The organism is Paenibacillus sp. M2 (assembly GCF_046713495.1).
GTDB classification, from domain to species: Bacteria; Bacillota; Bacilli; order Paenibacillales; family Paenibacillaceae; genus Paenibacillus; species Paenibacillus amylolyticus_B.
Genome location: NZ_CP169648.1, coordinates 1,384,117 through 1,614,802 on the forward strand (window position 1 = coordinate 1,384,117; position 230,686 = coordinate 1,614,802).

The following is a 230,686-nucleotide window of genomic DNA, read 5'->3' on the forward strand; positions in this document are numbered from 1 at the left end:
CGTTTTTTATTTGAATTGAAACTGTATCCAGGTTTTCATATGATCATTTATATTACATTTAGTGTGATTAATTCTGTCATTTTTTATGAATGAAATGGATATCTGCTTAGGATATAAAGCCAGTTCGTGTTAGCGGAATGGCTTTTTTTAATGGTCCTTTCCGAAATATCTACTGTTTTCAGATTCCAGACATTGTGCAAAATCTACATATATGATTCCATATTTCCAGTGTTTATAAGCGTTTATGTATCCTAAAGCCAAAGATAAATACAACATATATACGAAAGAGGGAGGAGAAATATAGAATAAAGGCAAGCCATTACAGGCTTGTAATATGCAAGAGGTTTATGATAGATAATATTACATTGTATCACGTCGGTAAAACCTTGAAACCTGCAAACCTTAGAATTCAGTATGAAGGCTGTAGACAATACCGTGTCCCATGCGTATATGTGGGTTTTGACTTTAAGGTCTGTTTTCTAACCTAAGTTCGGATCTGACATCTTTCAAGTTCATGTGATGAAACTTTCAATGACAACTACAGGAGGGAAATAGGTCAAATTCTACATGTTTTACAACCCTGAAATGACAATGACAAGCTGGCAACAAAAGTGTAAACCCCCGTTGTAACAGCATATTCCGTGATTTTAGAAGTGAAGATTGAAATGGCATATTTACGGATTAGGCAATGAACCATAAACTCGGTATGTAAGCGTTACCAAAAAAGGAGGAAACAACTGATGCAACCAGATGGGAAGTCCGCCTTATCGCAAAACTTATCGGTATACACCAATCCGAGCAGTAAGAAAAATAAATTATGGAGAAGGACGATTCGGAACTGGGAGTTGTATCTGTTTATCGCGCCAGCCTTTTTATACTTTCTGATATTCCATTATGGTCCGATGTACGGCATACAAATTGCATTTAAAAACTTTATCCCAACGCTTGGTGTCACAGGAAGCCCATGGGTCGGATTCGATCATTTCATCCGTTTCTTCAATTCGTATTATTTCTGGGATTTATTATGGAATACCCTTAGCATCAGCTTGTATGAGCTGGCTATAGGTTTTCCACTGCCGATTATTCTGGCGTTAGCGTTCAATGAAGTGAAGGATTCCTTCTTCAAGCGTACTGTGCAGACCGTCACGTATGCACCGCATTTCATTTCGGTCGTGGTGATGTCGGGCATGATCATTACCTTTTTATCACCCTCGTCAGGCATGATTGTCAATTTGGTACAGGCCCTTGGATTCCGGGCACCTCAATTCCTGACGGACCCTGCGTGGTTCAAGACAGTGTATGTACTGTCGGGAGTCTGGCAAAGTGCAGGCTGGGGCACCATTATATACCTTGCCGCTCTATCGGGTGTGGACCCGCAACTGCATGAAGCGGCTGTGGTGGATGGTGCGAGCCGGTTTAAACGAATTTTGCATATTAACATTCCAGCGATCATCCCTACGATCACTATCTTGTTAATTCTGAATATGGGCAGTATTCTGGGCGTCGGATTTGAGAAAATCCTGCTGCTGCAAAATCCGCTGAACATGGGCTCGTCCGATGTCATCTCAACATTTGTCTATCGGTCCGGTCTGGTCGATGCACAGTACAGTTTCTCTACGGCGGTGGGATTGTTCAACTCCGTAGTTAATGCGATTCTGCTTATTACCGTGAATCAGATTGCACGCCGTACCAGTGAAAACAGCCTATGGTAAAAGGAGAGAATACATATGTCATCCGCTGTGAAAGAAAGCAGAAGTGATAAATTGTTCTTATTGTGCAATTACATCTATCTGACGGTAGCGCTTGTCATTGTGCTGTATCCGCTGTTATACATCATCAGTGCTTCAATCAGTGATCCCAAATATGTAGCTTCCGGTGAGATGTGGCTGCTTCCAAAAGGGATTACGTTTGAAGGTTACGCCCGGGTGTTTGAGAACACCAACATCTGGATTGGGTACAAAAATACGATCATCTATACCGTTGTAGGCACCATCGTTAACCTGATTGTTACACTACCGGCAGCCTATGCGCTCAGCCGCTCGGACTTTGTTGGACGTGGATTCTTCATGGCGATGTTTATGGTAACGATGTTCTTCGGCGGAGGGCTTGTCCCAAGTTACCTGCTGGTCAAGGATCTTGGTATGGTGAACAGCATGTGGGCACTTATTCTGCCCGGGGCTGCATCCATCTGGAATATTATCGTATGCCGTACGTTCTTCCAATCGACCATTCCCAAGGAGCTGCAGGAAGCAGCGCATATTGATGGATGTACCAACACACGCTTGTTCGTCAAAATCGTGCTTCCGCTCTCCATGCCAATCATTGCAGTGATGGCACTCTTCTATGGAGTTGGACACTGGAACAGCTATTTCAGCGCCATGATTTATCTGAACGATTCATCCAAGTACCCGTTGCAGCTCTTTCTGCGGCAGATTCTCGTGCTTCAGGAAATGGCGGCTCAAGGGGGAGGGGCCATTGATACCTCTTCAGCAACGGCGATGAATACGAAAGCGGAGATTGCTGCGTTGGTTAAATATGCTGTCATTATAGTTGCGACCCTTCCGGTCATTGCAGTTTATCCATTCCTCCAGCGTTACTTTGTACAGGGTGTTATGATCGGTTCCGTTAAGGGATGATCTTAATCCATATACCACATTAAACAAGGGGAGTTGTTGTCATGAAAAAGCTTCGCAAGGCTTCATCCATTACACTCTGTCTCACCTTATTCGCAACATTGCTTGCAGCCTGTGGTTCAACCAATGAAGACGGAAGCACGACCTCCAAAGTAGAGGGGGTCAAAAAAGAAGGTTTCCCCATTGTAGACAAAACGCTAACGTTAAAGGTCATGTCCCAGGATGCGGGCGTAGCCGATTGGAGCACGATGCCTGTGCTGCAAGAAATGGAGAAGTTGTCTGGCATCAAGCTGGAGTACCAGCTCTCACCAATCGACAGCTTTGAAACGAAGAAAAATCTGGTTTTCGCGAGCGGAGACTTGCCCGATATGTTCTATGCTGCGGACCTCAAGCCAGCTGAGCAGGTGACATATGGCAGTCAGGGCATTCTGATCCCGTTGGAAAAATACATTGACGAGGGTTACGCCCCGAATATCAAAAAGATTCTCGATGAGAACCCGGATGTCCGCAAATCATTTACAACACCTGATGGGCATATGTATGCACTCCCATTCATTGATAAAGCCGCCGTGTGGTATAGAGGCCCAATGTGGTACAACGGGGAATTCCTAAAGGCACTTAATGTTGAAGAGCCTAAGACCACGGAAGAATTGTATACGTATCTCAAGCGTGTAAAAGAAGAAGATCCGAATGGTAATGGCCAGCAAGATGAAATTCCGCTGACTTCTGTAAAACTGGATGATCTTCGCATGTTTTTCTTCGGCTTCTGGGGAATGTACAACGAAGGCATCTATTCTGATAAGGACGGAAAAGTTCACTACCCTTATCAAGAAGACGGTTATAAAGGGTATCTGACATTCATGAATCGCTTGTGGAAGGAAGATTTGCTGGATCATGAGACCTTCTCTCAAACAGGCGATCAGAAAAAAGCTAAAGGTGAAAGCAACAAACTTGCACTGTTCAACGATTACCATCCATACTTCACGCTCGGTGGTGAACCTAGCACGGATCATCCGCTGATGACACCCGTGAAGAGTGAGGTAGCAGACTCTCCGGTATACGGCAAACACCCGGGTATGTCGGCTCGCGGTACCTTTGCTATTACGAGCAGTAACCCGTCACCTGAGGCGACGATGCGATGGATCGATTACTTGTACAGCTATGAAGGTGCGACTCTGTTCAATCAAGGTCCGGAAGGTGTGTTATGGCAATTCAAAGACAAGGAAAATCACGTAAAAGAGTGGCTTCCCGTTCCTGGGGGTGGGGATCGTGAGGAATACCGCGGTAAAATCACGCCGAACTTTGGTATCTTGACACCTGGCATTAATGATCCCGAAGTAGCGAAGGGTCTTCGCACCGAATTTGATGAGTGGATTGACCAGCAGAATCAAGAGAAGTTGGTACCTATCGGAAAAGCACCATTTCCTAACGTTTATTTGACGAATGAAGAGCAAAGCGAAGCAACCGCTCTATTGTCTGACCTGGATACGTACGTTAAACAGATGGAAGCGAAGTTTGTGACCGGCCAGGAACCACTTGAGAACTGGGATAAGTACATTGCACAGATGAAGAAAATGGGCAGTGACCGTATCATCGAACTGTATCAGGGGGCATATGACCGCTGGAATTCGGGGCAATAAAGCCTATCGAGGTACACCCCATGCAGAAAGACAGCAGTTAGCTTCAACAATGTTAGCTGCATTAAATTTTTCGCATATAAGAATTCTCGGGGGAGGTGGACCGTTATGCAAAAATGGTTTGAAGAAGCCAAGCTGGGGATATTCATCCACTATGGCATCTATGCGGTAGACGGGGTTGCGGAGTCTTGGTCCTTCTATAATGGCAGGATGTCCTACGACGAATATATGAAGCAACTGGATGGGTTTACGGCTTCGGAATTCAACGCGGAGAAGTGGGCGGACCTGATTGAAAAGTCTGGAGCCCGGTATGCGGTGCTGACAACGAAGCATCATGATGGCGTTGCGTTATGGGATACGCAATATAGTGATCTCAATGTTGTCAAACAGACACCAGCGAATCGTGACATTGTGAAGGAATATGCGGAAGCGATTCGGGAAAAGGGCATTCATCTGGGGATGTATTTCTCGCTGATTGATTGGTCACACCCGGATTATCCTAGCGTGTATGAAGGTGGAAAAGTACCGGAGGATCTCAGTAGTGTCAACCGGCATTCAAGTCCTGTGGACGGCGTTCAGGATCAGGCAAAGTGGCAGAAGTTCCTGCAATTTAATAACCATCAACTGGGAGAGATTTTAACAAATTACGGAAAGGTGGATCTGCTGTGGTTTGATGGGGACTGGGAACGGAGCGCCCAACAGTGGAATCTGCCGGAGTTCAAGCATTATCTGCAATCTTTTAACCCGGATATCATCATCAACTCCCGCCTTCAAGGTTATGGGGATTACAAAACACCTGAGCAGGGCATTCCGATTACAAGACCGGAGGGACCCTGGGAATTCTGCACCACAATCAATACATCTTGGGGTTATGTGCCAACCGATCATAAATATAAATCCCTGAATCAGATCATTCGAATGTTCTGTGACTGCATTTCCATGGGCGGTAATATGTTGCTGGATATCGGTCCGTGTGAAGATGGCACCATCGATCAGAGGCAGGAGGATATTCTGCTTGGACTGGGAGCCTGGATCCGAACCCATGAAGAGGCGGTCTTCGGCACGGATGAAGGCATTATGCCTCGCTATTATCTGGGGGGAAGCACCGTATCCGAGGATCGAAAGACGCTGTACCTGTTTGTGTATGACGATCCAAAAGAGAATGTGTGCATCAAAGGTCTCTGCAATCCGATCAAGAAAATTACCGTGCTGCATTCGGGCAAAGGACTCCATCATGAGATTCATGGAGGCGTGCCATGGTTCAATATTCCGGGAACAACGTGGATTAAGATGACCCCGGAGGACACACATGAACAGGTGACCGCTCTTAAGCTCGAATTCGATGAGGAGCTGGAAATGTACGGCGGCGCTGGAGCCGTTGTCACCCATAACTAACTATTAGGGGGAGGGCGTGTGCCGATAGATGCATGCCCTCCCTTACGAATTGGAGAGAGTGACATGAACAGAAGTGGAGTGCCAGAGCCCAAGATTGAGTATGCTCCCAAACATTATATATGCAATCGTGCGCAGGAACCGTTGGTATTAGACGGCCGTGTGGATAAACAATTTTGGGATACGGCCCATTGGACAGATGATTTCGTTGATATCGAAGGTGATATTCGTCCAAAGCCAGAGAAACAGACGCGGGTAAAAATGCTGTGGGATGACGACTATTTCTACTTTGCTGCCGAGCTGATGGAAGATCAGATCTGGGCTACCCTGACTGAGCGTGATTCCGTTATTTTTTATGATAATGACTTCGAGATTTTTATCGATCCCGACGGGGATTCCCATCAATATTATGAGTTCGAGATCAATGCGCTCAATACCGTATGGGACCTGTTATTAGTGAAGCCTTATCGGGATGGTGGGCCTCCGGTTAACGGTTGGGATATCAGCGGTCTCAAGACGGCCGTATATATCGATGGGGAACTGAACAATCCTGGTGCGGATAACCGAAAATGGAGCTTGGAAGTTGCGATTCCCTGGAACAGTCTAAAGGAATGTGCCGAAGAAAACCGTCCACCTGCACCGGGTGAGTTCTGGCGTGTCAACTTCTCACGTGTGGAGTGGCAGACCGAGGTACAGGGCGGTGAGTACCGCAAGGTGCTGAATCCGGAGACGGGCAAACCTTATCCAGAGGACAACTGGGTGTGGTCACCTATGGGTATTATCAACATGCATTACCCGGAGTTATGGGGTTATGTTGTATTCTCGGATGACGGAACGGATCAGGCGTTTGAGTTGCCGGAAGACGAACGAATCAAATGGGAGCTTCGCAAGCTCTACTACCGTGAACGCAATTATTATGAAACCCATGGTGAATTTACACAGGATGTGAAGCTGCTTATGGGTGAGGAATCATGGAGTTGTGAGCCTGTTATTGAAACGACTCGCAGCCTGTTCCAGATTACTGCGCCGTCTTCGGACGGAACGGCCTTGATCTGTATTCGGGAAGACGGAAAGCTGTGGAAGGAGTGAGAATGCAATGACCAGCCAAACCTTGGTATTTACCCTTGATGCACAGTCATTGGAGAGAATCGAGCAGAAGTTCCAGGAGAAGGTACGTTTTGCAGAGGCCCGCAAATCGGAATTGTTTCATGTTTTTCAGCAGGAGCTAACGCATGAAGAGGCATGGGCGTTGAAGGTTGTCTATGCCTATATGCCGGTAAACGACATGGCTGATTATAACGGGGACTTGTTCTTAAGTCATGTGCGACGGGCTTTGGACACTCGCAAACGTGTGCCTTGGGGAGAACACGTTCCTGATCATTTGTTCCTTCATTTTGTACTGCCTTATCGCATAAATACGGAAAATATTGAAGATTTCCGCGGTTTGATCTATGACGAATTAGCCGAGCGGACAGCGAAGTTATCCATGGCTGATGCCATTCTGGAGACCAATTACTGGTGTCATGAGAAAGCGACCTATATTGGCAGCGATCTGCGCACGATATCACCGCTGACGATGATCCGAAATGCTCGGGGTCGATGCGGCGAAGAATCCACGCTGGCGGTGGCCGCTCTTCGCAGCATCGGTATACCTGCCCGTCAGGTCTATACGCCGCGCTGGGCTCACTGCGACAGCAATCATGCTTGGGTAGAAGCCTGGGCAGATGGTCAATGGTATTACATCGGGGCATGTGAGCCGGAAGCCCGTCTGAACCAAGGTTGGTTCAGCCCGCCAGCCCGCAGGGCCATGCTGATTAATACAAGGATCTATGCCGACTATCCCGGACCAGAGGATATTACGCTCTCGGAAAAGGGATTTACGGAAATTAATTTGCTTGAGGACTATGCGCCCACACGCAACATCTATGTGAAGGTGAAAAATGAACAGGGAGAGCCCGTACCCGGCGCGAGTGTTCGTTTTGAGCTGTACAATACGGCTGAATTCTATCCGATTGCCGAAATTAGGACGGATGCACAAGGGGAAGCGACCTTTAAGACTGGCTGTGGTGACCTTTTGATTCGTGCAGTTAGCGGCGGCAAGTGGAGTGAGATCCTATTCAAGGCTCAGGAAAACAAGGTTATCGAACTGGTGTTAGACTCGGCAGAGCAGCCTACAGGGAGTGCAGATTTCGATATGGTCCCTCCGCCTGAAGGGAAAGGAGAGGTCGGGACTGCGTTACCCGAAGAGAAGATGCAGGAACACAACCGTCGTCTGGAGGAAGGAGCGCAGATCCGTGGCAGGTACGAAGACACTTTCCTGAGTGAGGAGGAAGCTGTCTCGTTAGCTAAAGGGGTTGGACTTCCCTCCGTACGTGTATGGGATATTCTCCGTAAGGCACGGGGGAACAGCCGGGAAATTGCAGCTTTCCTGGAGGAACGTTCCAATCCATACGGTGAGTGGCCGCTCCGGTTGCTGGAGTCGATGAATGAAAAAGATTTAATTGATACTTTCCGCCAGACGCTGGATGATCATCTGATCGGTGCGCTCTCGCAGCAAGGATCTTGGGCGGAAGATACATTTGTGAGATACATCCTGTGTCCGCGGATTTCCTATGAGATGCTGGTCCCTTATCGAGGTATATTCCACAATGCCTTTTCGGCAGATGAGGCGGCAGCGTTCAGGGTGAATCCCTCGACACTTGCCCGAATGCTGGAACAGCAATATGAATACTATGAAGATCTTCCTAATCTAAAAGGCAAAGGGAATCCAATAGGGACGTTTAGTCTAATGAAGGGAGACTCTCAGTCGCTGGATATTTTGTTTGTGGCTGTATGTCGCAGTTTGGGTATTCCAGCCCGATTACATCCGAGCGCACAGAAACCACAGTATCTAAGTGACAAAGGCTGGGAGGATGCAGTGTTTAGTCTCACCTCACCTCAAACTCAAAAGAACACAAGCTGGGGAATGCTCCATCTTCATAGGGATATAAAAGTTCCGCAGGATACACCTGAAGCATCTTATTTCGAAAATTTCTCGTTTGCCCTTCTGGAAGATGGCGTCTACAAGACGTTGATTTATCCTTATGGCAGTACGGATGTCTATAGTGAGCCATATGAGGTTGAGGCAGGAGCTTATCGCTTAACGACAGGCATTCGGATGAAAGATGGAACGGCAAAAGTACGATTCGTTTACTTTACCGTGAACGCTGGAGATACCACTGAGGTTGTCTTGTCTTATCGCGAGACTGAGGTTGATATTCCTGTACTGGGTAAACTGGCACCAGGAAGTATACTGACCCGTCTGGATGGTACAGAGGTAGAACTGAAGGAACTTCTGGGATCGGAGGGTGCCATTGCTGCCTGGATTGAACCGGAGCGGGAACCGACCAAACATCTGATTCGTGAACTGTGCGAGCTGGCAGAGCCGCTGGATAAGTTGGGTATTCCAATCGTACTCATGATCGGAGATATGGAATGGAACGCTTCTTTTGACCCTGTTGGTTATCCAAAGCTGCCTGTACGTACGGTTTTTGTACAAGATTCCAGTTATGCTTCCTTGTCTGGCTTCATTTCGAAGCCTGCGGCTTATGAAGCGGGTTATCCACATCTGTTTGTGCTGGATACTCTGCATCAAGTTCGTTATTCGGCTTCCGGGTACAAGATTGGTACCGGGAAGGAAGCCTTGCAGATTGCTGCTGCGATATCTCAATCATCGATTGGATCGGAGTGAAGAGAGTGATGAAATATATTGCTGCGGGTTATGCCGTTGATTCAGTTCTTCCTGACATGACACGTGAGGATCTGTCGAAGTTAACACATCTGAACATAGCCTTCGGACATGTCAAGAATGATGCAATCACTACCGAGCATTTAAAAAATGGCCATGTGATCCAGAACATCAAGCGGGAGCATCCAAATCTTAAAGTGCTGTTGTCTGTAGGCGGATGGAGCGCTGGCGGTTTTTCCGAAGCCGCCTCAACCCAGGCGGGGAGGGACAGCATGGCTGCATCGGCGTTTAGGGCGCTGGAGGAATATCCTTTTGACGGGATCGATCTGGACTGGGAATATCCTTGTTACGGTGAAGCTGGTATCGCATCCAGTCCTGATGATAAACGGAATTTTACCTTACTTCTCAAGACGATGCGGGAGGCACTGAGTGCCAAGGGAGAAGCGGATGGCCGTCATTATCTGCTCACCATTGCAGCAGGGGCTGATCAATACTACGTTGATGGTACAGAGATGGCCGAGGTGCAGCAGTACCTGGACTACGTGCAGTTGATGACCTATGATATGCGCGGCGGTTTTCAGGTTCTGACCGGACACCATACGAATCTGTACACGCCAACAGGAGATCTGTTTCGAATTAGTACGGATGCTTCCGTGGCCCTGTTTGTTCGAGCTGGTGTCCCGAAGGAGAAGATTGTGATCGGAGCTGCGTTCTATTCCCGGATCTGGAATGAGGTTCCTGACCGAAACCACGGGCTCCATCAAATAGCTGGTAGCACAGGCGGCTACGGTCCGTCATTTGCCGAGCTGGAAGCGAAGTACATCAACAAGAATGGTTACAATCGTTATTGGGATGAAGAAGCCTGTGCACCATTTCTGTTCAATGGGTCCAGCCTCATATCGTATGATGACGAAGAATCGATCCAATGCAAATGTGCTTACGTAAAGGAGCAAGGTCTGGCCGGCATCATGTTCTGGGAGTACGGCTGTGATCCGACTCACCGTTTGCTGGGTGCAGTACATCAAGGGCTGAAGGTTCTTCCGGCTGGGGAAAGCGGATAAGGCCGCCGGGCGCGACGAATCAGATTATTTCTTCGAACTAAAAACATACGAAGGGGCCGTCCTATATGTCATGAGCATGACGTATAGGACGGCCCCTTGTTTGCGTTATTTTGGTCTAATGAATCAGGCACTGTTATTCGCTCTCATATACATTGTTTACTGTTCTGAGATGTAACCATCACAGAGACGATATCTCCCTTTATCCAGTACATTCCTCGTCATCATCATCCGGGGAATCGGCGGAGCCGTTGGGACGGTGCAATTTACGGTATTGCCCTGGGGTATAACCCGTCTCTTTTTTGAATTTGCGGATGAAGTTTGGTGTATCCAGGTAACCGACACGCGTGATGATATCTTTTAACGGATCGGTAGTATGCAACAGTAGTCGAATGACCTCATCCATCCGTTTCTGCCAGATATATTGGGTAAAGTTCATGCCGATCTTTTCTTTGAAAGAACGACTGAAATAGGATGAAGAGATCGTGAATTTCGATGAAATCGTACCTAAACTGAGATCATAATCAGAGAAATTGGCATCGATATACGCAACGATTTCATCCATAAGAGAGCTTTCTTCCGTCTCACTCTTCGCCTCGACATGGGCGCAGATTTCGGCGGCGAGGCCTGTCAGTTTTTTCTCCAAATCCTCCAACGAGTCGTAGGAAGTGATTCTTGGAAGTTGATCAACCACATGATGGATTCCAAGCTCCGAGGCGGTTTTGAGCATGGTATTCAGAATATCAAAGCAGATGCAACGCAGCAGCGGTACAGACGGCATTTCGGATTTCAGGGTATTCAACGCAGTTGACACCATCTGAACCGCCACATCATAGCTGCCTTGTTTTAAGCTCTGAACCAGCTTTAATAACACATCCTTAGGGACCCAGAAGGAAGAATCCTGTGCATCGGAACCGGAAAGGTTGTTAAAGTATGTACTGCTGCCCTGTCCATGCAGCATCGATGCTTCCAGAGCGGTCGAGGCCTCAATGTAGGATTGATTCAGCTGTTTCGGATAAGTGTACCGATTGCCTATCCCGATCGCGGGCGCGACCCCGGTGTGTTCAATCACCATCCATTGCAGTTTTTCAACGATAGGCTCCATACGGGTATTCAGGCTACCTTCATGCCCAATTTCGGCATCGAATCCCACGATAAGGGCCAATTGGTCTGCCTGTGGCAGCTCTACGCCGTAAGCATAAGCAGACAACTCCGGCAGCTCCACATCGTTCATCAGCTGCATGACAGTAGGTTGCTCGGGGTTATCACCGATAGGAAAAGCATGCATTTCCCAGCCCATGATCATGACAAAATAATGGGATCGGTTAAAGCGTATGCCAAGCTTATCCGTAAACTCAGAGGGAAAATCTCCGGTGTGACCGTGCTTCAGCAACATGAGCAAAATATGATTGCGAGCATAGGGCTCCTGAAGATCTACGCGCTGACTATAATCATGCAGTGTTTTTTTAATCCATTCCAGCTCGTTGGTGGTGGAGGATGGATCAGGATCATTCTTCAACCGAATGAACTCCATTAAGTCTGAAATCGGATGGTACTGTCTTCGGGCCAACATAATGGCGAGGAACGTGCCCATCACCACCATGAAGGAGAAAACAAGAACAACAAAGGTGCGAATATGAACGATTCGGCTAAAAAATTGGTTGCTGGGCATAGCGGTTACATAAGTCCAACCCGCATCCGATTTAACGGATACAACCGAATGTGGTTCTTGATTTAAGGAGATGCTGTGCGTTCCGGGTTCAAGAGCAAACAGAGCGTTAACTTCCTGTTCGGATATGATTTCTCCCTTGTAATTGGCTGCCAGTACTTGCCCGAAATTATCGAAAATATAAGTCATCCCGTGATAGTCGCTGAGGATGGAATCAATTAGGCCCGTCAGATTGGACTCGTGAATCAGGTACATGACGGTTCCATGGGCGGGCGTATTGTTAGGTGCAATCGGTACAAGGTAGGCCAGCATGGAATTGGGTATTCTGGTTCCTTGGACGACCTGCTCTGCTGGACGTATCGTGGGGGACTGTACGCTATTCAAATCCCGGATCATGTCTGTTTTGTTCCACGTAGTAAATTTGTAGCGACCAGTGAATACATCCAGGTTCTCAGAACCTTGAGAAGAATAGATGTTATCATCTCCACGGAAGAACAGGAATAACTCATCGATAATGGAACTGGTGGCTTTGTATTTGACCAATGCGCCGATTGATTCCCGACTATAGTACGGATGGTGGGTCCAATACCGCGTTAACTGCTCATCGTAGGCGATGCGAAAAGCGATGTCTTGGAGTTCCTTCATGCGATCATCAATGACCGTTTTGGCTTGAGTGAGCTGATTGACATTGGTCTGTTCAATCTCTGAACGGAGCGTGTCCACAGCGTTGTGATAAATAATGATGGTTAAAATAACAAGAGGGATAAGGAAAATGGAGATATAGGATAGTGTGTACTTAAACAGAAGCTTGGACTTGAAGTGATTCCATTTCATATCTGCAACCTCCCGTTTTTCTTTCGTGCTGCAGCGATAGCGCTCTCATATGGGCAGTGAAGGTATTGCCAAGATGGTAGCTGCTGGGGTGTTCCTTCTAAAAATACTAGGAGAACTTCTCTAATAAAGCAATGGTTCTTTTATAAATTCCAGTGCAATCCGTAAGAAAGATATAGTTATAGCAAAATCCCCTCAAAGTTCACTCATTTCCTTATGCTACCACACAAGGCTTTTCAAAGAGTATCTACATTAAGGGGATAATTTTAGCTGATCATATATTATATTTTCTATTACTGAATATAGGAGTTAAAACGATTATTCGTTCAGAGGTTCATAGTCAAACCAATCGTAACTTGCAGGTGTACACTCCTCCGATGGAGCATAGGCGTACATGGCGATCATCACACCAGTGAAACCACTCGCCACTTCGGTAGATAACAGATGTGTTTCTCCTGAACCCACTTCAATGGCATCGGATGAACCTTGCTGGTAGAGGAACGTGAAGTGATTACGGTCAGCCTTGATTTGTAATACAACCGGCCCCTTGTCACAGTCAAGCACCTGTTCGGTTCGCATAGAGCCGACGGTTCGTCGCAATACGATTTTCTTCTGACCGTCAATCCGAGTTACAGCCAAATCATAATGATATTTATGATTCATAAATACCGTTAATCCAGCTTCCTCACCGCTCGCATTTGGCTCATAACACAGCTCGGTGGCCGTATTGCATAAGAAATGGCTTAATCGACGCCCGACAAAGGCAGGATTTTGTCCATCATCGAGTGAAACCGAATGACCACGAAGGATGAGCTGCCCGGGATTTTCAGTGAGCGTCCAACTACCCGGAGCCGGATTACGTAAGAAGATCCAGTTCATGCCTAATGATGGTTCGTCAAAATCATCCCGAATAGCCTGAGGTGACCAAGGGTGCTCAGCCAACAAAGGCCCAGTCATCACCGGTTCAATATGTCCATCAACACCGATTGTCGGCCAATCGTTATCCGTCCATGTGACAGGTGCCAGGAACGTTTCACGTCCCAGATGGTGCCGCATGGGGTAACCTGCTGGACGAAGGCCAAGACATACGGCCCACCAGCTTCCATCCTGGATCTGGATAAGGTCTGCATGTCCAGTTGCATGAATGCTGGTTTTCATGCTCCGATTGGACAGAATCGGATTATGAGGACACGGATCAAATGGTCCATATGGCTCTGTGCTCCGAGCAATGGTCTCCATATGACCATACTCGGTTCCACCTTCAGCGATCATCAGATAGTAGAGGCCGTTTATTTGATACATGTGGGGAGCTTCGGGTGCTGCTCCTCCGGTTCCAGTCCAGATCAATCGGCTATCGGTTAGTCTGGCTCCGGTCGTGATGTCTATCTCGCACTGATAGATGCCCTCGCCCTCATCGCTGTTACAGGCCGTCTGAAAATACACATGTCCATCTTCATCAAAGAGAAAAGAGGGATCAATGCCGCCCTGATCAACAAAAATCGGAGCAGACCATGGTCCCTCGGGCTGGGCACTACGTACATAAAAATTTCCGCCGCCGCTGACATTGGTTGTTGTCATATAGAACCAGCCATCATGGTACCGGAGTGTTGGGGCGAAAATGCCGCCAGAGCTGCCTGCATTCGCTAGAGGGAGTTGCTCAGTTGTTGTGAGGACATGGCCGATCTGTCGCCAGTTCACAAGGTCTTTGCTGTGGAAGATGGGCACACCTGGGAAATATTCAAAGGTACTGGTTACCAGATAATAGTCTTCATCTACACGGCAGATACTCGGATCTGGATAAAACCCCGGAATCACCGGATTGGTATATTTCATCATGTTATGCTCCTATCATTTCGAGAGTTTAATATGGATCTGAACGAGAACGTATGAGATGTATCCTTGCTACAAGGGGAATTATATCGTCTTTAATCATATCCAACCTTGATTTTTCGGTCCTCGAATAGCATGATATAGACATTCAACCCAACATGGTTTGCGGAGGGGAATGCTTTTGAGTAATGCATATTTGAGATGGTTTACTTCAGATCAAGAGTTTCCATTTTTCATTCAGTATGGTGGACACGACCAAGACATGGAACTTCATAATCATGTGGACTTTACGGAACTTGTCATTGTTCTGAGTGGTCATGCAACCCATGTAGTGAACACCGAGGAATTTTTTATTAAAAAAGGGAACGCATTTGTGATTAATGGCGACACCCATCATGCGTATAAAGACCCTCATGATTTTAGGATCTGTAACATTATGTTCAGTCCCGAGATGCTTGCTTCGGCTGGGCCCGATCTGAGAAAATCTAACGGCTTCCAGGCGCTGTTTGTTTTGGAACCGTTTTATCGTAATATTCACTCCTTTCCGAGTAAACTTTCGTTATCCATTTCCAGTCTGGAGTATGTAGAATCGCTGATATCGTTCATGATTGAGGAGTATCAGAGTAAACAGCAAGGGTATCAGACGATGTTGATCTCACGTCTTACGGAGATGGTTGTTTATTTGTCGAGGCTATATGATACGCAGGAGAAAGGGATCCAAGATAATAATCTGATGCATCTGGCCAATGCCATTTCATTTATCGAAGATCATTATCTGGAGCCACTGTCGCTAGAGGATATTGCGGGGAAGTCAAATATCTCCATAAGGCATCTGAACCGGATTTTTCGATCCTATTATCAGATGACCCCGATCTCTTATCTGCAAAAGTTGCGTCTGGAGAAGGCTTGTCATTTGTTGAAAAACGGGAATCTGTCCATCACGGAAATTTCGTATGAATGTGGATTTAACGACAGTAATTATTTCACCCGCCAGTTCAAGAAAGCCTTTGGTAAGTCTCCCAAAACATACAGGCAGACTCATTAATACCTGACCGAATATGATGTGTGAGCGGGGAGAGGTGAGCAGAAGTCTGGGCCGAGATTCGCCAACGTATAAATCCAAAAAAACAAGCAGGACCATCCTACGAGGAGGTCCTGCTTTCGTATTTTCAAGGGCTTTTAATAATCCAGAAGCCGTCCGTGATCATGCCACTGACCGTACATTTTATTTTCCTTTGTGTTGGTTATGAACTTATCCAATCTGCTCTGGAATAATGCTGGCTGTTTCTTAACACTTTGGATCGTATCGATCCGAACGTTTTGATACAGGGCAGGGAATGTCGTGAAATTCGCATAAACCTGCGGGTTCTCTTTCAACCTTTGTTCGATTACACCATCCATAATGAAAGCACTCGGGTCCATCACAGGTAGCGCTTTTCTGCCTTCGTCATGCATGAGGCCCAACTTTTCAAGACGACGGACACGTTCCTTGTTCAATTCTGTCCATGAGCTACGTTTGCTTCGGGGAGATAATCTCTGTGCCAATCGAGTCTCGGATATTTTCTTTTTGACCCCATCGATCCAGCCAAAGCATAGCGACTCCTCAACCACATCCAAATACAGCAGAGTATCCGGAGTGGGTTTCAAGCTAACCATGACCCAGCAAGATTTCTGGACTTTTCCATGCTCCTGCAACCAACTTCTCAATTCTTCCCTCGATGTCACGGGGATACAATGTACATTTTTCATCGCATCGTTGTCTATACTTGAGCCGGTTCTTGATACCAGAAGAGAGAATAGTCGTTCATGACGGAAGCATGCCCCAACTGACGGAGCATGGTAGACACATTGCCTCGGTGGTAGGTCCCGTGATTGACCAGATGGAATACCATTTCCGATAAGCTGGTTTCGCGGACGCCGGCAAATGGATTATCGAGCAGCACGGTTTGTTCCAGATTAGTTTGGCCTTGGAGCCATTCGCTGTATTGTGCCGACAGATCGGCAAACATTTGCATGTACTCATCTATTGAGCCGTGAATTTCACCATTGAGAGGCATGCATGCCTGGAGTGCCTCGGGCATACCGGTGCCCGTTAACACCAGATACCACATCTTATCCACTGCATAGATATGGCTGAGGGCATGGGCGATGGTTGGAAATGAACTGTTCACTTCCTGACTCAGCACAGAAGAGGGGAGTTCTTTGATTCTGTTCAGAATGGTTTGATTAGCCCATGCGTTGTAGTTATACATTTGTTCCGGATGATTCATGAATGATCGTCTCCTTTAATTTGGCGAGGATGTGGTTACTTACTAAAATGATTATAAAAAAAGAAGTATGACAACAGCGTGTCATACTTCTTCATAGAGTTTAAGTGCGTCTCGAAGCTGTTCTTTCAGAATACCTCGTAATTCAATCGGTTCAAGCACCTCAGCGCCACTTCCCAAACTAAGCAGAAACGACCATAACCACTTGGCTTGTAACGGTTGATGAACCGAGATGCGCATCGTCATACTTCCATCCTCGTGAAATTGCTTATCTGCCTGTTGAAAATGATCCATGGCTTCCGCTAGCGCTTCCGGGTTCACCCGAAATACAACATCACTTACCTGATCTTGCCATGATGGATCTGACACAACATTCTCTTGGGGAAGCTCAAGGTGGGGTTGGAAGTGTTCCGATGTCAGCTGCACGTTCATCATCCGGGACAGTCGGAACTCGCGATAATCCTGCCGTGTCTGGCAAAATCCGTATACATACCAATTACGATATTTAAAATGAAGTCTTAAAGGTTCCAGATGGCGGGGTGTATGTTCATTCTTTGTATTGATGTAGTCAAAACGGACAACCTGATGATCCGTAATCCCTTTACGCAGATGAGGAAGGGCGTCAGGTTCTGTTCGGCGAGTCTCCAGATCCACCGACAGACTTGAGGTTTGATGCTCCGGTCCAATCGTTTGCAGACGTTCAATCGTGCCTTGTGCACGTGCATCTTCGAATACTGTGGATAGACTGCTCAGGACCGTGATCAGGGAATCTACATCATACGAACCGAGCAAGCTTTTATCCATCTTGTATCCGTCCATCATGCCGTAGCCGCCTTTGAGTCCCTGATGGGAGACGACCGGGAAGCCGGCGGCACAGATTACATCAATATCCCGATAGATTGTTCTTGGGGACACCTGAAACTCTTCCGCCAAGGTGGAAGCAGACAATACTTCGTGGTTCAGCAGTTTATATATGATTGAGATTAATCGCTCCAATTTCAAAAGGTATCCCCGCCCGTTATTCCATTTTGTCATTACAGGCCATTATTATATCACAACAAAAAAAGAGTGCTGGATAGCACCCTTTCGAAGACACATGATTGTTGTTGTGTTGAACAGTTACGTTAGCAGATCGGTCGAACTTCATATCGAGTGAATAGTCAGAGATGACTCTACTCTTCTTGCACGTTATAGAGAACCCGAGCGAGCAGATTCTGTCCATAGTTTCCGAAGTTTTTGCCAAAGATCGTTAAGCCCCGTTTGTTCAAAGGTCCGTCGGTAACCGCAATGCGGAAGTGAATATCGCTTTTGTAATCCAGCCCAATCTGGTCCAGCGTTACATCCGAGATACGACATCCGTCGATATAGCTGCCCTCTTGCGTAATCCGAATCAGCTTCAGCATACCGTACTGATTCAAGTGGGGAGGCCACCATTCCGGGTTGAAGGTCCCGCGTGTATTACCGAAATCCCCTGGACTCGTCCAGCAACCAATCTCAATACCGTTGACATAGAAGTAAATATCCGAAGGGTAATTGTCACAAAAGCCAGGGGCCTCCGAACCCAGTTCCATCGACAACTGAATTTCGCTAAAGGACTGATTAGGTTTGAGATAGTTTGGAATCCGATACTCGAGATAACCCTCGGCCAGCCAGATCATCTCCGCATCAATTCGCAGTGGATCAGCAAAGTACCGCGGATCATCGAACTCTCCAACAATGCTGTCCCGGGTAGCGAGACCACATGTAGGTGCGGCCTGATAATCGCTGTAATGACCGACCTGAATTTCTACCTCATAACGATTGTTAATCTCTTGTGAACGCAGATCAACCATCAATTTTTCCTCATTGAGATAACATATCTTCTGGATTCCATGTTTGCCAACAGCGGTGTTGATCTCGATCAATCCGCTCTCTTCAAGCTTCTTGATATGCATTGTGATGGCACCATTGCTCAGTCCCAGCTTGGTTGCAAGATCATTGAGATTAAGGCTTTGGTTCTTGGCCAGCAGCTCGATAATCTGAATCCGGATTTCCGAACTGAGCGCTTTGAAGATATTCACACCCGACATCAGATCTTTAATATAAATCATAGGTGGATTTCCTTTCCCCGTTCTGAACAAAGTCTTCGACACAGACATTTGCACATTTATATGTTTTATTTCAGATAATTATAAATCATTCCCTCATGGAAGGGAAGGGTGGAGAAATAGAAGCCAAAACCCTTGTGTATAGCGCAAATACGAATATATAATCTATATTTAGTTCACTATTCCGGTTAAAATAAGTGTTAATCAGTTCACATATATTTGAAATATACCATTGAAATGTCATGTAACCGCTTTTATAATCCTATTATACCTAAATTGATTCATTACTTCATGAACCTAATTAACCATTTGATCGGAAAGGTGGAGTTTGGTTTGGAAAAGTTAAGCAATGTGAAGAGGGTTATGTGGAAACGGTTGGCGTTACCGGCATTACTTGTGATGGTATTACTGCTGGCAGGTCAGTCAAAGGCTTTGGCGGCGTTCTGGAATCTGACCGGAGATACCGCTGTTCATGATCCGTCGATTATCAAAGAGGGCAGTTCCTGGTACACCTTTTCAACCGGCCCGGGCATTCAAGTATTGAAATCCGATAATGGATCGTCCTGGTATCGTGTTCCACAAATCTTCTTAAGTAAGCCATCCTGGTGGGCTTCTGCCGTTCCGGGACAAAGCGGATTGGATGTATGGGCACCGGACGTAGAGCAGTATAACGGAAAAGTGTGGCTCTATTATTCGATCTCGACCTTTGGCTCCAATCGGTCTGCGATTGGTCTTGCGTCTGCGAACAGCATTGGAGCAGGGCAATGGAAGGACGAAGGATTGGTGCTTCAAACCACGACCGCCAATAATTATAATGCCATTGATCCGAATCTGGTCATTGATGCTTCAGGCAATCCATGGCTGGCTTTTGGTTCGTTTTGGAGCGGTCTGAAGATTGTCAAACTGGACAAAAATACGATGAAACCGACAGGAAACATAACTTCCATTGCGGCGCGCCCGAATAACGGAGGTGCTATTGAAGGACCAAGTGTTGTATATCGTGGCGGCTATTATTACCTGTTTGCTTCCATCGATTCTTGCTGCCAAGGGGTGAACAGTACCTACAAAATGGTCTATGGACGTTCGACCAGCATAACAGGCCCTTATGTGGACAAAAACGGAGTCAATATGCTGAATGGTGGCGGGACGGTACTGGATACAGGCAATGTGAAATGGAAAGGTCCAGGTGGTCAGGACGTGTACAACGGCAATGTCATTGCACGACACGCCTATGATGCAGAGGATAATGGCAATCCGAAATTGCTGATTAATGACTTGCTTTGGGACTCGAATGGCTGGCCGAAATATTAATTTATTTTAGATAAATATAAAATGTTTTATAAAAGTATTGACTAAAGTGATCTGGATTTGATAAATTTAACAACAGAAATCTTATTTCATCCAATTGAATACGGTTACAAGTCCAGATCAGGAGGGGTTCAGATGGTAAAGAAAAAGAGTTGGGTCACATTTATGCTTCTTATGCTGGTAAGTGCACTGGTACTTGCGGGCTGTGGAGGAGGCAGCAGCGGTGCAAATGGGGACAAGGAGTTAACGTTTATGTTCCGTGGGGGGACAGATGAGCAGAAAGCATACCAAGCGGTGGTCAAGAAATTCGAAGAAGATCATCCGGGTGTGAAAGTCAAAATTATCGTAACGGCTGCGGATCAATATGCAACCAAGCTGAGAGCGGCAATTACCGGCAACAGCTTGCCTGACGTATTTTATATCAATCCGGGCGACGTGAAGGCGTATGTGAACAGCAATGTGCTGATGAACCTCACTTCGTATATTGAAAACAATCCGGATGTGGATCTCGATAATATCTGGAAATACGGCGTGGACCTGTACCGTTATGATGGCCAAATGGCAGGACAAGGTGACATCTATGGTATGCCGAAGGATCTGGGGCCATTTGCACTGGGTTACAACAAAACGTTGTTTGAAAAAGAGGGTATCCCACTCCCTGACAAGGATAAACCATACACATGGGAAGAGTTCATCAAGGTGAACCAGCAAGCGACCAAGGATACCAATGGAGATGGTAAACCGGATGTATACGGTACTGGATTCAACGTACAGTGGGCCCTGCAATCCTTTGTATGGAGCAACGGTGGGGATTGGTTGGATGAGACCAAAACAAAGGTAACAATTGATGATCCAAAATTCGCTGAAGCCTTACAATTCTTCGCGGATATGCAGAACGTATACAAAATTACACCTTCCATTGAGGAAGCGCAAACATTGGATACGTATCAACGCTGGATGAAAGGTGAAATGGCTTTCTTCCCAGTAGGCCCATGGGATATGAGTACATTTGAGAAATTACCTTTCGATTATGATTTGCTGCCATTCCCTGCGGGATCTACTGGTAAATCGGCAACGTGGATCGGATCTCTGGGAATCGGAGTATCCGCGAAAACGAAACATCCGGAAGAAGCGGCAGCATTGGTGAACTACCTAACGGCTTCGAAGGAAGGCATGCAGCAACTGGTAGATGCCAAGGTACAGATTCCGAACTTGCTTGATATGGCAGACGAGTGGGCCAAAGATACATCCACGAAACCAGCCAACAAACAGGAATTCATTGATATTGTTGAGGATTACGGCCGGGCACTGCCAGGTAACTACACGTACAATGCAGAATGGTATGACCTGTTCTTTACGGACATCCAGCCGGTATTGGATGGCAAGATTACAGCCGCAGACTATGTGAAGCAGCAACAACCAAAAATGCAAAAACTGCTCGACAAAGCGGTTGAACAAGAAAAGAAATCTCAGAAATAGTAGATAGGAAAGGGTGATGCCGGCAGCCTGCAATCATGCTGCTGGCATCATTCGTATTGGGACTTATTGGATTCCATACGGGCATGTGGCATTCGTTGATCGGCAAGGTTCAATCGAAGAATGCCACATGCTGATACTAGAAACAGGGGTGAACAAAGTGATTACGAAATCGAGTTTGTATCGCAAAGAGATGCTGTACGGATATCTGTTTATTTTACCTCCGATTCTTGGATTGCTGATCTTTGTCATGTTCCCGTTCCTCTACTCCCTTTATGGTTCCTTTACGGATTGGGACGGACTGGGACAGATGAACTTTATCGGTTTGGCCAACTTCAAGGATTTGCTGACGGATGACCTCTTCTACAAAGCGATGTTTAATACATTCTTCCTGATGCTCGGTATTCCGATTGGATTGTTGCTCGCATTGTTGCTGGCAATGGGTCTGAATCGTAAAATTCCCGGCACAACGACATTCCGTGTGATCTATTACATTCCAGTTATTTCTTCCCTTGCTGCCGTGTCCATCATGTGGAACTGGGCGTACAACGGGGATTACGGTCTGGTCAACCAGTTCCTTGACCTGTTTGGGATTAAAGGGCCTAACTGGCTCGCGAACAAAGACACGGTCAAACCCGCTCTGATTATTATGACAGTGTGGAAGGGTCTGGGATACACGATGTTATTGTACTTGGCGGCACTGCAAAGTGTATCACGTACATACTACGAGGCGGCTGAGCTGGATGGAGCCAATGGGTTCCAGATCTTCCGCAATATCACCTGGCCTATGGTGAAGCCAGTTACCTTTTTCCTCATTGTTACAAATATTATTGGGGGTTCCCAGATCTTCACCGAGATGAACATTATGACACCTACGGGTGGTCCCGAATATTCTTCGGCATCGATCGTTTTCTACATTTGGCAGAAAGCCTTCAGTAACTTGCAGATGGGTTATGCCTCAGCGATGGCCATGATTCTTGGTATTTTCATTTTTGTCATTACCCTGGTGCAATTCAAAATGAACGAAAAATCAGCCTATGATGGGGATTGATTGTCAAGGAAAGGAGTGAACCGGAGATGTCTTACAGTCAAAAGAGGAAATTAACAAACTCGATCATTTTTATCGTACTCGCGATTGGTGCGATTGCGATGATTGCACCACTGATCTGGATGTTGTCCACGTCATTGAAGGAGAAGCAGGATGTGTTCGCGCTTCCGCCTGTATGGATACCTGAAGTATTCCAATTTGGAAAGTATAAAGAAATCTGGGAAGCAGGCCCGCTGCTCAGCGGGATCAAAAACAGCCTCATCGTTGCGGTGAGTGTAACGGTGGTGGGTACGTTTACGTCCAGTATCGCTGCCTTTGCTTTTGCCAAGTTAAGATTCCCACACAAAAACAAACTGTTTCTCGCATTGCTGGCATCCATGATGATTCCTTATCCGACAGTCATGATCCCACAATTCATCATGTTTGCAAAGCTGGGCTGGGTGGATACGCTGTTACCACTGATTGTTCCTGGCCTGTTCGGTAACGTCATCATGATCTTTTTCCTGCGTCAATATCTGCTTAGTGTGCCTGATGCGATTATTGAAGCAGCCAAAATCGATGGAAGTTCCTACTTCCGGCTGTACTCCAGTATTACGTTTCCACTCATCAAACCGGCGATTGCTGCACAGCTGATTCTCTGGTTCATGGGCATCTGGAATGATTATCTGGCACCAATTATCTATCTGAATTCACCGGAGAAGCAGACGTTACAGCTCGTTATCGCGAACTTCAATGCCACGTATGCGATTCAAACCGATTACCCACTTATTATGGCAGCGTCGATTGTAGCCCTGTTACCGGTATTAATCATCTTCCTGATCTTCCAGAAACAGATTATTGAATCGGTTGCCATTTCGGGAGTCAAGGGATGAACCAGCGGAAGAAATTCCGGCGGTGGTCGAATTCAGGAAAAGGAGTGGTTGCTTCCATGTTGTTATTGATGGTTGTTGGAGCTACGGGTTGTTCAGGAGAAACGGTGTCCCGTCCGGTCTTTCCTGAAGCTCCTCAAGATACTCAGTTGTATGACACCTCCATTTTGGACGATGAATCACGCTGGACGGTGAACAATGCGCATGATCCGGCCATTATCAAAACAGACCAGGGATACTACGTCTATTCCACAGACGTTCGTGTAGCAGGAGAAGCGAAACCCGGCGTCATGGTACGCAAATCAGATGATCTGATCCACTGGAAGTGGGTAGGTCAGGCTCTGCCGGGTATTCCGCAAGAAGCGCTGGACTGGACAGGTGCAGTCAATCTGTGGGCACCCGATGTGATCCAAGTTGGCGATACCTATCGGATGTATTATTCGGCTTCTTCTTTTGGCAGTACCCAGTCGGCCATTGGTCTTCAGACATCCTTATCTCCCGAAGGTCCATGGACAGATGAAGGACTGGTTGTAAAAACTTCTGCGAATGAACAGGACAAATTAAATGCCATTGATGCCAATCCCATCGTAGATGCCGAGGGCAATTCGTGGATGGTATATGGTTCGTTTTTTGATGGAATCTATATTGCCCCACTCGATCCGGATACCGGGAAATTCAAGGACGAGGGTTATGGTACTCGCATTGCTGCTCGGGATCGTGCAACTGAAGAGGGCGCAGTGGAAGGTCCATACATTGTGTATAACCCGGAGTTCAAAAAGTATTATCTGTTCGTCTCCTATGATTCCTTATTCGAGGACTATAACGTGCGGGTTGCGCGTGCCGATTCAATCACAGGACCGTATACGGACATAAACGGCAATAACATGCTGGATACGGAGTATCTGCCGCAATATGAGATCGGCACCAAAATTCTCGGCGGTTATCGCTTCACAGAAGGTGAAGGCTGGGTTGCACCTGGACATAACTCCGTTCTGAAGGACGGAGACGATTATTACATCGTGCATCATGCACGGGGCGAGACGGATAAAAACTGGCCATATCTGCATGTACGCAAAATGTTATGGACGAAGGACGGCTGGCCTGTGGTTTCACCTGAACGATATGCCGGTGAAACAGCACAGGATATTCCGAAATCCATGATTGCCGGGGAGTGGGAAGGAATGGCACTTGATCCGTTCGTGGACGGGCAGATTCAAGCCGTGCCTTATACCCTAACAAGCAACGGAAAAATTAAAAGCGAAAAAGGTTCAGGAACCTGGACCCTTGATGACAAACAAACACTGACGTTGAAGTGGAAAGAAAGCCCATGGGGAGGAGCTTCCACGGACGAGCTGCAACTGCTGCCGTCCTGGGACTGGGAGCGAAGCCAGCCTACGTTGGTGTTAACAGGCCTCGATGACCGCGGTATCGCGGTCTGGGGCAAGCAGATCAGCGCAGCGGAGGAGTAAAGGGACGCCCAGCGAGCGCGGAAAGAGCGAGCTACTGCTCTATGGGTGCACAAGCAGTGAGGGGGAGGAAGGAGCCGCAGGAGCGAGTTTGGCATCCGATTTCAACCGCCAGGAGCGGTGATAAAAAGAAATCGGAGGACAAGAGAGCACCAAGGCCCTGCCACCCCCGAACGTCCGCTGTGCACGACAAAGTTGGCCTATGTCTGAGGCCAATAATGCACTAAATATGGGGAGAGTTGACCCTGCGAAGCGGTCAACCCCATTAGACCGAGCCAATATAAGGCTCGAAGTGAGGTTGTGACCCAGCGAGCGTGGTACGAGCGAGCTTCCGCTCCGAGGGTGCACAAGCAGTGAGGGGGAGGAAGGAGCCGCAGGAGCGAGTTTGGCATCCGATTTCAACCGCCAGGAGCGGTGATAAAAAGAAATCGGAGGACAAGAGAGCGCCAAGGCCCTGCCACCCCCGAACGTCCGCTGTGCACGACAAAGTTGGCCTATGTCTGAGGCCAATAATGCACTAAATATGGGGAGAGTTGACCCTGCGAAGCGATCAACCCCATTAGACCGAGCCAATATAAGGCTCGAAGTGAGGTTGTGACCCAGCGAGCGTGGTACGAGCGAGCTTCCGCTCCGAGGGTGCACAAGCAGTGAGGGGGAGGAAGGAGCCGCAGGAGCGAGTTTGGCATCCGATTTCAACCGCCAGGAGCGGTGATAAAAAGAAATCGGAGGACAAGAGAGCGCCAAGGCCCTGCCACCCCCGAACGTCCGCTGTGCACCACCCAAAAAGGTTTTCGCTTTTTTCGCAATTGGGTTACATTCCCCAACTTCGAGCCAAACAACATTTGAAAGAAAGGGGAGCATTCCCATGACTGATTCTATTACATTTACTAATCCCATCCTGGAGCAGCGCGCTGATCCGTGGGTGTACCGTCATACAGACGGGTACTATTACTTTTCCGCTTCCGTACCAGCCTTTGACCGGATCGAGATCCGGCGAGCAGAGACGTTGGAAGAGTTAAGAGATGCTGAGCCGGTAACGGCCTGGACCAAGCGTGACACGGGGCCGATGAGTGCCAACATCTGGGCACCGGAGATTCATTTTATCGATGGCAAATGGTACATACACTACGCTGCGGCTCACACCAGTGAGACCAACGAAGGACTGTTCGATCACCGGATGTATGTTCTGGAGAACGATTCCGCGAATCCACTCGAAGGAGATTGGGTAGAAAAGGGACAGATTTACACACGGTGGGAATCTTTCGCACTGGATGCAACAACCTTTGAACATAAGGGGATTCGCTATCTGGTCTGGGCGCAGAAAGATCCTGATATTGTGGGCAACTCCAACCTGTACATTGCCGAAATGGAGAACCCATGGACGCTACGCGGCGAACAGGTTATGATCTCTACGCCAGAGTATGATTGGGAGATCATCGGCTTTAAGGTCAATGAAGGAGCAGCCGTGATGCATCGGAATGGGCGTTTGTTCATCGGCTACTCGGCCAGCGCGACCGATTACAATTATTGTATGGGTCTGCTCACCGCAGATGAAAATGCCGACTTGCTTGATCCGGCTAGCTGGGTGAAATCACCCGAGCCTGTATTCCAGACTTGTGAAGCGAACGGCCAATACGGTCCGGGGCATAACAGCTTTACGGTGTCACCGGATGGCAAGACCGATATTCTGATTTATCATGCGCGTAATTACAAAGACATCGAGGGTGATCCCTTGTATGATCCGAACCGTCACGCCCGTGCTCAAGTGATTCATTGGCGTGAAGATGGCACACCTGATTTCGGTGTTCCGGTTCCAGATGGCAGCGCAGTAGCTGAAGCAAAATAAGAGGTAATGAAACCTTGAATACGAGAACCCTTAGTTAGCGAGTGATGCTGATTAAGGGCTCTTTTGTATGTGAACGATAAGATAGAGTGCCTGAACATATGTATCCTGGACACAAAACAAAGCAACCAAAACGATGATTTCTGCGTATGAGAAAGATACAGATTACGATGCAGAACCTATTAGGAGGATCACATATGGATTCACGCGAGACGTTGGACTTGGAGCTTGGACAGATTTTGAAATGGGAGAAACAACAGAAAGACTTGTTTATTTGGGATAAAATCGGGCGTTTGCCCTTTGCGATGTTGGATAAAGTGATGCCTAAAGCGCTGAAACAGAAGATCGGCGATTCCCTGAATGACGTGGGTCAGTATGTGCAGAATGGGGGCAAGTTCCTCGTACAGAAGAAAAAAGTAGCCAAGCTGCTGCAAGAGGAAGCCGAGAAGTCCGGTTATTCCATGATAGATACGTCCTATCGTCTGGAGCAGGAAGCTGAAGCGGAGGAGACAGCGAAGATTCATAGTGTGGAGAATCTGCCACTTAAAGTGCTGGACCAGGTGGCTGATAACATTACCGAGAGCCGAACCAAATTTGCTGCGGCGCAGGGAGCAGCTACAGGGTTTGGTGGCATTGTAACTATTGCAGCAGATATTCCGATGGTGATGGGGCTTTCTCTGAAGGTACTGCAGGAGATGGCTCTATGTTATGGTTATGATCCGGATGAACCGCTGGAGCGTATCTTTATCGTCAAATGTCTGCAATTCTCTTCCGCCGATATTGTAGGCAAGAAAGCGATCATTGAAGAACTGGCCGCCTACGACGATCCGGACAAGCCAATTGAAGTGGTATCGCAGATGCAGGGCTGGCGGGAAGTGTTTAACTCCTACAGTGAATCCTTTGGTTGGAAGAAGCTGTTCCAACTCGTGCCTATTGCCGGCATGGTATTTGGTTCAGTGAGCAACAAAAATACGATCCGTGATGTAGCCGAAGCAGGTAAAATGTTGTACAAAAAACGGCTGATCCTTCAGCGTTTGAAGTAACATTACAGAAGAATATTTATATTGAAAGAGTTGAATTTGATATGTTAAACAAACAGGGTTTCTATAATCTTTTGGATCGCAATAATATCGTTTACGAAAGTATTGAACATCCCGCAGTATACACGATGGAGGAAATATTCTCTTATCAAATTCCACATACAGAACGTATCGTTAAAAATCTGTTTCTGCGTGATGACAAGAAACGCAACTATTATCTGGTGACGATTGCTGGAACGAAGTCCGTTGATTTGAGAAGTTTAAGCGAAAAGATACCTAGCCGCAAATTAAGTTTTGCCAGTGAAAAGGATTTGTTGGAATTCCTCGGATTGGAAAAAGGGCACGTCAACCCTATGGGGGTTTTTAATAATATTCAGAAAAACGTGACCGTAGTTTTTGACAAGGATCTAGTTGGTCAGAAAATCGGAATTCATCCGATGGAAAATACGGCGACGGTATTCCTTGAATTTGAAGATATGAAGGAACTAATTACAGCTCAAGGCAGCAACGTTGTCATGTGTGACGTGGAATAAACGGTTGAACTAAATACGAGAACAACATATATAAAAAAGGGTTCCTGCCAGTCTGTGAATACAGAGTTGGCAAGAACCCTTTTGTTATGGTTCAAGCATTTTATTCATACTGCAAATGTAAATGACTAAAGTGAAACCTAAAGAACTCAGCAGACGTTATTCGGCGATATTTTACTAACTCCAATTGCTAAAGAATCTCAGACACGTTATTTCTGCATTTCACACGCACATTCCAAGGTTTTCGGCCTTTTTCTCTGGAATAGCGTTGCTTAGATTCTTTAGATTGGGAAACCAGCAGTATTCGTTCAAATAAGTGCTGTCAGGTTCGTTAGCGCAAGATAACGTCTAATAAGGGCGATGCTGCCATGTAAGGATTGGATCTAGTATAGAATAAAAAGTGGACACCTGTTGATGTGTTTTTTACTCTTCACTACCGTTTTCTTTCGCCCAGATATTGAGTAATTTATCGGATGGAAGCAAGAACGTGAAGATCCCGAGCAGGGGCAGGAAGCTGCACATCTGCATTACGGGTGATACACCGAAAACGTCAATCCAGTTGCCCAGCACGAGTGCGCCCAGGCCTCCCATACCAAATGCCAGACCTGTGATCAGGCCGGAGACCGTTCCGATTTTGCCCGGAATCAGCATCTGTGCGTACACAACCGTAACCGAGAAGCTGGATAACATGATAAAACCAATAATGGTTAGTAGTACGCCTGTCCAGAACAGATTCGCATAGGGCAGCAACAGAGCCAGCGGAGCAGCTCCAGCCATGGACAGGAAGATCAGGTTACGTTTGCCGAATCGATCTGCCAGTGGGCCTCCGAAGAATGTACCAAGTGCTCCAGCAGCCAGGAACAAGAAGATATAGATCTGCGCGTCCTCTGTGGATAATCCAAAGGTATCTTTCAGATTAAACGCGTAGAAGCTGCCAATGGAAGCGATATACCAGGAACGAACAAAGACGAGCAAAATCAATAGCGTAATGGCGGCAGTAATCTTTTTGCGTAAAGCAGGATTGGGGGCACGACGGGCAGCAGCCTGTCTACGCAGGTATCCTCCCGATTGCAGCATGCGGCCATACCAACGGGCAATGTAGATCTGAACGGCAATCCCCATGGCAGCAATGCCTGTAAATCCAATGGCACCGAACAGTCCAAACGGGATAAAGATCCAGCGTGTAAGCAATGGGGCAAGGGACTGCCCGGCGTTACCACCAACCTGGAAGATGGACTGTGCCAGCCCACGGCGCTGACCAGCAGCCATATGGGATACCCGTGAACCTTCCGGATGGAAAGCAGCAGAGCCTAGACCGACAAAAATAACGGAGATTAGGACAGCCATATAACTGTCAGCAAAGGCCAACAGCAACATGCCGGTAAATGTAAAACCCATACCAATGGGCAGGATAGATGGCGTCGGTTTTTTATCTGCAAACCAGCCTACGACAGGCTGCATAATGGAAGCGGTAAAGTTGATAGCAAATGATATCCATCCGATTTGAGTATACGTGAGATGCATAGAGTCTTTCAAAATCGGAAAAATGGCTGGAATAACCGACTGGATCGAATCATTGAAGAGATGAACCAAACTGATGGCAATGAGTATCCGGTAAACGGTGCTTTGGGCATCCGATCCGGGTGGGGCTTTCGAACGCGCTGTGGCGTCCTTGGTTAAAGTGGATTGAGTAGACATGTACAATTCTCCTTTGGTCGCGGTCACGAGGGATCAGCGCCTGATGTTGTAATATATGCGTGTAAGCATATTGTTACATAATAGGATAGATTGATTGGACCGACAAGGGGAACAAGGGAAAACGTTGATGAATTCAACTCTATTTCCAAGGTGTTTATTAATAGCATTGCATTTACAAAGTAAACGTATTACTTTAGCATCTACTGTAAGAAGACCCATATTTATGTGTAAGAAGGATAGAGGAGGGATGTATATGAAATCCTTATCACCTTATGAATCCGCCAAACGTGAGTTGGTGATGACTATTTTGTATATGGCTGTAATAACGTTTCAGGTTATCTATGTAGCACCGAAATCTCTATCTGCTGCTATTGTCATATTTATCATTTTTCAGTCAATTGGTGTGCTGATGTTGAGACATTACGTCAAAAAAGTCAGAGAACTAAAGGAAGATCAGTCTACTTGAACGCATTGCGATCCCATTGTATTGAGAGACTGAGTTTCTAAAGGTTTATACTAAAAAGCCGAACTCCTTCAGATTTGAAGAGTTCGGCTTTTCTGTGACCAATAATTTATTTTAGTTATAGCAGAGTTGATTTACCCGCCAGTTTAACGATTATCAATCGTCTCCGGATACATGTCATGATTCATCATGCGGTGGTCGGCCATCTGCTCGTACTTCGTTCCCGGCTTACCGTAGTTCGTATAAGGGTCAATGGAAATACCGCCGCGCGGTGTGAATTTGCCCCATACTTCGATGTAACGCGGGTCCATCAGCTTGATCAGGTCATTCATGATGATATTCACACAATCCTCGTGGAAATCACCATGGTTACGGAAGCTGAACAGGTACAGCTTGAGTGATTTACTCTCGACCATTTTCACATCCGGAATGTAGCTGATATAGATCGTTGCAAAGTCTGGCTGACCCGTAATCGGGCACAGGCTGGTGAACTCCGGGCAGTTGAATTTTACAAAATAATCACGGTACGGATGTTTGTTATCAAAGCTCTCCAGAATGCCCTGATCATATTCAAACGTATATTTTACGTTCTGGTTGCCCAGCAACGTCACATCTTGCATCTCATCAGGTTGTCTCATCGGTTCGTAAACGCTCCTTGTTTCCGCCAAAGCCCGAAGCCTCGCGGTATATATGAATAGGCAATTTTGCCTGATTAATTCTCTTTATTATCTGAGTGAATTTCATCCTCATCTGTACATCATGCCGCCCATTTCACCCATACTGCCCATTAAACGCCGCGTTTGTTGCCCCATACCAACGTATGTAGCTGCGGAAGAACACGAACATCATTCAGGTCATCGGAGGCACTAACTTGGTCGATCAGCCACTCATAACGAGCAAGCAGTGAGGACGCCAGATCTGGTGTATCGGCGGAAGTTACATCCGGGTTCCCGGTTTGTAAAAATAAATCCGTGCCCGGATACCGCGCATGCACACTGCGGGCATAGTCCAGGTCTGTCTCATCGAAGATCACGATCTTCAGACTGTGACTTCGTTCTACCGGGCCAGCGGCCAGCCTTCCGATCAGATCATCCAGCAAGGCCCAATCGGTGTCCATGCCAGAGCTGGGTGGCTTAGGCGAGACGGTGACTTCGTCAATGTCCGCCAGCCAAGGCTGCCAGCGAGAGCCCTGCGTCTCCACCGCGGTGCGGATACCGTTCTCCCGCAGCAGGGCAACCAATCCGCCCAGCGAAGCAAGCAGGGCGGGATTACCGCCAGAGATGGTGACATGGGAGAAGCGGGTGCCGCCAACGCGGCGCAATTCTTCCCATACGTCCTCTGGCGTAATCATTCGAATCTGGTCCTTGCCACTGCCGTCCCAGGTAAAGGCCGAGTCGCACCAGGAGCAGCGATAATCGCAGCCCGCGGTGCGAACAAACATCGTTTTTTGCCCGATGACCATGCCTTCGCCTTGAACCGTCGGACCAAAAATCTCCATCACGGGAATACGAGCCTCTTTGCGAGATCCAGTCTCATTCACCTGGTGTGTCACACTACTCATGGATCATCCACTCCCGTCTCACTTCCGCGTAACTGGTTGGTGTCTCGAAGAGCCTTACAAACTCCGTCCGCCCACCATCGGTCAGCCCGGCATAGGGTTCCGTTTGCAACGCATGTTCCATCTGTTCGAACAGCCAAACGACCATATTTTCAGCCGTTGTATTCATTAAAGGAAGTGTCTCGTTAAGGTACTGATGATCCAGATATCCCTCAATTTGAGTTTTCCATATATCTTTGATATGTCCAAAATCAACCGTCAGCCCGGTTTCACCCGGATAACCGCTGATACCAAAAATCACTTTATACGTATGACCGTGCAGATTCTTGCACTTGCCTTCATAACAATGCAGATGATGTGCCGCGTCAAATGTAAACTCTTTGCTGACGAGCACACGTTTGCGGTGATAGCGCAGCTGGGTGGGTAGAATATCTTCTCCGATGCGTTGCAGATGCTCTACAATACGGAATGTTCCCGGCTCTCTCATCGTACATCCACTCCCGTAGATCCGGTAGCACGTTGCTGTACATAACGATCCAGTCCGGCTTTGCGCAGTTTGCAAGCAGGGCACTCTCCGCATCCATCGCCGATCACGCCGTTATAACAGGTCAGGGTACGCTCGCGTACATAATCAAAAGCACCGAGATCATCGGCCATCTTCCACGTTTGGGCTTTGTCCAGCCACATGAGCGGGGTGTGAATGACAAATGGATAGTCCATGGACAGGTTAAGCGTCACATTCATTGATTTCACAAATGAATCCCGGCAATCTGGGTATCCGCTGAAATCCGTCTCGCATACACCTGTAACTAGGTGACGTGCTCCTTTTTGCTTTGCCATAATGGCTGCAAAACTGAGGAACAGCAGATTTCGTCCATCTACAAATGTACTCGGCAGTTCGCCTTCTTCATGCGTAATCTCCACATCTGTGCGAGTGAGCGCATTGGGGGCAAGCTGATTTAACAGACTCATATCGAGTACCGTTTGCTGTACGCCCAGATCACGAGCGATCTCGGCTGCACATTCAATCTCCAGTTTGTGGCGCTGACCGTAATCAAACGTAACAACCTCGACTTCGGCAAACTGTTGTTTGGCCCAGAACAGACACGTGGTACTATCCTGTCCGCCGCTGAATACAACGACTGCTTTTTCTTCGTTCAACATAAAAAAACCTCTCTATCTTCTTGAGATCAAACCATGCACATAGGCATAGAGTGTCGGAAGAACAGAGAAGTTCATGAACTGGCATCCATCAAAAAACACACCTTCTCGATAACCGCTTCAAAAAAGCAGGCAAGAGTAAGTGTCCTTAGTTTTTTACGTACATGATTGCATGGTGACCGCAACGTGTACGCAAGACGTATACTGACCATCACATGGTCAAGTCTAGTCTTATAGAGGGAGTTCGCGAACCTCTCCCATGCCACAGGCATGGATTTTCTTCTTCAATTGTCTGAACTATTATAACATGAAACCGCGCGGTGACCACCCCACTGGAGCATAGTGGCAGCTAATCGGTCGGCTCCATCAACTAACAGCTTATTTGATCAATACATTGCCGAAAGGGATAACTTCTTTCAGAATTCGTTTGAACAGTCCCTCATCGTTAAGATCCTGTTCCAAGCGGCGATTCTCACGTCCAGCCTGAAAGAGTACAGATCCATGTCCTGTCATCTTCCAATGATAATTCATATGCTGACTGGCAAGGTTGTTACCATATACGGTGAGTTCAAGATGTGCATTTTCGGGATAGGCAATAATGCTGCCAGCATCCACATAGAGCGGCGCTGTTGGATGAAGTTCCTGTTGGCAGACTTGGCCTTGGGTGAGCAATCCGATTTTGCCTTTGCCGGAAAATTTCATTTTCACTGCATCACGGGTGATCAGCATGTTTTTGATTTTCTGGATTTTGGTATGCATGGTTACACCATCCGAGTAGAAGAACAGGTGGCGGAAGTCGTAGAGCAGATCACTGTCCTCCGTGAGCTCCACTTCCTTCATCGTGAATCCGGGAGGCAGGGCAGCCACAAATTGGCAGGGTCCGGTGATTTCGGATTTAATCAGCTTTTTTTTGCGATATATGCCCGTGATATTCATGAATTTGTCATTGCGACTCCCACTTGGACCGCGGAAGGCCACAATTTGCTGCGGATGCAAAATATGAAGGCGGTCATCTTTAATCAGTGAAAATGTGACGACTTGTCCTGCTCCGCTTGCTTCAGCATTGTTCAGGTGTATGTTCATGCAGTTGCTCCTGTTCTTTTATACTCGGCCGGAACGGCGACGCATTCCCCAGCGCATCACACGAATCAGAACAAAGTAACCCAATATGAGCGAAACGACAGTGATGATCGTCGTCTGAATTCGTTTGGTGGTAGCTGCTTTGGCATTCTGGTCGTCCTGTAATTTACTTACCATTTCAGTGAGTTTCTGGTTCTGAGCCAGCAGTTGTTCGTTCTGGGTCTTAAATGCTTCGACATTGGCCTGGGCTTGTCCCAACTGAGCAGACGTTTGATTTAATTGCTCCATCGTTTGCTTATAACTTTCCTGCAGAGCGTTCACTTCTCCGGGCAATTCGGAGACTCGCTCCCATCCACTGTATATATCCGTAAAAATATTGGCACTGGCAGCACTTACTGTCGAAGCGATCGAAACGGTAAATAGAATGCATGTGGTGAATAACACCCGAATGAAATAACCCTGAATGGATTTTGGCATCGTTAACACCTCTTTCTTCGGTTAGATAGATCAAGCGCCGAATTCGTCGTCTATTGTTGAAATACGGCTCTTACATTATACGTCAAAACCGGGACGATGGGTTCAAGATGATATCGTGTTATTACCCGAAATATTTAAAATGATTTAGGAACAAGGCTGTTTAACTTACAAATCTGCCGGGTAATAGAACGATAGGCAAGCACACCGGACCGTTTAACAGATCTTTTACTTCAGTTCCGGGTGCATGCTATTCACAAATGCGCAATTTAATGAACGATACCAATATATCCGATTGAATATAAGATCGTGAACATGAAGGAGTAGAAACATATGTATACAGCAGATCAGAACACATCAACCAAAACAATCATGATCACTGTTAATGGAGAGCCAGTAGGGCGTAAGCTGGTCATTGACAGTGTCACCTATGCACCGGTAAACGAAGTAGATGGTGTACAATATTTACACAAAATGGGAAACGATCATCCTACTGTTTAATTTGGGACTTGTCATAGATAAGTGATTGATAAGCTTGGCCTAGTGCCAGGTTTTTTCGTCGTTTATTGTCGTATTGAGACGGATTTAGGGATATAAAACTAATATATTGGAAAAATTTAATGAGAACATGTGTTCCGTGACAATATAGTGTCCATTCACCCTGATAACTTAGAAGATAATACATATAAATCGGGGGAGAGACTACCAGTGAACTCAGTCTTTGAAGTATCTTATTCGTGGAATAAAGAGGCCATACCGACAGGGGGAGCCGACCCCGTATATATGATGGTAGAGTGGCGTAACGGTGCCCCTGCCAAAAGACTTAGGAAAATAGTACCCAAAATTGTATCAAGAGATTTGGAACTTTTGCTCAAACCGGAATATGGAGTACAGCTAAAAGGCATCTATGGATGTCGTTCCAAGGAAACGGATATTGGCTGGTTATTGAGGCTTGGGGATATGTACAAGGGAGAAAGTAAACAAATTTTGCTCGAATTCGTCATGGGACCCCGTGTATCAGGAAAAGCTGCCGTATGTTCAGCCTACTGGAGCACAAGGAAGTTGAAGCAAAGTCAACGTGTGTTGTTACGAAGAGAACAGTTGTATATTCAGTACACCAGTCATCTGGGCATGTTGCGACAGCCGGAAGATCCCAAGGTGGAGAAGACGATCAAATTAAGTGAAACCGTGCCCCTGATCAAACAAGCCCTGCGCGCCTACGAAAGAGGCCGGGTTCAGGAGGGAAGTAATATGTTGCGTCGCCATGCTGATGCGTTGTTAATTGAAGCTGCGCGGAAGCAAGATTTGGACTATTACGCGGAAGCCGAGATCGTTGAAAAACTACGTTATCACTATGAGATAACGTTTACAACGGGATATCATGATCGTGAAAAAAAGATATTAGGAGAATAGGGTTGATTTCAGATGGTGACGGGATAGAGAGAGTCTACATATTTGAAGGTGAAGTTTAGGAGAAGGTCGAATGTATGTATCAATATCATATTAAACAATGGATGGAGTTGTATCAAATTTATTGAAACAACATCGTGGAGGGTCCGGCAAAATGACAGACCGACTAATCCGATTAATGCGCATTATCACACTGGTGCAGGCCAAGCCGGGTATACTGGCACGTGAGCTCGCCCAGCGATGCGAGACGACGGAAAGGACGATATACCGCGACATGGAGGCCCTCAGTGCAATGCATATCCCGATCGCCAATATGGGACACGGACAAGGGTACATGTTTATCAGCCAATTTGCCATGTATCCGCTAAATTGGTCTGATGAAGAAGCCCAAGCTTTCATGCATCTTGCTGAAGTTATGGAGAATATTCGTCCTTTGCTAAAACCTGCTTTTGAGAGCGCTTATGAGAAAGTGGTTGCTGCGAGTCAGAAAAACAAAACAGAACGAGTGGAATGGTCGGAGCAAATTAGTGGATTGTTCAAAGCGGGATTACCAGCATGGCAAAATGAAAACAACGATTCGCAGAATCAATCCCTGATTACCCTGCTTCAGTCTGGCATTTCACAGAACACCATTGAAGGGGAGTATCTGTCTCAAGGTAAAAAAGGGATCGTACGCATAGATCCTTACTGTCTTATCCCTCGTGAATACAGATTTGAGCTGTTAGGGTATTGTCACCTGTCGGAGAAACTTCGAATATTTCAGGTGAGCCGGCTGCAAAGGATACGGATATTGCCACGCACGTTTCGCAAAGAGGATTATCTGATGCAATCGCACTTCCGCATTCCTTGGGCATACGAGGGAAGTGCGGAGTGGACTGCGTTCAAAATTCGATTTGCACCCCATGCTGTGGAGCGTGTGATGCAGGAGCAATTTTTTATGCGACCCATCCTAACCATTGAACCGGAAGGTAGCCTGTTATTTGAAGCCATATTAAGTGATGTTGACGAATTTCTTGTATGGATATCTAAATATGGACCTGATGCGGAAATTCTCGAACCTGAGATTTGCCGCATCAAGATGAAAGAACGCCTAAACTATTGGCAACAAATGTACAATAAAAGTTGAGATTAGAATGCCACCTATCCTAAGGCAAAACACGATTAAGTACTGTGCTGTGGACGGTTACTCTTTGGTTTTGAAAAGGCTTGCCAGATTGCCAAAAGGGGATTCTTTCTCTTCATCTTCTGTGGAGCTGGAATAGACAACCTTGGATGTAATGCCCTCATCATCGGCTGCACAGTTGTTTTCGAGAGTGAATCGGTCAAATTGATGCATAAACACCTTGGCTGTATTAATGGCATCATCCAAAGCACGGTGCTGGGTACCATCAAATTCAATTCCGCAGATTTCAAGAGCCTGAGCGAGACCGAGTTGACGGAATTTGCCTTCTTTGCGAACGGTACGTGACCATTGCTGCTGAAGATCGTTATGATTGGTGATCCAGGCCACATCAAGTTGATGGGTGCGACAATGAGAGATCAGTTTGCTGCGGTCATCGGGTCCCCAGGAACACATGTAATAGGGGGCACTTCCCATCCAGGCGATGAATTGATTCAGTGCTGCCGGAAAAAGGGGGGCTGCATCAATATCTTTCTGTGTGATACCTGTAAATTGAATTGTGTCAGTGGACAGAACAGACTTATTGGAAGGACGAACATACGTATGGAACGTATCCGTTACAACCAATCCATCCGCATTTTCCGTAACTTTGACGGCACCGATATCAATAATTTCAGAAGAATAGCGAGTATTGCGGCTTACCGTGAATTCAAGATCATATATGATATATGGCATAGGACAAGCTCCTTTATCGATTAATACCTGTGATAGATTTCTATTTCTCTATATTACAGGGAACGTGCTGCCATGTCAGCCATCGCCAGAGAATTCATTGTAGTCAGGATGAAGGAACAGTCTGAGTGTTTAATGATCTTTCTGATGCATTTCCGTCTTATTATCAAAACTTCCTAACACCGTTTGAAGTGTTGGGGAGTTTTTTATTGTTTATAGCATACTCATGTAGAAAAGGAGAAAAAGTTAGTCGGTTGTTGCTATAACATAGGAAAACTACTCACGAGTTAGTATTATTGAATTTAAAGTACATATGGAGGTTTGTGTCTTTGATTAGTAGAAAATTGAAAATAACAGCAATTACAGCTAGTGTGTTTATTGTTTTAATGAGCGCTGCATATGGTGCATTTTATATTTGGAACAAGAATTATAAATTTAATAATAATTATGTATGGCAGCCTTTGGAGGAAGTGCAATCTACACTAAACCTGAAAGATTCCTATAACGTTATTGTAGCTGGAACGGATCCGGAAGGTATTACTGCAGCCTTATCAGCTGCTCGTAATGGGATGCGTGTATTGCTGGTGGAAGCAAGAGATCGCAACATGTTGGGAGGATTGTTGACCGAGGGAGGCCTTAATACGCTGGATCTAAATTATTCCCCTGAACAACCGCAGTTATTGAGTAGTTTGCGGCAGCCTGACTTTTTGAATAAAGGCATTTTCCAGGAATGGTTTGACCAGATAGAGGGAAGTTCATTTGATACCCATACAGCGGCTAACATATTCTATCGGATGGTTCGTTCTGAACCTAATATTGACCTGTTGATGAATGCGAAGGAATTAATTCCCCTTACTGAACAATCTACAGGAGATCACACGACAATAACGGGTATGAGCATAACTAAAGAAGATGGAACAACTGTTCAGATCTCAACCCGCTCCATCATTGATACAACACAAGATGCGGATATTGCAGCCGCTGCAGGAGTTCCATATTCCATAGGTAGACAAGATATTGGAGACGGTAAATCCAAAATGGTCTCTACGCTTGTATTCAAGCTAAGCGGTGTTACTGATGAGGTATAGCAAAAGTTTAGGGAAAGAGAGGGAACCGGGGTTGATAAGATGAGTGCTTGGGGGTACGGTGATGCTAGAAAATATGAATCCTCCAATCCACAACATATTAAGATTCGAAGTCTGAATATCGGAAGACAAAATGATGATACAATCTTGATTAATACGATGCAGATCTTTGGGGTAGATCCGTTAGATCCGATATCTGTGAAAAAAGGTCTGGAAATCGGGCGTAAAGAAGCCCCACTAATTGTTGATTTTCTGAAGAAAAATTATGATGAATTTGCAGGGCTACAGTATGCTGGAACAGCAGACGAGCTTTACGTGAGGGAGTCACGTCATATCTATGGTGAGTACCGATTAACATTAGCTGATGTCATGGAAAATCGTGATCATTGGGATGCCATTGGATACGGCTCATACGATATTGATATTCAGAGCACGAGTGTTGGAAATCCCGGCACGATTATGTTGAGTCCGATTCAATATGGTGTACCCTTTCGCCCGCTTGTACCGCTAAAGGTTGATGGTTTACTCGTCGTTGGACGTGCAGCAAGTTTTGATACAATCCCACACGGTAGTGCAAGAGTTGTCCCACTGGGAATGGCAGAAGGAGAAGCAGCAGGAGCGGCGGTCAAGCTGGCATATATCCATAAGGAGTCCTTCCGCGAACTCTCAGCTTCTGAAGAGCGAGCATCTGAACTACGTAAGATGCTGGAGAATCAGGGTATGGATCTGAAAGTTCATCGTTTCGAGCAGCCTGATTATATGGAACATAAGGATTACAAGGGATTGCTGGCTGCAGCGAGTATGTACATGACTTCAGGCAATTATAATAACGATGGTTGGGAACTGGATAAAGGAATGAATCCAGAACGATTTTTAAGTAAATTGAAGAGAATGCAAGCGATGTTTCCAGAAGCCTACACAGGCAGTGCCGACCAAGCTCTAGCAAATATGGAGAATGCCGTAACCCTACCTTTAACGTTGGATCAGGCTGCGTATATGTTATGTCTGGCAATGGGATCTTCAGAAACGGAAACTTCACTTGAACAGGCACTTGCTCAATTACAAACGCAAAACTTTATAAGTGCCGACACGCTTGCTGGCATTGCTGACAAGAACAATCTTACAAATGGGGATGCGTTTATGCTCATTCGTGATGTAGTGGAGTATTATTCTGGAGTTGTATTCGACTAATTGGTTGACAATTACTTGTAAATGAACTAATGTGGTCAAAAATGATAACAGCGTTATAACGAGGACATGATTGTGCAAGCCAGCTTCAACAGAGAGGGAACAGTGTGGTGCAAGGTTCCTGTAGCTGCTTCATAAATTCCTACCTCGCGAGCTGCGGAAGGAATGCCCATACAGGGTTGCAACCTCCGCCGGCAGGGCCCGTTATGCCCCGTAGGACTGCATGTTACAGATCGCATAGGTTGCGAACGGATTAATTTGCAGTTAAATAAGGGTGGTACCACGACACATTCGTCCCTTGACGGATGTGTCTTTTTGCTGTTTATGCGCCGTATTTGATAAGTAAAAGGAAGATTAGGAGTGTGTTATGATGCGTCAAAGTGAAATGCTTGTCCCAACATTACGTGAAGCGCCAGCGGAGGCAGATGCAGCGGGACATCGCTGGTTACTGCGTTCCGGTATGATTCGCCAACTGGCTGCGGGAATTTACAGTTATCTGCCCCTCGGACGGCGTATATTGTTAAATGTTGAACGGATTGTTCGAGAAGAGATGGATCGTGCCGGGTGTCAGGAGGTGTTGCTGCCGATTATGCAGCCTGCGGAGTTGTGGGAAGAATCCGGAAGATACACACAGTATGGTCCCGAATTGATGCGTCTGAAGGATCGTCATGCACGGGAATTTGCTCTTGGACCAACACATGAAGAAGTTGTAACTGCGTTAGCGCGGGATGAGGTGAGTTCGTATCGTAAGCTGCCATTCACGCTGTACCAGATCGGAACCAAGTTCCGGGATGAACGGCGTCCTCGATTTGGATTGCTGCGCGGTCGTGAATTTATCATGAAAGATGCGTACTCTTTTGCTTCCGATTGGGAAGAGCTTGATCGTACCTATCAGGCGATGAACACAGCTTATAGTCGCATTTTGGAGCGTTGTGGTCTGGACTATATCCGTGTTGAGGCGGATGCAGGAACGATTGGCGGTCAAGGGGAAACACACGAGTTCATGGCTCTTGCTGATGTGGGTGAGGACACGATTGTAACTTGCAAACATTGCGGATATGCTGCGAATCTGGAAAAAGCGGATTATCAGACTTCTGGAGATATGGAGAAAAAAGAAGGAAGTTCGGATGTTCCAGCCGACTATGCGAGTGCAGACTCCGCGCTTCAAACGGATGAATATTCAGGAGTGGAAAACGTAGTACGTATCTCGACACCTGGCGTTCGTACGATCGCAGAGTTAACCACTTTTGTGGGCAAAGGTGCTGAACATATGATCAAAACGCTGCTTTATGTGGCGGATGGTCAGCTCGTCGCTGCGCTTGTGCGTGGAGATCATGAACTGAATGATGTCGCATTGAAGCAGGTGTTGGGGCCAGAGGAACTGATCCTTGCAGACGATGCAACCATTGCGGCACATCCAAATCTGAAGGTAGGATTCCTGGGTCCGATTGGACTAAATCTGCCGATGGTGGTGGACGCTGACGTGGCAGTGATGAAGAGTGCAATTACAGGAGCCAATGAAGTGGATGTGCATGTTTCCGGTGTACGCCCAGGCATTGATTTTGCATTGGAGCGAGTAGAACGAATCCGCTTTGCTGCGGAAGGGGATGCTTGTCCAACATGTGGATCACCACTTGTGTTTACCAAAGGCATCGAGGTTGGCCATATTTTCAAGTTGGGGACGAAATATAGTGATGCCATGGGCGCTTCATTCCTGGATAGTAATGGTCGCCAGTGTGCGCCCGTCATGGGGTGTTACGGCATTGGTGTATCCCGCCTGATGGCCGCTATAGCTGAACAGTATGCAGGAGATGATGGCATAAAATGGCCTGCCGCTGTTGCACCTTATGATGTGCATCTGATTACAGTAAGTTGGAAGGATGAGCAGCAGCGTCAGCTCACCCTCGAACTGGAAAAACAATTGATCGATGGCGGATTCACTGTATTGGTTGATGATCGGGATGAACGTCCAGGTGTGAAATTCAAGGATGCGGAGCTGATCGGATTGCCTGTGCAGATCGTTATTGGCCGAGGAGCAGCAGAAGGACAGGTCGAACTGGGATCACACGCACTTGCAGCATCAGGTGAATCGAAACGAATCGGGTTGGCGGCACAGGAAGCTGTGCTTTATGTGAAGGAACAGCTCACTTCCTAAATTAAGGGGATTCGTTAATTATATGAGTTCATATAATAGTACCGAATATGATGCGGTAGCTGATTTTTATTGCTGAAATTCCAATGTGAGCATGAAAAAGAGGGCTATAGGCATGCAATTTGGTAGGATTTTATGAGTGATATCATACGAAATAACTATATTTGGACATATGTCTTCAGTATACAAGTGATTTTATGATTAAGGATTTGAAGATGATCATACGCAGGTGGATCTATGTGCAAGTATGCAATGTTGAGAAGATAGAGATGTCGAAATAAAAGTACAATAACCGCATGAACACGGTCATTCCGGAGAGTTTTTATATAGTTCGGTGTGGCAGGCACATGATGAAGTTGGTCCGTAAAGGCCTGGCTGGGGTTTATTTTTGCCTCAGATGATTGTTAGGATCAGCAGGATATGTCCACAGTAAATGTTCAATTATCTGATGTGGATTGATGTTTAAGAACGGAGATACAAAAGGGTGTCCCCTCAACCAGTAATCTGGCTTTGGGGACACCCTTTTGGTTATGACAAGATTAATCCGTTATGTTGTTGCACCTTATAAGTGATCATGCCTATATGCACTTTGCTTTGCTGAGCTTAAGAAGCTGCAGGCAATTTCAATTGTTGACCTGGATAAATCCAGTGTGGATTTTTGATATTGTTCAGCTTTTGCAATGCCTGCCAAGTTGTGCCGTATTGTTTGGAGATGGAGTACAGGGAATCTCCGGATTTAACAACATGCAGTTTGGCTGGAGCTGGTTTACTTGGTGTTGGTTTAGACGGTTTTTCCGGTTTAGGTGTTTCTGGTTTTGGCTTAGTTGGAGCCGGTGTTTCTGTTGCCGGAGTTTCCGGCTCTACTGCAGGTTTCTTCGCTTCACTGATCCGACCATCTGTTTTGATGTCTACAGCGCCAAGCTTCTGCATGTAATTAATCAATGCTTCGTCCAGCGCGCCATACATACCCGTAGTTGGATATTTGGCAAACATGGTGTATTCGTCACCACCAACAGCTGTGAAATCATTGGTTGCGAGTGTATACGTTGCTTCCGGATCAAGGGCTTTATCGCCAACGGTTACGGAATGTACACGGCTACCTTCTGCAGCGGAAGTGTCGATTTTGAACTTGATACCAGATACTTGCGGGAATCCACCGCTTGGTTCCGGGTAGGAAGCTACACCGACTTCAAGGGCTGCCAGAATATCGGACCCTTTCACTTCAAGGGTTACCACTTGATTACCAAAAGGAAGCACTGTGATAACATCACCTTTAGTTACGATCCCTTTTTCGATGGAAGCACGGATACCACCACCGTTAGTCAGGGCGATGTCGGCCTTGCTGACATCACGAATGGCATCTGCAAGCAGGTCACCCAGATTAGTTTCTCCTGCACGTACCTGTTCACGTTTACCATCCAGCAGAATAGCTGTATTGGCTACTTCTTCTTTCAAGATAGGTTCTTGTTCTTTTTGAATGGAGTTCACGAGAGTTGTAACTTTCTCATTTGGTTTGATGTCTTTTGCTTCGGTTTCATCAATTAATGTTGCTTGTTTCTTCGTTACTTTACCACTGTCTACCCACAGATCGATGACACCGACGTAGTTAGTGTATTCTCCTGCGCTTGCAATCAATGTTCCGTTATCGGATACAAGGCCATCTTGCAGTACAGTGTGGCTGTGACCATCGATGAATACATCGATGCCAGGGACTTCTTTAACAACTTTAAAGCTAGTATCCGTGCTGGATGCGTCTTGTCCAAGGTGTCCGAGGACAACAACAACATCGACTTTGCTGCGAATTTCGTTTACCAGAACTTTGGCTTCCGCAGATGGATCAGTAATATCAAGACCTTCTACGTTTTTGGGATTCGTTTTGTACAACGTTTCCGGTGTTGTCAAAGCGATGATACCAATTTTCACGCCATCTACTTCTTTAATGAGGTAAGGATCGAAGAGACGTGTTCCGTCTTTTTTCTTCACATTGGCACTCAGCATGGGGAAGTTCATCATGTCTGCCAGTTCGATCAGACGCTCCGAACCATAGTTGAATTCGTGGTTACCCGGTACGATGGCTTGGTATCCCATTTCATTCATGACTTTCACGATGCTCTCACCATTCACAAGAGTGGCAAAAGTTGTACCATGTACAGCATCTCCAGCATCAAGCAAGAGTGTGTTCGGGTTTTCGCTACGATATTTGTCAGCGATTCCAGCTACTTTGGCAAAACCCATAGCAGGTGAAGATTCAACTGCACGGGCATGCGTATCATTCGTATGTAGAATGGTAATGTGTTTGCCTGTTCCCGGAGTGGTATCCGTTGCAGCCGCGGCAATACCTACACTGCCAAACAGCAAACAGACCGTTAGCAGAAGTGATACGTAATTCTTCCAGATTTTCATATGAATCCGAAACCTCCCATGATAATAATCTACTTGAGCGTTTACACAGCTCAAATAGTATTTTAACAGACTATTATTAGGAAATCTCGCGAATTACGTAAAAATAAGTAACCTGAAAGTGACATGTAATCTGCTGTTGGAAAATATAATCTCCGGAAAGAACGTATGTTCTTAAAGAGTGTAAAAAAAATGCTGCGCTTCACGCGGCAGTCCGGTACGTAAACAAAATTTCTCCAAAGATTCATCCGGTTCAGGCATCACTCCGGAGGTCAGCAATTGAATGGCAAAACGGTTAGCCTGTCTTTCCAGCTTGCCTGGAGCAAAATAGGAATGTTCCTCCAGAAAGAATCGATTAATCCCTTTATGAAGCCGGTCATGACCAAGCTCATGGGCGCACACGAACCGTTGCCATTCCGGCGGCAAATCATTGTGTATGACGATAAACCTGCGCCGGAGCTTGCGAAAGTACAGTCCCTTAGTGGACTTCCCCAAATTGGTGAAACGAATCTGTATTCCAACCGCGCGGGCAATGCTGAACGGGCAGTTGGTCCGGTGTTTTCGAATCAGCTTTGTTACGATGTCATCCATATGATCTCACCTGCTGCCTCATTAAATTCAGTGGGTCATGCCTCATGGGCGATTGTCCGATTCGTCTGTCTTTTTGCGTTTGTTCATCTGTTTGGCTTCCCAGAACAGACCTGTCAGCACATCCTTGATTCGTTTCTTGTCCTCTTCATCGAGTGGAATGCCGTCAAACATCAGATCATCATCGTCCTCCAACATCTTTTTGAAATCACGACGGTCTTTGTATGTAGCCCATTCCGGTACGTCCTGAAGTTCAGCAGCACTTCCTGGTTCAATATAACCAGCCTGCTTCATCATCTCTGTATAAGGCACTGAGAGTGCGTCTGAAATTTTGCGGATGGTCGCTGGTTTCGGCACACCCCGGACCCCATTTTCAATACGTGAAATCTGCGAATTGCTTATTCCGGCTGCTTCGGCGAGCTGATTGATGCTGTATCCCTGTTGCTCGCGCAGTTGTTTCATATAAGGACCAAAAGCGTGCTCCACCATGTATGCCAACTCCTTTGATTCGTACAAGTGCTTGAAATTAATATTAAGAAGGAAAGTTGAATGCGACAACCCTAAACCTTTGCGGGTGCGCCGTTCCGGATTCGGATCGTTCTTTTGATCGCTGTTATCCCCGGATTTCCTATTTCCCTTTCCTAAAGGGTGAAATCCGTTGATAAAGGCGAACGCTTTGCTTCTTCAGAATCGATTCCGTCTCCTTCACTACGTATGCGCGTGATATGTACCTTAGCGGCATCAAGGAGTTCAAGGGGAGCTTCTTAATATCAAAAATCAAATGACTTATACGGAAGTTCATTAATTAAACAGTACTATAACGTATATATACCATTAGGTAAAGGGATATGAAACAATTATGCCAAAAGGCATAGGAAATGAGAGCGAAGGTTTTATTTTATCGTCAAAATGAACCAAAATGAAGGTTTACTCCGATCTCCAGAAAGTGGTATCCTCAAATAGAAATACGAACACTATACGAACAAAATGTAACATTGATACAGGTTGGAGTTTAAGAAATCACCCTTTGAAGAAGGGGATTCCCCGGGTTATACCGATTTGGAGTAATTCCAAAAGGCAACAGCGGGAAATTGGAGACATGTCGTTATTTATTTTGGAAACTGGACAACTCTATGAATAAGAGCGTTTTGCCATCGTGCAAAGTACGATGGCAAAACAACATGACGTGAACGATAGAGTGAGAGATATGAATGGAGTAAAGAATACTAAAGGAGGAAGATAAATATGGAATTGATGCTGCCCGAATTGGACCGACGTAAAACGCAAACAGCTGTTGAGGCTGCGCTGGAAAAATACCGCATTTATAAGACCATTGCATTTGAAGAACGAGAGGTTATGGTGACGGCAAGTTATGCCAAGCGTTTCCACGGTGCAACCAATGTGACGGGGGATTCCACGGCGAGAACGGCGATTTACAATGTTGATGTGCAGCGTGCGCGTCAGGCATACTGCGATACGATTGATTTTGTGGTGTCCCGTCTAAGTGAAAAGGAACGTGTTCTCGTATGTGAACGATATCTGAAAGACGATGACGTGTTTGATTATAAAGTGTATAACCATGTGTTTGATCCGCCTGTCAGCAAGGACACGTATACAAAGATTCGTACGCGTGCTTTCTACAAAATGGCGCTGGCTCTGTCAGATCGAGGTTTGATTAATATGGAGCCGCTGTCTGTGTCCCGCAAGGAGCGCAAGAAGCTGGGCTAAGTTATCGATTGAAGAAGTTGATCCTTTAATATCCAAGGTGGATTGGTTACAATAGTTGAACAAACCACAGTTGGCATCAGCCAAAGGAGAGAAGTCTGCCATGACGGAAGAAGTCGGAATGCAGGAAATGGTCACGTTGAAGACAATCGCGGAAACACTCAATACGTCCAATGATCTGAACTTAATGCTGGATACCGTGGTCGGCAAATTACTGGAGTTGACCGGATTAACGGCAGGCTGGATGTTTCTGATTAATGAACGTGGAGAATATACCTGTGTTTCGGATTATAATCTGCCCCCGGCATTACTGCGTAAAGATAAGGAGCCCATGCGAACGGGTACCTGCTGGTGTGTGAACCGCTTTAAGGACGGTCAACTCAATCATGCGGTCAACATCATTAACTGTAAACGGCTGGAGGATGCGGTGGAATTCCAATGGGGAGATACCCATGATATTACCCACCATGCAACCGTTCCGTTAAGGTCAGGTGAGAAGATGCTCGGCCTGCTCAACGTGGCTGCGCCAGCCAAGGAACATTTCAGTGACAGTGAACTGGCGCTGTTACAGGGCGTGGCGTACCAGATTGGTAGTGCGGTAGAGCGGATGAGATTGTATCGCGCGGAGCAGCGACGAGCTGATCTGTATGCCAAGCTGGGGGAGTTCAGCACAGCCTTGGGTCTTGCAGTGAACGAATGCAGCAATTCGGATGCTTTTTCTTTAAAAGTTGTACAGCTGCTTGGGCAGCATTATGATTGGCCTTTTGCTACAATTATTCAGCAGAAAAACGGAATGTTCGTCTTGCAGGCAGCCTATGCGGATGATAAGGTTCGAACGTTATCAATTGCGCTGGGCTCTTCAGAAGCGGCGAGCCACATTAACCAACTAATCAATTGTCATCGTGTAACATCACTGTCTGGGACAGAGATCGCTGAGATATTTAACCTATGCAAGCCTGACGAGGCTATGAATTCCATTGCCTCGGGAATTGCTGCTCCCCTTCCATACCATACGCCAGGGGAAATGGGAATTCTGGTGATCGGAATAGGAACATCAGGTCCTGCGCAGGAGGACCGTGAAGTGCTGGAGGCATTGGCCGAACATATTGCTGCCTCATGGGAGAGTCTGAAGCTGGCGGAGAATCGCCGCGAACTTGCACGAATGGAAGAGAGAAACCGTTTGGCTCGCGATCTGCATGATTCGGTTAATCAGATTTTATTTTCACTATCGTTAACTGCTAAAGGCGCGGAAAGTATGTTATCCGGCTCTGAGCAGTTGCACCCGGCAACGGAAGCGATGAAGGATATTCGGGCTTTGTCTCAGGAGGCGCTCAAGGAAATGCGCGCATTGATTATGCAGCTCCGTCCCGCGGGACTGGAAGCAGGGTTGCTCCATGCGCTACAGGAATACGGCACCAGCCAGGGGCTTCAAGTGGTGATGAATCGGACGGGAATGCGGTCTTTACCGCGTAATATAGAAGAAGCATTGTGGCGAATCGGACAGGAAGCGCTGAATAATGTACGGAAACACGCTGATGTTCCTTCTGCTGAGGTCACCCTCAAGTTAAGTAATCATGAAGTGGTGTTCACCGTCACAGATCAGGGAAAAGGTGGTGCGAACAGGCCAAAAGCGTCGTCTGGAAGCTCCCTGGGCCTGTCCATTATGAAGGAACGGGCTCAATCGCTCGGAGGCAGCTTAGAAATAGTGAGTTCTTCCCGTAAGGGAACAACGGTAACGGCAGTCATTCCACTTCCGTTCGAATCTGTATAAAGTCAGGGGGAAGAAGAGATGCCGATTACGATTTTGCTCGCAGATGATCATGCGATGGTGAGAAGAGGTTTGCACGTTTTTTTGACCACACAGCAAGACATGAAGGTTGTGGGCGAAGCATCGAACGGGCAGGAAGCACTATCGCAGGCGGAAGCGTTAAAACCTGACGTGGTATTAATGGATCTGCATATGCCGATTATGGACGGAATCGAAACAGCCAGACGACTGCGCACATTAATGCCAGCAACGCGAATTATTGTACTCACATCGTTTTCCGATCAGGATCATGTGGTTCCTGCTGTGCGTGCAGGGGTGAAGGGGTATCTGCTCAAAGATATTGAACCGGAGGATCTGGCTGTGGCCATTCGCAATGTGCATGCAGGTCAGGTAGAATTGCATCCCGCCGCAGCAGGTCAATTGATGCATGTGATGGCTTCATCCGATTGGTCTATAAATGAACAGCAACCACAGTATATACCGACAGATCGGTCAGCAGATAGTCAATTCCAAGAGCTTAAGCAGACGAAGAATTCCACTGAAGCATCCCTAGGTGGTCTGGATATGCTCACTCGCCGTGAACAAGAGGTTCTGGGGCTGATTGCTCAAGGGCTGAGCAACAAGGAAATTGCGGTTCAATTGGTCATTACCGAAAAAACGGTTAAAACCCATGTTAGTCATCTGCTCGACAAACTGGGTCTGGCGGATCGGACGCAAGCGGCTCTTCACGCCGTAAGAAACGGCTGGGTCGTCTGACCATTTCCGACATATCTTCATACTTAAGTCGTATAAACTCAACCTAAAGGTTGAGTTTTTTGGTATTTCAAGTTAAGTCTATCTGCTGACGATTTGGATGCAAAAGAAAGGTAAGATAAGAGTAGAAATAACAGATCGGTTGAAACATGAGAGTTTGAATTATTAAAAACCAAGGAGAGTGACATGAATGAATATTGTTATTTTGGCAGGAAGCAATCGGAACAATGCAACCAGTACACGTCTGGGAGAGTATGCTGTGGAGATTATTCGAGGTCAGGGACATCAGGCCAGTCTGTTTGATCTGTATCAGACACCACTTCCATTCTACGCGCCAGATGAAAAACAAGCGGATCATGAACATCTGGCAGACCTGAATACACGTATGCTCGCGGCTGATGCAATCATCCTGTCTACACCAGAGTATCACGGCAGTATAAGTGGTGTGCTCAAAAATGCACTGGATCACCTGAGTCAGGCTCATTTCAGCGGTAAGCCGGTCCTGTCCATCAGCTCCTCTGGTGGAGCGGTGGGGGTAAGTTCCCTTTTACAACTGCAGGCAATTGTTCGCAATCTGCATGGCATTAATGCCCAGGAGTGGATATCCATTGGTGGCGCGCAACGCAGACGATTCGAAGCGACCTTTGACGGATACGAAGAGTACGAAGGTAGTCAGGATATAGAGGACCGGGTGCAACGGGTCATTGGATCGTTTTTAAATCTGGCACAGACGTTAACGAATGCGCGGAATTCAACCATGAGTTGAGAACAAACGAAGATGAAAAATCGGAAAAGGAAAAGAGGTTGAGCATGATGATTACAGGCATATTTGAAACACATCTAAACGTGACGGATCTGGAGAGATCCCATCATTTCTATGAAACGGTCCTGGGTTTACCCCATGCCTATGGGCAGAAAGAACGCGGAAACTCCTTCTACTGGATTGGTGGAAAAGGCAACGCCATGCTGGGATTGTGGCAAAAGGAACCTTCCGAGGTGAAACGTCAACACTTTGCTTTTCATGTATCTCTGGAGGATATGAAACATGCGGTGGCTCACCTGGAGAACAAAGGAATCAAGACACAGAACTTCCTGAATGATGATATCGGAGAACTGTACGTCTTCGGCTGGATGCCTGCGGTATCTGTATATTTTAACGATCCGGATGGTCATTTGCTTGAATTCATCGCCATGCTCCCGGATGAAGCGAAGCCTGAACTTGGCATGGTGCCGTGGAGTCAGTGGGAGGAGATGCAGGAGAAGAACATATGATGATTGAAGAATTACGGTTATATACAACACGGCTGGAGGACCTCAAGCAATTTTATAGCGTTACGTTGGGAATGGAGGTGTCCAATGCGACGGATCAGGCCTTCAACCTGCAGGTTGGAAGGACAAAGATGATTTTCAAACCGTGTGAAACAGATCGTGAGCCCTTTTATCATGTGGCCTGGTCGATTCCGACGAATCGATTCAAGGAAGCGAAGCAGTGGGTTGCATCACGTGTTGTTTTAAGCAGAGAAGGAGATCGGGATGAGACGTACTCTACGAACTGGAACTCTCATTCTCTCTATTTCGAAGATCCGGCAGGCAATATTATCGAGCTGATTGCTCATCATCGTATTCAGAACGAGAGTGACCATGACTTCTCGACTCAAGATATATTACAGGTGTGTGAGATTGGCCTAGTGACGGAGGATGTTCTGTCTACGGTGAATGAGCTTCAGCGGATTGGACTCACGCGCTGGGGTGAGGTTAGTGATACCTTTGCTCCTGTAGGAGATGTACATGGTTTATTTATTGTGGTGAAGAAGGATCGGACGTGGTTTTTCTCTACGCAAAAAGCAGAGATTTATCCGCTGGAAGTATCCATCCGTGGGGTGGGCAAGCTTCGAATTGGCTAAACTTTGCATTCCGGGGCAAAACGGGCATATGTGGAGCAATTCCATCATGTTATAGAAGTAAACGCTTTATTTATTCATTCCAGAGTAGTTTCTCTGATGGGTTTACATATGATGAAGGGTGGTGGCAAGCTTGGATCGACGTTTGTTGGAAGATGGACTTGCGATTATCGTTTCCAGTCGGGAACGTACAGGAGATCTGTGGCACGCCCATTATGGGGCGGGTGCAATTGCGGCATATTTTTGGGTACGGGAAAATCGTCTCACTGCCCTTGCCGCCGGCAGTGTTACGGCCGAAGCAAAAGCCATGCTTCGCCAGCATGGAATCAGCCCTGGTCAGACCTCTCCGATTGGTGAGATGATGCCCAGGGAAGATGCCGAGGCGCGTATTACGGACGCATTGGATCGAACGATTGGAGAACTGCACTGGGTTGGACACCAGGCCATCTACGGGGCAATCAGTCTGAAAGCTATTCGCGAACTGGATGGATGGGGCACTGCGGAGGATATTGGTCGGCTGGTTGAACTGATCGATTCATTCGATCGAACCATCCCGGGAAGATCTTGGATGAACACAACGATGAAAGAAATTCGCAGTCTGAAGCCGGAAAAAAGCGATGGTTTCCCTGATATTGAAGATCCAGTTCAGTTGTCACGTCTGATTCTGGATGAGCTTGTTGCTTTCCAGACTATCTATCACGCGGAAGCGCATCATGATCTGATCGGTCATATGCTGACCTATGGACATGCGCTTAACATATTATATGAACTGGGTTATCCGGCATTATTCCACAAAGGCATCCCACCTTTCCTTACCATGGTGAAGGCACTGCGCTTAAGCCGAGATGTGGATATTGAACAGGCGATGCCGACATTACAATCACCCGTAGATCTGCTGCCATTAGCACGAGCGGAACGATCAGTGGCGCTTCCTCATGAACTGGAATACTGGCTCACCGACAGACGTTCCCGTGACTGGAACGGAGGTCATGTGTTCAAATTCCCGTTCAGCTTCTATCATCATGCCAAGAACGGGGAGCCCGTACCAGAAACATGGGAGAACTTTCGTTATATCATCGCGTGAGATAAAACATACATTTCAGAAGGGGTGTCCGTCATGACGGACACCCCTTCTAGACATTATTCTGGTCTACCGAATTGTGGGCATCCTGTACCTGTTTAACGGGGCCAAATTTCAAGGATAAACAGGATCAGCATGACTCTGGACACCAGCATGTATGGTGATTTTCGTACGGGCTGACGCGCTGCCCATATTCCCCAGGAGCTCATAAGTGCAATACTCCCCCAGAACATCCATAAGGAGATGCCTTCGGGTGTAAATAGAAAGGACAGCTTGGGCAGTCCCCTGTTGCCAGCCCCAAGAAGAACAGTGGTCATATAGACGAGGACAAGGAAAAACAACTCGAAGAGCAGGGTTTGCAGCCAGAAATAATAGATGTTGAACACTCGTAGCATGATGACTGTGATCAGGATAAACAGGATACCCACAGATAAGAATGTTGCCGCGGTCCATCCAATGAGAGATGTTGTTATAACATCTGTTTCCTGATATAAGATGTACATCGCCAACGCATACATAGCGGGGCCCGCCATATAACTGGTGACAGCAATCCAAAGATAGAAGAAATACCTCTTTTTCATGGTCATATCCATCCTTTATTGTTCGTAGGATTTGAAAGCTACTTATGTCATATAAACATCGTCAGGATGGGTTTGGTTGGACTATCGATAGGAGTTTCTCGCGAGAAATCGGCATTTAACCGCCATAGAGACGACCACATTCAGGCGTAATTCATCCCGTTTACCATCAGCACGAGTGGGCAAAGGAGGTAAAATGGTATTATCGGATCAGCAGCAAGGCAGACACACCGACAGCTCATACGCTAACGTACAGCCGGCCAGGGGACCGGTTTTTTTATTCGGTGATTGCATCCTTGCCCTGATCGGGTATTAAAGACTAGATATATAAGTTGAACTAACGATTTACACGAGAACGAAGAGGACAGAAATAACCTGAAGAATCGGAGCTAAAAGCTTTCTGCAAGAAAGCTACTTCGGAAGCATACACTGCGCCTTTATCCACGGATTTCTACCTTTATATAAGTGGATCAAGAAAATCCGGGGATAACAGCGATCGGAAGGTTGTTCTGTCATCGAAGTGGCAAGTGTAAATATTCTGTAGTTCAACTTATATAGATAACAGGAGGCTACGTGATATGAAAACAGTATTGTATGTTCCACTGGATGATCGTCCAGCGAATCTGGATGATGTGATTGTGCAAGGGAAAGCAGCCGGTATCCATATCGTTACACCGAACCTGAGTGATATTAAGAATCGTCTGGATTCGGAGAAAACCGTAGATGGCACAACGCTGCTCGGCACCTCCACGCCGGTTTATGGCAAACCGTCCAAGATTCACGACTTTATTCTGAAACATGCTGCCAAGGTCGACGGATTCATTATCTCATCCGATATGCTAACTTATGGCGGTCTGATTGGCAGTCGTCAACTCCGCGAAGATGGAGGAGGCACCTATCCAGAATACGATGAAGAGACCACTCGTTTGCTGGACGTGATCCGCGTGATCAAGCAGAAATACCCACGCAAACCCGTATTTGTAATGGATACCATCATGCGTTTGGCTACAACCTCGTTTGCAGATGGCTTGGCGCTCGACGCATATAATGAGTCCCGTGCGTTGATGCAACAGCCACGTCAGACGCACACCGAGTTTGAGGATATTATCGAGGGTTATAACCTGTCCCCGGATGGAGTGGAATATGGGACAACGACCTATTTTGATAAAGAACAGTATTACAACACAAGACAGCATAAATTCAAAACAAATCTGTACATTTTGGAGCAGCTGGCTCGCACAGGTTATATCGATTTCTTTGCAGTTGGAGTCGACGATGCCAACACGCAGGGTGTTCAGATCAATGAAATCAAATATGTAGAAGCGCGGATCAATGAATGGCTGGGTGGAACCAATGGACAAAATCCGGATCGTGCTATCATTTTGCCGGATGCAGATGGTCTGGGGCACGCTTTGGTTGCTCGCATGGCTAACCAGTTGTTCCGAGGTGGGGCGAAGACACGTTACGGCGTGAAATATTTTGGTCCTCACGGCAATACGATCATTAACACGTATGAGTACATGGATGTACACGAGAATGTGGTTCGTCACGTGGATATTGTGGGCGGTGTGCTTGTGGTGGATTCGGCATATCCTGAACCGGAGGTGGTGACGGATCCGATGACTAGTGTGGATAATGAACAGCTGGTGGCTGTATCAGTCGAGCAAGTTGTTCCATTTGATATGGCTTCCGAACTGGATCGTATGACCAAGGGTCACCCGGGTAATTCCGGGGAGAACACAAGCATCGACATTGAGATTATTGCGATTACGGCTCTGGATCAGGTGCAGGCTGCGTTGGAACAATTGACGCTGAATGGGGAACAAGGCCTGCCTTCGGTGTTGATTGATTTTGTGGGGAAAGGTCCAGCGAATGTTGATGTTGCTGAAGCGTTGCTGAGCAGTCCATATACCGGACGGGTTCTGGGTTATAGTGCATGGAATACACCAGGTAACAAGATCGGTATTGCTGTAGGCATGGGGCAGTCCAGGTACGCGTTGATTACAACAGAGAAGCATGACCATAAGTTGCGCGATGCGATGAACGCACATGGCTCACTGTTATTTAAGCGTTTCCTGAAGGATTACTACTATAAAGCGGTAGCGATTGCAGAGATCCGCACATATTCTCGAGCCCATGCGCTGTATACCAACGTGGCTACCCTTTCGGATCAAAATATGTTGCTGTTTAACTCGGAGGAAGACTATGCCCATCTGCAAACATTGCTCCGTGATTTGATGCAGACGTATACCACGGCGCTTGCGAATAAAACAGCTTTCCAGACAGGCAATGTGGCGATTAAGCAGATCTGTAATGACGAATTGTCTTATGCCACATATGGCAGTGCGCTGTTGGAATATGCGAATCCGGATTTCATCTGGGGCCGTGCATTTGAGATTACGTTGAACCCGCAAGTTAATTTTAATATTGTGTAAAAGATTGCCGCAGATATCAGCCTATAAGCCATGACCGCTTCCTTTAAACGTTGGCTTAGGCCAGCACTGAAGAAGGTATGGTGTGGTATGGATCGGAACCAGTTAAGGGGATCGGATCAGGTAATCATTACGATCCCCCTTAACATTACGTTTAACTTGCAACGCTACCCTATTGCACTAGCTAACTTATCAAGTGCAATGTACTCCTTATTCGAAAGCTCTTCAATCATTGAAGTCAGTTTGGGTATATTGAGTGAGTTTTCGTTGATTATCATTTGTTTAAGCATATTGTTTCGAAGAGAACGAGCCTTTAGTTCAATATCCTCAAATAGGTTGTAAAACAGACTGCCATCAATTAATCCAAGTTTATGTAAATAATGAATTCGCTTGGTCATTAACGTCTTATGCTCAGATAACATATGTAATGCTCTTATATATTGATGATCGGCACGAACAAATTCAATTAATTTGTTATAAATGTGGATACCAAATACAGGGTCTAGACTGCCGTGCAGACATTGCTCTTCTGCTGGAATGCCTTCAATGACTTCAAAGTATGCAGCACTATTCGTAGAATTAAGATAATGTTTCAGTGAGATTTTGAAAAACTCCAAATTGAAACGATAGGACTTGAACGAATTCATGGAGATAAGTTGTATACCAAATACATTATCCCAGCAGTCCTCTTTATAGTTGATATGTTCATTGACTGCTTGCTCAATCTCATAAAAGGATCCCTTTGTTTTCTCATATTTGGGCAACGGGTCAGGAAAAAAATCTGCGATATTAAATTCTTGATTATCCCGATCATAACCGTATATGAATAAATCATGAGGTGCACTTTCTTCAGTTCTATAGGCTTTAATATGTTGTTTATCGATAAGAACATAAATGTAGTTACCATTATTAATTGACTCTATGAAGAAATCGGTAACATTTAACTTGAGCAATTGGATCATTTCTTTTTGCATACTGTGAATATTTAACAACGGATGGTACTCTCTCATTAATGGCTGGTAGAACTCCAAGTGGAAAGTATCCGGTTGGTAGAAATCAAACCTTAGTTGCATGTGATTCGTAAATAACCATTCATGGTAGGAAGGGTGATTGGGAAGAATAGAGTGCATATTAGCATGAATCGGATAACCTTGAATTACAGGTGAATGCATAATAAGTCCTTTTTTCATAATCAATATCTCACTCTCTACATTGGATAGTTAACTTTTAGCGCACCACAAACACCTTTCTTAACGCTGCACACTTCGTCTAATTACGTACATCCTATATACGAAGGATATTACACCTGCAATAAAATGTAAATAAATAACATTGTTTTGATAGCGATATAAAAGTGATTTCTGTGTTGGGAAATTAGAACAGTTGTCGTCTTTTTTCCGCCCGAACGTCTTCCTTAATCGCACCGAAGTCGTACGGAACACCATCCGCGCTAGGGATGAAAGGGTGTAAGATTGTATTATCGGATCAATAACAAGGGACGCACCGAAAGCACATACGCTAATGTACAGACCGGCCAGGTGGCCGGTCTTTTTGATGCGGTGAATGTAGTCCCGTTACTGGTTCGATAGCAATCAAGACTCTGAGTTAGAAGGGGGAGTCTACTGCTGCTACATTGTCGCTGCACGGTGTGGGCAGATCTCAAACTTGCAGCTAAAGGGGGCGAAATGAATGTGTCTATGAGAAATAAGATTAGAACTGCCGTGAGCACCAGTAAAATGAGTAAGCTCATTAAAAAAACGCTGAAACAGAAGCTTGCGGTACTTGTTCCAGATTGGAACGGTCGTGTGCTGGATGTACCTGCGTCAGGCGAAATGTTGGCCGGGCCTTGTGCAGTCGTTGCGTTTGCCGAAGAAGTGCCGAAGTCTGCCTGGGCGGGATATCGACGGATCATTAAAATTTCACCATACGTTCGTCCGGAAGATGGCGGCGCTGAACAAGTGGAAGCTTGGTCAGCCCATCTAATCGAAGGGTTGCACCAGGTAAGGCTGGTGGATGAAGCAGGTGGGGCATTCACCTGTATCTATCTGGGTTCTTCAGATAGCGATCGGGTGGATGCAGGGTCTGGAATGCTCACGCGCAGTCTACGGTTCGGAGTGTATGTTCCAGAAGACTCGGGAGCTGTCCTCGCTGAAACAGGCGACGCGTGGTTAGCTGCGCTTCAAGACTGGACACAGCAAGAGCTTGGCTCGAACTGGTCGGTATATGGTGATGCCTGGCCCGGAGGATATGAGATGCCGTCTGTGTTATGGCGATTGGCTGGATGCAGCACGTCTGTGGCGGGCACTTCGGCATTGGAGGTTCGGCAACAGTGGGTTGGGCATGTACTAACCGATCATCCGGTGCTAACACGGCAGACCGTTACTCGGTTGGTAGAGCAACTTGCAGTGCAATCTCGTCTTGCCGTCACTGAAACGGGTGGCGAAGAGCACGAAGGTAACACGCGATATATCACAGTGGATGAAGTCACGGCAGATTTACAGGCAGATGCCTATCTGAACGGACAGATTCGTCTGACACTACAGCAGCGGATTCGTCGTCCGGGTACAAATGTGCCTTTGATTCGTGAGATTCACCATACCAAAGGCATGGAGTAAAAGTTGAGCCCAGAGGAACCTTCTATTAAGGGTTGGTTCCAGATGATTTAGATTGTGAATATAGCTTTAAGATGATTGATTTTGCTTCAACATTATAGCTTCAGATTCATAGGTTCATAGGGTCGAAAATTCATAGGTCAAGTTTAAAGGTTAAAGTTCCAAGATTAAATTAAAGCTTCAAGCTTGTAGCTCATAGCTCGAAGATCATAGCTCGGAAATCATATCGATAAGATCAACGATTCACGAAATCAGTAGTCCAACAATGAGGTGAGATGGCCATGGCAAGCTCAGTGAAAAAAAGCAAACAGACAGCCCCGCGGTATACAAGGGCAGAACTGATGAATCATGCAGAAGCCCTCTTTGCCGTTAAGGCAGAGGTGCTGTACGGTGCGCTGTACGAAGCGGCGCAAGAGACGTTTTCCATTGAAGAAACGCAAGAACGAATTAACCAATTTATGAAAGCGAAGGTGAAGGGATAATGGCAGGTGGAACTTGGGAGCAAACAAATCGTCCGGTCCTTCCGGGCTTATATATGAATTTTCAGGCGGCAGCATCCTCGGCCATTCAAGCGGGTACGCGGGGGACGGTCGTTGTGCCAATCAAGGCCAACTGGGGTCCGGTAGGGACTTTTGTTGAGGTAGGAAGCGAAGCGGCGATTGAACGTATTTATGCGGCGAATGTGCTGGATAACGGTACGGCGTATACGTCCTTGAAGCTCGCCCTGTTGGGTGGGCCGAAGAAGTTGCTCGCTTATCGGGTAGCAAGTGCTGCGGCCAAAGCAGCTACGCTATCTTTGAAGGACAGCAGTGATGCCAATGTGCTGCAACTGGATGCGAAGTATCCGGGGGATCGTGCAAATGGATTCTACGTCACCATCCAGCCAGGTGTGATTGATAATACGAAACATGAAGTGCGCCTTTTTGAAGGTAACCGGATGTTGTATGCGCTCCTGACAGCGGATATTACAGCAGCTTCTCTGGCAAAAGAGATTAACGCGGATGAACGAAATGTCTGGGTGACAGCGCAGGCGATTGGCGATGGTGCAGGTGTAGTTGCAACTGTTGCGGGTGCGGCACTCAAAGGCGGCGTAAGTGGTAACGATGACCTGACCAATGCAGAGTACATTGCTGTACAGGGTGCGCTGGAAGGGGAGCAATTCGACGTCTTGGCATTGGATCAGGCGGCGGATGCACCTCTGCTTGCGAGTTTTGCGGCATGGGTGAAACGTGTGCGTGGTGAAGGCAAGCCGGTGATGGCTGTATTTGGCGGTTCCGCAGCGGATGATACCTCTGCTACAGCAGTACAAAAGGCAGCAGCACGTTCGCTTGCCCTCAACCATGAAGGCGTGATTAACGTTGGTACAGGCGTTCGCCTTGGAGATGCATTCTATAGCTCGGCAGAAACGTCTGCTTATGTTGCAGGACTGATCGCCGGACAACGTCTGAACCAATCTACCACTTATGCAGCTACGCCGTTCGATGATGTGACACGTCGCTGGACGCGCGCAGAACAGGAGCAGGCGGTACAGAACGGCGTATTTATTTTCTTCCATGATGGACGTCAGGTGAAAGCACTTCGCGGTGTAAACACACTTGTAACGCCAGCCGCTGGCCAGAATAATGCGTGGAAAAAAATCCGATCTATTCGTGTGTTGGACGCCATTAACACGGATCTGCAACGTTCCGCGGAAGATACGTATATCGGTAAAGTAAACAATACCGAAGAGGGTCGTCAGGCACTGATTAGTGCCATGAAGGCCTATTTGGCGTTGCTTGCACAGAGCAATGTGATTGAAGCTGACGGTTATGATGTCATTCTTGATCCGGCGTATTATGGTGCTGCACCAGTTCTCAAACCGGAGGCAGATCAGGTATTCCTGCAATGGAATGTGAAGCTGACCGATGTGATGGAGCAGTTGTTTGGTACATTTTACGTGCAATAAGGTTGTGAGGAAGGAAAACGCGATTTTTTAATTTTAAGGAGGAAAATATATGTTGGATGCGTCAAGAGTAATTCTCGGTACCCATGGTCAGCTGCATATCGATGGTGTGTGGCAGACGAACATTAACAAGTTGGAAGCGAGTGTGGAGATTGAAAAGCGTGAGCTGAACCTGGTCGGTAACGACTGGAAGGTGCACAAGAACGGCGCAAAAAAAGGAACCGGCACGATGACGGGCTACAAAGTCACTTCGGATATGATCCTGCGCGGCTTCACGAAATTCGAAATTATTTCGAAGCTAAACGACCCTGAATCATATGGACACGAGAGCGTTTTGCTGAGAGGTTGCATGGTGGACAAAATCCAGCTTGCCAACTGGACAGCGGGTGAGGAAGTACCGGAGGAAACGGGCTTTACGTTTGAAGGATTTGAGTTACTGAATCCGATTGTGGCGAACTAAAAAGGACTTTAATGGAGGCCGAGATGATCTCGGTCTCTTTGTTGTCTACTTAAAGCAAATTTAGTATCTGCACGATAACGGAGAGGACAGAAATAACGTGAAGAAGCGGAGCGTTCGCCTTTATCCCCGGATTTTCCCTTGAAGAGGGGAATCAAAAAAATCTGGGGATAACAGCGATCGGAAGGTTATTCTGTCATCGGAGTGGCTAGTGTAACATTATGATTGCCAAGTGTGAACAAGAAGGAGATAACGCCAGATGAGTATGAATGAAAATATGTCCGAAGAACAGATTTTGGATCAGTTGTTTGAAGCAGCAGAACGTTTGCCAGAGGAGAATGTGCGCATTCAGCGTCTGGATCTATTGTTGACCTTGCGTGGACTGACGTCTTCCAAAGTGGATCACATTCGCGAACGCTGTACCATTCGAAAAACGACCAAAGGCCGCACCGAGGAAAAGGTGGACACGGAAACATTTAACGCTCTTCTCATTTCCGAAGCAACCGTGAAATTGAAAGTCCGTAGCCTGGAGTTGTCCGGCTGGGGGGATACCCGTATTACTGGCCGGATGAAGCTATCCGGTGGCGAACAGGCGGTTCGCCGCATGCTGCTCGCGGGTGAATTGGATGCCGTAGGTGATAAAGTGCTGGAGCTGTCCGGCTTTGGTGTGGAGATTGAAGACCTAAAAAACTGATTCACTCCGGCGGGATGACCACGTTTCTGTATCACATGTGGGTGCGTCATCATCTCCGGCCCGGAGAGTTCTGGTCTTTGCCACGCGGGGAGCGTTCGCTGTTGATTGCGTTCTCGGAAGAGGAAATAGAAGGTGCTCTAGAAGAATAACGGCCAATGGAGGTGATATAGTTTGTTTGAAAATATAGTTAGTGATGGTATTAAATCATTTAGCAGGTTGAGGAATTATATGGGGAAATCCAATAAAAAGAAAGCTTTTAGCTCACCTGCTATAAGTACAATTCATAAAATTGTTTCTAAAAATTCGAAATTTAAAAATGATAATACAATGAGTAAAATTAATAAATCTAATTTTATAAAAAAAAATAAAAGTTTGGTCAAATTAATTAAAGGTACAGGCTCATTGATAGCGGCTACGGCAAATCAGAAAAGTTATAGTAATGACTATGGATCGAATATGAACGTTAAAAACAAAGATTCGTGGATAGACAACAATGTAAAGTGGCTGTGGAAAAAGGGTGTATCAGCTAAGGATGCTACATTTTCCGGGATAGACAACAATGTAAAGTGGCTGTGGAAAAAGGGTGTATCGGCTAAGGATGCTACATTTTCCGGGATAGACAACAATGTAAAATGGCTGTGGAAAAAGGGTGTATCAGCTAAGGATGCTACATTTTCCGGGATAGACAACAATGTAAAGTGGCTGTGGAAAAAGGGTGTATCAGCTAAGGATGCTACATTTTCCGGGATAGACAACAATGTAAAGTGGTTGTGGAAAAAGGGTGTATCAGCTAAGGATGCTACATTTTCCGGGATAGACAACAATGTAAAGTGGTTGTGGAAGAAGGGTGTATCGGCCAAGGATGCTACATTCTCTTGGCTTAGCAACAAAAGTGTTGGCATTAAAGATTGGTATGAGAATTCTAAAGAAGAAATCAAAAAGTTTTTTGAAGTCTCTGACTGGATTAACAAAGGTAAAGAGGGCGGTCAAAAAATACTGGAGACCTTTAAAAATTATGGTTACGGACTAAGTTACAAAATGCAAGATATGTGGGATCATCCATGGACTAAGCGTGTGAGAAAAGTAGGGAATGGCGCCTTTAAATTTCTTGATATTGTTGGAAATATAAATAAAGTTGTACATGCTTCTACACCAGAAGAAAAAATGATTGAAGTAAGCAAGATTATTGGAGCGAAAGTAGGATCTATAGGTCTAGGAACTGGATTGGGTGCTTTGGGGGGAATCATTCCAGGTGCGCAACCAGCTATCCCAATCCTTGCTGGTACTGGAGCATACCTTGGAGATAAGTGGGGAGAGATATTAGGAGAATGGGGCGGTAAGGCTCTTACCAATATTTGGACTAAAAGTTGGTGGCCTTTAAAAAAGGTTAACACTAGCAGTATAAAGACTACAAAAAATATAGGGTTAGATAAAAGTAAGGCAAATAATATCTTATCTTCTTCAACCAAAAAAACCAAGCAAATTAATGTGAATTTACCTAATGGCGCAATCCAAATATCCAATAATAATCATAAGTTGGATTATAGTGATCTGGCAAATCAAATTAGTAATCAGTTTGTTAAAGAATTACGCCGTGCCATGGAAAACCGAAAAACCATTATGGCCTAAGCAGAAAGGAGGCCGTGTATGACTGTATTTGAAGATAAAGTGGAAGGGATCAAAATGGAATTTACCCTTATTGATGGGAAAACTAAGTTTCAATTTCCGGTGAATCCAGAAGAGTTTACAATCTCCCGTTCCAAAGGGTACGAAACGATTAATATGCTGGAGCATGGCGAGTTTGATTTTGCACAGGGGGAGAAGGTGAAGGAGATCACCTTCTCTTCATTTTTCCCCAAAGAGTATGATGCGTCCTATTGCATGTACGAAGATTTGCCTGATCCGCGGGTAGCGATGAATATGCTGAATACGTTTTTGATATCGAAAAAGCCGCTGCGCTTCATCATCACCAACACGGGGGTGAATGTGCCAGTATATCTGATCTCGCACAATACGACCTTCCGGGGCGGCGAGAGCGGAGATATTTACTTCGATCTGACCCTGCGCACATGGCGGGATTCCAAGGTGGAGAAGGTCGGCTCAGCTGCATCCGGGAGCAAGTCAGGTTCTCGTACGGATTTGAAAAAGTCTAGCAAGACCTACACCGTCAAATCTGGCGACTCCCTGTCCAAAATAGCAAAGCTTGAGCTGGGCAGCAGTTCCAAATGGAACGAGATTTACAAGCTCAATAACAAGATCATCGGCAGTGATCCGAACCGGATCAAGCCGGGGCAAAAGCTGGTGATGCCATGACCTACAAGGTCATTGTCGACGACAAATATGACGTCACCAAGCTGGTGGAGACAATTACGCTGAAGGACTCGCTGGACCAGATTGCGTATCAGGCCAACATCCGACTGGCGGTGTCTGCATCTTCGGGTCTGCCTTCGATCTCACCGGGCATGGCGGTGCGGATTAGCGGGGTTCCTTTTGGCGAAAAATCCATGGTTCACTTGCTGCATCCTGCGGTCATCTGGGAGGTGGAAAGCTCGAACAGTGGCACCAAGCGGCTGTCTCTCACGGTGTACGACCGGATGATCTATCTGGAAAAATCAGAGGACGAGTTCCTGCTGCCGAAGGACCAGACGGCTACGCAGCGACTTAAAACCTACGCCAAAGAGTGGAAGATTCCATACGCTACACTGCCGGATACCAAGACAAAGCTGGGCAAAGCCGTGTATCGTTCACAGACGATTTTTTCGATGATGTTTGCAGATCTGAAGGAAACGGCGAAGTCCGGCGGGGACATGTACCATCCACGGATGACGCCCGGCGGGTTGCAACTCTTCCAGGTAGGAAGTAATGCAAAGGTGTATGAGTTGGATCGACTGATCGATCTGACCCAGATGCGTACGCTTGAAGGGGCAGTTACCAAAGTTAAAGTCATGGCAGCGTCGGAGTCACCGAGTGGCAAAGAAGTTCCTTCCAAAGTGCTTGCGATTGAGCAGGATCGTGTGGAAGAACTGGGCACTTTGCAAAAGCTGATCGAGGACGATCAGGTGAAAACAGCCGCCGCCGCGAAGAAGCTGGCAAAAAGCAAGCTGACGGGTATTCAGGAGACCTTTACGATATCCGCACCGGATATGAATACGATTCGCGCCGGGGATGCGGTGTTGTTAAAAGGACTGAAGCTGATCGTCATGTCGGTTAGCCGTGATCTGTCTGCCGGGCCTGGAACGATGACGTTGGAGCTGGGAACGGCTGAGCTGGTGAAAAGGAGGTATTACCTTGAATAAAGATGATCCGTATGGGCATTTTGCCGACGTCATGCGGGGGGCGATGAGTACACATTCTCGTCAGGCTGTAAGCGGGCTGGGCGCGGTACTGGGTACGATGACCTCATCCGGTGTGAAGCTGGATGATTTCAAGCACGAAGTGCAGGATTATCTCGTGGCCGAGTTGCCGGGCACGCTTGGACTGCCGGAGCGCAAGGCTGCTGGCGCGATTTCCGGTATATCTGACGTGGCAAACGGCGGAACGACGGGCACGGGACGGTTTCTTTTGCAAGAAGAGGAAGTGGAAGAAGCGGTGTGGTCTCTTGGTAAAGGATTGAAGGCCGGGGATCGTGTACTGGCAATGCGGGTGAATGGCGGTAACGACATTGTGGTGCTGTGTAAGGTGGTGAGTGCGCATGCCTAGTTTGTTCCCGGAAACGGGTGTGGTCTGGGGAGATGAAGAAGATCTGTCAGGGGCGGCATCGGAAGAGGTGCGCTTTGGACGAAGTTGGCGATTTGATTACGACGCAGGGGATTTTGTGCTGACCCCAAGTGGCAAAGTTGCTGGGGCTGGTGGACATGAAGCTTGGGTGCAGTGGTGCATTAAGGCTGTGAAAACGCCGCGGTACAGACATGTAATTTACTCCCGGAACTATGGTTCGGAGCTGGAGGATCTGGTGGGGCAGGGTGATAGCCGAGGCGTGATGGAAAGTGAAATTACCCGGATGGTGACGGAGACGTTGCTGGCAGATCCACGCACGGATTCGGTAGACCAGTTCACGTTCGATTGGAATCGGGAGCAGTGCATATTCTCGTGCCGGGTGGCGAGTGTGCAGGAAGAGATGTTTATTCTGGAAAGTGAGGTGATCTGACGGGATGGCTGAGATTCCGCGTTATTTGGAGGACCAGACGGAGGAACAGATTATGCAGCGCATGCTGGATCGTCTGCCCGCGGATCTGGATAAGTCGGAAGGATCGTTTCTGTGGGATGCGGAGGCTCCGGTTGCGTTTATGCTGTCTGAGGCGGCGTTGTGGGCGCAGGAATTATTGCGGCGGGGGTTTGCTAGTACTGCGGCGAGCAGTGATCCGAATTTTCGTTCGGAAGAGCTGGATCTGCGGGCGGGAGAGCACGGCATCACACGGCGAGCTGCGGTGGCGGCACAAGGTGCGGTGAGGTTTGTGGGTACGCCGGGTAAAGTGGTGCCTGCGGGTACGGTCGTGGCTACGCTCGCGGATGAAGTGTCTGCTGAAGCTTCGCTCGAATATGAGACAGTGGGACGTTTCGAACTGGATTCAGATGGTTCCGGGGTGGTAGGCGTGCGAGCGCTTGTTGCGGGAAAAGAGAGTAATGTGCCTGCGGGCACGGTAACTGTGCTCTCTACACCTGTAAGTGGCGTGACTTCTGTCACGAACATTGAGGTGATTAAAGGCGGTGCGGATATTGAGGCCGATACGGCACTGCTGGAACGTTTTTATGCCAAAGTCCGCAACCAAGGGACAAGCGGCAACAAATCGCAATATGTACAGTGGGCCAGTGAAGTGCCAGGTGTTGGTGCAACGCGTGTGATTCCGTTATGGCAGGGGCCAGGCACGGTGGGATTGTATCTGCTTGACACGGACAAACGTGCTGCAGGTACTGATCTGGTGGCGGCTGTGCAGAAGTACGTCGATCCTACGCAGGATGGACAGGGTGAAGGTGTTGCCCCGGCTGGGCCAGTGGTGACTGTGATGCCAGCCGAGGAAGTGCCGATGAACATTCAGGTGAAGCTAACGCTGGCAAGTGATGCGACGTTGGCCGATGTAAGGGCATTGATCGAACGCGGGGTGACCGCGTATTTAAAGCAGTTGGCTTTTGCCGATCCGCTCGTTCGTTACACTCGCATTGCCGCAATTCTGCTGGACATTCCACCCATTATCGACTATTCGGACCTGACCGTGAATGGTGTGAGTGACCAGAATATTGAGATGACTGCGAGCCAGGTGGCCGTGCTGGGGACGGTGGATGTGCATGAGTAGTGTTGGGCAGATGGTGGACGAGGAAGTAGTTTTGGAGTGCGGACACCAAGGAAGATTGGGAGAAGTACGCCGATCTGAGTTGAAGCTGGTAAGCGAGACGCTCCATGTTGATGTGCAAGGAAGGGAGGGGACAGGGCATGAGTGCTCCTTCTATTGTAGATGTTGGACTGACGAGTGAGAAAGGGCGGGAGCTGTTCTCGTATTTGCCCAGGTATTATGAGACTTCACGCGTCATGCAGGCCGATATGCAGGCCAAAGGCACCGAAATAGATCTGCTGTACCAGGCGCTGGATGAGACATTGGAGCAGTTTTTTGTCCGTACAGCGACGTGGGGGCTGGACTTCTGGGAGCAGGAGCTCGGAATTGAGACGGATCGTCTTAAACCCGTGGAACAAAGACGTGCCGTGGTGGAATCGAAGCTGCGTGGTGCCGGGAAGTTCTCTGGCAGGCTCGTGGCGAATGTGGCTGAGGCGTATGCCGGGGGCAAGGTGGATGTAACTTTTCAGCCGGAAGCGTGGAGTTTTACGGTGAGTTTTGTGGATACGATGGGCATCCCGCCCAATATCGATGATCTCAAACGTGCGATTGAAGAATTGAAACCGGCCCACATGGCCGTGGAATATGAATATCGCTATCTGATCTGGGACGATCTGGACGACAAACAGATGACATGGGACGAACTTGATGCCGCGTCCTTGACGTGGGATGAACTGGAGGTGTGGGCGTAATGCCACAAGAAACAGACCGACTGAAATTACCTCTTCCCTTAGGGAACGAGAATGTAACCAGGGAGAGTATTAACGGAATTTTTGAAAAGATTGATGCTGGCGTTGCGACGCAAGGGGATTTAGATGCGCTTCGTGAAGCGGTGAGCAAGATGGATATCCCCGATGCGTCTTTGACGCAAAAAGGGAAGGTTCAGTTGTCCAGTAAGACGGACGGCACGTCCGAGACGGTGGCGGCGACGGAGAAGGCGGTTAGGGATGCGAGGCTTGCGGCTGAGACGAATGCGAAGAATTATGCAGACACGAGTTTTCGCAAACCATCGGAAATAGTCAGCTCCAACTTAATAAAAAATTCATCTGGAATGTTAAACCTTGATTACTGGAAGAATTCAGGTCAGGCTACCTTTCTAAGATTCCAGAATCAAACCGTAGGAGCATTTTTTGCAATTAATTCATCTGTGTCTCCTACAAACTATGGTGTGCTTGATAATGAGCCTGTCGGAGTTTCGCCGGGAGGCAGGTATTTGTTACAAGCTGTCTTCCACACTGCTGAAACTTATTACAATTCTGCTGTGCTGATTGAGGTGAAAAACGCTTCCGACAATGTGACAATTAACAGTTTAGTAGCTGACAATCAAAGATGGTGGCACAGGAAGGCACAAGTTATTACTATTCCAACGGGCGTAACAGCAGTATACCTAAGATTAGTTGTTAATAATGTTCCTGTCGGCACTCATGGATTTGCTCGGATTAAATTCTGTGAAACAATGGGCGATGCTGGCAAGGATATGCCTTACTCTGTGGAAATGGATACTCGTGCATTGTATGAGGGAATTGACTCGGTAAAGCAATCTGGCGTTGATGCAAAGAACGGTATTGTGGGTGCCATTAACGCCAAAGGTGGAAGTGCATCCACAATTGATACATGGGCGCAATTAGCTACGAAGATAAAGGCAATAAAGTCAGACTTCTCACTGATATCAGGTAAAGTGTCCGCAGCGGAGGGGAGAATTGACATCCCGGGATATAAACCACAGGTGTTTATACTTCATCCAATCGCATCTCGCAATGCTCAAATCTGGTATGATTCTCTGCAAAACCAGAGTACAGCTTGGATATACTCTTCTGGCCCTTTAGTTGCAATTCGCCAATCTGACACGAATAATACAACAAAAAATCTTGGTATTAGGGACTATGTTACTTTTGGAAATTACTACATGTCTACAGGTGCAGAATTTAAGACTTTAGTTTTCGGAGAAAATTATGTTGAATTCAAAATATCATCTTCAGGCGATGGATATATTCCTCAAGAGAAGATTGATTACACGATACTAGCCGCACCTCTGTAAGTATTACTTAAATCATCATAAGGTGATTAATTGTTAAAAATAAATTTTAATGATAATAAAATGCTAAGATAACATTTTATTATCATTAGAATTAATGGAATTATCCAAAGGAGGTGAACCATGACCACAACCCAACTTACCAACTCCATTGCGGCAACACTGTCACATCACCTCCCTAATATCCCCATCCATCCTGCCACCGGAGCCGATAACACAGACACTCAAGGTCTAACCTACCGTCTACTTGCTGCGAAACTTACTCGTGAACGGAGTGATCGGTTCGTGCAATCTCACATCTACGAGATTCGGTGGCTGGATGGGAGCAACATTCCGGAAGACTTACCGGATAAGCTTTTTGAAGCACTGGAGACGATTGAAGTGGAAGGTACGCCCTATCGAGCAACGGAGCTGCGATGGAAAGCGTGGGGAGAGACACCCAAACTATGGGTGTATTACACGATGCGAACCACCAAAGTGTCGGAGTCCTCCGACACAATGCAACAGCTGGAGCAGCGACCAACTGCTTTGAAATCAACATAGCAGGATGAACCCATTTAAGGAGGACCATCATGAAAGGAATAGGAGGCGCGCTCGCGATGTTCACCAAGAAAGAAGCAGATCGAAAGAACTATGAAGTAGAACAGCAGCATAACGATACCAGATATAACAAAGCACAGTTCGCCGAAGCCCGGCTGTTCAGCCGATTGGAGAAAGATATTCTGGCAGCGGTGCTGCTGGAACAACAGACTTACACCGTGCAAGAAGCTCAGCAACACATCCAACAATTTATGAATGGGGAGGCACAATAATGGCTGGAGGAACATGGACGACACAGAACAAGGTACGCCCCGGCGTATATATGAATTTTGCATCGGAGGGCTCGTTGCCGGGTACGGTAGGTGAGCGAGGAACGGTGGCTTTGGCATTGCCATTGTCATGGGGACAAGCGGGCACGATCCTGAATGTACAAGCTGGTGAAGATGTACAAGCCAAATTGGGCTATGACTGGACAGCACCCCAATTGCTGCTCATCCGTGAGGCATTGAAACGAGCGCAGACATTGCTTCTGTACCGACTCAATGCAGGGACCAAAGCCAAGGCAACCTTGGACAAACTGACAGTGACAGCCCAACACGGTGGTGTGCGTGGTAATGATCTGGCTGTTGTAATCTCAGCAAATATCAATGACCCGGAACAATTGGACGTTTCCACGTTGCTTGCGGGTAAAGAAGTGGACAAACAAACTTCCTCCACCATCGAAGCTCTGGAGTCCAACGCATACATCACATTTACTGGTGAAGGTGCACTCACAACTACAGCGTCACTTCCACTAACGGGTGGATTGGATGGCACAGCAACGAACCAGGAGCATGCTGATTTCCTGACCAAGCTGGAAGTATTGGATTTTAATACGGTTGGTCTGATCTCAGACGATGCCACACTCAAGTCAGTCTACACAGCTTATATCAAGCGTTTGCGTGATACCGAAGGCAAGAAGGTGCAACTGGTTCTGTCCGATTATCCGGCAGCAGATCATGAAGGTATTATCAGTGTGAAAAATGGTGTTGTGCTCGCAGACGGTACCGTTCTTACGCCAAAACAAACGGTAGCTTGGACTGCCGGTGCAACAGCGGGAGCTAACCTGAATGAATCCCTGACGTTCCGTGCGTATGATGATGCCGTGGATGTTAATGGACGATTGACACACAGCGAGACAGAAGCAGCCCTGCGTAATGGTGAGTTTGTGTTTACAGCGAGCAGCAACCGCGCAGTGGTAGAGCAGGATGTGAATACATTCCGTTCCGTAACACCGGATAAGGCACGTCATTTTGCCAAAAACCGTGTTGTCCGTGTTCTCGATGGCATTGCTAATGATATGAAACGGATTTTCGAGTCCTATTATATCGGCAAAGTGAACAATAACGAAGATGGGCGCAGCCTGTTCCGTTCCCAATGTGTCACTTATCTGAAGCAACTTCAGGATATTGGGGCCATTCAAAATTTTGATTCCAAAACAGATATTACTGTTGCTCCGGGCAATGAAACCGACAGCATTCTGATCGAGATTCAGGTCCAACCTGTGGATTCCGTTGAAAAAGTATATATGAAAGTGAAGGTGGTTTAAGATGGCATTTTTGAAAGCAAGCGACACAATCTCCGGCCAGGAAGGCCGCGCATACGCAACGATTAACGGACAGACGGAAGAAATGTTCTATGTGAAGACACTCGAAGCAACAGTGGAGAAACAAAAAGCAGAGGTCAAAACGTTGGGCCGCCGCGGTGTACAGCACAAAGCAACCGGTTGGTCTGGCTCGGGTTCCATGACGATCTTTTATACCACATCCCGTTTCCGCGAGCTGATGCTCCAGTACATGCAGAATGGTGTGGACACGTACTTCGACATTGAAGTGACCAACGAAGATCCTTCGTCTACGATTGGTAAACAGACCGTGACCCTCAAAGGCGTCAACCTCGACAGTGTGATCATGGCATCTCTGGATACCGAGGCTGAGGCGTTGGAGGAAGAAGTGAGCTTTACTTTTGAAGATGTCGATATGCCTGTATCGTTCAATCTTCCTAAGTAATTTAGCGTGGAAAGCATAGTAATTTAAGATTTATAAACAGTTTAACTTAGCAGCGGGTTTGTAAAAGAAACCTGTTCAACTTGCCTGTGTTACGGGCTATTTGGCGTGTCAAAATTCTGCTCTTCGCCGCTTCTTGCGGCGGGGAGCCTAACTTTAGAGGAGGAACAATACATGAGTGGATTGAGTATGTTTTTTGCCCAAAATGCAGCAACGGATACAACGGAGGAGTTTATCGTTTCCCCCCGATTCAAAGATGAAAAAGGCGAATCGGTTGCCTGGAAACTGCGCAGCATGACCGAGGACGAAAACCAGGAATGCCGCAAAGCGGCTACCCGCAAAATTAAGGGTAAGAACGGTTTCTACACACCCGACATCGATGCGAATGATTACATGGCTCGCCTGATGAGCGCAAGTGTAGTATTTCCCGATTTGAAAAACGCAGAACTCCAGCGGTCATACGGCGTGATGGGGGCGGAATCGCTTTTGCGGAAAATGCTGTTGCCTGGGGAATTTGCTTCGCTGGGTGAACAGGTTCAGAAGCTGAACGGCTTCAATCAGGACATGAACGAGCTGGTGGATGACGTAAAAAACTAATTAAAGAGGGCGATTCCGAAGCCAATCTGGCTTATTACGCTCTCCACGAATTAAACATTTTGCCGCATGAGCTAATGGCCTTCTCCATGCGAGAACGAGCCGCTATCTATGCGATGATCTCCATCCGGGTAGAGGAAGAGAAGAAAGAACGTTCCAAAAACCGCGCCCGGAAGAAATAAAAAGGAAAGGAGGGAGAAATGAATGTCCGATACAAGTATCAATGTAATCAATCCTCCATCCGTAAATAATTTAATCAATAACTTAAATCTAATTCAGGTAAAAACAACCGAAATTTTGAACAACTTCAATCAGATTAACCATGTTAATTTGAATCAATTTAACCAAACGAACATATCCAACCACTTTAATCAAATAAACCAGCAAATGAATGTAACGATTAATCTGATGGAAAAGTTGGAGGATACGGCTGATGATACAAGCAATGCTTTGGGTGATAATCTGAGCAAACTCTCTAAGTGGATGCAAATGGTAAAGTCCGCTGGAAGTGTTGTGTTAAAAGCTGCTGCTGAACAAGAAGACTTCAAATATCGTTACATGGTTGCCGCAGAAGATCCGGTGCTCGGGGAAAGCATCTATAATAAGTATCGAGATCAAGCCTCCAAGAGCGGTCAGGATGTTAATGATTCGCTTAAATCTTCTCTGGGCTTCTTGCCTTTGGCACAAAATACAGGGCAGGTAGATCAGTTAAATGAAATGACTCAACGACTGAGTATGTTGTCACCGGATAATAAAAGTCTGTCAGATGCGTCTGGTGCCATTGTTAGTGCCATGAATGGCGATAACGGAGATTTGGCTAGTCAGTTTAACATCCCAGAAAGTGCATTGACCGGGGCTGGATTAGGCGAATTTATTCAGACTAAAGACCTTGACGGTTTTATACAAGGATTGCAGACGGTTCTTGAAATGCAAGGTTACACACAAGAAGCCTTTGATACAATGCTGGATTCTCCATTGCAAAAATGGACGGCTCTCGTGAATCAGTTCAATGGAATACTATCTGAAATCGGCACAAGAGCTTTGGAAGTTTTATCTCCTGTGCTTGACCGCTTAAACGAAGCCATAAGCTCAGGTCAGTTCAGTGCTTTCATCGAATGGATTGGTGGGGCCTTCGCAATTATTGCTCAAGTGGTGGCATTTATCGTGGATGGGTTCATCAATTTTGCTACAGTTGTGCAAGAAAATTGGGCTATCATAGCACCTATTTTGACTGCTATTGCTATGGTGCTGCTTTACAACATGATTATCTCACTTGGCATTGTGATCGCTGAAGTGTTTTTGCTTGCTGTAGCATGGTTGGCTGTAAACTGGCCTATATTGCTGATCATCGCAGCAATTGCTGCAATGATTATGATTTTCCAAATGTTCGGAGCAACCGGTACCGATATTCTCGGGGCTATTATTGGTACATTTATGATGCTTGGCGAGATCATCAGAGTGGTAATTGCTACCGTGTGGAACATATTTGCTTCATTGGCAGATTTCTTAATCAACCTTTTTATTGATCCTGTCTATGCAATCCAAAAGTTGTTCTATGATCTAGGCATGTTTGTTTTACAAACTCTTTACAATGTTATGGTAGGTATCGAGGATTTTCTTAAAAGAGCTGTAGGGGCCATTAGCGATGTTGCTTCATTTATCAATGATACCTTTGGTACGAACCTGAGTGTGATGTCCGAATCGGATATTAACATTGGCAGCAAGAACATTAAGAGTTGGATGGACACTCTGAAGTCTATGGAGCCACAGAGCGACAAAAATGTATTTGAGTCTATACGAATGGACGGAGAATATAATCCCAGTGTATATGGGGAGGGTCAGATAAAGGCTGAGGAGTGGGTTTCTAAATTCTCTTCCAACCCGAAGGACGATTCCAAGGATAAAGGTCTACCAGGTAATTTTGGCAAAGACTTCACACCCGAAATACCAAAAATACCTCCTATGCCATCGATGCCAACTGCACCTGCTCCCACCGTTGTTCCCAACAGCAACATGAGTAACATCAATAAAATCAACAATATCGGACAGGTGGACAAGATCGGTGACGTGGATGGCACAGTGGATGTAACTAGCGAGGACTTGAAACTGATGCGTGAGCTTGCAGAGATGCAGGCTATTCAGCGATTTGTCAGTCTGACGCCAACTGTTCAGGTCACCACGGGTGATATCAACAGCGGACATGATGTGGACAGCATCATCAGCAAAATTACCGATGGACTGAACAGTCAGATCGTCTCCAGTGCCCAGGGGGTGTATGGATAAGTGGAATATTATATTCAGCTAAGCTTCAATAACCGATCTGAATACATGTTTTTCCCGGTGACACCCGAGAGCATTGAGTTTTCTGATTCGGGAGACGGCAGTTCGTTTAACGTGAGCGCTTTGGGTGAAATTAACGTGATCAAGTCGCCGAAGCTGCGTGAAGTCAGTTTCAGCGGGATTTTTCCGGCAGACTACAGCCCGTATCATCTGAACTATGATGCAAGACATCCGGCAATTCAGAAGCAGTTTTACCGTGATCCCTATGAATATGTGAAAAAGATCATCCGTTGGATGCAGACGGGCAGACCCGTCAGACTGTTCTTTTCCAGTGCAAGGTACACCATTAATATGGCGGTTTCCATTGAGAGCTTCGACTGGAAGGAGACAGCGGGTACGGTGGGGGATATCCAGTATGATATCAAGCTGAAGCAGTTCATTTTTTATGCCGCCAAAAAAGTAGTGCCACTCAAGGACAGCAAGGATACGGCTGCTTCGAAAACAAAAACCAAAGCCTCCCGGCCCAATGAAAAAATCCAACCCAAGACCGTCACACTCAAAGCTGGAGACTCCTTGTGGTCTGTAGCCAAAGCCCATCTGGGAGATGGATCTCGCTGGAAAGAGCTGCAAAAGCTGAATGGCATCAAAGACGCACAACTGAAGAAGCTGCCGATTGGACTTGTGATCAAGCTTCCGTGAAAGGAGAGGGAATATGCAAGAGCAGATCAGGCTGGACGATAAGCTGGCAAACATGAAGGAACGGGTATTACTGGATGACAAGCAGGGCAACATCTGGGACATTAGCGAAATTGCCGGTGACATTACGTACAAAACCTCCCGCATCGGCAAGCCTTCCTCTCTGGAATTCACGTTGATCAAGGGCAGCCTGTACCAGAATAAGAAATTCACATATGAGAATGGATATGTTGTGAAATATATCAGCAACGAGGTAGGCATCTTTTACGGATATATCTTCTCAGTGGATAGTGGCAAGGACGAAAGTGTCAAAATCAAAGCCTACGACCAGATTCGTTATCTAACCGCGAATCAGACGTACAAGTTCGTTAACGCAACGGCTACGGATGTGATCAAACGAATTGCCAAAGACTTTCTGTTGAAAACAGGTGATCTGATCCAGCCAAAATACGTTATTCCGCGCATGGTATTTGATAACAAAAAGCTGATCGACATGATCTGTGAGGCGCTCGACCGAACGCTGATCTATGGTGGTAAAAACTATATCTTCTACGATGATTTCGGCAAGCTTGTGCTTCGGGATGTGGAAGAGATGCCTTACGGCTTTGTTATTGGGGATAACAGTCTGCTCACGGATTACAGCTATACAAGGTCGATTGACGACCAGACGTATAACAAGATCAAGCTGTATCGGGATAACAAGGATACGGGAAAAAGAGAAACCTATGTTCATCAGGATTCAGGCAGCATCCGTCAATGGGGGCTGCTTTTTTTGTACCAAAAAGCGGATGATGGCCTGAACGAAGGTCAGATTGATGAAATGCTCAAGACCCTGATGACCCTCCGCAATCGCGAGACACAGACACTGAAAGTGGATGCGCTCGGCGATTTCAAGGTGAGGGCAGGCAGTTTTGTCAACATCCAGATCGATGAACTGAAGATTAATCAATATTTTCTGGTAGACGAATGTACGCATAAGGTACAAGGCGGCGTGCACACGATGTCACTGGATTTGAAGGTGGTGTAACGATAAATGATGCTGGACGTGATTAAAAAGGCGGCGTTGGCCGCTGTAGATGCCAAGTCTCCCGTTCAGGTAATGTACGGAAGCGTGACAAACACACAGCCTCTGGAGATCACCGTTGAACAACGGTTGGCATTGGCTGAGCCTTTTCTGGTACTGCCAGAATCCGTAGTGAACAAAGCTTGGACCGTGGGTGACCATGTTCTGTTGTTGCGTGTTCAAGGTGGAGACAGTTTTGTCGTGCTGGATCGGCTGGTGAATCCATGATTCCACAGGGTGCGCAGATTAGCGCAGAAGATCAGGAAGAGGCTGCTGTACTTCCAAGTTTGACGTATGTGTTTCAAGCTTCGGGACAGCGAATTGGAAGACTGCAACTGGATGGAAAAGATGCGGTAAAACAGGCGGTGTATAAAGCCTTGTCTACACGTCGCTATGAGCATCTAATCTATTCCGCGGATTACGGCATGGAATGGTCCTGGGAAGGAATGGCCGGGAGATCCATGGTTGAATCTGAACTGGAACGCTGGATTCGCGAAGCGTTGCTTCCGGATGATCGCATTTCGGATGTAACGGAGTTCGATTTTGTCCACGAGGCCGATGGGGTGCGGGTTTCGTTTACCGTGGAAACGGATTTTGGCAGCTTCAGGGAAGAGACGGAGGTGAACATGGATGTATGAAGAGCAGACGTTTGAAATTATTTTAAATCGAATGCTGGATAGAGTGCCGGATGGTGTGGATAAACGTGAAGGCAGTATTATCTATGATGCGCTTGCCCCAGCGGCTGTGGAAATGGCTCAGATGTATATCGAGTTAGATGTGAACATCAACCTGAAGTTTGCAGATACAGCATCTGGAGAGTATCTGGATCGCGCGGTGGCTTGGTCGGGCATTCGTCGGAAGGCCGCCACGAAGGCGCATTGGGTTGGTAGTTTCCGGGATAATGAAGGTAAGCCTGTTGAGGTTCCTTTGGAGAGTCGTTTTTCTACGGGAGATCGGGTATATGCTGTTGTGGAGCGCGTCGCGGCAGGGCGATATGTGTTGGAGTGTGAAGTCGCGGGAGCGGAAGGTAATGAATATACGGGGGCACTGCTGCCCATTGATTATATTGCCGGCCTGACGACAGCTGTATTGACACAGTTGCTGGTTCCTGGCGAAGACGAGGAAACGGATCAGGCCCTGTACGACCGATATCAGGATAAAGTATCCCGTCCGGTCACGAGTGCCAACAAATATCAGTATGAGTTATGGGCACGGGAAAACTCCGGTGTGGGCAAAGCGAAGGCTTTTCCACTGTGGGATGGTCCAGGTACAGTCAAGGTGGCTTTGCTGAATAACGAAATGAAAACACCTGCTGAGGCGGTCATTAAGGCGGTGCAGGAATATATCGATCCAACCCAGGATGGAATGGGCGAAGGTGCTGCTCCAATCGGACCCGTGGTTACGGTGGTGGGAGCGGAAGAGGTTCCTATTGATGTTGAGGTACAGGTCACGCTTGCTTCTGGTTCAACGTACGAGGGTGTGAAAACACTAATTGAAACGGGAGTTACGGCATATCTGAAAGAACTGGCTTTTGCAGATCCGTTGGTGCGTTGGACACGTATTGCCAATGTCATTCTGGATATCCCACCCGTGATTGATTATAGCGATCTGCTAGTGAATGGTGGTATGTCCAATCTGGAGATCGCCCCCGGCGCAGTAGCCGTTCTTGGGACGGTGAAGGTGACATGAGTAAAGCAGAGGTATTAATGAATCTTTTGCCCCCGTTGTATGAAAATGTGCTGGAGATGCAGCTTCTTACGGAGACCGAAGGTGTTGAGCTGGACAAGCTTACGGTGGGTTTGGAAAGTGTACTGGATCAATTCTACCCGGAGTCTGCGACCTGGGCATTGGAACGTTATGAGCGGGATTTGCAGATTCCTACAAATCAAGCCAAGCCAGAAGACCAGCGGAGATCCGTAATCATCTCCAAAATGCGCGGCAGCGGCAAAGTCTCAGGCTCCATGCTCAAGAACGTGGCGCAGGCCTACGAAAGTGGCGGGATCGAAGTTTCGGTTGATCCAGTTGAATATAGGATCCTGATCCGTTTCATCGACACATGGGGCTTGCCACCCAATTTGGACGATCTGAAGGCAGCGATTGAGGATATCATACCGGCACATATGACCGTGGAGTACCGTCTACGGTATTTGACGATTTCGGAGGTAGAGAGCATGACACTGGCCGAGATCGAACAGACTCGGCAGGATAAATTTTTAGGAGGTGGAGCTTAAATGAGTGAACCGAAGACAACGAATTTGGGGTTGAATAAGATTGATCGTTCTTCGCCATCGACGACCTATTTCGATCTGGACAAGTATTTGGATCAGAACTGGGAGAAGGTTGATGGTTTTGCGGATCAAGTGGAGGAAAGGGCTGCGGAAACTGCTGAGCGGGTAAGCAGTATTCAGGAGCGGCTGGATACGGAGAAGCGCAAGTCCGTGACGTTGGAACAGGGATTACAGATTATTAATGCGGAACGCACCTCGGCATTTAAGTTGGAAGGATTGAAGGGCCGTACGCTGGTGAATTTATTGGGACGTGATGGAGGCTTTGAGGGATATAGTAACTGGGGTATAGGCGCAGCGTCAGCAACTTTAGATACTACGGTATATACCCAAGGTAGTATGAGTTCATTAAAAGTAACCCTGGCCTCCACTAACAGCAACATAAGCAAGACAGTGTCTACGTCAGTCGGTAAGACATATATACTGATAGCGGATGTCAAAAACGTATCGACTAGCAGCGCATTCGTATCGATATCCACTGTAGTTAACGGGAATGTAATAACAGGAACTACGTTTGGGACCTCATTCGCTAGGTTTACGGCGACAGCCTCAACCCATGCGATTGCAGTTGTAGGTGGTGGGGAATCTGGGCAAGTATTCAATGCGGACAATGTGCGCCTTTACGAAGTCAGCTCAGCCGAATACGTTGCACTGAACAGCATGACGCCGGAACAAGTAGCCGCTAAGTATCCTTACGTTGATAGCGTTCATCCTATACGAAATCCATATGCGATTAGGTATGGAGAGAATTTGATACCGCCTTTTTATGAGGCGACTTACAGAACCAAAGCATCCAAGATTATCGACCCATACACTTATCAACAAACGGCAGTGTCAACTGACTCTTGGACACGATTCACAATCACTGTTCTTCCGCAGACTGATTATCATCTATCCTTTTCTTCTTTAAATGGTAAAGCCATGTTAGCCGTTTTTTCAGTTGATGAAAAAGTGTTGCTATTAAATTACGGGCAAGGTGGTAGAACATTCAATAGCGGTGTTCATACTCAAATTTCTGTTTATATTAACGGGACAGGAGACCGTGTTGATACGATCATTAACCCAATGCTTACACTCGGCAAAACAGCCAAGCCATTCAAACCGCGTGAAGATGTTATGCTTGCTTTGCAAACGGATTTATACGCTGATTCAGTAACAGGGACGAATGCTGACGAAGTGTTCGAACGAGATGGGCAGTATTTCAAATTGGCGAAGTGGCGTAAGGTTGTGCTGGATGGATCATTTACACACTTGCCTTTTGGATCAGGTACTGGCTTTAAGGTTATCAATGCACTTTTACCTGAGTCTCCAGCCGTAGATGGATCAGGTTTACTGACTAAATACCAGGGGGAAATTATTAAGGAAACAGATTATGCTACTGTAAGTAGTCAAGCTGATAATCTGAATATAGGCTCATCCGGTGCAAATGGTGTTTTTGATAACTTTCAAATTTCTATAGCTAACATTGACAGCGGCTGGGGAGACTCATACACACCGACAGCCGAAGAGGTTAAGGCGTATTTCATGGGATGGAAGATGTATGATGTAAATACCAATCCTGATGGAAGTGGTGTTTATAACAGAACTGATGGTGTGGGGAAATGGTTTGTTCCAGTCAATCGATCTTCTGGCGGTGTAAATGTACTTCCGACAGCGAAGGTTCCAACAGTTGCGTCATACCAACTCCTATACCAGCTTGCAACACCAACTGTCGAACCGATCACGTTTGAGGGACAATTGACGTTTATTGAGGGAGTTAACCAAGTTGAAATCGGAACGGGATTGGTAGTGCGTGAAAAAGCCGCTATTCTTAGTGTTCCCGGATCTGCTGCAGCAATTGGAGATATCGGAAACCCCACTGCATATAAAGTTGAAAAGTTTATTCGAGCCTATAAAAATAGCAAACACGATCCATCTTGGTATGCAAGTACGTTGAATCCTTATGGAGCTGAAAAAGCGCGAATAGATTGGGTTAATTTTGATCCGGCAGCAGCCTACAGCGTCACATATCTAATGTTGGACAAGCATCCAGTAGCTCCATTCATCGGATCAGTTGCAGATAATGAAAAGGCACTACTTATGGACTTGGTACAGGACGTTCAACAGGTAAATGCACGTCTTAGTGTTGTGGAATCTAAAGAGGATGAGAAGGATGCTCCTGCATGGATTACGCCGACGTTGCTTAGCGGGATTACGTTCAATAATTATCCCATTAACCGACAGGGGTATTACAAAAATAGCTTGAACGTAGTTCAACTCTCCTTAGCTATAATTGGTCCGAATAACGGTGGTATCGCACAGAATACTTTAATTTGCATATTACCTGTAGGGTACAGGCCTAGCAGCAATGTGTTTATAACTGGCACGAATACAAATGCGCAAGGGTTAAACGCTCAAGCTCTATCTATTGTCATTAATAGCGAGGGCCAAGTAGTCTTAACATCATTGCCTACTACGCCTTCACAGTTATCCGTAACGGTTTCTGGCGTGTTTCTAGCCGAACAATAAAGGAGGGGTCATATGAAAGCCGTACCTAAAGTAAATAAAGACGCCCTCTATCTGGAGGACGAGTTGGTGGACGATGACTTTGCAAGTGTCGTTCCTTTTTATGCCGAGCCGGAGCCGATTGTTTCCAATCCTGAAGCTACTGAGCAGCCGGCAGCACCAGAGAAAAAGGCTGTGCCGGAAATTGCCGGATATATTGTGGGTTTGCCATCTCCTGCCGGTCTATTCAGACCACGCTTTGATCTAGCAATCTGGCAGGCATACCAGACTGCTCTTGAGATTGATTCCGAAGCAAGTTTCCCTGAATTATGGGTGGAGGGGTTGGGCCAAGATGAAATTGACAAACTAATCGAGCGTACACCTCAAAAAGCGTCAGAACTTGACTTGTTGCAGCAACGCTTGGTTGAGGCGGAGGCTAAACATTCGCAGTTGGCTGCGGAAAGCACACTTAATCAAGTAGCTCTTATGGAATTGCACCAAATGTTGCTAAAAGTACTGGCCAAGTAACGATTGGCAAAGTACACTCTATGACTGGGTGAGTTCATGTGGGAGGTGAGGGGGATGTTAGCAATCTATGTAATGTTGATCCAAAAAAATATCATTAAGCTGGAGGAAGTACCGCCAGAAAGCCGTGATAAAGTGAAAGAGATGTTACAGGCTAAAGATTCCTAAATGAAATTGGCGAATAAACATACTAGTAATGTTATAGAATGCATCATTGATTTCTGGGAGGAATAAGGATTTTTATAATCAGATGATGGAACAAAGGATATGGAGGTGAAACCATGGAACGATGGGACACCCTATGGAAATGGGGAATTGCGCTCATGAGTAGCTCGGTAACCTACTTCTTCGGAGGTTGGTCAGGCGTACTCGGCGTATTGCTTGTATTCGTCATTCTCGATTACCTAACCGGCATCGTGGCTGCGGGTATGAATGGAAAGTTAGAAAGCAACGTCGGCATGTTCGGCATCGCGCGAAAGGTATTTATTTTTGCAATGGTATCGGTGGCTCATCTGGTGGACGGTGTTCTGGGAGACGGACATTTGTTCAGGGATGCGGTCGCCTTTTTTTATATCGCAAATGAGTTGTTGTCCATTATCGAAAACGGGGGCAAGTTGGGCGCTCCAATTCCGCCAGTGATTCGGCAAGCTATTGAAGTGCTCAAGGGCAAAGGGGGAACCGGGGAACTTCCCGGTAACTTCTCCCCGAAGGGCAAAGATTCTTTTTCCAATCTAGAAACAGAGGATGTTGAACCTGCTGAAACTCAAGATAACGTTAAATAGTTTGAAATATTTTTAGTGTCTTCTTTACTATACCGTTGCTGAACATCGCAAGTGTAGTTTTTTTGAACTATATACATCTATACAGATTGAACTTAACATTTTCACACAATAACGGAGAGGACAGAAAAAACCTGAAAAAGCGAAGCGGTCGCCTTTATCCTCCGGATTTTCCCCTTTATAAAGAGAATCAAAAAAATCCGGGGATAACAGCGATTGGAAGGTTATTCTGTCATCGGAGTGTCCGTGTGAACAAGGCTCAGTTCATTTCCAACACATCAGGGACACACACACAAGCAACCCCTAATCCAACCGCATTAACTATAGGAGCATTTTGCATCAATCCAGTGAGTGACATCCAATCAGCAATGTATAGATCAGAATGCTCTAATCTGTCTATACATGTACCTGGGAACGCTTGAATCGAATGATGTAAAATGCTGATACAAACGGCAATTTGCCGCATAAAGGGTGTGAGAAACATGCAAACCAGAAGCTCAGGCAACACGCAGGGTATTGACGTTTCCCGCTACCAGGGCAATATCGAATGGGCCAAAGTGAAGGCAAGTGGCATGACATTTGTATTCATCAAGGCAAGCGAGGGACAGACATATACCGATCCAAATTACCAGAAAAATGTAACCGGTGCACTTGCTGCGGGTATGCTGGTCGGAACTTATCACTTCTTCCGCGCGACATCTACCGATGGTGCCAAAGCAGAAGCAGCACATTACGCCAATACACTTAACAAAGTTGGAGGAGCCAAGGCTTTACAACTTCCACCTGTTATGGACTACGAGAACAACCCAGGCAACCTGAGCAAAGCGCAGATGAATACGGTTGCCAAAGCTTTTTTAACCGAATTACAACGTCTGACAGGTGTAAAACCGATCATATACACGGGCAATTCATTTGCCGGGAATTTTGATACATCACTCAGCTCATACGATCTGTGGATCGCACGTTACAGCAACACACGTGTACCGGAAGACCAGCCGGCATGGAAGCGTTGGACGTTCTGGCAGTATACGGATTCAGGCAAGGTGAATGGCATTAGTGGCAACGTGGATATGAATGAATTCGAGGGAACAGCGGCAGAGCTCAGAGCAAGATACGCAGCAGCCACTCCGAAACCTCCGGAGCCATCCAATCCAACGAATCCAAGTCATCCGAATCCACCGACTGAACCACCGAAAGGGGGCGAACCGATGACAGCCGAAGAGAAAGCAGCGTTTGACGCGCTCAAATCTCAAGTGGATAAACTGCAGGCGCGTCAGCAAATGGAAGTTCCAGTATGGGCAAAGGCAGCTGTGGATGCAGCACTGGCATATGACACCAAAAATCCATTGTTCAGCATCGATAATGGGGCGAGTTATGATTTTTACCGTTTTATTACCGTGATGCATCGCAGAGGTTTGTTTAAAAAGTGAGCTGATTCTTAGCCAATTAAAATGTTGATCTTATCTGAATAGGGATGGAATGGAGAAGGGACACGAGACGCTTTTTGTCGAACTGTGTTCCTTTTTTGTGTTTTGTGTAAGTAATATTAACGCATATAATAAAGTTGAAGACTTATGTCTGTAAATCTCTTGTCTAATTGATTAATGTGATGTAAAGTAAGTTACACGAAATTGTTTTTCACCACAGTTTATTTACACAATCCTCCTCATCATGACAAAACCATAACATAAGAAGTTATTGTAATGTCTCCCTGTTGTACAATCCAACATCTCAAGATGACTCGTTCATACATTTTACACATCCAATCTGCAAGAGAAAGCCACCGTTTTAAAAAACTTACACGATCTAAACATCCTAGCCTATGTTGAGTTTCTTTCGTCCGTATTGCAAACGAACGCTACCTAATCCAATTTCCACACTCCATGCTCAAGACGACATGCTCAAGGAACAGACTTTATTGCGTAGCCAGCAGCGTAGTATTCATATGCCCATCTGTATTTTCAATCTACTGACTTGAACATGCTCTTACCGGTCTGTAACCGTTTGCTGTTGCTTATTGACCTAAGTTCAAATAAAACGCAACCATCATAAGCAGCAATCTCATTCAATTTCATAGATTCATCTCACAAGATACGTTGTTGAAGCTTTTTCTTTTTCTATAAAAGTAATCGTCCGTATCCGTAATCCATGTGCAGGATGATCTGGCTTTTACTTATATCCATTATTCATCTTTCTCCCATACGTTTTTTACGTTTCATATACATGCTTACTTTTTCCGGAACTTTAATTCAGGTATCGCAGGCATTTAAAGCCTTTTATATGATACATAGCACCAAACCGATTGCCAACATTGGAGATCTTTCACACCAGCATCACACACATTATGAGACAGGGAAGGGTGTTGTACGTATGCGAACGAGAAAAAAATGGATGTCCGGTTTTTTGACTCTTGCTTTGAGCACCGTCTTGGTATTGTCAGGCTGTTCGAGCAATGAGGGGGCTGGGAATTCGCCTGCTCCCGCGGAAGGCAGCGAGCCACCAGCCGAAGTGACGGAAGCGCAAGATACGATGATCATGGGCCGCGGCGGGGATTCGGTAGCACTCGACCCGGCGATTGTAACTGATGGGGAGTCGCTGAAGATTGGACATCAGGTGTTTGATTCGTTGCTGGATTACAAGGAAGGCGGAACAGAGGTCGTTCCTGGACTTGCAGAGAGTTGGGAGATTTCGGCAGATGGGCTCAAGTATGTGTTTAAGCTGAAGTCCGGTGTGAAATTCCATGATGGAACTGACTTCAACGCGGAGGCTGTTGTGTTCAACTTCAACCGCTGGGGTGATCCGGCGAGTGAATATAAATTCGAAGGGGATTCCTTCGATTATTATGATTCCATGTTTGGTCCAGAGGACGGACGTGTGATCAAGGAAGTGAAGGCGACGGACGAGACTACGGTGGAGTTCACATTGAACCAGCCACAAGCGCCTTTCCTGCAAAATATTGCGATGACGCCATTTGGCATTGCCAGCCCAAAAGCGATTCAGGAGAAAAAAGAAAACTTCAAGAGCGAGCCTGTGGGCACCGGCCCATTTGTATTCAAAGAGTGGAAGCGTAACGACTCCATCACCCTGGAGAAAAACGCGGATTATTGGAAAGAAGGACTACCGAAGCTGAACAAAGTAATCGTGCGTTCGATTCCTGATAACACCGCTCGCTTCAATGCCCTGCAAAACGGTGAGATTGATGTCATGGAAGACTTGAACCCAGACGATCTGTCCATCCTTGAAGGCAATAGCGAGTTGCAGAAGATTGAGCGTCCACCGTTCAACGTGGCGTATATCGGCTTTAACTTCAAGAAGAAACCATTTGATAATGTCAAAGTCAGACAAGCCCTCAACCATGCGGTAAACAAGCAGGCGATTATTGATGCGTTCTTTGCTGGACAAGCTGAGCCTGCTGTTAACCCGATGCCGCCAACGCTGTGGGGGTACAACGATACCATTGAAGATTACCCATATGATCTGGAAAAAGCAAAAGCTCTATTGGCCGAAGCTGGCTTCCCTGACGGTTTGCCTGATCCGGTAACCTTCTATGCTATGCCGGTATCCCGCCCGTATATGCCTGATGGCAAGAAGGTTGCGGAAGCGATCCAGGCTGATTTTGAGAAAATCGGCGTGACCACGAACATCGAATCCCCAGAATGGGCGACGTATCTGGATGATGCCAAAGCCGGAGAGAAAGACGATATCTACATGCTTGGCTGGACGGGGGATAACGGGGACCCGGATAACTTCCTGTACACGTTGCTGGACAAAGACGCCATTCCGGGCAACAACCGTAGCTTCTATGTCAACGAAGAGTTGCATGTGCTGCTGACCGATGCGCAGAAAGAAACAGATCAGGAGAAACGTGCGGAGCTTTACAAACAAGCGCAGGCAATTATCAAGGAAGACGCACCGTGGATTCCACTCGTGCACACCACGCCAATTCTGGCGGGTAAATCGAACCTGAAAGGTTTTGTACCATCTCCGCTGGGCAGTGAATCCTATGCTAGTGCCTACTTCGAATAGAGTAGAGGTAAGTTGAATCTGAATATGCATCTAACGCAATAACCATTCTTTCTATTAAAGCGCTGGTGAGACGCAATGCTTGGCAGAACCCACATCCGGACGTAACTATCCAAAGCATACGTGTCTGCCAGCGCTTTTTATTTTGCACGATATGTCGAAGGCAGGTGAACAGGATTGAACAGCTATATTGTCAAACGTGTGCTTGTGTTGCTGCCCGTGTTGCTGGGCATGACCCTGATCGTCTTTTCCATCATCCACGCCATCCCGGGTGACCCGGCCGAGACCATACTTGGGCAAAAGGCAACCGAACAATCCAAGCAGGCCCTTCGTGACCAGCTCGGTCTGGATAAACCTTGGTTCCAGCAATATTTCGCCTACTTGGGCGATTTGCTCAAAGGAGACCTGGGAACGTCCATCCGCACCAAGGTGCCTATTGCCCAGGAAATTGTGCCTTATCTGACAGCAACCCTTGAATTAACGATGGCAAGTATGTTGTTTGCTGTCATTATTGGGGTGAATGCCGGGATTGTCAGTGCATGGAAGCACAACTCCTGGTTTGATTATTGCTGTATGGTTATTGCTCTAGTGGGTGTATCCATGCCAATCTTCTGGCTCGGTCTGATGGAACAATGGCTGTTTGCGAACAAGTTGCAGTGGCTGCCATCCATTGGGCGCATGAACGCACGAGATCCGGTGGAAGCCATTACGGGTTTATATGTGCTGGATACGATGATTGCCGGACGCTGGGATCAGTTGTGGACCGTTACGAAACATTTGTTGCTCCCAAGTATTGCGCTTGGTACGATCCCGATGGCCGTTATTGCAAGGATGACCCGTTCCAGCATGCTGGAAGTCATGAGTTCCGATTACATTCGTACAGCAAAGGCGAAGGGACTGGGTCCGTTTTTTGTCGTATATGGACATGCACTCAAAAATGCGTTTATCCCTGTGCTCACGGTTATCGGCATCCAGACCGGATCGTTGCTCGGGGGTGCGGTGTTGACCGAAACGATCTTTGCCTGGCCGGGCGTGGGACGTTATATATATGAAGCGATTAGTTCGCGGGACTATCCGGTGATCCAGAGTGGCATTCTGATCGTGGCATTCTTTTTCGTGGTAATCAATCTGATTGTGGACTTGCTCTACGCCGTGTTCGACCCTCGTATCAGTTATAAATAGGCAATTCATCATTTGGGTTCACACGACACGAAGAGTGCAGAACCAATTTGTAGAAGCGAAGCTAAAAACTTTCTGAAAGAAAGCTACATCGGAAGCATAGGCTGCGCATTTATCACCGGATTTTCACCTTTAAATAGGTGGACCAATATAATCTGGGGATAACAGCGATCAGAAGATGGTAATGCAATCGTAGTGCTTGAGTGTAATAGAACGCGTTGATCTTTTGTTATATTCATATCCAAGAAAGGAGACACTGCATGGCCAAATTATCGACCAATACCGGACCATCCATTGATGCTGCGTCGGCGAGCACATCCGGTCCCTGGCGGGAAGCCTGGAGAACGTTTCGGAGAAATCGGCTTGCGCTTGCGGGCCTGATTATTATCGTGTTTTTTATCCTGTTGGCCTTCCTCGCGCCATACATCGCACCTTACGATTACAAGGAACAGGTGCTGGTGGATCGGCTTCAGGCCCCTTCGGCAGAGCATTGGTTTGGTACCGATGATCTGGGGCGTGACGTATTTTCCCGAGTGCTGCATGGGGCGCGTATTTCCTTGTGGGTGGGCTTCTTCTCCGTCATTGGTTCCATTATCGCGGGTACGCTGCTTGGCCTGATTGCCGGGTTTTATGGAAAATGGGCGGACATGCTGATCTCGCGTCTATTTGATATCTTGCTCGCCTTTCCCGGGATTTTGCTGACCATCGCCATTGTGGCGATATTGGGCCCGTCTTTGCAAAATGCACTGCTCGCCATCGCCATCGTGAACATCCCGACCTATGGAAGGTTGGTGCGTTCACGGGTACTCAGCTTGAGACAGGAGGAATTCATTACGTCGGCACGGACACTTGGAGCGGGCAACGGTCGAATCTTGTTTCGCCACATCTTGCCCAATAGCCTTACTCCGCTGATCGTGCAAGGTACACTTGGGATTGGGACTGCGATCATCGAGGCTGCTGCGCTCGGATTTCTAGGTATGGGCGCACAACCACCCGATCCCGAATGGGGTAAAATGCTGTCAGACTCCCGTCAGTTTATACAAAAAGCACCGTGGACACTGATCTTTCCCGGCGTTTCCATTATGTTGACCGTTCTCGGCTTCAACCTAATGGGTGATGGACTGCGCGATACGCTTGATCCGAAAATGGCGAAAAAGTAGAAGTTTCTAATTCTAACCGTAATTGTTTCTTCTATGCCGGTTCGAACTTTGGTTCGAGGCGGCTTTTGTTTTACCTGCGGGATTACGTTAAAATGATTGGTGATGTGTTAAAGTTGAAGGGTTATTCGATCTTTTTTTTAAAATACCCGCCTGCGTATTGACACCCAATTTTCCCATATGTTATATAAAAGAAAGGGTTTAGCACTCCGATCATTAGAGTGCTAACAAATGATGTTTTTACTATACGCCTACATATGGAATGATTCTGTTTTTGAAAATAGATATTGAACTTGAGTAGGACATGCGAAGCGAAGGTGCGCAACAGAATCTGAAGAAGCGAATTGTTTGCTTAATCAACAGACTCCATTTTAATAGAATTCTCTAATCCTCATACAAGTTCCTGATCAAATGCAAAAGTAGTGCAGGGGACGAAATCGATTTGGAGGAAGCGAAGCGTTCGCCTAAAAGCTTTCTGAAAGAAAGCTGCTTCGGAAGCATACGCTATCACCGGATTTCTCCCTTTTAAAAAGGGAATCAAAGAAATATGGGGATAACAGCGATCCGAAAAACGATTCGTAACCGGAACGGCTACTTTGCAGAACGTCATACATTTTGAAGATTAGACAATCTATTGGATCTGATGATCAAGCGTTTAAGCTTCGAATGATTTTCTGGCACCCGTATGTTTTGCATGGAAAACTCAAGGATTTAATTTCTATTTTCAATCAAATCATTCGATATCCAAATTTGAAAGGAGTCCAACCACTCATGGCTAAAAAAGAATTCCAGGCAGAATCCAAACGTTTGCTGGATATGATGATCAACTCCATTTACACCCAAAGAGAAATCTTTTTGAGAGAATTGATCTCCAACTCCAGTGACGCCATTGATAAAATTTACTACAGAGCACTGACAGACGATACGCTTGTTTTCAACAAAGAGGACTACTTCATCAAGCTTACGATCGACAAAGAAAATCGCACGCTCACACTGACGGATACCGGTATCGGGATGACACAGGAAGAGCTGGAGAACAATCTGGGCGTTATCGCGAAGAGTGGCTCCCTGGCGTTCAAGAAGGAAAATGAAGCCAAAGACGGCCATAACATCATCGGACAATTCGGGGTAGGTTTCTACTCGGCATTCATGGTGGCGGACAAGCTGACAGTAACAAGTAAAACGCTGGGTAGCGACGAAGCTTGGAAATGGGAATCCGAAGGTGCGGATGGTTACACGATCACACCAGCTGAGAAAGATTCCGTAGGTACAGAGATCGTGCTGACGATCAAAGAAAATACGGAAGAAGATTCGTATGACGAATTTTTGGAAGAGTACCGCCTGAGATCCATCATCAAGAAATACTCCGACTTCATTCGCTACCCGATCAAGATGGATGTAACGGGTCAACGTCCAAAAGAGGGCACAGAGAACGAGTTCGAAGAGTACCAAGAAGAACAAACCGTGAACAGCATGGTGCCGATCTGGCGTAAAAATAAAAGCGAACTGACCGAAGAAGACTACAATAACTTCTATATGGAAAAACGCTACGGTTTTGACAAACCGCTCAAACACCTGCACATCAGCGCAGATGGCGCAGTGGTATACAATGCAATCCTGTTTATCCCGGAGAACACGCCGTTTGACTACTACACGAAAGAGTATGAAAAAGGCCTTGAACTCTACTCCAACGGTGTATTGATCATGGATAAATGCGGGGATCTGTTGCCAGATTACTTTGGATTTGTCAAAGGTATGGTGGATTCCGAAGACCTGTCCCTGAACATCTCCCGTGAGATGTTGCAACATGATCGTCAGCTTAGCCTGATCGCGAAGAACATTAAGAACAAAATCAAGAGCCAACTGCAAAGCCTGTTGAAGGACGAGCGTGAGAACTACGAGAAGTTCTACCAAGCGTTTGGTCGTCAATTGAAATATGGCGTATATAGCGACTATGGTGTGAACAAGGATACATTGCAGGATCTGCTGTTGTTCACGTCTTCCAAAGAGAGCAAACTCGTGAGCCTGGACGAATACGTCTCCAGAATGCCGGAAGATCAGAAGTATATCTACTATGCATCTGGTGAGTCCATTAGTCGTATTGAGAAGCTGCCACAGATCGAGGGTGTTCTTGAGAAAGGGTACGAAGTATTGTACTTTACCGATGACATCGACGAGTTTGCAATCAAAATGATCACGAACTACAAGGAGAAAGAATTCAAATCCATCTCAAGTGGTGACCTGGGTATCGAAGATAACGCGGACAAAGAAGAAACGGACGCTCAGGACAACGACAACAAAGAGTTGTTTGAAGCGATGCAAGCTCAATTGGCTGGTAAAGTCAAAGCGGTTAAAGCTTCCAAACGCCTCAGAAGCCATCCGGTATGTTTGTCCACCGAAGGTGATTTGACGATTGAAATGGAGAAAATCCTGAAAGCTATGCCGAACAGCGAAAACGTACAAGCCGACAAAGTGCTGGAAATCAACGTGAATCACGATGTTTTCAAATCGTTGAAAGACGCTTTCGCGCAGGATCAGGAAAAACTGAACCTCTACACCAGCTTGTTGTACCATCAGGCATTGCTAATTGAGGGACTGCCAATTCAAGATCCAGTAGAGTTCACCAACGATATCTGTAAGGTGATGGTGTAAACTTACGTAATATCGCAGTGATGTAATAACGGTGTACTGAATCAAAAGTGATGGAATGTTCCATGCAGTTTCCAGGTCTAAGGTTCAGTGCTTATATGGATTGGAAACTACAAAATACCGTTGCACCCATCATCTCCACTCCGACAGGGCGTTTCCGTCCTGTCGGTTTTTTTGTTTTTACCTACAACTGGGAGGGCGCGGGGGAGGTAGACTATCATTGAAGCAAATGATGGATATTAATATAAGTTGAACTTAATTTTCACTCGATTTTAGCGAGCTGAATGGTGAATACATTTAAAGGACAGCAAAAGTAGTGAAGGGGACGGAATCGATTCTGAAGAAGCGGAGCGGTCGCCTGAAAGCTTTCTGCAAGAAAGCTGCATCGGAAGCATACGCTATTCCCGAATTTCTCCCTTTTAAAGGGAATCAAAGAAATTTGGGAATAACAGCGATCAGAAGAACGATCCGTAACCGGAACGGCCGCGCAAGCTGTATAAGGCATTTTTTTGTCATAAGTCACGATAGTGTAATTCTAATATGAATCATTATCATTTAGATGCACGGATGATAGTCTGGCAGGGTATAATAAGAGAAGAGGACTGTTTATTACAAGTTGATGTAAGAAGAGATGACAATCGCAGACAGGTTTTACTTTTCGAAACCACAGATGTTGTGTATAATCACTCAAAATAGAGACAGTCGGCTAGGAGTGATCCCCATGCAATGGAACGATCTGAGAGAACATAGACAATATCCTGAATTAACCAAATTGGATGGATCTCGTGCAGCGTATGAACGGGACTATTCGAGACTCATTCATTCACCGACCTTCCGTCGGTTACAGGGCAAATCGCAGGTGTTTGGTGCAGGAACGGGTGATTATTATCGTACTCGTTTGACCCATTCCCTGGAGGTGGCGCAGATTGCACGAGAGGCTGCCCGCAGCCTGATTCGTCGTTTTCCCGAGGTGGACTGGGACCGTGCGGATAACCCCGGCCTTATTATTGATTCAGAAGTGGTGGAGTGTGCTGCAATCGCACATGATTTCGGTCACCCGCCGTTTGGACATAAAGGTGAAGAAGTATTGGATGGTATTCTGGATGACCTCATCAACACCGAAGCTAAGAAAATCATGAAAAAAAGCCGCAGCGCCAAAGTTCCCAAGGTCGAGTCTGAAGTCCGTGCCGAGTTAAAACGGAAATATGAGCATTTTGAAGGCAATGCGCACAACTTCCGTCTCATTATGCACTTGGAGAAACGTGAAGATATCGACGGACTGAACCTGTCTGATGCGGTATTGCTTGGAATCAACAAGTATCCGTACCCCGGGACAGAGAGCAAGAAAGGCATGTATCATCATGAGTGGCAATATATTCGGGAGATCCGTGAACGCTGGAACGTGCCGGCAGGCAAGAAGACGCTGGAAGCACAGCTGATGGATCTCTGCGACGATATTGCGTACTCCTCACATGACCTGGAGGATGGCATCAAAGCAGGCAAAATTGAAGTACATGAGCATTTCCTGCAAGATCCGCATGTGAATCGACTGATTGTGGATAAGATTACAACGCTGGAGGATCTGTTCTGGAACGGATGGACCCGAGAAGCGATTGGGCAAAAGGTAGAAGAGGTCCTCGCTTCGTTCCTGCGCATCTGGAATGAGAAGATGCCGTTCTGCGAGCATGATTACTCACGTACCCGTCGTGAAGTGAAAGCCTATTGGGTGAGCTTTTTTGTAGGTAGCCTGGGCGTTATTGACGACGGCGACTGGAAGAAGGTAACTTTTGTCCGTGAAGGGGCTGAAGACCTCGATATGCTGCGTACGGTGAGTGTGCTCAAGAGTTTTGCCTGGGTGACGATGATTCGTGACCTGCGTGTGCAACGGCTACAGAAGCGCAGTGAGTGGATGATTAAGCGATTATGGGATGCATTCCTCGATCCGGAAACGTCCAAATCCATTATTCCATCCGACTGGCTGCAGCGTTATGAGAAGGATCAGGCAAAAGCCCAGCCGATCTGGACTTGGGAACACATGGTGATCGATTATATCGCAGGAATGACGGATGCATTTGCCGAGAAAATATATAATGAACTCTACGGTCTGAAGGTGGGTTCGATCTACGATCTGGATTAAAATGAACCGATATAAAGGGAGATGAGACGCGTGGCTAAGCGAATGAGTGAGACGTTCAGTCTGGGCGTACTTGACCTTGTTCCAAGGTTAAACGATGCCACAGCGGAACAGGCACTTCAACAATCGGTTACACTTGCGCAACATGCCGAGTCTTGGGGATACGCCCGATACTGGACATCAGAGCATCATGATATGGCTGAACTGGCATCGGCCTCTCCCGAAGTACTGTTATCCCACATCGGAGCAAGGACGACAACGATCCAACTTGGCTCTGGTGCGGTCTTGTTGCCGCATTATAGCCCACTCAAGGTTGCGGAGTCGTTCCGCCTGCTGGCTGCGCTCTATCCGGGGCGCATTGAGCTTGGGCTCGGACGTGCTCCTGGCGGTGGACCTCATGCCACGATGGCACTCAGTGGCAATTACTTGCAGCATGTGTCCAAGCTGCCCGAATCACTTGCAGCACTCACAGAATTGCTCGAAGACCGCTACATGTACGAGGATCATCCCGTGACAGCTCGTCCGATTCCCAAGCTTCCGTTATCACTCTGGATGTTGGGAACTAACGTGAAGAGTGCAGAATTTGCGGCACGGTTTGGCATGGGATATGTATTTGGTCAATTCATGAGTGATGCCGATGGTACAGAGGCTGTAAAGCGATACCGGGAAGGATTTATTCCTAGTGCAACGATGAAGGAGCCTGAGGTTATGGTGGCAGTCAGCGTATTGTGTGCCGAGTCGGAGACGGATGCTATGGCCTGGAGTCGTGACATGATGGAGAGACGCGAGGCAAATGGGAAAGAACGTTCAACTGAGCCGAATTCAAGTGGTATCACGGTCTCTAACACGAATGATGCAGCCGTTATTGATCATAAAGAATCGGTGCGGCACTATGCAGGTACAGCTGAGCAGGTATGGGCGCGATTGCAACAGGTGAGTAGCAGGTTGGATACGGAGAGGTTGCTTCTGGTTACGGCAGGACCAGATTATAAGCGCAGGTTGGATTCATATCGATTGCTGGCTGAGCATAAGACAGCAATACTGAACTAGGCTGATCGCTTTATGATGTTAGCCGTTGAAATCCGAACAAACCGAAGAGCTGCAGATCGGGACTTTACCGTATGCTGCAGCTCTTCGGTTTGAACTTTGTCAAGATTCAACAATCTTTTACAAAACCAAGCATCTTAATGACAAAATAATGTTATAATACTTTACGTCTATTTTCCTATCGATATAATATAGATAAGTTCTTTTGACAAGAGGTCAAAAGAAGGGGAAAACAATGACAAACGCACCTGCATTCGGGATGACCGAAGAGGTCAAGGGGGAAATCATATGTTCAGCAGATTCAAGATCAAGAGTATCGGTCTGCGTATCAGCATCGCGTTCTACTTGTTAATCCTCTGTTTAATTGTTTTGAGTGTCACGATTGTCACCCGGATGAATTCAATTGAAACCAATACCAATGAAATTACGAACAATTGGATGCCATCAATCCAGCAAATTAATCGGTTAAACTATACCACAGAGCATGTCCTGTCACTAAGTTATCGTCACTTTGACGCGGAAGAAACAGACAAGGCATTTTTGTCAGAAGAGCGTACCAAGTATATTCGTGAGACGACGCAGGCGATTAAAATTTATGATCAGCAGGAGAAGTCTGCGGAAGAGCTCGAACACTGGTCTGCGTTCAAGAACAAATGGGAAGCATATCTCAAGATTAATACGCAATCGATCAAGCTGAGTGATGAGGGTCAGACACAGCTGGCGAAGGAAGTAGCTGATAAAGGTGCTGATTCCTTTGACACTATGCAAGTCGATCTCGATTATCTCGTGGAATACAATCAGGAACAGTCCAATCTGGCGGCGTCCCAAACGATCCGATCGGTGCAGGATGGTAGGTTAATCATCATTATCGGTGTTCTTGTCATGATTGTCATTACAGCGATCAGCATTCCGATTATTCGTTCACAGGTCGTGAAACCACTGCTACGTGTCATTAGTGCGGTGAAACTGATTGCAGAAGGCCAACTGAATGTTCAGGACATACATACCAAACATGAGGATGAAGTCGGTGTTCTGGCCAAAGCGGTGAATGACATGAAAGGTAACCTGACTTCCATGGTTCTGAGCGTCAGACGAATTGCGCAAGCTGTCAATCTGCAAAGTGGAGAACTTGCAATATCCTCAGAAGAGGTTAAGATTGGTAGTCGCCAAATTGCTGTGACCATGGAAGAGTCAGCCAAGGCCGCGGAGAGCCAGGCAGAGACAGCCGTGGAATCAGCTCGTACGGTTGAAGTGTTGAATGATCACATTCAGAATCATACGGAACAAGGTAGCCAGCTGCGCGTCATGTCGGATCTTGTACTGGAGCAAGGGCTGAATGGTCGCAAGGCGATGGAACAGTCGGTGCAGCAGATGCAACAGATTTCCGGTTCGGTCTCGGCTTCCATGAACAAGATGGAACGGTTGAATCGTAAAAATGAAGATATTTCCAAGCTGGTTCAGGTCATTCATGACATTGCACGTCAAACCAATCTGCTGGCATTGAATGCCTCCATTGAGGCAGCACGTGCGGGAGAGAGTGGACGCGGATTCGCTGTAGTTGCATCAGAAGTGCGGAAGTTATCTGAGGCTGTGCAGACTTCGGTCGAAGAGATCACAGCGATTACCGAGGATATTCAGCAGGAGTCACAAGGGGTAGTTGCGGAATTACGTACGGGCGTTCAGGAGACCGAACTGGGTCAGGAACATGTGCTTGCTTCAGGTCAACTCTTCCGTACAATTAACGAATCGGTGGAAGGCATGGTTGGTGTCATCAGCACGATGACAGATGGTCTCGCAGGTATGCAGGAGGCAAGCGGACGAATGAATGATTTCAGTCAGCAGATTTCCGCTGTTTCGGAACAATCGGCAGCGAGTGTGGAAGAAGTTTCTGCATCGGCGGAAGAGCAGGTAAGTTCCATGGAAACGATTAGCGGCAACATTCAAAGTCTGAAAGAATTATCGGAAGATTTGCTTACATCCATTGAAAAATTAAAAATATAACCTTCTTCTTATAATAGAAGAAGCTGGAATCAAGCAGGCGGCGATTGGTGAGAAATCAGTATGATATATGAGCTGTTGGCCTATAACGTTTGCCAGCAATAATGATTAGGTTTCCAATGTTATAATCTCAAAATAAAGTAAGGCGTTCCTAAACAATGGGAACACCTTACTTTTTTCTTTCCAAATAGATACGTGCAAGGAAATGGATAGTTGTTTAGGAGCCTAACATTGTATACAATGACTACCTGAAGCAAACGTATGAGTCGTATTTGATATGTCTTCAATGAGCTTACTATTTATATAGAAGAAACATGATTAATGAAGGAAGGAGAGGGGGATTTTGCCTGATGAAACACTTGGTATTTACGCTACTTCTGGAAAACACCTCTACACCTTTGCTTGCCACGAGAACGAGCAAGAATTATGCATGCTGGAGCTGAATACGCTGCTTGAACCGAGTTCGGAGATCCCTATGGATATGGGGTCGTATGTGTGGTCTGAACGATGTATTCCACCTGGACGTAGTCCTTTTATCCATGGCAGACTTGACGTGATCGGCGAAGGGGATGCCGTGACTGATTTGCTTCCTCTTGCCAGAGATATTCATCTGTTGCCTGAAGAGACATTTAAGGTGGTTTGTCTGAAAGAAGGGGACCATACCCCTGATTATGCACAGTCTCGTCAACTGGAAAAAGAAATCGGCATGTGCATTAAGGGCAAGGCACAGATGAAACAACCTAAGGTGACTTTCGGCCTAATCCAAACAGGAGAAAAATGGATCTTGGGCCAGTGGACAGAAGCGGATCGATCATGGCAGATTCACCGGCAGAAGCCGCAAAATTACTCGACTGGATTTGGCATCACGCTCGCCAGAGCGCTGGTTAATATTGCTGTTCCGAGAGTAGAAAACCATCTCTTGCTTGATCCATGCTGCGGTATGGGAACGGTTGTAATTGAGGCTTTATCCATGGGAATTGATGCAAAAGGTAACGATCTCAATCCGCTGGCTGTCCGAGGTGCACGTATCAATCTGCCGCATTATGGGTATGATTCGGATCGAATCACACTGGGGGATATGAATGAGCTGCAAGATTTGTATGATGCAGCAATTCTGGACATGCCCTATAATCTCTGCTCTGTACTTCCGGATGCTGAGCAACGAGCCATGCTGGAGAGTTTGCGCAGATTGGCAAAACGGGCAGTGATTGTTTCCACAGAGTGGGTAGAAGAGCACTTGTTGGAAGTGGGATGGGCTGTAAAAGAGTACCGAACAGTACACAAAGGCACGTTTATACGTCATATTTGGCTTTGTATGTAAGCGTAAAAAAACAAACACTCTACCTCTAGGGAAATTTCCAGAGGTAGAGTTTTTTTACTGTGTACATTTCAATTGAACTAATGATTTACACGAGAACGTAGAGGACAGAAATAACCTGAAGAAGCGGAGCGTTCACCTTTATTCACAGATTTTAACCTTTCTACAAGTGAATTAAAAAAATCTGGGAATAACAGTGATCGGAAGGTTGTTCTGTCATCGAAGTTGCAAGTGTAAATATTTTTTAGTTCTATTGAAATCGTTGATTTGATTTGCACAATATTGCATGGGAACGGGTGTTTGTGTTAATATTTATGACTATAATCCACAAGGTTCACCGGCAGGGTATCGCCAGCGACGTAAGCTTCCAGATTTTTGACGAAAATATCGACTGCTCGATCCGCGTATTGCTCTGTACTTCCTGCGATATGGGGCGTAATTAACACGTTATCCATGCTCCATAGCGGGTGGTCTGCAGGAAGAGGTTCTTCTTCGAACACGTCCAGTGCAGCGAAAGCAACTTGACCGTTTTGGAGTGCATTCAGCAACGCTTCCGTTTTCACACTAGGGCCACGGCCCACATTGACGAAGCAGGCACCGGATCGGAACTGCTCAAATGCAGTTTGATCATATATATGTTTGGTTTCATCAGTTAGCGGTAAAATGTTAATTACATAATCGCCTTGGCTCAAGGCTTCATGTAAACCGGTCATGTCGTACATTTGGTCCACATTGGGGACATCCTTACCTGAGCGGCGAACTCCGATTGTGTGCATGCCGAGTGCTTTGAGAATACGGGCTGTTTCCGTACCGATCTCACCTACACCAACGATGACCGCTGTTTTGCCATGCAGTTCCGGTAGTGGTTTGGCAGGAGCTTTCCATTCGGCCTGTTGTTGATGCAGCATAGCTTGTCTCAGCCAGCGACTGTGGGATAACATCATGCCCAGAATAATTTCGGTGATAGGAATCGCGTGAACTCCATTTGCACTGGTGACCTGAATGTTCTTTTGTTGCAAATCTGCGAAGGGGAGATTGTCTACACCAGCAGACCAGACCTGAACCCACTTCAACAGGCTGTCCTGTTTCAATGCATGCTCTGTGACGAGTGGGGACCAACCTAAAATAACCTCAGCTTCTTTCAACTCAGCGGGATCCAATTCCTTGGCTTTTCCGAATTTCAGGGTGTATCCCGGTGCAGCATTCTGAATGCGCTCTTGCTGTTCTTCGGATAGAGATGGAAAACATACAATTTTACCCATAATGTGTGGTCCTCCTGAGATAAATAGTTTGATGAGTTTGATAATTAAAGTGTATCAGATTTGGTGTTGGATGTGCATTAAGGTGGGAAATGCAGGAATCTAGCCTTATTTGCAAATGGTTATATTTGTGTCACTCTATACTTACCCAACTTGAAACGATATGTATAGTTATGAAATAATAGAGCGAACTTTAGAGAGGTGTATGCAATGAATAACCAATCACATCAGGATCATTCCTCCCGACGGGAAAGATTGTTTGTAGCCATTCGTCTTCCTGTTGCTGTTCAGCAGTCTCTTCAGATGGATGCGAGGCTTGTACAGAACAAGCTGGATTTTCGTAAATGGACAGATCATAGAGATTATCATATAACCTTGCAATTTCTGGGGGATACGTTAGTTAGTGACATCGGACACCTGCGAAAAGCATTGCGCTCAGCAACAAGCGGATTCCAGCCGTTTGAACTTCAGCTTTCCGACTGGGGCACATTTGGGCTTGAAGAAGCACCTAAGGTGCTTTGGAAAGGTGTTAGCGGAGAGATAGAGCGCTTGTTTTCATTGCAAAAACAAATCGTGCAGGCGACTTCGCCCCTTGGGTATGAAGCTGAATTAAGACCTTATGCTCCCCACATTACCATTGCCAGAAAATATCTGGGACAGGTTCCAGGTAATGAGAATAAAGGGGTATCTGGAGTGCTTCCGGAACATTCCACAGGTGTTAATTCATGGATGGTGGAGGACATTGTACTTTATGTGACAAGGCTTGGCCAATCGCCAATGTATGAGGTAGTGGACACGTTCACTTTTTCCTGATAATCATTTTTATGCCATAAAATCACATTGACATAACGTTTATCCCTATGTAATATTAGCCATCGTTATTCAAATTCTTTTTTTTGGGTTACTTAGTTAAGGGAATTGTTTCGACAGGAGGAATCTTCGAATGAACATTATAAGCAAAAATCGTTGGGTAGCACCGATGTTATCAGTGCTGCTTGTATGTATAGTGGGGGTAAATGTCGTTCAGGCGACGGGGAAGTGGAATGAAGCTAGTGATAGTAAACAGATGACCGAACTTGCGGCTTCTGGGCAAAATAATCAAACATCTACGCAAGAAGAGAGGCGCATGATGGAAGATGGGACAAGTCTGTCCTCTAATCTGTCTGCCCAAACTGTAGCGTGGACTGAATCTCTGCCAGCGAAGAACTGGCTTACAACTGCTCAAGAAGAGCAGGAATTGCAAGAAGCCAAGGCCAAGAACAAAGCTAGAGCGGTAGCTGCGGCCAAAGCCAAAAAAGAAGCTGCACTGAAATTGGCCAAAGTGAAACGTGCCAAAGAAGTCGCTGCTGTAACAACTCCCCCCCAAAAACTATACTTTACACGGACCAAACTTCTGAACCAGGAAGACTCGAAACTTGCAACCTGGTCATACAGTGTGTCCGATAAAGAACTGCATCTGCTGCAAAAAATCGTCATGGCAGAAGCGGAAGGTGAACCGTACGAAGGCAAAGTGGCAGTTGCCAATGTTGTCTTAAACCGGCTGCGGTCAGCCAATTTTCCCGATACCATTTACAAGGTCATCTATCAGAAATCCCAGTTTAGTCCTGTAGCGAACGGACGCATGAAGCGTGTGGTTCCCAACGAGGACAGCATCAAAGCAGTGAATGCTGCGTTGAACGGGAAGAAGGAAGTTGCCGATGATACGTATTATTTCTTATCATTGACGCTTGCCGACGATCTGACAGTTGCTCGTTCGCAGAAAAAAGTAAAAACGATCGGTCATCATACTTTTTACAAGTAATCGACCCGTAAATTCTGCAAACAGGCAGGGTAGTTAACTGTGTGTGCATCACACGGCCCTTGAAAAAGCCTGAATCGTAGTTTTATTTCGTTATTTAAAAATATCGTTATACTCTAAATTACCCTTTTTTCTGCCAAATCATACGGTGGAATTCGTGAAAATAAAAGAAGGTTCCCTTCCAAAAATGCGGAAGGGAACCTTCTTTGTATATCGTGAGCAATTGTCTTGTCCCCTATAACACCTCGTGAGAGCTATTCTATAGGTCCGTAGAGGCGTCAGAATGGTATTCTGGTACCTGACAAGGACGTGGCAGTAATTCCGGCTGTGAAGCGCTCCAAGGAGGTTGTTGTGACATCGGCTGTCGTTGGAAACAATAAGTCATGAACAGCTTGAGCACAGCACTTCGGATCATAGACCGAATGGTTACCTGAATGATGCGCTACGTTCAGCGGGCTTTCAGTTTGAGTAGATGCCTGCTCAACTAGTTGTCTGAAACGATTGGTGATCACGTCGGCAGAGTGAATGACCTGGCCGTATCCGGCTTGTACAAAGTATTCACAGTTCTCTTCCTCTTGACCTGCAATTGGAGGAATGAACAACATCGGTAGACCCTTGGCCAACGCTTCAGTGCATGTCATACCACCTGGCTTCGTAATCAGCACATCGGATAAATCCATCAGTTTGCTTACTTCCCGTGTATATCCCAAAATACGAATATTCGGATGCTGGAAGCAAGGCATTTCCTTCATTTTTGCAATCATTTTTTCATTACTTCCTAGACAGAAGACCAATTGAACACGATCTGCCCAAGACGTGAGAGCTTTCATATGATCCTCATCAAACGAAAGTCCCCATCCGCCACCCATAAGTAGCGCCGTAGGCATGTTCTGAAGCCCCATCTCTTCCCGTAGCTTCACCTTATCTCCTGCTTCCCAGAAGTCTGGATGCACAGGAATTCCCGTGATCTGAATATGGGAGGGATCGACACCCCGGATCTCAAGCAATGCTTTGACCTGAGGGGTAGAGACCAGATATTTGTTCACTTCGGGATTAATCCATGTTCCATGCACGTCATAATCCGTCACGACCGTATAGAGCGGGATATTCAGACCCTGGCGTTTGAGCCGGGAGATGACAGCATTCGGAAAAGGATGGGTACAGATCACCGCATCGGGTTTCAGTTGGGATACGACCTGTGCCGTCTGTGTATAGAAAATTCGGTGCAACGCCAGCTTGGTAAAACCATTTAATGATTTATTGTACTGTGTGCGGTACAACAGGCTGACCAGTTTGGGTTGAACCGATAGTGTCTTTCGATATGCAGAGAAAATTAATGGAGCTACCGTTGGGTTCAAAAATTTGCCTAGTTCAATGACACGACTGTGAACATGTGGACTGACTTTTTTGATGCCATGTGCCAGCGCATGAGCGGCCTGAGTGTGACCGGTACCGAAACCTTCCGATAATAAGAGCACTCTTGGTTTTCGCATGAGTTCACCTTTATTCATAAGTTTTAATTCAAAAAGAAGATATTCATTGTTTATTCTAGCTATGGAATGCGTTACTACATGAATATACATTGAAGCACAAAATCATGTTTCTTCTATGAATATTTACACCATATATCTTACAATGAGACAAACTAAACTTCATTATATACACGTATTATCTGAGTCATCTTACACTATAGACGACGACAGAAGGAGTTTCCACTGCATTTAGGTTAAAAAATATTAACACAATTTTTAAAATGTTAGGGTTGCAATCTGTTTTTGAAGGTGGTATTGTAGTTTTTGACCGAATGACTGAATTGTATTTTTGGTCATTTATGTAGAGCGATTGAACAATGAACGTGATTAAAGGAGGGATACGATGGCTCCGATTGACAGGAGACAGCAGGTTATTCATGCAGCAGCCCAGTCGTTTGCCATGTTTGGATACAAAGCAACGACGATGGATCAGGTCGCCAAGATTGCGAACGTTGGCAAAGGAACGATCTATACGTTTTTCACCAATAAGGAACAATTGTTTGATCAGATCCTGGTAGAAGTGATTCAGGAAATGAAAAACATCGCGCATCGTGAAGTACATCAGGAAAGTGCATTTTTCGATAATCTGTTTCGGGTACTGGATGCATTGTTAGAGTTTCGTCGTGATCACGATCTGCTCGTTAAGTTATCTCAGGAGCTGAAGGACTTTGGAACGCTGCAGGCCAAGGAAGGATTGGACAAGGTGGAGAAAGTAATCTCCGACTTTCTGGCTAAGGAGCTTGAGAAAGCAAAAGACAATGGAGAGATTCGAGATTGTGATCCGCAAGTCGTCGCATTTATGATGATTCGCCTGTACATTGCACTCACTTCAGACTGGAGCAAACAACATCAACCGCTGAGCAAAGAGGAAATTAAGACTTACTTTCGCCTTTTCTTAATGGAAGGAATTGCTGCTGTAACGTAATCCGAATTTAATCTACTATAATATAAGGATTTTTACGCGTATCAAGCAGGGAGGCTTGTCGGAAGACAGGTTGTTTTTTTGTCCTAAAGTGACCGTTTGAGGAAAGTGGTCACTTCGTGTTTCAGTATGTTTTCTGGAATGCGACATTGTATTTCATTATGGTTATTCCTGCTCATGGAGCAGAGAGATTAAGGGGAGAAAATGACATGAAATCTTTATCCGTGTTTTTCAAGGATGTGGGATCGGCCGTGAGAAACCCGAAGGTGTTGATCCCTGTTATTGCAATAATGTTCATACCGATCCTGTATAGTGGCATCTATCTGGCAGCCTATTGGGACCCGTATGGTCATGTGGATGAGATGCCGGTTGCCGTTGTCAATCTGGATAAAGGCGCTGAGCTGGAGGGCAAATCCCTCCATGTGGGTAGTGATCTGGTGGATGAACTGAAGAAAAATGCCGATTTCAAATGGGATTTTGTCAGTGCGAGTCAAGCCAAAGAAGGCATGAGTAATGACAAATATTATATGCAAATTACGATTCCGGAGAACTTCTCATCCCAAGCAACAACATTGCTCGATGACAAGCCGGAGCCGGCTGATCTGATCTATGAACCAAACGGCAATTACAGTTTTGTCGGTGCACAGATCGGTAAGACCGCTATTAAGGACCTGAAAGCAAAAGTCTCAGCCAAAGTAACGGAATCCTATGCAGAAACATTGCTCGACAAGTTCTCCGAAGTATCGGATGGCTTGGCTGAGGCAGGTGATGGGGCGGGTGAACTGAATACCGGCGCAGGCAAACTGGATGATGGTGCTGTTAAGCTTAAGGATAACCTGGCGAAGCTTGCATCAGGAACGCTTGAACTTCAGGAAGGACTTTCTCCATTAAGTGATGGTGTTAACGCGCTGCACACTGGGGCAACCAAGCTTGAAAGTGGAACATCGAATCTTGTATCCGGTCTGCAACAGCTTCAGGCAGCTGCTTCGAGCCAGCTTCAGAGTGGAGCAGATCAGTTGAAGGATGGCAGCGCCAAGTTGGAAACCGGACTCCAGTCTTCACTGGATGGCACAAGTAAGCTGCAGGCTGGCCTGAAATCGTCAGAACAGGGCAGTGCGAAGCTGTCGGATGGTCTGCAAAGTGCCGTTCAGGGCAGCGGGACACTGGCAACAGGCTTGCAATCGGCTGTAGATGGCAGCTCCAAGGTTGCTGATGGTGCACAGGGCGTAGCCGCCGGATTGAAACAGCTTGCTGCATCGAACCCCGAACTGGCCGAAAATGCGGATGTACAGAAACTGCTTGCGGCAAGTGAAGCTGTTGCGGATGGCAGTGCACAACTGCATGAAAGCGAGCAGAAACTTGCGCAGGGTGCAGATCAGCTGCATCAGGGTAACCAGCAACTGGCTGCAGGTGCAGCCGAGCTTCATGGAGGTCAGGAGCAACTTCTTGCTGGTGCAAACCAGCTGGTGGATGGTCAGCAGCAATTGCTAGCTGGTGCCGGACAACTTAGTCAAGGAGGAGCGAAGCTCTCCGATGGTCTGAAGCAGTTCAGCGGCAAATTGGGTGATGCTGCAAGTGGCGGTACATTGCTTGCAGATGGTGCCAAGCAGCTGGGCTCAGGGACAACGGCTTTGCAAACGGGTGTAGGTAAACTCAGTGGTGGCGTTAATTCACTAACCGATGGTTCCAAGCAACTGGGTGATGGCGCTGGCAAACTGGCTGACGGTCTTACCGAGCTAAAAGATGGCTCAGGTGAACTGGCAACCAAGCTGAATGATGCCGCTCAGAAAACATCTGAAGTTAAGAAAACGGATGATGTGGTGAACATGTTCGCTGAACCTGTAAACTCCTCGGAGAACACAGCAGAGAACGTGAGCAATTATGGTACAGGATTGACACCGTTCTTCCTGTCGATTGGTTTGTTTGTGGGATCATTGATTTCCACGATTGTATTGAAAATGCGGGAAACGTCCGTACCGGGTGCAACAGGCTGGAATCGTTTTGTCAGCCGGACACTGGTATTTGGCTCCGTGAGTATTTTTCAATCGGTTATTGTGGCAAGTTTCATGTTATATGGTCTTGGACTGGAGACGCACAGCGTAGGGCTGTTCTATCTGTTTACCATTATTACAGGGCTGACCTTCATGTTGATCGTTCAGGCACTTGTAACCTGGCTGGATCTGCCTGGACGTTATGTTGTCATTCTGCTTCTGGTCTTCCAGCTTGCGGCTAGTGCAGGGACCTTCCCGGTAGAACTGATTCCATCATGGCTTCAAGCATTTAGCCCTTGGTTGCCAATGACACACAGCATTATGGGCTTCAAAGCCGTGGTATCGAGTGGTAATCTGGATGTGATGTGGCATCAGGCAGGAATTCTTAGTATCTATGCAGGTGTATCCATCCTGCTGACGCTTGCTTACTTCCTTTGGAATGGCAGACGTCCGAAAAAAGAAGTCGAACAGGCTGATTCTGGTCAAGTTGTGACGGCATAAGTCGAACCTGATCTTCAGCAGGGTCATATTTTTGAAAAAAAACTTTATTTTCTTGTAGTGAAATTATGCAATATAGTAGTCAAATAGTGCAAATAGCCTGTGACCCCAAAAAGGGGTTGCAGGCTATTTTGTATACAAATGCATAGAGAAGTAAAGTTTCGCTGGCTTAAGCAGTGAAAATTTGGTGGGATTATGGATAAACCTAGGCTGTACATGGAACGATTTTCTTCTGTCAGCAATTTAATTCAGTTGTACTCTGGCTTAAAAAGTGTATAATTATTCGAAAAAGAGATGAATTTAAACGTCACTACTGTAAAGCTGTACTGCAAAACATTTCTTATCAGAGGTATTAAAAAGTTTAAATTGCGCTGATGTTAGGTCGGTGTTAAAATAATAGAACTATATCAAAAAAACGTCGCTCCATTTCAGTAGTCGTGCCAGCGGCTGCGTGTTGATTTATACAGGCTGTTTGCCGGATCGTCCGGATCAGCTCATCTCATTTAATGGCTTCTGCCCAATAGCAGGCATTATTTTTGACAGTCTCATGCTGTCCCCTCTTCTATCTAGCAGGCTCTATCGCAAGCGAAAGGCCAGCTCCTCCCGTTTCATTGTTGCCTGTTGCCTATGTTCTTGATCTTTCCGAAATACTTCATTATAGAAAGGTTGCGTTCCATGAGACACATCGGATTACCTCCAAAACAGGGTCTGTATGACCCGCAGTTCGAAAAAGACGCATGCGGAATGGGTTTTGTTGCCAACATCAAAGGAGTACCTTCACACGATATCGTTAGTCAGGCACTGACCATGCTTAGTAACATGGAGCACCGTGGAGGACAGGGAAGTGAACCAAATTCCGGTGACGGAGCAGGTATCCTGATTCAGATCCCACATCGCTATTTTGCACAGGAAGCGGAACGTCTTGGTTTTGCATTGCCTGAACAGGGTTTCTATGGCGTAGGGATGTTGTTCATGTCCCAAGACCCTGCCATCCGTAGTGCACATGAAGAGAGCCTTAAGAAGATTATTGAAGAAGAAGGACAGACGTTCCTGGGTTTCCGGGATGTTCCTACTTTTGATGAAATGCTTGGCCGTTCTGCACTTGCAGCGAAACCTTATGTACGTCAGGTGTTCATTGGAAGATCAGCAGATGTGAAGGATGAGCTTGGATTCGAGCGTAAGCTGTATGTTATTCGCAGACGTGCTGAGCTGGCTATTCGTTATTCGGCAGATGAAGCAGAAGGCGGTTCATTCTACCTTCCAAGCTTGTCTTGTCGCAAAATTGTATATAAAGGCATGCTGACAACAGAACAGGTGGGAGAGTTCTATCTGGATCTGCAGCAAGACCTTGTTGAATCGGCTATTGCACTTGTGCATTCCCGTTTCAGTACAAACACCTTCCCGAGCTGGGAACGTGCCCACCCGTATCGCTTCATGATCCACAACGGTGAGATCAATACGATGCGTGGTAACGTGAACTGGATGCATGCACGCCAGTCCTTGTTCGAGAGCGAGTTGTTCGGTAACGACATCGCGAAAGTAAAACCGGTCATCAATCCAGACGGTTCGGATACAGCCATGTTTGATAACACACTGGAGTTCCTGTATCTGAGCGGCCGTTCTCTGCCACACGTGGCCATGATGATGGTCCCTGAACCTTGGAGCACGGATGAGGGAATGGACCCTGCCAAAAAGGCATTCTATGAATATCACAGCACGATGATGGAGCCTTGGGATGGACCAGCAGCAATGGCCTTTACAGATGGTTTGCAAATTGGTGCAACACTTGACCGTAACGGTTTGCGTCCAGCTCGTTATTATGTAACCAAGGATGACCGTATTATCCTGTCCTCAGAAGTTGGGGTACTTGATATCGCACCGGAAGAGATCCTGTACAAAGATCGTCTGCGCCCAGGTCGGATGTTGCTTGTGGATACACAAGAAGGCCGCATCATCGCGGATGAGGAAGTAAAAGCAATCATTGCAGCCGAGAATCCGTATCAGGATTGGCTTGATGAGCATTTGATGGATCTGAGCGAGTTGCCGGAAGCACCGGAACTTCCTGATCCAAAACATGATAACGTGACCCAGCTTCAGCTGGCATATGGTTATACATTTGAAGAACTGCGTAAAATCCTGGAGCCCATGGCAACAACAGGTATGGAAGCTACGGGTTCGATGGGTTATGATGCACCGCTGGCTGTGCTGTCGGATCGTCCGCAGCGTCTGTACAACTACTTTAAACAGATGTTCGCCCAGGTAACCAATCCGCCAATCGATGCAATCCGTGAAGAGATTGTAACGTCTACGGCAACAACCATTGGACCTGAGCGCAACTTGTTGAATCCAGAACCGGAGAGCTGTCGCCAGATCCGTCTGGATACACCGGTATTGTCGAATGAAGACTTTGCGAAGATTCGCCATGTGCGTCGCCCAGGCTTCCGCTCCATGACGATTCCAATCTTCTTCACCGCTGCGGAAGGAGCAGAAGGACTGCGCAAAGCGATGGATTTGCTCTTCGAAGCTGCGGATCGTGTCATCGACAAAGGTCATAACATTCTGATCCTGTCTGACCGCGGTGTGGACGCAGAGAATGCTGCCATTCCTGCATTGCTTGCTGTAGCAGGTCTGCATCACCATCTGATTCGCCAGGGAACCAGAACAAAAGTCAGCATTATGCTCGAATCGGCAGAACCGCGTGATATTCACCACTACGCGTTGCTGCTGGGTTACGGTGTAAGTGCGGTGAACCCTTATCTGGCCTTTGAAACGCTGGATGACATGATTCAGCAAGGGTTACTGCGTGGTATCTCGCATGAGAAAGCAGTGAAAAACTACATTAAAGCAGCTACCAAAGGCGTTACTAAAGTGTTGTCCAAAATGGGGATTTCTACGATTCAATCGTATCGTGGAGCTCAAATCTTTGAAGCGGTAGGTCTGAAATCAGACTTCGTTGACCGTTACTTTACCTGGACACCTTCCCGTATCGGTGGAATTGGGTTGGAAGAAGTGGCAGCCGAAGCGTTGACACATCATAACCGTGCCTTTACGGAAAAAGACGGTAACGATAAAGTATTGGATTCCGGTGGGGATTATCAATGGCGTAACGACGGAGAAGAGCATCTGTTCAATCCGCAAACCATTCATACTCTGCAACATGCGGTACGCACTGGGGATTACAAGCTGTATAAAAAATATTCCAAACTTGTACAAGGTGAGAATGATCAACTGTTGACCATTCGCTCCATGCTGAAACTGAAACCAGTTGGAGATTCCATTCCACTCGAAGAAGTTGAATCCGTAGAAGATATCATGCGTCGTTTCAAAACAGGTGCAATGTCCTTCGGTTCGATCAGTAAAGAGGCGCATGAAGATCTTGCCATTGCTATGAACCGTGTTGGAGGTAAATCCAATACCGGTGAAGGTGGAGAAGATCCGGCTCGCTTCATTAAAGATAGCAATGGGGATTCCCGTCGCAGTGCGATTAAACAGGTAGCATCCGGACGTTTTGGTGTTACATCCAACTACTTGGTTAATGCCGATGAAATTCAGATCAAAATGGCTCAGGGAGCTAAACCAGGTGAAGGCGGACAACTGCCAGGACGTAAAGTGTATCCTTGGGTTGCTGAAGTCCGTGGTTCAACACCAGGTGTAGGTCTGATCTCGCCTCCACCGCATCACGATATCTACTCGATCGAAGATCTGGCAGAGTTGATCTATGACTTGAAAAATGCCAATCCGCGTGCTGAGATTAACGTGAAGCTTGTATCGGAAGTGGGCGTGGGTACCATCGCAGCTGGTGTAGCCAAAGGCCGTGCCGATATCATCCTCGTCAGCGGATATGACGGTGGTACAGGTGCATCACCGCAAGGTTCGATTCGCCACGCAGGTATGCCTTGGGAACTAGGTCTTGCAGAGACACATCAAACGTTGATGCTGAACAATCTCCGTGACCGTGTTGTCCTCGAAACAGACGGTAAAATGCTTAACGGCCGTGACTTGGCGATTGCAGCCTTGCTTGGAGCAGAAGAGTATGGTTTCTCTACAGCACCGCTCGTTGCACTTGGCTGTATCATGATGCGTGTCTGTCAAATGGATACCTGTCCGGTTGGTGTAGCGACACAGAATCCGGAATTGCGTAAAAATTATATGGGTGATCCAGCTCATGTGGTTAACTTCATGCGATTTGTTGCTGAAGATGTGCGTGAGATCATGGCTGATCTTGGTTTCCGTACGATTCAGGAGATGGTCGGACGTACAGATTGCCTCGAAACGGTAGAAGCCGTAGATCACTGGAAGAAAAAAGGTGTGGATCTGTCTGTATTGCTGCACGTGCCTGAAATGCCGGAAGGCTCTGCACGTTACCGCACACAGCATCAGAATCACCAATTGGAAGAAACGCTGGATATGCAACAATTGCTGCCATTGGCACAGTCTGCTATTGAATCCGGTCAACCGGTTGAAGCGGTGCTTCCAATTACAAACGTTAACCGTGCAGTAGGTACCATTTTGGGTAGTGAGATCACACGCAAATATGGACTCGCAGGATTGCCTGAAGATACGGTTAAATTCAAATTTGTCGGCTCTGCCGGACAAAGCTTTGGGGCCTTTGTACCTAAAGGTATGACCTTGACCGTTGAAGGGGATTCCAATGACTACGTAGGTAAAGGACTGTCCGGAGGTAAACTGATCGTGATGCCTTCTCCGAAAGCAACGTTTGAGGCGGAAGATAATATCATTATCGGTAACACGGCTCTCTACGGAGCAACAAGCGGCGAAGCGTATATCCGTGGTATTGCGGGTGAGCGATTTGCTGTACGTAACTCGGGCGCCAAAGTAGTCGTTGAAGGGGTAGGCGACCATGGTTGTGAGTATATGACAGGTGGACGTGTCGTTGTACTGGGTGATACAGGTCGTAACTTTGCAGCAGGGATGTCCGGAGGTATTGCCTATGTGTATGATCCGGAAGGCACATTCCTGAAACGTTGTAATCTGGAAATGGTTCTTTTGGAGCGTATCGAAGATGTGGCCGAAAGTGCAGATCTGCGAGGCATGATTCAACGTCATGTTGCCAATACAGGAAGTGCTGTCGGTCAGCGCGTTCTGGATAACTGGCAAGATGCGCTGAATCAGTTCGTTCGGGTTATTCCGAAGGACTTCAAACGTATGACAGAACAGATCGAACGGATTCAGGCAACAGGTTTGACTGGAGACGCAGCGCTGCTTGCAGCGTTTGAAGCGAATATGCGTGAACTTGCACGTGCTGGAGGTTAATAACTTCCTTGTTCAAACGTATAAGTGCATGAACAGGTTGTATTAAGAATAATAGGAGCAATATGGTTGCCATCCCGGCACCATATTGCTCCTATTTTGCTTTCGACAAAATTAGAACCCCTTCAAAAAACGTTATCGCCATGAGACGACAACATCGAGGAACTTTCTCAAGTATAATAAGGCTAGTTTTGGAGGGCAGGGAAAGTATAAAGATAAGAGAGGTTAGCGGAATGAATATGAAGCATCCAAACAGGGACGATCGTAGGCCGACAGGTAAACAAGTCGAAGCAACCCAGATGGACATCATGAAGGTTTTACTGCAATGCGGAATCGACCCGGAGCGTTGGAACCATTTCGTATCCTCCGTCAACACCAAGCGTCCTTGACACAATAGACAAGCATGGAATGAAAGGGAATTAAGACACAAAAAAAGCCCAGAAGCCAGAGATGTTATCTCTCGGGAACTGGGTCCTCTTTTCGGGTTTAGTCCATACTGCGTTCCATTCGGACAAACGCAATAAAACGACGTGCCTCTTCTTCTGTTAAGGACTTCCCATCAATCATCAGATCGAAGCGTTCCAACACTTCCTTATCCGACAACTCCAAGGTATCAACGAATTCACGTACATCTTCATCCATCACAACATCGCTTTGCTTTGTACGTCCTATAAGATAATCAATAGACACCTCAAAGATGTCAGCAAGTCTCGTTAACACTTCGAAATCCGGTTTACGACGGTTCTTCTCGTAGTGGGAGAGAGCAGCTCTGGTAATATGAATGGAGCTCGCAAGTTCTTCTTGAGTAAGTCCCCGCTGTTCCCGTAATTCAGCAATGCGATTTCCGTAGCTCATAAGCTATTTCCCCCTGAACGACATCAAATATATATTGAAACAATCCTGAGCCAAGTGTTTGATCAGGGCAGCTTTCCTGCAAAAGAGTATCTCCTCATGTGTTTCCTTTAACTCATTTCCATTTGTAAATAGGTCTGTCTAAGGACATCTCAAATTGTCGTAAATCAAAAGAACCATGTCCAAATACCGCTTGACATGATACGTATTGTATCGTAAATTGGACGTATGGAGTTACAAAATGTATCATTTGGAATATTTTAAGTATCTCCTTGTTGCCTGGGCCATATACCTGTGAGAAGGAAGTGGAGGCAGTCCATGTAGGCTAATCCATTCTAAAGGAATGAAACCATGTATTCAATAATTCAGGAATGGGCTGATATGAAATTAAATGTCCATATGTACATTCAGGAGTTTCAAGGGAAAATGGTAGACCGCAAAAGACGCCCTGTTCTGTTACTTGGAATGGACACTCAAGCAATCACCTTCCTGAGCGACCTGAACTTGCCGGTATCATCAGAAATGCTCATTGGTTTGGATGTTGAAGATCAACATGTATGTGTACGACTTCACGCAAGGTTGCAATGGAAACAGCCCTTCGGAGAGCTCACAATGTATCATTCAAACTTGCATATTCAGCACGAACAGAAACTATATATAACTGGACAGTTAAACACAATGCTTACTGAAGTTCAGTTTCCCGCGGTTTCCCGTTTTCAGTATGAAAAGGCAACAGAACAAAAGGCTCTGCAGGAACCCTATCATTACATTGATTTCACCATATAATTCCAAGTCGATTCTTAACATTTTCTGAACAAAACATGTACTTAACGCCATTTTACTATATTTCATAGCGTTATGCATTAGTTCTTTAACACCAAAAGCATTTGCGCAATGAATAAAGGGGCGAGGGGGCTCATACTATTTCAGGAAGTTTGGATATGGTTGAAATGCACTGCCACATATTATCCGGTCTGGATGATGGTCCTGTTCGAATGGAGCAGTCCGTTGCGATGGCTGAGAAGGCGACAGCCTCAGGAATTACCTCCATTATTGCTACTCCGCATCACCTGAACGGGCAATACAACAATGAACCGATGGTGGTCAATCAGGCCGTGAACCTGCTTCACGCAGAACTTCGCAAACGTAACATTCGCCTGGAGATCCGTCCCGGACAGGAGATCAGGGTGCATGACAACCTGATTGGAGACTTATATGCAGGAAAGTGCTGCACACTCGCCGGAAGTCGTTACATGTTGCTGGAACTGCCCTTTGGTCATATTCCCTCACAGTTCCCCAGGATACTGCATGAATTACGAATAGCGGGAATCACCCCTATTATTGCTCATCCGGAACGTAATCGTGTCATTTTGAAGAAGCCAAGGTTGTTGGCTGATTACTTGAGTCAAGGCGGACTATGTCAGCTCACAGCTCAATCTTTCACTGGGCTTTTCGGACGGAAAGTTCGGCAGTGGTGTTTTCATTTTTGCAAAGAAAACGGGTTTCATTTCATTTCATCAGATGCACATGATACGTGCAAAAGGACATTTGCCATAAGTGAAGGAGAGCGGGCTATCGAGCGTCGATTTGGAGCTGAAGCCGTTAAGCGGCTGGCAGAGAATGCGTCGCACATTCTATCGAATTCGTGTCTGGTCACAGAACGCTGGAAACCTCGCAAATGGCTACTGTCCATCTGGTAGTTACATAGGATAGATCACAACGTATAGGAGGAATGAAAGTGGAACTGAAAGGATATTTTCGACTCTTACAAAAGAAACTGTGGTTGATTGTTGCAATTGCTTTGATAGCCGGTGTGGGTGCAGGGGTCAAAAGCATTTTCTTCACCCAGCCCATCTATGAAGCAAGTTCCAAACTGATCGTGAACCAGACTTCTAACGTTCAAGGCCAGGCGATGATGGACTTCAGCATGATCCAAACCAATATCAAACTCATTAACTCATACAGAGAAATTATTAAATCTTCCGCCATTATGGATAAAGTCGCTACTACGTATCCAGACCTGGGCTTAACCTCTGCTCAGCTCATGAACAGCACCTCCGTCTCTACAGCCAGCGAATCCCAAGTGATGAGCATAACTGTACAAGGGACTACCTACGAAAAAGCCGCCAAAACGGTCAATGCCATCTCCAACGTGTTCCAATCTCAAATCCCCCTAATCATGAAAATCGATAATGTGGCTATCCTCAGTGAAGCAAAAGTGGATAGTAACGCATCTCCAATCAATATGAAAACCACATTAAGCATCATTGTCAGTCTGTTCGCAGGTCTTGTGCTCGCGATTGCACTTGTGTTCCTGATGGATTATCTGGATGACACATTCAAATCCGAAAGTGAACTTGAAAAAGAACTGGGCCTGCCTGTGCTTACGGTTATATCCAAAATGAAAAAAGATGATCTGAAAAATACGAAAAATTACGTATCTCAACAGAAAGTGGGGGATGGCAAATATGTCGCGGCTAACCAATGAAAATAACAGTCTGGTGACCTATTTTAACTCCAAATCTCAAATCTCGGAGGGATACCGTAAATTACGGACCAATATTCAGTTCTCCTCAATCGATAGTCATATCAAAAAGATCATGGTGGCTTCAGCCGAAGCCGGCGAAGGCAAGACCACAACCATTAGCAACCTGGCGGTAACCTATGCCCAGGAAGGCAAAAAGGTTCTGCTGATCGATGCGGATCTGCGTAATCCTTCCTTGCACCAGGTATTTTCCGTACCGAATCATATCGGTCTGAGTAGTGTGCTGTCTAATCAGTACAGTGTGGAAGACGTGCTTAGAGAGAGCTATATCGATAATCTCCAATTATTCACTTCTGGCCCAATTCCGCCGAACCCTTCCGAGATGATTGGTTCCAACCGGATGAAAAGGCTCATTGAGAAGTTAGAGGATCAATATGATGTCATCATGTTTGATACACCGCCAGTGCTCGCGGTAACGGATGCACTCATTGTGAGTTCACTGTGTGATGGCGTGCTGCTGGTCGTGAACTCGGGCAAGGTCAAGAAGGAACTGGTGAAGAAAACCAAGGCTGCTCTGGAGCATGTGAATGCACGAATCCTGGGCGCAATCCTGAACAATATCAAAAACGTTGCAGTTCCGGTGGGCTACGGAGAGAAGTAAACCTTCCATCCAATGCTCCCAAGTAAACAGGTAATGTCTACTGTACCTTTATCACTGTAGGCACTCGGTCATGCTGTGGGTTCAGTTCAATGAACCTTAGACGTTAATCGTCGAAGGTATGACGTGAGGACGGGTTAGATGCCCTGGTTCAACTTTTATCAAACTAAAAAAAAAGAGGATAGGGTGGTATTTATGAAAAAAGTGAGAAAAGCAATCATTCCTGCAGCTGGACTAGGTACACGATTTTTGCCAGCCACAAAAGCGATGCCCAAAGAAATGCTCCCTATTGTGGACAAACCAACCATACAGTATATCGTTGAGGAAGCCATTGCCTCTGGAATTGAAGACATCATTATCGTAACCGGTAAAGGGAAACGGGCAATTGAAGATCATTTCGACAACGCTTTTGAATTGGAACATAACTTGCTGGAAAAAGGGAAGCTGGGCCTGCTTGAAGAGGTTCGCAAATCCTCTAACGTGGATATCCACTACATAAGACAAAAAGAGGCCAAAGGACTTGGTCATGCTGTCTGGTGTGCACGTAACTTTATCGGTGACGAACCTTTTGCCGTGTTGCTCGGAGATGACATCGTCGTATCGGAAGTTCCATGCACCAAACAATTGATTGATCAATATGATCAGGTTCAACATTCCATTGTTGGCGTACAAACCGTACTTGCTGAACAAACAGACAGATACGGTATTGTGGACCCGCTTCAATCGGATGGCCGTTTGACAGAGGTTCTCAGGTTCGTAGAGAAACCTGCCCAAGGCACAGCGCCTTCCAACTTGGCGATTATGGGGAGATACGTACTGAGTCCAGAGATTTTCGAACATCTGGAGCAACAAGAGATTGGTCAAGGGGGAGAGATTCAATTAACAGATGCGATTCAGCGCTTAAATGAGACACAAGGAGTGTATGCTTACGATTTCGAGGGAGTACGTTATGACGTGGGCGAGAAACTGGGATTCATTTTGACAACCATCGACTTTGCTCTGCAAAAACAGGAACTTAGAATTCCAATGCTGCAAGCTCTGCAACAGATTCTGGAAAAAGAGTCGGTAGAACATGTAGCCGGGGGGGAGTTTGAATGAGTCCATCTCCCCAAACGAAGGAAGCGGAGATCGTTATGGACCCAAGTCTGGGGTACAATGCATCAACGATGTCAGGACAAAATGCGGATAAAGTGTATCTATTTATGAAAAGAATGCTCGATTTGCTGGGTTCTTTCATAGGTTTGATCATTTTGTGCCCCTTGTTTGCGGTCATCGGATTACTTATCAAAATAGAGGCCCCGCAGGGGTCTGTTTTTTTTCGTCAGGTACGGGTCGGACAGAATGGAAAAGAGTTTCATATGTACAAATTCAGGTCCATGGTTGCAAATGCAGAAGATCTGTTGGAACAGCTGATTGATCAGAATGAAGTGAACGGGAATATGTTCAAAATGAAAAATGATCCCCGCATTACCCGGATTGGCAAGTTCATTCGGAAAACCAGTCTGGATGAGTTGCCACAGTTGTGGAACGTGTTCAGAGGAGAGATGAGTCTCGTTGGACCCAGACCGGCTCTGCCCAGAGAAGTGAAGAACTACACTTCCTACGACAGACAACGCCTTCAGATGATCCCGGGATGTACGGGATTATGGCAAGTCAGCGGACGAAACAGTGTTGGTTTTGAAGAAATGGTAGAGCTGGATCTGACGTATGCCCGTGAGCGCAGCATGATGGTGGATATCAAAATTATCTTCAGAACGTTCAAGGTGCTGGTAGGTTCGAAGGATGCGTTTTGAAACACGATTCTGGCTTTGAGGTGGCATAGCAGATATGCAAAAGACCGGTATACTTGCTGCATTAAATATGAAGTCGTTTAATATCATTCTTTTTTCGCTGGTAATTGTCTTCGCAGCAATCTATCTTCCGCTAGTCTCGGTTGTTGCACTCATAGCTGTGATTCTGCTGGGCGTTTATATTAAACAGCCCAGCTGGATTTTTATGATTCTCATCGTAAGTTTTTCTTTGTCCATTGACAAAATATTTAGCATTCATCTGGCAGGACTGGATTCGCTGTCCTTCTACAAGCTGGCGATTCTGGGTTTTGTTGTCTCTCTTTTTTTACGCTTTGGTATTCGCAAAGAGTTGATATATCCTGCACTGGCGATTGGTTTTTTATTTGTGGAGAGTTATTTTCTATCGGATCTGCCCAGTAAGGTTAGTCCGCTCGATCCATTCAAGGCCTTTCTGGGAGTCATTGTTCCTTTTTTGTTACTGATGCCCCATTTTTCAAGAGAAATCAGTCAACGAATTATACGTGTACTGGCATGGTTGCCGCTGTTCAGTCTGGCTGGTGGTTATATTCTGCAACTCGCCGGCATATTGTCCATTACTAACCTGGAGATGTCGGGTGTAACCCGGTTACAGGGAGCTAACATCGCCGCGCATCTGGCCATGTTGTGTTTTATCTCCATCTGCGTCTGTCTGATTCAGATCAAGCAAGGCCATCAGGTTGTTCTGTATTACATGCTTACCTTGACACATCTGGTCATTCTGGTCCAGACGGGAACAAGGGGGCCACTTATTGCGCTTATTCCGATTATTCTGGTCTATCTTTTTGATCAACTGAAAGCCTTCATCAAAGGCAGAGTCAGTGCCATTATTCCTCTCATTATGTTCGTTGTCGCTGTGGCCTATATGGTAATTGCGCAGTGGGACAATTATGAAATGAGGTCAGAGAGCAAAGGCCTGTCGGGAAGGGATGTAGCCTGGAATTATTTTATTGGCAAAGCAAATGAGTATCCGATCTTTGGACGTGGACTCGGCTCAACTCTTGTAGCAAATGATGGAAGTATTTTTTCTGGATTCGTTGTTCCTCATAATGAATACATTCGTTTTTATTACGATGGCGGGTTAGTTGGAGCCATCCTGTTATTTCTATCGCTGCTGCTGGTGTTTCGGGCTGTTTACTTCCGATTGGGCGGCATGATCAGGTTGTATTTTGCCGGTATGATTATCGGTTTCCTGACCTATTCCTTTTTTGATAATACCCTGTCCACGGTTCATCTGATTGCTCCATTCTGTATCTTCCTGAACGCGTTATATGCTACGGGAAATGGAGTTCATTCCAAGTCAGGGGCTGAAGCAGAAGTGGATATACAGATACAGCGAGCCAAGGACGTATCCTTTTCAAAGGAGATTAGAACATGAAGGTCTGTTTGATCAGTTCTACAGGCGGTCATTTTGATGAATTAACCAAAATTATTCCTGCGGTTGAAGAACATGATTATTTCCTGATTACCGAGAAGAATAAAAGCAGAAAAGTAGATTCTGCACAGGGCAAAGTGTACTTCTTAATGCAGCAAGAGCGTAAAAATGCGATGTTTTTGCTAATCTTTGTGGCTAATATTATAAAGTCGTTCTTTCTATATCTGCGTGAGCGTCCAAAGGTGATCATTACAACAGGGGCCGGTGCTACCTACCCTTTTTGCCTTATCGGTAAAATCTTCGGTGCCAAGCTGATTTATATCGAAAGTTATGCCAAAATCTATTCCTCCAGCGCAACCGGGAGATTGATGTACAAAATCTCGGATGAGTTCTTCATCCAATGGGAAACGTTGCAGGATAGCTATCCCAATGCTAAATACAGGGGGGCTTTATTTTGATATTTGCTATCGTTGGAACCCAGCGGTTTCCCTTCAATCGGATGTTTGAGCTTATTGATGAGGCGATTGAGTCAGGAATTATTGAAGAAGAGGTTGTTGCCCAATCTGGATATACCGAGTATCAGCCGCGAAATTTCACTGTGATTCCTTTCCTCACGCAGGAAGAGATGAATGAATATGTGGTGCGAAGCAGATGCATTATTTCTCATGCGGGTGTTGGCTCCATTACAAATTGTCTTGAACGTGGCAAGCCGGTTATCGTCATTCCACGCCGGAAAGAATGGGGCGAGCATGTGGATGACCATCAGCTTGAAATTTCCAAAGTTTTTCAGGATAACGGCTACGTGGCCGTCGCGGAGAGTCAGGCTGAATTGCAAAAGTTGGTTCCTTGCATAGAAGAGCTGACGTTCCAGCCCTATGTGAGAAAACAGTCTGATCTGATCTCATCCATTAAAAATTACGTGAATAGTCTGTAAGAGGAATGAAGATTAACCATGAAAAAAGGAGTCTATCATGAAACCAAAAGTATTGGTTGTTGGATCATCCTTGAAGGATATGGGCGGAATTGTGAGTGTCATCAAAAACATTGAGGATTCCTCCATCTCGGAAATGTATGCCATGCAGCGGGTCGAAACGTATATCACGGGCAGCGTGTTCTCGCGGCTGCTTATTTTTATACGGGGATTCATTCAATTCTGGATGAAACTGTACACGTTCAAGCCGGATATCGTGCATATTCATATGGCGAACAACGGGAGCTTTTATCGGAAGTCACTATTTCTGCTAACCGCACGAAAGTTGTTTCGAAAGTCAGTTATTTTGCATATTCATGCGGCCAGCTTTGATGATTTCTACAATCAATTTACTCTGCAGCGCAAGTATTGTCACTACATTCTGAATCAGGCAGACAAGTTGATTGTCTTGTCCCAGACGTGGAAAGATTACTTTGCTACGATTGTGCCGGAGACAGCGATTGAGGTTCTTTATAACGGGGTCTTTGTCAAAGAACCGTTTGTGAGAGAACAACAAACAGCTGTTAATGCTCTTTTCATGGGCAGACTGGGTGAGCGAAAAGGAGTCTACGATCTGCTTCAGTCCATTCAGCAATTGAAGGCGCTAGGCGTTACAGCTACCTTTAATCTGGCAGGGGATGGTGAAGTCGAAGAAGTCAAAGCAATCGTGCAGCAGTATGGAATAGAGGATCGTGTCAATGTACTCGGCTGGATTAACGGAGAGCAAAAGGAAAAGCTCTTGCGGGAAGCGGATCTACTGGTCCTGCCTTCTTATCATGAGGGATTACCTATGGCCATACTTGAAGCAATGAATTGTGGCTTGCCCATTATATCGACCACCGTCGGAGGCATCCCCGAAGTGATTACATCCGGTCATAATGGGCTGTTAATCGAGCCGGGAGATGTGCACGGGCTGACATCAGCGCTGGAATATCTCATTACAGATGAAGAGATTAGAGCAAGAATGGGTTCATATAACAGAGCAATTATATCGGATAAATTTGATATGAATCTTCTCGTAGGCAGATTGTCAGGAATATATGATGCACTTCAAGTGAAGGTATCCTAGTGAACAGGAAAAGGTGATGAAATGAACCCCTTGGTATCTTGCATCATTACGACCCATAACCGGGCCAATTTATTGAAAAATGCGTTGAGAAGTGTACGTGAGCAAACACATCCGTATCTGGAAATTTTCATCGTGGATGATGGATCAGAAGATCAGACGCCAGAGATCTGTCAGGCATGGACCCGGGAAGATTCACGGATTCGGTACATCCGGGTTCCATATCCCAAAGGAGCCAACCATGCACGGAATGTAGGGATATCCCAAGCCAATGGCAAGTACATTGCCTTCCTGGATGATGATGATGAATGGATGCCTGACAAAATAAAAACCCAGGCGGAAGTGCTGGAGCGTACACAGGAATCGTTTACCTTTTGCAGCAAGTATCTCGCATACACGAATGAGCAGCATCAGGTGGTCAAACGCAAATTGTCGGTGGAGCCTCGTGATGTTGTGCGGTATGAGGATCTGCTTACATTCAACTGGATTGGGGAAACGTCCAAAATCATGGTACTTACCTCACTGGCTCGTGAAGTTCGATTCGATGAAAATCTGACATCCGCTCAGGATTATGATTTTTATCTGCGCATATTGAAACGAGGCTACATCGCCGTGAATGTGAAAGAACCGCTGGTGGATATCAACATCCATAGTGGTCCACGAATTTCAACCTCTACAACGGCCAAGTACAAGGGCCAACGCAAGATTATATTAAAATACTACAACGATATGTCTAAGGAACAGAAGCGCCGCCAATTACATCATTATCGAATGCTCGAATGGTCGAGAAATACGCTTCGCAATAACGTTTATTTGAAAAAAGCACTGTCGCTGTATCCCTGGTGGAAAGATTGGGTGCTGCTCAAGCGTAATACGAAAATTATGATGCAAGGATTTTTGATGAGATTTCATGCAAGGCGCGCAGTTGGAACGTATACAGAGGAACCTGTGCGAATGAAACTAAAGTAAGAGGTGCCTGGATGGAAAATCCGACGGTGTATATGCTGCCCAAGATGATTGAGAACAATAAATTCAATGAGCTGTTATCCGATTCCATTGAGAACAAGGGATGGGAAGTAAAACAGTTTACCAAAAGAGATCTACTCAAACTGAAAAAAAATGATGTGCTTCATTTTCATTGGCCCAGCTTCTATTACAGAGGTTCATCCGTGCTGACAACAGTGATCAAATCGATTCTATATGTATTGATGATTTGTTTTGCACGTTTGCGCGGGGCCAAATTGTTTTGGACGGTGCACAACATCTGGCCTCACAACAGCGGTAAGACGCGCTTCGATTATTGGATGAGAAAAATACTGGTCCGAAACTGCTCCAAGCTGATTGTCATGGGCAAACCCCTGATCTCTGAGATTTGTTCGACGTTCGGGATTGACTCCAGCCGGATCGAGGTTATTCCGCATGGACATTACAAGGGAGTGTATCAGGGAAAAGGCGTGAATATCCGCTCCCGGTTTGGCATACCGGAGGATAGTTATGTGTATGCGTTCTTTGGTCAGGTGTCACCGTACAAGGGCGTGGATGATTTGTTGGAGGCATTCAAGGAGTTGGATTCGGATCAGGCCCATTTGTTGATTGCCGGTAAAAAAGTGAAGGACTACGATCTCGGTGAAGAATTTCTCGAGAGCGGACATATTCATACCCATTTTCATTTTATTGAAGATGATGAATATTCGGACTATTTTGATGCGGTCGATTCGATCATTCTTCCATACAAGCAAATTGCAACTTCTGGCAGTGCGATTCTGGCATTGACCTTCTGTAAACCGGTGGTGGCACCACGGATTGGCTTATTGGAGGAATACCTGCCCGACGATTGTGCGGTACTCTATGAACCTTCCGATCCGGATGGATTGCTTAAAGCGATGAATATGATCCGTTTAAAACAATCGGAGTTTCAGGAAGGCAGTGGTTTTGTCAAAGCGTTAGAGCGGCTGGATTGGCCAGTGATTGCCCAAAGGACACTTACCCTGTACTCCAGTTAGTGCAGATGAAAGGGTGGACCTAATTGAAAAATATGGGGATGAAATGATGAAGGTAACCGTCGCGATCTGTACGTATAACCGTGCACATGATGCGGTAGAGGCCATACGAAGTGCAATACAACAGAATTACGCAAGCAGCGACTATGAGATCATACTCATTGATAACAATTCAAAAGACAACACACGGGAAATCGTGCTTCAAACGATCTTGCAGCATGAGAACCATTCGATCCGGTATGTGTTGGAAGAAAAGCAAGGCTTGTCTGTAGCCCGTAACCGGGCCATTCACGAGGCGCGCGGCGAGTATATCCTGTTTCTTGACGATGATGCCTTTGCTTGCAGGGATTGGATTCGCCAGATCGTTAGTGTGTTTGAGATGAGTGAAACTATCGGGTGTGTCGGTGGCAAGATTGATCCGATCTGGGAAGTGCCTGAGCCAATGTGGATTCCACCGGAGAACAGGTCGCTATTCACCATTCTGGATTTTGCAGATGAAGTCACTGAAATGAAAAGCCCCTATATTCCATTTGGTGCGAATGTGGCTTTTCGTTTATCCGTCTTTGATCAACTGGCTCCCTTCCGTGAAGACCTTGGAAGAGTGGGAAACAATCTTCTCTCCAGTGAAGAGAGTGAGTTAATTGCAAGAATACGGACAAAGTTCAAGGTATATTACACGCCGTATGGGGCGGTACAACATAAAGTAGCCAAAGAGCGAACAACGAAGAACTGGTTTCTGCGCCGAATCTATTGGCAGGGTGTGAGTGATGCCATTCGTGATCAGGATCGTGGTGTTGTGCGTACGGCCAAACATGGCATCAAGCTGGCACAGGGGATCACAACTTCTCTGATCTACATTTATAATGCAGATCGGTTCACACGTCAGCTTGCCAAAGTATGTTACCGAAACGGCATGATTGTGGGGTCGCTTCGTCAAAACAGTAAGGGATGAGGATCGCTATGGCGCAAGTTGCACTTCGCAAAGTATTCAGAGGAAACGGATTAATGAGTGCCATATTTCAGACAAGTGGAACCAATCTGCTGGTCATGACACTGACGATGCTGTCTTCCATTTTGACGTCACGCATGTTCGGCGTAGAAGGAAAGGGCGCATTCTCAGCCATTCTGTTCTGGCCTGCGCTCTTAACCGGATTGGTTGGATTTGGACTACCCACTTCTATCATCTATAACATCAAACAGAGCGCAACCGAGAAGAGTGCACAGTATGTGCGGTTAAGCTTTCTTTTTCAAGTTCCGGTGTGCATCATCATTGGCATTGTGGCCTGGTTTGGATTACCTTTCTGGCTCTCCAGCTTTCCGCCGGAGGTCGTGCAGATATCCAGATGGTACACGATTGCTACGGTTCCTGTACTTATTGTCATCAATCTCATATCAGCCCTCTCGCAGAGTCGGGAGAAATTTGCTGTATATAATGGCATCCGGTTAATGATCCCCCTGTTTAATGTAGGTGGGCTTTTTGTGTTATGGGGCCTGGGCATGCTGAGCATTCAGCTCGCGGCTGCGATCTATTTTGTAACCAGCTTCTCCGTGGTGGCGTGGGCCATCTATGCCAACCGTAATGAATTGAGACTGAGATGGTTCAAGGATCGGGTGGACCGGAGCTCAGCCAAGAAGCTTTTTGGTTATGGCAGCAAGGTGTATGGCGTTGAATTGTTAGGAACGCTGTATACCCAGTTCGATAAAATCATTATTTTGGCTTTGCTCACCCCGCGTGATTTTGGACTGTATTCCGTCGTATTTGCCTTATCCCGAATCTATAATGCCGTTCAGACGGCGATTAGCAATGTTGTTTTCCCGAAAGTGACCGGATTGCCTCAAGAGCAGATTATTCGCACGGTTGGCAGAGCCTTCCGCATCTCGCTCATGGTCATGATGATCATTGTAATACCCACCATGTTTATAGGGAACTACCTGATGGGTCTTCTGTTTGGCTCCGAATTTTTGGAAGCAAGCGTCGCATTTTATATTTTGGCTGTGGAATGCATCATTGGTGGTGGCTCCTGGATTCTGGCATCCGCATTTAATGCACTGGGTCGGCCAGGGCTTGTGATGATCAGACAGTTGATTGCTTTATCGGTGACAGTGGCTTTGTTCTTTGTATTCACCCCGCTGTGGGGGCTCAACGGAATTGCGATTGCCTTATTGATCGGGTCCATTGTGCGAATGGTGGTTACTGTGGCCGCCATGAAAATTGTATTTAAGGTGAAGTTTGCCGCCATGTTCTATGACAAAGAAGATTTGCCGTTCCTCTATGAACGGTTAAACAAAAAAAGAAGAAGAGTCACCCAAGGAGGAGATGGAGATGCTGGGCACTAACAATATTCATCCAATGGAAGAGTTGAAGGGACATTTACGTCAGATTTTGAAGGTCATTCCACCGCGTACCGAAATCTATTATTTGGATTACCCGGTGCATAGTAACGGTGGCGACTTGTTGATTATGAAAGGTACTGAGGCTTTCTTCCGGGACAATGATATTCATGTACGTGCCAGATACAGCATTCTGGATTGCCCTTTGTCCCTCAAGGTTCCGGAAGGTATCACGATTGTGTTGCACGGGGGAGGTAACTTTGGTGATCTGTACCCTGCCCATCAGAAATTGAGAGAACGAATGATTGCCCAGCATCCGAATCATCGGATCGTCATTCTGCCTCAGACGATGTTTTACAAAAGTGATATTGAATTGAAAAAGACAGCCCAAGTATTCAATCGTCATAAGGATGTGCACTTTTTTGTCCGGGATACCTTATCTTATGAGATAGCCAGTAAAGAATTTCAACAAACAAATGTCTATCTGTCTCCGGATATGGCGCATCAGTTGTGGCCTCTTAAGTCCAAGAGCAAGCCTAGTGCAGAGATGTTGTATTTCTTCCGTAAAGACATTGAGAAAACTCAGAATCAGGTGCATTACGAATCCGTCAGTGGACCTAAGGCCACGTTTAAAGACTGGGAGACATTGTACAACCGGGTAGACCGGAAGATCATTCGCATGATTACATCCCGGTTAAAGTCAGGAAAAGGCAGCTCTTTCGCCCGCTGGTTGTGGTACAAATACTCTGATCGGATGGTACATACGGCCATTAAGGAATTCAATCAATACCAAACCATCACGACATCCCGTCTGCATGGACATATCCTGGCCTGTCTCCTGGATCAACCGAACATCCTGCTGGATAATTCATACGGCAAGAACTCAAATTATTATGCAGCTTGGACCAAGAGCAATCCGGCAGGCAGATTGGAGTCCAATCAGACCAGCGCATATAACAAACCAACCGAGACCGGCAAGGGAGCAAGTACGGTTGTGTTGTCGGATGGTGCAGCCCTATGAGAAGTATTCTGTTATCCGGCGGTTCTGGCAAGCGTCTTTGGCCGTTATCCAACGATTCCAGATCCAAGCAATTTCTTAAAGTTCTTCATGGGCCAGAGGGAAATCCGGAATCCATGGTACAGCGGGTATGGCGACAGCTGAATCATGCCGGACTTGCATCAGAGGCGCTTATCGCGACCAGTTTGCCACAGGTGGAGATTCTGACTTCTCAGCTGGGAGACGATGTCAGACTCGTTGTGGAGCCTGAGCGCAGAGATACGTTTCCTGCGATTGCGCTGGCAGCCTCCTATCTGTATTCCGTAGAGAGTGTGAGTCTGAATGAGACGGTTGCAGTGTTGCCTGTAGATCCCTTTGTTGAAAAAGAATTCTTCGAAGTGCTGGCAACCTTACCGGAGATGCTTGATAAGTCTGGTGCTGATCTGGCCTTGATGGGAGTTGTGCCGACGTACCCGTCAGAGAAGTATGGATACATCATTCCGCAATCCCTATCTTCCAGTGAAAATAACAATGAATACGTGAATGTAGCGAAGTTCCAGGAGAAACCCTGCGAATCCGATGCGGTCCTCATGATTGAGCAGGCCGCATTATGGAATTGCGGGGTTTTTGCTTTTAAGCTGGGTTATTTGATCAATCTGCTCATTGAGATGGAACTGCCGATCCAGTATGACGAAATGCTGAAGCAATACGGTAGATTGAACAAGATCAGTTTTGATTACCAGGTTGTCGAGAAGGCAAATCAGATTATCGCTATTCCGTATAACGGCTTCTGGAAAGATCTAGGCACGTGGAACACACTCACGGAAGAGATGGGTAGCTCGGTTGTAGGAAAAGGGTGGATTACGGGAGACTCCCTGAATACCCACTTGGTCAATGAATTGAACATTCCGGTTGCCATATTGGGATTGTCGGATGTGGTGGTCGCCGTGAGTCCAGATGGCATTCTGGTCAGTGACAAAGAAGCCAGCCCACGGATCAAGGAAATCTTGAAGAATGAGGATCAACGCCCCATGTATGAGGAGCGTAGGTGGGGGTGCTACCGGGTTCTGGATTACACAAGAAACGAAGCTGGCGGAGAGGTTCTCACCAAACGAATCTGCATCAGTGCCGGGAAAAACCTGAGTTATCAATATCATCTGCTTCGCAATGAGGTATGGACGGTTGTATCGGGAACAGGGGAATTGATTCTGGATGGGCGGAGCCGAATGATCGGGCAAGGAGATACGGTGATCATTGACCGGAGTATGCTTCATTCCGTCAGAGCCGTTACGGAACTGGAGATCATTGAAGTACAGATCGGCAGCCAGCTGATTGAGGAAGATATCGTTAGAGTGTCTACCGAATGGCAGGATATTGTTCAGACATATGTGAAGCACGCGTAACCAACACATTAGAACATGGGGGAGATTATGGAATGAATATTACGGTGATTGGCACAGGGTATGTGGGTTTGGTATCGGGCGTATGTTTTTCGGAACTGGGAAATAACGTGATCTGTGTCGACAACAATGTGGAAAAAGTGAATATGTTAACGGACGGTCATGTTCCGATCTATGAACCGGGTCTGAAGGATATCATGAATGCCAATATGAAAGCAGGAAGGCTGTCATTCACCACCAACATTCAGGATGCTATCAGTCTTTCGGATATCATCATTATCGCGGTGGGTACGCCATCCCTGCCTAATGGCGAAGCAAATCTGAGTTTTATTGAGCTTGTTGCGCGAGAAATAGGTTCTTATATGGATAATTATAAAATAATAATGACTAAAAGCACTGTTCCTGTCGGAACCAACGATCGTATTCAGGAATGGATCAGCAGTTTGACGAATCATCCATTCGACATGGCATCGGTACCGGAGTTCCTGCGAGAAGGTACCGCTGTCCAGGATACGCTCTATCCTGACCGGATAGTCATTGGGACACATAGTGAGCGGGCAGTCGCCACGTTGAAAGAGCTGCATCAGCCATTAACCGATCAGATTATTGTTACGGATATTCGTTCGGCCGAAATGATTAAATATGCATCCAACGCTTTCCTGGCAACCAAGATCTCATTTATCAACGAAATCTCTAACATCTGTGAAAAAGTAGGAGCAGATGTCAGCCGCGTTGCAGAAGGGATGGGCTATGACAGACGAATCGGTGCCTCCTTTCTCAAGGCAGGCATTGGTTACGGAGGTTCCTGTTTCCCTAAGGATACACAGGCTCTGATTCAAATTGCAGGTAATGTGGATTATGACTTCAAACTGCTGAAGTCCGTGGTGGAAGTGAACAAAGATCAACGCTTCAACGTCATTCGTAAACTGGAAGACGCACTAGGCTCACTCGAAGGAAAGGAGATTGCCATCTGGGGGCTTGCTTTCAAACCGGATACCGATGACGTTCGTGATGCTCCGGCGATTGAGATCATCCAGCGTTTGCTTGAGCAGGGAGCAGTGATTCGGGCATATGACCCCATCGCTACCGAGAACTTCCGCAAAGAGGTGGATTCCCCATCCATTACGTGGGAAGAGCGTGCCATGAAAGCGGCGGAAGGTGCTGATGCACTCTGCGTTCTGACGGAATGGAAAGAGTTCATGGAGGTTAATCTGACTGATTTGGCAGCACATATGAATCAACCCATCCTGATTGATGGAAGAAACATCTACGGAGAAGATCAGATTAAAGATACATCCTTCCAATACTACTCCGTTGGTCGTCCAGGTCTAACCAATATCGATGGAAGAAAAACGGCAGTCATCTAACGGAGGCCATAACATGAGACGCGGGATCAAAATAACATTAGGTGCCATTTCCCTTGTTGCAGTTGTCATGATTGGATATTCTGTGTACCTGTATTCGCATGTTAAATCAGCGGCGGATCAAATGTATGAACCCCGGGAACCCATCAAGCAGGTATCTATTGTCGACCAGCGGGGTGGGGGCGATTTCCCTGTGGACATGGAGAATGAAGAACCTTTTAATGCTTTGATCCTGGGTGTGGATGAACGTTCCAATGATCGGGGGCGCTCCGACACCATGATTGTATTAAGTGTTAATCCTGCGAAACAATCCGCACTTATGTTTAACATCCCCCGAGATACCAGAACGAATATTGTTGGTCACGGCACGGAGGATAAGATCAACCATGCCTATGCTTTTGGGGGCGTTAACATGTCTGTGCAAACGGTGGAACAATTGCTTGATGTTCCCATACATTACTACATGAAAGTGAATATGGAGGGCTTTGCACAGGTCATCGACATGGTGGGTGGAGTGGATGTGAATAACCCGTTTGCATTTGACTATGAGGGTTACCGGTTCGAGCAAGGGAATATTCATCTGGATGGTGAAGCTGCTTTGGGATTTTCACGGATGCGTTATGATGATCCGAAGGGAGATCTCGGGCGGAATGATCGCCAGCGGGAGATCATCAAACAAGTGCTGAAGAATACGGTCCAGGTATCCAACGTGTTGCAACTGGAGACGTTGCTGGACGAAGTCAGTGCTCACGTTAGAACCGACGTTACCTTTGATGAGATGAAGCAGATGTTCTCCAATTATCGTTCGGTACTGGATCATATTGAATCCGTTGAGATTAAAGGCACGGGCAAGAAAATAGACGGAGTGTATTACTATATCGTGGATCAGTCGGAACGAGACAGGATACATCAGATGATTGAAGAACATTCAAAATGATCGGATAGGGCGGTGAACCAGATGCGTATCTCCAGGCTAATGAAATTGTCCCTGATTGTGCTACTAATGTATATGCTCATGATACCGGCAAGTACAAATTATGTTCAATCAGCTCAAAACTATCAATGGCATAATATACCTATTGGTGGTGGGGGGTACGTTACGGGGGTGGTCATTCATCCGACTGAGCCTGATCTGGTTTACGCTCGAACTGACGTTGGAGGAGTCTATCGGTTGGATGCAGCTTCAGGAGATTGGATCCCACTACTTGATCATTTCGGAGATGAGGACAGCAATCTGTACGGCGTGGATGGAATTGCGCTGGATCAGCAAAACCCCAATGTCGTGTATATCGCTGCTGGGAAGTATGGGAACGTGGGGCCGAGTGATATTCTGAAATCCACAGATCGGGGAGAGACCTGGATTCGAACCGGACTTAATCTTCGGAATGAATCGAATGGAAATATCCATCGAGCCATGGGAGAGAGCATCGCGGTTAATCCCACGAATTCCAATTACCTGCACGTGGGTACACGATATGATGGATTGTACACTTCCAGTGATGGTGCAGCCACTTGGAGCAAGGTATGGGATGTACCTAGCGGGCTGTCCGGTGAGGGAATTCGGAGTGTAGCATATGGATTGAATCCCGTGACCAAGCAAGGTCAAGTTGTGTATGCGGGGGTTCGCGGCATTGGTGTGTATAGCAAAGCACCAAGAAGCAATGGTCAGACCACTTGGCAACTTACCGGGAGAAGCCCCGAATATCCTGCGCGTATGACTGTGGCGAAGAACGGGACGTTGTATGTGACCACGGATAATCAAGGCGTTTACAAGTTCAATGGTGTGCAGTGGACGAATATAACACCCAGCTCCAGTTACTCATCTTATTATGGAATCACGATTGATCCCAATAATGATAATCACATCCTGGCAGCCGTTCGAACAGGCGGTGATAATCTGCCACTGTATCGTTCCGTTAATGGCGGACAGAGTTGGACAACAGTGAGCAAAACGCTGGTATCCAAACCGTCATGGTGGACACCCAACATGTTTTTCTCAGCGACATCCAGTATCAAGTTTGATCCGCATAATCCGGGTACCGTATATGCTACAGACTGGTTTGGCGTGTACAAAACGGAAAATATCAATGGTACCAATGGATTGACTGGCAATACAGCGAGTACTTGGGAAGCCATTACCGATGGTCATGAAGAAGTCGTCGCACTCACGGCATCCACACCACCTCAGGGTGTTTCATTCTTCAGTGGTTTAACGGATCAGGTCGGATTTAGACATGAAAATGTAACCGATGTTCCTCTTAATAAAATCCCGCTCGCGGGTATGCGAGAAATTGTAAGTATTGACTATCACGAAGCAAATCCGAATTACATGATATTTCTGGGAAGCAGCGACTGGTATGGTACGACCACACGTTTATTTGTCTCTTCCAATAATGGAGTTACCGTAACTCCAATGAATGTTCCGGCTGGCTCCAAACTGGGGAGGGTCGCCTACTCGGCCATTAATCCGAATGTAATTGTTTATTACCCCCAGACCGGTAATCCGGTCAGAAGCACGAATCGTGGCGCAACCTGGCAAAATATGAACGGTGCCCCTTTTCAGGCTATCGGGGGGAATATGGTCTTTGCCTATAATCATCCACTGGCTGCCGATCGCATCAATGGATATAAATTTTATATGTATGCTGCTGGTTATCTGTATCGCTCAACGGATGCAGGTGCCAACTGGTCCAAAGCCAATGCGGTTCGCCTTCCTGTTAATACGGATATCAATACAAGCTCCATTAAAGTCGAGGCTGCACCTGGTGTGGCGAATGCCGTATGGGTAAGCTTGGGAACTGATGGACTATATGCATCGACCAACTCGGGAAATACATTTTCCAAGATCCAGAGCGTACAGAATTCCAAATTATTTGCCTTTGGAAAGGCTCAGCCAGGCAAATTGGTTCCAGCCGCCTATGTATATGGCACCGTAAATAATGTGAAAGGATTCTTCCGTTCAGATGATATGGGGGCAACCTGGAACAATATAGGTCCTTTAGGTGATGGAATCGGGCTGGGCAATGAACCGCAGATTATGGCGGCAGACCGTCAAATCTATGGTCAGGTATATGTAGGTACAAATGGCAGAGGCATGTATGTTGGATCAATAGAATAACGATAGAGATATGAAAGTGGTGAAGATCAAAATGATGGAGGAGGGCTCCGGGCGTACGAGACAAAAGCATGTACGAAGAACGTATGGATTTCTCATTGCTCTGCTGTTGATTGTGATCTGGATTCTGGTCATCTGGTCCATGTCCACGCAATCCTCTCAACAGCAAGACATTCAGCCTTGGCTTCATAAATGGTCTCAAAAATTGCACATCGGTTTTACACTTCCTGATGTGCAATTCACTTATGGGGAGTATGAGTATTCGCTGAAGCAGCGGCCGTATGATTTTGCAGAGTTCGTCTTTCGCAAGAGTGCGCACTTATTTGTATACGCTGTGCTCGCTGTGCTTGTGTACGGCGGGCTGCGGTACAGAAGAACATCCCTTGTGACTAGTATCGTTTCTGCTCTGGCTGTGGTGTTTGTCATAGCCTCCATTGATGAGTATATTCAGCAGTTCAGCCCGGACCGGACAAGCTCGATACGTGATGTTGGAGTAGACTTGCTTGGCGGCTGCTGTGGGATTGCCATATATGCAGGGCTTCAGTCCATGATCCGAAGGATCAGAAAGGGAAAGCGTACTTCCATTCGCAGCGAGTGATTTCCCAGGAAATTAGATGTATCGTTCAACTTCTACTTGTCTGCCATCCATCATAAGTATGGAGTAGGACAAGGAGGATTGGACATGCTGCGAAGAAGGAACCGCAATGCTTTGCTCAAAAAGATCGGGTTCATCACGATCATTGTATTATTGCTGTGGTTGATTGCCAGAACCATTCCGTATTTGTTTCAGGCAGATACAACGGATGAAGCTGCTGCTGTTGCCGAAGAGTTTTACAAATATGAGCAGACGGGTGACTTCGGCAGTTCATGGGAACTCTTTCATCCTCTGATGAAAGAGCGGTTTCCCAAGAGTGCTTACGTACAGAACAGAGCACATATATTTATGCAGCATTTTGGCGTGGAAACCTTTGAGCTGGAGATGGATAAGCCGGAGCGCGAGTTCGATGTAACCGTGATCGATGGCGTTAAGCCATTTTCTGAAGCCTACAGAATCCGGGTCACCCAGAAGTACTCAGGTACCTTTGGCCAATTCGATATTGTGCAGACCTGTTATCTGGTAGAGGATGGCGATGAGTGGACCCTACTCTGGTATTATCCAAATCAGAAAAATGAGGATGCCTCGCAGGTCGACAATAGTGACTGATCAGGAAATGATATTAACCCATACATTGAACCGAATTGTATCATTTACCTAACATGAGACTCCATAAATGCGAGACTTTTGTCGCATTTATGGAGCTTTTTTTGCGTTTTTCTTGTTTTTATGGCGGTAAAGCCTTGACATTAGTCTCGGTGTCAAGTAAATTACGAGGTAGATACAAAATGTATCAATTTTCAGCGTCTAACGACAAATAACAAGGACTTCTAAGCTCCTTGTGAGGGGAAGGAATATCATTGATCGAAACGGGCCGCTTTTACTGTGTCAGTTGTGGGATGATTGTGTCGGTCACTAGAAGCTCTGTCGAAATGAAGGAAGAGGGCAATGGAGGCAATCACGTATTTCGCACCGGATTCTACCGGAGTGAAATGCCGCTTGGATGCTGTGAAGCGTGTGTAGTTGAAGCGAAACGTCAGGGGAAATCCCAGTTTGCGGGACAATATACTAAAGATTATGATACACTATGTGCATATGAGAAACGGGCATGAATGATATGCTCGTCCATGAAGGAGGGGATTGAATGCAGCAGGAGCCGGTCGTCCGGATTCAGGGCGTCAGCAAGATCATATCCTCCCGATCATTGGTCAGCGACCTGACTCTGGATATTTCTCCGGGGCAGGTTTTTGGTTTTTTAGGACCTAATGGCGCGGGAAAAACAACGACGATTCGAATGATGGTTGGACTGATGTCCATCAGTAAAGGTGACATTTTCATCTCGGGACACAGTGTGAAGAATGAATTTGAGAAGGCGGTAGCCCAGGTAGGCGCTATTGTGGAAAATCCGGAAATGTACAAGTTTCTGACCGGGTACCAGAATCTCGTTCACTTTGCCCGCATGTCGCCGGGAGTTACGAAGGAACGTATTGCGGAAACAATTGAGCGTGTGGGGCTCACAGCCCGTATTCACGATAAGGTCAAAACCTATTCACTGGGCATGCGCCAGCGTCTGGGGGTCGCGCAAGCGATATTACATAAACCGAAGCTGCTTGTACTGGATGAGCCGACCAATGGTTTGGACCCACAGGGTATACGGGAACTGAGAGATTATTTGCGTCAGCTCACCCAAGAGGAAGGCATTACGGTCTTTGTATCCAGTCATTTATTGTCGGAGATGGAGCTGATGTGTGATACCGTAGCCATCATCCAGAACGGCAAGCTGATTGATGTAAGAAACCTTCGGGCTGAAGCAGGTTCGGATGCATTAATCGAAGTTGCTTTTGAGCTGAATGATGCTGATCGCGCTGCGGATCTGATTCAGGGTGCTATCGTACAGGGCAATGTCCTGGTGGTACGGGTGTCTCGTGAGCAGATTCCGGATATCAATGCCAAGCTGGTTAGCGAAGGGGTTCAGGTATACGGTATTCGTAACGTGACTCACACCCTGGAAGAACAATTCTTGCAGGTCACTGGGGGTGGAGGCATTGGGTAGTTTCGGTAATCTGATATTGAATGAGAATATGAAAATTTTTCGTCGTCCCCGTACCTGGATCATGTTATCGATTCTTGCGCTGATCTCGCTATTAATGCCAGTGTTACTGCGAGAAGGCATGGGATCCAATGAAGTTTTGTACTGGGAAGCAGCTGTAACGACCATCCAGATTACGTTTTTCCTGAACACGATCTTCTGTGTCGTGATTGCAGCGGAATCGGTCGCGGGCGAATTTACCTGGGGAACCATTAAGCTATTGCTGATCCGCCCATGGTCACGAAGCAAAGTTCTTGCTTCCAAATATCTGACCGTCGTTGGCTTCAGTATTGTCAGTACATTACTGGTCATTGTGATGGCCATGCTAACGTCGTATATCCTTTTCTCGCATGATGCTCCGGGAGGAAGCAGTAGTCCAGCTACGAATGCTCTGACGTTATGGGGATATTTGTACGTTGATCTGTTTATTACGCTTGCGATTGCCTTTATGGTGTCGTCCGTATTTCGTTCAGGTGCACTTGCGATTGGATTATCCCTGTTCATTATGTTCTCACAAAGTATCTTCTCACTCATATTCAATCCGGTCCGTTATGAGTGGGCCAAGTATGTCCTATTCAACAACATGGATCTTAGCAAATACATGACCTCCGGGGCGGATTTTGCGCTAATGGGTGGTCCAAGTGCAGGAATGACACTGGGTTTCTCCATTGCAGTTCTGGCGGTGTATTACGTTATTTTCATGGTGATTTCCTGGGTTGTATTCAGCAAAAGAGATGTGGCAGGCTAACGCCTGCTTCTTTTTTTTGCTCCAATACTGTTTTGGAAAGAAAAAAAGTGTATATTCAGCATCGCCTGTGGCATGACTGTCATTTAAGGGTACTAGTATCATAAGTAAATGACTAGATATACATATGAACGCCGCAGTCACTTTGGCAGAGCAGCGCATGGAGGGATTACGTTTCTTGATAAATAACAAGTTCTACCGCATATGCACAGCGATAATTCTGTTGCTGCTCATCGTGTATCTGGGGGAAAAAGTGAACTTTATTTTCAGCCCCCTGACCTCACTGATTCACATCATCATCATTCCGCTGCTGATTGCTGGTTTCTTCTATTATCTGCTGCGTCCGCTCGTCGATTATATGGAAAGGCATAAGATTAAACGTGCATTGTCAGTTCTGATTATTTATGTCGTAATTGCATTAATACTTGCAGGTTTTAGTGTGCTTGTATGGCCTTCCCTGCGTGAACAATTGATGAATTTCGTGGAGAATGCTCCAGCGTTGGTTACTTCACTCAGCGATCAGTTGAATGCACTTGAAAAGAGCAATTTTGTATCCAGATACCTGCCTGATGATTCCAATCTATTCTCACGTTTATCCGATGTTCTGAGTCAAGGGATCACTCAGGTAACCGATTATGTATCCGGGTTATTCTCCGTGGTATCCAATCTGGTTATTATTCTGGCAACGTTCCCGATCATGTTGTATTACATGCTCAAGGAAGGCAGCAAGTTTGGAACGAATCTAACCTTATTGTTGCCAAGACATTATCGGAAGGATGGGGAAGAAACCGTCCATGAGATCGATGAAGCACTAAGTAACTATATTGTTGGCCGGGTTATTGTTAATGTGGCCTTGGGGATTCTGATGTACATCGGTTTTCTCATCTTAGGTTTGCCTTATGCTTTGCTGCTGACCGTTGTATCCATCATTCTGAACTTCATCCCTTATGTGGGGGCTTTGCTGGCAGCTATTCCGGTTGTCATTGTTGCGTTTATTGAATCACCTTCGATGGCGATCTGGTCCCTGGTCATCATTGTAATCGCACAGCAAATTCAGGATAACCTGATCTCACCTTATGTCTATGGCAAGCAGCTTGATATTCATCCACTGACTACCGTTATCCTGTTGCTCGTGGGTGCTGACCTGGGAAATATCTTGGGTATGATCATCGTGATTCCCCTATATATGATTCTGAAAATTATAGTTCGCAAAATCCATTATCGGATTGTCGAAGATAAGACTGAAACTTAAATGGAATTTGAAATACAACGCTGTCATGTGCCACTACTAATGTTTGTTATTGAATCACATCGATAAGCTCAACAGGATAAGCCGCATATCAATGGTGAAGGGTCAGGTAAGTTTACCCTCGCCATTGGTATGCGGCTTTTTTTCATCCATATTGCTCACTCATGTTATATCTGTTATACTTGATATATAACAGATAACAAAAAAGAAGGTGAACCCTTGATTATTCAACTGGATATGCAATCCGAACTTCCCATCTATTCGCAACTTGTTTATCAAATTATTGAAGGCATTGCTAGTGGTGAGTTACAGCTAGGTGAGGCGTTACCTTCGGTTCGGAATTTGGCCGCAGATATCGGTGTTAACCTTCACACCGTCAACAAGGCTTACACACTACTCAAGCAAGATGGATACATTCTGGTTCATAGACAAAAGGGAGTTGTGGTAAACCCTGATGGAATGCCAGATTTAACAGATGATTTTTTGAAAAAGCAGCAAAGAGAATTAAGACCGATTATTGCGGAAGCGATATGTCGCGGAATGACCAAAGAGGAACTATCTGCAGTGTTAGACCAAATGTATGATGATGTGAGGATGGGTCACAACAAAGAATAAAGAATCAAGGGAGTGTGTTATGTATGCAACTATTTAGTATATTGCCTATCATTTTAATCTTTGCTCCATTAGCCTTACTGCTATCCTTTGCACCTTATGTGACAAGGGAAACAATCAGCTTTGGGGTTACGGTAAGTCAATATAATTATTACACACCAGTCTTACGTAAGCTCCGGAGAACGTTTGCTACAGTAAGTCTGATCGGAAACGGGTTGATTATTCTTGCCTGTCTGTATATACTCCGATCTGCCAATGAAGAGTCTACCACGATGATCACCGGTGTTTGCACAATGATATTCATTGTGTACTGGGCCGCACTACACATATTATTTCATTTCAAGATGAAAAAGATAAAAGAAACACTTACAACTGTAGAAGTACCTCAAAGGGTTAAAATCGATACCACCTTCCGCCAAAATAAACTCACCTATTCCAACTATTGGTTTCTCGTTCACATGGCTATTATTGTAGCCATTGCGATCATTACAATCTTGAATTATAACGCACTACCTAACGTCATTCCGATGAAATATGATCTTCAGGGCAATGTCACTTCCAGTGTGCCCAAAACCTACCTTTCAGTATTGGCTATTAACCTTGTACAGCTAGGAATCATTGCACTGATGATGTTGGTGAACTGGAGTATTAAAACAAGCAAACAACAGCTTACTCCATCTAATCCTGCCCAATTTGCTGCTGATCATATCCGATTCCGCCGTAAGTGGTCCCTATTTACGATCATAACAGGTTTGCTTCTTACCATCTTATTTGCCTTCATTCAGATCAATATGTTCGTTCCTAATCAGGTCTTGTTAACAGCGATTAGTCTGATCACCTCAGTGGCGATCTTATTAGGCGCTATATTGCTGTCTCTTACAGGCAGACAAGGCGGTGGAAAAATTAGGAGCCATCAGGAAGATCGCGAACGGTCCAAGGAGCAGCCTGTGAATGACGATGAATATTGGAAACTTGGTTTTATTTACTTCAATCCCAAAGACCCTTCTTTTACCGTAGAAAAACGTTATGGAATAGGTTGGACGATTAACTTCGCTCGTCCACTATCTTGGGTTCTAGTGTTATTCATTATTGCTATTGTTGTTTTAAGCAGAGTTCTGAGCCAATAAATGCTCATAATTCTATGCATATAATAGATGAAATTAATTATTAGGAGGAGTTATTACAATGAACAATTGGAAAAAGCTATTACTTTCTCTTACTTTCGTAGGTCTCATTCTTCCGGTGACATCCATCTCAGAAGCTGCTGAAAAATCCGCTGGTAGTAAAAATCTTGTTCCTATTCGTGAGATTGCAGAACAGAATGGGGCAGAGGTATCTTGGCAACAAAAGACAGGAGAAATCACAATACGAAAAAGTGAGCTTACAATTGTAGTTAAGGTAGGAGAGAAACAGGCGATGGTGAATGGGCAAGCCATATCCTTAAACAATCCTGTTCAGTTAACGAAAGGAGTTACTTTTATGGATGGGGCATTTCTTTCCGAGACGCTGAAGGCAGCACCTGAGGATATATTCATTTCCCTTATTAGTGAGGGCGATGGCAAGGAGGCTGCCAAGTATGTTCATACCTCTGTGAGTGGAGTGTTATCACCCACGTTGTTGAGTCAGCTGTGGGGAGCTTTAGAAGGACAAAATGGTAAAATTACAAGTGAAGCCATAGCTAAGCATGTAGAAGATAATACAGTGCATCGCAATGTTACCTATACGTTCAAAACAGAGCTGACTCGTTTAAATATTACGGTCAGAATGAATCATAACGGACTTGTGGATGATTTGCATATTGCCGCCACTACTCCAGATGTGTATCAAAAACCAAGCTACGACGACCCATCTGCCTATACAGAACAAGAGATTACGGTTGGTCAGGGTGATTTAGCTTTACCAGGGACATTAACTTTGCCAAAGGGAGAGGGACCTTTCCCAGTTGTTATTCTGGTACACGGATCTGGGCCTAGCAATCAAGATGCTGCCATTGGTGGTGCAAAGCCATTTCGCGATCTTACGGTAGGTTTAGCTTCACAAGGAGTTGCTGTATTAAGATACGATAAGGTCACGTATGAGCATACCTATAAGGTCGCTTCTCAGCCTAAATTCACATTAAAACAAGAGAGCGTAGATCAGGTAAACGATGCAGTGGAATTACTTAAAAAGAATGCACATATTGATTCTACAGCGATTTTTGTAGCTGGACATAGTCAAGGCGGGTTTGCAATGCCGTTAATCATTGCTGAGGATAAACAACATGATATTGCAGGAAGTATTCTACTTGCTGCACCAAGTAGTAGCTTTGTGGATGTGCTTACCGAGCAGCAGGACGAATTGGTAGAGCGGATGAAGCAGCTTGGTTTAGACACGGATGTCATTCAAGGGCAAGCTGATTTTTATAAAAATGTAGCTGCGATGGTTAAAGATCCACAATATTCTGTAGATCATCTTCCTGAGACGTTTCCGCTTCAACCTGCTTATTGGTGGTTTGAGCAAAGAGATTATGTGCCTGCGGAACTGGCTAAAACACAAAATACACCTATGCTTGTTATACAAGGCGAAAACGATGTGCAAGTGTCTATGAATCAATTCCAAACCTGGAAATCGGCTCTTCAAGGTCATTCCAATGTAACGTACAATAGCTATCCAAAGGTAAATCATCTTTTATCCAACTATAATGGACTTTCAATCGGTCAAGAGTACGCTGAGCCATCTAATGTCTCCAAAGCCATTATCGATGATATTGCGAAGTGGGTATTAAAATCAAACTAAAAACGGGAGTTCCATTCTTGGTTTGAATGATAATTTGGAGAATTGACGGATAGGGCGAGATATAATAAGAAGAGGAGCACTTACCCAAATAGGCAAGAGCTCCTCTTCTTATTTATAAATTTGCTTTATTTAGACCAATTGGACTCTTTCTCGTCTTCATCTGTGTAATCAGACATGGTCAGTGGTTCCTTGGGAACAACGGCCACTTTGTAGAACCGATTTTTGTCTTTTTCCAGCAAAACAAAGATTAGATTTTCGAACTCATATTCTTCCTGTTCGTTCATCTCGGGACGGTGGCTGTAGAGCCATCCACCAATGGTGTCCCACTCATCTGCATCCAGGCTGGACATAAACATGTCGTTCACCTTCGATAAGGAAACCTTGCCATCCATAATGACATAGTTCTCATTGATGACTTGAATATCTTCCACTTCGTCTGCGTCGAACTCGTCGCGAATCTCACCAACAATCTGCTCAAGTACATCCTCGATGGTTACAATTCCGGAAGTTCCTCCATATTCGTCGACAAGTACGGCGATATGTACGCCATCCTTTTGCATTTTCTTGAGCAAGTCCTTCACAGGAGTTGTTTCGTGAACAGCCGATACAGGCTGAATCAGGGAGGATAGATCAACAGGTTCATCGTTTCCGTAAAGTTCCAGGAAGAATTGTTTCGTATTAATGATACCAATGATATCGTCTTTACTCTCATTCACTACTGGAAAACGTGTATATTGTTCTTCACGAATGATCTCCAGGTTTTCCTCGTTTGTTCTATTCACATAAAGGCAGACCATATCGGTCCGGGGTACCATGATTTCTTTGGCTAACATCTCATCAAAAGCAAAGATCCGGCTTACATAACCGAATTCGGCTTGGTTGATTTTACCACTTTCAAAACTTTCATTAATGATGATCTGCAACTCTTCTTCGGAGTGTGCATCTTCATGTTCAGAAGCCGGTTTGATTCCGAACAGTTTCACCAGTTGGTTCGCTGAGCCGTTTAACAGCCAGATAAAAGGATACATAATTCGGTTAAACCAGATGATAGGTGTAGACGTCAGCAGTGCAACAGTTTCGGCTTTCCGGATTGCAATCGTTTTTGGAGCGAGTTCACCAACCACAACATGCAGATACGTGATGGAAGCAAACGCGATAACAAACGATAAGAATGAAGAAACCGCCTCAGGAATTTGCAAGCTTTCAAACACAGGGTGGAGAATCTTCTCTACCGTTGGTTCACCCAGCCAGCCCAGTCCCAGAGATGTGATCGTGATTCCAAGCTGGCAGGCAGACAAATATCCGTCCAGATTGGCAACGGCTTGTTTAACAGCCAGCGCACGCTTATTTCCTTCTGCAATCATTTGGTCGATCCGGCTCGGTCGAACCCGCACCAGAGCGAATTCCACTGCAACAAAAAACGCCGAAAGTCCTATCAAAAAAGCAACCATTACTAAATTTAACGCATACCTCTCACTTTCCATTCACTGCTCTTCTCCTTTAGGTAATAAGTTTTTAACGATTATTATATCTAATTTTACGTAAGAAGACCACCTCCAGACAAAGAAATGAGGAAGAGTCTGGAAGGTGGAATGAGCAGATTGGCGTCACAATGCGAATCTGCTCCATCATTAAACTGATATGTAGAAGGTAACACAGTCAGAATATACAATGAACGAAGTAGAAATTTGAATTTCCAGAATCAAGTATTCCGTCTGCTTATGTAAAGTTTTATCTAAACAAACGTTACGAATAGGGGGTACATTGGGTATCTATGATTAGCCGTATACATAATCGTCAAAGCTGTGTAGGTGAGAGAAGGGCAAGGTCATGAAGCTTGCCACTTGAGGAGGAAGCCGAATGTTCTGGCTGGTCATTATATTACTCGTATTTATTTTCCAGGCAGCCACAATTCTTTTGCTGGAATTTCGTAATCCGGCTAAAGCTGTGGCTTGGCTGTTTATTTTGTTCTGCGTGCCTTTGATCGGTTTTGTAGTGTACTACTTCGTGGCGCAGGATTATAACAAACGAAAAAAACTCCGAAAGGGTGGATCGCGGATCTTCCGTGAAATGAAGGAAACGATCTGGGAACAGGCCCACATCATTGGAGATGTCGAACAGATGCCTGGCGATCGTTTCAGCCACCAGCATCGATTGTTTAACCTGTTATCCCATCTGTCGGAGAGCCCGATTACAGGTTGTAACCACAGTACGGTGCTCACAAATGGTGAAGAGGCATTTGCGGCAATGCTGAGAGAAATGGAAAAAGCAAAGCACCATCTGCATGTGGAATTTTACATTTTCCGTGATGATGTGATCAGTACGAAGTTTCAGGATGTCATGATTCGCAAGGCACAGGAGGGCGTGAAGGTTCGGTTTATTTGTGACGGTCTCGGCAGTCACAAGATGAGCTGGAGTTTTATCCGCAAACTGCAGGATGCAGGTGTGGAGTTTCATTATTTTCTACCGCCACTGATTGCAACGATTGACCGAAGAGTAAACTACCGGAATCACCGTAAAATTGTTGTTGTGGATGGACAGGTAGGTTTCGTGGGTGGCATTAATGTAGGCGATGATTATCTTGGACAATATCCAGAGGTGGGTTTCTGGCGGGATACACATGTGCAGATCGAGGGAGATGCCGTGTACTTCCTGCAAAGTACGTTCCTGAACGACTGGAAATTGGCTTCCGGTGAGCGAATTACCGAACCCCAGCTTGCGGAATTGTTTCCACCTCATATCTGTAGCGGGGAAGAACGAATTCAGATTCTGGCCAGTGGGCCGGATCAGGACTGGGATGCCATTCAGGAAATGTGTTTTGGGGCGATTTCGGTAGCCTGTGACCGGATTTACATTACCACACCTTATTTTATTCCTGATCCTGCCCTTTATGAGGCACTCAAAACAGCTGCTGTCAGTGGCGTTGATGTGAAAATTATCATTCCATATCAATCCGATTCAAAGCTTGTTCATTTGGCATCTCTTTCTTATGTAGAGGAACTTCTGCGAGCAGGTGTTGAGTTCTTCCAATATCGCAAAGGTTTTGTACATGCCAAAGTGATGATTGTGGATGAGTTGCTTGCAACGGTAGGCACGGCCAATATGGATATGCGCAGTTTTTTTTGCAATTTTGAGTTGACGGCTGTCCTGTTCGAGTCCTCTCCGATTCAGCGTTTGATCACTGACTTTGAACGTGATCTCGGGGAATGCAGTCAGATCGATGGGGAGGTATTTCAGAAGCGTTCACGATGGCAAAAAGGCGCAGAAATGCTTTCTCGGATGCTTTCACCGCTTCTTTAGCCGATTTAGGGCAGATTTCTGAAGATAAGTTCACTTTTTGTGAATTTATCTTCTTTTTGCTGAGTATTTTGCGCAAATTTGATCTTTTATGATATAATAGATATATAAATCATGTCTTGGCGAAGGAGGGGAGTCTGCGGGAAAACAGGCTCCCTTTTGCTCTCTTTTGAAAGTGAAAACCGGGATGAATAATATTTTGAATCCATTTTATATCGCCTTTAGATGCTTGCGCTGTATAGCCAGGGTACATATAGAACGCAGTTTGCTGTTCTCCATATGTAGATTCACCCTGAGTATTTAAATGATTTATAAAATGGATTCACACACTGATTTAACGGGGGGGGTACCATGTCCAATGTAACGGTGAAAGAACTAACAGCCAAGCAAGCTGACCGCGGGGTCAAAAGCTCGGTGTTTACATTAAAGCTGCTGCAACGTATTGTGATGATTCTGATCGGTGCTGCACTAATGGCTGTATCGCTTGAAGTGTTTCTCGTACCGAATGGTGTTATTGATGGTGGGATTACGGGGATTTCAATTATGGTGTCAGAACTTACACATCTGCCACTCGGCGTATTCCTGACCTTGCTCAACTTGCCTTTCCTGATTCTGGGTTACAAGCAGATTGGTAAAACATTTGCGTTATCCACGCTGCTGGGGATCGTGGTCATGTCCATCGGGACTTCGTTATTGCACCATGTTCCTGCATTAACACCAGGGGAGCCTTTGCTCGGAGCTGTATTTGGCGGATTGATCCTGGGTGTGGGTGTTGGACTTGTCATTCGGTCTGGCGGTTCACTGGATGGTACGGAGATTGTGGCCATCTTGCTTAGTGAGAAGTCACCGTTGTCTGTAGGACAGATTGTATTGTTCATTAACGTGTTTATTTTCGCAGGTGCAGGATTTGTATTCGGTTGGCCGAATGCCCTGTATTCCATGATTGCATATTATATTGCGATGAAGATGATTGATATTGTGAATGAAGGACTTGACCAGTCCAAATCGGTATGGATCATTAGTGAGAAATATCGTGATATTGGTTCAGCCCTGACAGACCGTCTTGGTCGTGGTGTAACTTTCCTGGATGGAGAGGGCGGATTCAGCGGGGACGAGAAAAAGATCATTTTTGTCGTGATCACCCGTTTGGAAGAAGCGAAGCTGAAGACCATCGTTGAAGATTGGGACCCGCAAGCCTTTGTGGCGATCGGTAACATTCATGACGTGAAGGGCGGACGTTTCAAGAAAAAAGGTATCCATTAGCGATTGATATATACATGAATGATAATAGCCGACACCCTTGTGATGAGGGAGTCGGCTATTTTTTCTTCAAATGTTTGAGAATGTGTTCAAGGGGTTGGGGTTCAACAGCTGCGATTAAATCACCGGTTTGGTTCAAGCGTTCAATAATGTTCATCAGATGATAATCCTGGATGGAGACGTTGCTTCGAACCTCATCCCAGGTAAGGGGTGTAGAGACAGTGGCGCCAGATTTGGCACGTGGTGTATAGGGAGCGGCAAGGGTCTTGCCTCCATAATGCTGGAGATAGTCAAAATAAATGCGGTCTCCACGGTCCTTTTTGAGTCGTTCCAGTGTGAACAGATCCGGGTGCTTTTGAGCGACATATTTGCCTACAAAATAACCAACCTCTCTCAATTCATCAAAGGTTACCCCTTGCACGATGGGAACGATGATCTGAACTCCTGTTGCGCCCGAAGTTTTGGGAATGGACCTCAGACCAAGGGAAGTCAGGGTTTCGCCAACGATGAGTGCAGCTTGCATAATCCGGGGTTCATGTTCCTGAGAGGGGTCCAGATCAATCATCCATTCACAGGGCAGATGGCTTCCCACAGTATGCAGAGAAGGATGAAATTCAAGTGCGGCCAGATTGCCAAGCCATAACAATTCGGGAAGTCCATTCATGACCACATAGCGGATGCCGTCGTGAACTTCAGTGCGCACATAATCTGGTACAGGCTCAGGGGCATTCTTTTGATAGAAAAATGTTCCTCCAGCGCCGTGGGGATACCTTATCGTGGTGAGAAGTCGATTGCTCGTATACTTGAGCAGATAAGGAGCCAGAGCGGCCAGCTTTTGCAGATAGATGGCTTTGGTAACACCCGCATCCGGCCATAACAGCTTGTCCGGGTTTGTGACCGTCAGTTCTGTGCCTTCTATTATGATGGTTCCCTGGATCTTGGGGGCCATATGGAACACCTCCTATACGTAATCTATATACGAACTCATTCATTGAAGAAGCTGATTCGCCAGACAATCCTCACGAGTTACATCCGCGAAGGTCTGAATACTGGGATGGCGTAGAGTTTGGTGATGAGTCAGCTCCATATATTGCACTTTGACTCCTATTCGTGGTTCCACCCAGGTGGTCTCTGCACTGCGCTCGGGTACATTATGGAACGGTCTGTCCTGCCTGATCAGAGGCTCGACTTGATGTGTGAGTTCCCGCCAAGTATTGGAGTTCAGCTTGCCAGTCCCGACATGACCAATATAGACAAAGTTTGGCCCATCATATACACCGACCGCGACGGCATTCACAATACCGCTCCGGTACGTGACTCCCCCGATCATGGCATATACATCATGCATGATTTTGACCTTCTGCCAGCGCTGGTCCTTGCCCTGTATGCCATAACTGCTGGTGAGATCCTTGCAGACAATGCCTTCCATCTGATGTTGCCTCATGACCGTAAGCAGGGAAGCGGCATCAAGTGTATTGGTGACCTCCTGAACATGGGGAGCGGTGTTAAGGACCTCGTGCAACAGGCGCTGTCGATCTGCCAAAGGCTGATCCGTTACCCATTTCCCCTCATAAAACAGGATATCAAATACCATATATGTGACCGGAATCTGATGTATGGCTTGGGCAATACTTTCGGGTCTGCTCATCCGATCCCGTCGAAGAACGTGATAAAACGAAGGTTTTCCGGTGTCTGGGTCCAGCGCAATAACTTCTCCATCCAAAATATAAGAGGAGCCTGAACATAGATTGCGTGGTGTTACCAGCTCGGGATACTGTGCGGTTCGATCATGTAATCTGCGATTCACCAGGCGCAGCTCCTGCCCGTCCTCATAGGCAAGCATACGGACTCCATCCCACTTGACCTGGGCAATCCATTGCGGCCCTGTGGGCAAAGTATCTTTGGAGATAGGCTCGAATGGAATCAAAGGTTTGAACATGGGGAACTCCTCTCTCGTATCAACCAATTAGCGCAGGTTAATTCGGAATTTAGTTATATTTTTTGAAAACGGGATTTCATATGATGCACCAAAATGAGCAGTAACGGAAGTGCTATGCCACAGGTCAGATCCCAATCAATCCAATAGGGAATAACGACCTTGAGATAAAAGTGCTCGTTCGGAGAGATTAGAATAGACATGGCGAGAATAAGCATGGCACCCGGCAGGATCAGAGAACGGTGACTGGACAAGCGAAACAGGTGAGCGACGCCCAGGACAAAACCGTAGAAGAACAGGGTGGCTTTGAAGAAAACAGCGATAATCCAGACCGATGCTATGAAGGCTTCGATGCGTTGCACAAAGTTTCCGATATTGATCTTCTGTGAAAGGTTGAATGAAGCGAACCAGTGATGCTGGGTCATCCATGGTCCCATAACGAGCAGACACATACTTAGCGTCAGTGTGAGTAACAATCCGCCAATCATCCCTGCTAACAGGATGTCCTTCTCCAGATGGGGCTCATTTTTTGTGTATGGAAAGAGCATCATGAAGATGCATAGCTCACAGTAGGGATATGTGAGTACAGCAACAAAACCTTTGAATGGATCGAGAAATCCTTGTGCCAGCACAGGTTGGATGTTGGCCAAACGTACATGGGGGATTAGACACACCGTCAGAATAAGCAGGAACAACACGATCAGAGGAAGAAAGACCTCTGCAGTTTTACCAATGCTCTCCAGACCGGACAGAAGTCCCCAGACAAGCGCACACATAAAAACCAAATGCAGAATCAGTAATGGAGATTCCGGCAAGATCTGGGTAGACATAAAATCGCCAATCTCCCTAATGAACGTTGAGGTACTGATCAGGAAATAAAAGAGATAAAAAGAGCCAAACAAGGTCCCGATCCAGGGTCCCAGTGTTCGAAGGGCATTTTGAATCAGATTTAACCGGGGATGCAGTTTGTAGGCAACAAGCATAATGAAGAGTATGCCAAGGCCCCCTGCGACTCCCAATAAGGCTGATAACCAGGCATCCTGATGAGCGTAGGATGTGATCATGGAAGGGAAGACCAGAATCTGCTCCCCAATTGTACACAGGAACATGAGTGAAGCGAGCTGTCTAACAGTCAAACGTCCCTTTTCGATCATGAGGTATCTCCTTAACATATCTTGTCTATGTATTGGTTAGAATGCACCAATTGTGCCAGTTTTATAAAAGCCAACTCAAAAAGCCCGTGCAGCCGATCTCTCTGTGATGTAGAGAAATCAGTTACCCGGGCTTACTAAAATGAGGTTAAGCAAACATATTGTAACGCCTAAACAAAATCAGTTCGCAGTTGTCAGACGTATACGAATATTTTGTGGGTCTACCGTAAACCAGGTACCCTCCACTTGTGTAACGACTGCGCCGGATTGACGCAATTGTTCAAGTGCTTGTTCCACGTGATCCTTTGTGGCGTAGACAATGGTGAAGTAGTCAATTCCTGTAGCGTTATCTGGATTAACAGGTGCATTCACTCCTGCCCAGATATTCAATCCCAGATGATGATGATAGCCGCCTGCGGATACAAATAGTGCTGACATGTTGGCGAAGTTACCCACGATATCGAAACCGAGTACGCCGGTGTAGAAGTTGCGGGCTTCTTCCAGGCTGCGGACGTGGAAATGTACGTGACCAATAACGGTGCCAGCAGGCAGGCCCTGCCAAGGTTCATTCTCCGATATGGCAAACAGGCTTTCCACATCAACAGGATCACTTGCCATTACGTAGTTATTGTCGCTATCCCGTTTCCAGGTATCACGTGCACGGTCAGCATAGATCTCAATCCCGTTCTGATCGGGATCGGAGATATAGAAGGCTTCGCTGACCAAGTGATCGCCTTGGCCGATATCGATACCGGATGCAGCCAGATTACGAAGAGCAAGACCCAAGGACTTACGGTCAGGCAGCAGGATGGCGAAATGGTACAAGCCAGCGTGTGAGCGTTCCGGCAGAGTAATTCCATCCGTCAGTTCTTCCAATCGCAGCAGGGACTGTTTCCCGTCGGCTGTGAGTGTAGCCACTTTGCCACTCCGCTCCAGCAATTTCAATCCAACCACATCGGTATAGAATTTAATCGAACGGTCCAGGTTCATAATTCGGAGACTCACTTCACCCAGATGGGTTGTGGCAGGGATTTGATACGTTGTATTCATGATTGTTTCCTCCTGATCATAGATAATATGGGTTCTTGTTTGATTGTTTATATGCGTTGAAAACGGATTATTAAATGGCATGCTGTTGAAGAAGAATTGCAGGGTGACTGTATATTCATAAATAAGTTACTTTTCATAAGTTAATATAAAATATAAATCTGCTTTCGTCAATCGCATTTTACAATTATAGCTGGAGTTTTATTGACAAGAACTGCTTCAATAGTTCTGAAAACAAAAAATCCGACTGTGAAGCCGGATCGGAGTAAACCTCATTACATGAGTTATATAACGTAATCGGTCTTGCCTTAGCGACATTCAAACTTTTGGTTTGGGTGTCGCCTTTTTTCTTTTGGCTGGTGCAGCAGGTGTATCGGATTCTCCTCCGGCAACCGCTTGAGCAGGCGTTTTTCGTGGCGCACGTTTCTTAGGCTTGGCCGTTGTTGTCCCAGGGTCAGCCGGAATAGGCTTCACGGCCTCGATACTTGCCTGCAAGGCAGCCATCAAATCCATCACATTGGCTTCAGGTTTGGCTGGAGCAATCTTGATTTCTTCGCCTGCCACTTTGTGCTGGATAAGATCCAGCAGTTTGCTGCGGTAGTCATCGGTGTATTTACCGGGTTCAAAAGGTGTGGACAATTGATCAATCAGCAGCTTTGCCATCGTGAGTTCCTTTTCATTCACGTTCTGCACTTCCGGCAAGTTGGGCACCTGGGAGACAGGACGAATCTCGTCCGGATAGAAAATCGTCTCCATGGAAAGGCAATCTTCCAGCACACGTATAGCAGCCAGACTGCTTTTCGAGCGAATGGAGATTTTGGCGATGCCAATTTTGCCGGTATCCCGCATCGCGTTCATCAAGAGCTGGTAGGCATTTCCACCAGCCTGATCGGGAGAAAGGTAATATGTTTTCTGAAAATATATTGGGTCAATCTCGGTCAAGTCGACAAAATCCAGGATGGTAATGGTTTTGCTGGTGGAATCATTTAACGCTTCCAATTCATCTTTCTCGAAGAGTACGAACTTTCCTTTTTCATATTCATAGCCTTTGGTAATCTCTTCCCACTTCACGTCCACTTCACAGGATGGACATTGACGAACATAAGCGAGCGGGCTGCCGCAGACTTTATGGATATAGCGCATCGAGATGTCTTTGTCTTCGGTAGCCGAGAACATTTTGACAGGGACATGCACAAGGCCAAAACTGATTGCGCCTTTCCAGACGGTATGCATAGGTCGGCTCCTTTCGAAAGGTTGTTCAAAAATTCCATCTTCTCGGTACTAAAACCGGACTTTTTGAACACGGATTTATATTCAATAGTATGGGCATCTGGCGCAAGGGATAATCGTCTTGTAGACGAACAATTCGTATGGTTCAGCAAGAGTCGGGGATGATAACAGAAACATGCTTGGATTTCGACAGGAAGATGAGCATGGGATAGGTAGTTATTCTCGCAGCACATATGCCGGGAGGTGCAATATTGAAAAACAGACGTGATGAGGAAGAAGCACACAAGCATGCATTTTCTCCGTATCCTCTTGCCAAAGCCGAAAGTGCTGAAGAATTCTATACACCTGCTGCAGCTGTAAACTGGGAAGCGGTCACTTCGGAAGAATTGCCCCTTGATCGGGAGTCGTTCATGCTCGACATTGACCGGATGGTGAATGAAGGGTTAGGCGGGGGGCAGGTTACGGAAGATAACGGTTATATTGGTGATAGCACAACAGACACCATGATTAGGGAAGACCACGAAGATCCGGAAGGGGAGTATGAATAAGATGATGGATGCGAAGCGCGCCAAAGCGATCTATGATTCCAAAGATACCATTGCCGTTACGCTGGAGGGAGATCCAGTCTGGATTGAGAATGTGGATGAAGCCAATGGTATGGCAACCGTTCAGGTTGGCAGCAGACCGGGAAATACCCAGACGGTTCGTGTGGACCGCTTGGAGGAGTAGATACAAGTAGCATATAGTTATTGAGCATTCGAGAATGAATAAAAGCTGAAATATATGCATATCACGGCCGGTACCGAGAGGTGCCGGTTTTTTGGTTTTTACTAATAGGTGTCTGAAACTTCGAAGGAAGCGAGTTTTGAGACATGACTAATCATGCATGTTATATTTCCGCTTGCCTCCTTGGATGTTGCGGGGGAAGAAAGGGACCGATATAATAAGGTTCAAAGTGAACTCAGGCGGCTGGACCGCCAAAGGTGGGGCGAATATTGAATCAGACGCACGAGCAGTGGGTGTATCAATCCCATGGCATTGCAGATACAGAAGCACTTGCTTTCGCACTCGCCAGACAGGCAAACGCCGGCATGGTGATTGCTTTGGATGGTGATTTGGGCGCGGGAAAAACGGCATTTTCACAGAAATTTGCCTGGCATTTGGGTGTACGTGATGTGGTAAGTAGTCCTACATTCACACTAATCAAGGAGTACGAAGGGCGTCTACCTTTATATCACATGGATGTATATCGCATATCGCTGGAAGAAGCGGATGAGCTTGGACTTGATGAATATTTCTATGGAGCCGGAGTCAGTCTGGTGGAGTGGTCGAGTATCATTCCCGAATTGCTGCCGCAAGAGCATTTGCATGTGCAGATTGAAACAACGGGCCTGGAGGATCGAACGATTACACTGGATGGGTACGGCGAGACTTATGCAGCCATGTGCCGACAGTTCAGACAGAATGGAGTCAAATGATGATGGAAGATTTACAAAAAGAGCCGCGTCAGCGGTTTTTGGCGTTGGATACATCCACCGCAGTGATGGCAGCTGCGATGATGGAAGATCATGCGCTTCTGGAAGAGCGCAATGAACGGGCTGAGCGCAACCATTCGGTACACGTTGTACCGGTGATGGAACAGCTGCTGTCCGCCAGCAACACACAGCCTGGGCAACTTGACGGCATTGCCGTTGGCGTTGGCCCAGGCTCGTACACGGGCATCCGCATTGCGGTGACCGCGGCGAAGACACTGGCCTGGGCGTGGGACATCCCCGTAGCCGGGGTGTCCAGCCTTCAGGCCATCGCCTGGGGCGGCTGGCACAGCGGCCTTGCCGCCAAGGCGGAAGCTGCGACAGAGGATGCCGCAGCAGGGGCTGGCGGAACGCCATCCGCGGACCAGGGCAGCACAGGTGCTGCCCCTGTCCACTGGATCGTTCCGCTTGTGGATGCACGGCGCGGTCAAGCGTGCACCGCGCTGTTTGCCTCCGCCGGGAGCGATGCGCCCCGGCGTTTGGCGCCTGATGCCATCCGCAAGATGGACGGATGGCTGGAAGATCTCGCCGCCCGCATGGCGGAGGCGGCGCCGGAAGAGCGGCCCGCAGCCGTCTGGATCGTCGGCGAGACGGGCCCTCATGCTGCGGCAGCCGCGGAGCTTCGCTGCCCCGCAGGAACGGCACTCCAGCTCGTACCTTATGAGCTGGAAGGCCGCTGGGTTGGGCGCCTTGGCGCCGCCAAGCTGCTTGCAGGTCAGCGTGATGACGTGCATGCACTGGTGCCGAACTACACCCAGTTGTCTGAAGCGGAAGCCAATCTGCTGCGCAAAGGCTAAAAGAGGTTGTTCAAAAAAAGTCCGCTTTTGATTACGAAGGATACCTGGTGGCATCATCAGCATCGAATATGGAATTCAGCCGAAATAAGCGGGGGGCTTACGAAGTATGTTTCCTTTGGAAACATTGTAGTTGCTCACGTAGTTTTCCTACGCTCCGCTACTCCATTTCTAGCTTCATCCCATCTTCTCGGTACTGAAAACCGGTCTTTTTGAACACGCACTAAAGGGGAGGGGAAGCAGATGGACAATGTGGCGAATAATAAGCAGGAAGCAACGCTTCAGTTCAGGTTCATGACACTCGCGGATATTCCCGATGTGATGGAGATTGAACATGAGGCCTTTACCCTGCCCTGGACGGAAGAAGCATTTCAAAATGAATTGACACACAATCATTTTGCTAAATATATGGTAATGGAATTAGAAGGAAAAGCCATTGGCTATGCAGGTATGTGGACCATCATGGATGAAGCCCATATTACCAATATTGCAGTCAGAGGCGCGTATCGTGGACGCAAGCTTGGCGAAAAGTTACTGGATGAATTAATGAGTACAGCGGCTTATCTCGGGATGGAACGAATGACGCTGGAGGTAAGAGTCTCGAACAGCATTGCTCAGCGTTTATATCAGAAAAAAGGGTTTGAATCGGCGGGTCTTCGTAAAGGGTATTACTCCGATAATGGGGAAGATGCGATGATTATGTGGGCGAACTTGCCGTCTGCAGGCCGGAGCGGCGAAGAGGAAGGAAGCGTACTGGATTCATGAACGAACTTAATGAAAAAATAAATTCTGCACCATCCTACATTTTGGCGGTGGAGACAAGCTGTGATGAAACATCGGTAGCTGTTGTTAAGGATGGGAGAGAAGTGCTGTCCAATCTGATCTCAAGTCAGATCGAGACGCATAAGGCATTTGGTGGAGTGGTACCTGAAGTGGCTTCACGCAAACACGTTGAAGTCATTACGTTGATGCTGGAACAAGCGATCGAACAGTCCGGCATTCGTCCACGTGATCTAAGTGCAATCGCCGTAACACAGGGGCCAGGGCTTGTCGGAGCACTGCTGGTGGGTATCGTTGCGGCCAAAACGATGGCGATGGCACTGGGCAAACCACTCATTGGCACACATCATATTGCGGGGCATATCTATGCCAACCGACTTACTCATGAACTGCAATATCCAGCGATGGCACTGGTCGTATCCGGTGGACATACAGAACTCGTGCATATGGAATCCGAGGGCAAGTTCAAACTGATTGGTCGTACACGTGATGATGCTGTAGGCGAAGCGTATGACAAAGTAGCACGTGCATTGGGTTGTCCTTATCCGGGTGGCCCACATGTGGACCGGATGGCGTCTGAAGCGGAGGATGTAGTGCCATTACCACGGGTATGGCTGGAAGCGGGTTCGTACGATTTCAGTCTCAGTGGTCTGAAGTCTGCTGTACTGAATGTGCTCAATCAGGCCAAAATGCGAGGAGAAACCTTGGAGCCGTCTGCGGTTGCACGTGGTTTCCAGGAAGCTGTTGTTGAAGTGTTGGTGGAAAAAGCCGTTAGAGCAGTTCGTGAATATGGTTCACGACAACTGTTATTATGCGGTGGTGTTGCAGCTAACCGGGGGTTACGCTCGGCATTACAGGAGCGATGCACGAAGGAAGGGCTTGAACTGTTAATCCCGCCAATGGAATATTGTACGGATAACGCGGCCATGATAGGAGCGGCTGCGTATCTGAAATGGCAGCGGGGAGAAATTGCTGAATTTGATGCGAAGGCAGATCCGGGGCTTTCCCTGGAGGCATGGTCCGTTCAGTCCTTATAGAGGTTGTTCAAAAAGCCCGCTTTTGATTACGAATGATGCCTAGCGGCATCACCAGCATCGAAGATGGAATTCAGCCGAAATAAGGGGGAGGCTTACGAAGTATGTTTTCTTCGGAAACATTGTAGTTGCTCACGTAGTTTTGACTACGCTCCGCTACTCCATTTCTAGCTTCATCCCATCTTCTCGGTACTGAAAACCGATCTTTTTGAACACGCACTTATAGTTTATATAAACAGGCTGTTTGAGATTAAGAGTTGACAGCCTGCATGTGAAGAATGTATATTAGTTACAAATTTAAACAGGAAGTTATTTTCCTGAACTGATAAACGCGATGAACAGGAATAGTAAGGTCAATCCCGGTCTTAGAGAGCTGCGGTATGGTGCAACGCAGTCGAAGGAAACCTGAAACTCACCTGGAAGCGGAACGATGGAACACGGTGACTCCCTGGGAGAATCCGAAGGCCAATCATGGCCCAAAGTACATGGTTACGGGTTGCCTCCGTGAATGGGCCGTTGTCGGTAGGACCGTTATTAGAAGGATCAACTGACAATAACTGAGGGGGCTTTCAGGCTGCTTCAAGTGATCCGGATATGCGAAAGCATTCATGGGTTGTCTTGAATGAACAGGAAGGAAGTCAACAAGAGTGGTACCGCGAAGGTGAACAGCCTGTCGTCTCTTGCATTATTGCATGAGGTGGCAGGCTTTTTTTGATTTTCAAAATAAAGATGAATGAAGTTAGGTCATATTATAAATGTGATGAACGGGAGCAGTAGAACGATAAAGCGCTCAGAGAGCTGCGGGGTGGTGCGACGCAGTGGCTGGAATCATTCGAATCTCGCCCGGGAACGGAGTTGTGGAAGCGTGGGGACGATATCAATCGTCCAGTTGTCCTGATGGACAACAACATGTGTTACACAGCAACGGTTAACCCCCGTTATAGGGTGTTTCTCCGAATTCCATTGTTGTCGTGCGTGTACGCACATCCAGCGGATCGGAGACGACGAGGTGGATGGAGTCCGGCGCAAGCCTGGCCCATCAAGCGAGAGTGGTACCGCGGAGGGGATAATAACCCGCCGTCTCTTATATGAGATGGCGGGTTATTTGTGTTTGCTGCCGGCAGCAGGGTGGGCATGGGAAGAACCATATGGGGATTGAAAAGTCAGAGGATCAGGGTGTAAGTCGACGTACACTCTGTCATGAGGGTAAGCGGGATATACAACGAACGAGTAATGAACATTGAACAACAAGTATAGGCACTAAACATTCATCAGGCTTTAATGATCACTCAGGACTAAGCTACAAACAACATACGCATTTACAAACAAAATATATAACAACTCGGCGATTAGCGGATGTTCTTGTGGCACGTGGATCGTAACGAAACTATTTATAAAAATTTGATGGAGGTTGATGGATATGACAACAATTAATAACAAACGCATGATTGAGATTTTTGATACAACGCTGCGTGATGGAGAACAGGCACCAGGGGCAAGTCTGCAACCCGAGCAAAAAATTGAATTGGCACACCAACTGGCTTCTCTGGGTATCGACGTCATTGAGCCTGGATTCCCGATCTCCAGTCCAGGTGAGTTCGCGGCGGTTCAGGCGATTTCGAGACAGTTGCAGAACGTGGAGATCTGCGGATTCGCGCGTGCGGTCAAAGGTGATATCGATGCAGCAGTTCAAGCAACGGCGGATGCAGCACGACGCCGAATTCACCTGTTTATCTCTTCTTCGGATATTCATATTGAGCATCAGTTGCGTCGTCCGCGTAGTGAAGTGGTGGCCACGGCCCGTGAGATGGTGTCTTATGCACGACAGTTCACGGACATTGTAGAGTTCACAGCCATGGACGCTGCCCGTACCAAGATGGACGATTTGATTGAAATGGTTGAAGTCGCCATTGAAGCTGGAGCGAGCATTATCAATCTGCCGGATACGGTCGGTTATGCCCTGCCACATGAGTATGGCGAGATGTTCCGCCGGGTGCGTGAGGGTGCAAGAGGCGGCGATCAGGTTCGTTATAGTGCTCACTGTCACAATGATCTGGGCCTGGCCGTAGCCAATAGTTTGGCTGCGATTGCCAATGGGGCTACCCAGATTGAAGTGACCATCAATGGTATCGGAGAACGGACGGGGAACTGTGCACTGGAAGAGCTGATTATGGCGCTGGAGACTCGGGGAGACGCAATTGGTGCAACGACGAACATTAAGCTGAATCAGCTGTATGAGACTTCACGTCAGATCAGCCGTGCGATGCACTTCCCGATTGCGTACAACAAGCCAGTGGTAGGACGTAATGCATTCCAGCATGAATCCGGCATCCATCAGGATGGTCTGCTGAAGAATCGGAGCACCTATGAGATTATGGACCCGGAAGCGCTGGGTATCCCACGCAGCATGATTATTCTGGGCAAACACTCCGGTCGTCACGCCCTGAAGGACCGGGTTCGCAAATATGGTTTTGAGCCGGATGAGCAACAGATGGAGCAATTGTATGAGGTATTTAAAGAAACCGCAGACCAGCAAAAAGTGGTCAGTGACGACCAGTTATTACAGATGGTTAGCCAGACCATGAATATTCCTGCACAGGACTATGAACTGGTTGAATTGCAGGTGACGGCGGGCAGTATGACGGATCGAATGGCCGCCGTTCGCATTCGCACAAGCGCTGGAGAACATTCTTACTCTGCTGTTGGCGGTGGACCCGTGGATGCAACCATCCGTGCGATTGGTCAAAGTATTTCCGATGATATTGCATTTGTAGATATGGAGATGCATGCCTTGAGTGGTGGAGAGGGTGCAAGTGCAGAAGCTGTAGTTACCGTGGAGCGTGCAGGACGTGAGTTCCGGGGAACAGCAACACATAATGATATCGTCATGGCTGCCGGTTTGGCTTATGTAGCGGCTTGTAATGCTGCTGGGCTTAAGGCGGAGTCTTCCGAACAGCATGAACAAGAAGCACATGCGTAAAACATCTTTGCCAGATCGCATCTACAGCGGCAATAGTAGCAATTGCGATTTGATGTAAATATGCATGGCATATAGTAAATAAATGACGGGCAGGCCTTGAATGACAAAGGTCTGCTTTTGTCTTATTATGGAGGAACATTGAGGAGTGGAAGGATGCATTTGTCAAGGTGTGACTATAGTTATCCACATATCCAGTGAAAATTGTGGGTAACTAGGATAAAGCCAAACCAGTATAGTTTTCGAAAGGAAAAGGGTTTAGGGGATAGAATGACTCTTTACTATCCACAAAGTTGTGGATAAAGTGGATAACTTGGTGGATAAATATGGTTTTTGTGTGTAAAAGGCTATTCTACCGCTGTATAATTAAGCTTATTAATGTGCTTGCTATCTTGCTTTCTTGTGGATAAGTGTGAGGGGCAGATGGATAAAAATATTTCTCTACATTCGAGTAAATTTGACAAAAGTCAAAACAGCTCCCTAACCTCCGTATGTTAGAGTTCAATCTCAAGGAACATAAAGAACATAAGGTGCATAGCTTCAATACTCATCCTCAACAAACAAAAGCTGATCCCAATAAGGAATCAGCCGGTGGTACAACTATACTTGCATGGAGCCGATCAAGCCATGATCTGAGTCTGTACTATTCGTACTATTCCATAGCTAGTTCTTCCCAGTCCTCGTATGCCTTGGTGAGTTCTGCTTTGTGTTCCTCCGATTGTTGCTGGAGTTCTTGCAGCTTCATATAATCCTGATAGATTTCAGGCAGAGCCATCTGTGTCTCAAGTTCGGTAATCTTCGTTTCCAACTCCGCAATCTGTTGTTCCAGAGCTTCCTGCTTGCGTTGCCGGTTACGCTCTTCACGCTTCGCCTGTTTTTCCGCTTCGAATGAAGCCGCTCCGGATTTTTCGGTTGTGGCTGTGTTCAGATCGGATTTGGACGAGTTCTTGGATGAAGCCTGACGTGCTTCAGCAGCTTCACGTGCGATGTCCTCAAGCTCCTGTTTTTTCTCCACATAATCATCATAATTTCCGAGATAGTGTTCCGTTCCACCTGGATGAAGCTCTACAATGCGTTCAGCCATTTTGTTGAGGAAGTACCGGTCATGGGAGATGAATAGCAGGGTGCCTTCATAATCCATTAATGCCGCTTCCAGCACTTCTTTGGCAAACAGGTCGAGATGGTTCGTAGGCTCATCCAGAATGAGCATGTTGGCTTCCTTCAGCATCAGCTTGGAGAGAGAGACACGTGCTTTCTCACCGCCGCTGAGGGAGGAGATTTTCTTGAGCACATCGTCACCGCTGAACAAAAAGTTCCCCAGTACGGTCCGAATGCGTGCTTCTTCCATCCCGGGATAGGCACTCCACAGTTCTTCCAGAACCGTGTTGGACGGATTGAGCCCAGTCTGTTCCTGATCATAATAGCCGATCTGCACTTTTGTTCCCCATTGGATCTCCCCGGTCACCGGACGTAAACTTCCAGTGAGGCACTTCAGCATGGTGGATTTACCTATACCGTTTGGACCAATCAGAGCAACCGTTTCCCCACGCCGCAGATCGAAGGATACGTTGCGGAACAATGGAGAAGCCTCGTCATAAGCGACGGACAGCTGATCCACTCGAAGCACTTCCTTGCCTGACATCACGGCAGTTTCGAAGGAAAAATGGGCTTTTTTCAGATCTCCCATCGGTTTATCAAGCCGCTCCATTTTGTCGAGGGCTTTGCGCCGGCTTTGCGCCCGTTTGGTCGTCGAAGCACGTACAATGTTTTTCTGGACAAAATCTTCCATCTTGGAGATTTCACCCTGTTGTTTCTCATATTGCTTCATCTGAGTTTCATACTCGGCAGCTTTGAGCTCCATATAACGACTGTAATTTCCCGTATATTTTTTGGAGCGGTGACGTTCGATCTCAACGATGGTTGTTACGAGTCGATCAAGGAAGTACCGGTCATGGGATACCACGAGCAGTGCGCCTGAATAACCTCTCAGATAATCTTCCAACCATGTAAGGGTGGCGATGTCGAGATAGTTGGTAGGCTCGTCCAGCATGAGCAGATCAGGTGCCTGAAGCAAAATACGAGCAAGGGCAAGGCGTGTCTTCTGCCCGCCGCTCAGAGTTGCAATGGGGGTGTCTGGCGAAAATTCGCCGAATCCCATCCCGTGCAGTACGCTGCGAATGCGGGTTTCCATCTCATAACCGCCATGGTCCTTGAACCAATCGGAGCGTTTCGCATAACGTTCCAGCAGGTCAGCATACTTTTTCTCATCTTCCATCTGGGCAGGGTCGGCAATATCGCGTTCCATCTGACGCAAATCAGCTTCAGCCTGTGTCAGGTGAGCGAAGACGTTCATCATTTCTTCCCAGATGCTGCGATCGGATTGCAGCCCGCTGTTCTGAGCGAGGTAACCGAGCGTTGTTTCTTTGGACTTGAAAATCTGTCCTCCGTCATAGGACATTTCACCGGCTACAATTTTGAGCAAAGTGGATTTCCCTGCACCGTTTACGCCAACGAGGCCGATGCGCTCGCGTTCTAATATTTGTAAGTTCACGCCGTCCAGGATTGGATCGACACCAAAACGTTTGATAATTCCGGATACTTGCAGCAGCATAAAATTAAGTTCCTCCATAGGTCCAGTTCTTGATATGACAACTATATCCCAGTTTACATGAAATACAGAGCAATTGCACCGATTGGGAACGCATGGGGTATGTAGTCTTTTTGATCAATCAATGATAAACTGAAAGAAGGCATGTTATTACATGAGGATTTTGCAGAAAATGAATCATTTTAACCCTTTCAACAAGATGACAACTGGTCATAACATATAATTTTTTTTAATGAGAGCTTTTTTCTACCTTCCCTATCAACAGGAGGTTATTCAAGGATATGCAGGATCATGCGGAACTGAAAAGTCAGCTTCGATCCAGACTGAGACAGAGCCGTGATCTGATGGATGCAAGCATGCATCAGCAGGCGATGACTAAGATTAACGCTGGAGTGAAGCGGGAGCTGAAGCGCCTTAGACAGGCCAAGAGCAAGGTTGTGAACAAACCACTCGTCATATTCAGTTATTTGTCCTATGGAAGCGAAGCGTCCACAGCTTTTCTGTTTCAAGAGGGCTGGAATCATGGAGATGTGATGTTTGCACCAAAAGTCTTGGCGAATCCACCTCGAATGGAGTTACGGCGGGTGGCCGGAGAACAAGATCTGGAGCCAGGCATATGGGGGATACCGGAACCCAAGGATTCCTGTGAAGTCCTGACGCCTGATGATTGGCCGGATATCGATCTCATATTGGTACCGGGACTTGGTTATGATCTCCATGGCGGGCGTATTGGTTATGGTGGCGGTTATTATGATCGTTTTGCCGAGACGCTTGCAGCAACATGTGTGATGATGGGCAAGAAACCGTTGATGGCTGCGATGGTATTGCCGGGTCAGTTACAAGAGGATATCCCGATGGACCTGCTCGATCTGCGGATTGATCTGTTGATAACAACCGAAGGTATATTACATATCGAATAAAGGGTTGTGATGTGATTGAGTTCAGAAGTGAACAACGGCCAGGCTTCGGGTGGAAAACTGACCCATTTTAATGAACAGGGGCGGGCCCGGATGGTTGATATTTCAGGTAAGGAAATTACCGTACGTACGGCTGTGGCCGTAACGAAAGTGACGATGAATCCAGATACACTGGAAGCGATTCGGGAGGGCAGAATCGGCAAAGGTGATGTTCTGGCTGTGGCTCAGATTGCCGGGATTCAAGGCGCGAAGAAAACGTCGGATTGGATTCCGATGTGCCATCCGCTGGCACTGACGGGTGTGGATATTCGTTTTCATGATAATGGAGTGGATGAATTGCACATTGAAGTTACTGTCAAAACCGAAGGCAAAACGGGTGTTGAGATGGAGGCGCTCACGGCTGCCTCAGCTGCAGCACTGACGGTCTATGACATGTGCAAGGCCATGCAAAAAGATATGATTATCGGTCCAACCATGTTGAATTCCAAGAGTGGTGGCAAAAACGGTGATTACAGCCGATAGGCAATATTTATTTTCATAGAGGAGAAGGGTGATCTTTATGGTGTGGAGAACAGCAATCCTGACAGCCAGTGACAAAGGAGCCCGCGGGGAACGTGAGGATACGAGTGCACAAGTCATTCGGGAGCTGGTGGAAGAAGAGCTGGGTGGTCAAATCGTGGAGTACCGTATCGTTCCGGATGAACCCGATGAGATTATTGCGGCTTTGATTGAGATGACGGATTATTTTCACGCCGATCTGGTACTGACTACCGGTGGAACGGAGCTGGCCATTCGTGATATTACTCCGGAAGCGACCCGGCGCGTAATTGAGCGGGAAGTTCCCGGGATGGCAGAGGCCATGCGGTACAGTGTAATGAGCAAAAACCGTTCTGCAATGCTGTTCCGTGGGGTATGTGGCATTCGTGGACGTACGCTGATTGTTAATCTGCCAGGTACACCAAAGGGTGTGCACGAACATCTGGCTGCCATTATGGATCAGCTTCCGGAAGCGCTGCTGATGGTTACGGGTCAGTTCAAGCAATAATCGAGCATGGACTCTGGGGCAAGATATCCGATTAGCCATGACTGTTGTTAGATTGTTCTAGTGACATCTCTTATTTGTGAATTTTGCGGGTTATGTAAGTGGTTACATCTATGGTATGATGGGCTTAAATTAAGAACGCAGCAGAGACATCTATGAACATCTGGCCAAGTATGTGCATCTTCGAAGCTTGAGACGAGGAGGAATATCAATGTTTAGTTCCATTGGACCTACGGGTTTTATTTTGCTGGCCGTGATTGCATTGTTGTTGTTTGGACCCAACAAACTTCCGGAACTGGGACGTGCAGTTGGGCGTACCTTCCGTGAATTTAAAGAAGGCGCTCGCGAGATTATCTCTGAGGATGACTCGTCCAATCGCAAAGAGCAGGAGAAGGCGAAACCGCTGGCAGCTGAGAGCACACCTGCAGACAAGCCTGCTGATAAACGCCTGCCGGAATAATCTTGACGGCAATGAAAGAGAAATCCCTTCCTGCCGGAAGGGTTTTGTATTTTAAGCTGGCAATAATGGGGGGCAGGCATGACGCAGCAAATGGAAGAAATGTCGATTACGGAACATCTGAGTGAGCTGCGCAAGCGGCTGATTTATGTACTAAGCATTTTTGTGCTGGGACTGATTGCAGGATTTTTTGTGGCGGACCCGGTATACCAATATCTGACCAAGTCAGAGTCGGCAAAAGGTTTTGTGTTACATGCCTTCTCGTTTTGGGACGGGATTGGCATCTACATGAAGATTGCAGGGCTGTTTTCACTTATAATTACACTTCCATTTACGGTGTATCAGATCTGGAAGTTTGTTAGTCCAGGGCTAAAGCCGCGCGAACGAAAAGCGACGCTGAAGTATGTGCCCTATGTGTTTCTCTTATTTCTGACAGGAATGGCTTTCTCGTATTATGTTATTTTTCCAATGGCACTTGCCTTCACAACAGCGATAACGGAGAAGATGGGGCTTGTGGAGACCTACGGGATGAAGCAGTATTTCAGCTTCCTGTTTGGCATTGTGCTGCCTGTGTCCCTGTTATTTGAACTTCCTTTACTTATTATGTTTCTGACAGGGCTGCGGATTCTGAATCCAATTCGTCTTCGCAAGATGCGCAGAGTTGCTTATTTTGTTCTGATCTTCATTGCAGTGGTCATTACACCTCCAGACTTTATATCTGATCTGCTGGTGATGATTCCTTTGCTCCTGTTATATGAGATCAGTGTGTTATTATCCGCAATCGTATATCGCAAGCAGCTTGCAGCCGACGAAGAGATCGAATCCCGCTACGTTCGTGCCGAGGATAAGAAACATGTGGGCTGAATAAGGATAAGCTGTAATGTGCCCGGAAAAGACGTTCTGTTCTTATCCGGGCTATTTCTGTAGACTGCCGACCACCAGGACAGGACAAGCAGGCATATTATGTTCAACAATGGATACAATGGGGAAGGGACTGTCTGTTAACGTTGCAGAAGGGTTAAACAATTTCGTAGAATAAGATTAGTGAATTGCAACATAGAACCAGGCACAGCGGGTGTAATTTGGCTATGTTTGTGTAAATTCAACGTAAATTCTCGCAGGAATTCGTCAAAAGGACTTGAAATCATGCTTCAAGTTGAGTATCATAAAGTTGGTTGTTAGCACTGAACACTGTCGAGTGCTAATACATATGGCTACAACCTACAATGTAACGTTATATAATTTCAAAAGGAGGCTATTTTTCATGATCAGACCTTTAGGTGAACGCGTATTGGTAGAACCACTGGAGCAAGAACAAACAACTTCTTTCGGGATCGTACTCCCGGACTCCGCCAAAGAAAAACCGCAAGAGGGTAGAATCATTGCAGTTGGTGCTGGAGTATTGAAAGACGGCGTACGTGTAGCTCTGGAAGTGAAAGAAGGAGATCGCGTTATTTTCTCCAAATATGCCGGTACAGAAATCAAATTCGAAGGTAAAGAATATTTGATTATGAAAGAGAGCGATATTCACGCGATTCTCGACTAATTCAAATTTAATCGGATAACCGAACCATATAGCACGACATAGCACGACCATTTTCCAACAAAAACTAGGGAGGTTTTCTTAACATGGCTAAAGACATTAAATTCAGTGAAGACGCTCGTCGCTCCATGCTTCGTGGTGTGGACGCATTGGCTAATGCAGTAAAAGTAACACTCGGTCCTAAAGGCCGTAACGTGGTTCTGGAGAAAAAATTCGGAAGCCCGCTCATCACTAACGATGGTGTAACCATTGCTAAAGAAATCGAACTGGAAGATGCATTCGAGAACATGGGTGCACAACTGGTTAAAGAAGTAGCAACAAAAACCAACGATGTTGCCGGTGACGGTACTACAACAGCAACTGTATTGGCGCAAGCGCTGATCACAGAAGGTCTGAAAAACGTAACTGCAGGCGCTAGCCCAATCGGTATCCGTAAAGGGATCGACAAAGCGGTTAAAGCTGCGGTTGCTGAATTGCAATCCATCTCCAAACCAATCGATTCCAAACAATCCATCGCACAAGTTGCAGCAATCTCTGCAGCTGACGAAGAAGTAGGCGAATTGATCGCTGAAGCTATGGAAAAAGTAGGTAAAGATGGCGTAATCACTGTAGAAGAATCCAAAGGATTCGCTACAGAGCTTGAAGTGGTTGAAGGTATGCAATTCGACCGTGGATACATCTCTCCTTACATGATCACAGACACGGACAAAATGGAAGCTGTTTTGGACAATCCGTACATCTTGATCACAGACAAAAAAATCTCCAGCACGCAAGATATCTTGCCATTGCTTGAGAAAATCGTTCAACAAGGCAAACCGCTGGTATTGATCGCTGAAGATATCGAAGGCGAAGCATTGGCTATGCTGGTTGTTAACAAATTGCGTGGTACATTCAATGCTGTAGCTGTTAAAGCTCCAGGATTCGGTGACCGTCGTAAAGCAATGCTGCAAGACATCGCTGCCCTCACTGGTGGCCAATTGATCACGGAAGAACTGGGTCTGGACCTGAAATCCGCTGTTGTGGAACAACTGGGTACAGCTCGTCAAATCCGCGTAACCAAAGAAAACACAATCATCGTTGACGGTGCTGGTAACAAATCCGATATCGATGCACGTGTTAGCCAAATCCGTACACAATTGGAAGAAACAACTTCCGAGTTCGACAAAGAGAAACTGCAAGAGCGTCTGGCTAAATTGTCCGGCGGTGTAGCAGTAATCAAAGTTGGTGCGGCTACTGAAACAGAATTGAAAGAACGCAAACTTCGCATCGAAGATGCCCTGAACGCAACTCGCGCAGCGGTTGAAGAAGGTATCGTATCCGGTGGTGGTACAGCGCTCATGAACGTATATAGCGCGGTTGCGGCTGTAGCTCTGTCCGGTGACGAGCAAACAGGCGTAAACATCGTCCTGCGTGCTCTGGAAGCACCAATCCGCACAATCGCAGCTAACGCTGGCGAAGAAGGTTCCGTAATCGTGGAACGTCTGAAAAAAGAACAAACAGGCATCGGCTTCAACGCTGCAACTGGCGAGTGGGTTAACATGATCGAAGCTGGTATCGTTGACCCTGCGAAAGTAACTCGTTATGCATTGCAAAACGCGGCTTCCGTAGCTGCAATGTTCCTGACTACTGAAGCAGTTATCGCTGACAAACCAGAACCTGCAGGTGCTGGTGGCGGAATGCCTGACATGGGCGGTATGGGTGGAATGGGCGGCATGATGTAATAAAGGTGTAAAAACCTTTAAAGCATCATGTGCCTGGCAGAGTGAATTCTCGTTACGATGTGACGAGAATTGGTGAAGCAGTCACTGATACAAATTATAAATAATACAAAAACCACTTCTTGGAAATTATTAGGGAGTGGTTTTTGTGTTGTTGAGTATTTGTATAATCAAAATTAGTATCAAGAGATATGGAGGGCATATATCATGAAACATATTAGAAAAATGATATTAGCAGTTTTGGTTTCTATTGCTGTTATTATCTTAATTTATAATTTCACTTCTAATTCTGAAGGGAGATTAGCAACTGAACCTAGAAGTACTCCATCAACTCCATTAACAGTAATTAATAATGAGGATTTCGCAGGTACTACAAATACGCATCGGTTTAATATTCCGGCAGGATTTAGTTATGTGAAAGTGAGTTTTAAAAACAGGGGTTCGAAACGCTTCACATTTACGATCAATAAAAGATCTACTAGTGGAACCGAGATAACGTCTGGCAGTGTCCCGGCAGATGGAAAAGAGCATACATATTATAGTGACAAAGCGTTGTCGACGGGTTGGTATTATGTGAGTACCTCTTCTGCTCAAGGGATGTCTGGCACATTAGATGTTTCTCTGGGAACTGATGCTTATAAATGATTTGGGAATCGCTCTAAATGTAGATTTGGAGCCCTGAGATTGAAACCTTGTTTCTATGATTTCGTATGTACAGGGATACATAGAAGGTTTATTAGGAACTATTTGAGGAGGAAATGATTTTGAAAAAGGGTACGAAGTGGACATTATGGATTCTGGGCTTGATGCTCGCTGCAATATTTATCAACTTTTTTATGAATTTATATAGCTTTGCTTATGCACTGATTACGGTGCTGTTACTTGCCTTTATGGGCTGGGGATTCTTAGCGAAGTTAAAGAACGATGTCCGTCAGCATGAAGACTATCATAGAAGAGAGCACGAATCTGCGAGCGATGACATCGATAGATATACAAGATAGGTAACACATACATGATTTTTCACACGTAACCTAGCTTAGCTCTGATCTGATAATCTAGCCAATTGGTTTATCAGCCGTTTTTCGAGATTGATTTTTCAATTTATGGTTATTTTATTATATTGGAGGGATTTTATGAAATTATTTAAATTGCCATTGATTCTTTGTACTATATTAATTTTATCTATTGTCTCAGCTTGTAGTGCGGATGATAGGCTACACGGAAAGAGCGATAACTGGGATGTGTCTCTTCAGAGATCAACAGGGAACTATAGTATTACTTATATAGGTGATGAAAAGCGTATAAAGGATTTTGTGTTTGACCTTACCGGCAGTAATATAGACCAACAGGGAAAAGCGCTTGAGGAACAAGGGGTACCGTTCAGTATGTCGGGAACGGTTACTGAGGCGGAGAAAACGAAAGACCCGATTACCTTTAAAATGAGTTGGAACAATCAAAGCGAGACTGTAACTTTTGAGTAACTCTCGCATGGTGGAGGCGTTCATCATTGGTTTGGTGGCAAACACTGAATCATTCCTATAGTACATACCACACGTTAGGCCGTTCCTTCATGGAGCGGCCTTTTTACCTTTTTGCACAATCGCATCTTATTTCGCAACAGTTATTTCAAAAGTAGAGTGTTCATGATCTTGTACGCTGAAGCGATATTCCAATCCGTTGCGAACTGTCGCCCCATCAAAATCAGACTGATTCACGTCGCGATCCAATAGACGCATATCCTGAATGACATCTTGTGCATCGTTATACGAGTACTGACTATTGGTTGTGAGAATGAGTGTGGCGATAGCAGTCATATAAATTCCACCTGTTGGTTTACGCGTATCGCCAGTTGCGTATAACCTGAATTCCTGAATGCTCTTATCTGCATTCACTGCACCAACCAAACGCAACTCGTCATTGAATACATACTCGAAAGTACCAGTGCCCTGCTCGGAAGAGTCTTTCATATCCAAGCGGGTAATACTCAAACCATTCAGTCGGTATTTGCCCACGGCGCCATTAAACTTGTTTTGGAATTCATCGGTAGTCATGTGGAGGCCCGAAAGTTTAATCTGGGTTGAAGTTGCTGGATTTTTTTCTGTTGTAGCGTCACTTGATTCGTGTTCCAACGCCTGATCTATTTCAGACTGAGTAGAGTTCGAAGATAAATTCAGCATCCCATATAAACCTATTGAAGCAATCGCAAAACAGGAAGTCGTTAGAAAAATAAATCTGATCGGTAACCTATTACCTTTGCGAATAGATAAGATCATCAGAATAAGAAATCCCAAAAATGCGATAAATCCAAGAATGAAGAGGGTGATAAACAGATATTGCAAATTCTCACCTCGTAATAGAGTAATAGCTAATAAAGATCTTTTCTTGCACCTCATTCATTATAATGTTCCCATGGAAAACTTCAAACTCTCACTACTCACTGCCCCAACAAAAAAAAGCACTGTCGGCATGCTGCCAGCAGTGCTTGCTTGATGTTATACAGGTCTTAACGTAAAGGTGAAGTAATACGCTCGGTTGGCTGGCAAGGTGTATTCAGCATGGGTACGTGCGCCCCAGCTATCGTCTCCGCCGACACCCATTTGTTTGTAATTGATGCGAGCGACAGTCTGTATACTCTGAGGTAATTTGTACACATGGTCGTTTGCTTCCAGTTCCTCCGGTGTCCACGGCAACGCATTGATTTCAAATGGTATGTTGGCTTCAACATGAAGGCCACTTTGACCATCCGCTGACGTAATTTCGGCAAAGCGTACATCCGTTTTGTTACCACACTCTTGTGGTTTCAGATATGGAACAAATTGATCTCGAACCGCACCTGTGTAATAGCCAAGACGTGCACTGGTTAGACGGTCTGCGTAGTTGTCATGCGGACCTCTGCCGTACCAGGATATCGTATCCAGGCTGCTATTCAGTTGCAGCAGCATACCAAATTCCGGTAGATCGGGTAGGCCCTCGCCTGGAATAAGAGTTTGGCTGATTTCGAGCACGCCATCCGGACTAATTCGGTACGTAATAGACAGCGTACATCCCGGATGTTGATCCCACGTATAATCGCTCGTCACTAGAATGCCTTGCTCGTCTGTATGGTGTTCAAAGCGAATTAATCTGCTGGTAGCGTGAGCATCTCTCCAGAAGGCAGAACGCTCATTCAGGCGGTTCCCCATATCATTGTCTGTCATGGCTCTCCAGAAATTCGGGCGGACAGGTGCCAGCAATTGCTCCTGATTATTGATCTGATAAGACGTCAACGCGCCAGTAGTCGGGTTAAAGCTCAACGTGACTTGACCTATAGCTACTTTCAATTCATCTTGCAGATCCTGTACCTGTGGCGAATTGTCTTGTCCTTGGTGTACCAGTTGGATTGGACGCAATCGCGGAGATACCACGAACTGATCCCAGCCGATTTCATGACCTGTTCCTGCCCATTTGGTTGCAACTTTGGTTACCAGAGATACAGTCAATACCGCTTCTTTGAACAGATCGGATGATGGTGTGTAAGGGATACGGACTTCAGTCGATTCGCCAGGAGGTACCGCGATGTCCAACGTGCCGTTCTCTACAGACACGCCATTATGTGCTAGTGTCCATACCAGTGAGTATTCGCTCAGATCCGTGAACAGGAACTGGTTTCGAATGCGCAGCAAGCCTTCTTTGACGTCAATGGCTTCCATACGAACGTTCTGATAACATTTCTTCACTTCTTCCAGCTTCGGTGTAACTGTCTTGTCGGCCAGAATCAGTCCGTTTCCGCAGAAATTGCCATCATGAGGAGATTCACCGAAATCGCCGCCATAAGCAAAATATTCTACACCGTCTGCCGTAGTGGTACGAATGGACTGATCGACCCAGTCCCAGATGAATGCACCCTGCAACACATCATATTTATCGAACAAATCCCAATACAGATGCAGACCTCCACAAGAGTTACCCATGGCATGGCTGTATTCGCAGATAATATAAGGTTTCTTCGGACCCTTCATGCGCGCGTATTGCTCCACATCTTGTGGGCTGATATACATTGTGGATTCAATATCACTTGCCGAATCAGAAGGGCGATAATGGAAAGTCCCTTCATAATGAACGAGACGGGTCGGATCGACTTGTTTCAGATAATCGTACATGGCGATGAAGTTATCGCCGCCGAAGGATTCATTACCCAGAGACCAGATAATAACGGACGGATGGTTTTTGTCCCGTTGGAACATCGAGTTACAGCGATCTATTACGTTACTACGCCATTCCGGCTTACTTGCGGGAATATTGTTTTCATTCATTTCCTTTTGCCCATAATCCCAGGTACCGTGAGTCTCCAGATTCGTTTCGTCAATGACATAGAGGCCATATTCATCACACAGTTCGTACCAGAGTGACTGATTCGGATAATGGGATGTACGCACAGCGTTAACGTTATAGGATTTCATCAACTCGATGTCACGGATCATGTCTTCCCGACCAATGGCTCGACCCTTATCCGGGGAAAATTCATGACGATTGACGCCCTTGAACACAATGCGTTTGCCGTTGATTTGCATCAGGCCATCCTTCAGTTCAAACTTGCGGAATCCGATCCGGCTGCGAACAGCCTCCAGTATTTCGCCCGATTCATTCTGAATGGACAGCACAAGTGTATATAGATGGGGGGTCTCGGCGCTCCATAGAAGCGGATTGATAACCTCTGCTGACAACTGGAATGAAAGTTCATCCTCGCCCTGGAAAGTGACCGCCGCAGTAAGTGGTTGCTTCAGTACAGTCTGCTGTTGTGCATCATAGAGCTGTGCCTGAACGGACAATCCGGCAGTCGTCTGCACCGCATTATGATTGAATAATTTCACATCCAACAGCAGCTCCGCATCCTGATAGGCATCATCCAGTTCAGTGCGAACAAAGAAATCGGCGATCTGAACCGGGGAAGGTGAATGCAGGTATACACCACGGAATATGCCGCTTAGCCGCCAGAAATCCTGATTTTCCAGCCAGCTCGCATCACACCAGCGATATACCTCCACAGCCAGCTTGTTTTCACCTTCCGTCAGATATGAGGTGATATCAAATTCTGCGGGTGTAAACGTGTCTTCGCTATAACCGACGAGTTCCCCGTTGACCCATACATAGAAGGCAGATTCAACGCCCTCAAAGTGCAGCAGGACAGGCCGGTCTTTCCAGTCCGCAGGAACAGTAAACGTGCGGATGTACGAACCCACCGGATTATAAGTTGTTGGTGCAAAGGGTGGCTTCAATTCAGGCTCGCGCTCGACCCACGGATACGTCATATTCGTATATTGAGGATAATCGTAACCTTGTAGCTGCCAGTTGGAAGGAACAGCGATCTCGTCCCAGTCACTGGCGTCATAGTTGTTCTCATAAAAGGATGCAATCCGTTGCTCCGGTGTCTCCGCAAAGGCAAACTTCCATGGACCATTCAGTGATTCGTACCATGGCGATGCGCTGGAATCATTGGACAATGCTTCTGTTATAGATGGAAACGCTACCATAGACGCATGTGCGGGTAGACGGCCTACTTGAAAAGTCTCGGGATTATTGTTCCATTCCGGGTATCCATTTGCCGGAGGGGTGTATACCAGTTTGTTTCGCATAACAGCAACTCCTTCTGAAATGTTATAATATTGTCATTATAGAATTGAATGATGACTTAGAGAATAAAGAATATTGCCCATATATATCACAATATGAAACTAACACTGAAGAAAGTGGTGTACTGGATGGATACCCGGATTTTTTTTGGTAAAACAGAAGAAGCTGCTCGCCTGCCGATCTATATGACCACGGTTGGTTACTGGGAACACCAATATGAAACCGAGCGTCCAGAGGGATTCCCGGATTATCAGATCCATCAGATTATTAGTGGCCAGGGGAGACTGATTATACAAGACGAAGAGTATATCGTCGGACCGGGTGACGTTTTCTTTTTGTATCCTGATGTCCCGCATCAATATATGCCCATCAGTGATCGTTGGGAGTTGGCTTGGGTCTCGTTTCAGGGGAGAGAGGCCAGCCAGTTATTATCTTATGCGGGAATAACCGGTTCACGCGTGTGCAGACTCAGAACAGCCACGCTGTTACGTGGCCTGGAGCAACTTCTGGTTAGAGAGAATGGGGATACCACGGATTACGCAGATTACGATGTGGAATGCTCCAAACAATTATATGCCCTGCTGCTGGATCTGAAGCCACTGCTCATCGCATCCGCCAATTATAATGATGAACTGGAGCGCTTGAAGCCTGTGCTGCGTTATATCGCAGAGCATCTGGATCGTTCACTTTCGCTGAAGGAACTGGCCGATGTGGCTGTGGTATCTCCCCAATATTTGTGCAGGCTGTTTCAGAAGGCGCTCCATACCAGACCTGTATTTTACGTGAACCAGGAACGGATCAATCGAAGCAAACAACTTATGTTCAGTGAGAGAGAGCTCCGAATATATGAAGTTGCTGATCGAGTGGGTTACGAGAACGCCAGTTATTTCTGTGCGATGTTCAAAAGGCATACAGGCATGAGTCCCGAACGTTTTCGCAAACTGCATGGACTGAATTGAAAGTCTGAATCTTGTTCTTTATTTTGAATTTTGATCTGTTATTCATCCCAATTTCAGTTTTTATTAAGGTTGGGAAGGTAAGATAAGTCTTGTAAACCCCTTCTCGTGTTAAATAGATGTGTGACTGGCCCTATCGGATTGTCCTCCGGTAGGGCACTTTTTTTCTTCATTTCTTCGGTTGGTGGTATGATAGATGAATACATAATGTGTAACCAACTCTAGTGACCGGAGGATGGAATTGTGGATCATAGTCTGCACCCGTTGTTTAAGCCGATTCAGATGAATGGAACGTACCCTAACAGTTATTATGTTGAGAAAATACCTGCTGCCGGTCTGATGGCTTATGTGGCCTGTTATTGGGAATCTGGATCTCTTCCGAACTCGCATGCGGATGTTACTTCGGGTGAAGATCGAGAGCCATCGGTGATGACTGTGCCTGCTCGGGTATTGCCGGATGGTTGCACGGATATGCTGATTACATACGACCCGGTCTGTCAAGAGCACTCCTATGCTTACTGTGGCAATTATACACTGCCGTTCGCTCTACCTGAGCCAACCGTTCATGGTCCTCCTGCTGGAGACTACACCTTTGGTGTCCGGTTCTTCCCGGGTGGAGCGCATGTCTTCCATGGCATGCCTCTGGAGTGGTTTACGGATAAGCGAATTACCCTTCAGGAATGTTGGCCGGAGAAGCTGAACGAGCTTCAGGAACGGATGGCCAAAACGAATAGTTTTGCAGAGCGAGTAGAGGTTATGAATGCGTACTTGAGTCCGTTGCCCTTACAGGCAAGCACATCTGAGAACAATTTGATGAAAAACGTGCTGCACCGCATCTTTATAGATGGGGGACGTATGAGTGTTCAAGAGCTGGCGATGCGTGAAGTGATCAGTGAGCGGCAGTTGCATCGCAAGTTCTCGGAATGGGTCGGAATCAGCCCCAAACGATTCAGTGAGGTGGTTCGTTTTCATCGTGTGCTGAGTGATATTCATCAGGGGAACACGGCAGACTGGGCAATGATTGCCCAGAATCATGGTTTTTTTGACCAAGCCCATCTGATTCGGCAATTTCGCAAGTTTTATGGAGAGACTCCGTTGACGGCAGCCAGAGAACACGGCAGGATGTTGTCCGATTTGTACAATAGATCTGTAGCACCTTCGGTTATACTGAAGTCGTGAGAATAAAAGATAAGGGAGACATCATATATGAATGGAACATTGCAGATTCGGGATCACTTGTTAAATGAGTTGGAAACAGGAGTAAGGACGGGGGCTTCGTTAATTCGCTTGATCCGTTCGGAGGATTGGTCTTATCGTCCACAGGAGAATATGCGTTCATTGGTGGAGCTTGTACATCATTTTATCCAGATCACCGCATCTGATCTTGCCATCATGCAAGAACAAGGTGAAGCTGAGGTTGGGCTAGTGGAGAACAGTATGTCCGGGAACCAGGATATTGAGAAGCTGGAAGCAACATTGTGGAGTAATTTTGAATCCTACAAAGCCTATATCACGGGATTAAGTGAAGAAGATTATTTGAACCGCTCTACCAAAGCTTTCTATATGGAACACGGTCATTTGCAGGCGCAATGGCAGATTGAAACGTTGACACATGTGTTCCATCACCGTTCGCAGCTCTATAACTATCTCAAGCAGCAGGGTCATGAATTGAATTTCTACATGCTGTATGCGTAGTTAGACTTGTACTATTAAAGTAAGCTGAGTTGGCTCCACCGGATGGTCCGGTGGGGCTTTTTTTGCGTACATTCGTCTATCAATCTATGAAGTCTATTAAAATTGGACATTATGACGCTGGTAATTCACCGTTGCTTTAATAGATTTCAAGCATAGAATACCGTATCAAAGCAAAAGGAGGTGATTTCAATGGCCATCCTTTTACCACAACAGTTTTATAATTTGGCAGCAGGTGTGGGCAAATCCTACTATGAGAATTTGGCTGGGGGCACTAATGCCAGTATCACGGTTAACAACTTTGGTCCGTTTGCAGTTGAGTTGGTTGTTACTCGCGTGAATGCACCTGTCATCACGTATTTAATTCCTGCCGGCAACAGCCTTACACTGTCTGTACACTTGCTGCTCGTAGCTGCCTTATTGACTAGTGCAGCTGGTGCTTCAACAGGTACGATTCAAGTGGCAACATCTGATTTCTAATTGTTGTTGCGGGTCTAATTGACCTCTGTCGGATATCTTGTCGACGGGGGTCTTCTTTTTTGATGTGGAACCTTCTGGATTGAAAGTGATATTATACTAGAGTCTTATTATTTGATTAATAGGTTGTTATAAGAATGAATTTTTTATACAGCGAGAGAAAGGGAGATTTGATGTTTAGAAAGATGTTCATCTGCATTTTGGGGGCAACCTTAGGATTGTCTGTAATCCTGTCACCACATGTTGCTCAGGCGACGACTGAGATGACCACCCTAGAGTATGGCAATGGGGCTACATTTTATGGAGAGACCAAAAATGGAAAACCTCACGGTAGTGGAACCATGACCTGGGGAAAAACCAAAACCTATAAAGGAAGCTGGGCCCAAGGGAAACGTTCAGGACATGGCATATATAAAGTGATAACACGCGGTGAGGACAGAATTATAGAGTCCAAGTATGACGGGAACTGGAAGAACGACAAGAAAGATGGTCAAGGTAAACTTGAGATTAACGAAATAGCTTTGACTGGAGAAAGGCTGGAATCACGAATCCAAACAGGAACATTTGCCAAAGATCAGTGGATTGCAGGTTATGATGTACGAAATGGAGAATATGATCCGCCATATTATTTTGCTTACAAAGATTCAAAATTAAGATTTGAAATCTTAGGTTATGCCGGAGACATTTGGAATGATCTGAAGAAGGGTTATATATTCTCGTTTACATATCAAAAGGGAAAAGTATATAAAAGTGTTGGTGTTGGAGATGAGTACAATCCTAAGCAATTTAGTTCTTTTATAAAAAGTATAGAAAAAGAGATCAAGCCTCACATTAATCAATTTGAGAGATTGGCTAAGCAATTATAAGTGTTATTACAAGGAATGAACATATACAGATTATAAATGTTGTTTACCCCGACGGTCATTCGATTAATTTAAGGTATAGGCGGCACGCAGATTTGTGTTGGCATACAGGAGGTTAGTGGATGATGAACAGAACAATTTTATTTGAAACCGAGCGGTTGGAATGTGCGACGTGGAATGAAGGAGATCGTGCGCTGGCATTTGCGTTGTGGGGCGATCATGAGGTTGCCAAGTGGATTAGCAGCAAGGGATTTCTGAGTGAGGATGAAGTAGAAGCGCGATTAACACAGGAGATTCAAAGGCAAAAGGAAGCGGGTGTGCAATATTGGCCGCTCTTTGAGAAAGAGTCGGATGTGTTTGTCGGTTGTTGTGGCCTGCGTCCGTATTCTCCAGAAGAGGAGATCTATGAATTGGGATTTCATCTAACCCGGGATCACTGGGGCAAAGGGTATGCGCAGGAAGCGGCGCGGGCGGTGATTGGTTATGCCTTTGACAAAATGAACGTGAAGGCACTGTTTGCCGGGCATCATCCGGATAATGAAGTGTCACGTCACATCTTGATCAAGCTGGGATTTGAGTATACAGGTGATGAACGTTATGAACCGACAGGAAAGATGCATCCATCGTATATGCTCCAAAGTTCTTAAATCTTCTTCGGAGTATGGACAGGCCTCAGCGTATCACACTTAACGTGAATCCGATTCAAAGAGGTATGTGCTCCTTACTGGGTCAGCTTGCTTTTCATGCTTTTTTTATTTCGCTTTCAGCTTCTATTAAGGTAGCAGAGGTATGATAACTCTTGTAAACCCCTTCTCGTGTTAAATAGATGTGTGACTGACCCCGCCGGGCGCCGGTGGGGTATTTTTTTGTTTTATTTTCAAATAAACAAAACTAAACAAAAATAAGTAAAAGGTTATTTCTGTGTTTTTTATTGACTAACAAAGATAAACAAAGGTATAATGAATGTGAAATAAGGAACTTACTATGTACGTGGCAAGTCATATTATTTTCAATATAAGGAGAGATTGATCATGAACGTGACCCTTACGAATGACACAACAAAGGCTGCAGGTTTCGATATTCCATTTGTTCGAGAGATGGCCGAGATTACACAGCATATGTGGAAAAATGGCTGGGATGAGCGCAATGGTGGTAATGTCAGCTATCTGCTGGAGGAAGAGGAAGTAGCCCAATATATCGATATCCATCATGTGATTCGCAAGATCAAACCAGCATTTTCGATACAGGAGCTGGCAGGCAAGTATTTTATCGTGACCGCATCGGGCAAATATTTCAAAAATGTACTCGCTGATCCGGAGAGTAATCTAGGCTTGCTGCGTGTATCGCAAGATGGACAGGAGCTGGAAGTGCTCTGGGGATTGAAGTCGGGCGCGAACCCAACAAGTGAGTTGCCTACGCATTTCATGAGCCATATCGAACGTTTGAAATTGGACCCGAACCACCGGGTTGTCATGCACAATCATGCCACTCATGTATTGGCTATGACGTTTATCCACGAGTTGGATGAAGCAAAATTCACGAAGACGCTGTGGCAGATGTGCACAGAGTGTGTGGTTGTATTCCCGGATGGCATTGGCATTATTCCATGGATGATTCCTGGATCTATCGAGATTGGCCGCGAAACGGCTGAGAAAATGAAAGAATACCACGCGGTCATCTGGCCGCAACATGGCATCTTTGGAACAGGTACAACAATTGATGAAGCTTTTGGTCTGATTGAGACCATTGAGAAGGCAGCCCAAGTATATATGCTGGTTGCTGGTCACGAGATCCGGCAGAGAATTACGGATGAGCAACTGACCACACTGGCGCAAGCGTTTGGTGTTACTCCTCGTCACGGCATTTTGGACAGATAAATAGAAGCTGAAGAAAGAAGCTGCACAGGTCTGGACAAGGCAGATGCAGGGAAATTATATTGCTGTACAGTCAACGCATAGATCAAGGAAGTGGTCTTTGGTTCATTGAACCGAAGGTCATTTCCTTTTTTTTGACGAACAAACGTCATTTTGGTTCAAAAAAGTTCAAATTGCTGAACAAGAATGGCTTTGTTATCGATTATTGAATCGTAGGATGCATTATCACGCGCTGGCGAAATTCGGGTGAAATGACGTATTGTCAACGGCTCTGCGATTTTGCATAATAACAATGCTTCACAGATGAGAGATGGAAGGAAGTTATGATCATGCTTGGCAAAATGAAGAGAATCTTAATAGGCAAGCCAATGAAATCGGCTGAACTGGATGGAGAAAAATTGGGGAAATGGAAGGCACTCGCCATCCTGTCCTCGGATGCCCTATCGTCCGTTGCCTACGGTACGGAACAGATTTTGCTGGTGCTTGTTGCGGCCGGATTCGCCGCCCTGTGGTATTCTGTTCCGATTTCCATCGCCGTGCTGGGATTACTCGTCATTTTAATTTTTTCCTATCGCCAGACGATATTTGCTTATCCAACAGGGGGCGGCGCTTATATCGTAGCCAAGGATAACCTGGGTACAACATCCAGCCTGATTGCCGGAGGATCTCTGCTGGTCGATTATATTTTGACCGTTGCGGTAAGTTCGTCCGCAGGCACGGATGCGATTACATCGGCTTTTCCTATGCTGCATGACTACAGTGTTGTGATTGCTCTGATTATGATTGTTTTTCTAACCATTATGAATTTGCGGGGAGTGACGGAGTCAGCGTCTGTGCTGGCGATCCCCATTTATCTGTTTATCTTTTCAATTGCAATTCTGATTATCTCGGGTGGAATCAAATTTCTTGCCGGGGGCATGGAAGCAGCAGCACCAGAATTCGGAACAAGTCTATCCCATGTGAGTATGTTTCTGTTATTGAAAGCATTCAGCTCCGGTTGTTCGGCCTTGACTGGCGTGGAAGCGGTAAGTAACGCGATCCCGAACTTCAAGCAGCCTGCCGAGAAAAATGCCGCGGGTACATTACTGCTTATGGGTTGTATATTAGGAGCCATGTTCATCGGCATCACCTTACTGGCTTATGGGTACGGAGTGAAGCCTGATCCCAAAGCAACGGTCATTTCCCAGATTGCTGAAGCGACGTTTGGCAGGGGTACGATGTATTTTATCATTCAGGGTGTAACGGCACTGATCCTGTTCCTGGCTGCCAACACAGCATATTCGGCTTTTCCGCTACTATCCTTCATGATGGCGAAGGACAAATACATGCCGCATGCATTTATGGTCAGAGGAGACCGCCTTGGTTTCTCGAACGGGATCATTTTCCTCAGTGTGATGTCTGCGCTGCTGGTGGTCGGGTTCAAAGGAAATACGGAAAGCCTGATTCCGCTCTATGCGGTAGGGGTGTTCATTCCATTTACCCTGTCGCAGCTGGGTATGATGATTCGCTGGATCAAAGTCAAGCCGTCTGGCTGGCAGATGAAACTGCTCGTTAATACGATCGGTATGCTGACTACATTATCGATTACCCTGATCTTTATTTTCACCAAGTTCACACAGACATGGGTCATCTTTATCTTTTTGCCACTCGTTGTCTATGTGTTCATGCGTATTCACCGTCACTATTGCAACATTGCCGATGAGCTGCGAATTGACATTCAGGTGGAAAAACCAGCCCACAAAGGCAATACCATTATCATTCCTGTTGCAGGCATTACCCGGGTCGTCATGAATACGATCAGTTATGCGCAGACGATGTCGGATCACGTGGTCGCGCTGTATATTGGATTCGATGATGAGGCCATACGCAAGATGGAGCAGAAGTGGGAAGAGTGGAATCCTGGTGTTCGTCTGGTCGTGATCAAATCGAGATACCGCAGCATTATGGGGCCGCTGAAGAAATTCATTGATACCGTAGAGTGGAAAACGGCTGAGACCGATCACATCACCGTATTGATTCCGCAATTCATCACCAAGCACTGGTGGCAAAATGTACTGCACAACCAGACCAGCTTCATGATCCGGGCCTATCTGATCAATTACAAAGACGTGATTGTCACCACGGTGCCATATCATCTTAATCGGTAACTCGAACGGTTCAACGCTTCACCCCGTTTGGAAGATTTACAGATTATTGTAAAATGAGTCACTTCTATTAATGGACTAATGTTCATATTCCATTTACACATATAACCGTAAGGACATCTCCAAACAGGGGAGTTCTTGCGGTTTTTTGTCGTGAATTTGAATTCCGACTTCGGTTTATTGTTAATCCCTTATTTCGTAAAGTCCCTTGTCCATGATTAACGTTACGTTGATTCAGAATGAATTTTGCTGTGACATTCGACTCTTACACTAGATAACGTGGTGCTGAAGTGGATGTAACATTTCACACACACTGAATGCGTGAAACAAGGGGGATGAAAATCCGATGAGTGAGCTTGATAACCGGATCAGCTTGCCCGCGGCCAAACGGCGTGTATCAGGTACGAGTGAGCGCCGGGCAACCTCGCTGCGTGTGCAGCGAATGCGGGAGAATCTGCTGGCCTATGGTTTCCTGGCACCATCGCTGCTTTTGTTTGCAGTGTTCCTGTTTTACCCGATGTTTAAGTCCGTGTACCTCAGTCTGCATTCCACAGATCCGACGGGACAGATTGCCGCTTATGTAGGACTGGATAACTTCAAGGCAGTTTTCCAATCAGGACTGTTTATGCAAGGGATGAAAGTGACGTTACTATTTGTGCTGTTTACAGTCCCCACGGGCATGCTGGCTGCTCTGATTCTGGCTGCACTGACCCACAACCGGTTCAAGGGAATGCGTGTGTTTCAATTTGTGTTCTCTCTGCCCGTGGTGTTATCCGTGGGCTCGTCAGCGGTGATCTGGAAGTTTCTATTTCATCCGACCCTGGGCATGCTGAATTATCTGCTTGGTAAAGTAGGCATTGACCCAATCCCTTGGCTTACCAGCCCGGACTGGGCATTGATCTCGATCTCCATCATGACCATCTGGATGAACCTCGGATTTAACTACATTATTCTATCCAGTGGTTTGGCAGGCATACCGGATGAGATCTACGAGAGTGCCAAGATTGATGGCGCAGGAGCATTGCTTACGTTTCGTAAAATCTCAATGCCGCTACTGTCACCAACGTTATTTTTTGTTACGGTCGTATCGATCATTGGTGCTTTTCAATCGTTCGGTCAGATCAACATTCTAACCCGGGGTGGCCCGATGGACAGTACAAATGTTTTTGTATATTCCATCTATCAGGAAGCCTTCGTTAATTTCCGCTTTGGTACAGGTAGTGCACAGGCACTGATCCTGTTCGTGGTAATTATGCTGCTGACCCTGATCCAGTTCAAATGGGTAGAAAGGAAAGTGCATTACCAATGAGTGCGACATGGACCAAAACGCTGTTATATGGATTACTGACGATCTGTGCAGCGCTTGTGCTGTATCCGGTGATGTACACCTTTTTCATGGCTGTCATGACGCCGGAAGATGCGAGTGCTTATCCGCCGCATATCATTCCGAACTCCATCGATCTGTCCAACTTTAGCGAAGTATTCGATATTGTTCCGATCGGTCGATTTATCGGTAATACCTTCCTTGTCGCAGGACTGACAACAATTGGTCAATTGATTACAGCGAGTATGGCAGCCTATGCTTTTGCGAAAATGCAGTTCAAAGGCAAAAACGTCATCTTCAGCATGTTTGTCGCAACGATGATGATTCCATGGGAAGTGACGATGATTCCCAATTACCTAACGGTTCGCAGTTGGGGCTGGCTGGATAGTTACCAGGGGCTTACGGTGCCGTTTCTGGCAACGGCGTTTGGTACATTCCTGCTCAGACAGTTCTTTATGCAGCTACCCAAGGAGTTGTTCGAAGCAGCGAGGATCGACGGTTGTGGCCATATCCGCTATTTCATATCGCATGTCCTGCCATTGTCCCGTCCAGCACTGGGTACACTGGCAATCTATTCATTCTTAAGCATGTACAATTCGTATCTCTGGCCGCTGCTGGTGACAAATACACCGGAGATGAGAACCGCACAAATCGGGATCTCGATGCTGGAGTTCCAGGAATCCACAGCATGGAATCTGGTATTTGCCGGAACCGCAATGGTGATTCTACCATCCTTACTTCTCCTGATCTTCGGACTGAAACAGCTTGTCCGCGGAATGGCCGCAGGCGCGTTGAAGGGGTAAGGAGAGAAGGTTTTACGAGTATTTAAGTGAATGGAAGATCTGAAGGTTTTGATCTTAAGTTTTTAATCTAAAGGTTCTGTATTAAAGATTTTGAATTAACCTTGTATCTTCGTACAAGATCTTAAGGGTTGGATACCAGGAGCGAATAAAATGAGGCTCGCATTTTCAATAAGTCTCTTGAAGAGCTGCAAAAGTAGTGAAGGAGAAGAATCGATTCTGAAGAAGCGAAGCGTTCGCCTTTATCCCCGGATTTTCCCCTTTGAGAGGGAATGAAAAAAATCCGGGGATAACAGCGATCAAAAGAACGATTCATATCCGGAACGGCCATCTTGCAGCACCTATGCACTTATTGTTACGCGAGCCATATAAAAGGAGAGCGATTATGAACGGATTTCGGTTGAAAAAAAGAGGAACATTTGCATTAATGCTGACTGCACTCATGTTGGTTATCTCCGCTTGCGGAACAAAAGCTGAAACAAGCAGCCCGGCGAGTGGCGCTCAAGCAGAAGCTGCTGCCGCCGAAACAACACAACTGACGTGGTGGCACTCCATGTCCGGGGCTGGGGAGAAAGCCATTAATCAACTCGCCTCCGACTTTAACGCCAGTCATCCGGACATTCAGGTGAAGCCCATCTATCAAGGGAAGTACGATGAGAGTCTGAACAAACTTAAAGCATCCATGGGCTCAGACAGCGGTCCTGACATTATCCAGGTCTACGAGATCGGCAGCAAGTTCATGATTGATTCAGGCATGATTACGCCGGTACAACAGTTCATCGACAAGGATCAGTTCGATCTGTCCCAACTGGAACCAAACATCATCCGTTATTACACCATCGATGGCAAATTGAATGCCATGCCGTTTAACACATCCAACCCGATCCTGTATTACAACAAGGATATGTTCAAAGCAGCTGGTCTGGACCCGGAGAACCCGCCGAAGACGTATGAAGAGTTTGAGCAGGCGGCGAAAGCACTGGCGAAAGACGGCAAGCCAGGTGCGTCCATGGCGATCTACGGCTGGTTCATGGAACAGTTCTTTGCAAACCAGAATGCAGATTATGTAAACAATGGTAACGGAAGAACCGAAGCAGCTACAGAGTCTCTGTTGAATTCCGAAGCAGGCGTGAAGACATTAACGTGGTGGAAAAAGATGATCGACGAGAAAACCCTCTCCAATCTGGGGCGTAGCACAGACGATACAACAGCAGCATTTACCGCTCAGCAGATTGGTATGACTCTGGATTCCACGGCTGGCCTGCGCAAAATCGTAGAAGGTTCAGGTGGCAAGTTTGAACTGGGAACAGGTTTCCTGCCTCGTCCAGCAGATGCCAAAGAAGGCGGCGTTGTAGTGGGTGGAGCGAGCTTGTACATCATGAACAACAAATCGGAAGCACAACAACAAGCGGCATGGGAGTTCATCAAGTACTTGGCTACACCAGAGGTACAAGCGAACTGGAGCGTTGCGACAGGATACTTCCCTATTACGACAGCAGCCTACAATGAGCAAGTATTAAAGGATAATATGGCGAAGTACCCGCAATTCCAGACAGCAGTCGACCAATTACACGCTTCAGCAGATTCGACAGCAACATCCGGGGCTTTGATGGGCGTATTCCCGGAAGCTCGACAACTTGTCGAAGGAGCGATTGAAACCGTCCTGAATGGACAAGGTACACCACAGGAAGCATTGGATGCAGCAGCCAAACAAATTACAGACAAAATTGCGCAGTATAACAGTACGGTGAAGAAATAATCTAAATTTATATCCATGTTGAATGCAGTGATTAAGCTGCATTCAATTTTTTTGTTCTACTAAAGAAAAAGACTAACATTTTTTGTTAATGCATCCGAAAATAGAATAGGAAGCTGAAAGGGGTATCCCAATAAATGGATTCATGAAAAGCAATGGACAATAATAAAAATAAGAAGGAGTACAAGTGAATGAAAAGAGTAACGGTTCTAATGATGGCATTTATGTTGTTGTTTGTTTCAAGTGTTTATGCGGAGGAACTTAAAGTTAAAAATATTGAACTCATCCCTAATACTTCAGTTTCGGTCGGTGGTAAGATTAATCTTAATATAGTTGTTGTGTATGATGATGAAAATTCAATACATAGCGATAACGATCCATACTACAGAAGAAATACAGGTCTTACAAAAACAGATTATACGATCAGTGAACCTCATATACTTCAAGTGCTGAGCACTGGGATGGTAAAGGTAATAGGTGTAGGTTCTTCAACAATTACTGTTAAAGTCGAAAATGTTGAAAGATCAGTTACTATTTCAGGTAGCTTGGATGAAGCAATTGATGGAGGATACATAAAAAATGGTGTGACTCTTGTTCCGATGAAAGAGGTATTCAAGGCACTGGGAGGGAGTGTTAGTTACATTGCTCAACAGGACGTCTTCGAGATTAAAGTTGGTTCTACCAGATTAACTCTCCCGAAAACGGGAACTAAAGCAACGTTAAATGGAGAGCCATTAACTCTCAAGTCCCCACTGCTTGTTCAAAATGGCGTAACTTTGTTTCCTGCTTCTGTTCTCTCAGATGCTCTGGATGGAAATTTGACTTATAATTCCAAAGCTAAGCAGATGCAAGTATCCATTGGTAAAGGTAAAATGACTATTAATATTGAACAACCTCAAAAACAAAATAGTGTAACAGCTGCAACCCCAACAAAAGGAAAACTTTATGCTGTACCAGCTACTGGAGACATGAAAGGGTGGAGCATTCTCAAGGGTCATCCTTACGAAAAAAGCATCCGTGTGTACTTCAAAGTCAATGGGTCAACTGTACAAATATATACTAAGGATATAAGAAAGGTAGATCTGAATAAAAAAGTAACATGGACCGATTTAGAGGGGAAAAAACACACAAATACGGTAAAACAGTTATATACTGTTTTTGGGGAATTAAGTAATGAATATACTAGTGACATACTATATAAAATGTTTGGAAAAACATATTCAGACTGGATCGGGTCAACTTCACTGAATGCAGATCGATACGTTGATCAGTACTTGGAGCAACAAGGATTAATTGAACCCTATGGAAGTAATATTACATTGACACCAGACACAGAAGTGTATTGAAGACCGTCTGTAACATTTCGAAAAAGTGAAATTATTATCATATTTTATATTATCCCACAAGAAAATCTCTTAGCGTAATTGGAGATGTTCTTGTGGTTTTTTTTGTTGTGGTTATATGTCTTTGTTTATTATCAGGTAATAATTAACACTCTATTAACTCTTACTGATTTTACGTTTAATAGTTCTCTTTTATACTCAGTTAATGTGGTGATTTAATGTGATCCGTACATATCGTTTTATCATGTGAAAATGCATGTCTCAAGACTCAGGTTTTAGTGGTTTTAAAGAAATGAGGACTGTCACTAAATGTCGAAATACGAAACGATTTATAACTTGTATGTTAATTTATCTAACGTGAATGGTTTAATGTGCACATGGATATGACCCGAAAAGATCAAAAAGACATGAATTTGATCTGAAATTAGTCCTAATTAGCATTGGATAATAGAAAATGATTTCTTTCTGTAATGTATATGTTCTATTTTATTTCATATCGAAGAAATATTGTTTACACAAGTCTGTTATTCAGTTATCTTATATTTGAACTAATGTACAAGCTGGCTGAACAAATGATTGCCAAGTTGAAAACATGGGGGTAGGACGAATGAACAACAAGCAAGTGAAACGTTGGGCACAAGGGTTTCTGGTTTTCGTTCTTGTCGTTACAGGTGCGGCACCAATAGGTGGATTAAGTAGCACCGCATATGCTGATGAGGAAAGTGTAGTAACGGAAGAGCCGCAAACAAGTGATCAGGAGACATCCATACCGGATGCTGTCCCAACTGAAGAATCGTCAGACCTAGAGTCACCGACTAACGAAGATGATGATATGGATGAAACTAAAAGTGAGGAACCAGCTGAGACGGATAATGCAGAAGTGCAGGAAGCAGACGGGACTGGAATCATATCCATTGCTGATGCACGAGTACTTGCACCAAATACAAATGTAGCCGTTTCAGGTGTCGTAACGTACAGTGAACTCTCCGGAGAATTCACGAATTATTATATCCAAGACGAAGAGGCTGGCATTGTAGTCCGAGCGAAAAATCAAGTTGACGTGGGGGATCGTATTGAAGTGTATGGTCCAATTACCCACTACAGCGGACTCGTCCAGATCGAGAAGGATAAGTCAGGTTTTTCCGAAGGATACATGAAGGTCACTGAGCAAAATATAACACTCCCCGAACCCAAAAATATGGTGTCCACAGACTTTGTCAGACCAGCAGACCAAAGTAACAAAGGTCCGGGCGAAAAGTATGAGGGAATGTTTGTCGAAGTAAGAGATATTCAGGTGACACGGGGCAGTAGTTCGACGTTTTACGCTACGGATAGTCACGGTGCTGAGATGACGATTTATGCCAAAAACTCTCCTACCGCGCTAACTGTTGGCAAAACCTACGAATATGTGCAGGGCGTTCTGACCTTCAACAGTAATTACGGATTAGAGCTTTTGCCTAGAACAGCCGCAGATGTTGTAGAAAATAGCCTGTCTGTATTGGCAAGTGTTCCATCTGGCGGGATTCCCCGGAACAATGAAGTCACATTAACCTCTCCAGCCAAGAGTGCAGTTGTACATTACACGACGGATAATACAGAGCCTACTTCTTCTTCCGCCGAGTATAGTAGTCCAATAGTGATTGATCAAGACATCGTAATCAAGGCTGTTGCCATTCTTAATGGACAATCCAGTGCAGTGTACATCTTTACGTATCAAGTACTTCCTGATAAAGAAAACTTGCGTATCCATGATATTCAGGGCGCAGGACATACTTCTGTTTTTAACGGATACGACGTTAAGGATATCGAAGGTATTGTTACCTACATCAGTACAAGCAGTTTTTACATGCAAGAGCTTCCGGATGAGATGGACGATGATCATCGGACATCCGAAGCCATTCAGGTTTATAAACCGAGTCATGGAGTTATCGTTGGCAACCAGGTGAAGGTATCCGGCAAAGTTACGGAATATGGGGCGGTTAACGAATTAACCACCACGCAAATTACGGCGAATACCATTGTAAAAGTGTTAGATAAGGTCGATCTACCTGTACCTGTGAAGTTGGGTGTCAATGGACGAATCATTCCCACAGTCATTGACTCGGACTCTTTTGCAGAATTTAGTCCGGAGACGGATGCTATAGACTTCTATGAAAGTCTGGAAGGCATGCGTGTTGAACTGGAAAAGCCTGAAATTATAGGTCCTTACTCCAGTCAACCGGGTTTGGCCGTTGTTGTGGATAATGGTGAGAACAATCCACTTCGCACACCTAACGGTGGTGTTATTCTGACCGATAACAAGAAAGGTGTGAATGAGAGTGATCTCAATCCGCAGCGTCTGTTTATCGGCAAGAAACCTTCCAAAGCAGTAAAAACAGGCGATAAGTTGGATGGTAATGTAGTCGGAGTAATGACCTACTCTAGTGGCAATTTCAAGGTTAGTCCGGAAGGGAGTTTGCCAGCAGTTATCCCTGGAGAAACGAAACAAGCGACTACTTCCATTGAACAAGCGGCAGATAAACTGACCATTGCTACGTTTAATGTGGAGAACTTTAGCAAAAAAGATGCCACACGAGCCAGTAAAATCGGCAAAATTATCGTGGATAATCTGAACACGCCAGACATCATTGGCATTATGGAAGTTCAGGATAACGATGGAGATGCCGACACGGGCACAACAGCGTCCAATGAGAGTTTTCAGACTCTAATTGATGCAATCAAAACGAACAACGGACCAACATATCGATATAGTGAGATTTCTCCGGAAAATAACAAGGATGGCGGGGCACCTGGTGCCAATATTCGTGTAGGATTCCTTTATCAACCGAACCGTGTATCGTTGGCTACTGGTATCGGAAAAGGAAATGCTACGACAGCGATCACAGTCAAAGCTGACGGCAGTCTCTCCAATAACCCGGGTCGTATTGCACCAGGGGATGAGGCGTTCGCCAGCTCCCGCAAACCACTTGCCGCTGAATTCGAATTCAATGGTGAACGTGTAGTGGTGATTGCCAATCACTTCAATTCCAAAGGTGGAGACCTGAAACCTTTTGGAAACATACAGCCCGCCACTCGAAGCAGTGAAGTTCAACGTGCGAAGCAAGCTGCATTGGTGAATGGATTTGTGAAAGAGTTACTGAACAAAGACCCTGATGTAAATGTCGCCGTTCTCGGTGATTTCAATGACTTCCAATTCTCAAATACATTGAACATTGTTGAAGGTGATGAACTGGACAACCTGGTAAACGAACTACCAGAAAATCAGCGGTATTCCTACATCTATGATGGAAACTCTCAGACACTGGATCACATTCTGGTGAGTAAAAATCTGACTGAGACAGCAGCTATCGAAGTGGTACATGTGAATGCCGATTTTGAGACAGCAGATGGACGGGTGAGCGACCATGATCCACTACTCGCACAATTAAGTATTGGAGATTCAGTGGAAGAAGGGGACTTCACCCTGCGCGTACTGCACACGAATGATACGCATGCGCATCTGGATAACATCCCGCGCCGAGTAACGGCAATTAAGGAAACACGCAATGATAATACTCTGGTGCTGGATGCAGGGGACGTATTCTCTGGTACATTGTACTTCAATCTGTTTAGTGGTCTGGCTGATCTGGAGTTCATGAACATGATCGGATATGATGCCATGACTTTTGGTAACCATGAGTTTGATAAAGGTCCAAGTGTACTGAAATCATTTATTGAAAAAGCAGAGTTCCCGTTTGTGAGTGCTAATATTGATTATTCAAAGGATGCGAGTTTGAGTGGTTTGTACAACAATAGCATCGGTAACCCGGCTGATAAAGCCGAAATCTATCCGGCGATTATTACGGAAGTGAATGGTGAGCGAGTCGGTATTTTCGGATTAACGACACCTGACACGGTATCTCTTTCTTCACCAGGAGATGACTTGAAGTTTACGGATTACAAGACAAGTGCACAAGCAACTGTACAAATGCTGCAAAATGAAGGTATTAATAAAATCATTGCTTTGACTCACCTTGGCTACTCTGAGGATCTGAAATTAGCTGAAGCCGTAGAAGGAATCGATATTGTGGTAGGTGGTCATTCACACACCATTCTGAACGCACCAGTTTTGGTGGATACCCATGCGGACCCAACTTTGGTTGTGCAGACTGGGGAATATGACGTTTCTCTTGGTCAATTGGATGTTACGTTTGATGAAGCAGGTATATTGAAGAAGTGGAATGGCAAATTGCTGAGTCTGGATGCGAAAGATGCTACCAACCAATTCATCTATGCTGATGATGTGGAAGCTGCAAACAAGCTGGAAGAATATGCTCCTCAGTTGGAACAGTTCAAGAAAACGATTATCGGTAAAACAAATGTCTTCCTGGATGGAGAACGTGGCACTGTGCGGAAACAGGAAACCAATTTAGGAAACCTGATGACAGATGGTATGCTGGAAAAAGTGAAATCTATTGTTCAGGAAAACGACGTCAAAGGATACGTCGCGATCCAGAACGGCGGTGGCATTCGTGCTTCATTTCAGACAGGTGATATTACGCTGGGTAATCTCCTGACTGTGATGCCATTCGGTAATAACCTGTCTGCGTTGAAAATGACAGGCAAGGAAATCACAGCCGCGCTGGAAAATGGCGTTAGTGGTGTGGAAACGGGAGAAGGGCGCTTCCCACAAGTGGCAGGCATGCGTTTCTACTACGATTCCACGAAACCAAGCGAGAAAATTGATGCAACGACCAATACCGTGACCCAAGTGGGTCAACGTGTGGTCAAAGTTCAGATTAAGAATGCAGATGGTACGTACTCGGATATTGATCCGAACGGGTATTATATCGTTGCTACCAATTCATTCATGGCTAACGGTGGAGACTTCTATCGTGCTATGAGAATAGCGAAAGATGATAATCGATTCTACGAATTGAATCTGGTCGATTATGAAATTTTCCGTGAACATTTGGACCGTGTAGGTACAGTCAATCAAAAGACGGAAGGACGCAGTATGGATTTGAAGGGAGCGCCACTTCCGGGGGACGGAAATGGAAGCAATCCTGGTAATGGTGGCGGCAATAATGGAAGTAATCCGGGCAGTGGTAACAGTGGTGGAGGGTCTACAACACCTACTCCGCCTATAACTCCAACCACACCGACTACACCAACCAATCCTACAAACCCCACTACGCCAACCGTTCCGGGTAATGGAGAAATTCCTAAACCAACCACACCTGTTGTAGACCTGAAGGACATCGGAAATCACTGGGCTGCTGCTGCCATTGAGCAGGCCATTTCCCGAGGAATTGTGAACGGATATCAGGATGGTAATTTCCGTCCGAATGCACCAGCGACACGCGCCGAATTTATTGTGATGTTGGGAAGAGCATTTGAACTTCCAGCCAGCAACAAGGCATTGACGTTTAAGGATGCCGCTGGGATACCTGCATGGGCACAATCCTTTATTGCTCAGGCAGTGGATCAAGGCATCATTAGTGGGTACACGGATGATACGTTCCGTTCATCGGGTAAAGTATCGCGGATAGAGATGACGGTTATGCTCGTCAGAGCACTCGGCCTTCCAGTGGAGTCCAATCCGGCACTGAGTTTCGCGGATGCAGATAAAGTACCGGCGTGGGCTGTTCCATATATCGCTGCTGCATATGATGCAGGACTGGTGAAGGGAACAGGGAAGAATATGTTTAACCCACTCGCTGAAGCAACACGTGCTGAAGTGGTAACCTTGTTATTGGCGGCAAGCGATTTGAAAAAGCAATAAAATAAATGATATAGACGGTATAAAACAGCTTGCAGACTTTCATCTGCAAGCTGTTTTTTCTAGTTAATGCCTGTTAATTTTCACCAAGTGAAGGTATAGTAGACAGGATTATATTGAAGGAGTGTAGACGACATGCAAGATCAACCCGTTTTAATCGCACTATTTGCCATAGCGGCAGGAATTTTTAGTTTGCTCGGAGGTATCAACAATTGGGACTGGTTTATGAAGAGCTTTAGAGCAGGAATTTTTGTGAAGACCATTGGACGGCAGGGCGCTAGAGTAGTATATGGTATTCTAGGTGTCGTCATGATTGTCATTGGTGTACTACTGTTACTGATCGGATAGTTACTGGGAAATAAACGAACTCACCAAGTATCATCTACATACGATGTTCATGATCGAAGGCAAAGTAAGAGGATATGTGAGAAGAGTCAAATGGAAAAAGCGTTTGAATGCTTAAAGTAGCAGTATGCAGTGTGACCAGGATAGAATATCAAATCAAATAGCATGCCTGAAAAAAACATAGCCATACCAAAAAGACCACCGAAAAATTTCGGTGGTCTTTTTACCAAATTCAGGTTTATTCATCTCAATCTGGTTTAATTATCTTTTAAGTCTTCAACAGAATTGATATCCATGTAAGTCGGAACAACCAGACCTTGTTTAACTCCTGTCATGCTGACAGCGATATCTTCAATCTGGTCACCATATGTCTCCCAGTAGTCCCCATGTGTAAGCGGGAGCCAAACTGCTGGAGAAGCATCGATATCACCTGCTGCCAAGCCTGCCCACATGGGGCCAGCTTCGACTTGCAGTGCTTTGACTGTGTAACCCAGATCCGTCTCAAGCACATACTTCATCAGGTTGGTACTCGCAATTTCAGAGTCCCATGCAACATAACCGAGACGTAAATTGTCACCTTTAACCGGGGTTAACCCCTTGGTCCATTCTTCAATTTGGTCCGGATGTTTTTCTGCATAAGTCTTGGCAGCTTCTTCAGGCGAAACGCCCTTTTGAATGTCTACCATGATTTCACTCATTTGATCCGCAGTCCAATTAAAACGAGAGAAGAACTCATAGGCAACGGGGTGATCTTCTTTGATTCCCTTACGTCCAACCGTGTGAACTTCCTCTGCATCGCCGAAAATTAAGTCGGGATCGTCCAAATACTTCAGATCATACTGATTGAACATCCAGTGTGGAGTCCAACCCGTAACGATGATGGGTTCTTCATTTTTATAAGCTTTGTCCAACGATGCAGTCATTGCTGCTCCGGAGCCTTCAATCAGATTCCAGTTAGACAAATCATAATGTTTAATGGCGTTTGCTGTGGCCTTCATCAGACCTGCACCTGGATCAATACCAACGATTTGGTGATTAACCTCTTTACCCACATTGGCACTTGCCGATGGTGTGGAAGAAGCGGCACCTGTCTCCAGATCTGCAATCGAATTGACTTCAGTCATGTAACTAGGAACCACGAGGCCTGTACGTACACCTGTCATATTGGCCCCCAGATCGTCCACCTGGTCTTTGTAACGTTCCCAGTAGTCTGCGTGTGTCAATGGCAGCCAAGCTGCTGGAGAGGCATCTACGTCGCCTGAGGCAACACCTGTCCACATGGGTCCGGCTTCGACTTGCAGAGCGTTAACTTTATAACCCAATTCGTTTTCCATCACATATTTCAGCAAGTTCGTACTTGCAATTTCGGAATCCCAAGCCACATAGCTCAGTTTGAATGCATCACCGTTCACTGGAGTCAAACCTTTGGTCCACTCAGCAATCTGATCGGCATGTTTCTCAGCATAAGCTTTAGCTGCTTCTTCTGCGGATGTGCCATCCTGGATAGCAGTCATCATTTCACCCATGTCATCCGAGGTCCATTGGAAACGGGACAGGAATTCAAACGCAACAGGGTGATCTTCTTTCAGACCTTTACGGGCGATGGTGTGAATTTCTTCAGCATCACCGAAAGATTTTTCTGGATCTTCCAGATATTTCAGATCATATTTATTGAACATCCAGTGTGGAGTCCAACCTGTAATGATAATTGGATCTTCATTTTTGATCGCTTTGTCCAGCGTGGCCGTCATGGCTGCACCAGAGCCTTCAATCAGAGTCCAGTCAGTCAATTTATAGTCTTCGATCGCTTTTGCAGCGGACTTCATGATACCAGCCCCTGGATCGATACCGATAATCTGATAGTTTACTTCTTGACCTACAGCATTGGCTGCTGAATTGTTGCCACCAGCCGAAGTTGTGCCACCAACGAAGTATTGTGAGAAACCAGCTACAAGCACAAGGAATGTTGCCGCAGCAGTGATCCATGCTTTTTGCTTGGCTGTAATGCGTGAGTTCTTTTTACGACCTGGCATAAACACATTTTGTGTAAAACGGTCCAGGACAATCGCGAGTACAACAACGGCCAGACCGGCTTCGAAACCTTTACCGATTTGAAGCTGTGTTACAGCACGATAGACTTCCGCACCAATACCTTGTGCACCGATCATGGAGGCAATAACAACCATGGACAGTGACAGCATGATGGTCTGGTTAATACCGGACATCACGGTAGGCAAAGCGAGTGGAAGTTGTACTTTGAACAACTTTTGCATGGAAGTTGAGCCGAATGCATCAGCTGCTTCAACCAATTCGCCAGATACCTGTCTGATACCCAGGTGAGTCAGACGAATCGTTGGCGGAATCGCAAATATAACAGATGCGATAACACCTGGAACGACACCTAGACTAAAGAATGTAACCGCAGGCAGCAAGTAGACAAATGCAGGCATCGTCTGCATGAAGTCAAGCAGCGGTGTAATGATACGCGCCGCAGTTTTACTGTATGCGAGCCAGATTCCGACAGGCACACCAAGCAGGATCGAAACCAATCCTGAAGTGATAACCAGACCGAGTGTGTCCATCGATTGGGACCAGTATCCCAAGTTATCTACGAGCAAGAACCCGATAACCGTAAATAGTGTCAGTGGGAGTCGACCTACGAGGAACGCAAGAACACCCAATATGGCAATGAACAGGAGTGGATGGGGCAGCATGAACAGCCCGGAGAAGAATCCGACTACTGCTTGAATAACAACAGAGATTACATTAAACAATCCGGAGAGCGAGGAGCTCATCCAGTCAACGATGGATTCAATCCACGATGCTAGTGGTATTTTGGGAATCATTCGCAAGTTCCTCCTTTACTGCAACTTCACCGCTAAGTGCACCCAGCAGGGCACCGCGGACGATAACGCCTTGCAGACGGCCATTCTCACCAACAACAGCGAGCGGCACATGGGCAGAACTTACAATCTCGAACAATTCATGAATCAGGGTCTCAGGCGACACCGTAGGCCCGTCCGTGATCAGAATGTCATTCAATAATTTGTTTTCGCGCATAGCACGGGTTGCATCTTCAGCTGTAATTACACCGAGCAGTTTGATCGAACGGTCAATGACAAACAGGTTGGAAATACCACGTTCGCGCATTAATTCGAGGGCAACACGAGGACCACGATCAAGCGTAATTGTTTCAGGGCGACGCATTACGTGAGATGCTGTAAGGACCTTGGACAGATCCACGTCTTCGACGAAGCGGGCCACGTATGAGTTGGCCGGTTGAATCATGATTTCTTCCGGTGTACCGATCTGCACAACTGCGCCGTCTTTCATGAGGGCAATACGATCGCCGATGCGCAGCGCTTCGTCCAAGTCATGGGTAATGAAAATAATGGTCTTTTTCATTTTATCCTGAAGCTCGATCAACTCATCTTGCATATCACGGCGAATCAATGGATCAAGAGCACTGAAGGCTTCATCCATCAGTAGTACTTCCGGGTCATTGGCAAGTGCACGCGCCAAGCCGACACGTTGCTGCATCCCGCCACTGAGTTCATCTGGCATTTTGTCTTCCCAGCCTTTAAGGCCAACCAACTCCAGTGAAGTTTTCGCCTTCTCCCGGCGTACTTCCCTATCCACTTTTTGTATTTCCAATCCATACTCCACATTATCAAGAACGGTACGGTGCGGGAACAACGCAAACTTCTGGAAGACCATGCTAATCGTTTTCCGGCGCACTTCGCGCAATTGTTCTTTGTTCATCTTGCGTAGATCCTTACCATGGACCAGAATTTCTCCGGATGTTGGTTCAATCAAACGGTTGAACATCCGAACCAGTGTGGATTTACCACTCCCGGACAGTCCCATAATAACGAAAATCTCGCCTTCTTTAATGTCCATGTTGACCCGGTTGACACCAACCGTTATCTGTTTTTCTTTGGCCAACTTTTCTTTACCCCAACCTTGCTCCAGTAATTGCAGACCTTGCTCGGTTTGGGGGCCAAACAATTTACTTACGTTTTTCACTTCAAGTATGGTCATGTTTTCACCCCTTCTGATGTGTTGTGCACTTCGAACGGCTTTCAGCATCCATAAGCCCATACACTTATGCGCCCAGCCACGAAATCCGGTAGTTGTTGCTTCGCTTCCCGTCTTTCTGGGTAACGAGTTTAATACTAACAATACTTAACCAGTATATCAACCGAATAAACAGTACATAATGTTTGTACAGTAAAAACTGTACAAAGTTTCTCGTCCAAATACTCCGTCATTCTCCTTATTCTGGCTAATAAGGCAGCTTTACATTTGACATTGCTTTTCCTACAATAGAAAATGAGCTGAATTGAAGCTGAATTTTTTGGTTAAAAGATAGTCATAGGCAATTGTATCCTGGTAAAGTTCCCATTTTCATACATTGGGTGAATGAAAGCCCTCTGGCATATATGATGTCCGGCCGAGTGCTTTCCCATGTAAGCAGGACTTTTAAAGTGTTGCAATTATTTCGCCAAAGACTGTGGAATGTTCAGAATGGAGGTTGCAAGCATGAGCTTGGACCATTTACAAGAGGAACAGCAGGCAACCGTGCTGAAGATTCGTAAGCGCGTCATTGAAGCCATTGGACGTAATATGGATCTCTACGGGGTTACGCTGTCTACGGGACACTTATATGGATTGCTATTTTTTGCAGACAAACCAATGACCCTTGACGATATGGGACGGGAAATGGAAATGAGCAAAACGAGTATGAGTACAGGTGTACGAACACTGCTGGATTTGAAAATGGTAAATAAAGTGTGGAGCAAGGGCTCCAGAAAAGACCTATATGAAGTGGAATATGACTGGCATCAGACATTTACGGATTATTTTGCAATTAAGTGGAGAAAAGCCGTGGAGAGTAACCTTCAGATTCTGCGCAAATCGATTGAAGAACTGAATCGACTAGTCGATGATTTGGATGAAGAGGCGGATGCTGAACTTATCCACATCCTGATGGAAGACAAACACAAAGTTTTGCAAGCGGAAGCATATTACAAATGGTTGGATCGGTTGATTGATACCATGGAAAATGAAGAGATATACAAGCTGGTTCCGAAGGAAGAGATTAAGGAACATTCATAATGACATGCGAAGGGCCCTTTCCGTTATAGGAGAGGGCCCTTTGGCCTGTGCAATATCTTACTGAATTATAATGAAGGAACACGATGTAAAAGATAATCTTGCCCATCGTATCAACCTATGTTCACATCTAATGTCCGATCAGACCTGCCTGAGGAAAGACTACAGATTGCTGAGTAATCTGTTCCAGTTCATTTAGAATCTGCAGTTGTCCAGCCGGAGTCCAGCATAACTGTTGCCAATTCGAGATATCGTGAACGTTACCATACAATACAGCAGGGGATCGATTCCATGATGCCGTTTGTTTCATGCGTCGGAACAGCTTTTCACTGACAGGCTGGAGCGAAGCACGATGGATTAACAGGTAATCCGTGTCAAGTACGGGGATACTATCCGCTGCATACTCATTTCTGGAACTTTCGGGAGATACAAGCTGAGCAGGCTGGAGTCCCAATTCGGCATACAATAAGTGATTTAATGGATGCTCGCCAGTTCCTTGTAAACGGATGAACTGATTCGTAACCTCCATCAGAGCCAACCGTTTTTGTCCGAAATAGGGTTGTAGGTTCAGGCTTGCTTCAAGCTTGCGAAACACAAGTTCTTTGAAATTTAGCAACGCTTGCTTCTCACGTCCGACCAGTTCGGCTATGCGAATATGGTTCTCTTTCCAGTCATCAGTAGACTCCAAGATGATGGTGGGTGCAATACTTTTCAGGTGATCGTAACAGGGCTCGTGGTAAAAGTCACCGATGATCAAGTCTGGCTTCGCCTGCCGAAGTTGATCGAATTGTCTGGTTAATCGGCGTTCTTGTTCATATTCATCCGATTCTCGGTCAAACAGACCTTGACCTTCCAGCACAGCTACCGGGCGCAGTCCAAGCGAGGCCAAGTTCTCATGGAATCCCATAATGGATGCCGTAGCTACGCGAAGTTGATCTCTTTTCATATATACGCTGGGAGCAATCCCCAAGGTTTGTTTGAATTTGCGGCTAAAATAATACTCATTGCCATACCCGACAGATACCGCGACGTCTTTGAGGACACAGGATTCCTCTGTCAGCTGTTTCTTGGCTTCGTCTATACGTAAACGATTCAGGTAATCGGTCGGTGACATGCCTTTGGCCTTCTTGAAACTGCGTGAATAAGAGCTTGGTGTGAGTCCAGCAATCTTGGCAAGCTGATCCATGCTGATTCCTTCACTCATGTAACGTCGCATATACATAATACTGCGTTCCAAGGCAGGGTCTACTTTCTCATGATTGGCTTCCAGCCGGTTCTCCGAGAGAAATTGCAGCAGTTCATGCAGCTGGCTATGTATGCTGATAAAGTGATCCGGTTGAAGACCGCGATAGGTTTCATACAGTTGTTCCAAACGTAATACAGCCTGCTGCTCATGACGAACCGGTAACCTGCCTGTCTGCCAATCCAGCGGGAAGGCGGGTGATGAGGTCATTTTCCATTCACCGCGCACTTGCTGCAAACAAACCGTATCCATGCTTAGCAATATACATTCGGTCACATTCGAGCGTGCGGCGGCCTCAATGGTTGTTCCTGGCTTCAGTACAAACAAGTTGCCCGCTTGCGCCGTATAGACTGTATCATTCAGGACCAGAACACCGTCTCCTTGCAAAATAAGACAGAGCATGGGCCGTGACACCGTCTTGCCTTGCACACGGAAATTCTCCCCACGACGCACACGGCACATGGAGGAGAGGAGTGGTAGAGATGAGGTTTCAGCAACGAAGGGAAACTGTTCAGTCATACGGACCATCCTTTTGTCTCATTTTCTTAATGATAACAATTATCATTCTCATATGGAAGATGTTTTTTAAAAATAGTTTTCGACAACCCAAAAAGGATTACCAAGAGCCACTAGGGCTACCAGGTAATCCTTTTTGTTATGGATAAGTCCGTAGAATGAGCTACATGCTTGAATCAACATTATATGTTAGTACGGTGTCACCAACAGAATATTGTCGAGGAAAACGTCACTCATTACTTTTTTTCCTGTTCCACCCGTTTGCACGTGATACAAGCGATATTGATCTTTGGCATTGATGTAGAAGAGACCCGCAACATCATCTCTGATATGGAATGCATCCCATTCGTCCCCGGTAAGTTTCGTTACTTTGAGAGCTGTATTGACCGAATAGAGTCCGTTGTTGCCCGAAATGTATGCAGCCGTAGATGTACCATTGGTCAATTGATTCGCAACATACGTTACATTTGTCAGGTTCAGGTTGGCGGATTTGGTCACTTTGTTGCCCGAGACCGTTTTGGCATAAGCCTTTTTGTCTGCATCAATAAGGACAACCTTGTCTGTACCTAAGGCACTTACTTCCCGAACGCTTTTGTTATGAAGTTGAAGTGTTTTGGCTGAAGTCGTTAACGCAAACGCTTTGCCTTTGGCATAATTGTAATCCTTATTGCTGTCGAGAACGATTCCTTTGTTATACACATAAAGATTGTTTCCCCAACCACCGGAATATACAGCATTCACATCCAGTTTGGCTTTGGGATTAACAGCGGTCGCTTTACCAGTGTTGTAGTTCACCTTATACATGACAACAGCATTGGTGGAATAGAAATCCTCGTACGGGTCTGTATTTACCATCAGTTGCAGTTCGTTTTTGGCTTGATTTGTAAAATAACGTCCTTCCACTGCGCCTGCGGCAATCCGCTGCACAGCTCCAGAACCGTTGGACGTTTTGGACACGATCCACGTGTTTCCATTAACCAACGCATTATAGTAGGCACGCCCTTTGGTTACCAGGAGGAATGGGAAGTCGGTATCAGCCTTGTCAGCAATCTTGGTGACAGCTGAAGCGTCACTATTGCCATTCGCGCGATAAATGGTACCTGTAGCATCCAGATAATAGATGAATCCGTTATCCGTATAATAGCTGAGTACATCTGTAGCAAATGTCTCCGCCGCATCGCTGGACCCGTCATTTGGAACCCGAAGCAATGTTGTGGAAGAAGCAGTCTGCGTGTAGTAGAGATAAGAGCCTGCCCCGTGCAAGTCCACACCTTGGAAATCAATTAATACTTCTGTTGTATTGCTGCCATCCGCGGAAACTTTGTACAAAACTCCGTCGGACTCATAATACACTGTAGATTGGCTAAGTGAAGCTGCCTGGGCTTCGGTTCCACCTCCCAATGTCATTGCTGCAATGAGTGTAAATAACAGCAATGTACAGATGGTACGTTGTAAGTATGTATACCCTGTTTTCATTCGTTCATCGTCCCCTTCGTTCTTCTATATGTATGTCGTTAATTCCTTATGTTATATCGGTAAACTATGGAAGATATGTTAGATCTCAAACATGAAAAAAAGAAGAGGATGAAATTGAATTTCATAGTCATTCAAACCTGAAATCGAATTGCGAATGATGCTGCCAATCCGGTTCCAAAGCATTCTTCGCCTGACTTGATCGTGATAACATAACATTCAACCAGAGCAGAGGAGTGAGCGATCATGTTAATGAATGTGGCGATCATCGGATTTGGAAACGCAGTGGTGAATTATCATTTGCCTTATCTGGACAAAAAAGAAAACATCAAGGTGAAGACGATATACCGTCGCGAGGAAGATCGGGTTGGCGATACAGAACGTGAGTTACTTTATCCCGAGATTACTTTTACAACGATTATCCAAGACATATTGCAGGATGATGAGATTGAATTGATTGTTGTCGCTACCCATGTGGATAGCCATATAGAATACGCCAAGCTGGCCTTGGAACACGAGAAACATGTGCTGGTGGAGAAACCATTTGCCTCCACTTCTGCGGAAGCCAAAGATATCTTTGAACTAGCCACTCGTAAAAATCTCATCGCCATGGCAAATCAAAATCGCAGATTTGATGGTGACTTCCTGACATTGAAAAAAGTGATTGAGGGCGGCAAATTGGGGAATATTGTTGAAATCCAGTCCCACTATGATTATTTTCAGCCACAGTACGCGAGAAGTGGATTTGGATTGCTGCATGGTTTGGCTGTACATACGATCGATCAGTTAATCTCCATCTATGGCGTAGCTGACCGAATTGATTATGATGTTCGGAGTTTGATCGCGCCGGGTGAATCCGATGATTACATCGATATTGATTTTCGTTATGGACGAATGAAGGCCACGATTAAGTGCAGTCTGCTTGTGAAGATCGAACATCCAAAATTCATTGTCCACGGTAATCGAGGGAGCTTTGTTAAATACAGCAGTGGGCATCAAACGAAAAATGGAGATGGACGAACCAGGGTATCCATTCAAGCTGAACCGGAGGATAACTGGGGGACGATTAGTTATGTAGACGATGAGGGAACATCACATACGGAGAAAGTCCCTTCGGAAGCGACAGACTATGGCATTTTATATGATCAACTGCTTCAAGCCATTCGACATCACGGTGATAAACCGGTCAAGGATGAAGAGGTTTTATATGTATTGGATATTTTACATGACGGAATCGAAGCAGCGAAGAGAGCCAACTGACAAACAACCAACGACAGGAGCGAAACGATATGATGAATATAGCAACGATTGGTACAGGGTCCATTGTGGATGCCATTTTAGCTGCGATCAATGAATTGGAAGATGTTACTTGTACAGCGATGTACTCCCGGAAGAGAGAGACAGCACAGGAGCTTGCGGGTAAGTATGGGATCGGTACAATCTATACGGACCTGAAATCCCTATTATCAGATACAAATGTAGATCTCGTATATATTGCTTCACCAAACAGCATGCACTACGAACAGGCCTATCAGGCACTTCAACATGGCAAACATGTCGTCTGCGAAAAACCGTTCACGTCCACGCTTCAGGAAGCAGAAACGCTGATTGCACTTGCAAAAGAAAAGAATCTGTTGCTGTTTGAAGCCATCTCCAACATTCATCTGCCCAATATTAAAGTCATACAGGAGCAGCTGCCAAAGCTTGGTCCGATCAAGCTCATCCAGTGTAACTACAGTCAATACTCGCGCAAATACAATGATCTGCTTGCAGGGGAAACACCGAACGTATTTAATCCACAATTCTCCGGCGGAGCGCTGATGGATATCAATATTTATAATCTGCATCTGGTCATGAATCTGTTTGGCAGTCCGAATACCGTATCGTATACCGCGAATCAGCATGCAAACGGCATTGATACGTCAGGAGTTGTGGTTCTCCAATATCCGGAGTTTATTGCGGAATGTGTAGGTGCCAAAGATACAAACAGCATGAACTTTGTGCTCATTCAGGGCGAGAAAGGTTATCTTCAGGTTGTGGGAGGAGCAAACGGTTGCCGGGAGATCAAGCTTCAAATCGGGAATGAGCCTGCTGAGGCGTTTAATGCCCAGAGCCAATCCAATTGGCTGTACTATGAGTGGGAAGCGTTCAGGGACATCCATGCAAATGGGAATTACAAACGGTGTTACGAACTACTCGAACACAGCCAGTCTGTAATGAGTGTACTCATGAGTGCGCGCAAGAATGCCGGGATTGTATTTGCAGCGGACCAGCTTTAATCGTTAATACGTATCGCTAATGCTCCCCATGTACAACATGTCGAAAATGTAGAGTACCGAGACCATCGAAGACATTTTGGATAGCCTTAATTGTTCATTGTATCCATAAGCCAGCAACGTTTCATCACAATGTCTGGACAGGGTTGAATGGTTGTTGCCCGTGACCGCGATGACTTTCATCTGTTTGTTGCTTAGCACTTTGGCGGCTTCAATCATGGATTGGTTCTCACCTGTGTGAGATATAACAAAAGAGAGCGTCAGGCTATTGGGATTCATCGTGTTCAAATAATGCATGTTCGGACTGTTATGAGCAATCGCAGATATGCCGAGTTCATTCCACTTGGCACAAGCCTGTTGAGCCAGATAATAATTCATATCACTGCCATAGACATCAATGCGTACAGATTCTTTGACCCAACTCGCGATTCGTAGCAAAACAGGAGCATTTAACATCCGGCGCGTATCATCCAGCGCCTGCTGGTACAGGTAAGGAACAGAGTCGATGGCAGCCAGCACGTTGCCTTGTTCTGCAATTGCATGATCCTGCGTTTGCAACGCGGAAGGCATGCGTTGATATTCAAGAGCAAGCTTTAACTGAAAGTCTGGGTACCCCTTGGTACCCAGCTTTTTGCATAGACGAACAATGGTGGATGAGCTTGTATAGGTCTGCTGAGCCAGTTCATGGGCTGTAGAATCAAATACAACTTCGGGATTGTTCAGGATATAGTCCACAATATGTTTCTCCTGTGCCGTTAATTGTGAAGCATATTTTAATTTTTGAAGTAGTTTGGATTCCATACAGTTGTTCCATTCCTCTCTATAACCATCCCAGAGCATATTTCTCCAAACATCATAACCTGCGCTTATTGATTTCTCAATCTGCATAACCGAGCCCAGTGTAATCTGTTGAATTTCCTCGCTACACTCCACATCATTCAGATCTGACTTTCCGCCAGTTGCTGACGACTATTCCACGACGTGACCAGACGAAGGAGAACCACACTAATGAGCATGAGCACAGCTCCAATCATGAGTAACATCCAAGGACCAATCAGCAGCATGCCACTGGCTTGACCAGCGACTAAGGCGATGAGGGGAAGGACAATTAATCCGCCAAGCTGATAGGCTTCCTGGAACCCACGGACCTTGGCCGAGATGAGGACGTTTAATAAAATGACCATAAGACTGCAAGCGGGAACAACCCAGACCACAAGTATGATCCAGTTCAGATTGGGAAACATCAACGTTCCAAACATGGGGTACATCAGAATATTGGCAATGATTCCATAGATCAGGAAAGTAACCCAGGATAATAGAATGGAAGGGATCAGGGCAGCTAGCACTTTGCCTTTAAAAAGAGTGTTCATACTGATCGGTGTGAATAACAACCCTTCCAGCGTCTTACGTTCCTTCTCACCAGCGAAACTATTGGCTGTCAGAATGCTGGAGGCCATCACCGGAATGATGAGAAACAAGGGAGCGAACATATACATGGCCAAGTAATAGACAATACGATGATTATCTGTAGGCATGGAAGCAAGCTGGGGAATCTGTCCACCATGGGTTAACGCATCCAATGATTCGAGTAGAAAGCTGATGTTGCCCAGAGAACGAAGTTCCATTCTGGAGGCCGCCCACAGGAGGGCGGAGGGCATAATGATTCCAATAATCAGTGGAACGATCAACATGGGCAACCAGAGCTGAACGCTGGCTGTGACGGACCGGATATCTTTACGTACCAGTGCACGTATGGCTTGGCGGTTATTCATGGTGGTGTGCCTCCCTTATGGCAAAATAGATACTTTCCAGATCACTGCCCGTGATGCGGGCCTGATAGACTTGACCATGCTCCGTTAATTGCCTTAGCAGTAATGGAATATCTTCACGCGATGTAAGCTGGAATGTCGCTTGATGTGCGGAGATTATTTCAGGTGTAAAGTTGGTTGCCGTGTGCCATCCATCGGACATGTCGGCTTCTACTTCGAGCTTCGGAGTGGACAGGTACCGGCTAACAATCTCCTGTTCCGTGCCTTCCTCCACGATGCGCCCCTTTTCCATGAAAATATAATGATCACAGACGGCTGACAGTTGGGACAGCACGTGGGATGAGACCAGAATTGTCATCTTTTCTTCCTTATTTAACTGACGGATAATGCGCAGCACCATCTGAATTCCATCCGGATCCAGGCCATTGGTGGGCTCATCCAGAAACAGGATGGAAGGACGATGCAAGAGTACTCGTGCAAGGCCCAAGCGTTTCTTCATGCCTGTGCTATAGGTGCCGACTTTTCGATGCTGATAATCCTGCAACTCGAACAGAGTTACAAGCTCTTCGATTCGTTTCTGGGCATGCTTCAGGCCAAAAACATCTGCGAAGAAAGTCAGATTGTCACGCCCGCTCATATTTTCATATAATCCACTTTGCTCGGTAAGAGTGCCACACATGGCCAGTACTTTCTCTGCCTCACAAGCGGCATCCAATCCGTTAATGGTTACCTGTCCACCGGAAGCGCCCAAGACCCCATTCATGATACGGATCAGTGTAGTTTTGCCCGAACCATTAGGTCCAATCAACCCGGTGACACTGCCTTGTTTAACTGTGAAACTGACATCATGTAGTGCTTGATGCACCTTGAATTGCTTGGATATGTTACGTACTTCGATCATGTATATTCACCGTCCGATCTGAGTTTGGAGATTATACGTGCGGTAGGCTGATATCGTTCAAATGGACGATAAAAAAGATGTTTTCCTCCTTCAATAGTCCCGAATGCAGGATGCACATTTACCCTGAAGTCTGCCTGAAATCGGGTCTCAGGTTTGTTTTCACTCTGCCTTGTAACATGTATCCTTATTTTAGGGTAGAACATCCGTTTCATTGCTATTCATAATGTGGTAATGAAAGATAAGGCCATACGTCTCATGAATGCCTGAAATATGCATATACGCCGGTCTTGGTTATCCAGGGCCGGCTTGACGTGATGTTTTGGCGTGCCTGTCACGGGGAACGTCTGTTTCTAACGATTACATAATGAATTCGTCTAACACATCCATACGAATATATCGTATGGGTACATATTGTGTTTGGACGTAGAGGAAGGTGAGTGAGTCATGACAGCATCCAATGAATATCGATTTCAAGTGAATCTGAGCGGGATGATCCAGATTTTATCCAACCATCTATATAGTAGTCCCAAGGTGTTCTTGCGTGAACTCATGCAAAATGCAACAGATGCCATCACGGCACGCAAGGAAGTGGAGCCGGGATATCAGGGAGAAGCACGAATCGAGCTGACAGGAACCGGTGATCAATTGACGATGATGGTGGAGGACAACGGAGTTGGCCTGACCGAAGCGGACATCCACGAGTTTCTGGCGATGATTGGACAATCCTCGAAGCGGGGACAACAGGCACTGCTGGATGGCGAGACATCGTTTATTGGGCGTTTCGGTATTGGTCTGCTCAGCTGTTTCATGGTAAGTCATGAGATCGTTATGCTGACTCAATCGATTAAGGGTGGTCCCTCGATGGAGTGGAGAGGTAAGCCGGATGGTACATATACGATTAGACAATTGGACACACAGTTGTCCCCCGGAACGAAAGTATATTTGCGTTGTACACCGGATGCAGCACATTATTTTGAAACGGAGTATGTGAAAGAAGCTTTATTTTACTACGGCGCTTTGCTTCCTTATCCGGTTACGTTGATACATGATGGGGTGCAGTCTGTTGTCAATCAGGATTCTCCGATCTGGCTTACACGCCCGGAACTTGCCCGTTCTTGCCGAGCGGAAGTGCTTGCTTTTGGTGAACGTCTGCTTGGGGAGAAGTTCCAGGATTTCATCACGCTTACAACGGCTTCCGGTCGTACGGGAGGCATTGCTTATGTTCTGCCCCATGCGGTGAATCTGAATGCCAAGCGTTCTCACCGGGTATACCTGAAGCGAATGCTGATCTCGGAGAAAGCCGAGAATATTTTGCCGGAGTGGGCGTTCTTCGTGAAATGCCTGATCTGGACCGATGAGCTTCAACCGACGGCATCAAGAGAACATTTCTATGAAAATGAAAAACTGGAAGAGGTGCGCTCCGAGCTTGGAGACGCTCTGCGTATGGGGCTGGCTGACATGGCTGAGAATCAGATCGAACGTCTGCAGAAGCTGATTCGCCTGCATGCCCTTTCGATGAAAGCACTGGCCGTTCAGGATCAGGCGTTCTACGCGATGATTCACCGCTGGCTGCCTTTTGAGACGACGAGAGGACACCGGGAACTGGGTGAACTGATTGATGAAGGGGATACGCTGTATTACACCGGCTCCATTGATGAATACCGCCAGATTCACCATGTGGCTTCAGCACAGTCCATGCTGGTCGTCAACGCAGGTTACATCTATGACAAGGAACTGATGGCGATGCTTCCAGTCATACTGAACCATGTACAGACCGAGCGGATTGAGCCAGATGAAGTATCGATGACATTCACGGATGTTGCACCTGCTGAACGTAACCAGTATTATGATGCGCTGCGTTTGGCAGATTCGGCATTACAACGTTTCCGCTGCCGGGCAGAGGTGAAAGGATTCAAGCCATCGGATCTGCCGGTGTTGTTTACCCTTTCGCAGGAATCATCCACGCTGCGTGCGCTGGAAAAAGCAAGCGAAGAGAGTACTGACTTATTCTCCTCTGTTCTCGGTTCGTTGTCGGCAGGCATTAATTCGGCAGGGTACTCGACGTTGTATCTGAATGTAAACAATCCCATCATTAAACGGGTGCTGACTTCACCAGATAATCAGATGACACCGATTGCTATAGAAATGTTGTATGTCAACGCACTGATGATGGGCCATTACGCCATGAACAAGCAGGAGCTTGAAGTGTTGAACCAGGGAATTGTACGGTTTATTGATTGGGGTTTACGCGCAAATATGAACCATGAGGGAGATGCCTGATGAAGACAGAGATGGATTTTGAAGATTTGATGGAAGAGGCCTATCAACTGCCTAATGGTCCTGCAAAGCTCGGTTTTTTGGAGGAAGCAGCGCGGGTAGCCGATGTGAATGGTATGGTTGAGGAGGCGTACGAAGCACGCTCCGAGATTGTGGATGCAGCCACCTTCTGTGGATATCCGATGAAAGCTTTGATCGCTTTTTCCTGGCAACTTGGCAAGTTCGATCAGCAACCAGAGCTGTATGATGAAGAAACGTTATTATGGTCATATAAATGGATTCTCGGCAAAATGCCTGACTTCCCGGAAATATCACGTGACAAGATCATGGAGCTGCTGGAGGACTTCGGAGCACGGTTCAAGTCTTATGGTTACAGTGAGCGTTCTTACTGGTACTATCGTTTCCGCATCTTTATGGATTTCGGAGAGCTGGAAGAATCAGGACGCAGTTATGACAAGTTCAGAACATTAGACCGCGACTTCATGAGTGACTGTGAGGCGTGTGAGCAGGATGAGATTATGCGATATTTCTTGTTAAAAGGAGACGATGAGAAGGTGTTGGAAGTGGCACAGCCTATTCTGAAAGGGCGTATGAGCTGTGCAGAGATTCCGCATCTAACGTTGTCGGAAATTCTGATGCCGCTATATCGGTTGGGACGGACTGCGGAAGCAGATAAACATCAGACCAAGGGATATCGCCTGATCAAAGGCCAGAACGATTTTGTGCAGAGTTTTGCGGAGCAGATGGATTATCTCACACGTACGAATCCGGCAAAAGGAATTGATATCCTCGAAGAAACACTGATGCTCGCAGCCGATCATGAAGATGCTTACGCCAAAATGATGTATTATGCGAAGGCAGCTCCGTTATTGCGGCGCTGGGCGGAAGAAAAAGAGTCGGAAGGGTATCGCATGCGCCTGCCAGCGTCCTTCTCGTATGAAGGCGATCCAGGCGACCTGCTCAAGCTGGCCGATTACTTTGCGGAGCATGCTCAGACCGTTGCAGCCAAGTTTGATCAGCGCAACGGGAACCGCCATGTATCTTCGTTGATCGAATAGAGACGGATATAACTCATTAACAGATCGCTATAATAAGTTATGAAAAGTAACGAAACAGGCTTGTTCGAGAAGGATCATTCCCTTCTGAACAAGCCTGTTTTTTTTGCATCATGAGCATGATAAATCTAATCGGTATGAAGATGTTTTATTTTTATTGTGCTGAAGCCGCAGAAGGGACCGGCGCTGGTACTGGAACCGGTGCAGTTTCAGATGTCTCCTCTACAGCTTCGGCTTCTTCAGAAGGTTCTGCTTGCGGCTGCTGAGCAGCCATCAGTTCAGCGACGATTTGATCTGTTGGTTGGGTAAGCAGCGCATACATGATCGCAGCCTCTTCCTGACGAATCAGAGGTTTGCGGGAAAGGAAATCAACGGATCCATCTTCAAGCACTTTTACCTCAGGTCCATGGATACCAAGCTTCGCCATCATCTGAACGGCTGGTACAGCCCATGGGTCCGTATGTCCCGCAAGTTTGACATCCGTGAACAGTTCACTAGGATATTGCAATTGCAGAATTCTCCACATCATGACCATGGCTTCCTGTCGGATAATGACTTGATCCGGCTTAAACTGCTGTTTGTCCTTGCCAGTAATCATACCCATTTCATATCCAAGTTGGATATATCCGGCTGCTACATGGTCTGCCCAGTCAGTGCCTGCAGGGGGCGTTGTTTTGCTAGGCTTCAAACCACTCAGTTTAAGGGTGTTCTCAATAAATTCAGCTCGTGTCACAGCTGATTTCGGTTGGAAAGACTTGTTAGCATCATTCTCATAATATCCAAGAGATTGGATGGCATAGATTGCTTCAGCATAAGGACTGTTATCACGAACATCCCGGAAGCCCATAGGCTTTTGCCCTTTTTTCTCATAACCCATGGGGTTGAGGTAAGGTTCTTTCATATAGATGGTTCCATCAGCATTTTTCTTGAATGCTGTGAATTGACCGGTCAATTCATCTTTGAAGAGATTATCTTCCATTTGAATCAGGTTGCGTTGACCCAGAAAAACGTCCGAAATGCTCAGTTGTCCAGGTTCTTTACCAGCATTTTTCAAGGAGCTGACGATCGTGCTAATCCGCAGATCCGCGTACAATCCGGTGAAGCGTTGCAGCTCAGCCGCGGATTGCGGCGTGTAATCCTTGAACTGCACAGGCTCTGCATATTGCGGGAAGAAGCTCTGAATAAATGCAGGGTAGAACAGATTACGAAGTGCTCCATTTTGATTATACGTCAGGAAAACGCCTGTATTTTGCTCGGGAATAAGGAAGAGATAAGAGCTGAATCCAGCCAGGTCGCCTGCTTTCGTAATAATTTTTGGACTACTTCCTGCTCCGGGAAGCTGAAATGCAGCTTCGAATCCATAGGTGGTATTTGGTAGCAGTGGATGAATGAATGAACGGTACTGCTCCATACTTTTCACTGTGGATTCCTTGAGAATACGCTCGTTGCCCTTCACGCCATCATTCAGGAACGCAATCATGAACTTCCCGATGTCCTCAGCGGTAGACAACATGCCACCATGAGGCATTGGTGTTGGAGAGATGGTGTACAGATCAAGCGGATTGTGTGCCGCATCATAACCTGTAGCTAGCTGCTTTTGGAACTTTTTGTCCAGCATGAAACTGCTGTTATCCATTCCCAACGGTTTGAAGATATGTTGTTGCATGTAGGATTCAAAGGGCTCGCCGCTTACATTCTCAACAATCATGCCAAGCAGCAAAAACGAGAAGTTATCGTACATGTAGGCGCTACCAGGCTCGCGAACGACAGGAGGCATGTGTTGCTGTGCGTAATCCTCCATCGCTATGTACTTGTCGAAATCAGTATGGATGTCTTCCTGCTGCGGATCACGGATCTCGAATCCGGTCGTGTGTGTCAGCAGGTTCTCCACAGTTACAGGTTTGTCAAAAGGATTATCGAATTCGAGCCCTTTCACATAGGTCTGAAAATCAGCTTGCAGATCAACCTTGCCTTGCTCTACCAGCTGCATTACAGCTGCTGACGTGAACGTTTTGGAGACAGAGGCTACACGGAAAGCGGTATTTTTGGGATCGATCGCTGTTTTACTCTCCACATCGGAGAAGCCATATCCTTTTTCCGCCAGAACTTTGCCATCTTTCACAACAACAACGGAGGCTCCCACATAATGGGGTTTTGCCTCAGGTGAATCGAAGAATGAATCCAGAAAAGCTGTAGCCGATTCGCTTGTCAGCGCTTTCGTCTTTCCCTGTTCAGCAGCTACTGGAGTTGCAGTCTCCGCCTGAACCGCGGGTACCCATAGACTGAGAGACAGAACCACGGCCATAAAAGCTCCTGTTAGGGAGGTGAACCTGAAACGGATCTTTCGTCTGGATAAATGCATGCAAACACTCCTTTATGAAAATATTTACAAAATAGTTACCTACCCATGTATTACTGATTACTCGCACGATAGGTTTCACGATAATAGATTCCAATGTTGGCAATCCAGATTACAGAGAGCATTACGATCGGGAATGGAGCGAAGGTGAATAGAACCGAATACAGCACCATAGAGACCATTCCAACACCAAGAAGTACATTCATCATCTGAAAAGAACGATAGGCTGCGCGATACACGATCCATTTCTCGCCTTCATCCAGCTTCTCAAAATGATCTTTCTTCATATTGCGCGAGTTCAGATCCAGAGTGCGTTCAGGATAATAACGGTTGTATCGCTTCACAGTCAGAGTTTGCACGACCACAACGATGATAATAGAGATACATGAAGCAACTAAATTCAAGAGGTTGAACAGTTCTGGAGAATTCGGCATGGTTCGGTTGGATGCATACAAGGACAAAGCAAGTGCTGCCCAGGTAAACGTAAGGATAACGCTGAATCCGCTGAGGATCATCGCTTTTCCGAGGGAGCGCTCTGCGGGAGAGATGAGTGAATCGGAATCTCCATAAGCATCATCTCCCATGGGAGGGACAGATGGCGTGCGGGAGAGACTGAAGATGTTCCACACCGTCATAACTACCACAAAAGCCGCCAGAATTGCGAATAAAAGATCATAGTCATAATACACGGACAGCGTCCAGTTCAAGTCAGAAGGGAGTTTACTGACTCCGCTAGCTCCCAGAAAACCAACTACAGCACCACCTGCTGCATACAAGGGAAGACGCAACCGCTTTTTAATGGACGAGGATGATGAATTTTTCATTTTAATCTCCACCTTTCAGTTCAAAGATTTTTTCAACAGGTTCACGAAATACATGTGCTATTTTTAGTGCCAGAACGACCGACGGAGAGTAATCTCCACGCTCAATCAGGGCAATGGTTTGACGGGATGCACCAATGTGTTTGGCCAGTTCTGCTTGGGATAGCCGCTCTCTGGCTCGTAACTCCCGAACGTGATTGTGTAATTCTTCCACTTGCTCACCTCCATGAAACTAATGTACATGATATTTGACTAAATGTAAACTATAATATACAAAATGTTAAAGATAATTTACTTCTAAACGTTGATAATGGACATGAAAAAGAGAGCCACTTGGGCTCCCTTGGGATCATTATTTTGTTGTCGGAAAAGTTGTCGGAAAAGTGAAATCAAGATGCATCTGCACACGGCAGATGTTGATTCTGTTCCTCTGCCTTCCGAAGTAACATTCGGAAAAAGATGAGCGCTCCAAGCCCCATCAGGATATACAGACCAGCCATCGCATAGGAGGGCAGAAAGGCTCCAATGGTTAACCCGAGACTGCCGAGAAGGGCAGCAGCGTTGTAACTCAACCCGTCAGCAGCCATATAGGCAGCACGGTCCGAATCTGGAATCATACCCGCGAGCATGACCTGACGAACAGGGGCGTACATCAATTCTCCAACGGTTAGCAGTATAGCGGATGAGATGAGTAACCAGGCCCAGTTGCTGAAAGCAAGTACGGTGAAACCTGCGGTATAGAGGAGCATACCAACAGTCATGATAGATCGGGACTGGAAGCGACCTATCCATCTGGAGAACGGAATGGCAACCAAGGCGACCATTACGGTGTTGATGACCATGATCAGGCTGAACATATGCAGACCTGAGATATCAGAGCCGAACAGTTGGGCGGTGAATTCATTTTTTAGACGAACAGCGATGTATTTATCCAACTGAAATTCCAGGGAGACTGCAAGTACAGTAGCCGTGAAAAATATCATGAAACGTTTGTCCTGAAAGACCGCCCAGTACGTTTTCAGTATGTTCCTCTGGATGGGAGCATCGACATAACCAAGTACGTGTTTATCCATTGTTTCACGAATCATAAAGATCAAAATAAACAGGGTAGCTAGGCTTTCGAGGCATACCAGACTGAACAATAGGAAACGAAATGATTCGAAAAATAGCCCGCCCATCAGTGCACCAAAAGTTACAGCAACGTTTGTTGTCCAATATTGCAATCCATATACATAATGACGTTCATGTTCACTGCTCACGTCGACAATCATGGCATTAGCAATCGGCACGGTGATCCCTGAACTGAGACTGCTGAGCAGAAACATGAGACAAGTGACAATGATCGAATCCATCCACGGCGAATTGGCGATGGCCAAGCCGAGTAGAGCCACGACCTGGAGACTTTGTGCGATCACCATCAATTTCTTCCGTCCAATCCGGTCAGACCAATATCCTGCCCACAATCCCACAATCATGGACGCCACAATATTGACCGTCAGCAACAACCCCGCCAAACCTGCGCCAATCTGAATACTCAGATAGATCGCCATGAATGGAATGATGGACTTCTGGGTCAGATCGGTGAAAAAATCAGTAATGATACGTATCCTGATGTTAGGGTGCAGATCGGCGTATTTCATAAGTCGTTTTTCTTCCTTCCCACTGGTCATGTTGATATTACTGAGTATAATGGAGGAAAACCTGAAGAAAAACTGTAGAAGCATCCGGATGGATTTCGTATTTTAGCAGAAGGTAGGGCATATATGGACGTATCAGAACATTACATTCAACTGCGATTAAACTTTCCATATGTACATGATGAACAAGAATTGCATACAACGGTAGGTGAACTCGCCGATCTATTATGTTGTACCATGCGCAATATGAACCTCATTATGAACAAATTCAAGGAGAACGGATGGGTCAGGTGGAACCCGCAGCGCGGCAGAGGCAAAAAATCGATGCTGGTATTTTGTGTCCCGTTGCTTGAAGTGGCGCGTGAACGATTTGACCATCTCCTGGATGGGAACAGGATGGAGGACGCCTATGAACTGGCCGCCACCTTGCCAGTTACGATGCGAGAACATCTGATGCAGCAAATGCAGCATCAATTCGGTCTGCGTTCGAATGAAGGAGACAGAGGGCGAGTGGATACATTGCGGATTCCACGGAATATCCCTTTTAAGACATTGGATCCCACGCAGACGGCCATGTGGGGAGAAGTTTTTATTGTTGCGGAGGTTTTTGATTGTTTGGTTCGCTATAATGCTGAACACCAGGTCTGTGAACCGAGTCTTGCTGTGGCATGGGAGAGTCATTCGGAGGGGAGGGAATGGACTTTTTATCTGCACAAAGGTATACCCTTTCATCATGGCAGGATATTGGATGCAGAGGACGTGAAGTTTACCTTTGATCGCGTTATCTCTGACAATAGTAACCCGTGCAGGCCTCTGTTTGGATCTATTGAGCGCATAGAGACGTTGGACGAATTGACTGTACGTTTTGTGTTAAACAAGCCTAACTTCATGTTCCCGGATCTGATGAGCAGTATGTCTGCATCGATCTTGCCGAGAGATGTGGAGATGAATCCGCTCCATCCGATTGGAACAGGACCTTATCGGTTGACACGTCATGATTCCAAGCTGCTTGTGTTGGAAGTATTCCCTTCCTACTTCCGAGGCCGAGCCTATATTGACCGCGTTGAAGTATGGCAACTTCCCCACTCTGGGAGGGTGGAGTCCGTCATCAAGCATAATATATTTCCGGATGCGGAGCCTCGTGCCGTGCAGCATGAGATGCAGGGTGGCATGTATATGACGTTTAATATGCAAAAGGAAGGGCCACAGCATGATGTGAATTTTCGCCGGGCTGTTCAACAACTATTGAATGCGCAGGAGTTGTCGCAAGCGCTCGGAAGCACGAACACGCAGGCTGCTTATAGTCTGATTCGAGGACGAGTACAGCAACCTTTAAAGGTGGGTTCAGATCAAGGGGAGCCATGGAAACAGCAATCGGAACAACTGGATGGTTCGGTCACACCTGTATCTGAACTTTCCGTGGAGACCTCACTGGCGCGGGCCTCAGCATTCTTGCGTCATAGCTCTTATCAAGGGCAGAGTTTAAGTCTGTGGGTGGAAGAAGGCGAGAAGATGGAGGCAGATATGGTCTGGTTTGCAGAGAGAAGTAAACAGATTGGCCTACATATCAACATTATGCAGGGAGATCCGATCCATGCAGTCTATCAAGATGGGTTCGGGGATTGTGATCTGATCTATACAGGAGAAATCTTCAATGATCATGTCGTGCTGAGTCTCGTGACGATGTACACCTTCCAGAACACGTTATTCCTGATTGCGATGAATGATTACTGGAGACATGAACTGGAACAGGAATGTGGACGAGTGGTGATGATCCAGGAACCAGCGGAGCGGTTGAATAGATTGATTCGGTTAGAAGATCGACTGATTCAGGAGGCATTGCTTCTGCCCACATACAGCTTCAAGGAAGAACACGCCCATCATGATTCGTTGCGAGATTATCATCTTGCGGGGTATGGTCTGCCTGATCTGCGTAGATTGTGGGTGAAGAGAAGACCTGGTGCCGAAGAAGAGGATGTGAGTTATCCGGTGTATATTCCGTTGTGGTAGGTATGGATACCACAACGGAATGAATCAGGTGTTCACCAGTTCTGATCGTTTACGAAACCCTGATGAATTCAATAGGTTTTGTACCTGGCTCAAGCAACAAAGGAATGGAGATGGATTGAGCAACTTCTGAAGATTCATTGAGGGTAAACGTATACGTGATCTTCAGACCGAATAACACAAATTCGACGGAGAACGTATCTTTCCCGGTGTATTCCATGGGCATTTCAATGGCATTAAAGATTGCTTGCAACCCGTCCGTTGTCTCCTGAATAGACATCTCGCCATAACCAGGATGTGTGTAAATACCCGCATAAGCGGTGTAAGGACGATCACAAGGTGTAATGTGAGGTTCTTCAACTTTTTCCTCAACGGCAGAGTCTGGCTGAATAGGTACTTCCAGAGGATTCTCCGGATTAGCCTCCGTTTCTGCTGGTTCTTTCCCCATTAATTTGCTCAATTTGGAACTCCAATTGACGGGCTCAAGTCCAAGCAGTCGGTCCATGATATGAAAAGCAACCGTATACGGAATTATACTTCCGTTGGTATTGCTCAGAACCACGATTCCAATCTGCTCTTCTGGCAAAAAAGCAACTTGTGATGCAAAGCCATCAATAGCCCCACCATGATGAATCATGGCATGTCCACGATAAGGCTCAATCATCCAACCCAGACCATATGTACTCACAGGCAGTTCTTGGCTTATGAACGGCGAATCACTGGGCATCTGAGGACTATGCATAATCTTCATCTGTTCCTTAGATATCAAGGACGTTCCTTCCCATTGACCTTGATGCAACTGGAATTGAAGCCATGCAATCATATCGGCTAGATTGCTGTTAATGGAACCAGCAGGTCCTACGGCATCAATGGCTCGAAAAGGTATTCTCGTATTCTGACCATCCTTCTCCATATAAGGGTACGCATAGTCAGGCTGAAGTTGCATTTTTTCAACAGAGAACAGACTTGAGTTCATACCCAGCGGATTAAATAGGGTCATCTGAACCATCTGCTCCCACGAAGTTTCATTGAGCTGTCCAACCAGATAACCTGCCGTCATGTACATCAGGTTCTGATACTGCCATTTGTTTCGGAAATCTTGATTTGGCTCCAGATACTGTAATGCACGCACAAGTTCTTCTCTTGTACGTGGGGAGTTGTACCATACCAACTCATGTCGTGGAAGACCCGAACGATGACACAGCATGTCGCGAATAGTTATACGTTCTGTTGCGATCGGATCGAACATCTGAAAATCTTTCATATACGACTTCACAGGGGTATCCCAGTCGAGTATTCCCTGATCCACAAGCAGAGCAGCGGTTGCTGCGGTAAAGGCTTTGGTACTTGAACCGATGGCAAACAACGTATTAGGGGTAACTTCAAGTTTGGACTCCAGGTCACGATAACCGTAGCCTTTTTGCCAGACGACTTCATCCTTATGGACCACAGCCACCGCTGTGCCGACACCATTCCAAAATTGAAGCTGCTCGTCGATGAATTCATCCAGTCTTTCCAGAGATGTGCTAAGCTTTGTTGTCGTCATGCTTTTCCCTCCCAATATTCAATAAAACGAATAATCTCCTACAATTCACTATGCCTTTTCTGGATAAAGTTAACATCCTCCCCGAGACTGATTTTGCGTAGCAATGCCGTATTAACAGACTTCACCGATTGCTTGTCAAACTAGTCCGCATATATCGAACAAGTCCCTCATAACATGTACTAATCAAGTAGGGGTTCTGCTGCAAGCACAATCCTGAAGTGAAAACATGTGCTAAAGGGGATGATGTCATGCGCCGAATATCATGGATGCTTGCCATGGTATTGGTCTTATCGGCCTTACTTGCTGCCTGTGGGAAGAAGGATGCGGCAGCTGTGGTCAAAGATCTGAACGAAGTCGTAGGAGAGATGGAAAGTTACCAGGGGGCAGGCGTGATGACGCTGCATACCGGAGATGCGCCGCAGCAGTACAAGGTCGAGGTATGGCATCAGAAGCCTTCCTATTATCGTATTGCGTTAACGAATGCCAAAAAGGATGTAACACAGATTGTCCTGCGTAACGATGAAGGCGTGTTTGTTTTGACACCGAGCCAGAACAAAAGCTTCCGTTTTCAGAGCAATTGGCCGGATAATCAAGGTCAGGTGTATCTCTATGAAACTTTGATTCGGAGCATTACGGGAGATACAACCCGTCAGTTTGCGGATGAGAAGGAGAGCTATGTATTTGATGTAGCTGCCAATTATAATACACATGCACTCGTCAGACAGAAGATCTGGCTGAACAAATCGGATTACGCACCTAAACAGGTTGAGGTATCCGACTCCAATGCCAATGTTGTGGTCGATGTGAAATTTGACTCCTTCAAATTCGGAACTGAATTTGAGAAAGATGCTTTTGACATGCAACGTAACATGACAGCAGCTTCAGAAGAAGGCGGTAAAACAGGAACGGACTCTGGTGTGAATCCTGTGGAGCAAGCGGGCAATGAGGGCGGTAAAGAACCTGCCAATCCTCAGACTGCGCCTGAACCTGATGGAGCTGTCACTGATGGACAGACAGGTGTAGGTAGTGACGCAGAGCAGCAAGGGGCAGAAGGAGCTGCGACAGGTCAGGAAGGCGAAGAGCCAACAATTGCAGAACCGGAAGGTCCAGACAGCTTTGGCGTAATTCAGCCGACTTATGCGCCGGAAGGCGTGCAGCTTAAGGATGATCAGATTCTGGAAGAGGCAGGAGACTACTCGGTTATGCTTCGTTATGAAGGAACCTATAATTACACGATCTTCGAAGCCAGACCGCAGGATCGAGCTGTATCGCTTGCTCCATCCAGTGTAGTGGATCTTGGATTCACACTGGGGATGATCAGCGGAGATGCGTTGCAGACACTGACATGGATGACTGATGGCATAGAATATCGGATCACCAGTGCCGACCTGCCTCAGAACGAAATGGTACGCATTGCAACATCGATGCAGGAAGAGTCAGGCAAATGATTTTTGAACAAATGAACGAATAGTAGCATAAACATAAGGAATGCTAAGAAGCATCGGAGACCCGTTCTCCGGTGCTTTGCTTTGATGTAAGACAGGTATTCATCTGGCGCCGTTTTTCTTACTCGATACACCCAATAATGCAAAATGCGCTTCTACGCAGAGGGAACCGGGTAAATAATCGATATAAGCAGATTTTGCTGGGGTGGGAAAGTGGAATTTTGCCCTGCCAATCTCGCTTATTGGTCTTCTTCTGTGTTCGCATTTGTTCCTCAAACGGCGCACCTTACATCTGTTTTTGAATGCGAAACTTCGGTTCATTTGACAGTCACATGCTGGAGCATTACGATGGAGTCTGACGTGAGCCGGATTAAGATGATTAGAGAAGGTGACTTAACGTGCAAGGACAATATCGGCCGACCCAAGCGGAGATCAATTTGGATCATTTGTGTACTAACGTAGAAGCTTTCCGCGAGGCATTGCCTCAGGGCATGAAATTCCTCGCCTGTGTGAAGGCCAATGCCTATGGACACGGAGCGGTGGAGACGGCTAGGGAACTGGAACGAGTGGGTGTGGATTACTTAAGTGTGGCTTTTCTTGACGAAGCTCTGGAACTGCGACAACATGGGATTACGATTCCAATCCTGGTACTGGGTTATACGCCGCCTGAAGGGATCGCTGTTGCATGGCAACATGATGTGACCGTCACACTGTTCAGCAGGGAAGTGCTTGGAGCCATTCGACATCTGGATGCGAGCACATTCGCTAACAAACTGAAGGTTCATATTAAAATCGACAGCGGCATGGGCCGATTAGGTCTGTTGCCTGGCGATGAGGCATTGGCTTTCATTGAGGAAGTAGCTTCGCTCAATCAGGTGATGCTGGAAGGCATGTTTACCCATTTTGCCAGAGCAGATGAAGAAGACAAAACCTATACACTGGAGCAGTATAGACGGTTCCAAAGCGTGGTTCATGCGCTCAGGGATCAGGGATGTTCCATCCCGATTATACATACGGCGAACAGCGCCGCTGCCATTGATACACCGGAATTGTCCTATGACATGGTACGTGTGGGAATAAGCCTGTACGGACTGTATCCTTCGGCTGAAGTGAATCATCAGGTGGTGAAGCTGTCCCCGGTATTGACGCTGAAGACAAAAGCGGTTCTGGTCAAAACACTGCCACCCCATTGGGGGATCAGTTACGGAACCCGTTATTTTACGCAAGGGTACGAACGAATAGCGACACTGCCGCTCGGATATGCAGACGGATTCTCCAGAATGCTGACAGGTAAAGCACAAGTGCTTGTACGCGGCCGCCGCGTCCCTGTCGTCGGTACAATCTGCATGGATCAGTGTATGGTGTCGTTACAATCTTTCGCGGAAGAGGCGGAAGAAATTCAAGTCGGCGAAGAGGTTGTCCTCATCGGTCATCAGTCTGGTGGCGTTATAACCGCAGACGAGGTGGCATCCCAGCTCGGTACGATTGCTTATGAAGTGATCTGCATGATGGCGCACCGCATTCCACGGGTATATACCCGCGGGGGAGCAGTAGTCGCCAGAATCAATCCACTTTTGACATCCTGACAGCTAACTGGACGTCATTACCAATAAACTTTTTTTCAGAACAGAAGGAAAACTGTCGGAGCATCTCGAATGTTGTATGACAGTAAGGATTTAATTCCTGAATTGAGATGTTTGGTCTGTACGAATATTGTTCCCCGTGTTTATAATGGAGTACAGCATACTTGATATACTCGGGGCATATATATTCCTTTGTATAAAAGTTCTGGAAAAACGTAATACTGGTTCACAATGGCGAAAGGTTTGTGGGGGTGGAAGAAAGGTGGCCAACTTGCAGAACACCAAGCGGATCATGATCAGTTTACCTGATTATCTTTTGCAGGAAGTGGATGGCATCGTAGCGCTGGAGAATTCCAACCGCAGCGAATTGATTAGGCAGGCTATGAAGCTGTATTTAACGGAGCGTAAGAAACGTTACATCCGTGAAACGATGCAGCGAGGGTACATGGAGATGGCAAAAATTAATCTGACCATGGCATCCGAAGCCTTTCATGCGGAGGAAGATGCGGACAGCACTCTGGACCGCTTAGTTAGCGGGGTGTAGACATTGATCGTAAAACGTGGTGACGTTTTTTTTGCGGATCTTTCTCCCGTTGTCGGTTCCGAGCAAGGTGGAGTCAGGCCGGTTCTGGTGATCCAGAATGATATCGGCAACCGGTTCAGTCCAACTTGTATTGTGGCGGCTATCACCGCCCAAATCCAGAAGGCAAAGCTGCCAACGCATGTGGAAATTGATGCGGCGGCACACGGCTTTGACCGGGACTCGGTTATTTTGCTCGAACAAATACGGACGATTGATAAACAGAGGCTGACTGACAAGATTACCCATCTGGACGAGGAGACCATGAAATTGGTCAACGAAGCCTTACAGATCAGTCTTGGTTTAATCGATTTTTAAGGCAGTAACCAGCGTCTTGTACGCTGCACTGCCGTCCGTTGGCAATGGATGTTCCTGTAAGGGAACACACTGAATTCAGACTGTAACCAAAAGAGCGTATGACATCCTTCGGGCTGTTATGCGCTCTTTTGATTAAAGCTTGATGAAAGCGTAGAACATTGGCGATCTTTTCGCTATAATGAAACCTGAGAAACCGTTTACCCGAAAGACCTATATATAGAGGTGGAGGAGACATATGAGCATTTACATCAATCAGGAGAAACTTCAATTTCATTTACAGACCCGTGAGGCCAGTTACGTATTTCAGGTACTGCCTTCAGGATATTTGGTGCATTTGTATTATGGCAAAAAATTACGCGACACCGATCTGAGCTGGTTGCATGTACGGACAGAACGAGCGTCCTTTAGCCCTAACCCGGTGCCAGAGGATCGTACGATCTCCTTCGATACGTTGCCAGTGGAATTGCCAGTGTATGGCACGAGTGATTTCCGTAACCCTGCAATCCAATTGGAACTTGAGAATGGCTCAACGGTTTCGGAGTTTACGTATACAGGTCATCGATTGGTCAAAGGAAAGACAGCGCTTACCGGACTGCCAGCAACATACGTTGAATCCGATGACGAGGCAGAGACGCTGGTTATTGAACTGGAAGACCGCGTTGCAGGCATCAAGATCGAACTTTCTTATACAGCCTTTACGGCATTTAATGCGATTACACGCTCCATGCGTATCGTGAATGAGAGCGCTACCGCTGTGAATGTGGTGCGTGCGCTCAGTTCTTCTGTTGATTTCCCGCATGCGGATTATGAATTGTTGCAATTGTCAGGAGCTTGGACACGGGAACGTGATATCGTGCGCAGACCGCTTGCGTCAGGCCTGCAAGGCATCGAGAGTCGTCGCGGTTCAAGCAGTCACCAGCAAAATCCATTTATTGCGCTGATGACACCAGGTACGGACGAAGATCAGGGTGAAGTCTACGGATTCAGTCTCGTCTACAGCGGCAGCTTCACCGCACAGGCTGAAGTGGATCAGTTCCACACCACCCGTGTATCGCTTGGGATCAACCCGTTCGAGTTCAGCTGGAAGCTGGAGCCACAGGAAGCTTTCCAAACACCGGAGACCGTTATGGTGTATTCGGCTGCAGGGTTGGACGGCATGTCACAGTCCTACCACGAATTGTATCGGGAGCGTCTCGCACGTGGCAAATTCCGTAATGCGGAGCGTCCGGTATTGGTCAATAACTGGGAAGCGACTTACTTTGGTTTTGATGCGGACAAGATTGAACAGATTGCTCGCGCTGGACAGAAGCTGGGTATTGAACTGTTTGTCTTGGATGATGGCTGGTTTGGACACCGGGACAGTGACAACTCCTCGCTGGGTGACTGGATTGTAGATAAAAACAAATTGCCCCAGGGACTGGATGATCTGGCTAACCGGGTAACAGGTCTGGACATGCAGTTCGGACTGTGGTTTGAGCCTGAGATGATCTCACCGGACAGTGAGCTGTACCGTGCGCACCCGGACTGGTGTCTGCATGTGCCTGATCGTCGCCGGACAGAGGGACGTCAACAACTGGTACTCGACTTCTCTCGTCAGGATGTACGTGATGAGATTGTACGCATGTTAACAGACGTACTTGGTTCTGCACCAATCACTTATGTGAAATGGGACATGAACCGGAATATGACGGAAGTGGGTTCAGCGTTGCTTCCGGCAGACAGACAGCGTGAGACCGCGCATCGTTACATGTTGGGGTTGTATGACGTCATGGAACGAATCACTTCGGCGTTCCCGAACATTCTGTTCGAGAGTTGTTCCGGTGGTGGTGGCCGCTTCGATCCAGGTATGCTGTATTACATGCCACAGACGTGGACAAGTGATAACACCGATGCGATCTCCCGCCTGCGGATTCAATACGGTACGAGTCTTGTGTACCCGGTAAGTTCGATGGGGTCGCATATCTCAGCGGTACCGAATCATCAGGTCAACCGGATCACTTCTCTAGAGATTCGGGGGCATGTGGCGATGTCGGGCAACTTCGGGTATGAGCTGGACCTGACAAAATTCACGGAGGAAGAGAATGACATCGTGAAAGCCCAGGTTGAGCTGTACAAGGAGATCCGTGGAACGGTTCAATATGGAACATTCCGTCGCTTGCTCAGCCCGTTTGAAGGCAATGAGACAGCTTGGATGTTTATTGCACCAGACGGAAGCGAAGCTGTTGTATTCTACTTCCGTGTGCTCTCAGAGCCTAATGCGCCACTTCAGCGCCTGAAGCTGAAAGGATTGGACCCGAATGCGGATTACCGTCTGAAAGGCGGATCAGAGACCTTTACCGGCGATGCTCTCATGTATGGCGGTATTTCGGTAGGCAGCACATCAGGAGACTATCTGAGCGAGATGTTCCGGTTCGAGCGCGTCTAGATAAGTGAACTACATTTTATTTACACGGATACTACGATGACAGAACAACCTTCCAATCGCTGTTATCCCCGGATTTTCCCTTTTCTCAAAGGGAAAATCCGGGGATAGCGTATGCTTCCGATGTAGCTTTCTTTCAGAAAGCTTTTAGGCGAGTGTATGCTTTCGAAGTAGCTTTCTTACAGAAAGCTTTTAGCTTCGCTTTTTCAGGTTTTTCTGTCCTCTCCGTTATCGTGTAAATGAGCAGTTTCACTTATTAGATTGCTATTTTATTTAGAGTTTTAAAAAAAGGAAAGACCGAGGAGCGTCCTGATGACGATTTTCGGTCTTTTTTTGACGTAATGGGGAAGGCTGGAGGATGACATCATTCTGTCAGAACTTGTATGCTTGCGGATTGATGGAAATCTGGACGTGATTCTGTGATAATATAGGGTAGAGTGGAAGAAACAAATGGTTCAACTATACTGTAATTACAGCAGCAAAGCTGCCCTGAAATGATTGTAACGAACGATTCAGGAAGGAAAGAGGGATTTATTTTGTCTGAACAGGAAACGGTTCTGGAACCCAATGAAGAAACAATAAAGGCAGAACGCCATGAACGAATCATCAAACAGGTAGCCAAGGAACTGTCACTGTCCTTGAAGCAGGTCCGTACAACGTCGGAGCTTCTGGACGAAGGCAATACGATTCCATTTATCGCCCGCTACCGTAAAGAAATGACTGGAGAGCTGGATGAGAACCAGCTGCGATCGATTGAAGAACGCATTGTTTATCTGCGCAATCTTGAGGATCGCAAATTGGAAGTCATCCGTATTATAGAGGAACAGGGCAAACTGACCGGAGAACTGAAGCAATCCATTACGCAAGCAGTGAAGCTGCAGGAAGTGGAAGATCTGTATCGACCTTACCGTCAGAAGCGGAAAACGCGTGCCAGCGTGGCAAAAGAAAAAGGTCTTGAACCCCTTGCTGTATGGATCTGGGGTCAACCGAAACAAGGAGATGCACTCCAGGAAGCTGCGAAATATATCAATGCTGAACTGGGTGTAGAAGATGCGGAGTCGGCGCTTCAGGGAGCCAAAGACATTCTCGCGGAGAATATCGCAGATGATGCTGCCATTCGTGCCTGGATTCGTCGGTACACACTCGATCACGGGATGCTGACTTCGGAAGCGAAGGATGCTCAAGAGGAGTCCGTGTACGAGAATTATTATGATTACCGCGAATTAGCCAAAAAGATGCCTCCACACCGTATTCTCGCGATTAATCGCGGGGAACGTGAGAATATTCTGAAAGTTGGCCTGGACGTACAGGCAGAACCGGCCCATCGTCATATGGAAGGACAGATCATTCGAGGTGCTTCTGCCGTGCAGGATATCCTGCGTGATGTGATTGAAGATGCATACAAGCGGCTTATTGCGCCTTCCATCGAGCGTGAAGTTCGTGGAGAACTGACTGAAAAAGGTGAAAATCAGGCCATCTCGGTATTCTCGGCCAATCTGCGTAATCTGTTGCTTCAACCGCCAATTCATGGCAAACGTGTCCTCGGTGTAGATCCGGCTTATCGTACGGGCTGTAAACTGGCTGTCGTAGATGATACGGGCAAATTGCTGGAAGTGGCTGTGACCTATCCAACGCCACCACACAACAAGAAACGTGAAGCTGCGGAAGTATTCCATCGGATGATCAAGCAATATGATATCGGACTGATCGTCATTGGTAATGGTACCGGATCACGTGAGACGGAGCAGTTTGTTGCCGAGATCATTCAGGAGAACGGTGATGAAAGTCTTGTGTATCTGATTGTTAACGAAGCAGGGGCGAGTGTGTATTCTGCATCCAAGCTGGCCCAGGAAGAGTTCCCGGATCTGGATGTTGCGGAGCGCAGTGCAGCTTCCATTGCTCGCCGGGTACAAGACCCGCTGGCGGAGTTGGTTAAGATTGATCCAAAAGCCATTGGTGTGGGTCAATATCAGCATGACGTTTCCCAGAAGGTTCTGGAAGAAAGCCTGAAGGCTGTTGTCGAATCCGCAGTTAACCATGTGGGTGTGGACGTAAATACGGCATCACCTTCATTGCTGTCATATGTTGCCGGAGTTAACGCTACGATTGCCAAAAACATCGTGAAATACCGTGAAGAGAATGGCCGGTTTACGAACCGCCGTCAGCTTCAGAAGGTGCCACGTCTGGGTGCCAAAACCTATGAACAGTGCGTAGGCTTCATGCGTATTGGTGAGGGCGAGAACCCGCTGGACCGTACACCGATTCACCCTGAGTCTTACAAGGTAGTGGATCAGCTGTTCAAGGAGCTTCAGGTTGCACTGGACAAGCTGGGCAGCAAGGAACTGTCGGTATTACTGTCAGAGCAACAGCCAGAACAATTGGCTGTGAAACTGGACGTAGGTGTGCCTACATTGCGTGACATTCTGGACAGCTTGCAGCGTCCGGGGCGTGACCCGCGTGAAGAAATGCCGTTGCCAATCTTCCGTACAGATGTATTAAAAATTGAGGATCTGGTGGAAGGCATGGAGCTGCAAGGTACGGTTCGGAACGTTATTGATTTCGGTGCTTTTGTTGATATTGGGATCAAGAGTGATGGGCTTGTCCATATTTCACAGCTCAGCAACGGGTATGTTAAACATCCGATGGATGTTGTATCTGTCGGGGATAATGTAACGGTCTGGGTTATGAATGTGGATACCAAAAAAGGCCGTGTCGGCCTGACGATGAAGAAGCCTGCTTCTGCGCAACAGTCTTCTTAAATAGTAGGATTGGAGAACAGCCTTCCCTAACCAGGAAGGCTGTTTGTTGTCGACAGTAATAGTCCCGTTATCCGTTCTAATTCCTCTAGTAAGTACGGTGGGCAATATGTGCATTTTCTTAAAGTACGTGTTCAAAAAGCCTTCCTTCGTAATCCAATGCAGACTTTTATGAACAACCTCTTAAAGTTCGTTCTCCGCGCTGCGTGGTGTGCCATTTGCTGGTTTGTTACGATAAAAGAACCAGCATTCGTTCAGCAACTTGATTTGCCGGCTATCCTTTTTGTGAAATGCACGCATCAGTTGATTGCAAAGCCATTGAGGCAAGGGTATCTCCTCCTCTTGCATAATTCATCTGTACGTTAGCATATGTGGCAATAGCCTGGACTGTGCGGGATAAGTGGAGGCCTCCGGCAAATCAATGTCTCGTTGACTCAAAAAAAGCACAAATCCCAATTCAGGGAGATGTGCTTTTCGTTCTCATCATTATAAAATGATAACTGCTGTGAATTAGAGAGCTTCCATCTCTTCTTCATACCATTGTTCCAATTGGGCCTGAAGAGCCCGGATTTCGGTAAGCAGAGAAATCAAGGGATAATGGCTTTCACGTAGTGCTGCAAAAGATTCTTCAAGCGCATTGATATAATCAAGGCCGCCGATGATAGTAAGATTTTCGTTTAGGAGATCGAGGCTGTCACATTCGGCGATCGCCCAAGGCAGGACAGGGACATCTGCTGCCGTGAGTTTATCAATTTCCTTGTGTAGGCGCAAGTTGAGCGCACTGAGTTGATAGGCGTAATCTGCCGGCATTTCCACAAACTGCAATTGTTGTTCCTGCTGCAGGATGACATAGCGCATTGTAGGCATAACGAGTAATAATCTCCCCTCATACATTCTACTTGACAGTGTAGCCTACGAAACGGTTAAAATTCAAGTATTATGCCGGAAAAACAAATGCTCCGAGGGGGTGCAAGGAGAGGATACCGATGGAAAATGAGGAATTGCAACAATGGATTGAACAGGTATCACTGGATCATTTCGGAGTACCGTTCACCCATGAAGCGTTGTTTAACAGTCGCCTGACCACTACGGGTGGGCGTTATATGCTCAAAAGTCACCGGATTGAAATCAATCCGCATCAACTCGAAGCCTATGGGCGAGATGAGGTTGAGAAAATAATCAAGCATGAGCTGTGTCACTATCATCTGCATATTCGTGGGCGCGGTTATCAGCATCGTGATCCGGAATTCAAGGCTTTATTGCAAAAGGTAGGTGGTTCGCGTTACTGCCAATCCCTTCCTGACGGCAAAGGCAGAAAGCCGCTGCCATATCGTTATAAGCTGGTATGCAAGAGCTGTGGTACGGAATATTTGCGCAAGCGGAAAATAGATCCGAAGCGTTACCGTTGTGGTCGTTGCGCGGGAAAACTGGGGCTTCAGAATATCTGATGTGAGTATCGTTCAATGTATTAAAGAAAGTGATGGAAGGCATGTTGACTTGGATTATTAATCATGATAGATTAATCTTATTCAAGTTAATTTTCCCTGATAGCTCAGTTGGTAGAGCACTCGACTGTTAATCGAGTTGTCACAGGTTCGAGCCCTGTTCGGGGAGCCATTTCTTGGAGAGATACCCAAGTGGCTATAAGGGGACCCTCTGCTAAGGGGTTAGACTGCGTAAGCGGTGCGAGGGTTCGAATCCCTCTCTCTCCGTTCTGAATTAAACTTCTCTGCAAAGGGATGAGAACCCTAAAGGTTCGTCGGAGCAAAAGCTTCGTTAGCAATACTCCGCAGTCTCGAACGAAGTGAGAGTAACCCTCTCTCTCCGTTCCGATTGACAAAAAATCCTCTTCACATTAGATCGGTTAACGGTCAGTGTGAAGGGGATTTTTTGCGTTTACTGATCTTTGCTTATCCCTCGTGTACGCTTCTGCTTAAAGTGAAATGTTCAACACCTCGTATAAACCTTTCTTGCCTGCTTCCGTTACTTCGACAGAGCGACTTCCTGTTTTTTGACGAATCCAGTCCAGTTCCGATAATCGATGTCTGAGTTGTTCCCCAAGCATGCCTGAGAGATGATGACGGCGTTCGCTCCAATCCAGACATTTGCGAGCGATGGCACGGCGTGATCCTGGCTTCATCTGAAGTTTAATTCCAAACGTAGTGAACCACTGTATTCCTTTCTCTGTAACTTGATAATCCTTGCTGTGTGCCTCTTCGGGCTCTGAAAGATACCCCTTCTGTATTAAGGCTTCACAGAGCGAGATTCCCAATTTCCCGGCCAGATGACCATAACAGGTCCGTGCATGACTCAGTTGTTGAAGCTGATTGGATTGTTTGAGAGAACGGATCAGTACAGGCGGGGCAATACTGGCCATCGTTTCAATTAGATTAGCAATTTCCTTGTTTGCAAGACGGTAGTATCGGTGACGGCCTTGCTGTTCAACTTCCAATAATCCTCCTTCTACGAGTTTGGCGAGATGACTGCTTGCCGTCTGGGGCGTGACGCCTGCCATATGAGCAAGCTCTCCTGCGGGCAAAGCCCGACCATCCAGTAAGGATGACAGAAAAATGGAGCGACTTGGATCAGCGATTAACGACGCAATAACAGTAATATTCGGATATACATTCATACTTCGATCATATCTGAACTATTACTGTATTACAATTCTGTTGTATCGTCCCATACGGGTCAGATGGAGCTTATAAACGAATGGATTGGAACAGGAGAGGTAAAAGATGAACAAGATAATGAAAACGGACACTGCTACTGAGCAGTTGAACAAAATTTCCGCAGTGGTACGACATGAAACGATTAATCCCAGTATTTTATATTATGGTACGCCTGTATTGCTGCTAAGTACATTAAATGAGGATGGGTCAACCAACTTGTCTCCACTGTCCTCATCTTGGGCGCTGGGGGACTGTCTCGTTCTCGGTCTGGGTACACAGGGCAAAGCCTATGAGAATCTGAGTCGACATCCGGAGTGTGTGATTAATTTACCAGATGCGACCATGTGGAGAAAGGTTGAGGCATTGGGTCGTTATACGGGAGTTAACCCGGTTCCTGAGGAGAAAAGGCAGATGGGCTATGAATACTGTCATGATAAATTCACTGTAGCTGGACTGACATCCGAATGCTCGGTTCAGGTGGTTCCAGATAAAATAGTTGAATGTCCACTCCAGATTGAAGCGGCTGTACAACACATACGTATTCCCGAACATACACCGTTCATGGCGATTGTCGAAGTGAAAGCGTTGAAGGTGCATGCGCACACAAGGCTAATCTCTGGACCGAACAAGATTAATCCAGAGGAATGGCATCCGCTGATATATAATTTCAGACATTATTTCGGATTGGGCAAGAGACAAGGGGGAAATTTCCGGGCAGAGAATTAACGTGAGTTGAGGCTTTTTATTATATAAGTTGAATTAATCATTTACACGATAACGGAGAGGCAGAAAAAACCTGAAAAAGCGAAGCTAAAAGCTTTCTGTAAGAAAGCTACTTCGAAAGCATACACTCGCCTAAAAGCTTTCTGGAAGAAAGCTACATCGGAAGCATACGCTATCCCCGGATTTTCCCCTCTAGGAAAGGGAATGGAAAAAATCTGGGGATAACAGCGATTGGAAGGTTGTTCTGTCATCGTAGTGCTAGTGTAAATAATCTTTAGTTCAACTTATGTAGCCACGGAAAGATTGGGTAATAGTAAAGATAGACACATGTAAGCATATACATATTGAAAGGGGTGATGTGCATGGAATTGGAATATTTAATGCGTGTACTCATAGCTGGAATATGTGGTGTGTTAATCGGATATGAGCGCAAGAATCGAATGAAAGAGGCGGGAATTCGTACTCATTTTGTGGTTGCTGTAGGTGCAGCCCTGATGATGATTGTGTCGAAGTATGGATTCCAGGATCAGGCTGGCTGGGCCAATCTGTCTCTTGACCCTTCAAGGATTGCTGCACAAGTTGTTAGTGGAGTGGGGTTCATTGGAGCAGGGATGATCTTCACACAACGGCATACGGTCAGGGGATTGACCACAGCGGCTGGCATATGGGCTACGGCAGGCATGGGACTTGCTGTGGGTTCAGGTCTGTATTGGACGGGTGCAGGCGTGACACTGCTTATTGTCGTGGCACAGATGTTACTGCATAGACCCACACGTTGGCTGGTATCCGCCCGAACAGAGACTTTAACCATCCATCTGCAAAATGAAGGAGAGGCCCTGAAGACTGTTTTGGCACTGCTGGGACAGGAGAAGATCTCGGTCATCGGATTTAAGACTGAACAGCAAACAAGCACGGACTCCGTGGAAGAGACTGTGCTTGAGTTCACGTTGCAACTACCGGGTTCATACCGGGGCGAGCAACTGATTATTTTGTTACAGGACGTGCCTCACGTTCGATCTGCGGAGTTGAAATGAAACGAACCTGCATGGCTCAACAGGCGACCATGCAGGTTCAGTGCTTAATTCAGTATGGGTTCAATTACTGACCTTCTCCGACTATCGTTTCTGGACGGGACACCGGTTTACCTTCAAGCAGGCACTCGATGGCATGGGCAACACCGTGCTCCACATTGGTCAGCGTTATGGCTTTGGCTAATGCCTGGATTTCGGGTTCGCCATTACCCATGGCGATGCCGAGTCCTGCCATTTTTAACATGGAGACATCGTTGAAGTTATCACCGATCGCTACTGTATCTTCCATGGAGATGTTCAGGTGAGCCGCCAGTTTGGTGAGGGCATTACCTTTGGATACGTCCGGGTGCTGCATTTCGAAGTTGTGCTCAAAGGATACAACCATAGCGACATCGGATCGGGAAGCGAAGTATTCTCGTCCTGTCTTTACTTTGTCCGGATTCATGGAGAAGGCCATAATATTATAGATGTAGGCTTCTGCCGGAATTTCGAGGTGACTGTTTACGCGGTGGTAGTCTTTTTTGTCATAGTGTTTCTTGATGGAGCGAATCATGCGTGCAATGTCCTCACCAGGGTTTGAACCAAGAACACGTTCCATCTCGGCGAGCAAGGTCTCATGACTGCTACGCGGGGCATAGATGCCTTGTTGCGTTGAAGCCTCATAATAGACATCATGATCTTCCAGCCACTGCATGACGGAAGCTGCTGTGTCACGCTCGAGCGGAAGATGGAATAAACGTTCACCGTCTGCATCATGAATTGTCGCTCCGTTGGAGCCGATAATCGGGGTTTTGATTCCGCCTTCGCGGCTGATGGTCACAACATCGGAATAGACGCGTCCTGTTGCAATGGTAACTTTCATACCGGATTGCTGGGCCTTTTGGATAGCTGCGGCATTCTCCGGGCTAATCTGGCTATCTATGTTCAACAAAGTTCCATCTAAATCTGTGGCAAATAATTTCATATATTTACAACTCCTTATCATCTGTAGGTTCAGGAATGAGAATCTCAACCTGTTGTTCGGCTAGAAAAACAAGCCAATCTTTGGTTGGCCATTGGTCCGTAATCAATACATCCACCAATGACCAGTCGGCAAAACGATAACCATAACGTCTATCAAATTTGGATTGATCTGCAAGAACAATGACTTTCTTGGCAGCTTTCATCATTTGGTGTTTAATTTTACCTTCCTCTTCGGAAGCACTGAAGCCGTCCATGGTGATACCGCCAATTCCGATAAAGGCTTTATCTACATAATAGTGGGAGAGTGTCTCGATCACAGAGGTACCATAGACATAACGTTGTTCCTTATCCACTTTGCCACCGAGCAAACGAATCTGGACAGCCGTGTGATTGGAGAGAAGATCAGCGGAATGAATCGAATTGGTAATGACGGTACAGGATTTGCCATCTAAGTTCTCGGCACAGGCCTGCACGGTCGTGGAAGAATCCAGAATAATGATCTCGCCTTGTCTTACAATAGCGGCCGCGAGTTTGCCAATGGCTCTTTTTTCCTCAGATACATCGAGTAAACGGTCTTTGTAGGATCTGAACTTTTGCGGAGGAGGGGGGAGAATTGCACCGCCACGTGTTCGGATAATGGCATCCTGTTCCTCGAGCTTGATCAGATCCCTGCGAGCAGTATCTCGTGATACATCAAACAAAGTGACAATATCATCAGCTGAGATGCGATTGTGTTTGTGAAGATGTTCAACAATGAGCTGCATTCGTTCTTCTTGAAACAAACATGTCACCTCCAAGGGTATGGATGACCGTACTTATACTGATACTTTAATTATAAGTTTTCTTAATGTGATTTGCAATGTTATAAGTGAACGTAAGTTTTTGTAAGTGTTTTGATGAATGGTTTACATTGTTCCTGTACGGGGATGACACTGGCATGAATGGGGAGGTGGCTAATAAAGGGGCTCTAAAGAGCAGTATACAATGGACAAAAAGACTTGAAAAATAAATTTCAAAAAAAGTATTGCAAGTTCAAATTGTCCTGTGGTATACTCATTCTTGTCGCCAAGAAAGACAACTTGATATTAAGGCCCGTTGGTCAAGGGGTTAAGACACCTCCCTTTCACGGAGGTAACAGGGGTTCGAATCCCCTACGGGTCATATCTTCACCACCTCATGAGATCTACATTTTCGATGAGTAATCCTCAAAGTCATTGCTCTTATAGACAAGAAT

197 protein-coding genes, 3 tRNA genes, 1 pseudogene and 2 other annotated features are annotated in these 230,686 nt (G+C 46.3%); of the genes and pseudogenes, 152 read left to right on the forward strand and 49 right to left on the reverse strand.

The features are described 5' to 3' along the window. Window positions 1-740 precede the first annotated feature (740 nt). The 7 genes from ACETMN_RS06210 to ACETMN_RS06240 all read left to right on the forward strand — a co-directional run bounded on the left by ACETMN_RS06210 (window position 741) and on the right by ACETMN_RS06240 (window position 10,450). Window positions 741-1,712, forward strand: coding sequence for an ABC transporter permease (locus ACETMN_RS06210; RefSeq protein ID WP_411735894.1), 972 nt, complete (start codon window positions 741-743; stop codon window positions 1,710-1,712). 15 nt (window positions 1,713-1,727) lie between these two features. Beyond that, window positions 1,728-2,636, forward strand: coding sequence for a carbohydrate ABC transporter permease (locus ACETMN_RS06215; protein ID WP_091015560.1), 909 nt, complete (start codon window positions 1,728-1,730; stop codon window positions 2,634-2,636). 41 nt (window positions 2,637-2,677) lie between these two features. After that, window positions 2,678-4,273, forward strand: a complete 1,596-nt coding sequence (locus ACETMN_RS06220) for an extracellular solute-binding protein (RefSeq protein WP_411735895.1) — start codon at window positions 2,678-2,680, stop codon at window positions 4,271-4,273. Window positions 4,274-4,378: 105 nt separating this feature from the next. After that, a complete protein-coding gene (locus ACETMN_RS06225; protein ID WP_411735896.1) occupies window positions 4,379-5,665 on the forward strand; it encodes an alpha-L-fucosidase in 1,287 nt (428 codons plus the stop codon). Between the two features lie 63 nt (window positions 5,666-5,728). Next, the gene (locus tag ACETMN_RS06230; RefSeq protein ID WP_091015555.1) at window positions 5,729-6,751 is read left to right on the forward strand and encodes a carbohydrate-binding family 9-like protein; all 1,023 of its coding nucleotides are present in this window, start codon (window positions 5,729-5,731) and stop codon (window positions 6,749-6,751) included. Between the two features lie 7 nt (window positions 6,752-6,758). Continuing rightward, window positions 6,759-9,392, forward strand: coding sequence for a transglutaminase domain-containing protein (locus ACETMN_RS06235; RefSeq protein ID WP_411735897.1), 2,634 nt, complete (start codon window positions 6,759-6,761; stop codon window positions 9,390-9,392). A gap of 5 nt (window positions 9,393-9,397) precedes the next feature. Beyond that, window positions 9,398-10,450, forward strand: coding sequence for a glycoside hydrolase family 18 protein (locus tag ACETMN_RS06240; protein ID WP_091015552.1), 1,053 nt, complete (start codon window positions 9,398-9,400; stop codon window positions 10,448-10,450). A gap of 199 nt (window positions 10,451-10,649) precedes the next feature. Here ACETMN_RS06240 and ACETMN_RS06245 read toward each other — a convergent pair whose 3' ends face one another. Both ACETMN_RS06245 and ACETMN_RS06250 read right to left on the reverse strand, forming a co-directional pair. Further along, window positions 10,650-12,950: a helix-turn-helix domain-containing protein gene (locus ACETMN_RS06245; RefSeq protein WP_411735898.1), complete on the reverse strand. Its 2,301-nt coding sequence runs from the start codon at window positions 12,948-12,950 to the stop codon at window positions 10,650-10,652. A gap of 315 nt (window positions 12,951-13,265) precedes the next feature. Further along, on the reverse strand, window positions 13,266-14,780 hold the full coding sequence (locus ACETMN_RS06250) for a glycoside hydrolase family 43 protein (protein ID WP_411735899.1): 1,515 nt from the start codon (window positions 14,778-14,780) through the stop codon (window positions 13,266-13,268). A 178-nt stretch (window positions 14,781-14,958) separates the two neighbouring features. On the opposite strand from ACETMN_RS06250, the gene ACETMN_RS06255 reads away from it, so the two are divergent. Next, window positions 14,959-15,822, forward strand: coding sequence for a helix-turn-helix domain-containing protein (locus ACETMN_RS06255; protein ID WP_411735900.1), 864 nt, complete (start codon window positions 14,959-14,961; stop codon window positions 15,820-15,822). Window positions 15,823-15,956: 134 nt separating this feature from the next. Here the strand turns inward: ACETMN_RS06255 and ACETMN_RS06260 are convergent, their stop codons facing one another. From ACETMN_RS06260 to ACETMN_RS06275, 4 genes are all read right to left on the reverse strand, one after another. Then, window positions 15,957-16,526 carry a YdeI/OmpD-associated family protein gene (locus ACETMN_RS06260; protein WP_091015546.1) on the reverse strand — a complete coding sequence of 190 codons (570 nt, stop codon included), beginning with the start codon at window positions 16,524-16,526 and terminating at the stop codon, window positions 15,957-15,959. 11 nt (window positions 16,527-16,537) lie between these two features. Beyond that, on the reverse strand, window positions 16,538-17,047 hold the full coding sequence (locus tag ACETMN_RS06265; RefSeq protein WP_105600771.1) for a DinB family protein: 510 nt from the start codon (window positions 17,045-17,047) through the stop codon (window positions 16,538-16,540). Window positions 17,048-17,128: 81 nt separating this feature from the next. Then, window positions 17,129-18,046 (reverse strand): helix-turn-helix transcriptional regulator, encoded by a 918-nt coding sequence (locus ACETMN_RS06270; RefSeq protein WP_411735901.1) that lies wholly within the window; start codon window positions 18,044-18,046, stop codon window positions 17,129-17,131. 170 nt (window positions 18,047-18,216) lie between these two features. Continuing rightward, complete coding sequence (locus tag ACETMN_RS06275) at window positions 18,217-19,134, reverse strand: ArsR/SmtB family transcription factor (RefSeq protein WP_017690213.1); 918 nt, start codon at window positions 19,132-19,134, stop codon at window positions 18,217-18,219. A gap of 360 nt (window positions 19,135-19,494) precedes the next feature. Here ACETMN_RS06275 and ACETMN_RS06280 point away from each other — a divergent pair, with 360 nt between their 5' ends. The 8 genes from ACETMN_RS06280 to ACETMN_RS06315 all read left to right on the forward strand — a co-directional run bounded on the left by ACETMN_RS06280 (window position 19,495) and on the right by ACETMN_RS06315 (window position 28,714). Beyond that, entirely contained in the window at window positions 19,495-20,442 is a 948-nt protein-coding gene (locus ACETMN_RS06280) for a glycoside hydrolase family 43 protein (protein WP_192133217.1), read from the forward strand. Between the two features lie 132 nt (window positions 20,443-20,574). Then, window positions 20,575-21,918: an ABC transporter substrate-binding protein gene (locus ACETMN_RS06285; protein WP_091015542.1), complete on the forward strand. Its 1,344-nt coding sequence runs from the start codon at window positions 20,575-20,577 to the stop codon at window positions 21,916-21,918. A gap of 157 nt (window positions 21,919-22,075) precedes the next feature. Beyond that, on the forward strand, window positions 22,076-22,966 hold the full coding sequence (locus ACETMN_RS06290; protein ID WP_036611613.1) for a carbohydrate ABC transporter permease: 891 nt from the start codon (window positions 22,076-22,078) through the stop codon (window positions 22,964-22,966). A 26-nt stretch (window positions 22,967-22,992) separates the two neighbouring features. Further along, the gene (locus ACETMN_RS06295) at window positions 22,993-23,835 is read left to right on the forward strand and encodes a carbohydrate ABC transporter permease (RefSeq protein ID WP_036611483.1); all 843 of its coding nucleotides are present in this window, start codon (window positions 22,993-22,995) and stop codon (window positions 23,833-23,835) included. A gap of 56 nt (window positions 23,836-23,891) precedes the next feature. Further along, complete coding sequence (locus ACETMN_RS06300) at window positions 23,892-25,301, forward strand: arabinan endo-1,5-alpha-L-arabinosidase (RefSeq protein WP_091016198.1); 1,410 nt, start codon at window positions 23,892-23,894, stop codon at window positions 25,299-25,301. 862 nt (window positions 25,302-26,163) lie between these two features. Further along, the gene (locus ACETMN_RS06305) at window positions 26,164-27,144 is read left to right on the forward strand and encodes a family 43 glycosylhydrolase (protein WP_091015540.1); all 981 of its coding nucleotides are present in this window, start codon (window positions 26,164-26,166) and stop codon (window positions 27,142-27,144) included. A 194-nt stretch (window positions 27,145-27,338) separates the two neighbouring features. Continuing rightward, the gene (locus tag ACETMN_RS06310; protein WP_091015538.1) at window positions 27,339-28,184 is read left to right on the forward strand and encodes an EcsC family protein; all 846 of its coding nucleotides are present in this window, start codon (window positions 27,339-27,341) and stop codon (window positions 28,182-28,184) included. 41 nt (window positions 28,185-28,225) lie between these two features. Beyond that, on the forward strand, window positions 28,226-28,714 hold the full coding sequence (locus ACETMN_RS06315; protein WP_411735902.1) for a prolyl-tRNA synthetase associated domain-containing protein: 489 nt from the start codon (window positions 28,226-28,228) through the stop codon (window positions 28,712-28,714). 420 nt (window positions 28,715-29,134) lie between these two features. Here the strand turns inward: ACETMN_RS06315 and ACETMN_RS06320 are convergent, their stop codons facing one another. After that, the gene (locus ACETMN_RS06320; RefSeq protein WP_036668794.1) at window positions 29,135-30,409 is read right to left on the reverse strand and encodes an MFS transporter; all 1,275 of its coding nucleotides are present in this window, start codon (window positions 30,407-30,409) and stop codon (window positions 29,135-29,137) included. Between the two features lie 253 nt (window positions 30,410-30,662). Here ACETMN_RS06320 and ACETMN_RS06325 point away from each other — a divergent pair, with 253 nt between their 5' ends. Next, window positions 30,663-30,875: a hypothetical protein gene (locus ACETMN_RS06325; protein ID WP_411735903.1), complete on the forward strand. Its 213-nt coding sequence runs from the start codon at window positions 30,663-30,665 to the stop codon at window positions 30,873-30,875. A gap of 143 nt (window positions 30,876-31,018) precedes the next feature. Here ACETMN_RS06325 and queF read toward each other — a convergent pair whose 3' ends face one another. The 6 genes from queF to ACETMN_RS06355 all read right to left on the reverse strand — a co-directional run bounded on the left by queF (window position 31,019) and on the right by ACETMN_RS06355 (window position 35,148). Beyond that, window positions 31,019-31,510: a preQ(1) synthase gene (queF, locus tag ACETMN_RS06330; protein ID WP_411735904.1), complete on the reverse strand. Its 492-nt coding sequence runs from the start codon at window positions 31,508-31,510 to the stop codon at window positions 31,019-31,021. Between the two features lie 149 nt (window positions 31,511-31,659). Then, window positions 31,660-32,433, reverse strand: a complete 774-nt coding sequence (gene queE, locus ACETMN_RS06335; protein WP_411735905.1) for a 7-carboxy-7-deazaguanine synthase QueE — start codon at window positions 32,431-32,433, stop codon at window positions 31,660-31,662. Beyond that, a complete protein-coding gene (queD, locus tag ACETMN_RS06340) occupies window positions 32,426-32,917 on the reverse strand; it encodes a 6-carboxytetrahydropterin synthase QueD (RefSeq protein ID WP_411735906.1) in 492 nt (163 codons plus the stop codon). The genes queE and queD overlap by 8 nt, the downstream gene beginning before the upstream one ends. Then, on the reverse strand, window positions 32,914-33,591 hold the full coding sequence (gene queC, locus ACETMN_RS06345; RefSeq protein ID WP_411736404.1) for a 7-cyano-7-deazaguanine synthase QueC: 678 nt from the start codon (window positions 33,589-33,591) through the stop codon (window positions 32,914-32,916). Before queC ends, queD begins: the two co-directional genes overlap by 4 nt. Window positions 33,592-33,969: 378 nt before the next feature. Next, window positions 33,970-34,674 (reverse strand): AIM24 family protein, encoded by a 705-nt coding sequence (locus ACETMN_RS06350; protein WP_105600752.1) that lies wholly within the window; start codon window positions 34,672-34,674, stop codon window positions 33,970-33,972. A gap of 18 nt (window positions 34,675-34,692) precedes the next feature. Further along, a complete protein-coding gene (locus tag ACETMN_RS06355; protein WP_036611459.1) occupies window positions 34,693-35,148 on the reverse strand; it encodes a hypothetical protein in 456 nt (151 codons plus the stop codon). A 330-nt stretch (window positions 35,149-35,478) separates the two neighbouring features. On the opposite strand from ACETMN_RS06355, the gene ACETMN_RS06360 reads away from it, so the two are divergent. The 3 genes from ACETMN_RS06360 to ACETMN_RS06370 all read left to right on the forward strand — a co-directional run bounded on the left by ACETMN_RS06360 (window position 35,479) and on the right by ACETMN_RS06370 (window position 37,681). Beyond that, window positions 35,479-35,646 (forward strand): hypothetical protein, encoded by a 168-nt coding sequence (locus ACETMN_RS06360; protein ID WP_165790126.1) that lies wholly within the window; start codon window positions 35,479-35,481, stop codon window positions 35,644-35,646. Window positions 35,647-35,853: 207 nt separating this feature from the next. Then, window positions 35,854-36,558 (forward strand): hypothetical protein, encoded by a 705-nt coding sequence (locus tag ACETMN_RS06365; RefSeq protein WP_411735907.1) that lies wholly within the window; start codon window positions 35,854-35,856, stop codon window positions 36,556-36,558. Between the two features lie 151 nt (window positions 36,559-36,709). Beyond that, window positions 36,710-37,681 carry a helix-turn-helix transcriptional regulator gene (locus ACETMN_RS06370; protein WP_181155531.1) on the forward strand — a complete coding sequence of 324 codons (972 nt, stop codon included), beginning with the start codon at window positions 36,710-36,712 and terminating at the stop codon, window positions 37,679-37,681. Window positions 37,682-37,738: 57 nt separating this feature from the next. On the opposite strand, the gene ACETMN_RS06375 is transcribed toward ACETMN_RS06370, so the two are convergent. Continuing rightward, the gene (locus ACETMN_RS06375; protein WP_338707962.1) at window positions 37,739-38,410 is read right to left on the reverse strand and encodes a 3'-5' exonuclease; all 672 of its coding nucleotides are present in this window, start codon (window positions 38,408-38,410) and stop codon (window positions 37,739-37,741) included. A 383-nt stretch (window positions 38,411-38,793) separates the two neighbouring features. Between ACETMN_RS06375 and ACETMN_RS06380 the strand changes: the two are divergent. Then, window positions 38,794-40,683: pseudogene (locus ACETMN_RS06380) on the forward strand (FAD-dependent oxidoreductase). A 367-nt stretch (window positions 40,684-41,050) separates the two neighbouring features. Further along, a complete protein-coding gene (locus tag ACETMN_RS06385) occupies window positions 41,051-42,835 on the forward strand; it encodes a proline--tRNA ligase (RefSeq protein ID WP_411735908.1) in 1,785 nt (594 codons plus the stop codon). Between the two features lie 600 nt (window positions 42,836-43,435). Here the strand turns inward: ACETMN_RS06385 and ACETMN_RS06390 are convergent. From ACETMN_RS06390 to ACETMN_RS06400, 3 genes are all read right to left on the reverse strand, one after another. Continuing rightward, window positions 43,436-45,235 carry a 5'-nucleotidase C-terminal domain-containing protein gene (locus ACETMN_RS06390; protein ID WP_411735909.1) on the reverse strand — a complete coding sequence of 600 codons (1,800 nt, stop codon included), beginning with the start codon at window positions 45,233-45,235 and terminating at the stop codon, window positions 43,436-43,438. A 171-nt stretch (window positions 45,236-45,406) separates the two neighbouring features. Next, on the reverse strand, window positions 45,407-45,823 hold the full coding sequence (locus tag ACETMN_RS06395) for an ImmA/IrrE family metallo-endopeptidase (protein WP_017690190.1): 417 nt from the start codon (window positions 45,821-45,823) through the stop codon (window positions 45,407-45,409). A 42-nt stretch (window positions 45,824-45,865) separates the two neighbouring features. Continuing rightward, a complete protein-coding gene (locus ACETMN_RS06400; RefSeq protein WP_082219000.1) occupies window positions 45,866-46,309 on the reverse strand; it encodes a helix-turn-helix domain-containing protein in 444 nt (147 codons plus the stop codon). Between the two features lie 756 nt (window positions 46,310-47,065). Between ACETMN_RS06400 and ACETMN_RS06405 the strand changes: the two genes are divergently transcribed. The 7 genes from ACETMN_RS06405 (at window position 47,066) to ACETMN_RS06435 (ending at window position 53,051) form a co-directional block, all read left to right on the forward strand. Further along, on the forward strand, window positions 47,066-47,548 hold the full coding sequence (locus tag ACETMN_RS06405; protein ID WP_411735910.1) for an ArpU family phage packaging/lysis transcriptional regulator: 483 nt from the start codon (window positions 47,066-47,068) through the stop codon (window positions 47,546-47,548). A gap of 55 nt (window positions 47,549-47,603) precedes the next feature. Continuing rightward, a complete protein-coding gene (locus ACETMN_RS06410; protein ID WP_411735911.1) occupies window positions 47,604-49,316 on the forward strand; it encodes a GAF domain-containing sensor histidine kinase in 1,713 nt (570 codons plus the stop codon). Between the two features lie 18 nt (window positions 49,317-49,334). Further along, a complete protein-coding gene (locus ACETMN_RS06415; protein ID WP_341072617.1) occupies window positions 49,335-50,069 on the forward strand; it encodes a response regulator transcription factor in 735 nt (244 codons plus the stop codon). A 187-nt stretch (window positions 50,070-50,256) separates the two neighbouring features. Further along, the gene (locus ACETMN_RS06420; protein WP_036611439.1) at window positions 50,257-50,832 is read left to right on the forward strand and encodes an NADPH-dependent FMN reductase; all 576 of its coding nucleotides are present in this window, start codon (window positions 50,257-50,259) and stop codon (window positions 50,830-50,832) included. 44 nt (window positions 50,833-50,876) lie between these two features. Further along, on the forward strand, window positions 50,877-51,338 hold the full coding sequence (locus tag ACETMN_RS06425; RefSeq protein ID WP_411735912.1) for a VOC family protein: 462 nt from the start codon (window positions 50,877-50,879) through the stop codon (window positions 51,336-51,338). Beyond that, window positions 51,335-51,970: a VOC family protein gene (locus ACETMN_RS06430; RefSeq protein ID WP_411735913.1), complete on the forward strand. Its 636-nt coding sequence runs from the start codon at window positions 51,335-51,337 to the stop codon at window positions 51,968-51,970. Before ACETMN_RS06425 ends, ACETMN_RS06430 begins: the two co-directional genes overlap by 4 nt. Before the next feature lie 121 nt (window positions 51,971-52,091). Beyond that, a complete protein-coding gene (locus tag ACETMN_RS06435) occupies window positions 52,092-53,051 on the forward strand; it encodes a hypothetical protein (RefSeq protein WP_210109545.1) in 960 nt (319 codons plus the stop codon). A gap of 95 nt (window positions 53,052-53,146) precedes the next feature. Here ACETMN_RS06435 and ACETMN_RS06440 read toward each other — a convergent pair whose 3' ends face one another. Further along, window positions 53,147-53,629 (reverse strand): hypothetical protein, encoded by a 483-nt coding sequence (locus tag ACETMN_RS06440; protein WP_091015510.1) that lies wholly within the window; start codon window positions 53,627-53,629, stop codon window positions 53,147-53,149. 575 nt (window positions 53,630-54,204) lie between these two features. On the opposite strand from ACETMN_RS06440, the gene ACETMN_RS06445 reads away from it, so the two are divergent. Beyond that, entirely contained in the window at window positions 54,205-56,061 is a 1,857-nt protein-coding gene (locus ACETMN_RS06445; RefSeq protein WP_411735914.1) for a DUF4127 family protein, read from the forward strand. 164 nt (window positions 56,062-56,225) lie between these two features. Here the strand turns inward: ACETMN_RS06445 and ACETMN_RS06450 are convergent, their stop codons facing one another. Then, a complete protein-coding gene (locus ACETMN_RS06450; RefSeq protein WP_091015507.1) occupies window positions 56,226-57,248 on the reverse strand; it encodes a hypothetical protein in 1,023 nt (340 codons plus the stop codon). A 546-nt stretch (window positions 57,249-57,794) separates the two neighbouring features. On the opposite strand from ACETMN_RS06450, the gene ACETMN_RS06455 reads away from it, so the two are divergent. From ACETMN_RS06455 to ACETMN_RS06475, 5 genes are all read left to right on the forward strand, one after another. Beyond that, on the forward strand, window positions 57,795-58,673 hold the full coding sequence (locus ACETMN_RS06455) for a hypothetical protein (RefSeq protein WP_411735915.1): 879 nt from the start codon (window positions 57,795-57,797) through the stop codon (window positions 58,671-58,673). Window positions 58,674-58,963: 290 nt separating this feature from the next. Then, window positions 58,964-59,152, forward strand: a complete 189-nt coding sequence (locus ACETMN_RS06460; RefSeq protein ID WP_249911568.1) for a hypothetical protein — start codon at window positions 58,964-58,966, stop codon at window positions 59,150-59,152. Beyond that, window positions 59,152-60,615 (forward strand): phage tail sheath subtilisin-like domain-containing protein, encoded by a 1,464-nt coding sequence (locus ACETMN_RS06465; RefSeq protein WP_091015501.1) that lies wholly within the window; start codon window positions 59,152-59,154, stop codon window positions 60,613-60,615. Before ACETMN_RS06460 ends, ACETMN_RS06465 begins: the two co-directional genes overlap by 1 nt. Before the next feature lie 49 nt (window positions 60,616-60,664). Further along, window positions 60,665-61,072: a phage tail tube protein gene (locus tag ACETMN_RS06470; RefSeq protein WP_076331920.1), complete on the forward strand. Its 408-nt coding sequence runs from the start codon at window positions 60,665-60,667 to the stop codon at window positions 61,070-61,072. Window positions 61,073-61,328: 256 nt separating this feature from the next. After that, complete coding sequence (locus ACETMN_RS06475; RefSeq protein ID WP_017690174.1) at window positions 61,329-61,763, forward strand: phage tail assembly chaperone; 435 nt, start codon at window positions 61,329-61,331, stop codon at window positions 61,761-61,763. 443 nt (window positions 61,764-62,206) lie between these two features. Here the strand turns inward: ACETMN_RS06475 and ACETMN_RS06480 are convergent, their stop codons facing one another. Continuing rightward, window positions 62,207-62,665 carry a leucine-rich repeat protein gene (locus tag ACETMN_RS06480; RefSeq protein ID WP_411736405.1) on the reverse strand — a complete coding sequence of 153 codons (459 nt, stop codon included), beginning with the start codon at window positions 62,663-62,665 and terminating at the stop codon, window positions 62,207-62,209. A gap of 136 nt (window positions 62,666-62,801) precedes the next feature. Here ACETMN_RS06480 and ACETMN_RS06485 point away from each other — a divergent pair, with 136 nt between their 5' ends. From ACETMN_RS06485 to ACETMN_RS06640, 32 genes are all read left to right on the forward strand, one after another. Then, the gene (locus tag ACETMN_RS06485) at window positions 62,802-63,392 is read left to right on the forward strand and encodes a hypothetical protein (protein WP_411735916.1); all 591 of its coding nucleotides are present in this window, start codon (window positions 62,802-62,804) and stop codon (window positions 63,390-63,392) included. Window positions 63,393-63,446: 54 nt separating this feature from the next. Then, entirely contained in the window at window positions 63,447-64,076 is a 630-nt protein-coding gene (locus ACETMN_RS06490) for a LysM peptidoglycan-binding domain-containing protein (protein ID WP_411736406.1), read from the forward strand. Beyond that, entirely contained in the window at window positions 64,073-65,059 is a 987-nt protein-coding gene (locus ACETMN_RS06495; RefSeq protein WP_411735917.1) for a phage portal protein, read from the forward strand. Before ACETMN_RS06490 ends, ACETMN_RS06495 begins: the two co-directional genes overlap by 4 nt. Next, complete coding sequence (locus tag ACETMN_RS06500) at window positions 65,052-65,462, forward strand: hypothetical protein (protein WP_091015496.1); 411 nt, start codon at window positions 65,052-65,054, stop codon at window positions 65,460-65,462. The genes ACETMN_RS06495 and ACETMN_RS06500 overlap by 8 nt, the downstream gene beginning before the upstream one ends. Then, window positions 65,455-65,910, forward strand: coding sequence for a DUF2634 domain-containing protein (locus tag ACETMN_RS06505; RefSeq protein ID WP_091015495.1), 456 nt, complete (start codon window positions 65,455-65,457; stop codon window positions 65,908-65,910). The genes ACETMN_RS06500 and ACETMN_RS06505 overlap by 8 nt, the downstream gene beginning before the upstream one ends. Before the next feature lie 4 nt (window positions 65,911-65,914). Then, window positions 65,915-67,054, forward strand: coding sequence for a baseplate J/gp47 family protein (locus ACETMN_RS06510; RefSeq protein WP_411735918.1), 1,140 nt, complete (start codon window positions 65,915-65,917; stop codon window positions 67,052-67,054). Between the two features lie 137 nt (window positions 67,055-67,191). Beyond that, window positions 67,192-67,782 carry a YmfQ family protein gene (locus tag ACETMN_RS06515; RefSeq protein ID WP_411735919.1) on the forward strand — a complete coding sequence of 197 codons (591 nt, stop codon included), beginning with the start codon at window positions 67,192-67,194 and terminating at the stop codon, window positions 67,780-67,782. Next, complete coding sequence (locus ACETMN_RS06520; RefSeq protein WP_411735920.1) at window positions 67,782-69,128, forward strand: tail fiber protein; 1,347 nt, start codon at window positions 67,782-67,784, stop codon at window positions 69,126-69,128. The genes ACETMN_RS06515 and ACETMN_RS06520 overlap by 1 nt, the downstream gene beginning before the upstream one ends. 120 nt (window positions 69,129-69,248) lie before the next feature. Continuing rightward, window positions 69,249-69,668, forward strand: coding sequence for a DUF6838 family protein (locus ACETMN_RS06525; protein WP_411735921.1), 420 nt, complete (start codon window positions 69,249-69,251; stop codon window positions 69,666-69,668). Between the two features lie 29 nt (window positions 69,669-69,697). Then, window positions 69,698-69,937, forward strand: coding sequence for a hypothetical protein (locus tag ACETMN_RS06530; protein WP_091015487.1), 240 nt, complete (start codon window positions 69,698-69,700; stop codon window positions 69,935-69,937). After that, entirely contained in the window at window positions 69,937-71,253 is a 1,317-nt protein-coding gene (locus ACETMN_RS06535) for a phage tail sheath family protein (RefSeq protein WP_091015486.1), read from the forward strand. The genes ACETMN_RS06530 and ACETMN_RS06535 overlap by 1 nt, the downstream gene beginning before the upstream one ends. A gap of 1 nt (window position 71,254) precedes the next feature. Next, a complete protein-coding gene (locus tag ACETMN_RS06540; protein WP_017690162.1) occupies window positions 71,255-71,713 on the forward strand; it encodes a phage tail tube protein in 459 nt (152 codons plus the stop codon). A 171-nt stretch (window positions 71,714-71,884) separates the two neighbouring features. Next, a complete protein-coding gene (locus ACETMN_RS06545) occupies window positions 71,885-72,307 on the forward strand; it encodes a phage tail assembly chaperone (protein ID WP_411735922.1) in 423 nt (140 codons plus the stop codon). A 201-nt stretch (window positions 72,308-72,508) separates the two neighbouring features. Then, the gene (locus tag ACETMN_RS06550; RefSeq protein ID WP_411735923.1) at window positions 72,509-74,587 is read left to right on the forward strand and encodes a hypothetical protein; all 2,079 of its coding nucleotides are present in this window, start codon (window positions 72,509-72,511) and stop codon (window positions 74,585-74,587) included. Beyond that, a complete protein-coding gene (locus ACETMN_RS06555; protein ID WP_411735924.1) occupies window positions 74,588-75,283 on the forward strand; it encodes a LysM peptidoglycan-binding domain-containing protein in 696 nt (231 codons plus the stop codon). It begins immediately after the preceding gene. A 13-nt stretch (window positions 75,284-75,296) separates the two neighbouring features. Then, a complete protein-coding gene (locus ACETMN_RS06560) occupies window positions 75,297-76,307 on the forward strand; it encodes a hypothetical protein (protein WP_091015480.1) in 1,011 nt (336 codons plus the stop codon). A 6-nt stretch (window positions 76,308-76,313) separates the two neighbouring features. Beyond that, on the forward strand, window positions 76,314-76,571 hold the full coding sequence (locus ACETMN_RS06565) for a DUF2577 domain-containing protein (protein ID WP_179198479.1): 258 nt from the start codon (window positions 76,314-76,316) through the stop codon (window positions 76,569-76,571). After that, window positions 76,568-76,981 carry a DUF2634 domain-containing protein gene (locus ACETMN_RS06570; protein WP_091015479.1) on the forward strand — a complete coding sequence of 138 codons (414 nt, stop codon included), beginning with the start codon at window positions 76,568-76,570 and terminating at the stop codon, window positions 76,979-76,981. Before ACETMN_RS06565 ends, ACETMN_RS06570 begins: the two co-directional genes overlap by 4 nt. After that, entirely contained in the window at window positions 76,974-78,032 is a 1,059-nt protein-coding gene (locus tag ACETMN_RS06575) for a baseplate J/gp47 family protein (RefSeq protein ID WP_091015477.1), read from the forward strand. The genes ACETMN_RS06570 and ACETMN_RS06575 overlap by 8 nt, the downstream gene beginning before the upstream one ends. Then, window positions 78,029-78,574: a putative phage tail protein gene (locus ACETMN_RS06580; RefSeq protein WP_411735925.1), complete on the forward strand. Its 546-nt coding sequence runs from the start codon at window positions 78,029-78,031 to the stop codon at window positions 78,572-78,574. Before ACETMN_RS06575 ends, ACETMN_RS06580 begins: the two co-directional genes overlap by 4 nt. After that, complete coding sequence (locus ACETMN_RS06585; protein ID WP_091015473.1) at window positions 78,575-81,136, forward strand: hypothetical protein; 2,562 nt, start codon at window positions 78,575-78,577, stop codon at window positions 81,134-81,136. Between the two features lie 12 nt (window positions 81,137-81,148). Further along, on the forward strand, window positions 81,149-81,640 hold the full coding sequence (locus tag ACETMN_RS06590) for a hypothetical protein (RefSeq protein ID WP_091015472.1): 492 nt from the start codon (window positions 81,149-81,151) through the stop codon (window positions 81,638-81,640). A 278-nt stretch (window positions 81,641-81,918) separates the two neighbouring features. After that, a complete protein-coding gene (locus ACETMN_RS06595) occupies window positions 81,919-82,419 on the forward strand; it encodes a holin family protein (protein ID WP_091015470.1) in 501 nt (166 codons plus the stop codon). 479 nt (window positions 82,420-82,898) lie between these two features. Further along, entirely contained in the window at window positions 82,899-83,846 is a 948-nt protein-coding gene (locus ACETMN_RS06600) for a glycoside hydrolase family 25 protein (RefSeq protein ID WP_091015468.1), read from the forward strand. Window positions 83,847-84,786: 940 nt separating this feature from the next. Next, entirely contained in the window at window positions 84,787-86,442 is a 1,656-nt protein-coding gene (locus ACETMN_RS06605; protein ID WP_411735926.1) for an ABC transporter substrate-binding protein, read from the forward strand. Between the two features lie 174 nt (window positions 86,443-86,616). Further along, the gene (locus ACETMN_RS06610) at window positions 86,617-87,621 is read left to right on the forward strand and encodes an ABC transporter permease (protein ID WP_249911555.1); all 1,005 of its coding nucleotides are present in this window, start codon (window positions 86,617-86,619) and stop codon (window positions 87,619-87,621) included. A gap of 257 nt (window positions 87,622-87,878) precedes the next feature. Beyond that, entirely contained in the window at window positions 87,879-88,778 is a 900-nt protein-coding gene (gene nikC, locus ACETMN_RS06615; protein ID WP_091015464.1) for a nickel transporter permease, read from the forward strand. 768 nt (window positions 88,779-89,546) lie between these two features. Beyond that, a complete protein-coding gene (gene htpG / locus ACETMN_RS06620) occupies window positions 89,547-91,427 on the forward strand; it encodes a molecular chaperone HtpG (protein WP_411735927.1) in 1,881 nt (626 codons plus the stop codon). Window positions 91,428-92,145: 718 nt separating this feature from the next. After that, the gene (locus ACETMN_RS06625) at window positions 92,146-93,561 is read left to right on the forward strand and encodes a deoxyguanosinetriphosphate triphosphohydrolase family protein (RefSeq protein ID WP_105597648.1); all 1,416 of its coding nucleotides are present in this window, start codon (window positions 92,146-92,148) and stop codon (window positions 93,559-93,561) included. 21 nt (window positions 93,562-93,582) lie between these two features. Further along, the gene (locus ACETMN_RS06630) at window positions 93,583-94,608 is read left to right on the forward strand and encodes an MsnO8 family LLM class oxidoreductase (protein ID WP_179198478.1); all 1,026 of its coding nucleotides are present in this window, start codon (window positions 93,583-93,585) and stop codon (window positions 94,606-94,608) included. A 285-nt stretch (window positions 94,609-94,893) separates the two neighbouring features. Beyond that, complete coding sequence (locus ACETMN_RS06635) at window positions 94,894-96,606, forward strand: methyl-accepting chemotaxis protein (RefSeq protein ID WP_091015461.1); 1,713 nt, start codon at window positions 94,894-94,896, stop codon at window positions 96,604-96,606. Between the two features lie 340 nt (window positions 96,607-96,946). Next, window positions 96,947-97,924 carry a TRM11 family SAM-dependent methyltransferase gene (locus tag ACETMN_RS06640; protein WP_091015459.1) on the forward strand — a complete coding sequence of 326 codons (978 nt, stop codon included), beginning with the start codon at window positions 96,947-96,949 and terminating at the stop codon, window positions 97,922-97,924. 302 nt (window positions 97,925-98,226) lie between these two features. Here ACETMN_RS06640 and ACETMN_RS06645 read toward each other — a convergent pair whose 3' ends face one another. After that, window positions 98,227-99,183, reverse strand: a complete 957-nt coding sequence (locus tag ACETMN_RS06645) for a D-2-hydroxyacid dehydrogenase (protein WP_192133055.1) — start codon at window positions 99,181-99,183, stop codon at window positions 98,227-98,229. Between the two features lie 207 nt (window positions 99,184-99,390). Here ACETMN_RS06645 and thpR point away from each other — a divergent pair, with 207 nt between their 5' ends. Further along, complete coding sequence (thpR, locus tag ACETMN_RS06650) at window positions 99,391-99,993, forward strand: RNA 2',3'-cyclic phosphodiesterase (RefSeq protein WP_091015456.1); 603 nt, start codon at window positions 99,391-99,393, stop codon at window positions 99,991-99,993. 130 nt (window positions 99,994-100,123) lie between these two features. After that, the gene (locus tag ACETMN_RS06655) at window positions 100,124-100,981 is read left to right on the forward strand and encodes a cell wall hydrolase (protein ID WP_091015454.1); all 858 of its coding nucleotides are present in this window, start codon (window positions 100,124-100,126) and stop codon (window positions 100,979-100,981) included. A 275-nt stretch (window positions 100,982-101,256) separates the two neighbouring features. On the opposite strand, the gene ACETMN_RS06660 is transcribed toward ACETMN_RS06655, so the two are convergent. Next, window positions 101,257-102,471, reverse strand: coding sequence for an MGDG synthase family glycosyltransferase (locus ACETMN_RS06660; protein WP_091015453.1), 1,215 nt, complete (start codon window positions 102,469-102,471; stop codon window positions 101,257-101,259). A gap of 382 nt (window positions 102,472-102,853) precedes the next feature. Here ACETMN_RS06660 and ACETMN_RS06665 point away from each other — a divergent pair, with 382 nt between their 5' ends. The 4 genes from ACETMN_RS06665 (at window position 102,854) to ACETMN_RS06680 (ending at window position 111,581) form a co-directional block, all read left to right on the forward strand. Beyond that, window positions 102,854-103,435 (forward strand): TetR/AcrR family transcriptional regulator, encoded by a 582-nt coding sequence (locus ACETMN_RS06665; RefSeq protein WP_036611349.1) that lies wholly within the window; start codon window positions 102,854-102,856, stop codon window positions 103,433-103,435. A 206-nt stretch (window positions 103,436-103,641) separates the two neighbouring features. Further along, window positions 103,642-105,924 (forward strand): YhgE/Pip domain-containing protein, encoded by a 2,283-nt coding sequence (locus ACETMN_RS06670; protein WP_091016185.1) that lies wholly within the window; start codon window positions 103,642-103,644, stop codon window positions 105,922-105,924. Between the two features lie 672 nt (window positions 105,925-106,596). Then, complete coding sequence (gltB, locus tag ACETMN_RS06675; RefSeq protein ID WP_091015451.1) at window positions 106,597-111,195, forward strand: glutamate synthase large subunit; 4,599 nt, start codon at window positions 106,597-106,599, stop codon at window positions 111,193-111,195. A gap of 230 nt (window positions 111,196-111,425) precedes the next feature. Then, complete coding sequence (locus ACETMN_RS06680) at window positions 111,426-111,581, forward strand: hypothetical protein (RefSeq protein WP_179198477.1); 156 nt, start codon at window positions 111,426-111,428, stop codon at window positions 111,579-111,581. 97 nt (window positions 111,582-111,678) lie between these two features. Here the strand turns inward: ACETMN_RS06680 and ACETMN_RS06685 are convergent, their stop codons facing one another. Continuing rightward, on the reverse strand, window positions 111,679-112,047 hold the full coding sequence (locus tag ACETMN_RS06685) for a helix-turn-helix domain-containing protein (protein WP_017690127.1): 369 nt from the start codon (window positions 112,045-112,047) through the stop codon (window positions 111,679-111,681). Window positions 112,048-112,425: 378 nt separating this feature from the next. Between ACETMN_RS06685 and ACETMN_RS06690 the strand changes: the two genes are divergently transcribed. From ACETMN_RS06690 to ACETMN_RS06825, 28 genes are all read left to right on the forward strand, one after another. Then, complete coding sequence (locus ACETMN_RS06690) at window positions 112,426-112,830, forward strand: hypothetical protein (RefSeq protein ID WP_143786500.1); 405 nt, start codon at window positions 112,426-112,428, stop codon at window positions 112,828-112,830. Between the two features lie 155 nt (window positions 112,831-112,985). After that, a complete protein-coding gene (locus ACETMN_RS06695; RefSeq protein WP_091015446.1) occupies window positions 112,986-113,744 on the forward strand; it encodes a tyrosine-protein phosphatase in 759 nt (252 codons plus the stop codon). A 32-nt stretch (window positions 113,745-113,776) separates the two neighbouring features. After that, window positions 113,777-114,532: a YveK family protein gene (locus ACETMN_RS06700; RefSeq protein ID WP_197997772.1), complete on the forward strand. Its 756-nt coding sequence runs from the start codon at window positions 113,777-113,779 to the stop codon at window positions 114,530-114,532. Continuing rightward, window positions 114,513-115,190: a CpsD/CapB family tyrosine-protein kinase gene (locus ACETMN_RS06705; protein WP_091015443.1), complete on the forward strand. Its 678-nt coding sequence runs from the start codon at window positions 114,513-114,515 to the stop codon at window positions 115,188-115,190. Before ACETMN_RS06700 ends, ACETMN_RS06705 begins: the two co-directional genes overlap by 20 nt. 192 nt (window positions 115,191-115,382) lie before the next feature. Next, window positions 115,383-116,285 (forward strand): UTP--glucose-1-phosphate uridylyltransferase GalU, encoded by a 903-nt coding sequence (gene galU / locus ACETMN_RS06710; protein WP_036611572.1) that lies wholly within the window; start codon window positions 115,383-115,385, stop codon window positions 116,283-116,285. Beyond that, window positions 116,282-116,980: a sugar transferase gene (locus ACETMN_RS06715; protein ID WP_036668903.1), complete on the forward strand. Its 699-nt coding sequence runs from the start codon at window positions 116,282-116,284 to the stop codon at window positions 116,978-116,980. Before galU ends, ACETMN_RS06715 begins: the two co-directional genes overlap by 4 nt. A 34-nt stretch (window positions 116,981-117,014) precedes the next feature. After that, the gene (locus ACETMN_RS06720) at window positions 117,015-118,391 is read left to right on the forward strand and encodes an O-antigen ligase family protein (protein ID WP_091015441.1); all 1,377 of its coding nucleotides are present in this window, start codon (window positions 117,015-117,017) and stop codon (window positions 118,389-118,391) included. After that, window positions 118,388-118,846: a PssD/Cps14F family polysaccharide biosynthesis glycosyltransferase gene (gene pssD, locus ACETMN_RS06725; protein ID WP_036611329.1), complete on the forward strand. Its 459-nt coding sequence runs from the start codon at window positions 118,388-118,390 to the stop codon at window positions 118,844-118,846. The genes ACETMN_RS06720 and pssD overlap by 4 nt, the downstream gene beginning before the upstream one ends. Beyond that, window positions 118,843-119,322 carry a PssE/Cps14G family polysaccharide biosynthesis glycosyltransferase gene (gene pssE / locus ACETMN_RS06730; protein WP_091015440.1) on the forward strand — a complete coding sequence of 160 codons (480 nt, stop codon included), beginning with the start codon at window positions 118,843-118,845 and terminating at the stop codon, window positions 119,320-119,322. The genes pssD and pssE overlap by 4 nt, the downstream gene beginning before the upstream one ends. A 37-nt stretch (window positions 119,323-119,359) precedes the next feature. Next, on the forward strand, window positions 119,360-120,427 hold the full coding sequence (locus ACETMN_RS06735) for a glycosyltransferase family 4 protein (RefSeq protein ID WP_091015438.1): 1,068 nt from the start codon (window positions 119,360-119,362) through the stop codon (window positions 120,425-120,427). Between the two features lie 21 nt (window positions 120,428-120,448). Continuing rightward, window positions 120,449-121,393: a glycosyltransferase family 2 protein gene (locus tag ACETMN_RS06740; RefSeq protein WP_091015437.1), complete on the forward strand. Its 945-nt coding sequence runs from the start codon at window positions 120,449-120,451 to the stop codon at window positions 121,391-121,393. An 11-nt stretch (window positions 121,394-121,404) separates the two neighbouring features. Then, window positions 121,405-122,427 carry a glycosyltransferase gene (locus tag ACETMN_RS06745; protein ID WP_091015436.1) on the forward strand — a complete coding sequence of 341 codons (1,023 nt, stop codon included), beginning with the start codon at window positions 121,405-121,407 and terminating at the stop codon, window positions 122,425-122,427. Between the two features lie 46 nt (window positions 122,428-122,473). Then, the gene (locus tag ACETMN_RS06750; protein ID WP_105597659.1) at window positions 122,474-123,376 is read left to right on the forward strand and encodes a glycosyltransferase; all 903 of its coding nucleotides are present in this window, start codon (window positions 122,474-122,476) and stop codon (window positions 123,374-123,376) included. A gap of 8 nt (window positions 123,377-123,384) precedes the next feature. Then, window positions 123,385-124,761 (forward strand): lipopolysaccharide biosynthesis protein, encoded by a 1,377-nt coding sequence (locus tag ACETMN_RS06755; protein ID WP_091015432.1) that lies wholly within the window; start codon window positions 123,385-123,387, stop codon window positions 124,759-124,761. Further along, complete coding sequence (locus ACETMN_RS06760) at window positions 124,748-125,776, forward strand: polysaccharide pyruvyl transferase family protein (protein ID WP_091015431.1); 1,029 nt, start codon at window positions 124,748-124,750, stop codon at window positions 125,774-125,776. The genes ACETMN_RS06755 and ACETMN_RS06760 overlap by 14 nt, the downstream gene beginning before the upstream one ends. After that, complete coding sequence (locus tag ACETMN_RS06765) at window positions 125,773-127,155, forward strand: sugar phosphate nucleotidyltransferase (protein ID WP_091015429.1); 1,383 nt, start codon at window positions 125,773-125,775, stop codon at window positions 127,153-127,155. Before ACETMN_RS06760 ends, ACETMN_RS06765 begins: the two co-directional genes overlap by 4 nt. A 32-nt stretch (window positions 127,156-127,187) precedes the next feature. After that, the gene (locus tag ACETMN_RS06770; protein ID WP_091015428.1) at window positions 127,188-128,519 is read left to right on the forward strand and encodes a UDP-glucose dehydrogenase family protein; all 1,332 of its coding nucleotides are present in this window, start codon (window positions 127,188-127,190) and stop codon (window positions 128,517-128,519) included. Window positions 128,520-128,532: 13 nt separating this feature from the next. Beyond that, window positions 128,533-129,453, forward strand: a complete 921-nt coding sequence (locus tag ACETMN_RS06775; protein ID WP_091015426.1) for an LCP family protein — start codon at window positions 128,533-128,535, stop codon at window positions 129,451-129,453. Window positions 129,454-129,492: 39 nt separating this feature from the next. Beyond that, entirely contained in the window at window positions 129,493-131,634 is a 2,142-nt protein-coding gene (locus tag ACETMN_RS06780) for a hypothetical protein (protein ID WP_143786498.1), read from the forward strand. Window positions 131,635-131,644: 10 nt separating this feature from the next. Beyond that, entirely contained in the window at window positions 131,645-132,229 is a 585-nt protein-coding gene (locus ACETMN_RS06785; protein WP_091015422.1) for a VanZ family protein, read from the forward strand. A gap of 84 nt (window positions 132,230-132,313) precedes the next feature. Beyond that, window positions 132,314-132,835, forward strand: coding sequence for a hypothetical protein (locus ACETMN_RS06790; protein ID WP_091015421.1), 522 nt, complete (start codon window positions 132,314-132,316; stop codon window positions 132,833-132,835). A 290-nt stretch (window positions 132,836-133,125) separates the two neighbouring features. Beyond that, window positions 133,126-133,338, forward strand: coding sequence for a hypothetical protein (locus ACETMN_RS06795; RefSeq protein WP_411735928.1), 213 nt, complete (start codon window positions 133,126-133,128; stop codon window positions 133,336-133,338). 32 nt (window positions 133,339-133,370) lie between these two features. Next, window positions 133,371-134,279: an ABC transporter ATP-binding protein gene (locus ACETMN_RS06800; RefSeq protein ID WP_192133078.1), complete on the forward strand. Its 909-nt coding sequence runs from the start codon at window positions 133,371-133,373 to the stop codon at window positions 134,277-134,279. Next, window positions 134,272-135,063, forward strand: a complete 792-nt coding sequence (locus tag ACETMN_RS06805) for an ABC transporter permease (RefSeq protein WP_091015416.1) — start codon at window positions 134,272-134,274, stop codon at window positions 135,061-135,063. The genes ACETMN_RS06800 and ACETMN_RS06805 overlap by 8 nt, the downstream gene beginning before the upstream one ends. A gap of 175 nt (window positions 135,064-135,238) precedes the next feature. Next, complete coding sequence (locus tag ACETMN_RS06810; protein ID WP_091015415.1) at window positions 135,239-136,312, forward strand: AI-2E family transporter; 1,074 nt, start codon at window positions 135,239-135,241, stop codon at window positions 136,310-136,312. 216 nt (window positions 136,313-136,528) lie between these two features. Then, window positions 136,529-136,924, forward strand: a complete 396-nt coding sequence (locus tag ACETMN_RS06815; protein WP_091015413.1) for a GntR family transcriptional regulator — start codon at window positions 136,529-136,531, stop codon at window positions 136,922-136,924. Window positions 136,925-136,947: 23 nt separating this feature from the next. Next, the gene (locus ACETMN_RS06820; protein WP_411735929.1) at window positions 136,948-138,048 is read left to right on the forward strand and encodes a DUF1648 domain-containing protein; all 1,101 of its coding nucleotides are present in this window, start codon (window positions 136,948-136,950) and stop codon (window positions 138,046-138,048) included. A 58-nt stretch (window positions 138,049-138,106) separates the two neighbouring features. Further along, complete coding sequence (locus ACETMN_RS06825) at window positions 138,107-139,696, forward strand: stalk domain-containing protein (protein ID WP_411735930.1); 1,590 nt, start codon at window positions 138,107-138,109, stop codon at window positions 139,694-139,696. A gap of 125 nt (window positions 139,697-139,821) precedes the next feature. On the opposite strand, the gene ACETMN_RS06830 is transcribed toward ACETMN_RS06825, so the two are convergent. Beyond that, window positions 139,822-141,180 carry a hemolysin family protein gene (locus tag ACETMN_RS06830; RefSeq protein WP_076209623.1) on the reverse strand — a complete coding sequence of 453 codons (1,359 nt, stop codon included), beginning with the start codon at window positions 141,178-141,180 and terminating at the stop codon, window positions 139,822-139,824. Window positions 141,181-141,556: 376 nt separating this feature from the next. Between ACETMN_RS06830 and cls the strand changes: the two genes are divergently transcribed. After that, window positions 141,557-142,996, forward strand: a complete 1,440-nt coding sequence (cls, locus tag ACETMN_RS06835) for a cardiolipin synthase (RefSeq protein ID WP_411735931.1) — start codon at window positions 141,557-141,559, stop codon at window positions 142,994-142,996. A 348-nt stretch (window positions 142,997-143,344) separates the two neighbouring features. After that, window positions 143,345-144,256, forward strand: a complete 912-nt coding sequence (locus tag ACETMN_RS06840) for a YitT family protein (protein ID WP_036668942.1) — start codon at window positions 143,345-143,347, stop codon at window positions 144,254-144,256. Between the two features lie 55 nt (window positions 144,257-144,311). On the opposite strand, the gene ligD is transcribed toward ACETMN_RS06840, so the two are convergent. From ligD to ACETMN_RS06865, 5 genes are all read right to left on the reverse strand, one after another. Continuing rightward, a complete protein-coding gene (gene ligD / locus ACETMN_RS06845) occupies window positions 144,312-145,202 on the reverse strand; it encodes a non-homologous end-joining DNA ligase (RefSeq protein ID WP_411735932.1) in 891 nt (296 codons plus the stop codon). A 39-nt stretch (window positions 145,203-145,241) separates the two neighbouring features. Continuing rightward, window positions 145,242-146,192 (reverse strand): RNA ligase family protein, encoded by a 951-nt coding sequence (locus ACETMN_RS06850; RefSeq protein WP_411735933.1) that lies wholly within the window; start codon window positions 146,190-146,192, stop codon window positions 145,242-145,244. Window positions 146,193-146,245: 53 nt separating this feature from the next. After that, window positions 146,246-147,343 carry an endospore germination permease gene (locus ACETMN_RS06855; protein ID WP_179198473.1) on the reverse strand — a complete coding sequence of 366 codons (1,098 nt, stop codon included), beginning with the start codon at window positions 147,341-147,343 and terminating at the stop codon, window positions 146,246-146,248. A 177-nt stretch (window positions 147,344-147,520) separates the two neighbouring features. Continuing rightward, the gene (locus tag ACETMN_RS06860) at window positions 147,521-148,390 is read right to left on the reverse strand and encodes a VOC family protein (RefSeq protein ID WP_091015400.1); all 870 of its coding nucleotides are present in this window, start codon (window positions 148,388-148,390) and stop codon (window positions 147,521-147,523) included. Between the two features lie 315 nt (window positions 148,391-148,705). Continuing rightward, window positions 148,706-149,620 (reverse strand): Ku protein, encoded by a 915-nt coding sequence (locus tag ACETMN_RS06865; RefSeq protein ID WP_017690092.1) that lies wholly within the window; start codon window positions 149,618-149,620, stop codon window positions 148,706-148,708. Between the two features lie 248 nt (window positions 149,621-149,868). On the opposite strand from ACETMN_RS06865, the gene ACETMN_RS06870 reads away from it, so the two are divergent. From ACETMN_RS06870 to ACETMN_RS06900, 7 genes are all read left to right on the forward strand, one after another. Then, a complete protein-coding gene (locus tag ACETMN_RS06870; protein ID WP_091015398.1) occupies window positions 149,869-150,165 on the forward strand; it encodes a hypothetical protein in 297 nt (98 codons plus the stop codon). A gap of 4 nt (window positions 150,166-150,169) precedes the next feature. Further along, window positions 150,170-150,346 (forward strand): H-type small acid-soluble spore protein, encoded by a 177-nt coding sequence (locus tag ACETMN_RS06875; RefSeq protein WP_026081228.1) that lies wholly within the window; start codon window positions 150,170-150,172, stop codon window positions 150,344-150,346. A 266-nt stretch (window positions 150,347-150,612) separates the two neighbouring features. Next, window positions 150,613-151,095: a tRNA (adenosine(37)-N6)-threonylcarbamoyltransferase complex ATPase subunit type 1 TsaE gene (gene tsaE / locus ACETMN_RS06880; RefSeq protein WP_091015397.1), complete on the forward strand. Its 483-nt coding sequence runs from the start codon at window positions 150,613-150,615 to the stop codon at window positions 151,093-151,095. Window positions 151,096-151,097: 2 nt separating this feature from the next. After that, complete coding sequence (gene tsaB / locus ACETMN_RS06885; protein ID WP_091016184.1) at window positions 151,098-151,946, forward strand: tRNA (adenosine(37)-N6)-threonylcarbamoyltransferase complex dimerization subunit type 1 TsaB; 849 nt, start codon at window positions 151,098-151,100, stop codon at window positions 151,944-151,946. A 240-nt stretch (window positions 151,947-152,186) separates the two neighbouring features. Further along, window positions 152,187-152,708: a ribosomal protein S18-alanine N-acetyltransferase gene (gene rimI / locus ACETMN_RS06890; RefSeq protein ID WP_036668955.1), complete on the forward strand. Its 522-nt coding sequence runs from the start codon at window positions 152,187-152,189 to the stop codon at window positions 152,706-152,708. Beyond that, complete coding sequence (gene tsaD, locus ACETMN_RS06895) at window positions 152,705-153,760, forward strand: tRNA (adenosine(37)-N6)-threonylcarbamoyltransferase complex transferase subunit TsaD (protein WP_091015395.1); 1,056 nt, start codon at window positions 152,705-152,707, stop codon at window positions 153,758-153,760. Before rimI ends, tsaD begins: the two co-directional genes overlap by 4 nt. Window positions 153,761-154,082: 322 nt before the next feature. Next, window positions 154,083-154,441, forward strand: a binding site (T-box leader). Window positions 154,442-154,508: 67 nt separating this feature from the next. Next, window positions 154,509-154,845, forward strand: a binding site (T-box leader). A 332-nt stretch (window positions 154,846-155,177) separates the two neighbouring features. Continuing rightward, window positions 155,178-156,737 carry a 2-isopropylmalate synthase gene (locus ACETMN_RS06900; protein WP_091015393.1) on the forward strand — a complete coding sequence of 520 codons (1,560 nt, stop codon included), beginning with the start codon at window positions 155,178-155,180 and terminating at the stop codon, window positions 156,735-156,737. A gap of 649 nt (window positions 156,738-157,386) precedes the next feature. Here ACETMN_RS06900 and ACETMN_RS06905 read toward each other — a convergent pair. Then, complete coding sequence (locus ACETMN_RS06905; protein WP_091015391.1) at window positions 157,387-159,345, reverse strand: ABC-F family ATP-binding cassette domain-containing protein; 1,959 nt, start codon at window positions 159,343-159,345, stop codon at window positions 157,387-157,389. 278 nt (window positions 159,346-159,623) lie between these two features. On the opposite strand from ACETMN_RS06905, the gene ACETMN_RS06910 reads away from it, so the two are divergent. From ACETMN_RS06910 to ACETMN_RS06955, 10 genes are all read left to right on the forward strand, one after another. Beyond that, a complete protein-coding gene (locus ACETMN_RS06910) occupies window positions 159,624-160,262 on the forward strand; it encodes a 5-formyltetrahydrofolate cyclo-ligase (protein WP_091015389.1) in 639 nt (212 codons plus the stop codon). Between the two features lie 27 nt (window positions 160,263-160,289). Next, entirely contained in the window at window positions 160,290-160,781 is a 492-nt protein-coding gene (moaC, locus tag ACETMN_RS06915) for a cyclic pyranopterin monophosphate synthase MoaC (RefSeq protein ID WP_306068493.1), read from the forward strand. A gap of 37 nt (window positions 160,782-160,818) precedes the next feature. Beyond that, window positions 160,819-161,304 carry a molybdenum cofactor biosynthesis protein B gene (locus ACETMN_RS06920; protein WP_017690080.1) on the forward strand — a complete coding sequence of 162 codons (486 nt, stop codon included), beginning with the start codon at window positions 160,819-160,821 and terminating at the stop codon, window positions 161,302-161,304. 208 nt (window positions 161,305-161,512) lie between these two features. Beyond that, entirely contained in the window at window positions 161,513-161,761 is a 249-nt protein-coding gene (tatA, locus tag ACETMN_RS06925) for a twin-arginine translocase TatA/TatE family subunit (protein WP_036668966.1), read from the forward strand. A gap of 78 nt (window positions 161,762-161,839) precedes the next feature. Continuing rightward, entirely contained in the window at window positions 161,840-162,622 is a 783-nt protein-coding gene (gene tatC, locus ACETMN_RS06930; protein ID WP_091015386.1) for a twin-arginine translocase subunit TatC, read from the forward strand. Between the two features lie 400 nt (window positions 162,623-163,022). Further along, window positions 163,023-163,304, forward strand: coding sequence for a co-chaperone GroES (groES, locus tag ACETMN_RS06935; protein ID WP_017690077.1), 282 nt, complete (start codon window positions 163,023-163,025; stop codon window positions 163,302-163,304). Between the two features lie 83 nt (window positions 163,305-163,387). After that, the gene (gene groL, locus ACETMN_RS06940; protein WP_036611259.1) at window positions 163,388-165,022 is read left to right on the forward strand and encodes a chaperonin GroEL; all 1,635 of its coding nucleotides are present in this window, start codon (window positions 163,388-163,390) and stop codon (window positions 165,020-165,022) included. Window positions 165,023-165,226: 204 nt separating this feature from the next. Further along, window positions 165,227-165,664, forward strand: coding sequence for a hypothetical protein (locus ACETMN_RS06945; protein WP_091015384.1), 438 nt, complete (start codon window positions 165,227-165,229; stop codon window positions 165,662-165,664). Between the two features lie 113 nt (window positions 165,665-165,777). After that, window positions 165,778-166,020, forward strand: a complete 243-nt coding sequence (locus tag ACETMN_RS06950; protein WP_341072663.1) for a hypothetical protein — start codon at window positions 165,778-165,780, stop codon at window positions 166,018-166,020. A 132-nt stretch (window positions 166,021-166,152) separates the two neighbouring features. Further along, window positions 166,153-166,500, forward strand: a complete 348-nt coding sequence (locus ACETMN_RS06955) for a hypothetical protein (RefSeq protein ID WP_091015379.1) — start codon at window positions 166,153-166,155, stop codon at window positions 166,498-166,500. Between the two features lie 126 nt (window positions 166,501-166,626). Here ACETMN_RS06955 and ACETMN_RS06960 read toward each other — a convergent pair whose 3' ends face one another. Continuing rightward, a complete protein-coding gene (locus tag ACETMN_RS06960) occupies window positions 166,627-167,070 on the reverse strand; it encodes a hypothetical protein (protein ID WP_411735934.1) in 444 nt (147 codons plus the stop codon). Between the two features lie 441 nt (window positions 167,071-167,511). Beyond that, the gene (locus ACETMN_RS06965) at window positions 167,512-170,631 is read right to left on the reverse strand and encodes a glycoside hydrolase family 2 TIM barrel-domain containing protein (RefSeq protein WP_091015375.1); all 3,120 of its coding nucleotides are present in this window, start codon (window positions 170,629-170,631) and stop codon (window positions 167,512-167,514) included. A 93-nt stretch (window positions 170,632-170,724) separates the two neighbouring features. Between ACETMN_RS06965 and ACETMN_RS06970 the strand changes: the two genes are divergently transcribed. The 14 genes from ACETMN_RS06970 to ACETMN_RS07035 all read left to right on the forward strand — a co-directional run bounded on the left by ACETMN_RS06970 (window position 170,725) and on the right by ACETMN_RS07035 (window position 189,967). Continuing rightward, window positions 170,725-171,588 carry an AraC family ligand binding domain-containing protein gene (locus ACETMN_RS06970; RefSeq protein ID WP_411735935.1) on the forward strand — a complete coding sequence of 288 codons (864 nt, stop codon included), beginning with the start codon at window positions 170,725-170,727 and terminating at the stop codon, window positions 171,586-171,588. 240 nt (window positions 171,589-171,828) lie between these two features. Beyond that, window positions 171,829-172,764 (forward strand): helix-turn-helix domain-containing protein, encoded by a 936-nt coding sequence (locus ACETMN_RS06975; RefSeq protein WP_091015371.1) that lies wholly within the window; start codon window positions 171,829-171,831, stop codon window positions 172,762-172,764. Between the two features lie 27 nt (window positions 172,765-172,791). Continuing rightward, window positions 172,792-173,280, forward strand: a complete 489-nt coding sequence (locus ACETMN_RS06980) for a DinB family protein (RefSeq protein ID WP_091015370.1) — start codon at window positions 172,792-172,794, stop codon at window positions 173,278-173,280. A 189-nt stretch (window positions 173,281-173,469) separates the two neighbouring features. Further along, the gene (locus ACETMN_RS06985; RefSeq protein WP_091015368.1) at window positions 173,470-173,757 is read left to right on the forward strand and encodes a hypothetical protein; all 288 of its coding nucleotides are present in this window, start codon (window positions 173,470-173,472) and stop codon (window positions 173,755-173,757) included. Between the two features lie 134 nt (window positions 173,758-173,891). Next, the gene (locus ACETMN_RS06990; RefSeq protein WP_091015367.1) at window positions 173,892-174,620 is read left to right on the forward strand and encodes a hypothetical protein; all 729 of its coding nucleotides are present in this window, start codon (window positions 173,892-173,894) and stop codon (window positions 174,618-174,620) included. A gap of 119 nt (window positions 174,621-174,739) precedes the next feature. After that, window positions 174,740-175,264, forward strand: coding sequence for a GNAT family N-acetyltransferase (locus tag ACETMN_RS06995; protein ID WP_091015365.1), 525 nt, complete (start codon window positions 174,740-174,742; stop codon window positions 175,262-175,264). A 384-nt stretch (window positions 175,265-175,648) separates the two neighbouring features. After that, window positions 175,649-176,494, forward strand: coding sequence for a rhamnulose-1-phosphate aldolase (gene rhaD / locus ACETMN_RS07000; RefSeq protein WP_091015364.1), 846 nt, complete (start codon window positions 175,649-175,651; stop codon window positions 176,492-176,494). 326 nt (window positions 176,495-176,820) lie between these two features. Further along, window positions 176,821-178,638 (forward strand): APC family permease, encoded by a 1,818-nt coding sequence (locus ACETMN_RS07005; protein ID WP_091015362.1) that lies wholly within the window; start codon window positions 176,821-176,823, stop codon window positions 178,636-178,638. Window positions 178,639-178,981: 343 nt separating this feature from the next. Continuing rightward, window positions 178,982-179,944 (forward strand): carbohydrate ABC transporter permease, encoded by a 963-nt coding sequence (locus ACETMN_RS07010; RefSeq protein WP_091015361.1) that lies wholly within the window; start codon window positions 178,982-178,984, stop codon window positions 179,942-179,944. Continuing rightward, window positions 179,941-180,762 (forward strand): carbohydrate ABC transporter permease, encoded by an 822-nt coding sequence (locus ACETMN_RS07015; protein ID WP_091015359.1) that lies wholly within the window; start codon window positions 179,941-179,943, stop codon window positions 180,760-180,762. Before ACETMN_RS07010 ends, ACETMN_RS07015 begins: the two co-directional genes overlap by 4 nt. A 382-nt stretch (window positions 180,763-181,144) precedes the next feature. After that, window positions 181,145-182,518, forward strand: a complete 1,374-nt coding sequence (locus ACETMN_RS07020) for an ABC transporter substrate-binding protein (protein ID WP_091015357.1) — start codon at window positions 181,145-181,147, stop codon at window positions 182,516-182,518. A 188-nt stretch (window positions 182,519-182,706) separates the two neighbouring features. Continuing rightward, a complete protein-coding gene (locus ACETMN_RS07025; protein WP_091015356.1) occupies window positions 182,707-183,861 on the forward strand; it encodes a copper amine oxidase N-terminal domain-containing protein in 1,155 nt (384 codons plus the stop codon). A gap of 604 nt (window positions 183,862-184,465) precedes the next feature. Next, the gene (locus ACETMN_RS07030; protein WP_411735936.1) at window positions 184,466-189,622 is read left to right on the forward strand and encodes an S-layer homology domain-containing protein; all 5,157 of its coding nucleotides are present in this window, start codon (window positions 184,466-184,468) and stop codon (window positions 189,620-189,622) included. Between the two features lie 132 nt (window positions 189,623-189,754). Continuing rightward, complete coding sequence (locus tag ACETMN_RS07035; RefSeq protein WP_047842001.1) at window positions 189,755-189,967, forward strand: immunity 17 family protein; 213 nt, start codon at window positions 189,755-189,757, stop codon at window positions 189,965-189,967. Between the two features lie 254 nt (window positions 189,968-190,221). Here the strand turns inward: ACETMN_RS07035 and ACETMN_RS07040 are convergent, their stop codons facing one another. Further along, window positions 190,222-192,810, reverse strand: coding sequence for a glycine betaine ABC transporter substrate-binding protein (locus ACETMN_RS07040; RefSeq protein WP_091015352.1), 2,589 nt, complete (start codon window positions 192,808-192,810; stop codon window positions 190,222-190,224). Next, window positions 192,776-194,005, reverse strand: coding sequence for a glycine betaine/L-proline ABC transporter ATP-binding protein (locus tag ACETMN_RS07045; protein ID WP_091015351.1), 1,230 nt, complete (start codon window positions 194,003-194,005; stop codon window positions 192,776-192,778). The genes ACETMN_RS07040 and ACETMN_RS07045 overlap by 35 nt, the downstream gene beginning before the upstream one ends. 501 nt (window positions 194,006-194,506) lie before the next feature. Here ACETMN_RS07045 and ACETMN_RS07050 point away from each other — a divergent pair. Then, window positions 194,507-195,082: a GbsR/MarR family transcriptional regulator gene (locus tag ACETMN_RS07050; protein WP_091015349.1), complete on the forward strand. Its 576-nt coding sequence runs from the start codon at window positions 194,507-194,509 to the stop codon at window positions 195,080-195,082. Window positions 195,083-195,209: 127 nt separating this feature from the next. Here ACETMN_RS07050 and ACETMN_RS07055 read toward each other — a convergent pair whose 3' ends face one another. Together ACETMN_RS07055 and ACETMN_RS07060 are read right to left on the reverse strand one after the other, a co-directional pair. Then, window positions 195,210-196,841 (reverse strand): helix-turn-helix domain-containing protein, encoded by a 1,632-nt coding sequence (locus ACETMN_RS07055; RefSeq protein ID WP_179198471.1) that lies wholly within the window; start codon window positions 196,839-196,841, stop codon window positions 195,210-195,212. A gap of 186 nt (window positions 196,842-197,027) precedes the next feature. Beyond that, window positions 197,028-198,314 carry a hypothetical protein gene (locus ACETMN_RS07060; RefSeq protein ID WP_091015346.1) on the reverse strand — a complete coding sequence of 429 codons (1,287 nt, stop codon included), beginning with the start codon at window positions 198,312-198,314 and terminating at the stop codon, window positions 197,028-197,030. A 243-nt stretch (window positions 198,315-198,557) separates the two neighbouring features. Here ACETMN_RS07060 and ACETMN_RS07065 point away from each other — a divergent pair, with 243 nt between their 5' ends. Both ACETMN_RS07065 and ACETMN_RS07070 read left to right on the forward strand, forming a co-directional pair. After that, complete coding sequence (locus ACETMN_RS07065) at window positions 198,558-199,571, forward strand: Gfo/Idh/MocA family oxidoreductase (RefSeq protein WP_192133124.1); 1,014 nt, start codon at window positions 198,558-198,560, stop codon at window positions 199,569-199,571. A 32-nt stretch (window positions 199,572-199,603) separates the two neighbouring features. Beyond that, window positions 199,604-200,590 carry a Gfo/Idh/MocA family protein gene (locus tag ACETMN_RS07070; protein WP_179198513.1) on the forward strand — a complete coding sequence of 329 codons (987 nt, stop codon included), beginning with the start codon at window positions 199,604-199,606 and terminating at the stop codon, window positions 200,588-200,590. 3 nt (window positions 200,591-200,593) lie between these two features. Here ACETMN_RS07070 and ACETMN_RS07075 read toward each other — a convergent pair whose 3' ends face one another. The 3 genes from ACETMN_RS07075 to ACETMN_RS07085 are packed head-to-tail and all read right to left on the reverse strand — an operon-like array spanning window position 200,594 to window position 203,257. Then, on the reverse strand, window positions 200,594-201,520 hold the full coding sequence (locus tag ACETMN_RS07075) for a MurR/RpiR family transcriptional regulator (RefSeq protein WP_411735937.1): 927 nt from the start codon (window positions 201,518-201,520) through the stop codon (window positions 200,594-200,596). A 5-nt stretch (window positions 201,521-201,525) separates the two neighbouring features. Beyond that, complete coding sequence (locus tag ACETMN_RS07080) at window positions 201,526-202,359, reverse strand: ABC transporter permease (protein ID WP_091015342.1); 834 nt, start codon at window positions 202,357-202,359, stop codon at window positions 201,526-201,528. Further along, window positions 202,352-203,257, reverse strand: coding sequence for an ABC transporter ATP-binding protein (locus ACETMN_RS07085; protein WP_091015341.1), 906 nt, complete (start codon window positions 203,255-203,257; stop codon window positions 202,352-202,354). Before ACETMN_RS07085 ends, ACETMN_RS07080 begins: the two co-directional genes overlap by 8 nt. 444 nt (window positions 203,258-203,701) lie before the next feature. On the opposite strand from ACETMN_RS07085, the gene ACETMN_RS07090 reads away from it, so the two are divergent. Together ACETMN_RS07090 and ACETMN_RS07095 are read left to right on the forward strand one after the other, a co-directional pair. After that, on the forward strand, window positions 203,702-205,537 hold the full coding sequence (locus tag ACETMN_RS07090) for an HSP90 family protein (protein ID WP_091015338.1): 1,836 nt from the start codon (window positions 203,702-203,704) through the stop codon (window positions 205,535-205,537). After that, complete coding sequence (locus tag ACETMN_RS07095; protein WP_091015337.1) at window positions 205,537-206,592, forward strand: hypothetical protein; 1,056 nt, start codon at window positions 205,537-205,539, stop codon at window positions 206,590-206,592. The genes ACETMN_RS07090 and ACETMN_RS07095 overlap by 1 nt, the downstream gene beginning before the upstream one ends. Window positions 206,593-206,743: 151 nt before the next feature. Here the strand turns inward: ACETMN_RS07095 and ACETMN_RS07100 are convergent, their stop codons facing one another. From ACETMN_RS07100 to ACETMN_RS07115, 4 genes are all read right to left on the reverse strand, one after another. Then, window positions 206,744-208,951, reverse strand: coding sequence for a serine hydrolase (locus ACETMN_RS07100; RefSeq protein ID WP_411735938.1), 2,208 nt, complete (start codon window positions 208,949-208,951; stop codon window positions 206,744-206,746). Window positions 208,952-209,001: 50 nt separating this feature from the next. Continuing rightward, a complete protein-coding gene (locus tag ACETMN_RS07105; RefSeq protein WP_192133129.1) occupies window positions 209,002-209,772 on the reverse strand; it encodes a DUF3169 family protein in 771 nt (256 codons plus the stop codon). A gap of 1 nt (window position 209,773) precedes the next feature. Continuing rightward, window positions 209,774-209,983, reverse strand: coding sequence for a helix-turn-helix domain-containing protein (locus tag ACETMN_RS07110; RefSeq protein ID WP_192133130.1), 210 nt, complete (start codon window positions 209,981-209,983; stop codon window positions 209,774-209,776). Between the two features lie 175 nt (window positions 209,984-210,158). Further along, on the reverse strand, window positions 210,159-211,409 hold the full coding sequence (locus tag ACETMN_RS07115) for an MFS transporter (protein WP_192133131.1): 1,251 nt from the start codon (window positions 211,407-211,409) through the stop codon (window positions 210,159-210,161). 123 nt (window positions 211,410-211,532) lie between these two features. On the opposite strand from ACETMN_RS07115, the gene ACETMN_RS07120 reads away from it, so the two are divergent. Next, window positions 211,533-213,416 carry an ABC transporter substrate-binding protein gene (locus ACETMN_RS07120; RefSeq protein WP_222215975.1) on the forward strand — a complete coding sequence of 628 codons (1,884 nt, stop codon included), beginning with the start codon at window positions 211,533-211,535 and terminating at the stop codon, window positions 213,414-213,416. 49 nt (window positions 213,417-213,465) lie between these two features. On the opposite strand, the gene ACETMN_RS07125 is transcribed toward ACETMN_RS07120, so the two are convergent. Continuing rightward, window positions 213,466-214,959: a serine hydrolase gene (locus ACETMN_RS07125; RefSeq protein ID WP_411735939.1), complete on the reverse strand. Its 1,494-nt coding sequence runs from the start codon at window positions 214,957-214,959 to the stop codon at window positions 213,466-213,468. A 248-nt stretch (window positions 214,960-215,207) separates the two neighbouring features. Here ACETMN_RS07125 and ACETMN_RS07130 point away from each other — a divergent pair, with 248 nt between their 5' ends. The 6 genes from ACETMN_RS07130 (at window position 215,208) to ACETMN_RS07155 (ending at window position 224,066) form a co-directional block, all read left to right on the forward strand. Further along, window positions 215,208-216,407, forward strand: coding sequence for a DUF4367 domain-containing protein (locus ACETMN_RS07130; RefSeq protein WP_411735940.1), 1,200 nt, complete (start codon window positions 215,208-215,210; stop codon window positions 216,405-216,407). Window positions 216,408-216,802: 395 nt separating this feature from the next. Further along, complete coding sequence (gene alr / locus ACETMN_RS07135) at window positions 216,803-217,990, forward strand: alanine racemase (protein ID WP_411735941.1); 1,188 nt, start codon at window positions 216,803-216,805, stop codon at window positions 217,988-217,990. A gap of 259 nt (window positions 217,991-218,249) precedes the next feature. After that, window positions 218,250-218,531 carry a CopG family ribbon-helix-helix protein gene (locus ACETMN_RS07140; protein WP_017690037.1) on the forward strand — a complete coding sequence of 94 codons (282 nt, stop codon included), beginning with the start codon at window positions 218,250-218,252 and terminating at the stop codon, window positions 218,529-218,531. Between the two features lie 3 nt (window positions 218,532-218,534). Then, window positions 218,535-218,885 (forward strand): type II toxin-antitoxin system PemK/MazF family toxin, encoded by a 351-nt coding sequence (locus ACETMN_RS07145; protein ID WP_024630714.1) that lies wholly within the window; start codon window positions 218,535-218,537, stop codon window positions 218,883-218,885. A 235-nt stretch (window positions 218,886-219,120) separates the two neighbouring features. Then, a complete protein-coding gene (locus tag ACETMN_RS07150; protein WP_192133136.1) occupies window positions 219,121-221,310 on the forward strand; it encodes an alpha-galactosidase in 2,190 nt (729 codons plus the stop codon). Between the two features lie 533 nt (window positions 221,311-221,843). Continuing rightward, entirely contained in the window at window positions 221,844-224,066 is a 2,223-nt protein-coding gene (locus tag ACETMN_RS07155) for a Tex family protein (RefSeq protein WP_411735942.1), read from the forward strand. Between the two features lie 180 nt (window positions 224,067-224,246). Here ACETMN_RS07155 and cmpA read toward each other — a convergent pair whose 3' ends face one another. Continuing rightward, a complete protein-coding gene (gene cmpA, locus ACETMN_RS07160; RefSeq protein WP_017690033.1) occupies window positions 224,247-224,390 on the reverse strand; it encodes a cortex morphogenetic protein CmpA in 144 nt (47 codons plus the stop codon). A 183-nt stretch (window positions 224,391-224,573) separates the two neighbouring features. Then, window positions 224,574-224,930, reverse strand: a complete 357-nt coding sequence (locus ACETMN_RS07165; RefSeq protein ID WP_017690032.1) for a hypothetical protein — start codon at window positions 224,928-224,930, stop codon at window positions 224,574-224,576. Between the two features lie 119 nt (window positions 224,931-225,049). Between ACETMN_RS07165 and ACETMN_RS07170 the strand changes: the two genes are divergently transcribed. The 3 genes from ACETMN_RS07170 to ACETMN_RS07180 all read left to right on the forward strand — a co-directional run bounded on the left by ACETMN_RS07170 (window position 225,050) and on the right by ACETMN_RS07180 (window position 225,775). Continuing rightward, entirely contained in the window at window positions 225,050-225,511 is a 462-nt protein-coding gene (locus ACETMN_RS07170) for a SprT family protein (RefSeq protein ID WP_036669054.1), read from the forward strand. Between the two features lie 93 nt (window positions 225,512-225,604). Next, window positions 225,605-225,680: transfer RNA gene (locus ACETMN_RS07175), tRNA-Asn, on the forward strand. 6 nt (window positions 225,681-225,686) lie between these two features. Then, a tRNA-Ser gene (locus ACETMN_RS07180) sits at window positions 225,687-225,775 on the forward strand. 221 nt (window positions 225,776-225,996) lie between these two features. Here ACETMN_RS07180 and ACETMN_RS07185 read toward each other — a convergent pair. After that, complete coding sequence (locus ACETMN_RS07185) at window positions 225,997-226,695, reverse strand: ArsR/SmtB family transcription factor (RefSeq protein WP_091015322.1); 699 nt, start codon at window positions 226,693-226,695, stop codon at window positions 225,997-225,999. Window positions 226,696-226,801: 106 nt separating this feature from the next. Between ACETMN_RS07185 and ACETMN_RS07190 the strand changes: the two genes are divergently transcribed. Continuing rightward, entirely contained in the window at window positions 226,802-227,461 is a 660-nt protein-coding gene (locus ACETMN_RS07190) for a flavin reductase family protein (RefSeq protein ID WP_091015320.1), read from the forward strand. Window positions 227,462-227,820: 359 nt separating this feature from the next. Further along, on the forward strand, window positions 227,821-228,492 hold the full coding sequence (locus ACETMN_RS07195; RefSeq protein WP_091015318.1) for an MgtC/SapB family protein: 672 nt from the start codon (window positions 227,821-227,823) through the stop codon (window positions 228,490-228,492). Between the two features lie 64 nt (window positions 228,493-228,556). Here the strand turns inward: ACETMN_RS07195 and ACETMN_RS07200 are convergent, their stop codons facing one another. Both ACETMN_RS07200 and ACETMN_RS07205 read right to left on the reverse strand, forming a co-directional pair. After that, complete coding sequence (locus tag ACETMN_RS07200) at window positions 228,557-229,453, reverse strand: Cof-type HAD-IIB family hydrolase (protein ID WP_036610865.1); 897 nt, start codon at window positions 229,451-229,453, stop codon at window positions 228,557-228,559. Window positions 229,454-229,457: 4 nt separating this feature from the next. After that, window positions 229,458-230,234 carry a DeoR/GlpR family DNA-binding transcription regulator gene (locus tag ACETMN_RS07205; protein ID WP_091015316.1) on the reverse strand — a complete coding sequence of 259 codons (777 nt, stop codon included), beginning with the start codon at window positions 230,232-230,234 and terminating at the stop codon, window positions 229,458-229,460. A gap of 307 nt (window positions 230,235-230,541) precedes the next feature. Between ACETMN_RS07205 and ACETMN_RS07210 the strand changes: the two genes are divergently transcribed. After that, a tRNA-Glu gene (locus ACETMN_RS07210) sits at window positions 230,542-230,613 on the forward strand. Window positions 230,614-230,686 lie beyond the last annotated feature (73 nt).

What these genes read in the sequence shown, in the direction of transcription:
- ACETMN_RS06825 (WP_411735930.1), top strand. Translation starts at nt 138,107, where the DNA reads ATGAACAATTGGAAAAAGCTATTACTTTCTCTTACTTTCGTAGGTCTC.
- galU (WP_036611572.1), top strand. Translation starts at nt 115,383, where the DNA reads ATGAAAAAAGTGAGAAAAGCAATCATTCCTGCAGCTGGACTAGGTACA.
- ACETMN_RS07200 (WP_036610865.1), bottom strand. Translation starts at nt 229,453, where the DNA reads ATGAAATTATTTGCCACAGATTTAGATGGAACTTTGTTGAACATAGAT.
- ACETMN_RS06720 (WP_091015441.1), top strand. Translation starts at nt 117,015, where the DNA reads ATGCAAAAGACCGGTATACTTGCTGCATTAAATATGAAGTCGTTTAAT.
- ACETMN_RS06605 (WP_411735926.1), top strand. Translation starts at nt 84,787, where the DNA reads ATGCGAACGAGAAAAAAATGGATGTCCGGTTTTTTGACTCTTGCTTTG.
- queD (WP_411735906.1), bottom strand. Translation starts at nt 32,917, where the DNA reads ATGAGAGAGCCGGGAACATTCCGTATTGTAGAGCATCTGCAACGCATC.
- ACETMN_RS06685 (WP_017690127.1), bottom strand. Translation starts at nt 112,047, where the DNA reads ATGAGCTACGGAAATCGCATTGCTGAATTACGGGAACAGCGGGGACTT.
- ACETMN_RS06900 (WP_091015393.1), top strand. Translation starts at nt 155,178, where the DNA reads ATGACAACAATTAATAACAAACGCATGATTGAGATTTTTGATACAACG.
- ACETMN_RS06510 (WP_411735918.1), top strand. Translation starts at nt 65,915, where the DNA reads ATGGCTGAGATTCCGCGTTATTTGGAGGACCAGACGGAGGAACAGATT.
- ACETMN_RS06520 (WP_411735920.1), top strand. Translation starts at nt 67,782, where the DNA reads ATGCCACAAGAAACAGACCGACTGAAATTACCTCTTCCCTTAGGGAAC.
- ACETMN_RS06545 (WP_411735922.1), top strand. Translation starts at nt 71,885, where the DNA reads ATGAGTGGATTGAGTATGTTTTTTGCCCAAAATGCAGCAACGGATACA.
- ACETMN_RS06630 (WP_179198478.1), top strand. Translation starts at nt 93,583, where the DNA reads ATGAGACGCGTGGCTAAGCGAATGAGTGAGACGTTCAGTCTGGGCGTA.
- ACETMN_RS06300 (WP_091016198.1), top strand. Translation starts at nt 23,892, where the DNA reads ATGTTGTTATTGATGGTTGTTGGAGCTACGGGTTGTTCAGGAGAAACG.
- ACETMN_RS07035 (WP_047842001.1), top strand. Translation starts at nt 189,755, where the DNA reads ATGCAAGATCAACCCGTTTTAATCGCACTATTTGCCATAGCGGCAGGA.
- ACETMN_RS06850 (WP_411735933.1), bottom strand. Translation starts at nt 146,192, where the DNA reads ATGTTCAAACCTTTGATTCCATTCGAGCCTATCTCCAAAGATACTTTG.
- ACETMN_RS06395 (WP_017690190.1), bottom strand. Translation starts at nt 45,823, where the DNA reads ATGGATGACATCGTAACAAAGCTGATTCGAAAACACCGGACCAACTGC.
- groES (WP_017690077.1), top strand. Translation starts at nt 163,023, where the DNA reads ATGATCAGACCTTTAGGTGAACGCGTATTGGTAGAACCACTGGAGCAA.
- ACETMN_RS06920 (WP_017690080.1), top strand. Translation starts at nt 160,819, where the DNA reads ATGGTGTGGAGAACAGCAATCCTGACAGCCAGTGACAAAGGAGCCCGC.
- ACETMN_RS07185 (WP_091015322.1), bottom strand. Translation starts at nt 226,695, where the DNA reads ATGAATGTATATCCGAATATTACTGTTATTGCGTCGTTAATCGCTGAT.
- ACETMN_RS06755 (WP_091015432.1), top strand. Translation starts at nt 123,385, where the DNA reads ATGGCGCAAGTTGCACTTCGCAAAGTATTCAGAGGAAACGGATTAATG.
- ACETMN_RS06495 (WP_411735917.1), top strand. Translation starts at nt 64,073, where the DNA reads ATGACCTACAAGGTCATTGTCGACGACAAATATGACGTCACCAAGCTG.
- ACETMN_RS07070 (WP_179198513.1), top strand. Translation starts at nt 199,604, where the DNA reads ATGAATATAGCAACGATTGGTACAGGGTCCATTGTGGATGCCATTTTA.
- tsaB (WP_091016184.1), top strand. Translation starts at nt 151,098, where the DNA reads ATGGAAGATTTACAAAAAGAGCCGCGTCAGCGGTTTTTGGCGTTGGAT.
- ACETMN_RS06470 (WP_076331920.1), top strand. Translation starts at nt 60,665, where the DNA reads ATGTTGGATGCGTCAAGAGTAATTCTCGGTACCCATGGTCAGCTGCAT.
- tatA (WP_036668966.1), top strand. Translation starts at nt 161,513, where the DNA reads ATGTTTAGTTCCATTGGACCTACGGGTTTTATTTTGCTGGCCGTGATT.
- ACETMN_RS06250 (WP_411735899.1), bottom strand. Translation starts at nt 14,780, where the DNA reads ATGAAATATACCAATCCGGTGATTCCGGGGTTTTATCCAGATCCGAGT.
- ACETMN_RS07045 (WP_091015351.1), bottom strand. Translation starts at nt 194,005, where the DNA reads ATGACCATACTTGAAGTGAAAAACGTAAGTAAATTGTTTGGCCCCCAA.
- ACETMN_RS06765 (WP_091015429.1), top strand. Translation starts at nt 125,773, where the DNA reads ATGAGAAGTATTCTGTTATCCGGCGGTTCTGGCAAGCGTCTTTGGCCG.
- ACETMN_RS06355 (WP_036611459.1), bottom strand. Translation starts at nt 35,148, where the DNA reads ATGCCAAAATCCATTCAGGGTTATTTCATTCGGGTGTTATTCACCACA.
- ACETMN_RS06465 (WP_091015501.1), top strand. Translation starts at nt 59,152, where the DNA reads ATGGCAGGTGGAACTTGGGAGCAAACAAATCGTCCGGTCCTTCCGGGC.
- ACETMN_RS06350 (WP_105600752.1), bottom strand. Translation starts at nt 34,674, where the DNA reads ATGAACATACACCTGAACAATGCTGAAGCAAGCGGAGCAGGACAAGTC.
- ACETMN_RS07085 (WP_091015341.1), bottom strand. Translation starts at nt 203,257, where the DNA reads ATGATCGAAGTACGTAACATATCCAAGCAATTCAAGGTGCATCAAGCA.
- rimI (WP_036668955.1), top strand. Translation starts at nt 152,187, where the DNA reads ATGGACAATGTGGCGAATAATAAGCAGGAAGCAACGCTTCAGTTCAGG.
- htpG (WP_411735927.1), top strand. Translation starts at nt 89,547, where the DNA reads ATGGCTAAAAAAGAATTCCAGGCAGAATCCAAACGTTTGCTGGATATG.
- ACETMN_RS07090 (WP_091015338.1), top strand. Translation starts at nt 203,702, where the DNA reads ATGACAGCATCCAATGAATATCGATTTCAAGTGAATCTGAGCGGGATG.
- ACETMN_RS06800 (WP_192133078.1), top strand. Translation starts at nt 133,371, where the DNA reads ATGCAGCAGGAGCCGGTCGTCCGGATTCAGGGCGTCAGCAAGATCATA.
- ACETMN_RS06370 (WP_181155531.1), top strand. Translation starts at nt 36,710, where the DNA reads ATGACAGACCGACTAATCCGATTAATGCGCATTATCACACTGGTGCAG.
- ACETMN_RS07120 (WP_222215975.1), top strand. Translation starts at nt 211,533, where the DNA reads ATGGACGTATCAGAACATTACATTCAACTGCGATTAAACTTTCCATAT.
- ACETMN_RS06315 (WP_411735902.1), top strand. Translation starts at nt 28,226, where the DNA reads ATGTTAAACAAACAGGGTTTCTATAATCTTTTGGATCGCAATAATATC.
- ACETMN_RS06585 (WP_091015473.1), top strand. Translation starts at nt 78,575, where the DNA reads ATGAGTGAACCGAAGACAACGAATTTGGGGTTGAATAAGATTGATCGT.
- ACETMN_RS06560 (WP_091015480.1), top strand. Translation starts at nt 75,297, where the DNA reads ATGCAAGAGCAGATCAGGCTGGACGATAAGCTGGCAAACATGAAGGAA.
- ACETMN_RS07095 (WP_091015337.1), top strand. Translation starts at nt 205,537, where the DNA reads ATGAAGACAGAGATGGATTTTGAAGATTTGATGGAAGAGGCCTATCAA.
- ACETMN_RS06960 (WP_411735934.1), bottom strand. Translation starts at nt 167,070, where the DNA reads ATGACTACCGATGAATTCCAAAACAAGTTTAATGGCGCCGTGGGCAAA.
- ACETMN_RS06540 (WP_017690162.1), top strand. Translation starts at nt 71,255, where the DNA reads ATGGCATTTTTGAAAGCAAGCGACACAATCTCCGGCCAGGAAGGCCGC.
- ACETMN_RS07005 (WP_091015362.1), top strand. Translation starts at nt 176,821, where the DNA reads ATGCTTGGCAAAATGAAGAGAATCTTAATAGGCAAGCCAATGAAATCG.
- ACETMN_RS06840 (WP_036668942.1), top strand. Translation starts at nt 143,345, where the DNA reads ATGTCCAATGTAACGGTGAAAGAACTAACAGCCAAGCAAGCTGACCGC.
- ACETMN_RS07025 (WP_091015356.1), top strand. Translation starts at nt 182,707, where the DNA reads ATGAAAAGAGTAACGGTTCTAATGATGGCATTTATGTTGTTGTTTGTT.
- ACETMN_RS07060 (WP_091015346.1), bottom strand. Translation starts at nt 198,314, where the DNA reads ATGAAAACAGGGTATACATACTTACAACGTACCATCTGTACATTGCTG.
- ACETMN_RS07055 (WP_179198471.1), bottom strand. Translation starts at nt 196,841, where the DNA reads ATGACTGAACAGTTTCCCTTCGTTGCTGAAACCTCATCTCTACCACTC.
- ACETMN_RS07130 (WP_411735940.1), top strand. Translation starts at nt 215,208, where the DNA reads ATGCGCCGAATATCATGGATGCTTGCCATGGTATTGGTCTTATCGGCC.
- ACETMN_RS06440 (WP_091015510.1), bottom strand. Translation starts at nt 53,629, where the DNA reads ATGAAAAAGAGGTATTTCTTCTATCTTTGGATTGCTGTCACCAGTTAT.
- ACETMN_RS06285 (WP_091015542.1), top strand. Translation starts at nt 20,575, where the DNA reads ATGGTAAAGAAAAAGAGTTGGGTCACATTTATGCTTCTTATGCTGGTA.
- ACETMN_RS06590 (WP_091015472.1), top strand. Translation starts at nt 81,149, where the DNA reads ATGAAAGCCGTACCTAAAGTAAATAAAGACGCCCTCTATCTGGAGGAC.
- ACETMN_RS06230 (WP_091015555.1), top strand. Translation starts at nt 5,729, where the DNA reads ATGAACAGAAGTGGAGTGCCAGAGCCCAAGATTGAGTATGCTCCCAAA.
- ACETMN_RS06830 (WP_076209623.1), bottom strand. Translation starts at nt 141,180, where the DNA reads ATGGAAAGTGAGAGGTATGCGTTAAATTTAGTAATGGTTGCTTTTTTG.
- groL (WP_036611259.1), top strand. Translation starts at nt 163,388, where the DNA reads ATGGCTAAAGACATTAAATTCAGTGAAGACGCTCGTCGCTCCATGCTT.
- ACETMN_RS06235 (WP_411735897.1), top strand. Translation starts at nt 6,759, where the DNA reads ATGACCAGCCAAACCTTGGTATTTACCCTTGATGCACAGTCATTGGAG.
- ACETMN_RS06985 (WP_091015368.1), top strand. Translation starts at nt 173,470, where the DNA reads ATGGCCATCCTTTTACCACAACAGTTTTATAATTTGGCAGCAGGTGTG.
- ACETMN_RS06405 (WP_411735910.1), top strand. Translation starts at nt 47,066, where the DNA reads ATGGAATTGATGCTGCCCGAATTGGACCGACGTAAAACGCAAACAGCT.
- ACETMN_RS06820 (WP_411735929.1), top strand. Translation starts at nt 136,948, where the DNA reads ATGCAACTATTTAGTATATTGCCTATCATTTTAATCTTTGCTCCATTA.
- ACETMN_RS07150 (WP_192133136.1), top strand. Translation starts at nt 219,121, where the DNA reads ATGAGCATTTACATCAATCAGGAGAAACTTCAATTTCATTTACAGACC.
- ACETMN_RS06550 (WP_411735923.1), top strand. Translation starts at nt 72,509, where the DNA reads ATGTCCGATACAAGTATCAATGTAATCAATCCTCCATCCGTAAATAAT.
- ACETMN_RS06485 (WP_411735916.1), top strand. Translation starts at nt 62,802, where the DNA reads ATGCAAGATATGTGGGATCATCCATGGACTAAGCGTGTGAGAAAAGTA.
- ACETMN_RS06715 (WP_036668903.1), top strand. Translation starts at nt 116,282, where the DNA reads ATGAGTCCATCTCCCCAAACGAAGGAAGCGGAGATCGTTATGGACCCA.
- ACETMN_RS06660 (WP_091015453.1), bottom strand. Translation starts at nt 102,471, where the DNA reads ATGCGAAAACCAAGAGTGCTCTTATTATCGGAAGGTTTCGGTACCGGT.
- ACETMN_RS06325 (WP_411735903.1), top strand. Translation starts at nt 30,663, where the DNA reads ATGAAATCCTTATCACCTTATGAATCCGCCAAACGTGAGTTGGTGATG.
- ACETMN_RS06770 (WP_091015428.1), top strand. Translation starts at nt 127,188, where the DNA reads ATGAATATTACGGTGATTGGCACAGGGTATGTGGGTTTGGTATCGGGC.
- ACETMN_RS07165 (WP_017690032.1), bottom strand. Translation starts at nt 224,930, where the DNA reads ATGCCTACAATGCGCTATGTCATCCTGCAGCAGGAACAACAATTGCAG.
- ACETMN_RS06415 (WP_341072617.1), top strand. Translation starts at nt 49,335, where the DNA reads ATGCCGATTACGATTTTGCTCGCAGATGATCATGCGATGGTGAGAAGA.
- tatC (WP_091015386.1), top strand. Translation starts at nt 161,840, where the DNA reads ATGACGCAGCAAATGGAAGAAATGTCGATTACGGAACATCTGAGTGAG.
- ACETMN_RS06445 (WP_411735914.1), top strand. Translation starts at nt 54,205, where the DNA reads ATGAAAACAGTATTGTATGTTCCACTGGATGATCGTCCAGCGAATCTG.
- ACETMN_RS07010 (WP_091015361.1), top strand. Translation starts at nt 178,982, where the DNA reads ATGAGTGAGCTTGATAACCGGATCAGCTTGCCCGCGGCCAAACGGCGT.
- ACETMN_RS06515 (WP_411735919.1), top strand. Translation starts at nt 67,192, where the DNA reads ATGAGTGCTCCTTCTATTGTAGATGTTGGACTGACGAGTGAGAAAGGG.
- ACETMN_RS06220 (WP_411735895.1), top strand. Translation starts at nt 2,678, where the DNA reads ATGAAAAAGCTTCGCAAGGCTTCATCCATTACACTCTGTCTCACCTTA.
- ACETMN_RS06655 (WP_091015454.1), top strand. Translation starts at nt 100,124, where the DNA reads ATGAACATTATAAGCAAAAATCGTTGGGTAGCACCGATGTTATCAGTG.
- ACETMN_RS06955 (WP_091015379.1), top strand. Translation starts at nt 166,153, where the DNA reads ATGAAATTATTTAAATTGCCATTGATTCTTTGTACTATATTAATTTTA.
- ACETMN_RS06995 (WP_091015365.1), top strand. Translation starts at nt 174,740, where the DNA reads ATGATGAACAGAACAATTTTATTTGAAACCGAGCGGTTGGAATGTGCG.
- ACETMN_RS06690 (WP_143786500.1), top strand. Translation starts at nt 112,426, where the DNA reads ATGAAATTAAATGTCCATATGTACATTCAGGAGTTTCAAGGGAAAATG.
- ACETMN_RS06385 (WP_411735908.1), top strand. Translation starts at nt 41,051, where the DNA reads ATGCGTCAAAGTGAAATGCTTGTCCCAACATTACGTGAAGCGCCAGCG.
- ACETMN_RS06480 (WP_411736405.1), bottom strand. Translation starts at nt 62,665, where the DNA reads ATGCCAACACTTTTGTTGCTAAGCCAAGAGAATGTAGCATCCTTGGCC.
- ACETMN_RS06360 (WP_165790126.1), top strand. Translation starts at nt 35,479, where the DNA reads ATGTATACAGCAGATCAGAACACATCAACCAAAACAATCATGATCACT.
- ACETMN_RS06455 (WP_411735915.1), top strand. Translation starts at nt 57,795, where the DNA reads ATGAGTAAGCTCATTAAAAAAACGCTGAAACAGAAGCTTGCGGTACTT.
- ACETMN_RS06245 (WP_411735898.1), bottom strand. Translation starts at nt 12,950, where the DNA reads ATGAAATGGAATCACTTCAAGTCCAAGCTTCTGTTTAAGTACACACTA.
- ACETMN_RS06665 (WP_036611349.1), top strand. Translation starts at nt 102,854, where the DNA reads ATGGCTCCGATTGACAGGAGACAGCAGGTTATTCATGCAGCAGCCCAG.
- ACETMN_RS06260 (WP_091015546.1), bottom strand. Translation starts at nt 16,526, where the DNA reads ATGAAAAATGTACATTGTATCCCCGTGACATCGAGGGAAGAATTGAGA.
- ACETMN_RS06910 (WP_091015389.1), top strand. Translation starts at nt 159,624, where the DNA reads ATGCAGGATCATGCGGAACTGAAAAGTCAGCTTCGATCCAGACTGAGA.
- ACETMN_RS06600 (WP_091015468.1), top strand. Translation starts at nt 82,899, where the DNA reads ATGCAAACCAGAAGCTCAGGCAACACGCAGGGTATTGACGTTTCCCGC.
- ACETMN_RS07125 (WP_411735939.1), bottom strand. Translation starts at nt 214,959, where the DNA reads ATGACGACAACAAAGCTTAGCACATCTCTGGAAAGACTGGATGAATTC.
- ACETMN_RS06225 (WP_411735896.1), top strand. Translation starts at nt 4,379, where the DNA reads ATGCAAAAATGGTTTGAAGAAGCCAAGCTGGGGATATTCATCCACTAT.
- ACETMN_RS06570 (WP_091015479.1), top strand. Translation starts at nt 76,568, where the DNA reads ATGATTCCACAGGGTGCGCAGATTAGCGCAGAAGATCAGGAAGAGGCT.
- ACETMN_RS06735 (WP_091015438.1), top strand. Translation starts at nt 119,360, where the DNA reads ATGAAACCAAAAGTATTGGTTGTTGGATCATCCTTGAAGGATATGGGC.
- ACETMN_RS06390 (WP_411735909.1), bottom strand. Translation starts at nt 45,235, where the DNA reads ATGAAAATCTGGAAGAATTACGTATCACTTCTGCTAACGGTCTGTTTG.
- ACETMN_RS06475 (WP_017690174.1), top strand. Translation starts at nt 61,329, where the DNA reads ATGAGTATGAATGAAAATATGTCCGAAGAACAGATTTTGGATCAGTTG.
- ACETMN_RS06490 (WP_411736406.1), top strand. Translation starts at nt 63,447, where the DNA reads ATGGAATTTACCCTTATTGATGGGAAAACTAAGTTTCAATTTCCGGTG.
- nikC (WP_091015464.1), top strand. Translation starts at nt 87,879, where the DNA reads ATGGCCAAATTATCGACCAATACCGGACCATCCATTGATGCTGCGTCG.
- ACETMN_RS06275 (WP_017690213.1), bottom strand. Translation starts at nt 19,134, where the DNA reads ATGATTTATATTAAAGATCTGATGTCGGGTGTGAATATCTTCAAAGCG.
- ACETMN_RS06320 (WP_036668794.1), bottom strand. Translation starts at nt 30,409, where the DNA reads ATGTCTACTCAATCCACTTTAACCAAGGACGCCACAGCGCGTTCGAAA.
- ACETMN_RS07015 (WP_091015359.1), top strand. Translation starts at nt 179,941, where the DNA reads ATGAGTGCGACATGGACCAAAACGCTGTTATATGGATTACTGACGATC.
- ACETMN_RS06780 (WP_143786498.1), top strand. Translation starts at nt 129,493, where the DNA reads ATGAAATTGTCCCTGATTGTGCTACTAATGTATATGCTCATGATACCG.
- ACETMN_RS06905 (WP_091015391.1), bottom strand. Translation starts at nt 159,345, where the DNA reads ATGCTGCTGCAAGTATCCGGAATTATCAAACGTTTTGGTGTCGATCCA.
- ACETMN_RS06970 (WP_411735935.1), top strand. Translation starts at nt 170,725, where the DNA reads ATGAAACTAACACTGAAGAAAGTGGTGTACTGGATGGATACCCGGATT.
- rhaD (WP_091015364.1), top strand. Translation starts at nt 175,649, where the DNA reads ATGAACGTGACCCTTACGAATGACACAACAAAGGCTGCAGGTTTCGAT.
- ACETMN_RS07040 (WP_091015352.1), bottom strand. Translation starts at nt 192,810, where the DNA reads ATGATTCCCAAAATACCACTAGCATCGTGGATTGAATCCATCGTTGAC.
- ACETMN_RS07170 (WP_036669054.1), top strand. Translation starts at nt 225,050, where the DNA reads ATGGAAAATGAGGAATTGCAACAATGGATTGAACAGGTATCACTGGAT.
- gltB (WP_091015451.1), top strand. Translation starts at nt 106,597, where the DNA reads ATGAGACACATCGGATTACCTCCAAAACAGGGTCTGTATGACCCGCAG.
- ACETMN_RS06305 (WP_091015540.1), top strand. Translation starts at nt 26,164, where the DNA reads ATGACTGATTCTATTACATTTACTAATCCCATCCTGGAGCAGCGCGCT.
- ACETMN_RS06700 (WP_197997772.1), top strand. Translation starts at nt 113,777, where the DNA reads ATGAAAGTGGAACTGAAAGGATATTTTCGACTCTTACAAAAGAAACTG.
- ACETMN_RS07195 (WP_091015318.1), top strand. Translation starts at nt 227,821, where the DNA reads ATGGAATTGGAATATTTAATGCGTGTACTCATAGCTGGAATATGTGGT.
- ACETMN_RS06595 (WP_091015470.1), top strand. Translation starts at nt 81,919, where the DNA reads ATGGAACGATGGGACACCCTATGGAAATGGGGAATTGCGCTCATGAGT.
- ACETMN_RS06645 (WP_192133055.1), bottom strand. Translation starts at nt 99,183, where the DNA reads ATGGGTAAAATTGTATGTTTTCCATCTCTATCCGAAGAACAGCAAGAG.
- ACETMN_RS06375 (WP_338707962.1), bottom strand. Translation starts at nt 38,410, where the DNA reads ATGCCATATATCATATATGATCTTGAATTCACGGTAAGCCGCAATACT.
- ACETMN_RS06635 (WP_091015461.1), top strand. Translation starts at nt 94,894, where the DNA reads ATGTTCAGCAGATTCAAGATCAAGAGTATCGGTCTGCGTATCAGCATC.
- ACETMN_RS07030 (WP_411735936.1), top strand. Translation starts at nt 184,466, where the DNA reads ATGAACAACAAGCAAGTGAAACGTTGGGCACAAGGGTTTCTGGTTTTC.
- ACETMN_RS06990 (WP_091015367.1), top strand. Translation starts at nt 173,892, where the DNA reads ATGAATTTTTTATACAGCGAGAGAAAGGGAGATTTGATGTTTAGAAAG.
- ACETMN_RS06425 (WP_411735912.1), top strand. Translation starts at nt 50,877, where the DNA reads ATGATGATTACAGGCATATTTGAAACACATCTAAACGTGACGGATCTG.
- ACETMN_RS06950 (WP_341072663.1), top strand. Translation starts at nt 165,778, where the DNA reads ATGATTTTGAAAAAGGGTACGAAGTGGACATTATGGATTCTGGGCTTG.
- ACETMN_RS06750 (WP_105597659.1), top strand. Translation starts at nt 122,474, where the DNA reads ATGAAGGTAACCGTCGCGATCTGTACGTATAACCGTGCACATGATGCG.
- ACETMN_RS06505 (WP_091015495.1), top strand. Translation starts at nt 65,455, where the DNA reads ATGCCTAGTTTGTTCCCGGAAACGGGTGTGGTCTGGGGAGATGAAGAA.
- ACETMN_RS06430 (WP_411735913.1), top strand. Translation starts at nt 51,335, where the DNA reads ATGATGATTGAAGAATTACGGTTATATACAACACGGCTGGAGGACCTC.
- ACETMN_RS06965 (WP_091015375.1), bottom strand. Translation starts at nt 170,631, where the DNA reads ATGCGAAACAAACTGGTATACACCCCTCCGGCAAATGGATACCCGGAA.
- ACETMN_RS06695 (WP_091015446.1), top strand. Translation starts at nt 112,986, where the DNA reads ATGGTTGAAATGCACTGCCACATATTATCCGGTCTGGATGATGGTCCT.
- ACETMN_RS06400 (WP_082219000.1), bottom strand. Translation starts at nt 46,309, where the DNA reads ATGGTGGAGCACGCTTTTGGTCCTTATATGAAACAACTGCGCGAGCAA.
- ACETMN_RS06855 (WP_179198473.1), bottom strand. Translation starts at nt 147,343, where the DNA reads ATGATCGAAAAGGGACGTTTGACTGTTAGACAGCTCGCTTCACTCATG.
- ACETMN_RS07105 (WP_192133129.1), bottom strand. Translation starts at nt 209,772, where the DNA reads ATGAAAAATTCATCATCCTCGTCCATTAAAAAGCGGTTGCGTCTTCCC.
- ACETMN_RS06795 (WP_411735928.1), top strand. Translation starts at nt 133,126, where the DNA reads ATGATTGTGTCGGTCACTAGAAGCTCTGTCGAAATGAAGGAAGAGGGC.
- ACETMN_RS06705 (WP_091015443.1), top strand. Translation starts at nt 114,513, where the DNA reads ATGTCGCGGCTAACCAATGAAAATAACAGTCTGGTGACCTATTTTAAC.
- queE (WP_411735905.1), bottom strand. Translation starts at nt 32,433, where the DNA reads ATGAGTAGTGTGACACACCAGGTGAATGAGACTGGATCTCGCAAAGAG.
- ligD (WP_411735932.1), bottom strand. Translation starts at nt 145,202, where the DNA reads ATGGCCCCCAAGATCCAGGGAACCATCATAATAGAAGGCACAGAACTG.
- ACETMN_RS06775 (WP_091015426.1), top strand. Translation starts at nt 128,533, where the DNA reads ATGAGACGCGGGATCAAAATAACATTAGGTGCCATTTCCCTTGTTGCA.
- ACETMN_RS06680 (WP_179198477.1), top strand. Translation starts at nt 111,426, where the DNA reads ATGAATATGAAGCATCCAAACAGGGACGATCGTAGGCCGACAGGTAAA.
- ACETMN_RS06860 (WP_091015400.1), bottom strand. Translation starts at nt 148,390, where the DNA reads ATGAATACAACGTATCAAATCCCTGCCACAACCCATCTGGGTGAAGTG.
- ACETMN_RS06785 (WP_091015422.1), top strand. Translation starts at nt 131,645, where the DNA reads ATGAAAGTGGTGAAGATCAAAATGATGGAGGAGGGCTCCGGGCGTACG.
- ACETMN_RS06580 (WP_411735925.1), top strand. Translation starts at nt 78,029, where the DNA reads ATGAGTAAAGCAGAGGTATTAATGAATCTTTTGCCCCCGTTGTATGAA.
- cls (WP_411735931.1), top strand. Translation starts at nt 141,557, where the DNA reads ATGTTCTGGCTGGTCATTATATTACTCGTATTTATTTTCCAGGCAGCC.
- ACETMN_RS06625 (WP_105597648.1), top strand. Translation starts at nt 92,146, where the DNA reads ATGCAATGGAACGATCTGAGAGAACATAGACAATATCCTGAATTAACC.
- ACETMN_RS06865 (WP_017690092.1), bottom strand. Translation starts at nt 149,620, where the DNA reads ATGCATACCGTCTGGAAAGGCGCAATCAGTTTTGGCCTTGTGCATGTC.
- ACETMN_RS06535 (WP_091015486.1), top strand. Translation starts at nt 69,937, where the DNA reads ATGGCTGGAGGAACATGGACGACACAGAACAAGGTACGCCCCGGCGTA.
- queF (WP_411735904.1), bottom strand. Translation starts at nt 31,510, where the DNA reads ATGAGACAACCTGATGAGATGCAAGATGTGACGTTGCTGGGCAACCAG.
- ACETMN_RS07190 (WP_091015320.1), top strand. Translation starts at nt 226,802, where the DNA reads ATGAACAAGATAATGAAAACGGACACTGCTACTGAGCAGTTGAACAAA.
- ACETMN_RS06575 (WP_091015477.1), top strand. Translation starts at nt 76,974, where the DNA reads ATGTATGAAGAGCAGACGTTTGAAATTATTTTAAATCGAATGCTGGAT.
- ACETMN_RS06790 (WP_091015421.1), top strand. Translation starts at nt 132,314, where the DNA reads ATGCTGCGAAGAAGGAACCGCAATGCTTTGCTCAAAAAGATCGGGTTC.
- tsaD (WP_091015395.1), top strand. Translation starts at nt 152,705, where the DNA reads ATGAACGAACTTAATGAAAAAATAAATTCTGCACCATCCTACATTTTG.
- ACETMN_RS07065 (WP_192133124.1), top strand. Translation starts at nt 198,558, where the DNA reads ATGTTAATGAATGTGGCGATCATCGGATTTGGAAACGCAGTGGTGAAT.
- ACETMN_RS06210 (WP_411735894.1), top strand. Translation starts at nt 741, where the DNA reads ATGCAACCAGATGGGAAGTCCGCCTTATCGCAAAACTTATCGGTATAC.
- ACETMN_RS06740 (WP_091015437.1), top strand. Translation starts at nt 120,449, where the DNA reads ATGAACCCCTTGGTATCTTGCATCATTACGACCCATAACCGGGCCAAT.
- ACETMN_RS06875 (WP_026081228.1), top strand. Translation starts at nt 150,170, where the DNA reads ATGGATGCGAAGCGCGCCAAAGCGATCTATGATTCCAAAGATACCATT.
- ACETMN_RS06945 (WP_091015384.1), top strand. Translation starts at nt 165,227, where the DNA reads ATGAAACATATTAGAAAAATGATATTAGCAGTTTTGGTTTCTATTGCT.
- ACETMN_RS06530 (WP_091015487.1), top strand. Translation starts at nt 69,698, where the DNA reads ATGAAAGGAATAGGAGGCGCGCTCGCGATGTTCACCAAGAAAGAAGCA.
- ACETMN_RS06525 (WP_411735921.1), top strand. Translation starts at nt 69,249, where the DNA reads ATGACCACAACCCAACTTACCAACTCCATTGCGGCAACACTGTCACAT.
- ACETMN_RS06745 (WP_091015436.1), top strand. Translation starts at nt 121,405, where the DNA reads ATGGAAAATCCGACGGTGTATATGCTGCCCAAGATGATTGAGAACAAT.
- ACETMN_RS06310 (WP_091015538.1), top strand. Translation starts at nt 27,339, where the DNA reads ATGGATTCACGCGAGACGTTGGACTTGGAGCTTGGACAGATTTTGAAA.
- ACETMN_RS07050 (WP_091015349.1), top strand. Translation starts at nt 194,507, where the DNA reads ATGAGCTTGGACCATTTACAAGAGGAACAGCAGGCAACCGTGCTGAAG.
- ACETMN_RS06450 (WP_091015507.1), bottom strand. Translation starts at nt 57,248, where the DNA reads ATGAAAAAAGGACTTATTATGCATTCACCTGTAATTCAAGGTTATCCG.
- ACETMN_RS06295 (WP_036611483.1), top strand. Translation starts at nt 22,993, where the DNA reads ATGTCTTACAGTCAAAAGAGGAAATTAACAAACTCGATCATTTTTATC.
- ACETMN_RS07020 (WP_091015357.1), top strand. Translation starts at nt 181,145, where the DNA reads ATGAACGGATTTCGGTTGAAAAAAAGAGGAACATTTGCATTAATGCTG.
- ACETMN_RS06565 (WP_179198479.1), top strand. Translation starts at nt 76,314, where the DNA reads ATGATGCTGGACGTGATTAAAAAGGCGGCGTTGGCCGCTGTAGATGCC.
- thpR (WP_091015456.1), top strand. Translation starts at nt 99,391, where the DNA reads ATGAATAACCAATCACATCAGGATCATTCCTCCCGACGGGAAAGATTG.
- pssD (WP_036611329.1), top strand. Translation starts at nt 118,388, where the DNA reads ATGAAGGTCTGTTTGATCAGTTCTACAGGCGGTCATTTTGATGAATTA.
- ACETMN_RS06670 (WP_091016185.1), top strand. Translation starts at nt 103,642, where the DNA reads ATGAAATCTTTATCCGTGTTTTTCAAGGATGTGGGATCGGCCGTGAGA.
- ACETMN_RS06980 (WP_091015370.1), top strand. Translation starts at nt 172,792, where the DNA reads ATGAATGGAACATTGCAGATTCGGGATCACTTGTTAAATGAGTTGGAA.
- ACETMN_RS06760 (WP_091015431.1), top strand. Translation starts at nt 124,748, where the DNA reads ATGCTGGGCACTAACAATATTCATCCAATGGAAGAGTTGAAGGGACAT.
- ACETMN_RS06280 (WP_192133217.1), top strand. Translation starts at nt 19,495, where the DNA reads ATGTGGAAACGGTTGGCGTTACCGGCATTACTTGTGATGGTATTACTG.
- ACETMN_RS06265 (WP_105600771.1), bottom strand. Translation starts at nt 17,047, where the DNA reads ATGAATCATCCGGAACAAATGTATAACTACAACGCATGGGCTAATCAA.
- ACETMN_RS07080 (WP_091015342.1), bottom strand. Translation starts at nt 202,359, where the DNA reads ATGAATAACCGCCAAGCCATACGTGCACTGGTACGTAAAGATATCCGG.
- ACETMN_RS07100 (WP_411735938.1), bottom strand. Translation starts at nt 208,951, where the DNA reads ATGCATTTATCCAGACGAAAGATCCGTTTCAGGTTCACCTCCCTAACA.
- ACETMN_RS06215 (WP_091015560.1), top strand. Translation starts at nt 1,728, where the DNA reads ATGTCATCCGCTGTGAAAGAAAGCAGAAGTGATAAATTGTTCTTATTG.
- ACETMN_RS07115 (WP_192133131.1), bottom strand. Translation starts at nt 211,409, where the DNA reads ATGAAATACGCCGATCTGCACCCTAACATCAGGATACGTATCATTACT.
- ACETMN_RS06420 (WP_036611439.1), top strand. Translation starts at nt 50,257, where the DNA reads ATGAATATTGTTATTTTGGCAGGAAGCAATCGGAACAATGCAACCAGT.